General features: G+C 71.6%; 213 protein-coding genes (1 of these 213 cut by a window edge). 134 read left to right on the forward strand and 79 right to left on the reverse strand.

Annotated features, from left to right (window positions below):
* Positions 1–95: 95 nt before the first annotated feature.
* A complete protein-coding gene (locus AB0N02_RS00310) occupies positions 96–521 on the reverse strand; it encodes a hypothetical protein (protein ID WP_363940774.1) in 426 nt (141 codons plus the stop codon).
* 344 nt (positions 522–865) lie between these two features.
* Here AB0N02_RS00310 and AB0N02_RS00315 point away from each other — a divergent pair, with 344 nt between their 5' ends.
* The 24 genes from AB0N02_RS00315 to AB0N02_RS00430 all read left to right on the forward strand — a co-directional run bounded on the left by AB0N02_RS00315 (position 866) and on the right by AB0N02_RS00430 (position 24,799).
* Complete coding sequence (locus tag AB0N02_RS00315) at positions 866–1,702, forward strand: methyltransferase domain-containing protein (protein WP_363940776.1); 837 nt, start codon at positions 866–868, stop codon at positions 1,700–1,702.
* Positions 1,703–2,703: 1,001 nt separating this feature from the next.
* Entirely contained in the window at positions 2,704–3,231 is a 528-nt protein-coding gene (locus AB0N02_RS00320) for a thiamine pyrophosphate-binding protein (protein WP_363940778.1), read from the forward strand.
* A gap of 2 nt (positions 3,232–3,233) precedes the next feature.
* Positions 3,234–3,809, forward strand: a complete 576-nt coding sequence (locus AB0N02_RS00325; RefSeq protein ID WP_363940780.1) for a thiamine pyrophosphate-dependent enzyme — start codon at positions 3,234–3,236, stop codon at positions 3,807–3,809.
* Positions 3,806–4,804, forward strand: coding sequence for a hypothetical protein (locus tag AB0N02_RS00330; RefSeq protein ID WP_363940782.1), 999 nt, complete (start codon positions 3,806–3,808; stop codon positions 4,802–4,804). Before AB0N02_RS00325 ends, AB0N02_RS00330 begins: the two co-directional genes overlap by 4 nt.
* A 5-nt stretch (positions 4,805–4,809) precedes the next feature.
* Positions 4,810–5,748, forward strand: coding sequence for a phosphoenolpyruvate mutase (gene aepX / locus AB0N02_RS00335; RefSeq protein WP_363940783.1), 939 nt, complete (start codon positions 4,810–4,812; stop codon positions 5,746–5,748).
* Positions 5,745–6,842, forward strand: a complete 1,098-nt coding sequence (locus AB0N02_RS00340; RefSeq protein WP_363940785.1) for a hypothetical protein — start codon at positions 5,745–5,747, stop codon at positions 6,840–6,842. The genes aepX and AB0N02_RS00340 overlap by 4 nt, the downstream gene beginning before the upstream one ends.
* The gene (locus AB0N02_RS00345) at positions 6,839–7,261 is read left to right on the forward strand and encodes a YjbQ family protein (protein WP_363940787.1); all 423 of its coding nucleotides are present in this window, start codon (positions 6,839–6,841) and stop codon (positions 7,259–7,261) included. The genes AB0N02_RS00340 and AB0N02_RS00345 overlap by 4 nt, the downstream gene beginning before the upstream one ends.
* Before the next feature lie 5 nt (positions 7,262–7,266).
* A complete protein-coding gene (locus tag AB0N02_RS00350; RefSeq protein ID WP_363940789.1) occupies positions 7,267–8,409 on the forward strand; it encodes an alanine--glyoxylate aminotransferase family protein in 1,143 nt (380 codons plus the stop codon).
* Positions 8,409–8,726 carry a glutaredoxin domain-containing protein gene (locus tag AB0N02_RS00355; protein WP_363940791.1) on the forward strand — a complete coding sequence of 106 codons (318 nt, stop codon included), beginning with the start codon at positions 8,409–8,411 and terminating at the stop codon, positions 8,724–8,726. The genes AB0N02_RS00350 and AB0N02_RS00355 overlap by 1 nt, the downstream gene beginning before the upstream one ends.
* Complete coding sequence (locus AB0N02_RS00360; RefSeq protein ID WP_363940793.1) at positions 8,711–9,364, forward strand: metallophosphoesterase family protein; 654 nt, start codon at positions 8,711–8,713, stop codon at positions 9,362–9,364. The genes AB0N02_RS00355 and AB0N02_RS00360 overlap by 16 nt, the downstream gene beginning before the upstream one ends.
* Before the next feature lie 7 nt (positions 9,365–9,371).
* Entirely contained in the window at positions 9,372–10,502 is a 1,131-nt protein-coding gene (locus AB0N02_RS00365) for an ATP-grasp domain-containing protein (protein ID WP_363940795.1), read from the forward strand.
* Complete coding sequence (locus AB0N02_RS00370) at positions 10,499–11,734, forward strand: hypothetical protein (RefSeq protein WP_363940797.1); 1,236 nt, start codon at positions 10,499–10,501, stop codon at positions 11,732–11,734. Before AB0N02_RS00365 ends, AB0N02_RS00370 begins: the two co-directional genes overlap by 4 nt.
* A gap of 5 nt (positions 11,735–11,739) precedes the next feature.
* The gene (locus tag AB0N02_RS00375) at positions 11,740–12,984 is read left to right on the forward strand and encodes an MFS transporter (protein WP_363940799.1); all 1,245 of its coding nucleotides are present in this window, start codon (positions 11,740–11,742) and stop codon (positions 12,982–12,984) included.
* 156 nt (positions 12,985–13,140) lie between these two features.
* Complete coding sequence (locus AB0N02_RS00380; protein WP_363940801.1) at positions 13,141–13,791, forward strand: hypothetical protein; 651 nt, start codon at positions 13,141–13,143, stop codon at positions 13,789–13,791.
* A 218-nt stretch (positions 13,792–14,009) separates the two neighbouring features.
* Entirely contained in the window at positions 14,010–15,035 is a 1,026-nt protein-coding gene (locus AB0N02_RS00385; protein WP_363940803.1) for a hypothetical protein, read from the forward strand.
* Positions 15,036–15,084: 49 nt separating this feature from the next.
* Positions 15,085–15,870, forward strand: coding sequence for a GntR family transcriptional regulator (locus AB0N02_RS00390; protein ID WP_363940805.1), 786 nt, complete (start codon positions 15,085–15,087; stop codon positions 15,868–15,870).
* A 92-nt stretch (positions 15,871–15,962) separates the two neighbouring features.
* Positions 15,963–17,153, forward strand: a complete 1,191-nt coding sequence (locus AB0N02_RS00395; RefSeq protein ID WP_363940807.1) for an extracellular solute-binding protein — start codon at positions 15,963–15,965, stop codon at positions 17,151–17,153.
* Positions 17,154–17,178: 25 nt separating this feature from the next.
* The gene (locus AB0N02_RS00400) at positions 17,179–18,267 is read left to right on the forward strand and encodes an ABC transporter ATP-binding protein (protein ID WP_363940809.1); all 1,089 of its coding nucleotides are present in this window, start codon (positions 17,179–17,181) and stop codon (positions 18,265–18,267) included.
* Entirely contained in the window at positions 18,264–19,181 is a 918-nt protein-coding gene (locus AB0N02_RS00405; RefSeq protein WP_363940811.1) for an ABC transporter permease subunit, read from the forward strand. Before AB0N02_RS00400 ends, AB0N02_RS00405 begins: the two co-directional genes overlap by 4 nt.
* The gene (locus AB0N02_RS00410; RefSeq protein WP_363940813.1) at positions 19,178–20,011 is read left to right on the forward strand and encodes an ABC transporter permease; all 834 of its coding nucleotides are present in this window, start codon (positions 19,178–19,180) and stop codon (positions 20,009–20,011) included. The genes AB0N02_RS00405 and AB0N02_RS00410 overlap by 4 nt, the downstream gene beginning before the upstream one ends.
* A complete protein-coding gene (locus tag AB0N02_RS00415; protein ID WP_363940815.1) occupies positions 20,008–21,237 on the forward strand; it encodes an amidohydrolase family protein in 1,230 nt (409 codons plus the stop codon). Before AB0N02_RS00410 ends, AB0N02_RS00415 begins: the two co-directional genes overlap by 4 nt.
* Positions 21,237–22,460, forward strand: coding sequence for an amidohydrolase family protein (locus AB0N02_RS00420; RefSeq protein WP_363940817.1), 1,224 nt, complete (start codon positions 21,237–21,239; stop codon positions 22,458–22,460). The genes AB0N02_RS00415 and AB0N02_RS00420 overlap by 1 nt, the downstream gene beginning before the upstream one ends.
* A gap of 240 nt (positions 22,461–22,700) precedes the next feature.
* Positions 22,701–23,795 carry a peptidyl-alpha-hydroxyglycine alpha-amidating lyase family protein gene (locus AB0N02_RS00425; RefSeq protein ID WP_363940819.1) on the forward strand — a complete coding sequence of 365 codons (1,095 nt, stop codon included), beginning with the start codon at positions 22,701–22,703 and terminating at the stop codon, positions 23,793–23,795.
* Between the two features lie 302 nt (positions 23,796–24,097).
* Positions 24,098–24,799 (forward strand): GntR family transcriptional regulator, encoded by a 702-nt coding sequence (locus AB0N02_RS00430; RefSeq protein WP_363940821.1) that lies wholly within the window; start codon positions 24,098–24,100, stop codon positions 24,797–24,799.
* Between the two features lie 85 nt (positions 24,800–24,884).
* On the opposite strand, the gene lipA is transcribed toward AB0N02_RS00430, so the two are convergent.
* Together lipA and AB0N02_RS00440 are read right to left on the reverse strand one after the other, a co-directional pair.
* Positions 24,885–25,820: a lipoyl synthase gene (lipA, locus tag AB0N02_RS00435; RefSeq protein WP_363940822.1), complete on the reverse strand. Its 936-nt coding sequence runs from the start codon at positions 25,818–25,820 to the stop codon at positions 24,885–24,887.
* A 2-nt stretch (positions 25,821–25,822) separates the two neighbouring features.
* Positions 25,823–26,623 carry a glucose 1-dehydrogenase gene (locus AB0N02_RS00440; RefSeq protein ID WP_363940824.1) on the reverse strand — a complete coding sequence of 267 codons (801 nt, stop codon included), beginning with the start codon at positions 26,621–26,623 and terminating at the stop codon, positions 25,823–25,825.
* A 127-nt stretch (positions 26,624–26,750) separates the two neighbouring features.
* On the opposite strand from AB0N02_RS00440, the gene AB0N02_RS00445 reads away from it, so the two are divergent.
* From AB0N02_RS00445 to AB0N02_RS00465, 5 genes are read left to right on the forward strand one after another with little or no spacing between them, the layout of a single operon-like run.
* Complete coding sequence (locus AB0N02_RS00445; RefSeq protein WP_363940826.1) at positions 26,751–27,761, forward strand: thiamine pyrophosphate-dependent dehydrogenase E1 component subunit alpha; 1,011 nt, start codon at positions 26,751–26,753, stop codon at positions 27,759–27,761.
* Positions 27,758–28,729: an alpha-ketoacid dehydrogenase subunit beta gene (locus AB0N02_RS00450; protein WP_363940828.1), complete on the forward strand. Its 972-nt coding sequence runs from the start codon at positions 27,758–27,760 to the stop codon at positions 28,727–28,729. The genes AB0N02_RS00445 and AB0N02_RS00450 overlap by 4 nt, the downstream gene beginning before the upstream one ends.
* A 26-nt stretch (positions 28,730–28,755) precedes the next feature.
* Positions 28,756–28,986 carry a biotin/lipoyl-containing protein gene (locus tag AB0N02_RS00455; RefSeq protein ID WP_363940830.1) on the forward strand — a complete coding sequence of 77 codons (231 nt, stop codon included), beginning with the start codon at positions 28,756–28,758 and terminating at the stop codon, positions 28,984–28,986.
* The gene (locus tag AB0N02_RS00460; RefSeq protein WP_363940831.1) at positions 28,983–29,627 is read left to right on the forward strand and encodes a 2-oxo acid dehydrogenase subunit E2; all 645 of its coding nucleotides are present in this window, start codon (positions 28,983–28,985) and stop codon (positions 29,625–29,627) included. The genes AB0N02_RS00455 and AB0N02_RS00460 overlap by 4 nt, the downstream gene beginning before the upstream one ends.
* 31 nt (positions 29,628–29,658) lie before the next feature.
* Entirely contained in the window at positions 29,659–30,096 is a 438-nt protein-coding gene (locus AB0N02_RS00465; RefSeq protein WP_363940833.1) for a heme-binding protein, read from the forward strand.
* 228 nt (positions 30,097–30,324) lie between these two features.
* On the opposite strand, the gene AB0N02_RS00470 is transcribed toward AB0N02_RS00465, so the two are convergent.
* The gene (locus AB0N02_RS00470; RefSeq protein WP_363942471.1) at positions 30,325–31,527 is read right to left on the reverse strand and encodes a hypothetical protein; all 1,203 of its coding nucleotides are present in this window, start codon (positions 31,525–31,527) and stop codon (positions 30,325–30,327) included.
* A gap of 266 nt (positions 31,528–31,793) precedes the next feature.
* On the opposite strand from AB0N02_RS00470, the gene AB0N02_RS00475 reads away from it, so the two are divergent.
* From AB0N02_RS00475 to AB0N02_RS00510, 8 genes are all read left to right on the forward strand, one after another.
* The gene (locus AB0N02_RS00475) at positions 31,794–32,021 is read left to right on the forward strand and encodes a hypothetical protein (protein WP_363940835.1); all 228 of its coding nucleotides are present in this window, start codon (positions 31,794–31,796) and stop codon (positions 32,019–32,021) included.
* A gap of 128 nt (positions 32,022–32,149) precedes the next feature.
* A complete protein-coding gene (locus AB0N02_RS00480) occupies positions 32,150–32,389 on the forward strand; it encodes a hypothetical protein (protein ID WP_363940837.1) in 240 nt (79 codons plus the stop codon).
* A complete protein-coding gene (locus AB0N02_RS00485; protein ID WP_363940839.1) occupies positions 32,386–32,685 on the forward strand; it encodes a hypothetical protein in 300 nt (99 codons plus the stop codon). Before AB0N02_RS00480 ends, AB0N02_RS00485 begins: the two co-directional genes overlap by 4 nt.
* 496 nt (positions 32,686–33,181) lie before the next feature.
* The gene (locus AB0N02_RS00490; RefSeq protein WP_363940841.1) at positions 33,182–33,412 is read left to right on the forward strand and encodes a BldC family transcriptional regulator; all 231 of its coding nucleotides are present in this window, start codon (positions 33,182–33,184) and stop codon (positions 33,410–33,412) included.
* 99 nt (positions 33,413–33,511) lie between these two features.
* Positions 33,512–34,351 carry a hypothetical protein gene (locus tag AB0N02_RS00495; RefSeq protein WP_363940842.1) on the forward strand — a complete coding sequence of 280 codons (840 nt, stop codon included), beginning with the start codon at positions 33,512–33,514 and terminating at the stop codon, positions 34,349–34,351.
* On the forward strand, positions 34,317–35,777 hold the full coding sequence (locus AB0N02_RS00500) for a radical SAM protein (protein WP_363940844.1): 1,461 nt from the start codon (positions 34,317–34,319) through the stop codon (positions 35,775–35,777). The genes AB0N02_RS00495 and AB0N02_RS00500 overlap by 35 nt, the downstream gene beginning before the upstream one ends.
* Positions 35,774–36,409, forward strand: coding sequence for a dTMP kinase (tmk, locus tag AB0N02_RS00505; RefSeq protein ID WP_363940845.1), 636 nt, complete (start codon positions 35,774–35,776; stop codon positions 36,407–36,409). Before AB0N02_RS00500 ends, tmk begins: the two co-directional genes overlap by 4 nt.
* Positions 36,406–36,864 carry an NUDIX domain-containing protein gene (locus AB0N02_RS00510; protein WP_363940847.1) on the forward strand — a complete coding sequence of 153 codons (459 nt, stop codon included), beginning with the start codon at positions 36,406–36,408 and terminating at the stop codon, positions 36,862–36,864. Before tmk ends, AB0N02_RS00510 begins: the two co-directional genes overlap by 4 nt.
* 55 nt (positions 36,865–36,919) lie before the next feature.
* Here the strand turns inward: AB0N02_RS00510 and AB0N02_RS00515 are convergent, their stop codons facing one another.
* Together AB0N02_RS00515 and AB0N02_RS00520 are read right to left on the reverse strand one after the other, a co-directional pair.
* Positions 36,920–37,378, reverse strand: coding sequence for a hypothetical protein (locus tag AB0N02_RS00515; protein WP_363940849.1), 459 nt, complete (start codon positions 37,376–37,378; stop codon positions 36,920–36,922).
* Between the two features lie 602 nt (positions 37,379–37,980).
* A complete protein-coding gene (locus AB0N02_RS00520) occupies positions 37,981–38,217 on the reverse strand; it encodes a hypothetical protein (protein ID WP_363940850.1) in 237 nt (78 codons plus the stop codon).
* Positions 38,218–38,396: 179 nt separating this feature from the next.
* On the opposite strand from AB0N02_RS00520, the gene AB0N02_RS00525 reads away from it, so the two are divergent.
* Positions 38,397–38,588 carry a hypothetical protein gene (locus AB0N02_RS00525; RefSeq protein WP_363940852.1) on the forward strand — a complete coding sequence of 64 codons (192 nt, stop codon included), beginning with the start codon at positions 38,397–38,399 and terminating at the stop codon, positions 38,586–38,588.
* Here the strand turns inward: AB0N02_RS00525 and cyaB are convergent.
* On the reverse strand, positions 38,585–39,130 hold the full coding sequence (gene cyaB / locus AB0N02_RS00530; protein WP_363940854.1) for a class IV adenylate cyclase: 546 nt from the start codon (positions 39,128–39,130) through the stop codon (positions 38,585–38,587). The two genes, AB0N02_RS00525 and cyaB, sit on opposite strands and share 4 nt — an antisense overlap.
* Before the next feature lie 328 nt (positions 39,131–39,458).
* Between cyaB and AB0N02_RS00535 the strand changes: the two genes are divergently transcribed.
* A complete protein-coding gene (locus AB0N02_RS00535; protein ID WP_363942474.1) occupies positions 39,459–39,983 on the forward strand; it encodes an NUDIX domain-containing protein in 525 nt (174 codons plus the stop codon).
* Positions 39,984–40,242: 259 nt separating this feature from the next.
* Here AB0N02_RS00535 and AB0N02_RS00540 read toward each other — a convergent pair whose 3' ends face one another.
* The 4 genes from AB0N02_RS00540 to AB0N02_RS00555 all read right to left on the reverse strand — a co-directional run bounded on the left by AB0N02_RS00540 (position 40,243) and on the right by AB0N02_RS00555 (position 43,976).
* A complete protein-coding gene (locus AB0N02_RS00540) occupies positions 40,243–40,542 on the reverse strand; it encodes a helix-turn-helix transcriptional regulator (protein WP_350918394.1) in 300 nt (99 codons plus the stop codon).
* A complete protein-coding gene (locus tag AB0N02_RS00545) occupies positions 40,539–40,895 on the reverse strand; it encodes a type II toxin-antitoxin system RelE/ParE family toxin (RefSeq protein ID WP_363940856.1) in 357 nt (118 codons plus the stop codon). Before AB0N02_RS00545 ends, AB0N02_RS00540 begins: the two co-directional genes overlap by 4 nt.
* Positions 40,896–41,197: 302 nt before the next feature.
* The gene (locus AB0N02_RS00550; protein WP_363940857.1) at positions 41,198–42,436 is read right to left on the reverse strand and encodes a M20/M25/M40 family metallo-hydrolase; all 1,239 of its coding nucleotides are present in this window, start codon (positions 42,434–42,436) and stop codon (positions 41,198–41,200) included.
* 103 nt (positions 42,437–42,539) lie between these two features.
* Entirely contained in the window at positions 42,540–43,976 is a 1,437-nt protein-coding gene (locus AB0N02_RS00555; RefSeq protein WP_363940859.1) for a gamma-glutamyltransferase, read from the reverse strand.
* 54 nt (positions 43,977–44,030) lie between these two features.
* Here AB0N02_RS00555 and AB0N02_RS00560 point away from each other — a divergent pair, with 54 nt between their 5' ends.
* The 10 genes from AB0N02_RS00560 to AB0N02_RS00605 all read left to right on the forward strand — a co-directional run bounded on the left by AB0N02_RS00560 (position 44,031) and on the right by AB0N02_RS00605 (position 54,258).
* Positions 44,031–44,774, forward strand: a complete 744-nt coding sequence (locus tag AB0N02_RS00560) for an SDR family oxidoreductase (protein WP_363940861.1) — start codon at positions 44,031–44,033, stop codon at positions 44,772–44,774.
* Between the two features lie 20 nt (positions 44,775–44,794).
* The gene (locus AB0N02_RS00565) at positions 44,795–45,931 is read left to right on the forward strand and encodes a diaminopropionate ammonia-lyase (protein WP_363940862.1); all 1,137 of its coding nucleotides are present in this window, start codon (positions 44,795–44,797) and stop codon (positions 45,929–45,931) included.
* A 148-nt stretch (positions 45,932–46,079) separates the two neighbouring features.
* Positions 46,080–46,802 (forward strand): YoaK family protein, encoded by a 723-nt coding sequence (locus AB0N02_RS00570; protein WP_363940863.1) that lies wholly within the window; start codon positions 46,080–46,082, stop codon positions 46,800–46,802.
* Positions 46,803–46,891: 89 nt separating this feature from the next.
* Positions 46,892–47,839, forward strand: a complete 948-nt coding sequence (locus AB0N02_RS00575) for an ABC transporter substrate-binding protein (protein ID WP_363940865.1) — start codon at positions 46,892–46,894, stop codon at positions 47,837–47,839.
* A gap of 57 nt (positions 47,840–47,896) precedes the next feature.
* Entirely contained in the window at positions 47,897–48,562 is a 666-nt protein-coding gene (locus AB0N02_RS00580; protein ID WP_363940867.1) for an amino acid ABC transporter permease, read from the forward strand.
* Complete coding sequence (locus tag AB0N02_RS00585; RefSeq protein WP_363940869.1) at positions 48,555–49,349, forward strand: amino acid ABC transporter ATP-binding protein; 795 nt, start codon at positions 48,555–48,557, stop codon at positions 49,347–49,349. The genes AB0N02_RS00580 and AB0N02_RS00585 overlap by 8 nt, the downstream gene beginning before the upstream one ends.
* Positions 49,350–49,623: 274 nt before the next feature.
* Complete coding sequence (locus AB0N02_RS00590) at positions 49,624–51,042, forward strand: cytosine permease (protein ID WP_363940871.1); 1,419 nt, start codon at positions 49,624–49,626, stop codon at positions 51,040–51,042.
* 4 nt (positions 51,043–51,046) lie between these two features.
* Positions 51,047–51,910 carry an N-acyl homoserine lactonase family protein gene (locus AB0N02_RS00595; RefSeq protein ID WP_363940873.1) on the forward strand — a complete coding sequence of 288 codons (864 nt, stop codon included), beginning with the start codon at positions 51,047–51,049 and terminating at the stop codon, positions 51,908–51,910.
* 169 nt (positions 51,911–52,079) lie between these two features.
* Positions 52,080–53,216 (forward strand): alpha/beta fold hydrolase, encoded by a 1,137-nt coding sequence (locus AB0N02_RS00600; protein WP_363940875.1) that lies wholly within the window; start codon positions 52,080–52,082, stop codon positions 53,214–53,216.
* Between the two features lie 211 nt (positions 53,217–53,427).
* Positions 53,428–54,258, forward strand: coding sequence for an SGNH/GDSL hydrolase family protein (locus tag AB0N02_RS00605; RefSeq protein ID WP_363940877.1), 831 nt, complete (start codon positions 53,428–53,430; stop codon positions 54,256–54,258).
* Positions 54,259–54,329: 71 nt separating this feature from the next.
* Here AB0N02_RS00605 and AB0N02_RS00610 read toward each other — a convergent pair whose 3' ends face one another.
* From AB0N02_RS00610 to AB0N02_RS00635, 6 genes are all read right to left on the reverse strand, one after another.
* Positions 54,330–55,865 (reverse strand): substrate-binding domain-containing protein, encoded by a 1,536-nt coding sequence (locus AB0N02_RS00610; RefSeq protein WP_363940878.1) that lies wholly within the window; start codon positions 55,863–55,865, stop codon positions 54,330–54,332.
* 228 nt (positions 55,866–56,093) lie between these two features.
* Entirely contained in the window at positions 56,094–56,825 is a 732-nt protein-coding gene (gene narI, locus AB0N02_RS00615; RefSeq protein WP_363940880.1) for a respiratory nitrate reductase subunit gamma, read from the reverse strand.
* Positions 56,822–57,448, reverse strand: a complete 627-nt coding sequence (gene narJ, locus AB0N02_RS00620) for a nitrate reductase molybdenum cofactor assembly chaperone (protein ID WP_363940882.1) — start codon at positions 57,446–57,448, stop codon at positions 56,822–56,824. The genes narI and narJ overlap by 4 nt, the downstream gene beginning before the upstream one ends.
* On the reverse strand, positions 57,445–59,103 hold the full coding sequence (gene narH, locus AB0N02_RS00625; protein WP_363940884.1) for a nitrate reductase subunit beta: 1,659 nt from the start codon (positions 59,101–59,103) through the stop codon (positions 57,445–57,447). Before narH ends, narJ begins: the two co-directional genes overlap by 4 nt.
* On the reverse strand, positions 59,103–62,834 hold the full coding sequence (locus AB0N02_RS00630; RefSeq protein ID WP_363940885.1) for a nitrate reductase subunit alpha: 3,732 nt from the start codon (positions 62,832–62,834) through the stop codon (positions 59,103–59,105). Before AB0N02_RS00630 ends, narH begins: the two co-directional genes overlap by 1 nt.
* 226 nt (positions 62,835–63,060) lie before the next feature.
* On the reverse strand, positions 63,061–64,236 hold the full coding sequence (locus tag AB0N02_RS00635; protein ID WP_363940887.1) for an MFS transporter: 1,176 nt from the start codon (positions 64,234–64,236) through the stop codon (positions 63,061–63,063).
* Between the two features lie 638 nt (positions 64,237–64,874).
* Here AB0N02_RS00635 and AB0N02_RS00640 point away from each other — a divergent pair.
* Positions 64,875–66,260 (forward strand): xylan 1,4-beta-xylosidase, encoded by a 1,386-nt coding sequence (locus AB0N02_RS00640; protein ID WP_363940889.1) that lies wholly within the window; start codon positions 64,875–64,877, stop codon positions 66,258–66,260.
* Positions 66,261–66,288: 28 nt separating this feature from the next.
* Here the strand turns inward: AB0N02_RS00640 and AB0N02_RS00645 are convergent, their stop codons facing one another.
* The 18 genes from AB0N02_RS00645 to AB0N02_RS00730 all read right to left on the reverse strand — a co-directional run bounded on the left by AB0N02_RS00645 (position 66,289) and on the right by AB0N02_RS00730 (position 89,219).
* On the reverse strand, positions 66,289–67,161 hold the full coding sequence (locus AB0N02_RS00645; protein ID WP_363940891.1) for a class I SAM-dependent methyltransferase: 873 nt from the start codon (positions 67,159–67,161) through the stop codon (positions 66,289–66,291).
* A 193-nt stretch (positions 67,162–67,354) separates the two neighbouring features.
* Entirely contained in the window at positions 67,355–68,494 is a 1,140-nt protein-coding gene (locus AB0N02_RS00650; RefSeq protein WP_363940893.1) for an FAD-binding oxidoreductase, read from the reverse strand.
* Between the two features lie 35 nt (positions 68,495–68,529).
* Entirely contained in the window at positions 68,530–69,240 is a 711-nt protein-coding gene (locus tag AB0N02_RS00655; RefSeq protein WP_363940895.1) for a GntR family transcriptional regulator, read from the reverse strand.
* Positions 69,241–69,285: 45 nt separating this feature from the next.
* Positions 69,286–70,413 (reverse strand): FAD-binding oxidoreductase, encoded by a 1,128-nt coding sequence (locus AB0N02_RS00660; RefSeq protein WP_363940896.1) that lies wholly within the window; start codon positions 70,411–70,413, stop codon positions 69,286–69,288.
* Positions 70,414–70,444: 31 nt separating this feature from the next.
* Complete coding sequence (locus AB0N02_RS00665; protein ID WP_363940898.1) at positions 70,445–71,770, reverse strand: MFS transporter; 1,326 nt, start codon at positions 71,768–71,770, stop codon at positions 70,445–70,447.
* 18 nt (positions 71,771–71,788) lie between these two features.
* Entirely contained in the window at positions 71,789–73,738 is a 1,950-nt protein-coding gene (locus AB0N02_RS00670) for an NAD(P)-binding protein (RefSeq protein WP_363940900.1), read from the reverse strand.
* A 32-nt stretch (positions 73,739–73,770) separates the two neighbouring features.
* Positions 73,771–74,652 carry an ABC transporter permease gene (locus AB0N02_RS00675; protein WP_363940902.1) on the reverse strand — a complete coding sequence of 294 codons (882 nt, stop codon included), beginning with the start codon at positions 74,650–74,652 and terminating at the stop codon, positions 73,771–73,773.
* Entirely contained in the window at positions 74,645–75,565 is a 921-nt protein-coding gene (locus tag AB0N02_RS00680; RefSeq protein WP_363940904.1) for an ABC transporter permease, read from the reverse strand. Before AB0N02_RS00680 ends, AB0N02_RS00675 begins: the two co-directional genes overlap by 8 nt.
* A gap of 60 nt (positions 75,566–75,625) precedes the next feature.
* Positions 75,626–77,386 (reverse strand): thiamine pyrophosphate-binding protein, encoded by a 1,761-nt coding sequence (locus AB0N02_RS00685; RefSeq protein ID WP_363940906.1) that lies wholly within the window; start codon positions 77,384–77,386, stop codon positions 75,626–75,628.
* A 45-nt stretch (positions 77,387–77,431) separates the two neighbouring features.
* Positions 77,432–78,193, reverse strand: a complete 762-nt coding sequence (locus AB0N02_RS00690) for a sugar phosphate isomerase/epimerase family protein (RefSeq protein ID WP_363940908.1) — start codon at positions 78,191–78,193, stop codon at positions 77,432–77,434.
* A 24-nt stretch (positions 78,194–78,217) separates the two neighbouring features.
* Complete coding sequence (locus AB0N02_RS00695; RefSeq protein ID WP_363940910.1) at positions 78,218–80,191, reverse strand: hydantoinase B/oxoprolinase family protein; 1,974 nt, start codon at positions 80,189–80,191, stop codon at positions 78,218–78,220.
* Positions 80,184–82,217 carry a hydantoinase/oxoprolinase family protein gene (locus tag AB0N02_RS00700; protein WP_363940912.1) on the reverse strand — a complete coding sequence of 678 codons (2,034 nt, stop codon included), beginning with the start codon at positions 82,215–82,217 and terminating at the stop codon, positions 80,184–80,186. Before AB0N02_RS00700 ends, AB0N02_RS00695 begins: the two co-directional genes overlap by 8 nt.
* Positions 82,218–82,327: 110 nt before the next feature.
* The gene (locus AB0N02_RS00705) at positions 82,328–83,896 is read right to left on the reverse strand and encodes an ABC transporter substrate-binding protein (protein ID WP_363940913.1); all 1,569 of its coding nucleotides are present in this window, start codon (positions 83,894–83,896) and stop codon (positions 82,328–82,330) included.
* Positions 83,897–84,006: 110 nt separating this feature from the next.
* Positions 84,007–84,915 (reverse strand): ATP-binding cassette domain-containing protein, encoded by a 909-nt coding sequence (locus tag AB0N02_RS00710; RefSeq protein WP_363940915.1) that lies wholly within the window; start codon positions 84,913–84,915, stop codon positions 84,007–84,009.
* Positions 84,912–85,964 (reverse strand): ABC transporter ATP-binding protein, encoded by a 1,053-nt coding sequence (locus AB0N02_RS00715; protein ID WP_363940917.1) that lies wholly within the window; start codon positions 85,962–85,964, stop codon positions 84,912–84,914. Before AB0N02_RS00715 ends, AB0N02_RS00710 begins: the two co-directional genes overlap by 4 nt.
* Positions 85,961–87,175 carry a Xaa-Pro peptidase family protein gene (locus tag AB0N02_RS00720; protein ID WP_363940919.1) on the reverse strand — a complete coding sequence of 405 codons (1,215 nt, stop codon included), beginning with the start codon at positions 87,173–87,175 and terminating at the stop codon, positions 85,961–85,963. Before AB0N02_RS00720 ends, AB0N02_RS00715 begins: the two co-directional genes overlap by 4 nt.
* A 252-nt stretch (positions 87,176–87,427) precedes the next feature.
* Entirely contained in the window at positions 87,428–88,099 is a 672-nt protein-coding gene (locus tag AB0N02_RS00725; RefSeq protein WP_363940921.1) for a GntR family transcriptional regulator, read from the reverse strand.
* Between the two features lie 181 nt (positions 88,100–88,280).
* Positions 88,281–89,219 carry a nitronate monooxygenase gene (locus AB0N02_RS00730; RefSeq protein WP_363940923.1) on the reverse strand — a complete coding sequence of 313 codons (939 nt, stop codon included), beginning with the start codon at positions 89,217–89,219 and terminating at the stop codon, positions 88,281–88,283.
* 212 nt (positions 89,220–89,431) lie between these two features.
* Here AB0N02_RS00730 and AB0N02_RS00735 point away from each other — a divergent pair, with 212 nt between their 5' ends.
* The 5 genes from AB0N02_RS00735 to AB0N02_RS00755 all read left to right on the forward strand — a co-directional run bounded on the left by AB0N02_RS00735 (position 89,432) and on the right by AB0N02_RS00755 (position 96,077).
* Positions 89,432–89,773, forward strand: a complete 342-nt coding sequence (locus tag AB0N02_RS00735) for a cupin domain-containing protein (RefSeq protein ID WP_363940925.1) — start codon at positions 89,432–89,434, stop codon at positions 89,771–89,773.
* Between the two features lie 365 nt (positions 89,774–90,138).
* Entirely contained in the window at positions 90,139–91,794 is a 1,656-nt protein-coding gene (locus AB0N02_RS00740; RefSeq protein ID WP_363940927.1) for a carbohydrate-binding protein, read from the forward strand.
* A 509-nt stretch (positions 91,795–92,303) separates the two neighbouring features.
* Positions 92,304–93,464 (forward strand): sugar ABC transporter substrate-binding protein, encoded by a 1,161-nt coding sequence (locus AB0N02_RS00745; protein WP_363940929.1) that lies wholly within the window; start codon positions 92,304–92,306, stop codon positions 93,462–93,464.
* Positions 93,465–93,466: 2 nt separating this feature from the next.
* A complete protein-coding gene (locus tag AB0N02_RS00750) occupies positions 93,467–95,083 on the forward strand; it encodes a sugar ABC transporter ATP-binding protein (RefSeq protein ID WP_363940931.1) in 1,617 nt (538 codons plus the stop codon).
* Positions 95,046–96,077 (forward strand): ABC transporter permease, encoded by a 1,032-nt coding sequence (locus tag AB0N02_RS00755; protein ID WP_363940933.1) that lies wholly within the window; start codon positions 95,046–95,048, stop codon positions 96,075–96,077. The genes AB0N02_RS00750 and AB0N02_RS00755 overlap by 38 nt, the downstream gene beginning before the upstream one ends.
* Positions 96,078–96,171: 94 nt before the next feature.
* On the opposite strand, the gene AB0N02_RS00760 is transcribed toward AB0N02_RS00755, so the two are convergent.
* Complete coding sequence (locus AB0N02_RS00760; protein WP_363940935.1) at positions 96,172–97,590, reverse strand: DUF1116 domain-containing protein; 1,419 nt, start codon at positions 97,588–97,590, stop codon at positions 96,172–96,174.
* Positions 97,587–99,098 carry an FdrA family protein gene (locus AB0N02_RS00765; RefSeq protein WP_363940937.1) on the reverse strand — a complete coding sequence of 504 codons (1,512 nt, stop codon included), beginning with the start codon at positions 99,096–99,098 and terminating at the stop codon, positions 97,587–97,589. Before AB0N02_RS00765 ends, AB0N02_RS00760 begins: the two co-directional genes overlap by 4 nt.
* A gap of 162 nt (positions 99,099–99,260) precedes the next feature.
* Between AB0N02_RS00765 and AB0N02_RS00770 the strand changes: the two genes are divergently transcribed.
* From AB0N02_RS00770 to AB0N02_RS00795, 6 genes are read left to right on the forward strand one after another with little or no spacing between them, the layout of a single operon-like run.
* On the forward strand, positions 99,261–100,472 hold the full coding sequence (locus tag AB0N02_RS00770; RefSeq protein WP_363940939.1) for an FAD-dependent oxidoreductase: 1,212 nt from the start codon (positions 99,261–99,263) through the stop codon (positions 100,470–100,472).
* 31 nt (positions 100,473–100,503) lie between these two features.
* Positions 100,504–100,725, forward strand: a complete 222-nt coding sequence (locus AB0N02_RS00775; RefSeq protein ID WP_363940941.1) for a ferredoxin — start codon at positions 100,504–100,506, stop codon at positions 100,723–100,725.
* 49 nt (positions 100,726–100,774) lie between these two features.
* Positions 100,775–101,863: an aromatic ring-hydroxylating dioxygenase subunit alpha gene (locus tag AB0N02_RS00780; protein WP_363940943.1), complete on the forward strand. Its 1,089-nt coding sequence runs from the start codon at positions 100,775–100,777 to the stop codon at positions 101,861–101,863.
* On the forward strand, positions 101,860–102,180 hold the full coding sequence (locus AB0N02_RS00785; RefSeq protein ID WP_363940946.1) for an NIPSNAP family protein: 321 nt from the start codon (positions 101,860–101,862) through the stop codon (positions 102,178–102,180). Before AB0N02_RS00780 ends, AB0N02_RS00785 begins: the two co-directional genes overlap by 4 nt.
* Before the next feature lie 17 nt (positions 102,181–102,197).
* Positions 102,198–103,859 carry a tetratricopeptide repeat protein gene (locus AB0N02_RS00790; RefSeq protein ID WP_363940948.1) on the forward strand — a complete coding sequence of 554 codons (1,662 nt, stop codon included), beginning with the start codon at positions 102,198–102,200 and terminating at the stop codon, positions 103,857–103,859.
* The gene (locus AB0N02_RS00795; protein WP_363940951.1) at positions 103,852–104,934 is read left to right on the forward strand and encodes an S-(hydroxymethyl)mycothiol dehydrogenase; all 1,083 of its coding nucleotides are present in this window, start codon (positions 103,852–103,854) and stop codon (positions 104,932–104,934) included. The genes AB0N02_RS00790 and AB0N02_RS00795 overlap by 8 nt, the downstream gene beginning before the upstream one ends.
* Positions 104,935–105,038: 104 nt before the next feature.
* Here AB0N02_RS00795 and AB0N02_RS00800 read toward each other — a convergent pair whose 3' ends face one another.
* From AB0N02_RS00800 to AB0N02_RS00870, 15 genes are all read right to left on the reverse strand, one after another.
* Positions 105,039–105,824: an NAD(P)H-binding protein gene (locus AB0N02_RS00800; RefSeq protein ID WP_363940954.1), complete on the reverse strand. Its 786-nt coding sequence runs from the start codon at positions 105,822–105,824 to the stop codon at positions 105,039–105,041.
* Positions 105,825–105,867: 43 nt separating this feature from the next.
* The gene (locus tag AB0N02_RS00805) at positions 105,868–108,525 is read right to left on the reverse strand and encodes a LuxR C-terminal-related transcriptional regulator (RefSeq protein ID WP_363940957.1); all 2,658 of its coding nucleotides are present in this window, start codon (positions 108,523–108,525) and stop codon (positions 105,868–105,870) included.
* A 53-nt stretch (positions 108,526–108,578) separates the two neighbouring features.
* On the reverse strand, positions 108,579–109,565 hold the full coding sequence (locus AB0N02_RS00810) for a carbamate kinase (protein ID WP_363940960.1): 987 nt from the start codon (positions 109,563–109,565) through the stop codon (positions 108,579–108,581).
* Entirely contained in the window at positions 109,565–110,782 is a 1,218-nt protein-coding gene (locus AB0N02_RS00815; protein ID WP_363940962.1) for a CoA transferase, read from the reverse strand. The genes AB0N02_RS00810 and AB0N02_RS00815 overlap by 1 nt, the downstream gene beginning before the upstream one ends.
* On the reverse strand, positions 110,779–112,656 hold the full coding sequence (locus AB0N02_RS00820; protein ID WP_363940964.1) for a hydantoinase B/oxoprolinase family protein: 1,878 nt from the start codon (positions 112,654–112,656) through the stop codon (positions 110,779–110,781). The genes AB0N02_RS00815 and AB0N02_RS00820 overlap by 4 nt, the downstream gene beginning before the upstream one ends.
* A complete protein-coding gene (locus AB0N02_RS00825; protein WP_363940966.1) occupies positions 112,653–114,761 on the reverse strand; it encodes a hydantoinase/oxoprolinase family protein in 2,109 nt (702 codons plus the stop codon). The genes AB0N02_RS00820 and AB0N02_RS00825 overlap by 4 nt, the downstream gene beginning before the upstream one ends.
* Complete coding sequence (locus tag AB0N02_RS00830) at positions 114,762–115,703, reverse strand: carbon-nitrogen hydrolase family protein (protein ID WP_363940969.1); 942 nt, start codon at positions 115,701–115,703, stop codon at positions 114,762–114,764.
* Positions 115,700–116,446 carry a carbon monoxide dehydrogenase subunit G gene (locus tag AB0N02_RS00835; RefSeq protein ID WP_363940972.1) on the reverse strand — a complete coding sequence of 249 codons (747 nt, stop codon included), beginning with the start codon at positions 116,444–116,446 and terminating at the stop codon, positions 115,700–115,702. Before AB0N02_RS00835 ends, AB0N02_RS00830 begins: the two co-directional genes overlap by 4 nt.
* Entirely contained in the window at positions 116,443–118,863 is a 2,421-nt protein-coding gene (gene cutA / locus AB0N02_RS00840) for an aerobic carbon-monoxide dehydrogenase large subunit (RefSeq protein WP_363940975.1), read from the reverse strand. The genes AB0N02_RS00835 and cutA overlap by 4 nt, the downstream gene beginning before the upstream one ends.
* Positions 118,860–119,477, reverse strand: coding sequence for a (2Fe-2S)-binding protein (locus tag AB0N02_RS00845; protein ID WP_363940977.1), 618 nt, complete (start codon positions 119,475–119,477; stop codon positions 118,860–118,862). The genes cutA and AB0N02_RS00845 overlap by 4 nt, the downstream gene beginning before the upstream one ends.
* Complete coding sequence (locus AB0N02_RS00850; RefSeq protein ID WP_363940980.1) at positions 119,474–120,352, reverse strand: xanthine dehydrogenase family protein subunit M; 879 nt, start codon at positions 120,350–120,352, stop codon at positions 119,474–119,476. The genes AB0N02_RS00845 and AB0N02_RS00850 overlap by 4 nt, the downstream gene beginning before the upstream one ends.
* Positions 120,353–120,635: 283 nt before the next feature.
* On the reverse strand, positions 120,636–121,232 hold the full coding sequence (locus tag AB0N02_RS00855) for an isochorismatase family protein (RefSeq protein WP_363940982.1): 597 nt from the start codon (positions 121,230–121,232) through the stop codon (positions 120,636–120,638).
* A complete protein-coding gene (locus tag AB0N02_RS00860) occupies positions 121,229–122,047 on the reverse strand; it encodes an alpha/beta hydrolase (protein WP_363940985.1) in 819 nt (272 codons plus the stop codon). The genes AB0N02_RS00855 and AB0N02_RS00860 overlap by 4 nt, the downstream gene beginning before the upstream one ends.
* Positions 122,048–122,084: 37 nt before the next feature.
* Positions 122,085–123,122 (reverse strand): leucyl aminopeptidase, encoded by a 1,038-nt coding sequence (locus AB0N02_RS00865; protein ID WP_363940988.1) that lies wholly within the window; start codon positions 123,120–123,122, stop codon positions 122,085–122,087.
* On the reverse strand, positions 123,119–124,033 hold the full coding sequence (locus tag AB0N02_RS00870) for a VOC family protein (protein ID WP_363940990.1): 915 nt from the start codon (positions 124,031–124,033) through the stop codon (positions 123,119–123,121). Before AB0N02_RS00870 ends, AB0N02_RS00865 begins: the two co-directional genes overlap by 4 nt.
* A gap of 105 nt (positions 124,034–124,138) precedes the next feature.
* On the opposite strand from AB0N02_RS00870, the gene AB0N02_RS00875 reads away from it, so the two are divergent.
* From AB0N02_RS00875 to AB0N02_RS00890, 4 genes are read left to right on the forward strand one after another with little or no spacing between them, the layout of a single operon-like run.
* Entirely contained in the window at positions 124,139–124,939 is an 801-nt protein-coding gene (locus AB0N02_RS00875) for an SDR family oxidoreductase (protein ID WP_363940991.1), read from the forward strand.
* On the forward strand, positions 124,936–125,892 hold the full coding sequence (locus AB0N02_RS00880; RefSeq protein ID WP_363940994.1) for a fumarylacetoacetate hydrolase family protein: 957 nt from the start codon (positions 124,936–124,938) through the stop codon (positions 125,890–125,892). Before AB0N02_RS00875 ends, AB0N02_RS00880 begins: the two co-directional genes overlap by 4 nt.
* Position 125,893: 1 nt before the next feature.
* Positions 125,894–126,850 carry an amidohydrolase family protein gene (locus tag AB0N02_RS00885; protein ID WP_363940996.1) on the forward strand — a complete coding sequence of 319 codons (957 nt, stop codon included), beginning with the start codon at positions 125,894–125,896 and terminating at the stop codon, positions 126,848–126,850.
* Positions 126,851–126,902: 52 nt separating this feature from the next.
* Complete coding sequence (locus AB0N02_RS00890; RefSeq protein WP_363940999.1) at positions 126,903–128,198, forward strand: hypothetical protein; 1,296 nt, start codon at positions 126,903–126,905, stop codon at positions 128,196–128,198.
* Here AB0N02_RS00890 and AB0N02_RS00895 read toward each other — a convergent pair.
* Positions 128,150–128,968, reverse strand: coding sequence for a GntR family transcriptional regulator (locus AB0N02_RS00895; RefSeq protein WP_363941001.1), 819 nt, complete (start codon positions 128,966–128,968; stop codon positions 128,150–128,152). The genes AB0N02_RS00890 and AB0N02_RS00895 overlap by 49 nt on opposite strands.
* Positions 128,969–128,997: 29 nt before the next feature.
* Here AB0N02_RS00895 and AB0N02_RS00900 point away from each other — a divergent pair, with 29 nt between their 5' ends.
* The 7 genes from AB0N02_RS00900 to AB0N02_RS00930 all read left to right on the forward strand — a co-directional run bounded on the left by AB0N02_RS00900 (position 128,998) and on the right by AB0N02_RS00930 (position 134,397).
* The gene (locus tag AB0N02_RS00900; protein WP_363941003.1) at positions 128,998–129,840 is read left to right on the forward strand and encodes a 3-phenylpropionate/cinnamic acid dioxygenase subunit beta; all 843 of its coding nucleotides are present in this window, start codon (positions 128,998–129,000) and stop codon (positions 129,838–129,840) included.
* Positions 129,841–129,848: 8 nt separating this feature from the next.
* Complete coding sequence (locus tag AB0N02_RS00905; protein ID WP_363941006.1) at positions 129,849–131,171, forward strand: Rieske 2Fe-2S domain-containing protein; 1,323 nt, start codon at positions 129,849–129,851, stop codon at positions 131,169–131,171.
* Complete coding sequence (locus AB0N02_RS00910; RefSeq protein ID WP_363941009.1) at positions 131,171–131,413, forward strand: hypothetical protein; 243 nt, start codon at positions 131,171–131,173, stop codon at positions 131,411–131,413. Before AB0N02_RS00905 ends, AB0N02_RS00910 begins: the two co-directional genes overlap by 1 nt.
* Entirely contained in the window at positions 131,410–132,507 is a 1,098-nt protein-coding gene (locus tag AB0N02_RS00915; protein ID WP_363941012.1) for an NADH-ubiquinone oxidoreductase-F iron-sulfur binding region domain-containing protein, read from the forward strand. The genes AB0N02_RS00910 and AB0N02_RS00915 overlap by 4 nt, the downstream gene beginning before the upstream one ends.
* Positions 132,504–132,698, forward strand: a complete 195-nt coding sequence (locus tag AB0N02_RS00920) for a ferredoxin (RefSeq protein WP_363941015.1) — start codon at positions 132,504–132,506, stop codon at positions 132,696–132,698. The genes AB0N02_RS00915 and AB0N02_RS00920 overlap by 4 nt, the downstream gene beginning before the upstream one ends.
* Before the next feature lie 186 nt (positions 132,699–132,884).
* Positions 132,885–133,562: a helix-turn-helix domain-containing protein gene (locus tag AB0N02_RS00925; protein WP_363941018.1), complete on the forward strand. Its 678-nt coding sequence runs from the start codon at positions 132,885–132,887 to the stop codon at positions 133,560–133,562.
* A 280-nt stretch (positions 133,563–133,842) separates the two neighbouring features.
* Complete coding sequence (locus AB0N02_RS00930; protein WP_363941020.1) at positions 133,843–134,397, forward strand: dihydrofolate reductase family protein; 555 nt, start codon at positions 133,843–133,845, stop codon at positions 134,395–134,397.
* A 94-nt stretch (positions 134,398–134,491) separates the two neighbouring features.
* On the opposite strand, the gene AB0N02_RS00935 is transcribed toward AB0N02_RS00930, so the two are convergent.
* Positions 134,492–135,166: a macro domain-containing protein gene (locus AB0N02_RS00935; protein ID WP_363941022.1), complete on the reverse strand. Its 675-nt coding sequence runs from the start codon at positions 135,164–135,166 to the stop codon at positions 134,492–134,494.
* A gap of 339 nt (positions 135,167–135,505) precedes the next feature.
* Here AB0N02_RS00935 and AB0N02_RS00940 point away from each other — a divergent pair, with 339 nt between their 5' ends.
* The gene (locus tag AB0N02_RS00940) at positions 135,506–137,152 is read left to right on the forward strand and encodes an ADP-ribosyltransferase domain-containing protein (protein WP_363941024.1); all 1,647 of its coding nucleotides are present in this window, start codon (positions 135,506–135,508) and stop codon (positions 137,150–137,152) included.
* Between the two features lie 89 nt (positions 137,153–137,241).
* On the opposite strand, the gene AB0N02_RS00945 is transcribed toward AB0N02_RS00940, so the two are convergent.
* From AB0N02_RS00945 to AB0N02_RS01005, 13 genes are all read right to left on the reverse strand, one after another.
* The gene (locus AB0N02_RS00945; protein ID WP_363941026.1) at positions 137,242–139,305 is read right to left on the reverse strand and encodes a S9 family peptidase; all 2,064 of its coding nucleotides are present in this window, start codon (positions 139,303–139,305) and stop codon (positions 137,242–137,244) included.
* A complete protein-coding gene (locus AB0N02_RS00950; protein WP_363941028.1) occupies positions 139,302–141,011 on the reverse strand; it encodes a DUF885 domain-containing protein in 1,710 nt (569 codons plus the stop codon). The genes AB0N02_RS00945 and AB0N02_RS00950 overlap by 4 nt, the downstream gene beginning before the upstream one ends.
* 30 nt (positions 141,012–141,041) lie before the next feature.
* A complete protein-coding gene (locus AB0N02_RS00955) occupies positions 141,042–141,938 on the reverse strand; it encodes an ABC transporter permease (RefSeq protein WP_363941030.1) in 897 nt (298 codons plus the stop codon).
* 12 nt (positions 141,939–141,950) lie between these two features.
* Positions 141,951–142,871 carry an ABC transporter permease gene (locus AB0N02_RS00960; protein WP_363941033.1) on the reverse strand — a complete coding sequence of 307 codons (921 nt, stop codon included), beginning with the start codon at positions 142,869–142,871 and terminating at the stop codon, positions 141,951–141,953.
* Positions 142,872–142,876: 5 nt separating this feature from the next.
* Positions 142,877–143,299, reverse strand: a complete 423-nt coding sequence (locus AB0N02_RS00965; RefSeq protein WP_363941035.1) for a heme-binding protein — start codon at positions 143,297–143,299, stop codon at positions 142,877–142,879.
* Positions 143,296–144,717, reverse strand: coding sequence for a dipeptidase (locus AB0N02_RS00970; RefSeq protein WP_363941037.1), 1,422 nt, complete (start codon positions 144,715–144,717; stop codon positions 143,296–143,298). Before AB0N02_RS00970 ends, AB0N02_RS00965 begins: the two co-directional genes overlap by 4 nt.
* A complete protein-coding gene (locus AB0N02_RS00975) occupies positions 144,714–145,733 on the reverse strand; it encodes an ABC transporter ATP-binding protein (RefSeq protein ID WP_363941040.1) in 1,020 nt (339 codons plus the stop codon). The genes AB0N02_RS00970 and AB0N02_RS00975 overlap by 4 nt, the downstream gene beginning before the upstream one ends.
* The gene (locus AB0N02_RS00980) at positions 145,730–146,752 is read right to left on the reverse strand and encodes an ABC transporter ATP-binding protein (protein WP_363941043.1); all 1,023 of its coding nucleotides are present in this window, start codon (positions 146,750–146,752) and stop codon (positions 145,730–145,732) included. Before AB0N02_RS00980 ends, AB0N02_RS00975 begins: the two co-directional genes overlap by 4 nt.
* Positions 146,749–147,591, reverse strand: coding sequence for an aldolase/citrate lyase family protein (locus AB0N02_RS00985; RefSeq protein WP_363941045.1), 843 nt, complete (start codon positions 147,589–147,591; stop codon positions 146,749–146,751). Before AB0N02_RS00985 ends, AB0N02_RS00980 begins: the two co-directional genes overlap by 4 nt.
* The gene (locus tag AB0N02_RS00990) at positions 147,581–148,288 is read right to left on the reverse strand and encodes a hypothetical protein (protein WP_363941048.1); all 708 of its coding nucleotides are present in this window, start codon (positions 148,286–148,288) and stop codon (positions 147,581–147,583) included. The genes AB0N02_RS00985 and AB0N02_RS00990 overlap by 11 nt, the downstream gene beginning before the upstream one ends.
* A gap of 125 nt (positions 148,289–148,413) precedes the next feature.
* Positions 148,414–150,048 carry a gamma-glutamyltransferase gene (gene ggt, locus AB0N02_RS00995; protein WP_363941050.1) on the reverse strand — a complete coding sequence of 545 codons (1,635 nt, stop codon included), beginning with the start codon at positions 150,046–150,048 and terminating at the stop codon, positions 148,414–148,416.
* Positions 150,049–150,089: 41 nt separating this feature from the next.
* Positions 150,090–151,634, reverse strand: coding sequence for an ABC transporter substrate-binding protein (locus tag AB0N02_RS01000; RefSeq protein ID WP_363941053.1), 1,545 nt, complete (start codon positions 151,632–151,634; stop codon positions 150,090–150,092).
* 261 nt (positions 151,635–151,895) lie between these two features.
* Positions 151,896–152,771 carry an IclR family transcriptional regulator gene (locus tag AB0N02_RS01005; protein ID WP_363941055.1) on the reverse strand — a complete coding sequence of 292 codons (876 nt, stop codon included), beginning with the start codon at positions 152,769–152,771 and terminating at the stop codon, positions 151,896–151,898.
* 186 nt (positions 152,772–152,957) lie between these two features.
* Here AB0N02_RS01005 and AB0N02_RS01010 point away from each other — a divergent pair, with 186 nt between their 5' ends.
* The 46 genes from AB0N02_RS01010 (at position 152,958) to AB0N02_RS01235 (ending at position 199,507) form a co-directional block, all read left to right on the forward strand.
* Positions 152,958–153,764 carry a creatininase family protein gene (locus AB0N02_RS01010; RefSeq protein WP_363941058.1) on the forward strand — a complete coding sequence of 269 codons (807 nt, stop codon included), beginning with the start codon at positions 152,958–152,960 and terminating at the stop codon, positions 153,762–153,764.
* A gap of 159 nt (positions 153,765–153,923) precedes the next feature.
* Positions 153,924–154,436 (forward strand): aromatic-ring-hydroxylating dioxygenase subunit beta, encoded by a 513-nt coding sequence (locus AB0N02_RS01015; RefSeq protein WP_363941061.1) that lies wholly within the window; start codon positions 153,924–153,926, stop codon positions 154,434–154,436.
* 21 nt (positions 154,437–154,457) lie between these two features.
* Positions 154,458–155,834 carry a Rieske 2Fe-2S domain-containing protein gene (locus tag AB0N02_RS01020; protein ID WP_363941064.1) on the forward strand — a complete coding sequence of 459 codons (1,377 nt, stop codon included), beginning with the start codon at positions 154,458–154,460 and terminating at the stop codon, positions 155,832–155,834.
* Positions 155,827–156,441 carry an isochorismatase family protein gene (locus tag AB0N02_RS01025; protein WP_363941065.1) on the forward strand — a complete coding sequence of 205 codons (615 nt, stop codon included), beginning with the start codon at positions 155,827–155,829 and terminating at the stop codon, positions 156,439–156,441. Before AB0N02_RS01020 ends, AB0N02_RS01025 begins: the two co-directional genes overlap by 8 nt.
* A gap of 50 nt (positions 156,442–156,491) precedes the next feature.
* The gene (locus AB0N02_RS01030; RefSeq protein WP_363941068.1) at positions 156,492–157,631 is read left to right on the forward strand and encodes an NADH-ubiquinone oxidoreductase-F iron-sulfur binding region domain-containing protein; all 1,140 of its coding nucleotides are present in this window, start codon (positions 156,492–156,494) and stop codon (positions 157,629–157,631) included.
* Positions 157,628–157,816 carry a ferredoxin gene (locus tag AB0N02_RS01035; protein WP_363941070.1) on the forward strand — a complete coding sequence of 63 codons (189 nt, stop codon included), beginning with the start codon at positions 157,628–157,630 and terminating at the stop codon, positions 157,814–157,816. The genes AB0N02_RS01030 and AB0N02_RS01035 overlap by 4 nt, the downstream gene beginning before the upstream one ends.
* 2 nt (positions 157,817–157,818) lie before the next feature.
* Positions 157,819–158,574: an SDR family oxidoreductase gene (locus tag AB0N02_RS01040; protein ID WP_363941072.1), complete on the forward strand. Its 756-nt coding sequence runs from the start codon at positions 157,819–157,821 to the stop codon at positions 158,572–158,574.
* Positions 158,575–158,590: 16 nt separating this feature from the next.
* Complete coding sequence (locus tag AB0N02_RS01045) at positions 158,591–159,610, forward strand: hypothetical protein (RefSeq protein WP_363941074.1); 1,020 nt, start codon at positions 158,591–158,593, stop codon at positions 159,608–159,610.
* Position 159,611: 1 nt separating this feature from the next.
* Positions 159,612–160,715, forward strand: a complete 1,104-nt coding sequence (locus tag AB0N02_RS01050; RefSeq protein ID WP_363941076.1) for a hypothetical protein — start codon at positions 159,612–159,614, stop codon at positions 160,713–160,715.
* Positions 160,708–161,562 carry a nitrilase-related carbon-nitrogen hydrolase gene (locus AB0N02_RS01055; protein ID WP_363941078.1) on the forward strand — a complete coding sequence of 285 codons (855 nt, stop codon included), beginning with the start codon at positions 160,708–160,710 and terminating at the stop codon, positions 161,560–161,562. Before AB0N02_RS01050 ends, AB0N02_RS01055 begins: the two co-directional genes overlap by 8 nt.
* Positions 161,559–161,789: a hypothetical protein gene (locus tag AB0N02_RS01060; protein WP_363941080.1), complete on the forward strand. Its 231-nt coding sequence runs from the start codon at positions 161,559–161,561 to the stop codon at positions 161,787–161,789. The genes AB0N02_RS01055 and AB0N02_RS01060 overlap by 4 nt, the downstream gene beginning before the upstream one ends.
* On the forward strand, positions 161,782–162,603 hold the full coding sequence (locus tag AB0N02_RS01065; RefSeq protein ID WP_363941083.1) for a GntR family transcriptional regulator: 822 nt from the start codon (positions 161,782–161,784) through the stop codon (positions 162,601–162,603). The genes AB0N02_RS01060 and AB0N02_RS01065 overlap by 8 nt, the downstream gene beginning before the upstream one ends.
* The gene (locus tag AB0N02_RS01070) at positions 162,600–163,340 is read left to right on the forward strand and encodes an Asp/Glu racemase (RefSeq protein WP_363941085.1); all 741 of its coding nucleotides are present in this window, start codon (positions 162,600–162,602) and stop codon (positions 163,338–163,340) included. The genes AB0N02_RS01065 and AB0N02_RS01070 overlap by 4 nt, the downstream gene beginning before the upstream one ends.
* A gap of 73 nt (positions 163,341–163,413) precedes the next feature.
* On the forward strand, positions 163,414–164,973 hold the full coding sequence (locus AB0N02_RS01075; protein WP_363941088.1) for a hypothetical protein: 1,560 nt from the start codon (positions 163,414–163,416) through the stop codon (positions 164,971–164,973).
* Positions 164,970–165,803, forward strand: a complete 834-nt coding sequence (locus AB0N02_RS01080) for a VOC family protein (RefSeq protein WP_363941090.1) — start codon at positions 164,970–164,972, stop codon at positions 165,801–165,803. Before AB0N02_RS01075 ends, AB0N02_RS01080 begins: the two co-directional genes overlap by 4 nt.
* Positions 165,804–165,815: 12 nt before the next feature.
* Positions 165,816–167,714, forward strand: coding sequence for an FAD-dependent oxidoreductase (locus AB0N02_RS01085; RefSeq protein WP_363941091.1), 1,899 nt, complete (start codon positions 165,816–165,818; stop codon positions 167,712–167,714).
* A gap of 43 nt (positions 167,715–167,757) precedes the next feature.
* Positions 167,758–168,555, forward strand: coding sequence for an SDR family NAD(P)-dependent oxidoreductase (locus AB0N02_RS01090; protein WP_363941093.1), 798 nt, complete (start codon positions 167,758–167,760; stop codon positions 168,553–168,555).
* A gap of 101 nt (positions 168,556–168,656) precedes the next feature.
* Positions 168,657–169,136 carry a MarR family winged helix-turn-helix transcriptional regulator gene (locus AB0N02_RS01095; protein WP_363941095.1) on the forward strand — a complete coding sequence of 160 codons (480 nt, stop codon included), beginning with the start codon at positions 168,657–168,659 and terminating at the stop codon, positions 169,134–169,136.
* A 245-nt stretch (positions 169,137–169,381) separates the two neighbouring features.
* Entirely contained in the window at positions 169,382–170,650 is a 1,269-nt protein-coding gene (locus AB0N02_RS01100; RefSeq protein WP_363941097.1) for an FAD-dependent monooxygenase, read from the forward strand.
* Positions 170,651–170,723: 73 nt separating this feature from the next.
* Entirely contained in the window at positions 170,724–171,638 is a 915-nt protein-coding gene (locus tag AB0N02_RS01105; RefSeq protein ID WP_363941099.1) for an FAD binding domain-containing protein, read from the forward strand.
* Positions 171,635–173,968, forward strand: a complete 2,334-nt coding sequence (locus tag AB0N02_RS01110) for a xanthine dehydrogenase family protein molybdopterin-binding subunit (protein ID WP_363941101.1) — start codon at positions 171,635–171,637, stop codon at positions 173,966–173,968. The genes AB0N02_RS01105 and AB0N02_RS01110 overlap by 4 nt, the downstream gene beginning before the upstream one ends.
* A complete protein-coding gene (locus tag AB0N02_RS01115; RefSeq protein WP_363941103.1) occupies positions 173,965–174,459 on the forward strand; it encodes a (2Fe-2S)-binding protein in 495 nt (164 codons plus the stop codon). Before AB0N02_RS01110 ends, AB0N02_RS01115 begins: the two co-directional genes overlap by 4 nt.
* On the forward strand, positions 174,456–175,184 hold the full coding sequence (locus AB0N02_RS01120; RefSeq protein ID WP_363941105.1) for an SRPBCC family protein: 729 nt from the start codon (positions 174,456–174,458) through the stop codon (positions 175,182–175,184). Before AB0N02_RS01115 ends, AB0N02_RS01120 begins: the two co-directional genes overlap by 4 nt.
* A complete protein-coding gene (locus tag AB0N02_RS01125; RefSeq protein ID WP_363941107.1) occupies positions 175,177–175,836 on the forward strand; it encodes an isochorismatase family protein in 660 nt (219 codons plus the stop codon). Before AB0N02_RS01120 ends, AB0N02_RS01125 begins: the two co-directional genes overlap by 8 nt.
* Positions 175,829–176,713, forward strand: a complete 885-nt coding sequence (locus AB0N02_RS01130) for an alpha/beta hydrolase (RefSeq protein ID WP_363941109.1) — start codon at positions 175,829–175,831, stop codon at positions 176,711–176,713. Before AB0N02_RS01125 ends, AB0N02_RS01130 begins: the two co-directional genes overlap by 8 nt.
* A 116-nt stretch (positions 176,714–176,829) precedes the next feature.
* Positions 176,830–177,861, forward strand: coding sequence for a leucyl aminopeptidase (locus AB0N02_RS01135; protein WP_363941111.1), 1,032 nt, complete (start codon positions 176,830–176,832; stop codon positions 177,859–177,861).
* Between the two features lie 65 nt (positions 177,862–177,926).
* Positions 177,927–178,685, forward strand: coding sequence for an aspartate/glutamate racemase family protein (locus tag AB0N02_RS01140; protein ID WP_363941113.1), 759 nt, complete (start codon positions 177,927–177,929; stop codon positions 178,683–178,685).
* Positions 178,686–179,062: 377 nt separating this feature from the next.
* The gene (locus tag AB0N02_RS01145) at positions 179,063–180,031 is read left to right on the forward strand and encodes an ABC transporter substrate-binding protein (RefSeq protein WP_363941116.1); all 969 of its coding nucleotides are present in this window, start codon (positions 179,063–179,065) and stop codon (positions 180,029–180,031) included.
* Positions 180,028–181,257 (forward strand): acyl-CoA dehydrogenase family protein, encoded by a 1,230-nt coding sequence (locus AB0N02_RS01150; protein ID WP_363941119.1) that lies wholly within the window; start codon positions 180,028–180,030, stop codon positions 181,255–181,257. The genes AB0N02_RS01145 and AB0N02_RS01150 overlap by 4 nt, the downstream gene beginning before the upstream one ends.
* Positions 181,250–183,412: an acetate--CoA ligase family protein gene (locus AB0N02_RS01155; protein ID WP_363941122.1), complete on the forward strand. Its 2,163-nt coding sequence runs from the start codon at positions 181,250–181,252 to the stop codon at positions 183,410–183,412. The genes AB0N02_RS01150 and AB0N02_RS01155 overlap by 8 nt, the downstream gene beginning before the upstream one ends.
* The gene (locus tag AB0N02_RS01160) at positions 183,399–184,562 is read left to right on the forward strand and encodes an acyl-CoA dehydrogenase family protein (protein WP_363941124.1); all 1,164 of its coding nucleotides are present in this window, start codon (positions 183,399–183,401) and stop codon (positions 184,560–184,562) included. The genes AB0N02_RS01155 and AB0N02_RS01160 overlap by 14 nt, the downstream gene beginning before the upstream one ends.
* On the forward strand, positions 184,559–184,975 hold the full coding sequence (locus tag AB0N02_RS01165; protein ID WP_363941127.1) for a Zn-ribbon domain-containing OB-fold protein: 417 nt from the start codon (positions 184,559–184,561) through the stop codon (positions 184,973–184,975). The genes AB0N02_RS01160 and AB0N02_RS01165 overlap by 4 nt, the downstream gene beginning before the upstream one ends.
* Positions 184,972–186,147 (forward strand): thiolase, encoded by a 1,176-nt coding sequence (locus tag AB0N02_RS01170; RefSeq protein ID WP_363941130.1) that lies wholly within the window; start codon positions 184,972–184,974, stop codon positions 186,145–186,147. Before AB0N02_RS01165 ends, AB0N02_RS01170 begins: the two co-directional genes overlap by 4 nt.
* Positions 186,144–187,064: an SDR family oxidoreductase gene (locus AB0N02_RS01175; protein ID WP_363941132.1), complete on the forward strand. Its 921-nt coding sequence runs from the start codon at positions 186,144–186,146 to the stop codon at positions 187,062–187,064. Before AB0N02_RS01170 ends, AB0N02_RS01175 begins: the two co-directional genes overlap by 4 nt.
* Before the next feature lie 142 nt (positions 187,065–187,206).
* Positions 187,207–188,652 carry a CoA-binding protein gene (locus AB0N02_RS01180; protein ID WP_363941134.1) on the forward strand — a complete coding sequence of 482 codons (1,446 nt, stop codon included), beginning with the start codon at positions 187,207–187,209 and terminating at the stop codon, positions 188,650–188,652.
* A 29-nt stretch (positions 188,653–188,681) separates the two neighbouring features.
* Positions 188,682–189,629, forward strand: coding sequence for an SDR family NAD(P)-dependent oxidoreductase (locus AB0N02_RS01185; protein WP_363941136.1), 948 nt, complete (start codon positions 188,682–188,684; stop codon positions 189,627–189,629).
* Entirely contained in the window at positions 189,626–190,804 is a 1,179-nt protein-coding gene (locus tag AB0N02_RS01190; protein ID WP_363941139.1) for a thiolase, read from the forward strand. Before AB0N02_RS01185 ends, AB0N02_RS01190 begins: the two co-directional genes overlap by 4 nt.
* Entirely contained in the window at positions 190,801–191,226 is a 426-nt protein-coding gene (locus AB0N02_RS01195) for an OB-fold domain-containing protein (protein WP_363941142.1), read from the forward strand. The genes AB0N02_RS01190 and AB0N02_RS01195 overlap by 4 nt, the downstream gene beginning before the upstream one ends.
* Positions 191,223–191,675, forward strand: coding sequence for a MaoC family dehydratase N-terminal domain-containing protein (locus AB0N02_RS01200; protein ID WP_363941145.1), 453 nt, complete (start codon positions 191,223–191,225; stop codon positions 191,673–191,675). The genes AB0N02_RS01195 and AB0N02_RS01200 overlap by 4 nt, the downstream gene beginning before the upstream one ends.
* Positions 191,675–192,118, forward strand: a complete 444-nt coding sequence (locus AB0N02_RS01205) for a MaoC/PaaZ C-terminal domain-containing protein (protein ID WP_363941148.1) — start codon at positions 191,675–191,677, stop codon at positions 192,116–192,118. Before AB0N02_RS01200 ends, AB0N02_RS01205 begins: the two co-directional genes overlap by 1 nt.
* Positions 192,119–192,221: 103 nt before the next feature.
* Entirely contained in the window at positions 192,222–193,358 is a 1,137-nt protein-coding gene (locus tag AB0N02_RS01210) for an acyl-CoA dehydrogenase family protein (RefSeq protein WP_363941150.1), read from the forward strand.
* Positions 193,359–193,379: 21 nt separating this feature from the next.
* Positions 193,380–194,294 carry an acyl-CoA dehydrogenase family protein gene (locus AB0N02_RS01215; protein ID WP_363941152.1) on the forward strand — a complete coding sequence of 305 codons (915 nt, stop codon included), beginning with the start codon at positions 193,380–193,382 and terminating at the stop codon, positions 194,292–194,294.
* The gene (locus tag AB0N02_RS01220) at positions 194,291–195,199 is read left to right on the forward strand and encodes a MaoC/PaaZ C-terminal domain-containing protein (RefSeq protein ID WP_363941155.1); all 909 of its coding nucleotides are present in this window, start codon (positions 194,291–194,293) and stop codon (positions 195,197–195,199) included. The genes AB0N02_RS01215 and AB0N02_RS01220 overlap by 4 nt, the downstream gene beginning before the upstream one ends.
* Before the next feature lie 136 nt (positions 195,200–195,335).
* Positions 195,336–196,268: an amino acid ABC transporter permease gene (locus tag AB0N02_RS01225; RefSeq protein ID WP_363941158.1), complete on the forward strand. Its 933-nt coding sequence runs from the start codon at positions 195,336–195,338 to the stop codon at positions 196,266–196,268.
* Positions 196,252–197,061 carry an amino acid ABC transporter ATP-binding protein gene (locus AB0N02_RS01230; RefSeq protein ID WP_363941161.1) on the forward strand — a complete coding sequence of 270 codons (810 nt, stop codon included), beginning with the start codon at positions 196,252–196,254 and terminating at the stop codon, positions 197,059–197,061. The genes AB0N02_RS01225 and AB0N02_RS01230 overlap by 17 nt, the downstream gene beginning before the upstream one ends.
* Before the next feature lie 322 nt (positions 197,062–197,383).
* A complete protein-coding gene (locus tag AB0N02_RS01235) occupies positions 197,384–199,507 on the forward strand; it encodes an acetate--CoA ligase family protein (RefSeq protein WP_363941163.1) in 2,124 nt (707 codons plus the stop codon).
* Positions 199,508–199,607: 100 nt separating this feature from the next.
* Here AB0N02_RS01235 and AB0N02_RS01240 read toward each other — a convergent pair whose 3' ends face one another.
* On the reverse strand, positions 199,608–200,261 hold the full coding sequence (locus AB0N02_RS01240; protein ID WP_363941166.1) for a cysteine hydrolase: 654 nt from the start codon (positions 200,259–200,261) through the stop codon (positions 199,608–199,610).
* A gap of 247 nt (positions 200,262–200,508) precedes the next feature.
* Here AB0N02_RS01240 and AB0N02_RS01245 point away from each other — a divergent pair, with 247 nt between their 5' ends.
* The 5 genes from AB0N02_RS01245 to AB0N02_RS01265 all read left to right on the forward strand — a co-directional run bounded on the left by AB0N02_RS01245 (position 200,509) and on the right by AB0N02_RS01265 (position 206,066).
* Positions 200,509–201,711, forward strand: a complete 1,203-nt coding sequence (locus tag AB0N02_RS01245) for a thiolase family protein (RefSeq protein ID WP_363941169.1) — start codon at positions 200,509–200,511, stop codon at positions 201,709–201,711.
* A 12-nt stretch (positions 201,712–201,723) separates the two neighbouring features.
* Entirely contained in the window at positions 201,724–202,272 is a 549-nt protein-coding gene (locus tag AB0N02_RS01250) for an OB-fold domain-containing protein (protein WP_363941171.1), read from the forward strand.
* 54 nt (positions 202,273–202,326) lie between these two features.
* Complete coding sequence (locus AB0N02_RS01255) at positions 202,327–204,459, forward strand: acetate--CoA ligase family protein (RefSeq protein ID WP_363941173.1); 2,133 nt, start codon at positions 202,327–202,329, stop codon at positions 204,457–204,459.
* Between the two features lie 218 nt (positions 204,460–204,677).
* Complete coding sequence (locus tag AB0N02_RS01260; RefSeq protein ID WP_363941174.1) at positions 204,678–205,310, forward strand: GntR family transcriptional regulator; 633 nt, start codon at positions 204,678–204,680, stop codon at positions 205,308–205,310.
* Between the two features lie 93 nt (positions 205,311–205,403).
* Positions 205,404–206,066, forward strand: coding sequence for a GntR family transcriptional regulator (locus tag AB0N02_RS01265; protein WP_363941176.1), 663 nt, complete (start codon positions 205,404–205,406; stop codon positions 206,064–206,066).
* Between the two features lie 54 nt (positions 206,067–206,120).
* On the opposite strand, the gene AB0N02_RS01270 is transcribed toward AB0N02_RS01265, so the two are convergent.
* Positions 206,121–207,170 carry an acyl-CoA dehydrogenase family protein gene (locus AB0N02_RS01270; RefSeq protein WP_363941178.1) on the reverse strand — a complete coding sequence of 350 codons (1,050 nt, stop codon included), beginning with the start codon at positions 207,168–207,170 and terminating at the stop codon, positions 206,121–206,123.
* A 172-nt stretch (positions 207,171–207,342) separates the two neighbouring features.
* Here AB0N02_RS01270 and AB0N02_RS01275 point away from each other — a divergent pair, with 172 nt between their 5' ends.
* The 7 genes from AB0N02_RS01275 to AB0N02_RS01305 all read left to right on the forward strand — a co-directional run bounded on the left by AB0N02_RS01275 (position 207,343) and on the right by AB0N02_RS01305 (position 216,593).
* Positions 207,343–208,827, forward strand: coding sequence for a hypothetical protein (locus tag AB0N02_RS01275; RefSeq protein WP_363941179.1), 1,485 nt, complete (start codon positions 207,343–207,345; stop codon positions 208,825–208,827).
* The gene (locus tag AB0N02_RS01280; RefSeq protein ID WP_363941180.1) at positions 208,818–209,324 is read left to right on the forward strand and encodes a hypothetical protein; all 507 of its coding nucleotides are present in this window, start codon (positions 208,818–208,820) and stop codon (positions 209,322–209,324) included. Before AB0N02_RS01275 ends, AB0N02_RS01280 begins: the two co-directional genes overlap by 10 nt.
* Position 209,325: 1 nt before the next feature.
* Complete coding sequence (locus tag AB0N02_RS01285) at positions 209,326–210,564, forward strand: acyl-CoA dehydrogenase family protein (protein WP_363941183.1); 1,239 nt, start codon at positions 209,326–209,328, stop codon at positions 210,562–210,564.
* Positions 210,561–212,990, forward strand: a complete 2,430-nt coding sequence (locus AB0N02_RS01290; protein WP_363941184.1) for a CoA transferase — start codon at positions 210,561–210,563, stop codon at positions 212,988–212,990. Before AB0N02_RS01285 ends, AB0N02_RS01290 begins: the two co-directional genes overlap by 4 nt.
* Positions 212,991–213,258: 268 nt before the next feature.
* Positions 213,259–214,194 carry an ABC transporter substrate-binding protein gene (locus AB0N02_RS01295; RefSeq protein WP_363941187.1) on the forward strand — a complete coding sequence of 312 codons (936 nt, stop codon included), beginning with the start codon at positions 213,259–213,261 and terminating at the stop codon, positions 214,192–214,194.
* A gap of 90 nt (positions 214,195–214,284) precedes the next feature.
* Positions 214,285–215,481, forward strand: coding sequence for an acyl-CoA dehydrogenase family protein (locus tag AB0N02_RS01300; RefSeq protein ID WP_363941190.1), 1,197 nt, complete (start codon positions 214,285–214,287; stop codon positions 215,479–215,481).
* A 5-nt stretch (positions 215,482–215,486) separates the two neighbouring features.
* Complete coding sequence (locus AB0N02_RS01305) at positions 215,487–216,593, forward strand: acyl-CoA dehydrogenase family protein (protein ID WP_363941193.1); 1,107 nt, start codon at positions 215,487–215,489, stop codon at positions 216,591–216,593.
* 69 nt (positions 216,594–216,662) lie between these two features.
* Here the strand turns inward: AB0N02_RS01305 and AB0N02_RS01310 are convergent, their stop codons facing one another.
* Genes AB0N02_RS01310 through AB0N02_RS01320 form a run of 3 tightly spaced genes read right to left on the reverse strand, consistent with a single transcriptional unit; the run spans position 216,663 to position 221,348 of the window.
* Complete coding sequence (locus AB0N02_RS01310) at positions 216,663–219,053, reverse strand: CoA transferase (protein WP_363941195.1); 2,391 nt, start codon at positions 219,051–219,053, stop codon at positions 216,663–216,665.
* Entirely contained in the window at positions 219,040–220,263 is a 1,224-nt protein-coding gene (locus AB0N02_RS01315) for an acyl-CoA dehydrogenase family protein (protein ID WP_363941197.1), read from the reverse strand. The genes AB0N02_RS01310 and AB0N02_RS01315 overlap by 14 nt, the downstream gene beginning before the upstream one ends.
* Positions 220,260–221,348 carry an acyl-CoA dehydrogenase gene (locus AB0N02_RS01320; RefSeq protein WP_363941200.1) on the reverse strand — a complete coding sequence of 363 codons (1,089 nt, stop codon included), beginning with the start codon at positions 221,346–221,348 and terminating at the stop codon, positions 220,260–220,262. The genes AB0N02_RS01315 and AB0N02_RS01320 overlap by 4 nt, the downstream gene beginning before the upstream one ends.
* Positions 221,349–221,746: 398 nt before the next feature.
* On the opposite strand from AB0N02_RS01320, the gene AB0N02_RS01325 reads away from it, so the two are divergent.
* Positions 221,747–222,679 carry a hypothetical protein gene (locus tag AB0N02_RS01325; RefSeq protein WP_363941202.1) on the forward strand — a complete coding sequence of 311 codons (933 nt, stop codon included), beginning with the start codon at positions 221,747–221,749 and terminating at the stop codon, positions 222,677–222,679.
* Positions 222,680–222,839: 160 nt separating this feature from the next.
* On the opposite strand, the gene AB0N02_RS01330 is transcribed toward AB0N02_RS01325, so the two are convergent.
* Entirely contained in the window at positions 222,840–224,054 is a 1,215-nt protein-coding gene (locus AB0N02_RS01330) for an MFS transporter (protein ID WP_363941205.1), read from the reverse strand.
* A 91-nt stretch (positions 224,055–224,145) separates the two neighbouring features.
* Here AB0N02_RS01330 and AB0N02_RS01335 point away from each other — a divergent pair, with 91 nt between their 5' ends.
* A complete protein-coding gene (locus AB0N02_RS01335) occupies positions 224,146–225,126 on the forward strand; it encodes a LysR family transcriptional regulator (RefSeq protein WP_363941207.1) in 981 nt (326 codons plus the stop codon).
* Between the two features lie 108 nt (positions 225,127–225,234).
* On the opposite strand, the gene AB0N02_RS01340 is transcribed toward AB0N02_RS01335, so the two are convergent.
* The 6 genes from AB0N02_RS01340 to AB0N02_RS01365 form a co-directional block, all read right to left on the reverse strand.
* Positions 225,235–225,885 carry a vitamin K epoxide reductase family protein gene (locus AB0N02_RS01340; RefSeq protein ID WP_363941209.1) on the reverse strand — a complete coding sequence of 217 codons (651 nt, stop codon included), beginning with the start codon at positions 225,883–225,885 and terminating at the stop codon, positions 225,235–225,237.
* Positions 225,882–226,556, reverse strand: coding sequence for a thioredoxin domain-containing protein (locus AB0N02_RS01345; protein WP_363941211.1), 675 nt, complete (start codon positions 226,554–226,556; stop codon positions 225,882–225,884). The genes AB0N02_RS01340 and AB0N02_RS01345 overlap by 4 nt, the downstream gene beginning before the upstream one ends.
* A gap of 87 nt (positions 226,557–226,643) precedes the next feature.
* Positions 226,644–227,348 (reverse strand): DUF305 domain-containing protein, encoded by a 705-nt coding sequence (locus tag AB0N02_RS01350; RefSeq protein WP_363941213.1) that lies wholly within the window; start codon positions 227,346–227,348, stop codon positions 226,644–226,646.
* Positions 227,345–227,956 carry a DUF3105 domain-containing protein gene (locus tag AB0N02_RS01355; protein ID WP_363941216.1) on the reverse strand — a complete coding sequence of 204 codons (612 nt, stop codon included), beginning with the start codon at positions 227,954–227,956 and terminating at the stop codon, positions 227,345–227,347. Before AB0N02_RS01355 ends, AB0N02_RS01350 begins: the two co-directional genes overlap by 4 nt.
* Positions 227,957–228,108: 152 nt before the next feature.
* The gene (locus AB0N02_RS01360; RefSeq protein ID WP_363941218.1) at positions 228,109–229,056 is read right to left on the reverse strand and encodes a M56 family metallopeptidase; all 948 of its coding nucleotides are present in this window, start codon (positions 229,054–229,056) and stop codon (positions 228,109–228,111) included.
* The gene (locus AB0N02_RS01365) at positions 229,053–229,412 is read right to left on the reverse strand and encodes a BlaI/MecI/CopY family transcriptional regulator (protein WP_363941220.1); all 360 of its coding nucleotides are present in this window, start codon (positions 229,410–229,412) and stop codon (positions 229,053–229,055) included. Before AB0N02_RS01365 ends, AB0N02_RS01360 begins: the two co-directional genes overlap by 4 nt.
* 266 nt (positions 229,413–229,678) lie before the next feature.
* On the opposite strand from AB0N02_RS01365, the gene AB0N02_RS01370 reads away from it, so the two are divergent.
* Positions 229,679–230,192, forward strand: the 5' portion of a protein-coding gene (locus tag AB0N02_RS01370) for a transglycosylase domain-containing protein (RefSeq protein ID WP_363941221.1). The gene runs 1,736 nt beyond the window's last position; 514 of the gene's 2,250 nt are visible here — the first part of the coding sequence; its start codon is at positions 229,679–229,681; its stop codon lies beyond the right edge, outside the window.

The raw sequence follows: 230,192 nt of genomic DNA on the forward strand, positions 1-230,192 counted from the left end.
AACGGTCGTCCCGGGGCCACGGCCTTCGAGGTAGTCGAGGGCGATGAGCGGCTGCACCGGCGAGGCCGGGCCGTACCGGCGCGCGCCCACGCCGGTCACGCGGCCAGCGACAGCGTCCCGGCGATGAGAAGAGCCACGACCTTGACCGCCTCCAGGGCGATGTAGACGTGGTGCGCGTGGGAACGGGGCGCCTGCCGCCCGGCGAGGACCTGGTCCGATCGGCGGGTCAACTGTGGCCTGACCGCCACCAGCTGTACGGCCAGCGTCGCCATGGCCACCACCTCCGCGGCGACGACGCCGGACGACGGCCGGCCGATGACGATCACGATCAGCACCGTCAGTGCGAAGGCCGTCTCGACGGCGTTGAGCGCCCTGAAGACGAGCCTGCCGATGCCGAGCCCGATCCGGAGGGTCACCTCGGGGGCACGGAACTTCAGCGGCGCCTCCAGGAACGAGATGGCCAGCACCATGCCGAGCCAGACGTAGGTCACCGCCGTGGCGACCGCGAGTGCCGCGCTCATCGGCGCCCCCTTTCCGGTGTCGTTCCGGTGTCGCCCCGCCGCGCCGGCCGAAGTCCGCGCGGGATGTCAGGGTAACGCCGGGCGGGGGCGGTACCGGTGGCGTCCCTCACGCCGTGAAGGCCCCTCCCGCGGGGACGACCTCGACACCCGTCCGTCCCCCCGTTGCGAAAACGGCAAAAAAGTTTGTCGGATCGGGGCGCCGGGGCGCATGGTCATGACCGGGCGCGCGGGTGACCGGTGCCCGGGCGGTGACCGCGACGGCGACCGGGCACGGCGGCGTACGCGGTGGACGTGGATCCGATGGGCGTGGATCCCATCGACGAGGAACTACCGGAGCGGGTGCGATGAACGACTTCGACTGGGCCAAGATGGCCGACATGCTGGAGCTTGAGGGGGAGACGCACAGTCCCTACGTGCGTCAGGCCCTCGGGGAGCTGGGGGATCTGAGCCCCCGGCGGATCCTGGACATCGGCAGCGGCCCGGGAGTCGCGGCCTGCCTGATGGCTGAGACGTTCCCGCTGGCCGAGGTCACCGCGGTGGACGGCGCGCGGGAGCTGCTGGAGCGCGCCGAGGAGCGGGCCAAGCGGCTCGGCGTCGGGCTGCGGACCCAGGTGGCCGAGTTCCCGGAAGGGCTCGCCGACCTGGAACCGGCGGACCTGGTGTGGTCGGGACAGGTCGTGCACCACGTCGGCGACCAGCAGGACGCGCTGAACCGGCTGGCCGGACTGCTCGAACCGGGCGGCGTGCTGGCCATCGTCGAGGGCGGCCTGCCGGCCCGCTGGCTGCCGCGTGACCCGGGCTTCGGCCGTCCCGCTCTGGAGACCAGGCTGGACGTGGTGATGGCGGAGCGGTTCAGCCGGATGCGGGATGAGCTGCCCGGATCGGTGGCGGTGGTCGAGGACTGGCCCGGCATGCTGCGGGCCGCGGAACTCACCGAGGTGCGCAGCAGGACCTTTCTCGTGGACCATCCCGCGCCCCTGGCCGAGGGGCCTCGGCGGTCGGTACGGCGGATGCTGGAGCGCCTGCGCGCGATGCTCGGCGAGCTCCTGGACGCCGAGGACGTGGCGACGCTGGACAGGCTGCTCGACCCGGACGACCCGGCGGGTGTCGACCGGCGCGAGGACCTGTTCCTGCTGACCGCGAAGACCGTGCACTACGGCCGCCGGCCCGAGCGGGGATGAGGAACGGCGCACCACGACCGTCGGTCTGAGCGGGGACAGGGGGTTGGCAGGGAGACGGCGCGGTCACGCCATCCGGCGTTCCGCGCCGTCGTTCCGTGTAGTACACGAGGTATGTGAACAATCTCGACGAGCCGGTCTCGGCGACGTCGTCCCGCGGGCTGGCCGTCCTGTGCGGGGTTCGCGAGGCGCCGTGACTTCCCGGGAGGCCACGAGAGGGCGGTGATGTCCGGCCCGCCTCCTCCGATCTCCGGGTGCGATCCCGCCCGCGGTTCTCACGCCGGGCTCCGGCGCGATTTCGTCCACGGTTTTCGTGCCTATCCGATGTCCGGAGAGCGAGCCGTCCCGGTGACGGTGCAGGGGGCGCCGTGCCGCGACCGTCCTCCGGCGGACTCGGCGCCGACCGCGGCACCCGCCGCGAAGAGACCGATGTGTTTCCCGACGTCCGTAACTCCTGAATTCGGCCTACGGATATGTAGCATGCGGCAAATGCCGGGAGAACATATCGTGTAATTAGAGTTGACACTAGACGCGACCATCAACGATCCTCATGAAGAGTGAATGCGGTACCGGTCGGGGTGGCCGTGCACATCAGGTCCGCATTCACGCTCAGGGGATGAGATAGGTAAGTCCCGAGAACGGGGGCAAGTTCATGGGCGGACGCCTTGATTTGATGCGTCATCGTTTCCGGTGGCGCGTTCACCGGAGCGGTTCCGGGGTGTCGGAGCGGACCGTCTAGGTAGGATCGTCTTTCTTCAGGTCGCGGCCGCCGGGTGTGCGACTCTCTCTCCCGCCGTCGTTTTCTGTGCGCTGTCACGGTGGCCTTCCGTTCGGTGCCGCCGATTCGGCGATCCTTCCGTCATGCTCATGAGTTCCGTGATGTGTTTCTGGTCCACGGAAAGGTGAGCGTCGTCCTCTGAGGCGTGTTCCGTCGTGCTCTCATTGATTTCTCATAGGCGCGGCGATGAATGTCCTGTCTGTCGATGCAACGCGGAGGCAAGTCCATGAGCTGTGATGATGACGCGGTGAGCGGTGCGGCGGAAACGCTCGTCCGTACCTTGGCCGACCACGGTTACGTTGATTTCACGGGTGTTCCGTGCTCGCTACTGAAAGGCGTTTTCCGTGCTGTCGAAGATCCGTCCTCGGTCGGGCTGGGCGGGCGATTAAGCTATTTTCCGGCTCCCAGAGAGGACACCGCGGTCGGTGTCGCCTCGGGCCTCGCCGTGGCCGGCAGAAAACCTGTCGTTCTCATGCAGAATTCCGGGCTCGGATACTGCATGAACGTGCTGACATCCTTCAATCTCATCTACGACGTCCATTTTCCCATGGTCGTCAGCTGGCGGGGACACGAGGGCAGGGACGCGGTCGAGCACGATGTCATCGGCCGGGAGCTCACCAACTTTCTCGACGTCTTCGACCTCACGTGGACCCTTTTTGACCGTGCGAAACCCAGAGCCTCCACCGAGGAATTCCTTGAGCATTTGAACGGCGGCCGGCACGCCTCGGTGCTCATCGTGGACAAGGAGGTGTAGCGATGCTGGACATGCGCGAGGCCCTCGCGACGATCGTCCGCGGCCACCCGGATGCGTTGTACGTCTCCACGTGCGGTTACATCACCCGGGACCTGTACAACGTCGCCGACCGGCCGGAGAACTTCTACCTTGTCGGCTCCATGGGCATGGCCGCGCCGATCGGCCTCGGCATAGCCCTGGCCCAGCCCCACCGGCAGGTCGTGATCCTCGACGGCGACGGATCGTTCGCCATGAACCTCAGCTGCCTGCCGATGATCGGGGTGGCCGCTCCCCGGATCGTGCACGTGGTTCTGGACAACCAGCGTCACGAGAGCACCGGAGGGCAGCGGACGGTGCGCCCCGGCGATCCTGTCGCGCTGGCCCGCGCCTGTGGCTACGCGGCCGGCTACACCGTGAGCAGAGGGGAGGCCCTCGCGGGGCTGGAGATCTCCGGCATGCCCGCACTCGTGCACGTTCTCTGCCGCCCCCGCGACTATCCGCCGGGGCGTCGTGTGGAGGAGACCCCGCCCCGGTTGGTCGCCCGTTTCCGAGCCGCCCTCGCGACATCGTCGATCACTGATCAGGGAGGATTCCAATGAAACCCGTACTACTGGATTGCACGCTGCGCGACGGCGGCAACCAGAACGACTGGCAGTTCACCCCGGGTGACGTCAGGACCGTCGTCGCCACCCTTGACAACGCCGGTGTCGACGTCATCGAGGTCGGTTACCGGGGCGGATCCGGTAGTAAGAGCAGCGACACGGCTGGGCCGTCGGCACAGTGCTCGCCCGAATACCTCGCCGCGCTGCCGCAGACCCGGCACGCCGAGCTGGCCGTCATGGTGGTTCCCACGGTGTGCCCGGTGAGGGCGATGGACGACCTGCCCGACAGTCCCATCGGGATGGTCCGGGTCGCCGCCTACCCGTGGAACATCGACGGGGTTCCCGAGTACGTGCGAGCCGTACACCGGCTGGGCCTGCGGGCCAGCGTCAACGTCATGGCGGTGAGCTACGTCGGCCTCGACGAACTGCGCGCCATCGCGGACACGATCGGCGGGGCGCGGCCCGACGTCGTCTACATGGCCGACTCCTTCGGCGCGCTCACCCCCGACACGATCGGCGCGCGGGTGGAGACGCTGCTGGAGCGGTTGGACTGCCCGGTGGGCATCCACGCCCACAACAACCTGGGCCTCGGCATGAGCAACGCGCTGGCCGCCGTAGAGGCGGGGGCCACCTGGGTGGACGCCTCCCTGTGCGGAATGGCGAGGGGAGCCGGAAACCTCGCCACGGAACAGGCCGTCGCGACCTTCAGAGCCTGGTCGAGATACGAGACCGACGTGGATCTCGTGGAGGTCTGCAACGCCGCGGAGTACGTCGCCGAACAGGTCCTGCCCCAGCCGATGGTGGTACGGCGGGCGGAGATCGCCGCGGGCGTCAACGACCACCACTACTACTACCAGCACCGGATCGAGAAGATCGCCGCCAGGTTCGACCTGGACGCGTGGGAGGTGGGGCGCCAGATCGGCCTGCGCCGCCTCCGCAAGGTGAGCGATCAGTCCGTCGAAGACGTCTGCCACGAGATGATCGGAGGATAGCCACCATGTCCCGCTTCCACTCCGCCTCGCCTTCCGACCCCCGCTCCGCCTCTCCCGGCAGGCGGTTACGCGCCCTCCTGCACGGAGGGGAACTGGCCCGCACGATGGGGGCACACAGCCCGCTCAGCGCCAGGCTCGCCCAGGAGGCCGGCTTCGACGCGATCTGGTCAAGTGGCCTGGAGATCTCGGCCACGGCCGGTGTGCCGGACGCCAACATCCTGGCCATGCCGCAGTGCCTCGACGTCGCCGCGGCGATGGCCGACGCGGTGGACCTGCCGGTGCTCGCCGACTGCGACTCGGGCTTCGGCAACGTGAACAACGTCATTCACATGGTCCGCGCGTACGAGGCGAGGGGTATCGCCGGTGTCTGCATCGAGGACAAGCAGTTTCCCAAGCTGAACAGCTTCCTGGACGGCAACCAGGACCTGGCGCCGGTCGCGGACTTCGCGGCCAAGATCCAGGCGGCGGTGGAGTGCAGACGTGACGAGGACCTGGTCGTCGTGGCCAGGCTGGAGGCGTTGATCGCCGGTCTCGGGCTGGACGAGGCGTTGCGCCGTGCCGAGGTGTATGAGGAGGCGGGGGCCGACGCACTGCTGATCCACTCCAAGCGGACCGACCCCGGAGAGGTGTTCACGTTCCGTGAGGCCTACACCGGCGCCCTTCCGGTGATCGTGGTGCCCACCACCTACAACCGGGTCACCGTCGCCGAGCTGGCGGAGCGCGGATTCGCCATGGCGATCTACGCCAACCACGCGCTGCGCAGCTCGGTCCGGGCCATGCGGGAGACTCTCACGAAGATCCTGCGTGACGGCACCACCTACAACGTCGAAGAGGACATCGCCCCGCTGAAGGAGGTCTTCGATCTCCAGGGGGTACCGCAGATGACCGAACGCCAGAATCGTCTCGAAGCCCGGGGACGCGAGCTCGCGGAAGCACGCCCATGACCGCTCTGAGCATCTCCCTGCTGTCCACCCGGATCGACCTGGTGTGCGGTGACGGGGTCGACGTCGGCCCCGCGCTGGATTTCCTGTCCACTCACTTCGGCGTCCGTGCCGCCGACGACGGCGCGGGCGCGCCGCTGGCGACGCTGTACGTCTCGGCGGAGACCGCCGGGGTCCACCTGCCGCCCGCTCATGCCGAGGCGGAGGACCTCCACGTCCGCAAGAGCGCCAGCGACTTCTTCACCATCCCCGCGCGCCGGACCCATGACGGCGGACGGGAGTACGTCGAGTGCGTGCGGACCGGTACCCGTTTCGTGCTGGACCCGGTCGAGCGCACCGTCCATGTCGCGCTCGGCGCGGACGGTGCCATGGACCTGGTGGAACTCATCCGCGATCTCACGCTCAAGCACCAGGAGAACGCCGGGACGGCCGTACTGCACGCCACCGCCGCCTACCGGGACGGAGCGGTCGTGCTGATCACCGGCTCCAAGGGAGCGGGCAAGAGCACGCTGCTCCTGGAACTGGTCGAGCATCACGGTTACAAGATCATGAGCGGTGACAAGACCCTGGCGGTGGAGGGGGAGGACGGTTCGGTGCGGGCCACCGGCTGGCCCGACTACCCGCATCTGGGCTACGGCACCGTCGTCAAATATCCGGGACTGAGGGAGATCGCCGGACTGGCGGATGACTACCGGCCCGCCGGTGACCACGCCTTCTCGCCGCTGGGCAAGTTCGCGGTGGCCCCGGCCCCCTTCCGCGAACGTTTTCCCTCGGCCCCCCGCGGTCTGGACGCCCCGGTCGTCGCGGTGCTTCATCCGTCGATCGGGCCCGGTGACCGGACCGTCGCCGAAGCCGTCCCGGACCGGCGGGCACGGGTCGCCGTGCTGGCGGGCAACATGGAGTCCGCCTTCGACGGGCCCCACGCCGGATGGCACTCCTACCTGCCGGACCTGCGTGCCGGCCACGACGGGCGACGCCACCGGATCGTCACCGCGCTCGGCGCGGCTCCCGCCTGGCGCGTCACCGGCCCCGGAGACCTGGCCGGCGACACGCTGCCCGCGGCCCTCCGGACAGTCGCGCCGGAGGTTTCGGCATGATCGAGATCAGTGTCGCCAGTGACGGTCTCAACTCCAGCCACGACCTCACAGAGGAGATCACGCAGGCGCTGCGCGACGGGGGAGCCGGTGACGGGCTCGCCGGCGTCTTCGCCCACGGCAGCACTCTCGGGCTGGTCATCATGCGCTACGAGCCGGGAGCGATGCAGGACCTGCTGCGGGCCCTGGAACGCGCGGCCCCCGACGACGCCCGCTATCTGCACGAGCTGACCACCGGTGATCCGAACGGCTTCTCCCATGTCAGGTCCTCTCTGCTCGGAACCAGCGTGCTGGTGCCCTACCGCGCCGGAAAGCTGGACATGTCGGCCGCCCACCGGATCGTGCTCATCGACTTCGACCTCAAACCGGCCAACCGCCGGGTCCTGATCGACCCGCCCCGCCCCATCAGCGAAAAAGGGTGACGCCGATGAAACTCCGTCTGGCCACACCGGGCCCCACCGAGGTGCCGCAGCGACTTTTGCTGGCCGGAGCCCGGGAGATCGTCCATCATCGTTCCGCCGAGATGGAACAGCTGATCCACGAGATCAACGAGGCACTACCACCGCTGTTCGGCACCACCCACCCGGTCTATTCCATCGCCTCCTCGGGAACCGGGGCGATGGAGTCCGCCGTGGCGAACTGCTTCTCGCCGGGAGACGAGGTGCTCGTCGTCTCCAACGGCTACTTCGGCGAGCGGTTCCAGGCGATCGGCCACCGGTACGGGCTCGTCGTCCATCCGGTGGAGAGCCCGTGGGGCACCTCTGTGGAGCCGGGGGCGGTGGCCGCGGCGTACGCCGAACATCCCGGGATCCGCGGTGTCCTGGTCGTCTACAGTGAGACCTCCACCGGGGCGCTCAACGACGTCGAGGCGATAGGCGAGCTGTTCCGTGACACCGAGGTCACCGTGGTGGTCGACGCGATCAGCGGGCTGCTGGTGCACCCGCTGCCGATGGACGACTGGGGGCTGGACGTCGTCCTGGCGGCCTCCCACAAGGGGTTCATGCTGCCTCCGGGCCTGGCCTTCGTCGCCCTGTCCGACAAGGCATGGCAGGCGGCCGAACGGGGCGGAGGACCCGCCTACTACTGGTCCTTCGAGCGGCTGCGTCACTTCTATCCCATGTCGGCCTCGTCGCCGGCCGTGTCGCTGCTGCTGGGGCTGCACGAGTCGTTGAAGATGCTGGCCGAGGAGGGAATGGACGCCTTCCGCGGCCGGCACGCCCTCAGCGGCCTCGCCGTGGAGCGGGCCCTGACCGCCCTGGGTTTCACTCCGTTCATCCGCCCCCCACACCGGCGCAGCCACGTCATCACCTCCGCACTCGCCCCCGAGGGCGTCGACACCTCCCGGCTGCTGAAGACCCTCTCCACCCGTTACGGCCTGACCGTCACCGGAGGGCAGGCGGACCTGAAGGGAAAGCTCATCAGGGTCGGTCACATCGGCGCCGTCGACGCGCTGGACCTGTGCGGTGTCGTCGGCGCCATCGAGCTGGCGTTGCTGGACCACGGTCACGAGTTCGCCCCCGGAACCGGGGTCGGGCAGATCATCCGGACCTTCAACCGGCAGGGGGAGTGATGCTCGTCCTCTTCCAACGCGAGACCTGCCCGTACTGCAAGCCGGTACGGGAGCTTCTCACCCGGCTGCAGATCTCCTACATCAACGTCAACGTCCCCAAACCCAGAGAGCAGCGGCACGAGCTCATCAGGGTGACCGGCAGCAGGTTCATCCCCGCGCTCGTCGACGGCGCCACCGTGCTGCCCGGCAAGCTGGAGGACAACGCCCACATCCTCGCCTACCTCGCCGAACGCCACGCCGATCTCGGAAACGAGGGCACGGGCAAGGGGCGTGGAACGCCGCCGGAGCCTCCCGGGGACACGTGCGCCACGCCCTGATAACCGACGTCCATGGTGACCTGGAGGGACTGACCACGGCTCTGCGGATGATCGGGGAACACGACGTGGACCGCGTGATCAGCCTCGGAGACGTGCTCGACTGCCTGATCAGCAGCAGGTCGCGGGGCCGCCGCCTCCGCAGTCTCGACCAGGTCACCGTGTGGAGTCCCGCGATGGAGGGCCTGCTGGAGGACGTCCTGCTGATCCGGGGGAACCAGGAGGAGCGCATCGCCGGGCACCTGCCCGGCGATGCCGTCCCCGCCGAGGTGGCCCGCCTTCTGGCGGCGCCGGACTCGCACCGGACGGACTTCGCGACGTACTGCCACGGACACCTGCTGTCGTGGACCAACCCCCTCCCCGACCTGTGGTGCCCTCTTCACGAGGACTTTCCGGGAGTGGCGCTCGTCTACGGCCACCATCATCGGAACGCGCTGTTCGAGGTCCCCCGGGGCCGGCGCACCTGGTCGGCGACCCGGGAGGTGGAGATCACCTCGGGGGTTCCCATCCCGCTGGACCGGGAGCGGCGCTACCTGGTCAACGTGGGGCCCGCCCGCGGCCCCTCGCCGTCTTGGGCACTGATCGACGAGACGGCCTCCACGGTCACCTATCACTGCACGCAATCGCGTTACAAGGACTGATGGATCTGTGTACAAGGTGCTTCTCCTCAACTCCGACAAGGGCGAGGTGGTCGACCGCCTCTCCGCGCGTGAGGACGTCAACTTACGGATCATCGCGGCCGGAGCCTACGCGGAGGTCTACAGTCGCTTCGGCGGGATCGCCCACGTTCCCGCGATAGACGACATCACCGCGGTCCGCGACGCGGCCCTCGAACTCGCGCGCGACGCGCCGATCGACCACGTGCTGGCCGCGACGGAGAAATCGGTGATTCCCGCGGCCCTGGTACGGGCGTACCTGGGCGTCCCCGGGCTGACCGTGGACCAGGCGTTCGCGTTCACGCACAAGCACGCCATGAAGAAACGCATCCGAGCCGCAGGCCTGCCGGTCGCGGAGTCCCGGCTGGTCACCGATGTCGGCGGGCTCGAAGCCACGGCCGAGGCCATCGGCCGGCCCGTCGTGGTCAAGCCCGTCATGGGCTCCGGCGGAGCGGCGACCTTCCGGATCACGTCACCGGCCGAGCTCGCCGGGCTGGTGGCGCGGAAGGCTCTCGGCTCCGGCCCGTACCAGATCGAGCGCTTTCTCCCCATGGCCGCCGAGTACCACTGCGACGGCGTGGTCCGGGACGGGAACACCGTCTTCACCTCCGTGTCCCGGTACTTCGCTCCCTTGTTGTCCGTGGGTACGACCGTCATCGGCGGCTCGTACGTCCTCGACCAGGAGTCCTCGATCGCGAGGCGGACGGTCGGCCTCCACGGTGCCGTCGTCTCCGCGCTCGGATGCCGGGACGTCGTGACCCACCTGGAGTGCTTCGAGACGGCCGAGGGGATCGTCGTGGGGGAGATCACCTGCAGGCCCGGAGGCGGAGCGGTCACCGACGTCGTTTCGGACGCCTTCGGCGTCGATCTCTGGGACGAACTCATCCGGGCGGAGTTCGGCGAGGCTCCCCGGATCGCCCCCCGTGCGCCGGGGGAGGTGTACGGCTGGACGTACCTGCGCGCCGGTTCGGCGGCCGCGACGCGGATCGCCGGCCTCGAAGGCGTCCTCGCTCTCAAGGAACCCTCATCCGAAGGCGGATCCTTCGTCGTACGGCTCCGCGCCGCCGACGAGGACGGGATGCGCCGCCTGCACGGCCTGATCAGTCAGGAGGTCGGTCGATGACCCGCACGGAGGCGTTGCCGGACGGCACGCCGGTCCTTCTCGTCGGCTGGCGGCCCGCCTCGGCCCGGGCACTGGCCCGGTACGGCTGCTCCGTCACCTGCGTGGTGGCCCCGAAGGACGCGGCGAAGGCGCGGGCGTCGGAGGCGGTCGCCCGCTGCGTCACCGTTCCCGCCCCGGAGAACGTCGAGGACTGCCTGGCCGGACTGGCCCGCCGGTCTCTGAGCCCGGCCGACTTCAGCCGGATCTGCAGCGGTTCGGAGTTCACCGTCACCTGCGCGAGCGTGCTCGGCGGGCCGGGGCGGTCGCCGATCTCGCCGGCGACCGCCGTGGCACTGCGTGACAAGTTCGTCCAGAAGAACCATGTCCGCGACGCAGGTCTCCCCGTGGCGTCATGCCGGGTCGTCGACGACCTCGCCGCGCTGGAGAGGGACCTGCCGGACGGCGGAGTCGTGGTCAAACCGCTGGCCGGAGCCGGCGCCAAGCACACTTTCCACCTGTGTGACCGAGACGAGCTCGCGAAGAGGATCGCCGAACTCGGTCCCGGGCGGACCCGCGGGCTCTGGCTGGTCGAGGAGTACGTTCCCGGACACGAGTACCAGATCGACGGAATAGTGCGCGACGGTGTCGTCACCACCCTGGCCGTCTCCCGCTACCGGCAGAACCTCATCGAGATCCACACCGGCGGGCTGGTCAGCTCGATCTCGCTCCCGCCGGCCGGGCATCCACGGCTCTATGACCGGGCGCTTCGTCTCGCGGGCGAGGCCCTGCGGGCGATCGGGCATTCGGACGGCGTTTTCCACCTGGAGGCATTCGACCAGCCGGAGCAGCTGGTCTTCGGCGAATGCGCGGGCCGCGTCAGCGGCGGCATGACCGACCGGGCGATCCAGGAGATGTTCGGAGTCGACCTCCACGACGGCTGGGCTCGCGCCGTGCTGAACCTTCCCGCCTCGTCCGATCCGGTACGGCCCTGCCGGGCGGTTTACGGTGAGGTCTATCTCCCCTGCCCCCCGGGGAGGCTGGTCGCCATGCCGAGCGCCTCGGAGACAACGGAGCGGCCGGGGGTGGTGACGGTCCGCCTGAACGTGTCCGTCGGGCAGTACATGCCCGACATGGCTGTGGCGTCCGATATCCGTGCCGGAACCGCGCTGGTCACCGGGGCCGACGAGGCCGAGGTCCACGAGCGGATCACCGACCTCGCCGCGTGGTTCCGGGCGTCCTGCGAAGTCGGGTGAGCGCGATGTTCTCCCCCGCAGAGGCCTTCCCCGCGGGACCGGTTCGCGCGCTGGCGCTCGGGACGATGTTCAGAACCACGGGACGCGGCCTGTTCGTCACGGTCAGCGTGCTGTATCTGACACGGAGCGTGGGACTGAGCGTGGCCCTGGTGGCCTCGGCGATGACGGTGGCCGCCGCCGCCGGACTGGCGGCGGCGCTGCCCGCCGGACACCTCGCCGACCTGCGCGGGCCCCGCAACCTGACCGTCGTCTTCGCGGCGCTCGAAGCCGTCGCGATAGCGGGCTACTGCGCGGTCCTCACCTTCACCGGCCTGATCGTCACCGCGATCCTGGTCTCCGTGTGCGAGACCGCGAGCCTCACCGGCCGCAGCGCGCTCATCGCCCGATCCGTGCCCCCGCAGGATCGGGTACGGACCAGGGCACGGCTTCGCGTCATCACCAACATCGGCTGGTCGGTGGGGGCGGGAGTGGCCGGGACGGTTCTTCTCCACGAGAGCAGGCCCGGCTATCTGGCGTTGATATGCGCCGCCGCGGCCTGTCATCTCGCCTCAGCCCTCGTCACGCTGCGCATACCGTCCCTGCCTCCGCTGGAGGTCGCGGGGAAAGAGCGGGGCCCGCGCTGGGTCACGTTGAGAGACCGTCCCTTTCTCGCCCTCACCGCTCTCAACGGGGTCCTCTGTCTTCACGACGCCATTCTGAACATCGCCGTCCCCCTGTGGGTGGTCCAGTACACCCGGGCGCCGCTGTCGGTCGTGGCCTGGCTCTTCATCGTCAACACCGTCATAGTCGTGCTTTTGCAGGTCCGGTTGAGCCGGAACACCGACACCGTCCGCGGGGCCGCACGGGCCCAGCGCCGTGCCGGAGCGCTGCTGACGCTGTCCTGCGCGGTGTACGCGTGGTCGGCGAACGGCTCGCCGTCGCTCGCCGTCGTCCTGCTGGTCGTCGCCGCGGCGGTGCACGCCCTGGGCGAGATCCAGCAGTCCGCGGGGGCGTGGGGAATCTCCTACGAGCTCGCGGACGAGGCCTTCGTCGGGCAGTACCAGGGGCTCTACGGCATGGGCGTCTCCATCGCGGCCATAGCGGCGCCAACGGTGATCACCACTCTGCTCGTCGGCGCCGGCCAGCCGGGCTGGTTCGTGCTGGGGGGCCTGTTCCTCCTGTCCGGCATGGTCGTTCCGGTGCTGGCCGAGCGGGCGTCCAGGCGGCGGACGCGCGCCGGAGAACGCGACGACCAGGTCGTTCAGCGCTAAGCCTGAAATGGAACTCACCCGGTGCTGATTTTCTCCGGGAACCGTCGTGAGTTTCCGCGGAGCACCCTGAAGGGCGCTTGACGGGACGCAGCGTGTCTATAAGGATTTGTCAGCTTGATATTTCCGTCACCACTTCTCAGAAAGGACGGAATTTTCTTGTCTGAAACCCAGTTATGGCTCCAGGGGCGTTCGGCCGTCGTCGCCGCGGCGGATTCGGATGAATGGCGCGACGGCGTGCCCGACTACGACCTCTCACACGAGGTCATGCCGCGGCAGCGGACGCACCACTTCGACCCCGACTCGCTGGAGGCCGTGGTCGAGCGAATCGTGCAGGTCTTCGAGATGGAGGTCTCGCACAAGAAGGATCCGGCGACCTGGGTCTCGATGGTCACCGAGCGTTTCCGGACCAACGTCAACGGCGGCCCGTGGGCCACCGCGGCGGATATCGCGGAGATCGGCAGCTACAACATCCTGATTGGAGACAGCGTCTTCTACCGGAGCGGGCAGGAGACCTTCGACTCCTCGCACCGCGTCTTCCACAAGGCGTTTCCCGGCGGATTCTTCTGGGAGGTGCTCGAAGTGGTCAGCCCGCCACCGGTGGTCACCTTCAAATGGCGTCACTGGGGTGTGTTCGAGGGTGAATACCACGGTTTCGCGCCCAGTGGCCGGACAATCGAAATGTATGGCGTCAGCATCGCCAAATTGGCCGACGATCTCAGGCTCCTGGAGGTCGAGCACTACTACGACCCCAACGCCTTCCTCGGCGAGCTGACCGGCGGATGCCCGGTGGCGCACCGGGATTCGTGATCGTGCGGGCCCCGGCCGTCCTTCGTTCCACGGCCGGGGCTCCGCCGGTGCCGGGGGCGTCCGCCGGCGGTGCCGCCGGCCTCCTCCGGCGCGGGTCGTCACATGTTCCTCCGAAGGTCCGAAGGGGCCGCCGCGACCCTTGACAATGAAATAACAGCTAGTTCATAGTCCTTTTGGGTGGCGCAGCAACCGTACGTAAGCCACCAAAGGAGGCCATAATGGGCGAGTTCCGGACCCACTCCCAGCTCATCGAAGCCGCACTGCAGCGATGCAACGTCCGCCCCGACGAGCGGGTGGTCATGCTGAGCTCCCGCATCATCGATCCCGCCGACCTGGCTCCGTACGAGGAAGCCCTCCGGAGGACGTCGGACCACGTGATCTCGGTGCGCTACCACCCGATGGAGGTCACCGACGCGCACCACATGAACGACATGCTGCTGGCCGCGATGCAGCAGGCGGAGTTCGTGCTCCACTACCGCGGCGGCACCTTCCCCACGCCCTTCGCCCAGCTCACCGCGCACTCCCGCGGGATCCCCGAGGTGGCCGCGTCGGGCACCCGGTGGCTCGACATCTGTCTCAACGAGGCCAACCAGTTCAGGCTCTACCCCTCGGACGAGGTCGTCGCCGAGGCCATGGAAGCCGCCAAGCTCATGGAACGTACCAACGAGCTTCACCTGACCAGCGACGGCGGTACCGACCTGGTGCTGCGCAAGGACGGCCGGAAGGGTCACCGTCAGCTCGGGCTCTCCGACGAGCCGGGCATCTGGGACAACTTCGGCTTCGCGATGGTGGCCTGCGCGCCGCTGGAGGACTCCGCGAACGGTGTCGTGGTCGTCGAGCCGGGCGACGCGATGCTGCAGATGGGCGCCACCGTCCGAGACCCGATCACGCTGCACATCGAGAACGGGCGCATCGTCAAGATCGAGGGCGGGGAGTCGGCCACGGCGCTCAGCCAGTGGCTCGACCGCTGGCAGGACCCCGAGTCGTACGGCGTCTCCCACATCGGCTGGGGCCTGCACCCCAACGCGGTCTGGACGGGCAGCCCGCGCTTCACGCCGGTCGACGGGGAGTCGTACCGGGGCAGCATCCTCATCGCGTTCGGCTCGAACACCACCGACATGCCCGCCAGGCACTCCGGGATCGGCGGCACCCGGCACTGCGCCTCGCACCTGGACGTCCCGCTGCTGAGCCACAGTTTCGCGGTGGACGGCGTCCCGGTCGTGAAGTCGGGCAAGATCGTCTGACCTGGTAGGAGATATCAGGATCTGTGCGACCGGAGAGGGGATGGACCCCGTGAGCGGTGACACCGTCAACGCGATGCTGCTGGACCTGGCCGAGCTTTCCAACCTGGACCGGGTGGCTCCCACCGCGACCGCGTCACGTGTGCTGGTGGAGATCGTCGACTCCATCCGCTACACCGCGATGCGTGAGGGCGACCGGCTGCCGAGCCTCGACGAGCTGGCAGTGGCCCTCGGTGTCTCCCGCGAGAACGTCCGGCGCGCCATCACGTCCCTCGCCGAGGCCGGCGTCCTTGACGTCAGGGTCGGCCGCGGCGGAGGCACGTGGCTGAAGGACCGCGCGGGCATTCCCCTCGCCCTCAGCCAGGTCATCTCGCGCACCACCTCGATCTCCGAGTGGGAGGACCTGGTGGCGTTCCGCCAGCTGCTGCAGGGCGAGGCGGCGCGGCTGGTCGGGGAGCGACGGGAGCCGGCGGTCATCGCGCGGATCCACGAACACCTCGCCGAGTTACGGCGGGAGGTGGCCGGCGGGAACGTGGCCCGGACCCTGTTCGCCGCCAACGAGCTGAACTGCGCCATTGCCGTCTCGTGCGGCAACCGGGTCCTCGGCCGCACACTGCTCCGCGCGATCGACAAGGTCTCGGTGATCGGGACCTGGACGATGTCCGGCAGCGACCAGATCCCCGACTTCATGAACTGGGTCGAGGACGTCAGCATCCGTCTCGTGCACGGCATCGAAGCCGGTGACCGGGAGCGGATCAGCACCGCCATCGCCGAGCAGATGAGCCTGACCCTTGAGGCGCTCAGGAGCGACGAGAACGTGCGGGCGGGGGATACGTGACAACCGGGGGAGCAGACGGGGGTCGGGGGACGACATCCGAAGGTCGGGGGGACATGAGCAACACCCAGCCCACCTTGAGAAAGGCAATGAAGATGGCTCCTCAGTCCATGTGGAGGAGGCAGCGGACCGTCACGGCCGTGTCCTCGGCCCTGTCCCCGATGTCCCCGATGTCTCCGGCGTCCCCGGTATCCCCGGGGATGCCCCGGCGGGGCTTCCTGGCCCTGACGGCCGGAGTCGGCGGGATGCTGGCCCTGGCCGCCTGCGGTGACGGCGGCGGCGACGGCGGTACCGCGAGCGGCGCGGACGAGCTGTCCGTGCTCTACTTCGAGGGCGCGGGACAGGACGTCGTCCCGAAGAAGGTGCTGGAGGCGTTCCGCCAGAAGCACTCCGGCCTGAAGATCAAGCCGATCATCGGCGGTTCGCGGTACCCTGAGGTGATCTCGGCCTACAAGGCGAGCGGCACGGCCCTGGTCAACACGGGGCTGTTCACGGCGCAGGCCATGGCGCTGGGCAGCGGGATCGACATGTTCCGCCCGCTGAGCGGCTCCGAGGTGTCCCGCGCCGGGTCCGCCGACCAGACCTACCGGCACTTCGGCGACACGGGCGTCCCGTTCAACACCAACGTCGTCGGGCTGGTGCACCGTACCGACCTGGCCGACCCGCCGACCTCCTGGCTCGACCTGCTCAACCCCGTCTACCGCGGCAAGGTCGGGCTGTACGACGCGCCCCAGGGGATCCTCATCGGCGGGCTGTGGGCGGTCAACCAGGCGCTCGGGGGCGACCCCGAGACCCTGGACGAGGGGTTCAAGGCCTTCGCGGAGGCGGCCAAGGCCGGTCAGTTCTCCACCGTCTACAACTCCAACCAGACCCAGTACGACGCGTTCTCCCGGGGCAAGGCCGTGATCGGGGTGAGCATCCTCGCCGCGCAGGCCAACTGGGCGGCGCAGGGCGCCAAGATCGGTTACGTGGCGCCGAAGGAGGGCCAGATGGCCATCCCGCTCTACCTCGCCGTGGTCAAGGGCGGCAGCCCCGACCAGGAGAAACTGGCCATCGAGCTCGTCAACGACCTGCTCAAGCCGGAGAACGTCGGAGAGTACAACCAGAACACCTTCGCGGGCTCGGTGTACGGCGACGTGGCCCCGGCGAAGGAGCAGGCCGCGATCTCCGCGCTGTCGGCCGAGGCGATGGCGAAGGTGCTCCAGGTGGACTGGAAGCGGTTCGCCGCCATGGAGCAGAAGCTGGTGGAGCGCTGGAACCGTGATGTCAAGGGCAACCTCCGGTAGACGGGCCGGGAAGGCGAATGTGGCGATGAGTTCCCCAGTCAAGGCCCTGCGGCCGGTGCAGGCGGACACGCGGCCGGAACCGCAGGGCGTGACCCTCCGCGGCCTGCGCAAAACGTACGGCACGGCCGTCGCCGTCGGCGGCGTCGACCTCGACATCGAGGCCGGCCGGTTCGCGGCGATCCTCGGGCCCAGCGGATGCGGCAAGTCGACGGTGCTCGGCATGATCGGCGGCTTCGTGGAACCGAGCGACGGCGACATCGTCATCGGCGGTCGCTCGATCGTGGGCGTGCCGCCCGAGCGCCGCCCGACGGCGATGGTCTTCCAGACGCTCGCCCTGTTCCCGCACCTGACCGTCGCCGGCAACGTCGCCTTCGGGCTGCGGGTGCGCGGCGTCCGCAGGGGCGTCGTGGCGGAGCAGACCCGCGAGCTGCTCGACCTGGTCCGGCTGGGGCCGCTCGCCGAACGGCGCATCAGCGAACTCAGCGGCGGCCAGCAGCAGCGGGTCGCCATCGCCCGCGCCCTCGCTGTCGAGCCGGCCGTACTGCTCCTGGACGAGCCGCTCAGTGCCCTGGACGCCCAGCTGCGCAAGCAGATGCAGCTGGAGCTGCGGGCCATCCAGCAGCGCACCGCCACCACCTTCATCTACGTGACACACGATCAGGAGGAGGCGATGTCGATGGCCGACCAGATCGTGGTGATGCGGGACGGGGCGGTCGAGCAGGCGGGTTCGCCGCTGGAGGTCTACACCCGCCCCAGAACGGAGTTCGTGGCCCGCTTCCTGGGAGACGCCAACGTCGTCTCGGCGTCGCCGGGGGACTTCACCCCCATCGTGCGCTGGCTCCGGAGCGAGGTGCCGTCCGCCGACGGTCAGTGGGCGATCCGCCCGGAGGCCGTCACCCTCGTCGACGAGTCGGAGACCGCCGCGCCGGTCCAGGGCAGGGTCGCGCGGGCCACCTACTACGGGGCGACGGTGCGCTACGAGGTAGAGGTGGGTCTCGACGAGCCCCTCGTGGTGGTGGTCGCCGGCGAGCACAGCCCATGGCAGGCCGGCGCCGCCGTCGGCGTGGGGCTCGATCCCCGCCGTGTCGTCGCGCTGCAGGACCGGCCGGCATGACGGCCCAGAGCACGGCGCGGCCCGCCCGTTCCGCCCGTTCCGCCCGGAGATCGGGCGGACGGCCGCGGTGGCTGCCCGGACTGCTGATGGTCCCGCCGCTGCTGCTGCTCGGCGCCCTGGTGCTGGCCGTCGCGCTTTTCGTCTACCGCGCCTTCGCCGCGGGCTCGACGGGCGAGCCGGGCGTGGTCGAGGCTCTCCGCTCCGGCGCGCTGGACTCGTTCTACTGGGAGGCGATGCTGCGCACGGCGCTGCTCTCCCTCGGGGCGACGGTCCTGTCCTGCCTGATATCCCTGCTGGTCGCCTCCGCGCTCGTCGTGGTGGACCGGCGGGCGGTGACCGCGGCGACCATGGCCCTGCTGTTCTCCCCGCTCGTGGTGAGCATGGCGGTCCGCGGTTACGGGTGGCTGCTGATCCTCGACCAGCCGCCGGTCGCGCGCTCGTTCGAGACCGCCGGGGACCTGCTGGGGTTCCTCGGGGTGTCACCGGCGCTCCTGGCGACGGTGCTCGTGCTGGCGCACGCGATGATGCCGATCACCGCCTTCCCGCTCCTGACCAGGATGCGGGAGATCCACCGGCTCCAGGTCACCCGGGCCGCGCGTGACCTGGGCGCCCGATCGGCGTCGGTGTTCTGGAAGGTCACCGTACCGCTGGCCGCGCCGACGGCGCTACGCGTGGGCGGACTGGCCTTCGGGCTGGCGATGGGGGCGTTCGGCATCCCGGCGATCATCGGCAGGGGCCGCGTCCAGGTGGTCTCCGAGCTGGTCTACCAGAACCTGCTGGCGGTCAGCTGGCCCACCGCGTTCGTCCGGCTGGCGATGCTCCTGCTCGTGACCGCGGTCGTGGTCACCCCGCTGTTCGCGCTGGCGAAGCGGCTGGGCCGGAGGGCCGCGCCAAGACGGGAGAGGACGGCATGAGAGGAACGAGAGGGAACGGCCGGACCCACGCGTGGATCGTGATCGCGGCGGTGTGGCTGTTCATGGCCGCGCCGATGGTGATCGTGGTGATCAACAGCTTCAACGCCTCGGCGGTCTCGGAGTTCCCGCCCGTCCAGTGGTCGCTGGAGTGGTACCGCGTCGCGCTCGCCGACGAGTCGTTCCGCGACGGGTTCCTGCTCAGCGTCCGGATCGCGTTCTTCGCGGCCACGCTGGCCACCGTCTCCGGGCTGGCGGCGGCGTACGCCTTCGACCGGTTCCCCTTCCCCGGCTCGGCCACGCTGCACACGCTCATCAACACGCCGCAGAGCATGCCGAAGGTCGCCCTCGGGCTGGCCGGCCTGATCGGCTACCTGACGGTCGGCAGCTGGTTCGGGTCGCTCAAGACCGTCTTCGGCGGCGGCGCCGCGCTCACCGTGCTGCACGCCGCGATGACCCTCCCCTTCGTCGTCGGCGTGCTGATCTCGGCACTCGAATCGGCCGACCGTCGGTTGGAGTCGGCCGCCCGGGACCTCGGCGCGGGGCCGGTGAAGGCCTTCGTCCGGGTCGTGCTCCCGGCGGTCGTCCCCGGATTCCTGATCTCCTTCGGCTTCTCCTTCATGCTCTCCTTCGACGAGCTGGAGTCGTCGCTGTTCATGTCCTCGCTGTCCGGAAACACGCTGCCGGTCGCGATGTTCACCTTCCTCGAAACCCACCTAGACCCCACCCTCGCGGCGCTGTCGACGCTCCTCCTCGCCGGAACCGGCCTGGTGGCCGCGGTCGGGTTCGCAGCATTCCGCGTGCTTCAACGACGAACACGAGGTGTCAGATGACCGTTCCCGCGCAACCCGAGGTCCTCCTACGCCCAGGCGGATGCCTGCTGCCCGACGGCTCGGTCCGGACCGGGCAGGCGGTGCTCGTCGGGGCGGACGGCCTGATCACCCATGTCGGCGACCCGGCCGCGGTGCCGCTCGCGGCCCCGGGGACGGCCCGGATCGAATACGACCTGCCGCGGAGCACCCTGCTGCCGGGCCTGATCGACCTACACCTGGTCGTCCTGCACGCCGGGCCGGTCGGCTCGGCGCCCACCCTGGTGGAGCGGACCCTGCGCGCCCAGCGCCTGCTCGCCGGGCTGGTCGAGCGCGGGATCACCACGGTGCGCGACACCGCCAGCGAGGAGTCCACCGCGCTCGAACTGCGCGCCCTCGCGGCCGACGGCACGCTGCGGTCGCCGTCGCTCGCCGTCGCGGGAAGCCCCATCGGGGCGACAGGGCGGGGCGGGGCGGTGTACCGCAGCCAGGAGATCACCGGCGTGGCCGAGGCCCGCCGCGCCGCCCGCCTGCAGGTACGGCGCGGCGTCGACCTGCTGTCGGTGGCGGTCACCAACGGGCTGGCCGGAGGGGGCGGCCTGGTGAACGGCCCCGCCGGATGGCAGGAGCTGCGGCTGGACGAGGTGGAGGCCGTCGTCGCCGAGGCCCGCGCCGCCGGACGCGCCGTCTCCGCCAACGCGCTGGGTCTCGACGGCATCAAGACGGCGATCGCCGCCGGTGTCGACACGATCGAGCACGCCTCGGAGCTGGACCGGCCGACCGCAGACCTGATGGCCGCGCGGGGCGTCACCATGGTGCCCACGCTGACCGTGGCGCACGGCTTCGTCGAGCACGGCCCTGAGCTGGGACTGCCGCCCCGGCTGGTCGAACGGGCCCGGCGCCTGCTCGACGGCACCCAGGTGGCCGTACAGGTCGCCCGCGACGCGGGGGTGGCCATCGCCACCGGCACCGACAGCCACGGTGAGGAAACCGTCATCGAGGAGATCCGTCACCTCGCCGCGGCCGGGCTCAGCAACCGGGAGGCGGTGCTGGCCGCCACGTCCGCCGCCGGTGCCGTACTGACCGGGGAGCACGCGACCGGCCAGGTCGCGGTGGGATACCGTGGCGACCTGCTCGTCGTGGGCGGTGAGGTGCCGCACGACCTGGGTGCGCTGTCCCGCCCCCTGCTGGTCCTCAAGGGTGGCCGCGTCCTGCTCGACCAGGCCGCGCCGGTCATGGCGGTGGCGTGATGACACGTATGCTCCTGCGCTGCGGCCAGCTCATCGACGGCGTCGGGCGGACGATGTCCGACGCGGCGGTGTCGGTCGAGAACGGCGTGATCACGCGGGTACGGCCCTGGACATCGGAGTCGTCCGAGGACGTGGCGCGCCACGACGTGGTCCACGACTTCGGGGACCGTACGGTGCTCCCCGGCCTCATCGAGGCGCACGGCCACATGGGTCTCCTCGGCGCGGGACTGGAGCGTTCCGCCGCGGAGATCGCCGCCCAGGTGTTCAGGAACGTCCGCCAGGCGCTGCGCGAGGGCTTCACCACGGTCCGGGACGCGGGCGGGATCGACGGCGGCGTCGCCGCCTGTGTGAGCACCGGGCTGGTCCCGGGGCCCAAGCTCATGCCCTCGGGTCCTTTCCTCTCCCAGACCGGCGGGCACGCCGACCAGCGGGACCGCTGGCACGGGCACGGCCCCGTGACGATTCCCGGCCTGGTGCGCGTGGCGCTGGTCGTGGACGGCCCCGACGAGGTACGGCGCGCCGCCCGCGAGGCCTTCCGTGCCGGCGCCACCCAGGTGAAGGTGTGCGTCAGCGGCGGCGTCTCCTCGGGCGGGGGACTGGACCGCTGCCAGTTCAGCGTGGCCGAGCTGCGCGCCGCGGTCGACGAGGCGGAGGGGCACGGCACCTACGTGCACGCCCACGCGCACAGCGCCGCCAGCGTCCGGCACGGCATCGCGGCGGGCGTCCGCCACTTCGAGCACGGCAGCCTGCTCGACCGGGAGACCGCGGAGCTGATGGCGGAGGTCGGCGCCTCGCTGGTGCCGACGCTGCTCGTGCTGCACCGGATGATCGCGACGGCCCCGCCGGAGACGGCGGCGACGCTGACCGCGCTGATGGGGTCGATGCGCGAGTCCATGCTGCTCGCCCGGGACGCCGGCGTCGTGCTCGGCAGCGGCTCGGACCTGCTCGGGATCGGCCAGCGCGACCGCGCCGAGGAGATCGTGCTCAAGTCCGAGATCCTCGGCCCGATGGCCGCGTTGGTGTCGGCCACCTCGGTGAACGCCACCATCCTGGGCATCGCCGACCGGGTCGGCTCCGTGGCGGAGGGCAAGGTGGCGGACCTGCTGGTGCTCGACGGCGACCCGCTGACCGATCCGGGCGTCCTGATCCGGCCCGGGGCCGTCTCGGCCGTCTTCCAGGCCGGTGTCCTCGCCCCCCGGGAGGGCGCCGGGGACGCCGCCTGAACACATCTCCGGAGAGCGCCGTCTGAGAGCGCCGCCTGAGGGCGCGCCGTCTGAGCGCGCCTCCGGAGTACGACCCGGCCGCCGTCTCAGGAGTTCCCCGATCCCCTGATCGGGGAACTCCCCGATGGCGGCCACCACGGGGCGGGACCGACACTTGGGCACACGTGTGTCAGGGCCGGGCGAGTTCTCGGCCGCCGAGGACACCGCAGCTCGAAGCCGGTCCTACCCGAAGCGAGACCCATGGCACTGTGGAGACCACCCCGGAACGGTCGCGGAGCCGGGATCACCCGGCGTGCGCTGCTGATCGGCGTTCCGGTCGTGGCCGCGGGAGCGGCCGGGCTGGTGCTGCGGGGCGATCCGCCCCCGGCCGCCGTGGTCTCCGAGAGCGCCGACCGGACGACCGCGGCGGATGCGATTCTCTCCCCGTGGGGCCGGCCGCCCGCGGAGGCCCGGATCGGGTCCGGGGTGGCGGTGACCGGCTCGGGGGAGGTACTGCTGCTGCACCGCGGCGGCGGGGCCTTCGCCGGTGACCGGGTGATGGACGTCGATCCGGTCGTCGTGCTCGACGCGGCCACCGGGGCGTTCCGGCGTTCCTGGGGGGCGGGGACGTTCAGGTCCCCGCACGGAATCTCGGTCGACGAGCGGGGCCGGGTGTGGGTCACGGACGTGACGACCAACCGGGTAACCGTGTTCACACCGGACGGACGGCTCGAACGGAGCATCGGGCACGCCTACGGCGCGGGACTGGACACCTGTCTCGCCGTCCGGAACGTACTGACCGCTCTGCCCTGCACCGGTGACCCGTACATCTTCGCCCGGCCGACCGACGTCGCGGCCTCCGCGACGGGGTGGGCCTACGTCTCCGACGGCTACCGCAACTCCCGGGTGGGGGCCTTCGACACCGCCGGGAGGATCGTCAGGTCCTGGGGGAGGCTCGGCGACGGCGACGGCGAGTTCGCCATCCCGCACGGGATCGCGCTGCGCGGCAACGGCGACGTCGTGCTCGCCGACCGGCGTAACGCGCGCGTCCAGATCTTCTCCGCCGACGGCCGGCATCTGGCGACCCACTCCTCGGCGGAGATCGGCAGGCCCTACGACGTGGCGGTGGGACCCGGCGACGCGCTCTACGTGCTCGACGGCGGCGACGCCCTCGACGAGGACGGCGGACGGCGTCGCGGTTACGTCGTCGCCCTCGCGGCCGACGGATCGGTCACCCGGCGCTGGGCGCTGCGGGACCAGACCGCCGACCCCCACCAACTCGCGGTCGGCCCGGCGGGCGAACTCTACGTCGCCGCCCTCAACGGCCCGCCCCTGTGGCGCTGGACCCCGGCCTGACCGGGCGGGGACGAACACACGGACGGCCGACGAACACACGAACGGCCGGCGAACACACGAACGGCCGGCGAGTACGCGGACGGCCGAGGGGGAGCGGGCGGCGGGCTTCCCTGTCCCCGGGGCGTGCCGCACAATGATCTCGGTAATGTGACGCCGTCGGGGGACGGCGTCGCGCGGGGGTGCGACGGACGGGGACGTTCGCCGGGCGCCGGCGGCGTGTCGCCGTGGGAGTCCGTGGTCGCGGGCCGGTGCGGATAATAAGTGTATAGTTTATCCAAAGTTTCCAGATGGATGAGAGAGCGATGCCACGTAAGGCGAGGGACGCCGAGGAGGCGGCATCGTCCCTGCAGGGCCTGCTGGCCATGCCGGGATCGAGCACGTTGCCCGCCCAGCTGTACCAGGTGTTGGAGGAAGCGATCATCGGGGGCGGCCTCAAGCCCGGTCAGCGCCTGCACGCCGACGACATCGCCGCCCATTACGGGGTCAGCCGCATCCCCGTCCGTGAGACCCTGCGCGCGCTCGACGCCGCGGGCTGGATCGAGATCCGGCCGCGCTACGGCACGTACGTCTGCGAGCGGACGAGCAAGGAGCTCGAGGAGCTCTTCGACGTGCGGGCCGAGCTTGAGGGGATGGCGGCGGCGCGGGCCGCGGAGCGCCGTACGGAGGCGGAGTTCGCCGAGCTCTCGCGCATCGTGGAGGCGAGTCGGCAGGCCGCCGAGCGGGGCGACGACCAGGAGCTCTCGGTCCTGGACGTCCAGTTCTACGAGGTGATCTGGACCACGGCCCACAACTCCGTGCTGGCCGCCACCCTGGCGGGGATGAAGAAGCGGGCCCGGTTCTACTACTCGGCCATCGCCCCCACCCTGGGACGCGGGTGGGTCAACGTGCACGGCGAGCTGCTCGACGCCATCCGCGACCAGGACGCGGAGCGGGCCGACCGCGTCGCCAGCGAGCACGTGCGCCTGACGGTCGACGCGATCAGGGGACTCATCGAGGAGGGCTGACGCCCCCGCCCCGAGGAGGCGCTTCATGGAGGAGGCGCTTTCCAGGGGTGACGCCCCGCCCCGTTCCACGGGGCGGGGACGGACGTCAGGCCCGGGCGGAGGTGGCCCGCCGGTACAGCGTTCCCGCCCGGTAGGACGAGCGGACGAGCGGCCCGGACATGACACCGGCGAAGCCGATCTCCTCGGCCTCCTGCCGCAGTTCGGCGAACTCCTCGGGCTTGACCCAGCGTTCCACGGGGTGGTGGTGGGGGCTGGGGCGCAGATACTGGGTGACGGTGAGCAGCTCGCAGCCGGCCTCGAACAGCTCTCGTATGGCCTGCGAGATCTCCTCGCGGGTCTCGCCGAGGCCCAGGATCAGGTTGGACTTGGTGACCAGTCCGGCCTTGCGCGCAGCCGTCAGGACGGCGAGCGAACGGTCGTGGCGGAAGCCGGGCCGGATCCGCCGGAACAGGCGGGGCACCGTCTCCAGGTTGTGCGCGAGGACCTCGGGGTGCGCGGAGAAGACCTCGTCGAGGAGTTCGGGGACGCCTCCGAAGTCGGGGATCAGGAGTTCCACGCCGCAGCCGTCGACCGCCTCGTGGATCCGGCGGCAGGTCTCGGCGTACAGCCAGGCGCCGCCGTCGGGCAGGTCGTCGCGGGCGACGCCGGTCACCGTCGCGTAGTTCAGGCCCATCTGCCGGACCGACTCGGCCACCCGGCGGGGCTCGTCGGTGTCGTACTCCGCGGGTTTGCCGGTGTCGATCTGGCAGAAGTCGCAGCGCCTGGTGCACCGTTCTCCGCCGATCAGGAACGTCGCCTCCCGGTCCTCCCAGCACTCGTGGATGTTGGGGCAGGCGGCCTCCTCGCAGACCGTGCGCAGACCCCCGGCGCGCACCAGGTCGTGCAGCTCGCGGGAGACGGGTCCCACGCGCATCCTGGCCTTGATCCAGTCGGGTCTCCGCTCGGTAGGCGTACGGCTGTTGCGCACCTCCAGGCGCAGCGGGCGCCGGGGGGTCGGTGCGGCGGTGTCGGGCAGGTCCATGCTCAGCCCACCGTCCAGCCGCCGTCGACGATCAGGGACTGCCCGGTCACGTAGCGGCTGAGCTCGCCGGCGAGGTAGACGTAGACGTCGGCGATCTCCTCGACCGAGGCCAGCCGGCCGATCGGGACCCTGGCCACCATCTCGTTCCTGACGTCCTCGGGGTCGGCCCCGGTCAGGGCGGCGCGCTCGCCGATCAGCCGCTCGATCATCTCGGTCGCCACCTGCCCGGGGCAGACCGCGTTGACGAGCACGCCGTGCGGCGCCAGCTCCGCGGCCATCGCCTCCATCAGCCCGATCACCCCGAACTTCGACGCGGAGTAGGCGCCGTTCTCCTTGCCGCTGCGCTTGCCGAACAGTGAGGAGGAGAAGATGATGCGTCCCCCGCCGCCCCGCTCCACCATGCGCGCGGCGAAGGCGCGCGCCGTGACGAAGGCGCCGGTGAGGTTGATGTCGATGACCCGTCGCCACTCGTCGAGGCCGATGTCGAGCACCGGCTTGATCAGCAGCGTTCCCGCGTTGGCGACCAGGACGTCCACGTGGCCGACGCGTGCGCGCGCCTCGTCCGCGGCCTGTTCGACGGACGCCGGATCGGCCACGTCCATGCGCACCGCGACGGCCGTTCCGCCGTGGGTCTTCTCTATCTCCGAGGCCGCGGCCCGTGCCGCCTCCTCGGCGAGGTCGGCCAGGACCACCGTCGCGCCCTCCGCGGCGTAGCGCTCGCCGATCGCCCGGCCGATGCCCTGGGCGCCTCCGGTGATGACGGCGACGCGGCCTGCCAGCGATCCCGATGACTGTATGTCCAATTTGTGGCCCTTCGTGGAATATCGAACACACTGCCCCCTTGCGGAGATTGTCTATATATTATAAAAAAATGGCTAGTCGGCCAAGGGTCGACGGGAACTGATGGTGATCGGCCGGTTCGGAGGCACAGTGACCGAGGTCATGCGGGGTGCCGCGCTCGCGCGCGATGAGCAACTGGAGATACTGCGCCAGATGGTGCGTATCCGACGCTTCGAGGAGCGCCTGGCACTTCTCTTCAAACGCGGCAAGCTCCCCGGGTTCGTCCACCTCTACCTGGGAGAGGAGGCGGTGGCCGTCGGCGTCTGCTCGGCGCTGCGCTCCGACGACCGGATCACCTCCACGCACCGCGGCCACGGCCACCTCATCGCCAAGGGCGCGCGGGTCGACCGCATGATGGCCGAGCTGTTCGGCCGGGTGGACGGCTACTGCCGTGGCAAGGGGGGGTCCATGCACATCGTGGACTTCAGCCTGGGCATCATCGGCACCAACGGCATCGTCGGCGGCGGCATCCCCATCGGGACCGGCTCCGCCTGGGGCGACAAGCAACTCGGCCGCGACAACGTCACGGTGACGTTCTTCGGCGACGGGGCCTCCAACCAGGGAGTCTTCTTCGAGTCGATGAACCTGGCCGCGATCTGGAAGCTGCCGGTGGTCTTCGTGTGCGAGAACAACGGGTACACCGAGTGGACCCCCACGCACCGGCTCACCGCGGGGAAGATCGCCGACCGCGGCGCCGCGATGGGCATCCCGGGCGTGCAGGTCGACGGCAACGACGTGCTCGCCGTACGGCAGGCGACCGAGGAGGCGGTGGCCCGCGCCCGCGCCGGTGAGGGACCCAGCCTGATCGAGGCCTCCACCTACCGGTGGCACGGGCACAACGAGGGCGAGGAGGCGTTCGCCGGGCAGTACCGCCCGCAGGACGAGCAGGACGAGTGGCGGGGCAGGGAGCCGATCGTGCGCTTCCGCCGGTACCTGGTCGACACAGGTGCCGCCACCGAGGAGGAGCTCGACCGGATCGACGCCGAGGAACTGGCCGCGGTGGACGCGGCGGTCGCCTTCGCCGACGCCAGCCCGTTCCCCGACGCCGACGAGGCGCTCGCCCACCTGTATGCCGACCGTACGGAAGGTGCCCGCTCGTGACCAGGAAGATCTACTTCATCCAGGCCATGCAGGAAGGCCTGCGCGCGGCGATGGCCGAGGACGACTCCGTCGTCGTCATCGGAGAGGACGTCGACCGGTCGATCATCGGCGCGACCAGGGGACTCGTCGGCGAGTTCGGCGAGGACAGGGTCCGCAACACCCCCATCTCCGAGGCCACGTTCGTGGGGGCCTGCGTGGGGGCGGCCGCCGTCGGGCTGCGCCCCGTGGTGGACCTGATGGTGGGCTCCTTCTTCTACGTCGCGATGGACCAGGTCGCCAACCAGGCCGCCAAGCTGCGCTACATGTCCGGCGGCCAGGTGGACCTGCCCATCGTGTACTTCACCGCGACGGGCCCGAGCGGCTCCGGCGCGGCGCAGCACTCCGAGAACCCGCACCCGATGCTGATGAACGTCGCCGGGCTGAAGATCGTCATGCCGTCCACGCCGTACGACGCCAAGGGTCTGATGCTGTCGGCCGTACGCGAGCCGAACCCCGTCATCTACTTCCAGGACTTCGTGCTCGGCGGCACCAAGGGCGAGGTCCCCGAGGAGCCGTACGCCATCCCGCTGGGCGTCGCCGACGTCAAGCGGCGGGGAACGGACGTCACCCTGGTGGCCATCGGCGCTCTCGTGCCGAAGGCGCTCAAGGTGGCCGCCGCACTGGAGAAGGAGGGCGTCTCGGTCGAGGTGATCGACCCGCGCACGCTGGCGCCGCTGGACACCGACACGATCCTGGAGTCCGTCGGCTCGACGGGGCGGCTCGTCGTGTGCGACAGCGCCCGGCTCACCTGCTCGGCCGCGAGCGAGATCGTCGCCGCGGTCACCGAGAACGCCTTCGGCGTGCTGAAGTCCGCACCGCAGCGCGTGGCCTGGGAGGACGTGCCGGTGCCGTTCTCCCCCGTCCTGGAGAAGCGCGTGCTGGTGGACGAGGACAGGATCCGCGCCGCGGTTTTGAAGACCCTCGCCTGACGGCGCAGGGCGCAGAAAGGACACCTATGGACATCACCCTCCCCAAGTGGGGCATGTCAATGCAGGAAGGCGTCATCACGGAGTGGCACGTCCAGGTCGGTGACACCGTCACGGAGGGACAGCCCGTCGCCACGGTGGAGACCGAGAAGGTCGACGCGGAGGTGGAGGCGCCGGGGGCGGGGACGGTCACGGAGATCCTGGTGACGGCGGGCGACACCGCTCCCGTCGGCGCCGTCATCGCCCGTCTCACGCCATGACCTCGCAGGAGGTGCGGCGGCCGCTGTCGCGGATGCGCGCCGCGGTGGTCCGTACGGTGCAGGCGAGCGCCCAGGTCCCGCAGTTCAACGTCGACGTGGAGATCGACACCGGGGCGCTGGCCGCGCTGCGCGCCTCGGGGGTGCCCCTGTCCTACTCCGACGCGCTCGTGGCGGCCGTGGCCCGTGGCCTGCGGCGCCACCCCGTGGTCAACGCGCGCTTCGACGGCGACGCGATCGTGGAGAACGCCGACGTCAACGTCGCCTTCGTCGTCGGGCTCGACGACGGCCTGGTGACCCCGGCGATCCTCGGGGCGGACGAGAAAAGCCTTCCCGAGCTCGCCGCGGAGCGGATCCGGCTGACCGAGGCCGCCAAGAACGGGACACTGCGCCCCGAGGAGCTCTTCTCGGGAACGTTCACGGTCTCCAACCTCGGCCCGTTCGGCGTCTCCAGGTTCCAGGCGATGGTCCTGCCGCCCCAGGCGGCGATCCTCGCTGTGGGGTCGGTACGCGCCGACTCTCGTCTCACCCTCACGCTGTCGTGCGACCACCGTGTCGTCGACGGCGTGCCGGCGGCCCGCTTCCTGGCCGACGTAGGTGAACTGCTGGAACGACCCGAGTGGTTGACATCCTCCCCCGCCTGAAGGCAGGGGTTTCCACCCTCAAGGAGTTCTGATGACCGATCTGACCGTGAGCCGCGAGGACGTGAGCCTGGACTTGGCCGACCGGCTGCTGGACGGCGTACGGGCCGAGGCCGAGAGCCGAGGGGTGGCGATGGGCGCGGCCGTCGTCGACCTCGGCGGGCAGGTCGTTGCCGCGATGCGCATGGACGGGGCGCAGCTCGTCGCGCTCCCCCTGGCCATCGACAAGGCCTACACCGCGGTCGGCTGCGGGCTGCCCAGCCACCTCTGGGCCGAGCGTTCCCAACCGGGCGGCCCTGACTGGGGACTCAACACCACTCTCGGCGGCCGCTTCGTGGTCTTCGCCGGCGGCATGCCGATCACGGTGGAGGGCAGGCTCGTCGGCGGCCTCGGCGTTAGCGGAGCGGCGGCCGACATCGACCAGGCCTGCGCCGACGCGGCCCTAGCCGCCGCCGGCCTGAGCACCGGTTGACCTTGTCCGTCGCCGAGGCCGAGCGGCGGCCTGCCATGTCCGCTACCGAGGTCGAGCAGCGGTCGTCCGTGGCCGTCGTCGGGTCGGGCACCGGCCACGGCGAACGCCCAGGGGCCCGTCCACCGGAGGTTCTCTCCGCTGGACGGGCCCTTCGGCATCGCTGAGGCGGACGGGAACCCGATGCTGTGACCGGAAACGTTCACCGGGCCGGGCACCGTTCACCGGTGCCTACCGGTTGGTCGTCAGTGCGCGCAATTCACGAACGGCGGGCAAGGCATGGGCCTTCTCCGGGGTGACATCCACCACGATGCGGGCCGCTGCCTTAATCCGGATATCCCGCCGTCCGGCCGGAAGTGTCTCCATAAGCCGTAATGCCTGCTGCGCTCCCTGTTCCGGGTCCGTTCGGGCATGCAGTGCGGCATTGTGCAGAGCGATTTTGACCGCTCCATGATGCTTCGACGGATAGAACTCTTTGGCGGCGCTCTGCGCCTCGGCCGCCCGCTTAACGTCTCCGGCGAATGTGTAGATCAGGCTTCGATCAAAGTACATCCAATGGGATTCGAGGCCGGTGGGCTGGAATGGAAGTTGATCGAATGTATCCTCGGCCTGGCGTAACGTAGTGATCGCTTCGGCGTGGCGGCCCAATGTTGCGAGAGTTTGAGCCTCGGCGCTGAGCGCGATCACGAGCGGTGCGCTGGGACGGTCTCCGGCGAGACGCCGGGCCCGCTGGGCCACGAGAAGTACATCGGCGAGGTCTTCGTCCGGGTCCCCCCTTCGATAAGCCGCTTCTCTGCCTATCAGCCAAGCCGCCAGCAGGACGTCTCCGGACCGTTCGGCCAAGGTCCGTGTCTTCGCCCACCAGCGGTGCGCCTCACGGTGGTTTCCTAGGTCGAACCACTTTCCAGCGATCAAGGCCGCGTGGCGCGCGGCGGCGTGAGCGAGATCGCTCTGTGCTGGCTCGGGCTGATCCCGGCTCAGGTGGGGAGCCATGTCGGCGAAGTCGGCGGCCAGCCCGGCAAGGACGACCGCCGGTGGATCGACGTACGCCCGTCTGGCGTGAATGTCCGCGGCGCTCTCCCAGTCGTCGATCATCGCCTGTGACACGCTCGCACCAGAGATCCGGGGTTCGGATGCCTGCCAGGCGTCCGTCAGCGCGGCCAGCACGGGCGCCACGGCCCCGCTGACGGCGACGGCGGCGGCACCCCGTATCAGTCGTCTGCGCTCCACGTCATCATCCTCATCCCGCGTTGAGGCTTTTGCCTCGACGGTACTCTTTCGTGGCCGGTTGCTATCGGCTACGGCGGCGCGGAATCCCAGGGAAATCAGTTTTCCTTCGGCGCCGAGCGCGGTGTCCATCGCCTCGACCGCTTCGACGGGCGGGCGATGATCGCCAGACTCCCACCGGCTCACCATCGAGTGGTCCCAGCTAATTCGCTCGGCAAGCTAGCGCTGACTCAGTTGATGCTGTTTTCGCCACTTTCGTATCGCGCCGCTGAATTCCTGCCACTCCCGTGATTCTGCACCCATAGCCCTCGCCCTGACTTTGGTGTACGGCTTGCACGCTCCGTCTACAACGTGCCATGTCTTGTTCTGTGCAGTGCGTGCTTCAACTATGGCATCGGTAAGCGTCAAATAAAGCGGAACCCCGCAGGCGGCCAGGCCATACGGGGTCCCTTGATCGCAAGGAGGTGCGATCCGTGAGTGATGGTAGAGCCACCGCGCCCAAACCGACCATCCCGGGATGGCGGCTGATCATCAGCGACAGAGGCCGGTTCTGGGCCATGCGCCAGAGCCCCTTCCCCATCGCGGCGATCCGCGCCGGAGCCGACCCGGCGGTGGACGCCGACACCCTCGACGAGGTCCAGGCCGCCGTCGAGCGACAGGAGGAAATCGCCCGTCAGGTTGCCGGACAGGTGACCGCATGATCGGGCGGCCCCGTCGCTGTGGACGGCACCGTGACGGCCGGCCTCTGGCGAAGGTGTACCGGCGCCTCTGGGACGGTCCGGCTCGTTCCGAAGCGGAGCGGTTGGACCGTTCCTGTCAGGGCTGGAGTGTGCTCTACAGTCTTGGCGAGCGCCGCTTCTACGCCATCGCCACGTGGCCGACGCCCGAGCCGCTGATGGTCGCAGCCGACACCGTCGAGGAGTTGGAGGAGCGGATGCGCCAGGCGGAGAGGGACATCGCATGGCGGGCGTTTCCCACGCCTCCGCCCCCGGACAGGTGCGACGGTATCCACTCCCAGGTGCCCGCCGTCGCGCCGCAACACCTCCACCCCTACCGGAGGGCTGCGTGATCACCCCGCGAAGGCTGCCTCCCGTGGACCCGGGCCTGCTCGCCGAGCAGTTGCTCGCGCTGAAGGAGATCCATCCCGGCTGGCGTATCTCCTACGACTCGGGTATCCGAGTCTGGATCGCCATCCGCAGCCCCCTCCCCGGCGCGCGGGAGGTGGCGGCAGGCATCAAGTACATGATCCGGGCGGCCTCTCCTGAGCGAATGGGCGAGAAGCTGACCGAGCAGGCCGAACTCCTGAAGGCCCTGCCCGCTCCGCCTCCACCTCCTCCGATTCCCCGCGGCCTCCTGCTGCTCTGAAGCCGGTATGGCGGTCGTGAACCGTGCCACCGCCGTACCAACCCACGTGCGTCCCGGGAGGGAGGGGCTCGGGGCGCACACCCACGCGGTTCCCGTACATCGGGGAAGGGGAACCGTTCCGCGCCGGTCTTCGCCCCCCGCAACCGGCGCCCGGTGCCCGGCCGGATCCCACCCCGGTCGGGCACCTCTCCCCGCGCACGCATCCACCGTCAGGAACCCCCATGTTCGAATCCCTGCTCACCGCGCTGTGCCTATACAGCGCTGGCGCCTTCACATGCCTCACCACGGGCGCGCCTCCGTCGGTCGCTGACCAACGCCGAGCGCGCGGCCGGAGTACAGTCCTCCGTCGGCCGCGCCACACCGCAAGCGCCTGGCCAAAGTTCTCGCACGCCACGCCGAGATCATCGACCGGATGCACCCGTAGCCCTTGCCCCCGGGCGGATCACGAGGCAGACCGCGCGAGCCGCCCAGTCCCACCTCACCTATCAGGAGATCCATGAGCACCATCGCGAGTATCGCCTCCGACGGCACTTTCGCTATTTCGGCCAATGACCGGTTGCTGACCTCGGGTGAGGTTGCGGGCATGTTCCGCGTCGATCCCAAGACCGTCGTCCGGTGGGCGAAGGCGGGCCGCCTCGGCTTCATCCGCACTCCAGGTGGGCAGCGTCGCTACCGCGAAGGCGAGATCCGTGCACTGCTACGCGAGCCGGGAGACCCCGGCGTATGAGAACGAATACGCGGCGCCCAAGTCGAGGACGCGATCCGACCGTGACTGCCGGAACGCAACTCCTCTGTTTTCCCGCGCCGCGGCTGAGGGCTGCGTACGGTGGCGCGGACATCGTCGATCGTCGAGCCGAAGGGCTACGCCATGACCTGGCTCATGCTGGACCATCCCGCCTGGGACCTTGACACCGGTACACCAGTCAGGGCGCTGCGCACCCCGGCAGGGGCGTGGACGTTCACCGGCTCACCTGACCGTACGGCCACGCTGGTCCGCGGAGACGGCCCCGCGCCCGTCGTCGATTCCTACGACCCCGTGTCCCTGCCAGCCGGGCGGGTGCCTGCCAGGCTTGCCGCCGCCCTGCACCGGCTCGGCCGCGTCGAGCGGGTACGCAACCCCGATCTGTGGGAGGCGCTGGCGACCGCCATCATCCGGCAGGTGATCCGCGCCGGGCAGGCACGCAAGATGCACCGTGCGTTTCGAGCCGCCGCAGGTGAGACCGCCGGGGTTACGTGGCTGATCCCCACTCCTGAGCAGACGCTCGCGCTCGGCGCCGAGGACTTCGCCGCGCTCGGCATGGCCTTCAAACGCCGACCGCTCCAGGCCGCGGCCGCCGCCTACCTGACCCACCACGCCGAGTGGGCGCAGCTCGCCCCTGACGCACTGGTCAAGGCCCTGCAAGCGGTGCCACGGATCGGGCCGTGGACCGCCGGGGCCGCCGTCGCCGACTTCACCGGCGACTTCTCCCTGTACCCGTACGCCGATCTGGCCGTCCGCACCTGGGCGGCGCTGGCCGACCCCTCCACCGACTGGCCCACCGACGAACCCGGCTTCGCCGCCAGATGGCAGCGCCTGGCCGGGCCGCACCGATCCGTCCTCACCGTCCTCACACTCGCCTGGGGAGATCACCATGCACACGCTGATCAAGGGAGTACGCACCACTGACCTGAGCACCACACCTGCGCAGCTCGACCTGCTTCTCGTCAACGCCCCTCTGCGGGACTACTCCCTCCGGCCCCGCGTCAACGACTACACCTTGCCCGTGCTGGGCATGGCCTACATCGCCACCTACGCCGCCTCCCAAGGGTTCACGGTCGGCGTCCTGGACGCCGAGGCCGCGGGCCTGCCGATCGCCGACACCGTCAGCCTGATCAACCAGACCGCGCCCCGCTGGGCTGGGTTCAACCTGCTGGCCCCCACCTACGAGATCAGCGCGACCATCGCCGCCGCCCTCGATCCGCACATCCGCGTCATGGTCGGCGGCCACCACGCCAAGGCCATGCCTCAACGGATCCTCGCCGACCCCCGGATGGTCCGCTGTGACGCCCTGGTCATCGGCGAAGCCGAAACCCGCGTCGTGGAGCTGCTGGCCGACCACCGCAACCGGACCGGCCTGCCCGGCGTCATGTGGCGTGATCCTGTTCTGGGCACTCCGGTCACCGGAGGTCGCCCCGGCACCGGCCACCACTTGGCCCCGGACATCGACGCCCTGCCGTTCGTCGACCGCGCCTTCCTCGCTCAGGACCCCTACCGGGCCGAGGACGGCCGGATCGAGGCGAACATGGTCGGGGCGCGTGGCTGCCCCTACGACTGCTCGTTCTGTGGTGCGGCGGTCAGCGCGAACCCGGACGTGACGATCCGAGTACGCGAACCGTCCGGCATCCTCGGCGAGATGCACCGGCTCCGCGACGACCAGGGCGTGACGGCGTTCCGGTTCGTCGACGACTTGTTTCTCGGCGCCCGCCGCGTGATCGACCAGATGACGGCCGCGTTCGCCGCCGAGAAGGTGAGCGACTGGGCGGTCTGGGACGCCACCGGCCGTATCAACGTGCTTCACCGTACACCGGATGAGACGCTCGACCTGCTCGCCGCGTGCGGGCTGCGCGAGGTCGCCCTCGGCGTCGAGTCCGGCAGTGAACGGATGCTGACCCACATCGACAAACGCATCACCCAGGACATGATCCTCAGCGTCGTCCGTCGCCTCACCGTCCGCGGCATCAAGGTGAAGGGGTACTTCATCCTCGGCTTCCCTACCGAAACCCGCGCCGAGATGGCCGAGACCGTCGGCCTGATCCACCGGCTGTGGAACCTCACCGACGGCCAGGCCGGGGCGTTCCGCGCGTCGGTGTTCCAGTTCCGCCCATACCCCGGCACCCCTGAGTGGGGGCGGCTGATGGCCACCGGCCGTTACACCGCCGAGCAGCTCCTCGACTACGCGCCCGTGGACCTTGGTGCCGAAGACGCGGCACTGCGCGGCCGTGACGAGTTCAACTTCTCCTCACGACTCCAGTTCGGCGAGGCCACCGAGGCGGAGATTCACCGCCATCTGGCCGATCTCGCCCGCGCCCAGCACTCCCGGAGGGCCGCATGAGCCTGTTCGTCACCCTCGACGGCCCCGGCGGGGCCGGAAAGTCCACCCTGGCCCGCCTGGTCGCCGAGCAGCTCGCCGCCGCGGGCGTCTCCGTGCTGGCCACCCGGGAGCCGTCCGGCGGGATCCTCGGCGAGATCGCCCGTCGGCAGACGGCGACGTTCTCCGGTACCGCGCTGGCCTGTCTGGTGGCCGCCGACCGCTACCACCATCTTGAGACCGAGATCCGGCCCGCCCTGACCAGAGGCGAGGTGGTGGTGTGTGACCGGTACGTGCCTTCCTCCTACGTCCTCCAGAGCCGCGACGGCGTCCCGCTGGACTACATCCGCAACCTCAACGCCCTGGCCGACCGGCCCGGCCTGGCCGTCCTGGTCACCGCCACCCCTGATGTCCTGGAGCAGCGGCTCACCGCGCGAGGCGCGCACTCCCGGTTCGAACACGAAGGTTCCAGCGCCGCCGAGGTCACCCTGTACGAGGACCTCGCCGACGTCCTGGCCATCGACGGATACACCTTCCACCAGATCGACACAGGGCACCAATCACCGCAAGACGCCGCTGTGGCCCTCACCGGCCACATCCTTGAGCTATCGTCACGGGCGTCATACCCGCCTCGGGAAAGGCCAGTGCCCCCATGACGACGCAGCGCCAGCAGGTCACCGTGGACGTCCACGTGATCCTCGAACGCGACGGCCACATCCTGCTGACCCTTCGTCAGGGCACCGGCTACGCCGACGGGCTGTACTGCCTGCCCTCCGGACACCTCGACCCCGGCGAGACCGTCATCGACTGCGCGGTCCGCGAGGCCCGTGAGGAAGTCGGCGTCATCATCGACCCCGCCCACCTGCGACCGGCCACCGTGGTCCACCACCTGTCCCCCGAAGGCCGGCCGCGGGTCGGGTTCTTCTTCGTCGCCGACACCTGGGACGGCGAGGTGGTCAACGCCGAGCCGAACAAGTGCGCCAAGGTCGAGTGGGTGCCCGCTGACATCCTGCCGAGCAACACCGTCCCGTACACCGTTGCCGGAGTCGGCTTCTACCGCACCGGCACCGGCATCGGCGTACACGGCTGGCCCGAACCGGCAGCCGTATAACGCGGGTATGGCCCCGGCCTCCGAAGAGGACCGGGGCCGGCCTCGCCACGGTCAGCTACCTCACGATGATCTTGCGGTGCTTCCCGTCGCCGTACTCCAGTCGGTACTCACCCCGTGGCACGACCTGTCCGTCCACCAGGATCCGACGGTCCTCGTTGTAACGAATGCTGTCGGAGCCCTGAGAGCAGACGATCAGCGAGAGGTCAGCGAGTTCCTCCTCCAGGCGTGCCAGCGCACGCCGATAGCCCTCGTGCTCCACCAACGGCACGCCGCCCAGTCGGATTCCGGCCTGGGCCTCCGCGATCGAGACGTAAAGCGGCGTGTCGTGCCGCAGGCAGTGGAGGCAGTGCTTGAACACGTACGTCGTGAGGTCCGGCCCTGGGCCGTCGTGGTAGGTGCCCCATGTCGTGCTCATCACCTCCAGCGGCGTGTGCCGGTACTCGATCGCATCGGTGTGGCGTTCACCGAGGTACGGGCAGGTGACCGCCGAGGCCGTCGGGGCTGCGCTGATCATGGTCTTCCCTCTCTGTTGGATATCCAGGCCACTGTGACTTTCCGCAGGGCGTAGTGTTGCGGCCTGAATCCGGCTGCTTCACCCGGTCGAAGTGGAGCGGCCGTATCACAGCAGAAAAGGGAACTAAGGTCCTGCTGGTAGTCGGATCATCACTTGGCGTAGCTCACTGCGTAGAAGATGCGGGAATTCGTCACGAGAGGAAGCCCACTCCGACCGCTTGTCGGTGCGGTTGACTCCGCCCCGGAGGCTCGACCCGCCATTCGGGTGCAACTCGGACTCGATCGTCTTCAGTCGATGCATCACGGCTGGCCGCGGTCCGCGGCGAGAGCGGTCCCCATCCCTGGCACTGGAAAGCGGTGAGCCGGTGACGTGCGCCGAGAGAGGAGTTCGCTCCGGGGAAGTGTCCTTCCGCGCTCACATGTCACCGGCCTGCGTCTGCCACTCGATCGGGACACGGGGCGCGCGACGCCCGTTCATGGCTTGTGGACAGTGGGTCAGGAGATTGCGGGCCAGAACTGCACCCGGTACGTCTCCAGTCCTTCGGGAGGTCGTTCTTCGGGGTAACGGGCACCGGGGCCGGGACGGACGCTTGCGCGTACGAGTCAGGTGCAGGCCTGATCGTGCAGGTCCATGACCATGCCGGATGGAGGATAGGGCCCTGTCACCTGTAGCTTTCCCGAGCTGGAGTAGAGCTCTGCCGTCTTGCTTCTGGACCATTGGTCGTCATCGGCGGGTGGCCGCCCGTCCCAGAGCTCCAACGTGATGTCGACCTTGTGCCAGGAAGCCGCCTGGCTGGTGATGATGGCGACGTTCGCGGTGGTGAGGAACCAGTCGGCCATGTTCGCCCGGTCCGCGAGCTCCCAAAGACCTTCGGCCCCTTCTGGCTGCCCGTTTTCACCCGGGGTTCCTGTCGTTCGAGTTCGGCCTGCTGGACACGCTGCGGTCCGAGGGGTTCGTCAACGCCTACGAGCACTGTTCACCCGGGACGCAGGCATATAGCTGGATCGGCCGGACCGACGTGGGCTACTGCTACGACTACTGCCACGTGGGCGCGGCCCTGGCTGACCGCGTCGGCGGCTGCGCCTACCTGCACGAGACCCGTGAGCTGGGGCTGACCGACCACGCCGAGGTCCGGCTGGAACTCGCCCTCGACGCGGTCCGCCTGTCGTACGGGGATGCTGTCGAGCCCGACGAGATCGCGCTGTTCTAGGCCGAGGTCAACGCGGCGCGTACCAGCGAGTCGTAGGTGTCGACTGTCCGCTCCAGCTCGACGCCGAGTGACCGCGCGAAGGTGTCCAGCTCCTCCTGTACGGCGGTGCCGGACTCCTGACCGCTCACCGTGCGCTCGATCTCGACGAAGACTCCGGCGTGCTCGACCTCGTCCACGCAGATGGCCATGTCGCCGAGCGTCGCGGTTCGGCGGGTTTTCACGATGCGGATGGTGGGGTGGAAGCCCATCGCGACGATGGCGTGGTGCATCTGCTCCCGGTCGGTGACCTCGGTCTCGTGTTCCAGGCAGGCCATCGCGTTGTCCAGCGGCCGTTTGATCGTGAACAGGTGCCTGTCCTGCTGGGTGCGCAGCCGGGCGAACGTCACTCCGATCTTGCTGTGCTCGTAGGTCCAACCGTTCTCGGCGTACGCCTGGTCGTCCTGTCGCGCCGGAGGCGAGAGGAACACCTCGCGCCGGGCCAGCGCCTCCTCCAGGGCCGGCAGGTCGCGCACTCGGTACTTGACCTCGATCTCCTGCGTCACATCGGCCTCCCCGGTCTCTGCTGCGACGCAGGGAGCCTACCGAGAGCGGCCGTGGCGTGACGTAGAGAAGGAGAAGCTCAATGGACTGCCTTACATTGGCCTGAAGGATCAGGAACGTCAACAGGCCGTCACCACCGCCGAGACCATGTTGGAGCACGCGCGGGGCATGGAGTCCGAGCGCATCGCCGAACGGGTCGCCACGGTGGCCGATGCGCTGCGGCCCTACGACGCCCGTGTGGGGCAGGGGTTTCTGACGTGGATGCGCCAGCAGGTGTGTGCCCTTGTAGCGTGGAGCCGAGATCAGGCAACCGCACCGGGAGTACGCCGCATGCGCTGGCAGGTCAACTCCGAAGAGCCTCTCTACACCGACCCGTGGCTCGACATCCGGGTGGCGGATGTGGAACTGCCCGACGGCAGGCATCTGGACCACCGGCTGATCCGTACCGCGCCCGGAGCAGGAGCCGTGGTCACCGACGAGCGACGCCGGGTGCTGCTGATCTGGCGCCACCGCTTCATCACCGATTCCTGGGGATGGGAGATTCCCATCGGGAAGATCGAGGACGGGGAGGAAGCGGCGGCCGCCGCGGCGCGTGAGGTCGAGGAGGAGACCGGGTGGCGACCGGGGCCGCTGCGCCCGCTGGTGAAGGTCCAGCCGACCAATGGCATCTCCGACTCCGTTCACCACATCTTCCGCGCTGACAGCGCCGTCTACATCGGCCCGCCCACCGAGGGATGGGAGGCCGAGCGTGTCGAGTGGGTACCGCTGGGCGACATCCCCCGGCTGGTCGGCAAGGGCGACATCGTGAGTGGCACCAGCATGGCCGCCCTGCTGTACGCCCTCACCGAGTCGTAGGCAGTGGCCGAGACTCGGGCAGTCGACACAGCGGACGATCGCGGATCAAGTGTGACCGGACGGCAGGACGGCTCGCACCCAGGAGTTGAGCGCGAGCCGTACAGGGAGAGCTGCGGAACCACTCCTCGGTCGGGAGCAGGCCCGTCTGGCGGGTGCCATCCGGATGGGTCACCTGGCTTGATGTCGGTGCGCCAAAGGCTCGGTAGCCCATGAAGCCCCGGCACTGTGACGACAGGCTTCCGAGCATTGTGACCTCAGCTCAAGCGGCGGGAGCCCGTGGCGTCAGGCGGACCTCGACATCCGCGTCCAAGGCGCGCGCCAGACGCTCCAGAACCGGCAACGTGGGAATGGTCCCGCCCGCCTCGAACCGCGCCACCGCCGACTGCGTCATGCCGGCCGCACGAGCCAGATCGTTCTGGCTCCAGCCTCGCCCCTCGCGCATCCCCCGGACCGTCTTACCCAGCTCGTAAGCCAGGCGTGTGGCCTCATAGGCTTCAGCCGCGCCCGGCTCGGTCATCCGACGATCTCTGAGCTCTCGCCAGCTTCCCTGCTCGCTCATGCTGTTTCTTCTTCCTCGTCGACGGTGTGCGCCAGTTCGACACAGCGACGCATGGCTCGCCGAGCCCGCTCAACCTCACGGTCATCACGCATCCGCGTCTTGTGGAACACGGTCAAGAGCACGATCCGACGATGAGGCGCGATCCAGTAGGTGATGCGCACGGCGAACTCGTCAAGGTGAAACCTGAGCTCACGCAGCTTGCCATCAAGCTGCTTCGTGTAAGGCTCCCCCAACAGGGGTCCTTCCGCCGCAAGCAGATCAACATAGAAAGCCGCCTTCGCGAAGGATGTCGCAGGCAGATCTTCAAGCCACCTCTGAACTTCTGGTTCCAGTTCTACGGTACCCCAGCTCATAGCGTTGATGCTATGAGCCGTGACTCCATCACACTCTGCTTTCGGTCGAACACAGTCGCCTGACGAAGGGACACCTTCAGTGACGACGGCGGAACCGGGCGATCAATGGATACGGCTCACGCCCACAGGATGAGCGGGAGCCGCACGAGTGGACCTCGGAGGCTACTTTTCGGTCGGGACCAGGCCTGTCTGGTAGGTGCTCCACTTGGATGGGGCACCCGGCTTGACGTTGGTGCCGATCCGTCTTGCCGTACCGGTGCCCGGACGGTCGCGGGGACGGTGAGGGCGAGTGGTCGTCGGGGTCAGGTGGACAGGAAGTCGAGGGCGGCTCTGGTGTAGATCTTGGCGCAGTCGACTACGTCCTGTTCCAGGGCGTAGTCGTCGATTCCCGCGGCGAGGGTCGGCTGCGGGCCGAAGCACAGCGCCGGTACGCCCCGGGAGCGCCACCGGCTCGCGTCGCTGGCGGGCAGCCTGATCGCGTACTCCGGCTCCGTGCCCCGCACCTCGCGGAACGCCCCGGCCAGCGCGCGGACCAGGGGGGAGCGGGTGCCGGTCCAGTTCGCCTCCCAGCCCTTGATCCGGGACCAGTGGGCGCCCGGGATCTGCGCGGCGATTCGGCTCACCTGGTCCTCGACGTCGGCCATGCGAATGCCCGGCGGCAGCCGGAAGTCCACCGCGGCGGTGGCCTCGGTGGAGATCTGGCTGACGTAGGAGCCGCCCGTGACGGTGCCGGTGCTGGCGGACAGCCGTACGGAGGGGTCCTCGTCGGAGACCCGGACGTCCTCCAGGTCGGAGGTGAGGGCGGTCCGCCAGCCGTTCAGGTCGTCGACGGCCGAGACGAACCTCGCGAGTCTGGGAACCGCGCCGGAGTCGCGCCTGGCCAGGGAGGAGTGGCCGCCGTCGGCGGAGGCCGCCAGTTCCAGCCAGAGCACGCCCTTCTCCGCCACCGCCAGCCGCATCCAGCCCGGCCCCTCGCCGCAGATCAGCCCGTCGCCCGCCAGGTCGGGCAGGGTGTCGAGCAGGTGGGCGGCCCCGTTGCCGCCGAACACGCACTCGTCGGACACGGCGGTGAACGTGATCTTGCCTTGCCAGTGGTCGGCGTACCGGGCGAGCAGGGTGTAGGCGAGGCTCATCGCGGCGACGGCGCCCTTCATGTTGCCCATGCCCAGGCCGTACAGGCGCCCGTCCCTGCGGGTCATCCGGTGGATGGGGACCGACCAGAGCGACGGGTCGCCGGGGTCCATGGTGTCCAGGTGCACGTTGAGCACCAGGTGCGGGCCGGGACCCGCGCCCAGCGTCCGTGACACGACGCTCGGCATGATCGGATCCGCCGCGAGGAGGTCGGCCTCGCGTCCGTGCCCGCGCAGGTAGTCGGCCACGACGCCGGAAACGGCCACGGTGTCACCGGGCGGGTTGACGCTGGGGGCCGCCACGAGCCGGTCGCACAGCGCGACGAGCTCCTCGCGGGCGTCGTCGACGAGGGCGTCCAACTCCTTGGCCAGGGACTCCTTGCCGGACGGTGACTCCTTGGACGGTGACATGGTTCTCCTTCTTCGCGGGGGGAGCGGGGCTTTGTGGAGAGTCGGGGACCGTGCGGGGGACTTCAAGAGGAGGGCGGGGCTCACTCGGAGGGGCCCGGACGGGTCAGGGGGTGGTGGCGGCGTTTACCTGTCTGCGCCAGTCGGCGGCGCAGACGGTCTGTCCGTCCTCGATGCCCGCGGCCACCACGGCCCCGAAGCGGAGGTCGCCGCCGGGGGTCGGGGTGACGCGGTGTCCTCTGCGGGTGAGGTCGTCCGTGCTCGGGTGGCCGTCCTCCATGAGGAGCAGCCCCTCCTCGCTGCGCCAGCGCGGGGCGCGGATCGCCTCGGCCAGGGAGGCGCCCCCGAAGCGTACGCGTGTGAGCACCTGGAGCAGCGTCTGCACCTGGCCGTCGGCGCCGGGGGTGGCCAGCGCCGTGACACGGTCGCCCGCGGTCAGCAGCGCGGGGGCCAGGGTGTGCACCGGCCGGCGGGCCGGCCCCGGGGCGTTGGGGGCACGGGTGAATCCGCCCGCGCGGTTGTTGAGCGTGAACCCGCCCTCGGGCACGAAGGTGCAGGCCCCGAAGTCGTCGAACACGCTGACCAGGGACGACACCACGTAGCCGGCCGCGTCCGCGGTGGCGACCCCGGCGGTGTGCAGGTAGGCCCGCGGGCCGCCGCGCTGGGAGGAGCGCTCGGGGTCCACCTCCAGCGGGACGTCGAGGAGACGGGCGCCGTCGCGGGCGCACAGGTCGCGGCTGGCGAACGCCGCCTCGGTCAGCTCCACGCAGAGGTGGTCGAGCGGTCCTGGGACACCCTCCCGTTCCAGCCAGGCCAGGGCCATGGCGAGCAGTACGCCCTGGCTCGGGGCCGGTTGCACGAACGCGGTGCCGCCGTCCCACGGCGTGCCGATCGGCGGGCCGACCGGCGTCTCGTGGCGGGCGAGGTCCTCCTCGGTGAGCCGGCCGCCGTCACGCCGTACGGCCGCCGCCACCGCCGAGGCCACCTTCCCCCGGTAGAAGGCGTCGGATCCCGTGGCGGCGATCCCCTCCAGGACGCGGGCCAGTTCCGGCTGCACCACGAGGTCGCCGGGCTTCGCGCGGAGCAGCGGCCAGCCGGCGGCTCCGCCGCGCATCAGCCGTGCCCGCTGGGCCCGGACCGCGGCGGCGAGCGGCTCGCTCATCCGCATCCCGTCGTGGGCGAGCGCGACGGCGGGGGCGAGCGTCAGGGTGAGGGGGAGCCGGCCCCACCGGCGGCTCATCACCTGCCAGGCGTCCACGGCACCCGGCACGGTGACGCTGCCTCCGCCGTCGGAGCACGGTTCGCCGGGGGAGTCCGCGGCCGTCGTGCCGGCTCCGGTCACCGCCGTCACCCGGCCGTCGGGCGTGCGGACCAGGCAGAGCGCGTCGCCGCCGAGGCCGCAGGCGTCGGGCATGAGAACGGCCAGCACCGCCTGGGCGGCGATGGCGGCGTCCACGGCGTTCCCGCCCGCGCCGAGCACGCCGAGCGCGGCCTCGGTGGCCCGGGGATGGGCCGTCGACGCGGAGCCGGACGAAGTTGCCATTGACCTCACCTCTTCCAACAGAAGATAATTTATAAAACATACACGGAGGTATCAATGGCATCGGTTCTCGTCGCCGGCGGTGCGACCGGCATCGGGAGAGCGGTCGTCCAGGCGTTCCGAAAACGCGGTGACAGCGTGCTGCTCGCGGACCGGAACCTGGCGGCCGCGCGGGAGGTCGCCGAGGAGGTGGCGCCGGGCCCGGTACGGGTCCTGGAGTGCGACTTCGCGACGGTCGACGGCCCCGGAGCGGCCGTGCGCGCGGCCGTCGAGTTCGGCGGCGGCCTGGACGTGGTCTTCTACAACGCCGGAGTACTGCTCGCGGCCCCGCTCGCCGAGTGGACGGTGGCGCAGTGGGACCTGTCCATGCAGGTCAACCTGCGCGCGCCCTTCCTCGTGGGGCAGGCGGCGGCCCCGCATCTCGCGAAGTCCGAGCTGGGGCGGCTGATCTTCACCTCCTCCACCGGGGCACTGCGCGGGCACGCGGGTATGCCCGCCTACCACGCCTCGAAGGCGGGGCTGGTGAACCTGGCGCGCGCGTTCGCCGACGAGCTGTCGCCGCAGGGCATCAGGGTGAACTGCATCTGCCCCGGATGGGTCGACACGCCCTTCAACGACGCCTTCTGGAGCCACCAGACCAGTCCGGCCGAGGCGCTCAAGGAGCTGGAGGCCCGGATTCCGCTGCGCCGCCAGGCACAGCCCGAGGACATCGCCGGTCTCGTGATGTTCCTCGCCTCGCCGGAGTCCGGCTACATCACCGGTGAGTCGATCGTCATCGACGGTGGCTACTCCGCCGTCTGATCCCCTTGTCAGGAGTTCTCATGCGCTATCGCGTATCGGTCAACCGTGACGCCCGCCCGCGGGTGGACCTGGGTGACTTCTCCCCGCCCGATCGCGTCCCCCTGGAGTTCCACCGGAGGCTCCCCGGCTACGCCCGCACGCCGCTCACGCCGGCGCCGTTCCTCGCGGAGCGGGCCGGGGTGGCCGAGGTACTGGTCAAGGACGAGTCGTCGCGCCTCGGGCTGCCCTCCTTCAAGATCCTCGGCGCCTCGTGGGCGGTGGTCCACGCGGTGCGGGAGCAGTGGGGGACCGACCTCACGGGCTGCCGCGACGTCGAGGACATGCGGGAGCGCCTGCTCCCGCTCGGTCCCCGGGCGCTCGCCGCCGCCACCGACGGCAACCACGGGCGGGGAGTGGCGCGGATGGCGTCGCTGTTCGGCTGGCGGGCGCACATCTTCGTGCCGGAGGGCACCGCGGCGGCGCGGATCGACGCCATCCTGTCCGAGGGGGCGCAGGTCACCGTGGTCGACGGCACCTACGACGACACGGTCGAACGCTCCGCGGCGGAGGCGGGGGAGCGCACCCTCGTCATCTCCGACACCTCCTGGCCCGGCTACGAGTCCACGCCGCGCGCCGTCATCGAGGGATACTCGACGCTCTTCCACGAGGTCGCCGACGAACTGGCGGAGACGGGGCAGAGGCAGCCGGACGCGGTCGTCGTCCAGGCGGGCGTGGGCGCGCTCGCGGCGGCGGCGGTACGGCACTTCCGCGGCGGTTTCCTCGACGTCCCGCCCCGCGTGATCATCGTGGAGCCGGAGACCGCCGGCTGCCTGCTGGCCTCCGCCGAGGCGGGCCGGATCGCGGAGGTCCCCGGCCCCCATCCCTCCATCATGGCCGGGCTCAACTGCGGCCGCCCCTCGCCGCTGGCGTGGCCGCTGGTCGTGCAGGGCGCCGACCTCTTCCTCAGCGTGGAGGACGAGGCGGCGCGCGAGGGGATGCGCGTGCTCGCCAAGGACTCGATCGTCGCGGGCGAGACCGGCGCGGCCGGGGCGGCGGCACTGCTGGCCGCCGGTCCCGAGGCGCTGGGGTTCACCCCCGGGTCGAGGGTGCTCATCCTCAACACCGAGGGCGCCACCGACCCGGACGCCTACCGTCGCACCGTCGGGGCCGCCGCATGACGGGTGCCCGATCCGCTCTGAGACGATCCCACCTGAGACGATCCGCCCCGAGGCGAGCGGCCCCGGGACGATCCGCCCTGAGACGAGCGGCTCCGGGACGAACAGCTCCGGGGCGGGCGGCTCCGGGACGATCCGTCCCGGGACGGGCATGAGCGCGGACACGGCGGCTCACGTCCCCGGCCGTGCCCGCGTGGCCTCCCCCGCCGACCTCCGGACCCGCGACACCCTGCTGGTGCTTCTCACCGTCGTCGCCGGTGTCGTCGACGTGCTGGGGTTCGTGGGCCTCGACCGGGTCTTCACGGCGAACATGACCGGCAACGTCGTGCTGTTCGGTCTCGCCGCCGGGGATGGGGCCACCGGTGAGATGGTGCGCTGCGGCCTGGCCGTACTGGCGTTCGCGGCGGGTCTCGCGGCCGGTTTCCGGATCGCGCGCGAGTCCGCGCGAAAGGAGCTGTGGCCGCGGGGAGTGACCTGGGCGCTCGCCGCCGACCTGCTCCTGCAACTGGTCTTCCTGGCCTGGTGGGCGGGTACGGCGGCGCACCCGGGCCGGTTGGCCGAGGTCGGCCTGATCGTGCTGTCGTCCATCGCGATGGGCGTGCAGACCGCCGCCGCGCGGCAGCTCGACGCCTACGGGATCACGACCACGTTCGTCACCGGGACGCTCACGGCGCTCTGCGGTGGCCTGGTCGCGGGCGACCGCCGCGGCGCCGTACAGCGGTTCCTGGTCATCGTGGGGCTGGCGGTGGGCGCGGCCGTGGGCGCGGTCCTCATGTGGCTGTCGCCGCTCGCGGCGGCCGTGGCGGGTCCCGCCGTCGTCCTGGCCGTGGTCCTGGTCGCCGCGCTCCGGTTGCACGGCACTTCACAGCCATAGGTGACCAGATTTGAATAATTTATACTCTATCCAATTTTCGCTATCTCGGTTACGGTGCTTTCCACCCACAACGTTCTAGGGGGTCATCGATGAGCGCATCGAGGACAAGGCGCGGTGCCGTGCTGGCCATGACCGTGCTCGCCGTCTCCATCACCGGCGCGTGCGCCGTCGGGGACGGCTCCGCGGGCGGTACCGCGGCCACGCCGGTCGCGGACCGGGCCGGAGCTCCGCTCACGTCGGGCTTCCCGGCGTCGGTGACGGCGGCCTGCCAGTCCGACGCGTCGCCCACGATCGCGGAGATCCGCAAGCGCGGAGAGCTCCGCTGGGGAATCGGCGTCTCCCCGCCGTTCGGCTTCAAGCAGACCGACGGCAGCTGGGGCGGGGTCGAGGCCGACAACGCCCAGGAGCTCGCCGCGATACTCGGCGTGCGGCCCGCCGTCCAGGACTACGACTACAGCCTCATGACCGTCGCCCTCCAGACGAAGAAGGCCGACATCGTGGGCGCGCAGCTGTTCATCACGCCCGAACGGGCCAAGGCGGTCGACTTCAGCACGCCCTACTACCTGTCGGGCCAGCTGTTCTACGTGCTGGCCGACTCCGCCTTCCAGAGCGTCGACGACATGAACAAGGCGGGGGTCCGCTTCGTTTACGGCACGGGCGGCGGCCAGGCCTCCCTGGCGGAGAAGTACATCCCCAAGGCCAAGGTGTCGGACGCCCCGCTCCGCGGCCAGCTCCTGCTGTACGAGTTCCTGGCCAGCGGCCAGGCGGACGCGAGCATGGTCGAGGCCGCGCCGATGGCGGTCCTGCTGAAGCAGTACCGGAGCCCGGCGCTGGCGGCGATCGGGCTCAAGGGCCGGGTCACCGGAGAGCGGGCCCAGCCGGACGAGGTCATCGACCCCTTCAAGGTCGCGTTCGGCCTGGCCAAGAACGATCCGGGCTGGCAGGGCTGCGTCAACGCCTGGGTCGCGGACGCGACCGCGAGCGGACGCATGGACAAGCGCATCGACTACTGGCTGGCGCAGAACATCGCCGGTTGACCGTACGACGTCCGGGCGCCGTGATGGGCGGCGCCCGGAGAACGAGGGCAGATTCCGATGATCTATGAGTTCGACTTCGCCTGGATCCCCGAAGCGCTACCCGTCTTCGCCCGCGCGGCCGGGCTCACCGTGCAGATCCTGCTGTGGACCGCGGTGCTGTCCATGGCGATCGGCCTGGTCACGGGGCAGATGCTGATGTCCCGACACGCCTGGCTGCGCGTACCGGCCCGGCTCTACGTGGACTTCTTCCGGCTCACCCCGGTGCTCTTCCAGATCGTCGCGATCTTCTTCCTGCTCCCGCTGCTGCTGTCGGTCCAGGTGCCCGCCTTCACCAGCGGTGTCATCGCGCTGAGCCTCAACTACGGGGCGTTCTTCTCCGAGATCTTCCGGGCCGGCGTGCTGAGCCTGGACAGAGGGCAGTGGGAGGCGGCGGACGCCATGGGCATGACGCGGCTACAGACGCTGCGCCGCGTCATCTATCCTCAGGCGATCCGCCGCATGCTCCCCCCGATCGGCAGCATGCTCATCGGTCTCACCAAGGACACCAGCCTGGTGTCGGTCATCGGCGTCGCCGACCTGTTCAACACCGCCCAGACGGTCGGCGCCAGGACCTTCCGGCAGATGGAGGTGCTGCTCTTCATCTCCCTCTTCTACCTGATCATCAACCTGCCGCTCGCCGCGTACGCCGAGCGCCTGAACCGGAGGCTCAACATCCATGTCTGAGACGCGGACCGCCTCCCGGACCGCCGCGGGTGAGGCGGGGGAACCGCCCCTGATCCGGATCAGGGACCTGCACAAGCGGTTCGGCGACAACGAGGTCCTGCGCGGCGTCGACCTCGACGTCCACGAGGGCGAGGTCGTCACGATCATCGGGCCGAGCGGCTCCGGCAAGAGCACCCTCCTGCGCTGCGTCAACCTGCTGGAGACCCCCACGAGCGGGCAGGTGCACGTTCTCGGGCAGCAGATCAACGCCAAGGGCGTGCGGCTCGACCGGATCCGGCGCGACATCGGCATGGTCTTCCAGCAGTTCAACCTCTTCCCGCACATGACCGTGCTCGCCAACGTCATCGAGGGACAGCGCACCGTCCTGCGCAGGCCCGCGCGCGAGGCGGAGGAGACCGCCCGCCGGATGCTGGCGAAGGTCGGCCTGGAGCACAAGGCCGACGCGAAACCGCGGCAGCTCTCGGGCGGCCAGCAGCAGCGCGTGGCGATCGCCCGCGCCCTGGCCATGAACCCGAAGATCATGCTGTTCGACGAGCCGACCTCCGCGCTCGACCCCGAACTCCGCGCCGAGGTGCTCGACACCATGCGCGAGCTGGCCGCCGAGGGCATGACGATGATCATCGTCACCCACGAGATGGGGTTCGCCCGCCGCGTCGCCGACCGCGCCGTGTTCATCGACGGCGGCCTGATCGTCGAGGACGGCCCGCCCGGCGTGATCCTGCGCCGGCCGGAGACCGACCGGCTGCACCAGTTCCTGAACGTGCTGCTGTGGGGTGAGGACGCTTGACCTCCTCCCCCCTGAAGGGAGGGATTCCCACGGTCGCCCGCAGGGTTTCCTGTTTCACCGCCGGTCGCCCGCCCGAAAAGGATCTTTCGTTGGGGTCTTACACCAGCTCCGCAGGCGTTTCACCTCTCCGCCGGCCCGGCGGCGAGGGGAGAGCCGATCGTGCAGGTGACGGCTTGGTTATCGCCGTCACCGAACACATTACCGAATCCTGTGGCGTCGTGCCGCGTTTTCTCCCGGCCCTGAAGGACCGGGTTTCCACGCTTAAGGAGTTTCGATGAGCGAAGGAAAGAGCCGGGAGTTCGGCGGTGTGGAGGTCCACCACATCGACGTCGTCGCCCCCTCCGAACGTCACGGCCGGGCACGAGATCTCTTCGCCGTCTGGTGCTCGGCCAACCTGAGCGTCGGCAACTTCGTCTTCGGCGCCCTCGCCGTCGTCGTGGGCAACAACCTGCTCTGGGCGGTCGTCGCCCTGGTGATCGGCAACGTCGTGGGCGGGGCGTTCATGGCCCTGCACTCGGCGCAGGGCTCCAGGCTCGGCGTGCCCCAGCTCATCCAGAGCCGGGGCCAGTTCGGCTACTACGGCGCGCTGCTGCCGGTGCTCCTGGCCGCACTGCTGTACTGCGGGTTCTTCGTCGTCACCGCCATCATCGGCGGTCAGGCCCTCACCGCCGCCGTGCCCTCTGCCGGGACGGGACTCGCGACCGTCCTGGTGTCGCTGATCAGCATCGCCCTGGCGCTGATCGGCTACCGCGTCATCCACCTGGCCGCCCGGCTGGCCGTCTGGCCGCTGTCCATCAGCGTCGTCATCGTCGCCGTGGCGAGCCTGCGGCACGGCGGTCTCGACTGGTCGTTCGACGGCTTCGCCTGGGGGCCGTTCCTGACCGCCGTCGGCCTGGTCGCGACCTTCCTGCTCACCTACGCGCCGTACGTGTCGGACTACTCGCGCTACCTGCCCGAGGACACCCCCGCGAAGTCCGCCTTCGGCTGGACCTTCGCTGGCGCGACCAGCGGCTACTTCGCGGCCGGACTGGTCGGGGCCTTCCTCGCGGTCCAGTTCACCGACCTGGACTCCATGGCCGCGGTCCGCGAGGTGCTCGGCGACGGCCCGCTGACCTTCGTCATCCTCCTCGTCGGGGCGGTGTCCATCGGCGGGAACAACGCGCTCAACCTCTACGGCGGGATGCTCAACCTCATCACCGCGGTGAGCTCCGTGGTGAAGGTGAAGGCGTCGGTCACGTTCCGGGTCGTGATGCTGCTCCCGACGTTCCTCATCGGGCTGCTCGTCGCGATGTGGGCCTCCGAGGACTTCGTGACGAACCTCAGCACCTTCCTCTCCTTCCTGATGCTCGGGTTCGTCCCGTGGGGAGCCGTCAACCTGATCGACTTCTACCTGGTGCGCCACGGCGACTACGACGTGGGCGGGTTCTTCGAGCCGCGCGGGCCGTACTACGAGGACGCCGCCACCTGGACGTGGAAGGGCGTCGCCTGGAAGGCGATCCTGTCCTACGTCGTCGGCGTCGTCGCCTCGATCCCGCTGGTCGGCAACACCTGGTACACCGGTCCCCTCTCCGAGGCCCTGGGCGGCGCGGACCTGTCCTGGATCCCGGGGACCGTGGTCACCGGTGCCGTGTATCTGCTGCTGATGGGGCGTCGCGGGGCCAGGAGGCCCGGCCCCGCTCTCGATAGGGTGTGACGGGATGACATCACAGGCACGCCGCATGTACTGCCTGCAGTACGGAGCGGAACGGGTGACGAAGGGGCTGTCCATGCGCGGCGGCTCCGGGGCGCTGTACTGGGAGCCGCTGACCGGGGTTGTCGTCGACACCGAGATCGGCTGGGTGCTGCTCGACACCGGGATGGGCCGCGACGCCCTGGAGGACGAGGCGAACCAGCGGGCCTACGCCCAGGCAGCCGCCTCCTTCGGCGCCGACCCGGCCGAGACGGAGTGGCACCTGCACCCGGCCCCCACCGTGTCCGGACGGTGGAACTGGGGACTGCCCGGAGACCCGCTGGAGCGGGCGCTCGCCCAGGTCGGGCTGAGCCCGGGCGACATCGCCCTCGCCTGCGTGAGCCACATGCACCTGGACCACTCGGGCGGTGTGCCGACCCTGGCCGGGGCCGGTGTCCCGGTGGCCATCCAGCGCGCCGAGCTGGAGTTCGCCAGGAGCGGCGTGCCGACGCTCGACGACGGTTACCGGCGGCAGGACTGGGAGCACGACGGGGTCGCCTGGCGGCGGCTCGACGGCGACGTCGAGCTGGCGCCGGGGGTGTGGGCCCTGTCGACGCCGGGGCACACCCCCGGCCACATGTCCTACCGCGTCGACCTTCCCGAGACGGGGACGTGGATCTTCGCCATGGACGCCGCCGACCTCGCGCAGAACCTGTACGACAGGGTCTCCCCGGGGTCCTGCGCCGGCGGTACCCCCGCCGACGAGAAGCTGGCCGACGACTCCCTCGACCGGCTGCTCAGCGAGGCGAGGCGGCTGAGCGGGCGGCTGATCCCCGGCCACGACCAGATCGTCCACAACGCGATCAGGCACCCCGCCGGCGGTCACCGCTAGCGGGACGGCCCGGCCTCCGCGCCCGCGCCCGCGGGCGCGGAGGCCTGGGACGCGGAGACCGGGGGTGAGGGGAGGAACACTTAGGGGAATCTGACGGGGAAAGCTGTAGCGTGCGGTACGTCCAGGTCAGCGCTCGGCCGGGACGGGCCGACAACAGTGTGAGGCCGTGATGAGCCTTCTCGGGGTACCGCTTCTTGTCGGGACGGTCCTGCTGACCGTCGCGGTGACGGTCGTCTCCGTCTGGGTGGGCGGCAGGCTGCGCGGACCGGCACTGTGGCAGGGGGTACGGCGGGCCGCGCTGGTCCTGCTCTGCCAGGCGTGCGCGGTGCTCACCGTCGCGGTCGTGGTCAACGGCCAGTACGAGTTCTACGCGACCTGGGACGACCTGGTCGGCTCCGGATCCGGCTCCGGCGGGGGCGGGGTGGTCCTCACCCCGCTCACCCCGCCCGGCGACGGGCCCGTCCGCGGAGCCGGCGGGGCCGGGGCCGGAGCCGGGGTAGCAGGAGGCCTGCGGTCCGTTCCGTTCGGCCGGGACGGGGTGCGGGTCGTCCGCTACAGCGGGCCGCGCACGCACGTCGAGGCCGACGTGTACGTGTGGCTGCCGCCGCAGTACGACCAGCCCGCCTACCGGCGCACCCTGTTCCCGGTGATCGAGCTGCTGCCCGGATACCCCGGCTCCGTCCACAACTGGTTCACCATGCTCGACGTCACCGGGCTGCTCATGAGGGAGATGGCGAACGGCCAGGCCCGGCCGGCCATCCTGGTGGCGCCCACCATGCAGCTGGTGCCTGGGCTCGACACCGACTGCACCGACATTCCCGGCGGTCCCTCGGCGGAGACCTGGGCGGCCTGGGACGTCCGGGACATGGTGACCGCCAACTTCCGCGCCCGCAAGGACGGGGCGGGCTGGGCGGCGATGGGCTACTCGGAGGGCGGTTTCTGCGCGGTCAAGCTCGCCGTCCAGCATCCCCGGCGGTACGCGGCCGCCGTCAGCCTGTCCGGATACTTCACGCCGACCGCGCCGGCCGTCACCCGCTCGCCCGCGCTGCTGAGGGCCAACGACCTGCTGCGGGTGCTGGGCGAGCGCCGCCCGCGGGTGTCGCTGCTGGTGATGGGCACCCGCCAGGACGCGGACACGGCACAGGATGTCATGCGGCTGCGGGACGTCGTCCGCGCCCCGACCCGGGTCTTCTCCTCGATTCTTCCCACCGGGGGCCACAACTACGGCATATGGGGATCGATGCTTCCGGCGGCCATGAAATGGATTTCTCAGGAACTGGACGCCCCGCCTCGGCCCCGGCCGTAACCTGCGGCGTGGGAGATGCTTCCGTCCGGGGGACGGGACACCGGCTCCCGTCGACTACGGCGTTCTCCTCCATTTTCCGGGCAAAGTAGTGCACTATGGCCAAATGTCTTCTCTTCATAAGAGCGACATATTCGTAAATGATCGATATCCCCGGCGGGTCGCGAGAGGCGCACGCCGGGCGCGCTTCCGGACGCGGACGACCCTCCTGTCCGTGGTCGCGGTCCTGGGGGTCGTGCTCGACCTTCCGGCCACCGGGATGACGGGGACCGGTACGGTGGCCCACGCGACCGTCGCCCACCCCGGGCCCCTCGCCGCCGCCCACCCGGGGCGATCCGCCGCGGGCCACCGCGGGGCCCCGCGGCAGGCCGCCGTGCGAACCGTGGTCGGCCTGGGCGACTCGGTGCCGGCCGGGTCCGCGTGCGACTGCAGCAGCTACGTCTCACTGATCGGCGAGGCCCTGGCCGACAGGCAGGGCACGGACGTCGTCGCCGACAACCTCGCCGCGGCCGGGCTCACCACCCGGGGACTGCTGGAGCAGCTCGACGACGACTCCGCGAGGAGGACCCTGGTCTCCGCCGACCTGACGATCATCACGATCGGCGCCAACGACTTCGACAGCGGCACCGTCGAGGACGACGACTGCGGGCCGGGCACCGGCATGGCCTGCTACCGGGACGACCTGGTACGGCTGCGCGCCGACATGGACGCCGTCCTGGCCACGGTGCGCTCGCTGCAGACGCGTCCGGGCAGCCGGATCCTCGTGACCGGTTACTGGAACGTCTTCGCGGACGGCGCCGTGGCCCGGGCCGAGGGGGACAGGTACGTCGCCAACAGCGACAGCCTCACGCGTGCGGTGAACGACACGCTCGCCGCGTCGGCCAGGGCCGCGGGCGCGCGGTACGTCGACCTCTACACGCCGTTCAAGGGCGAGAGCGGGAGCGGGGACGACACCGCCCTCCTCGCCGACGACGGCGATCATCCCGCGGCGGCCGGCCACCGGCTGATCGCCCGCGAGGTGCTCTCGGCCCTCTCGGAGGCCTGACGCGGACCCCGCGGGCGGTCCGGTACAGGCGTGGCCCCGGCGCAGGACCGTGCCGCGCGGGCCGTCCTCGGTCACGAGGGGCTGCACGTCACCGGGTTCCGCAGTTCGGAGCAGGGCCGGTGGCCGTGCGAGCGCACGATGTCCTTGCCGGTCTGGTCCGCCAGGTAGCGCAGGAATCCGGCGGCCAGGGAGTCGGCCGGAAGCTCCCCGTAGCTGTAGGCGTACTCCGTTTCCCAGAGGGGGTAGACCCCCTGGGCGGCCTCCTCCGGGGTGGCCCGGCGGTCGTCGATGCGTACGGTCCACAGATCCTGACGCGCGGAGGCGGCTCCGTTCTCGCTGTAGCCGATGGTGCCGGGGATGTGCGCGACGGCGTCCAGCACCTCCGGGGTGCTGCCGCGGGCGCAGCGGACGACGGGGCCCTGAGCGCCGGGCGCCAGGTTCACGCAGTCGTTGGAGGTGTCGCCGGGCTCCCGCTCACCGTTGAGGATCTTCCGTTCGAACACGTTCCGGGTTCCGGAGTCGGAATACCGGTCGACGATGCGGACCGGCACGTCGCTCCCACCGATCTCCTTCCAGTTGAGGACCTGATTGTGGTAAATCCTTCTGATCTGTTCCAGGGTGAGGTTCTGGACCTTCATCGCCTTGTTGACGACCAGGGTGAACAGCGACAGAGCGACGGGGCGTGGCAGGAGCATCGGGGATCCCGCTCTCTTGAGCCCGTCGGAGAAGGCGAGCCGGTCGGGGATCTCGGAGCCCTTCGCCTGCCCCGCCGCGTCCAGTGCGCGCAGCCCGTCGTCGCTGCCCTTGAACTCGTACTTGATGTCGGAACCCGGGCAGGTCCTCATATACGCGTTGCCGGCCTCCTCCAGGGCGGGTTTGAAGGCCGTGGACCCGATGAGGGTGAGCTCGCCCCTGGCGCAGCCCAGGGGAGCCCTGTCGTCCCTGAGGGAGACGACGAACATGGCGATGATGACCAGCACGAGGAAGGAGATCAGCGAGATCGCCTGCAAGGACGTCCCGGTGCGGCTCCTGGTCTCCTGAACACCCCCTCTTCCGGATCCGCCCTTGATCCCGCCGACGACCTTGGGGCCCTGGAACTCCCGGGAATCGTCCTTGTTGTCGGGGGCGCGTTCCAGGGCGGCCAGGATCTTGTAGTGCGCGGAGGGGTTCAGCGGAACCTTGGGCAGTTCGATGACGCCGTCCCGCACGTTCAGCCCCGCGTCCTCGCCGAAGGAGCGGAGCAGGTGTTCGTCGCTGAGCTCCGTCACCACCATCCCGGCCACCGTGCGTCCGGGAAAGGTGACCTGGATGCCGACCCTGTCGTTGTCGAGGACGGCGTAGTCGCTGGTGTCGATCTGGGTCGCGCCGTTGTTCTCGATGCGCAGCAGGACGAACGACGGGTCGACCAGCTGTCTGCCGCCCTCGTGCTGCAACTGCTGCAGGACCCCGGCGTACTGGGAGCTGATCTCGTCGGTGGCGGTGGTGTCCATCTGCACGCGGTAGCCGAGCCGTTTGCGGCCAACGAAGACGAACTCCCGCAGGAAGGCGATGATCGCGACGATGACGCTGAAGAGCGTGAGAACGATTTCCCAGGGGAAGCTGTTCATGACCGCCGCCGGTTCCTAGCAGGAAAGGGGTGGATGGCCAAAAGTACGAACCTTTGCCGCCCCTGTCGCCGTATGGAGGCGAGCATTCGGCAACTGTTCACCGGCCGTTGAGGCGGCGCCCGCCCTGGGAACGACCGCCGCCTCCGGCTCCGGCGCGATCCGGCAGGATGCCGGCTGCTTACCGGCCGGCGCCCGGTGACCGCCATGACGCCGGCCGGAGTTCGTCGTTCAGCGTGACGGCTCCCAGCCGCGGCGGGGGGCGCGGGCGCCGGTCGGCTGTTCGTCGCGGCTGCGGTAGACGATGTAGGGGCGGGTCAGATAGCCCACGGGCGCGGTGAGCATGTGCACCAGCCGGGTGAACGGCCAGATCGCGAAGAGCAGCAGGGCGCTGAGCGCGTGCAGCTGGAACAGCAGGGGCGCCCCGGCCATCGGCGCGGGATCCGGCCGCAGGTAGAAGATCGACCGGAACCAGGGCGAGATGGTGACGCGGTAGTCGTAGCCGCCGCCCAGGACGTTGGCCGCGACCGTGGCGGTCAGGCCCAGCGCGACGGTGAGGGCCAGCACGGCGTACATGAGTTTGTCGTTGCGGGTGGTGGCGGTGAACACCGGGCCGACGGTACGGCGCCGGTAGACGAGGATCGCCAGGCCGGCGAGGGTGGCGACACCGGCGACGGTGCCGAGCACGACCGCGACGGCGTGGTAGGCCTCCTCGCTCACCCCGGCCGCCTCGGTCCAGCTCTTGGGGATCACCAGGCCGCCGATGTGGCCGAGCAGTACGACCAGGATGCCGAAGTGGAACAGCGGGCTGCCGATCCGCAGGAGCCGCGATTCGTACATCTGTGACGATCGGGTGGTCCAGCCGAACGCGTCGTAGCGGTAGCGCCAGATGTGGCCGAGCACGAACGTCGTCAGGGCGACATAGGGCGCCACCACCCACAGCAGTACGTCGGCGGTGTTCACCGGCTCGTCTCCGTGGCGGCGTAGGGTTCCAGGCCGACCTCCTCGGCCGGCGGTCCCTGGGCCACCAGCCGCAGCGCCGCCCGGTGGTGGCGCGAACCGGCCGGGGGAAGCGTGGCCGTCACGGCGGCGACGACGTCGGCGTACGGCGACCGCTCCTCCTCCAGTGCCCGGCGCAGCACCTCCAGCCCGGCGCGGTTGTCCTGCAGCAGATATCCGGCCTCCCGGACGGCGCCGCGGGCCGACAGCTCGCACACCACCGCCAGGTGGTCGGGCAGTTCGCCGTCGATGAGCTCGAAACCCGCCGTGCGGAAGGCCTGCTTGAAGCGGAGCAGCGCCGCGCCTCGTGCGCGCGTGTCGCCGTGGGCGTAGTAGGTGAGATACAGGCAGCAGCGCCGCTTGAGGTCGAACGTCGCCACGTAGTGGGCCGCCAGGTCGCTCGGCGGCGTGGCGGCGGCGTGGTCGAGAAAGGCGGCCAGTCCGGCGCGGACCTCTCCGGTGGGCAACGCGGCCACCGTCTCGGCCAGCAGGGGCAGCGCGCCGTGCAGCCGGTCGTCGGGGTAGCCGAGCAGGACCGACGCCACCAGGTGAGCGGTGCGCAGCTGGTCGTCGCCGAGGGTCGTCATGGTTTCCTCCCGTCTTTCCTGTTCGGGAACAGCCCGTCGGGTGTGCCCTTGCCGTCCCAGTTGAGAAGGTTGACCCGGCCGCGCGGCTCGGCGGCGTCGTCCAGGTCGTCGCCCGTCTGCCGCTGCCGCAGCGCGTGGAAGTTCTCCACCGCGATCGGAGCGGGCCTGCCGGAGGCCTCGCCGAACGGGCCGCCCATTCCGGGGCCGCCCTCGTAGTCGAGGCTGCAGCCGGTGGCGAGTTCCTCCAGCAACGCGCCCTGCTCGGCGTGGGCCTTGGGGATGACGTAGCGCTCGTCGTAGGCGGCGATGGCCAGCAGCCGGTGCATGCTCTCCACCTGCTCGCCGGTCATGCCGACCGAGGCCGCGATCGACTCGTCGCGTTCCTTCCCCAGGTTGACGCGGCGCATGTAGGAGCGCATCGCGGCCAGGCGGTGCAGTACGGCGCGGACCGGTTCGGGGTCTCCGGCGGTGAACAGCTCGGCCAGGTAGCCGATCGGGATGCGCAGCGCGTCGATCGCGCCGAACAGGTTGCCCGCGTCCTCACCGTCGTGGCCGGTGCTCGACAGGACGTCGACGACGGGGGACAGCGGCGGGATGTACCAGACCATGGGCATGGTGCGGTACTCGGGATGCAGCGGCAGCGCCAGCCCGTAGTCGAAGATCAGCCGGTGGACGGGGGAGCGGCGGGCGGCGTCCAGCCAGTCCTGCGGGATGCCCGCGGCGCGGGCCGCGGCGATCACGGCCGGGTCGTGCGGGTCGAGCATGACGCTCTTCTGCGCCTCGTACAGCGCCGTGTCGTCGACCGCGGCGGCGGCCTCGGCCACCCGGTCGGCGTCGTAGAGGATGACGCCGATGTAGCGCAGCCGGCCCACGCAGGTCTCCGAGCACACGGTGGGGATGCCCACCTCGACGCGGGGGAAGCAGAAGGTGCACTTCTCGGCCTTGCCGGTGCGGTGGTTGAAGTAGACCTTCTTGTACGGGCAGCCGGTCACGCACATCCGCCAGCCGCGGCAGCGGTCCTGGTCCACCAGGACGATGCCGTCCTCGGAACGCTTGTACATCGCCCCCGACGGGCAGGAGGCCACGCACGAGGGGTTGAGGCAGTGCTCGCAGATGCGCGGCAGGTAGAACATGAAGGCCTGCTCGAACTCCAGCTTCACCTGGTCCGACAGTTTGCGGAGCACCGGGTCGGCGGGCGCCAGCTCCGGGCCGCCGGCCAGGTTGTCGTCCCAGTTCGCACTCCAGCTGATCTTCGTCGGCTCGCCGGTTATCAGCGATCTGGGCCGCGCGACCGGGGTGTCGTCCTGCGCGGGCGCCGAGAACAGCCGGTCGTAGTCGTAGGTCCAGGGCTCGTAGTAGTCCTGGATGGACGGCATCAGCGGGTTGGCGAAGATCGACAGCAGCTTCCTGACCCGCCCGCCCGCCCTCAGCCGCAGCCGGCCGCCGCGGGTGCGCTCCCAGCCCCCCTTCCACCTGTCCTGGTCCTGGTAGGTGCGGGGGTAGCCCTGCCCGGGGCGCGTCTCGACGTTGTTGAACCACACGTACTCGGTGCCCGCCCGGTTGGTCCATGCCTGCTTGCACGTGACCGAGCAGGTGTGACAGCCGATGCACTTGTCGAGGTTCATGACCATGGCGAGCTGTGCCATGACGCGCATCAGTAGTCGACCTCCTGGGAGCGGCGGCGGATGACCGTGACCTCGTCGCGCTGGTTGCCGGTGGGGCCCAGGTAGTTGAAGGCGAACGACAGCTGGGCGTAGCCGCCGATCAGGTGGGTGGGTTTGATCATCAGGCGGGTGAGGGAGTTGTGGATGCCGCCGCGCCTGCCGGAGGTCTCGCTCTTCGGCACGTCCACCACCCGTTCCTGGGCGTGGTACATGTACACCGTCCCGGTGGGCATGCGGTGCGAGACGACCGCCCGGGCGACCACGACGCCGTTGCGGTTGAGCGCCTCGACCCAGTCGTTGTCGGCGATCCCCGCCCTGGCGGCGTCGGCGGGACTCATCCAGATGGTCGGGCCGCCTCGTGACAGGGTCAGCATGAGCAGGTTGTCCTGATACTCGGAGTGGATGGACCACTTGGAGTGGGGGGTGAGATAGCGCACCGTGATGCCCCGCTCGCCGCCCTCGCCGATTTGCGGCTCGCCGAACAGCGCGGTCATGTTCAGCGGGGGCCTGTAGATCGGCAGCGCCTCGCCCGCCTCGTGCATCCAGTCGTGGTCCAGGAAGAAGTGCTGGCGCCCGGTGAGGGTGTGCCAGGGTTTGCGGTGCTCGACGTTGAGGGTGAAGGCCGAGTAGCGGCGCCCGCCGGTCTCGCTGCCGGACCACTCCGGAGAGGTGGTGACCGGGACCGGGCGTGCCTGGGTGTCGGCGAAGGTGATCCTCCTGTGCTCGTCGGCGAGGCCGTCGAAGCCGGTGCCGGTACGGCGGGCCAGCGTGGCGAACCCCTGGGCGGCCAGGTGCCCGTTGGTCGTTCCGGACAGCGCCAGGATGGTCTCGCACATGTCGGTGTCGCGGGCCAGGGACGGCCGGCCGTCGGCCACGCCGCCGCGGACGGTTCCGTTCGTACCGCGCAGCCGGTCGATCTCCCCGGTGACGTCGTAGGTGATTCCCTTGGTCGTGGCGCCGAGCCGGTCCGCCAGCGGGCCGAGCGCGGCCATCTTCGCGGCGACGGCGCCGTAGTCCCGTTCGACCGTCACGATCTTCGGGAAGTTCCGGCCGGGCACCGGCGTCTCGCCGGTCAGGCGCCAGTCCCGCACGTGGCCGTGCGGGGTGGCCAGCTCGTCGGCCGTGTCGTGCAGCAGCGGCACCGCGATCAGGTCCCTGCGCACGCCCAGGTGCTCGGCGGCCAGTTCGGAGAAGGCGGTGGCGATGGCGTGGAAGGCGGAGAAGTCGGTGCGCGTCTGCCAGGGCGGGTCGATGGCCGGGGTGAAGGCGTGCACGAACGGGTGCATGTCGGTGGAGGACAGGTCGTGTTTCTCGTACCAGGTCGCAGCCGGCAGCACGATGTCGGAGAACAGCGTCGTGGACGTCATCCTGAAGTCCAGCGACAGCAGCAGGTCCAGCTTGCCCCGCGGCGCCTCCTCGTGCCAGCGCACGTCGTGCGGACGCTGCTCCGGCTCGGCCTCGTGCGCCCGCACCGAGGAGTCGGTGCCGAGCAGGTGGCGCAGGAAGTACTCGTTGCCCTTGGCCGAGGAGCCCAGCAGGTTGGCCCGCCACACCGTCAGCACGCGCGGCCAGTTGCCCGGCTCGTCGGGATCCTCGCAGGCGAAACCGAGGTCTCCCGAGTGGACCCGCTCGGCGACGTACTCGCCGGCCTCCCGCCCCGCCGCGGCCGCCTCCTCGGCCAGGTCGAGGGGGTTGCGGTCGAACGTCGGATACGACGGCATCCATCCCAGGCGGGCCGACTGCGACAGCAGGTCCGCGGTGGCCTTCCCGGCGAACGCGCCGTTGCCGAGCGGGGAGGAGACGGTCTCGGCGCCGTAGGTGTCGTAACGCCACTGGCCGGTGTGCAGGTACCAGTAGGCGGTGCCGATCATCTGCCGGGGCGGGCGCGTCCAGTCCAGCCCGAACGCCAGCTGTGCCCAGCCGGTGATCGGCCTGCACTTCTCCTGGCCGACGTAGTGCGCCCAGCCGCCGCCGTTGACGCCCTGGCAGCCGGTCAGCGTGGTCAGTGCCAGGAAGGAGCGGTAGATCGTGTCGGAGTGGAACCAGTGGTTGGTGCCCGCCCCCATGATGATCATCGAGCGGCCCGAGGACTCCTCGGCCGTCCGGGCGAACTCGCGGGCGATCTTCACCGCCTTCGCCGCCGGTACCCCGGTGATCGTCTCCTGCCAGGCCGGGGTGTACGGCTCCGCCGGGTCGTCGTAGCCGCTCGGCCACGTCCCCGGCAGCCCGTCCCTGGCCACGCCGTACTGGGCGAGCAGCAGGTCGAAGACCGTGGTCACCAGGTGGCCGGCCACCCGCCGGACGGGCACGCCACGGTGCACGACCCCGGCGCCGGAGCCACCGCCCGAGCCGCCGTCGGAGCCGCCGCCGGTGTCCTGCCCGGACTCCCCGGCCCGGTCGAAGCGGGGCAGCGCGACCGGTACGGCCTCGCCGCCGCCCTCGCCCCCGCCCTTCAGCGTCAGGGCCGGATCGACCCCCTCCAGGTCCAGGTTCCACCGCCCCTCGCCCTGTTCGGAGTAGCGGAAGCCGAGCGACCCGTTGGGGACGACGGGCTCGCCGGTGACGGCGTCGAGCAGCACCGTCTTGAACGCCGCCTCCTGTCCCGGCTCGCCGAGGTCGGCCGCGGTCAGGAACTTGTCGGGCACGTACGTCCCCGTTCCCTCGTGCTCGCGGAGCCGTACCAGGAAGGGCAGGTCGCTGTGGCGTTTGACGTAGTCGGTGAAGTACGGCACCCGCCGGTCGAGGAAGAACTCCCTGAGGATGACGTGTCCCATGGCCATGGCCAGCGCGCCGTCGGTGCCGGGATGCGGGGCCAGCCACTCGTCGGCGAACTTGACGGCGTCGGCGTAGTCGGGGCTGACCACGACGACCTTCTGGCCCCGGTAGCGGGCCTCGGCCATGTAGTGCGCGTCCGGCGTGCGGGTGACCGGCACGTTGGAGCCCCACAGCACCAGGTAGGCGGCGTCCCACCAGTCGGCCGACTCGGGCACGTCGGTCTGGTCGCCGAAGACCTGCGGGGAGGCGACCGGCAGGTCGGCGTACCAGTCGTAGAACGACAGCATGGTGCCGCCGATCAGCGAGACGAACCGGGCGCCGACCGCGTGGGAGGCCATCGACATCGCGGGGATGGGGGAGAACCCGGCGATCCGGTCGGGACCGTGGGCCTTGATGGTGTGCACGTGCGCGGCGGCGACGATCTCGGTGGCCTCCTCCCAGGTGATCCGCACCAGGCCGCCCTTGCCGCGGGCCGACTGGTAGCGCCGCCGCCTGTCCGGGTCGGCGGTGATCTCCGCCCAGGCCGCCACCGGGTCGAGTCCCCTGCTCCTGGCCTCCCGGTACATCTCCACCAGCACGCCACGCGCGTAGGGGTAGCGGACCCGGGTGGGGGAGTAGGTGTACCAGGAGAACGCCGCACCGCGCGGGCATCCGCGCGGCTCGTACTCGGGCCGGTCCGGCCCCACGCTCGGATAGTCGGTCTGCTGGGTCTCCCAGGTGATGATCCCGTCCTTGACGTAGACCTTCCAGGAGCACGAGCCGGTGCAGTTCACCCCGTGCGTGGAGCGGACCACCTTGTCGTGGCTCCAGCGGTCCCGGTAGAAGGCGTCGGCCCGGCGGCCACCGATCTGGTGCAGCGTCCGCAGGTCACCGGAGACCGTTCCGGGGCGTAGGTACCGCCCCAGTTTCAGCAGGGCGTTACTGACCGGTCCGTCCATGCCCGCCATGGATGTGACTCCCTTTCCTTGGGTCACGAACCGCACATCCCCGACATGTGTGGTTCATAACGGGAAACCTCGTGGAGAAACCCGGTGGTAACCGCCTGACGCGTCACCCGGACCGGTCGATCCGGTCTGGGACCGGACGCCGGGCCGACGCCTTCATCTTCGCGGCGGCCCGGCCGGCCCCTCAGGGTCTTTGGTCCCACTGATCGGATCCGAAAGACCCGGCCGTTCAGGCCGCCGCGACCGTACGCCGCCGGGCCGTGGAGCGTACGGCGGTCGCCGTCAGCAGCAGGGTCATCAGCGACGCCACGGCCAGCAGGAACAGTCCCAGCCCGTAGGAGCCGAACCGCCCGTAGACCAGGCCCATCACCAGCGGCGGGACGAACCCGCCCAGGCCGCCCGCGGCTCCGACCAGCCCGGTGACCGAACCGACCCTGTCGGCCGGCGCCACCTGGGCGACCAGGGCGAAGACGGCCCCGCTGCCGCCGCCGAGCGCCGCGGCCATCGTCAGGAACGCGACCGTGCCCAGGGGCATCAGGGGCGGGGTGAACTCCTGTACCGCGGCGCAGACGGCGACCACGGTGAACACCGAGACCAGGACGGGAAGCGGCCCGGTCCGGTCCGACAGCCAGCCGCCCACCGGACGAGCCAGGACCGCGAGCAGGACGAACCCGGCCATCCGGTTGGCGGCGTCGGCCGGCGTGAGACCGTAGGCCGACTGCAGGTAGACGGGCAGGTAGACGGAGAAGGCGACATAGCCGCCGAACGCCACCGCGTACAGGACGCAGGCCTGCCAGGTGATGGGCAACCTCGCGGCGGCCGCCGTACGCGCCGCGAGCGACTGGGCCGGCGCGGTGCGGCCCGGCGCGTCCCGCAGTACGGTCCACGCGACGACGGCGTAGAGGGCCAGCACGATCGCGGTGATCAGGAAAGGCGTGGCCGAGCCGCCGCCTTCGACCAGCCTGACCGTGGTCAGGGCGCTGATCGCGGTACCGCCCATGCCCGCTCCGAAGACACCGAGGGCCAGGCCGCGGCGCCGCGGGGGGAACCAGGCGCTGACGAAGGGCACGCCCACGGCGAACACCGTTCCGCCGATGCCCAGGAAGAATCCGCCCACCAGCAGCGCCGTGAGCGACCCCTGCCCGGCCACGCCGACGAACAGGACCGGGACGATGGTGGCGGCCGAGATCAGCGGGAACATCACCCTGCCGCCGTACCGGTCGGTGAGCGCCCCGACCGGAATGCGGCCCAGTGAGCCGACGATCACCGGGACCGCCACCAGCAGCGCCTGCTGGGAGGCCGACAGGCCCAGGAATTGTTTGAACCGCGGGCCCAGCGGGCTGAGCAGCGCCCATGCCCAGAAGTTCACCGCGAACCCCGCGGTCGCCAGTGCCAGCATCAGCATGGGCCGGTGAGCGTGATTATCTGAAGGTTTTTGGTCTTTTGCGTAGGTACTCACTGTTGTCCGTCCCTATCGCGCCAGTCCATGCACGAGTGACGTCGCCGCGAATCCGCCCTGCCCGGTGGGCGAGCGCCGCTACGCGAGAGCCGGACCGAGTGGTCCGACCGAAAGGCCGGAGGGTGCCCCGCACGGAGTGGCGGGACGGTTCGGTGCACCGTGCCTGTTCGGACGAACGCTCTCGGACGGCCCGCCGTCTCGACCGCCTCGGCCGCCGCCAACCGGTATCAGAAGACCTCTCTCGGCATTCCTCCCGAGCATGGCGCTTTCCCTGTCACTCTCATCACAGCGCGAAAGTCCCGGATCCCGTAGGGGACAAAGTCCTGCCCGCCGGAACTTTCGTCTCGGCCCCTCGGCAGGCCCCCGCTCCGCCCGTCGTCGGTGGCGACGGGATCGACTCCCGGTCAGCGGCGACGGGATCGACTCCCGCGCGTGCTTCGCCCCGCCCGCGGACCCGTCCGCTGTTTCCGGTGGCAGGGGCGGCGATAACACTTATCTGTCAAACATGCTCCTTATCCGCCGCTTTCGCGCTACCCATGGAACGCTCTGAGCAAACAGACAATGAGGATCAAGTGGGGGATCAGGTGTCATCGGACAACGGGGGATCGACATGGCGGCGCCCCGGCCGGGCGATCGTCTCGGCGGTGGGGGCCGCCGCGGTGGCGCTGGCCGCGGTGGGCTGTTCCACCGACGCCACCGCGAACCGGGCGACCCCCGCCAAGGAGCGGCTCACCGCCTCCTCGCCGGCGGCCTCCGCCCCCGAGACCGGGAAACCGCCGGCAGTGGACCCCGGGTGGCCCCGCTGGGGGTTCACCCACACGGGGGTCAGCGCCAACAACGTCACCGAGCGCTTCGAGCAGGACGTGTCCCGGTCTCTCGCCCGGACCCCGATGCTGCAGAACCAGCACATCATGGGCTTCGGGGCGCTCAACCCCGAGCCGAGTCCGGGAGAGTACTTCTGGGAGGACCTCGACAGCCGGACGAACCTCATGAGGCAGTCCGGCGGTACGCCGATCATCACGCTCTGCTGCGCCCCCGACTGGATGAAGGGCGGCCCGAAGGGCCCGACCGAGGAGTCGGCCTGGGCCGAGCACCTTGAGGACGCCCCCTACCCCGAGCACTTCGACGACTTCGCGGAGCTGGCGGCGACCATCGCCGAGCGGTACCGCGACGTCAAGTACTTCATGGTCTGGAACGAACTCAAGGGCTTCTGGAAGGACCACTCCCGGCCCGCGGACTTCAAGGGCTACACCGAGCTCTACAACAAGGTCTACGACGCGGTGAAGGCCGTGCGCCCCGACGCCAAGATCGGTGGCCCCTACATCGGCTTCGACAGCAACAAGAGCGGCGAGTCCGAGCTGCGGGGCCCGTGGGGAGTCGTCAACCAGAACGTGCTGGACGCCTTCAAGTACTGGTTCGAGAACAAGAAGGGCGCCGACTTCGTCGTGGTCGACGGCGCCTCGCCGACCGACGCCCACGAACTGCTGCCCGACGCGTTCGGCGCGCTGGGCAAGTTCGGCGCGGTCACCACCTGGTTGCGCAAGGAGACGGGAGACCTGCCGATCTGGTGGTCGGAGTGGTACTTCGTCCCCGAGGACGGCACCAGCTGGTCCGCGTCCAAGCGGCTCGCCGTCCAGGCCGCGTCGATGATCGAGCTCGCCGGAAGCGGCGCCGCCACCGCGCTGTACTGGAACCCGCAGACCAAGAACGGCGCCTGTGAGGACTGCATGTGGGCCCCGCGGACCGGTGCCGAACTGCCGGTCGGCCGGCTGATGAGCGAGTTCACCAGGTGGTTCCCGGCCGAAGCCGAGCTGGAGCAGGTCACCTCCTCCGATCCCAGGATCCGGGTGCTGGCTCAGCCTCAGCGGCTGGTGATGGTCAACACCGCCGACAAGCAGGTCACCGCGACCGTGGACGGCAGGGAGTTCGCCCTCAAGCCCTACGAGGTCAGGTGGAGCGACCGCGGCTAGCGCCCACCGCGGCTAGCGCCCGCCGCCGTTAGCGCCCGCCGCCGCCGGCGCCCACCGTCGCGCGGACCAGGCGGCACGCGTCGGTGGGCAGCAGCGCGTCGTTCCGCCGCCAGAGCTCGGGGGCGACCGCCTCCTCCTGGCGGACGTGCTCGGTCACCTCCAGGCCGTGCTCCGCCAGCGTCGCCGACAGCTCCTCGGGGGTGAAGAAGCTCAGCCAGGGCTCGCCCCGCTCGGCCGCCGCGGCCATGGCCATCTGGGCGAAGGCCGCGCCCTTCTCGTCGCGCAGGGTCTCCGGCAGCGCGTACTCCATGATCAGTTCGGTGCCGGGGGCCATGCGGCCGATCTCCGCGAGGGTGGCGCCGACGGCCTGGCCGGTCAGGTACATGCTGACACCCAGCCAGCTCACCAGGGCGGGGGTGGCGGGGTCGAACTTGCAGGCGGTGAGCCGGTCGAGGAGGGCGTCGGTCTCGAAGTCGACCCCGACGAAGGCCAGCTCGCCCGGCGCGGTGATCCCCGCCGCCGTCAGCAGGTCGCGCTTCCAGCGCTGGGTGGCCGGATGGTCGACTTCGAAGACCGCGACCCGCTCGGTCAGGGGGTAGCGCTGGGCGAAGGTGTCCAGGCCCGCGCCGAGGATCACGTACTGGGGCATCCCCTCGGCGGCCAGCTCGGCCAGGCGGCGTTCGGTGTAGTGGCTGCGGGCGGTGACCTGTGCGCGGACACCTGACAGGATGAGGTGCTCGCCGTAGGCGCGGTGGTAGCCGATCAGCTCCTCGGCGTTGCCGCCCAGCAGGGCCTGCACGACGGTGTCCTCGAAGATGAACGGTTCCCGGTCCACCACCAGGTGGGCCGCGCGTGCCGCCGCCGCCATGAGCGCGGTCCTGCTGTGCTCTTCGTCATTCATCGGCCGATTTCCTTTCGCAGTTCTCGGGCCATGCGAATGACGATGCTAATCACGCGAACTGCTAAAAAATACCATCTTATCAGACGGAAATAAATTTCCGATTACAAATGAATGATGATGTGAAATCACCGGGTCGCGGGTGCTTCTCCGGCCCTTCGGAAGAACCAGGCCGCCCGGCTGACCGGCTGACCGATCAGGTGTCGCGCGGCGGGGCGGTGAACCTCCGCGGGCGGTACGGCTCAAGCGCGGCGACCGGCAGGCCGCGCAGGTCGTCGGCGACCATCTCGGCCAGGACCGGCCCGAGGGTGACCGCGTTGTGGGTGGCGACGTGATAAAGACCGGCCACGGCGGGATCGGGGCCCACGATGGGCCTGCCGTCCTCGGGGACGGTGCGGACACCGCCGCGGATCGCCTCGACCCCGACTCCCCGCAGCGCCGGGACGTGGGCGCGGGCGGCGTCGAGCGTCTCGGCGACCAGGTCGGGGCCCACCTGGTCCCCGCGCAGGTGACTGAGCGCGCTGCTGCCGATCATCACCCGTCCGCCGCCGTCCGAGCGCATCGAGACCCTCGGCGCCATCACCACCGTCCGGAGCTCGGCCGCCGAGGGCGCGGTGACCAGGAACGCGCCCGGCTGCCGGCTCACGGTGCGCAGCTCCGCGCCCGCGCTCGCGGTCAGCGCGGCGCTCGCGGCGCCGGCGGCCACCATCACCACGTCCGCCTCGACGACGTCTCCGCCGGAGAGCCTCACCCCGGTCACCCGCCCGCCGGCCGTCTCGACGCCGTCGGCCGTCGCGCGCCGGTAGCGCACGCCGTGGTCGCGTACCCCGGCCCGGAGCACCGCACCGGCCATCTGCCGCGCGAAGACGTGCGCCCCACGGGGGATGTGCACGGGACGCCGCCCGCCCAGGCTCTCCGGGTCGAGGTCGGGCTCGATCCGGGCGAGCTCGCCGAGGCTCGGTTCGACGATCCGGGCGCCCCAGGCCCGCATGGTCTCCACGGCCGTTTCGAAGGCCTCGAACTCGTTCCCGGTGGCGCCGTCTCCCCAGTGCAGGCTCCCGCCCACGTGAAGCCAGCCTCCGCCGACCTCGGAGTTCAGCCGTTCGAGCGCGCGCAGCGCCTCGACGTGCAGGTCGTGGAAGGATCTGGGGGACTTCGAGAACGCGTTGACCCAGGCGAACGTCTCGCTCTCGGGGCTGCACCCGGGACGGTCGCGCTCGACGACGGTCACCCGGGCGCCGCTCCGCGCCAGGCGGAAGGCCAGGCTCGACCCGAGGGGGCCGGCGCCGATCACGGTGACCCGCGGCCCCGGGCGCTCGCGGCGGTCGCTGTTCATCGGAACTCCTTTCGGATCCTCTCGCGGAGGGGGGGTCAGCGGGCGCCGGAGCGGGCGAGGTTCGGGGACAGGCGCAGCAGGAGGGCCAGGGAGAACTCGACGTGTTCACGGGCGACCGCCCCGGCCCGCTCGGGGTCACGCCCGGAGATCGCCTCGATCAGTTCGACGTGCTGGCGCGTCGACGTCTCCCGGTCCTCGGGCGAGTACATCGCCGCGACCCGGAAGTTGAAGTGGTAGAGCCAGTTCTTCTCAAGGGCGTGGTATATCTGCGAACTGCGCGACGCGCGGTTCACCAGGCCGTGGAACCTGCCGTTCGCGTCGACCCACTGCCTGGCGATGACCTCGTTCGCCGTGTCCTTGAAGGTGGTCGCGGGCTGCTGGAAGTCCCTCATCGCGGTCACCTCCTGGTCCGTCGCCCGTACCGCGGCCAGCCGGGCGGCGTGGCTCTCCAGCGCGGCACGCAGCTCGTAGAGCTCGATGATCTCCTCGCGGGTGTGCTCCCGGACCACCCACCGGCGGCGGCGCACGATGATCATCCCGTCGTCGGCCAGGCGGCGCAGCGCGTCCCGGACCGGGGTACGGCTCACCTGTAGTCGTTCGGCCAGATCGAGTTCGACGAGTGCCTCGTTCGGGCGCAGCACGCCGTGGATGATCTGGTCGCGCAGGGTCGTGTAGACGAGGTCGCTCCGGCTCACCGTGGTCTCGGTGGTCTCGTCCGGCGCGGTGACGACGTCATCCCTCAGCATGGCCTGTCTCCTGTCTGGTTCTCCGGCGGGTTCCCGCCGTGCGGATCAATGTGACGGCAGTGCCGTGCCGGCATGATCTTCGATCTTTCCCGTGAAGCGGGCGGGGTCCATGAAGCGGGCCGCGTCCCCGGGTTCCCGGCCGAGGACGACGTCGGCCAGGATCTCCGCCGCGGGCAGGGCGTGCATGAACCCGTGGTGGCCGAAACCCCCGGCCACGTAGAGGCCCTCGGTACCGGGGATCCTCCCGACGACGCCCAGGTCGTCGGGCGAGGCCGCGCGCGCACCGGCCAGTCCTCCCGAGATCGCCGAGACGGACAGGCCGGGGATCCGGTGCTCCAGCAGGCCGACGATCCGTCCCGCGTCCGCTCCGTCGAACCCGGACGTCTCCTCCCGGTCGGCGCCGCCGAGGACCAGGCCGCGGCGGCCGCCGGCGAAGTATCCCCTCGTTCCCATGTCGAGCACCAGCGGCGTACGCCGGGGGAAACCCTCCGGGGGGCGGGCGTGGAAGACCTGGCCGTACTGCGTGCGGACGGGCAGGTCGAACCCCGCGTCCGCGACGATGCCGCGGGTGGCCGTACCGGCCGCGACGACGACCGCCTCGCCGTGCCACGTGCCCCTGGGGCCCGTCACGCCGGTGACCCGGGACGCGGACAGGAGCAGGGAGACCGGTGTCTCCTCGACGATCCGCACCCCCCGGGCGACGCAGGCGTCCAGCAGGGAGGTGAAGGCCGCGGCGGGGGACAGGAGCCCGTCGTCCGGGGAGTACCAGCCGCCCAGGATCCCGTCGGTGCGCAGCCCGGGGACCAGGTCGCCGATCTCGTCGGCGCCGACCCTGTCCACCCTCGCCCCCGCGGCGTTGGCGGTCTCCGCGACGGCCTCGCGTACGCCGACGTGCTCGGGGGCGGTGGCCAGGTACAGGTAGCCGCTCGGCTGGAAGTCGGGGCCGGCACCGAAACGGTCCTTCCACTCACGGATGATCGCGAGGGCGCGCAGCGTCAGCCCGACGTTCACCGGGTGGCCGAACTGGGACCGGACGCCGCCGGTCCCGAGCAGGGTGGCCCCTCCGCCCGCGAGACCGGCGTCGAGGACCGTGACGCGCGTTCCCGGTGTCTCGGAGAGGCAGTGGGCGACCGAGAGCCCCTGAATTCCCGCGCCGATGACGATGACATCCATGTTTCTCACACATTCCGTTGTTCGAGGGAACTTATTGCCCGGCGGCCGGTGTGCGGGCGTTTTCCGGGTGTTCCGTGCCTTCCGGGTGTTCCGTGCCTTCCGGAGGACCCGTGCCTTCCGGGTGTCCGGTACCTTCCGCGTGTCCCGTGCTCTCCGGGGGACCCGTACCTTCCGCGTGTCCCGTACCGCGCGGCCGGAGCAGCGGGAGCGCGACCGTCGCCGACGCCAGGGACAGCGCGGCCGAGACGAGCGCCGCGCGGACGGAGGTGAGGTCGGCGACGAGGCCGAGCACCAGCCCGCCCAGGGGGAGCGAGCCACCCCAGGCCCACACGTACAGGCTCATGACACGACCGCGGACACCGTCGGCCAGTTCGTGCTGGATCAGCACGTTCAGCTTCACCATGATCGACACGCCGCCGAGGGAGAGGACGCAGCACCCGACCATGCCGGCGGGGACGTTCCACGCCGTGGCGAGGAGCAGCATGCCGCACGTCATCGCCGCGACGAGCGGCCAGAGGTCCCGGGGGCGGCGGACCCGCGGGACCTGCAGGAGCGATCCGGCCACGGAGCCGACCCCCGCCGCCCCCAGGAGCAGGGCGTAGCCGCGCTGGTCCGCGCCCAGCGGGCCGTCGGCCACCACGGGCAGGACCGCCGCGTAGGACAGGCCGAACAGCCCCGTGAACCCCACCAGCAGGAGGGCGTTCCGGATCACCGGCGTGGTCAGCGCGACGCGGATCCCCGCCACGGGACCCGCCGGGGCGGACTCCTCCTCCCGGAGGGCGGGCCGGACCCCTCGTACGGGCCGGATGAGGAAAAGCGCCAGCGCGCTCAGCGCGACCACCGTGCCGAGCGGTACCGGCGGCCCTCCCCACCACAGCAGCACCGCCGCCCCCGCGGGGGCGGCGGCCCTGGCGATGTTCGGGGCAACCGCGGAGAACGAGAGCGCCGGACGCAGGCCGTGCGGGGGGACCGTGACCGGCGTGAGCGCGTGGAAGGCCGGGTCGCCGAAGGCGGAGGCCAGCCCGGCGGCGCCGACCAGCAGGTAGGCGGACAGCGGGGTCAGCCGCCCGTGGAGCGCCACGGCGACCCCCGCGGCGCCGGCCGTTCCCATGCAGGCGAGCGACAGCACGACGACGACCTTCCGGCCCAGGCGGTCGACCAGCGTCCCGGCCAGCGGGGTGAGCAGCAGCATCGGCAGCAGCTGGACGAAGTACAGCCTGCCGACGTCGCCCGCGCCCGTCCCCGGCATGGTGGTGACCTCCCACTGCAGGCAGGTCACCACCAGCCAGAACGAGCACTGGCTCACGAAGGAGGTCGATACCGTCCGCAGGTAGGCGGTGGTGATCCATGTCCTCACCCGTGTGCCTTCTCCGTCTCAGACCGGTGCGGAGGTGGACCGGATCCGCGACCCGGCGAGGTAGCCCTCGTGCACGGCGCGGCTGAGCCCCCGGACCGAGACGGCGTCGCCGACCGCGATCACGTCGGCGCCGACGCGACGCCAGCCGTCGAGGTCGGCCGGGTTCGACCGCGCCGCGCCGCCCCACACGACGGTGGCCTCCGCCGCCACCCGGACGCGCTGCCCGGACAGACGGGAGGTGAGGACGAATCCGGCGTCGTCGCGGGTGACCCGGGCGGAGACGAACGGCGACGCGGGGCCCTCCTCCAGCCGGCGGACCAGGAAGTCCCTGCTCTCCCGGGGGATCCGCTCGAACAGGACGCTCCTGTCGGTCACGTGGTACGTCTCCAGCCCGCACTCGGTGAGGAACTCGGTCGCGTTCGCCGCGGGCCACTCGCCGTTGGGGTCGATCACGATGTACGGCCCTCCGGCCGGGACGTGGTCACCGGTCAGCAGCGCGTCGACCGTGACGGCGCCGGGGTGGGCCGCCGCGACCCGCTCGGGCACGTACGGCGCGCCTCCCACGGCCACCACGACGAGGTCGTAGGCCGCCTCGCCGAAGTCCTCCGGGCGGACCGTCCGGCCGAGGTGCGGGACGATCGCCGCCTCCCCCTCGACCTCGCGTTCCAGGTAGTCGGCGTAGTCGGCGAACTGGGTCCGGTTGGGGGCGTGCCCCGCGAGCCGGATCCGCCCGCCCAGGCGCGGCCGGGCGTCGTACAGGTCGACCCGGGCGCCGGCGTCCGCCGCCCGGAGCGCCGCCGTACATCCGGCGGGGCCGCCCCCGACGACGAGGACGCGCCCGGAGACGGCGCGCAGCCGGGAGCCCTGCTCGAAGACCGCGAAGGAGGGGTTGACGGCGCACCCGATGGGCGAGACGCTCGTGCTCACCCGGCAGTCCTGGGCGCAGGCGACACACGGCCTGATGGCCCGGTGCTCTCCGCGTACCGCCTTGGAGGCCCAGGCGGGGTCGGCGATGAGCGCGCGGGCCACGCCCACCATGTCGGCGTCCCCCGAGGCGATCAGGTCGGCGGCCACGTCGCCGTCGACGATCCGCTGTGACACCACGACCGGCGTGCCGGTGATGGCCTTCAGCTCGCGGGTGTGACCGCGCAGCCCGCCCTGCGGGTAGCCGCCGTCGCGCATGTGGTTGTGGAATCCCTGCTCGACGGTCAGCGTGACGTAGTCGAGCAGGCCCTCCTCGCCGAGCCGGGTGACGACGTTCCGGACGTCGTCGAAGGTGAGTCCGCCCTCCACCTCCTCCAGGCAGGAGATCTTCATGCCGAGGATCGGCGGGTCGAGCGTCGCGCGGATCTCCGACAGGATCTCCCGCACGAGACGCATGCGGTTGCCGAGCGCGCCGCCGTAGCCGTCGGTGCGCTGGTTGGACCACGGGGAGAGGAACTCGTGCAGCAGGTACCCCTGCGCGGCGTGGACCTCCACCCCGTCGGCCCCCGCCAGCAGCGCGATGCGGGCGGCCTCGACGAACGCCGCGCGCGCCTCGGCGATGTCGTCCCCGGTCATGGCCCTGGGCACCTCGCCGTTGGTCGGCGACGCCTCCTCGGAGGGGCCCCAGATCGGGGTGAGCGGCTCACGGGAGCGCATCTCCCGGCCGAGGTGGCCGAGCTGCACCACGAACCGGGTGCCCTCCGCCTGCGCGGCCAGGACCATCCGGCGCAGCGGGGGGACGATGTCCGGATCGAACAGTCTCAGGTGACGGTCGTTGTGCCAGGTGTTGTGGTGGACCGCGGTCCCGCCGAGGACGAAGAGGCCCACGCCGTCGTTCTCGCAGATCCGGGCGACGTAGGCGGCGTACTCGGGGTCGGGAAGCCCCCGGGAGACGAAGGCTCCGTCGTGCGGCAGGCACATGACGCGGTTGCGGACCTCGTGGCGGCCGATCAGGATCGGCGACGCGAGGGTTGGGCTGTGCATCGTTACTCCATGACGGGATCGATGGATGTCTGTCAGTCGTGCCGGAGGCGCGGGTCGAGCGCGTCGCGCAGCGCGTCTCCGAGCAGGTTGAAGGCGAGTACGGCGAGCGAGATCGCGATTCCCGGCACCGCCACGATCAGCGGGTCGGAGAAGACGAGGTCCCGGCCCTCCGCGGCCATGGCGCCCCACTCGGGGATGTCGCTCGGCACGCCCAGGCCGAGGAAGCCCAGTCCCGCCGCGGTCAGGATCGCCCCGCCGAGTTGTGTCGTGGCCTGGACCACGGCCAGGGGGGCCAGGTGCGGCAGGATGTGCCGGGCGAGGATCACCGGCCGTGAGACGCCCAGGGCGTGGGCGGCCTCGACGAACCCCGACTCCCGCAGGGTCAGCGTCTGGGAGCGCGCGAGCCTGACGAACTCGGGGACGGAGCCGAGACCGACGGCGACGATGACGTTCCGCACCCCGGAGCCCAGGCCCGCGATCAGCGCGAGCGCGAGAAGCATGCTGGGCAGGGAGAGCAGCGCGTCCGTGCAGCGCTGGATGACGAAGTCCCACCTGCCGCCGAGATATCCGGACACCGCGCCTATGGTCACGCCGGTCAGGGAGCCGAGCAGGGCGGCCCCGAGCCCGATGAACAGCGTCATCCGGGCCGCCTCGAAGACGCGGACGAAGAGGTCGCGGCCGAGGTGGTCGGTGCCGAACCAGTGCCGCGCCGACGGTGTCAGCAGCGTGGCGTGCAGGTCCTGCGCGGTGGAGGAGTAGGGGGACAGGACCGGGACGACCACGGCGCCCACGATGATCAGGAGCAGGGCCGCCAGGCCGCACATGCCGTAGGGCTGACGCGCCATCCGGGCGAGGATCGCGTGCACCCTCGTGCCGGGCCGCGCCTTGGTCGGTGCGTTCAGCGGGTCAGTCATAGCGCACCTTCGGGTCGATCAGGCCGTACAGGAGATCGGTCACCAGGTTGATCAGGAGCACGATCAGGGAGAACACGAACACCACGCCGACGATGACGGGGTAGTCCCGGCTGAGGATCGAGTCCACCAGGAGACGGCCGATGCCCGGCCAGGAGAACACGGTCTCGGTGATGACCGACCCGCCGAGCATGGACGCGAACAGCATCCCGATCATGGTCACGATCGGCAGGAGCGCGTTGCGCAGCGCGTGACCCGTGATCGCGGCGTACGGCGGGACGCCCTTGGCCCGCGCGGTGCGCATGTAGTCCTGGCCGAGCACGCCGAGCAGGGAGGACCGGGTGATCCTGACGATCACCCCGAGCGGGAAGGTGGCGAGCACCACGCTCGGCAGGATGATCGACGAGGGTGAGTTCGTGCCCCCGGAGGGCAGCAGACCCATCCACACGGCGAACACCAGGATCATCAGCGTGCCCAGCCAGTACGCGGGCAGGGACAGCCCGAGCACCGCCAGGGCGGAGATCGCGGCGTCCAGCCAGGTGCCGCGCCTGACCGCGGCCAGCACACCGAGGAGCACACCGGCGGCGATCGCGATGACGATGGCCGTGACGGCGATGACCAGGGTGTACGGCAGGCGCGAGTCGATCTCCGACCAGACGGGCGCCCCGCTGACCGCCGAGTTGCCGAGGCTTCCGCGCAGCAGGTCGAACAGGAACCTGACGTACTGCTCCAGGAGCGGTCTGTCGGTGCCGAGCAGCCTGCGGATGTTCTCCAGCTGTTCCGCGGAGGCGTCGGGACCGGCCATCGCGCGTGCCGGATCGCCGGGGAGCACCCGCACGATGAAGAACAGCGCGCTCACGATGAGCACCACCGCCGGGACGGCCGACAGCAGCCTTCTTAATGTGTACAGAGCCATCTTGATCGCCTTTCGGTTCCCACCGGCCCGCACGTGGCGGGCCGGCGGGGACCGTTGTCGTCAGTAGACGGGCCGCCCGGCACCCTGCTCCATCGACTCCCACCACGAGGAGACGGGAGGGGGCGACTCGATCATGTGCGGGACGGTGACGTCGAGGTAGAGCGGGCGGGGGTCGGCGAGGAAGCCCGCGACGGCGGTCTCCAGCTCCTCCGGCGTCGTCACCCGTGCGGCCTCGAGACCGCTGGCCCGTGCCACGGCCGGCGCGTCGGTGGGGCCGGGGTCCACGCCGAAGTACGTCTCGCCGTAGTAGAGGTGCTGCAGCATCTTGATCCAGCCGAGGCTGAAGTTGGTGAACTGGACGTAGGCGATCGGCAGGCCGAGCCGGACGACCGTCTCCAGCTCGCCGCAGGACATGGCGAAGCTGCCGTCCGCGGTGAAGGACACGACCGGCGTGCCGGGGTTGCCCACCGCGACCCCGACGGCCGCCGGAATGGCGTACCCCATGGGGCCGTGCCCCCGCGGAATGATCACGTTGCGGCCCGTGCGCCGCAGGTGCCAGAAGGAGGCCAGGTACGGCGTGGGCGTGCCCGGGTCGCCGACGGCGATCACGTCGTCCCCGGCCAGCCGGTTGATCGTCGTGACCACCTCCGCGGGCGCGAGCCGGCCGGGGCCCGGTTCCGGCGCGTATTTCGCGAAGTTCGCCGCCCAGGCCGCCCGTGCCTTGGCGATCCACTCCACCCGGTTCCGCGCGACCGTCTCGTCGGCGGCGGGAACTGCCTCGTGGAGCGCCGCGAGCACGGTTCTCGCGTCTCCGGGCAGGGAGATCGCGCCGGGGAAGTTGCGCCCGGCGCGGGCCGCCTCCACGTCGATCTGGATGGCCCGGACGGACCCGCGGTCCGGCGCGGTCCAGGCGTTGGTGTCGGTGGCGTTCGCGCGGGTTCCCACGAAGAGCACCACGTCGGCGCCGGAGAGGTACTCCAGGGCGTAGTCCCGGCCGCCGTTGTTCCCGCTCACCCCGAGCGAGAGCGGGAAGTCGTCGGTGACCGACCCCTTGCCGTGGATCGAGGTGGCCACCGGGAGGGCGGCCCTGGTCGCCAGCGCCGCCAGTTCCTCCCACGCCTCGGAGGAGTGCACGCCGGAACCGGCGTAGACGGCGGGCCGCCGGGCCGTCGCGAGCAGGGACGCGGCCCGCGCGACGGACTCCGCGGGCGCCCGCAGCGTCCGGGTCCGCGAGACGGGCGCGGAGCCGGGAGAGCGGGGGACGACCGTCTCGCCGCGGTCGAACACGTCCTCGGGGAAGATGACGGCGACCGGGGCCGGGCGGCCGGACACCGCGACGGTGGCCGCCTCCCGGATCACCTCGGCGATGTCGTCCTGCGGCTGCACCACGTGAATGTGCTTGGTCACCGCGGAGAACAGCTTGACCTGGTCGATCTCGGTTAGGGCGCCGGTGCCGTGGCTGCTGGTGTGGATGTCGGAGGTGATCAGCAGGACCGGTACGCCGGAGGCGAAGGACTCGCCCATGCCTCCGACCACGAAGGTCGTACCGCCGCCGGAGGACACCTCCACCACGCCCAGCCTGTTGGTGGAGCGGGCGTACGCGTCCGCCATGAACGCCGCGTGCCGTTCGTCCCTGGCGAGCACGTGCCGGATGCGGCCGGTGTTGCGGGCGAGCGCGTCGTAGAAACCCACGCCCGTGTCGCCGGGCACGCCGAAGATGTGCTCGATCCCGACGGCCACGAGTGCCTCGACCAGGGCGTCGGCGCCGGTCGGCGACGTCCGTTCGGCATCCGAGGGGTCGATGTCGGTTTTGGGGGTCATGTCATTCCTTGCGTTCGTCAATCTAGGTATGACCGGAACATGTGGTCAGCGGGTCAGCCGGTGCAGATGCGCGCGGTACAGCGCGAGGTAGTCCTCGGGGGTGGGGATCTCGACGAGGATCTCGGGGGAGACGTAGCCGTCGAAGCCCGACGCCCTCAGCAGGCCGAGCAGTTCCTCGTACGGGTAGCCGGAGGCGAGGTCGTGCAGGTGGACGTGGCGGATCAGGTGCTTGACCCGGTCGAAGGTGGGCTCGATCGACCCGTACACGAGGTCGCGGACGTCGCTGTTGTAGAGCAGGCCGATGTTGTCCCGCCCGGCGAGCTCCAGGGCCTTCAGGCAGTAGTTCCAGTTGTTGAACTCGCCGTGCATCTCCAGCAGCAGGTCGACGCCGCGCCCCGCGCAGTGGTCGGCGACCTCGGCGAGCGACTCCGCGACGTAGGCGACGGCGGTGTCCTTGTCCACGCCGTCCGGGATGGTGTTGCCGCAGACGCGCACCCATCCCGCCTCCAGGTCGGCGGCCAGGTCGGCGAACCCCTTCGAGCGCTCGACCGCCTCCGCGCGGACCCGGGGGTCGGTGGACTCGAAGCGCTGGCTGCAGCTGACGCCCGCCACCTCCAGGTAGGCGGCCTGGATCCGCTGCCGGATCGCCCTGCGCTGCTCAAGCGTGGTCTCCAGTTCCACACCGTGCGACTGGTCGTACTCGGCGCGGAACTCCAGGGCGGCGAAGCCGTGCTTCTTCGCCTTCTCGATCATCGTGTCCAGATCCCAGGACTTGGCGATCTGGTAGGAGAGAAGAGAGAATTTCATCTGTTTTCCCAGGTCCTTTCGCGGTCAGCCGACACGCAGGTGGCCGACCACCGCGTCCCATACCTCGTCGATCCACTCGTCCGGAACGGCGCCGGCCGTCCCGCCGTCGCCGTACCGCTCCGTCCAGATCCGGTAGACGTGGTGGCGGGCGGCGTCCCGGACCAGCAGCGGCAGCAGGACGATCCGCCGGTGGAACCTGTCCTGCACCTGCGGGGGCCAGCGCCGCTCCAGCGCCTCCCGCTCGGCCCCGTAAACGATGAGCTCGGGTTCGCCGGCGGGCGGGGCCTGGTCGCGGACCAGGGACCCGTCCTCGGCCCGCCCGAGCACGCCGTAGTGGCGGCGGGCGAACTCCTCGGAGATCAGCTCGTTGTCCAGGTCGGCCGCGATGGCGGCGTCGGACCGCAGCGCCGGGGGGCCGTAGCCGCCCCCCGAGGGGGAGCGGATGATGACGGACTCACCCGGTTCGAGCCGCAGCTGGTCGATCTTCCCGACGTCCTCGACGGCGCCGTCGCGGCGGCGCACCTGGCAGGTTCCCCGGTTCCCGGGGCCACCGCCCGCGACGCCCCACGGCCGGAGCTCGAACCGCTCCAGCGCACGGGCGAGGACGACGGTCCCGGACCGCAGCGCCTCGAATTCGAGGACCACCGCCGACCCGCCGCGGAACCGGCCGGCGGCGGCCGTGTCCCTGTCCAGGCAGTAGCGCCGGACCACCACGGGAACCTCGAGCTCCACGATCTCGACCGGCGTGTTGCGCAGGTAGCCGCCCGCGGCGCCGTCGACCCCGTCGAGACCGTCGGCGCCCGCCCGGCCCGCGCCGCCGCCGATGAGCGGCTCGACCACCTGGATGTGCCGGTGGCCCGACTCCCCGCTCGGTACGGAGGCCACCACCGGGGAGATCATCCCCGACGTGCCGGCCGGCATCCGGCCGGGCATGGCCTCGGCCAGGCAGCCGAAGACGGCGTCCGCGATCCGCATCGCGGTCGCGTACCGCAGGCCGACGGCGGCGGGGTAGCTCGCGTTGACGAGGGAGCCCTCCGGCGCGGTCACGCCGACCGGCCGGAAGATGGCGCTCGACTTCGGGATCTCCGGATCGAGGGAGACGAGCAGCGCCAGCACGGCGAGGCAGAGATACGGGTGCACCTCGCCGCCCGAGGCCAGGTTCAGCGGTGACTGCAGTTGCGGATCCGTGCCGGTGTAGTCCAGGTGCATCCGGGATCCGGTGACCGTCATCCTCACCTTGATCCGGATGGGCACGTCCGAGTGGAGGTCCGACTCCAGGTAGTCCGAGAACTCGTAGGCGCCGTCCGGGATCTGGGCGATGACGTCCTCGGCCCGTTTTCCGGCGTAGTCGAGGATGCCGTCGATGGAGTCGGCGAGCACGCGGTGGCCGTAGCGTTCGATCAGCCTGCCCAGCCGCGCCTCGCACACGCGCACCGCCGAGCAGAGCGCCTGGATGTCCCCCCAGTTGGTCACCGCCGTACGGCTGTTGTCGGCCAGGACGTCCCGCAGGTCCTCGTTGACCACGTCACCCTTGAAGATCTTGAGCGGGCGCAGCCGCAGGCCCTCCTGGTAGATCTCGGTGGCCTTCACCCAGATGCTCGACGGCACGGCGCCGCCGATGTCGGCGGCGTGCAGGTTCGAGTAGGCCCAGCACAGGAGCTCTCCGTCGTGGAAGATCGGACGCAGCACCTGGAGGTCGGTCAGGTGGGAGCAGATCGGCCCGCCGAGGTAGGGGTCGTTGGTGATGTAGATGTCGCCGGGGTGCGGGTCCCGGCAGAGCGCCAGGGTGGAGCGGAGGTTCCCGCCGAGCAGCGACGGCGCGCCCCGGTGCCAGGGGTAGGAGATCAGCTCGCCGTTCACCGCCACGATTCCCACGGCGAAGTCGGCCGTCTCCTTGATGAACGTGGACAGCGCGGTCCGCTCCATCACCCTCGCCATGTCCTCGGTCACCGCGTCCAGCCGGTGCCGCAGGATCTCGAGCATCACGGGATCAGCCACGGTCGTTCCTCTCCAGGATGATGTTGGCGGCCTGGTCCACCCGCGCGCCGAGCCCGGGGAAGACCACGGTGGAGCTGTCCGGGGCGTGGATCATCGCGGGTCCCTCGACCACGTCGCCGGGCCGCAGCAGCAGGCGGTCGTAGGCCGGCACCTTCTCCCACCGGCCGCCGAGCCGTACCGGCACCGGGGTGGGGGCCGGGTGCCCGGCGCCGGGGTGCGCCTGCCGCGGGGACAGGCCGGAGGGGATGTTCTCCGTCGCGTGGAGTTCGATCACCAGCGGCGTCGCGGCCGAGTCGGCGTGCCCGTACAGCCGCCGGTGCTCGGCGGCGAAGAGCTCCACCAGGCGCCCGGCCAGGCCGGGGGCGTCGAGCGACTCCTCGGGCAGCGGCACGTCGAGCTCCCACGCCTGGCCCTCGTAGCGCATCGCCGCGGCGTACCGGACCGTCGCCGCCGCGCCGGTGCGCTCCCGGGCCGAGTCCGCGGCGACGCGCCGGCGCAGCAGCCGTACGGCGCCGGCCAGGGCGGCCTCGCCTCCCTCGGCGGCCGGGGCGTGGACGGGGACCATGACGTCGGTGCGGACCGGTGCCAGCGCCGCCCCCAGGGCGCACAGGGTTCCCGGGCCGGGCGGGATGACGACGTGGCGGAACTCGGTGTCCTCCAGCGTCCGTGACGCGACCAGCGGTCCCGCGCCGCCGTACAGCAGCAGTGAGGTGTCGCGCGGGTCGAGGCCGTGCCGGGCGAGGGCGTCGGTGATCCCCCGGTTCATCGAGGCCATCGCGATCTGCACGATGGCCTCCGCCGCGTCCTCCGCGGGCATGCCGAGACGCTCGCCGACGGCCTCGACGGCGGTACGGGCGGCCCGCTCGTCGACCGTGGTGCCCCCCGAGGGGGACGGGTACAGGTGCCCGAGGACGACCAGCGCGTCGGTCAGGGTGGCCTGGGTGCCGCCCCTTCCGTAGCAGGCCGGGCCGGGGAAGGAGCCCGCGCTGCGGGGACCGACCCGCAGGACGCCGTGCCGGTCGACCTCGGCCAGCGAACCGCCGCCCGCCCCGATGGCGGTGATCTCCACCGCCGGCACCGTGATCGGGAAGTCCCCGACCCGGGACTCCCGCGACTGGGCGGGCTGACCGCGCAGGACCCCGAGGTCGGCCGTGGTGCCGCCGAGGTCCAGCGTCAGCGCCTGCTCCACCCCGGCCGCGCGGGCCGCCTCCGCGGCCCCCGTCACACCGGAGGCCGGGCCGGACAGCAGGCTGCCGAGGATCGCCTTCTCGAACCCCTCGGCGAATCCCTTGCCGCCGTTCGAGCGGGTCAGGAACATCTCGCCGGTGAAGCCCAGCGCGGACAGCCTGGCGCGCAGCCGGGCGACGTAGCGGTGCACACTCGGCGTGACGTAGGCCGTGATGACCGCGGCGACGGTCCGCTCGTACTCGCGGACCTGCGGCAGCACCGAACCGGAGCACGTCACGGGAAGGCCGGGGAACTCCTCCTGGATGATGTCCCGGACCAGCTCCTCGTGCGCAGGCCAGGCGTAGCTCCCGATGAAGGCGACGACGACGCCCTCGACGGCGTGCTCGTCGACGAGCCGCCGGACGGTCGCGACGACCTGTTCCCGGCTCGGGACCCGCTCCACCGTCCCGTCCACGAGGACGCGTTCGTCGATCTCGGCGACACGGGCGCGCGGGATCAGCACCTCGGCCCTGGTCGGGTAGAGGTTGATGGGGCGTTCCAGCCGCATCCGCCGCATCTCCAGGACGTCGCGGAACCCCGCCGTCGTGAGGAGCGCGAGCTTCGCCCCCGTACGGGAGACGATGGTGTTGATCGGCAGTGTCGTGCCGTGACTGAAGCTGCGGATCTCGTCGAACCGGATTCCGTGCGTCGCCAGCAGCCTGGTCAGCCCCTCGACGACGCCGTCCTCCGGCGCCTGCGGGGTGGTCGGCGCCTTGCCGCCCATCCAGGCGCCGGTCCTCTCGTCGATCAGTCGGAAATCGGTGAAGGTGCCACCGATGTCCACTCCTAGCTGGTACAAGCCGTCCTCCGTGATGCGTGATGCCGGTCTGCCGGGCCGGACCGAGTGACGCCGGTCCGCCGGGCCGGACCGTGAGGCCGGTCCGGCGGGGCCGGACCGGTGATGTGGGGTTACGGGGTGCTCTGCCGCCGTGCGGCGCCGTCCAGGTAGATCACCCCGGTCGGCAGGATGGACAGGCCGCCGACGTCGGCGCGGGCGACGGCGAAGGTGCGCTCGGTCCACAGGAACAGCCAGGGGGCGTCGTTCCAGAGCAGCTTCTCCGCCTCGCAGTACGCCGCGGCCTGCTTGGCCGGGTCGGCGGCGGCACGGCCCTTGGCGACGGCCGCGTCGAACTCCTTGTTGACCCAGCCGGCGAAGTTGAGGCCGTTCGGGGCGATCTGGTCGGAGGTCGTCTGCGCCAGCGTCTCGGAGGCGTCCGGATAGGGCGGGGCCGCCCCCAGGATGCCGATGTCGAAGCCGGCCTTCCTGACGTCGACCAGGACGTCCTTGATGTAGGTCGACCAGTCCGACGTGGTCGGTCCCTCGACCTTGACGCCGACCTGCGTCAGGTTGCCGGCGATGGCCTGGGCCGCCTTGAAGTCCTGCATGTACCTGCCGGTGGGGGCGGTCAGTTTGACCGTGATGCCCTCGGCCCCGGCCTCCTTCAGCAGCGCCTTGGCCCGTGCGGGGTCGTAGCCGTAGTCGCCGGTCTCGCAGGCGTTCGCCAGGGCCGGGGGCGCCGGGGACCTCGCCGGATCGCCGAGGCCGAACAGGACGTTGTCGATGATGCCCTGCCGGTCGATCGCGAGGTTGAGCGCCTGGCGCACCCGTACGTCCTTGAGGGCCTTCTGGTTGGCGCCGACCATGTTGATCCCGCCGTAGATGAGGTTGGTGCCCTCACCGGTGAGCACCTGGAGGTTCCGGTCGGCCTTCAGGGAGGCGAGGTCCGACGGGGGCGGGGCGACGACGACGTCCACGTTCCCGGCCTTGATCAGGGCCTCCCGGCTGGACGCCTCGGGGACGATCTGCCACTCCATCGCCGGGAAGCCGGGCTTGTCGCCCCAGTACCTCTCGTTGCGGGCCAGCAGGATCTTCGAGGCGCGGCGGTACTCGGTGACGGTGTAGGGGCCGGTCCCGATGGGCGTGGCGATGTTCTCGTAGCTGTTGCCCGGCAGTTTCACCGAGGTCGGCGAGAGGATCCCGGCGATGTAGCGTCCGAGCATGCCGGGGAAGGAGCTGTTCGGCTTGGCCAGATGGAAGACGACCTCGTGGTCGTTGACGATCTCGGTGCTCTTCAGGTTGGCGAAGCCCGACCGGTAGGGCACCTTGACCGACTCGTCGGTCAGCCGGTCCATGGTGAACTTCACGGCCTCCGCGGTGAAGGGGGTGCCGTCGGAGAACGACACGCCCGTGCGCAGCTTGAAGGTGAACGCGGTCGAGTCCTCGTTGGCCTGCCAGGACTCGGCCAGCAGCGGCCGCACCCTGCCGTCGGGGGTGTAGGACGTGGTGAGGGTCTGGGTGACCTCCCACAGGATGTTTCCCCCGGTCGCGCTGGTCAGCTGCGCGGGGTCGACGGTTCCCGGGTCGGAGCCGATGGCGACCCTGAGGACGTCGCCGCCGCTCTGCCCGGCGGGGGAGTCGCCGCCGAACATCCCGCCGCACCCGGAGGTGAGTACGGCGGTGGCGGCGAGCAGCGCCATACACCGGGAAAGGGGGGTTCGCCCGGTCAGGCGGGATACGCCACGTGGTGAGTTGTCCATTTCTGGTCCTAACGCGTCATCCGGGGGGATTGGGGGGAGGATGATGTCTTTCAGATGAGTTCGTCGCCGTGACGGCCGTCGCGCTCGTCGCGCTCGTCACGGCCGTCGCGCCGCGTGGGCGGGATCAGGCTCGGTACCGCGGAGTAGAGCCGGCGCGTGTACGGGTGCGCCGCGGAGTCCGCCAGCCGCTTCGCCGGAGCGAGTTCGACCACGGCTCCCTCCGACATCACCGCGATCCGGTCCGCGATGTGGCCCACCGCCGCGAGATTGTGGGAGATGAGGACGTAGGTCAGGTTCAGGGTCTGTCTGAGCTCGCCGAACAGGGCCAGGATGTGCGCCTGGATGGACACGTCCAGGGCCGAGGTCGGTTCGTCGGCCACGATCACCGAGGGACGCATGATGATCGCCCGGGCGATGCCGATCCGCTGGCGCTGGCCGCCCGAGAACTCGTGCGGATACTTGTCCATCGCGCTGGAGGGCAGGCCGACCATGTCCAGGGTGGCGGCGACGTGCGAGTCGAGTTCGCGCCGGGGGAACAGGCCCATCGCGCGGGGCCCCTCGGACACGCTCTCCCGGACGGTCATGCGCGGATCGAGCGCCGACGCGCCGTCCTGGAAGATCATCTGTAGTTCCCGGCGCAGGCCGCGGCGCTGCCGGCGGTCGAGGCTCCACATGTCCCGCCCGTCGAAGCACAGCGAGCCACCGGTCGGCCTCAGCAGGCCGGTCATTATGCGGCCCAGGGTCGACTTCCCCGATCCGGACTCGCCGACGACGGCGAGGCTCTCCCCCCGGCGTACGTCCAGGTCGATGCCGTGCAGTACCGGCCGGGGCGCGGCGCCTCCGCGGAACGCCCCGCTGCGTCCCGGATACTCCATCCGGATACCGCGGAGTGCGAGAACGGCGCCGGGTGACGGGGCACCCGGTGTCGTGGCCGTCGAGGTGTGCGAGGACTCCGTCACGAGGCCACCGTCTCGACGGTCCCCGCGCTCCGCGGGAACGCCACGGGCAGCCAGCACGCCGCACGGGCGGTCCCGGAGCCTTCCATCGGGGGATACTCCTGGCGGCACCTCGGCATGACGGAGGGACACCGCTCGGCGAACCTGCAACCCACGGGCCAGTGGCGGGAGTCGGGCACCGTTCCCGGGATCGGGACGAGCGGAGCCGAGGAGTCCAGCGTCGGGGTCGTGGCCAGCAGCGCCCGGGTGTAGGGGTGTCGCGGAGCGGAGAACACCCGCGCCACCGGGCCGGTCTCCACCACCCGTCCGGCGTACATGACCGCGACGTCGTCGCAGGACTGGGCGACGACACCGAGGTCGTGCGTGATGAGCAGGACCGCCGTGGCGAACCTGTCCTGCAGACGTCGCAGCAGCGTGAGGATCTGCTCCTGGATGGTGACGTCCAGGGCCGTCGTCGGCTCGTCGGCGAGGAGCACGCGCGGCTCGCAGGCCAGCGCCATGGCGATCACGACGCGCTGCAGCATGCCGCCCGAGAACTGGTGCGGGTAGTCGCGGGCGCGGGCCCGGGCGTCGCGGATGCCCACCAGGTCGAGCAACTCGACGGCCCGTTCCGCCGCCTCCCGCCTGCGCATCCCGAGATGCCGCCGCAGTGGCTCGGCGACCTGCGCGCCGACCCGGTGCACCGGGTTCAACGCCGTCATCGGCTCCTGGAAGATCATCGAGATGTCCCTGCCGCGGATCGCGGCCATCTCCTTCTCGGAGAGGGAGACCAGATCACGGCCGCCGAACTCCACGCGGCTGCCTTCCTGGATACGCGCGGACCGGTCGGTCAGCCGGAGGATCGAGAAGGCGGTGAGGCTCTTCCCGCTCCCGGACTCACCCACGAGCCCGAGGGTCCTGCCGCTGCGCAGTGTCAGGTCGACGCCGTCCACCGCCCTGAAGATCCCCTGCCCCGTGTGGAAGTACGTCCTCAGGTCGGTGACCCGCAGGACCGTTCCATCGGCCGTGGACCCCATGTGCACCACCTCCTTCTCGGGCCCTGTCGCCGTCACTCGACGACGATCAGATCGCGGCGTACGGACGAGTCGACCTCGCAGCCGCGGGATGTGACGATGACGGTGTTGCAGTGCCGGAAGGAGCCGAGGCCGAAGACGCCCAGCATCGGCTCGACGCTGAAGGCCATCCCCTCCTCCAGGACGAGCTCGTTGTAGAGCCGCACGTCGAGGGGCAGGACGCGGTGCCCGCCCTCGTAGCTCACGATTCCGCGCCCCATGCCCGTGCCGAAGTGGGAGTTCTCGTAACCGGCGGCGGCGAAGACGTCCTTGCACACCCGGTCGACCTCGGCCATGGTGACGCCCGGCCTGATGAAGTCGATGGCGGCCTCGTTGGCGTCGACCATCGCGGAGAAGGCCCTGCCCACCTCCGGAGCCGGGGCGCCCACGACGACCGTCCGCTCGACGTTGCCCCAGTAGCCCCACAGGAAGCAGTCGAAGATGGTGTCGAGGACCATTCCCCGCTCGGCGCGGCCCTGCCGGTTCCACGTGTACCACTCGCTGCTGCCCGCCCGCTTTCTGGCGTCGCCGAGGCCCGCGTTGTGGTGGAAGTAGAAGGGCTTGTCGGCGTGCTCGGCGAGGGTGAGGTCCAGCATGGCGGCGCGGCAGCTCTCGCTGATCTCCTCGGCGCCCGACCCCGGCCGCATGTGGTCCAGCAGGTACTGCTGGCCCCGGTCGCAGATCTCGTCGGCCGCCCTGACCAGTGCGAGCTCGGCGGGGGAGAGGGTGAGCCGCGGCCTTTCGGCCAGCCGTTCGGCGGGTTCCAGGGAGACCCCGGGCAGGGCGGCCTGGAGCCGCCGCCAGGTGTGGAGGGAGAGGTCGTTCTCCTCCACCCCGACCCTGGCCGTCCCCGGGGCGCGTTGCCGTACCGCCTCGGCGGTCAGCTCGACGACGCTCGTGCGGGGGTCTCTGGGGGCGGTGTAGCCGCTGTCGTGGTTGTGGTCGGAGTAGTACACGATCGCGTCGGCCGTGGCCTGCGAGTCGACGTGCACCTTCTCCAGGATGTTGCAGATCAACGTCACGCCGCCGTCGGCGTCCAGTACCGCCGCGGCCGGGCGTCCGAACTGGTGGATCGGCACGCCCGTGTAGTAGTAGATCGCGGTGTAGGACGTCAGGACCGCCGCGTCCAGTCCGCTCTCCGCGAGGGCCGCCCCCAGGACCTGGGCGCGTTCGCGGATCTCCTGGTCGGAGAACGGCCGGATGTGGGTCATGACGCCCCCCGGATGCTTTCCCTGCGCCGCCGGAAGGCGGAACTGTTTGGTATCCCGTTCGGGAACCCGCTTTGCATGCAAAGGAGTTTAGGAGGATGCATGCGAAAAGGAACCTCCTGAGGAGAGGTCCTTACATGACGGTGCAATATGACACCGTTCACCTAACAGACTGCTGGAGGCGGAGGCGCGTGACGCCCGGACGGGGAGGCCGCGTCCCCGGAGCCGCGGGCGCTCCCTCCGGAGCGGCGGGGCCTAGAAGACCTGGCGGAGGATCATGCTCAGGGCGTGCTCGATGTGGCGTCGTGTCGCCTCACCCGCGCGGGTCGCGTCCCGGGCCGCGACGGCCTCGACGATCTCCTCGTGCTGGTGCCACGACTCCCGGAGCTGCTCGCGCGTGTATCCGGCGACGACCTGGTGGTTGAAGGCGTACAGGCGGTTGCGGTGGATCTCCGCGACGAGCCGGTCGTTGGCGGAACTACGGATCACGAGGTCGTGGAAGCACTCGTTGGCCTCCACGCGTTCCGGCCCCGACAGGCCGTCCACGCCGCCGGAGACCCTCCGCGTCAGCTCGCGCAGCGCGGCGATCTGCTCGTCGGACGCCCGTAGGGCCGCCAGCCGGGCCGCGTGGCTCTCCAGCGCGGCACGGACCTCGTACAGCTCGGCGATCTCCTCGCGCGAACGCTCGTAGACGACCCAGCGGCGACGCCGGGAGACGATCAGCCCGTCCGACGCGAGCCGCTGGAGGCTTTCCCGCACGGGAGTCCTGCTCACCCCGAGCCGGTCGGCGATGTCGGCCTCCACCACGGCCTCGTTCGGCCGCAGCACCCCCCGCACGATCTCGTTTCTGAGGGTGGAGTAGACCTCGTACGACAGGTTCCGCTCCGGGGAGCCCGGTGATCGCACGCCGTCATGTCGAGTCGGCACTCTACCTCCAGCGCTGGCGCCGCGTTCCACGCCCAAGGCTACTGCGCGAAGAACACCGCACCAGCTTGGCGAGGGCGCGGCCGGGACACGTGCCGCCCGCGCCCGGGGACTCCCGGCTCACCTCGGCCGTTCGCGCCCTGTTCGAGTCCCGGCACGCGCGGCCGGCAGGCGCCGGGCCGCCTCACCCCAGGAGGCGGGCGGCGCCGGCGAAGGCGGCGACCACGTCGGCGGCCGTCCTCCGCTCGCGCACCATGCCCACGGCCTGACCCGCGTAGACGTAGGCGGTGGCGAAGTCCTGCGCCCGGCGCGCCGCGTCGAGTTCGGCCCGCGCCTCCTCGTCGTGGGCCAGCTCCTCCTCCCGTCCCCGCCAGCGGTCGAAGAAGTCATTGCGCAGCGCCCGCCCGCCGTACTCCGGGGGCCAGGCGAGCCGCTGCGCGACGTCGAACACGCGCCCGTGGGCGGTCGAGGTCTCCTCCGCCCGCAGTACGGCCTGCCTGGCGGCCTCGGACATCGTGGTCTCCTCGCAGCCGAGGAAGGCGGTGCCCACCCAGGCGCCCTGCGCGCCCGCGGCGAGCACCGCGGCGAACCCCCGCGCGCCCGCGATGCCACCGGCCGCCAGCACGGGCAGGCTCACCGTGTCCAGCACGCTCTCCAGCAGGGGCAGGGTGGCGACGTCGTCGCGGCCGTGACCGCCGCCCTCGCCTCCCCGGGCGACCACGACGTCCACACCGGCCCGCTCGGCCGCCACGGCCTCCGCCGTCGTTCCCGCCTGGGTGGCCACGACGATCCCGGCCCGCCGGAGCGGCTCGATGTAGGGCGGGTAGTCGCCGTAGCTGACCGACACCAGGGCGGGTCTCGCCTCCAGCACCGCGTCGAGCCTGCCGGGGTCGCCGGCAAGGGCCCAGGCCATCAGCCCGATGCCGTACGGCCGGCCGCTCTCTCCCGCGACGGCCGCCTGCGCGGCGATCCACGAGGGAGACGCCGAGGCCGGGACCCCGAACATCCCCAGCGCCCCGGCCGCCGAGACGGCGGCGGCCAGGCGTCCGTCGCTCACCCCGGCCATCGGGGCGCCGACGAGTGGCAGATCGAGCCCGAACCTGTCTGTCAGCCACGTACGCATGATCGTTTCCCTTTCGGGTCCACCGGCTCCCCGGCTCCGGTGATGCCTTCACGGTATTACAGCGGCGGGCAGGGAGGCCGGACGCGACAGGCCGGGCCCCGCCGGAAACGCCGCGAGGGCGGACCGGCTGAACCGGTTCGTGGCGGGGAAGTACCGTCTGCGTGGGCGGCCGGACGTTCGCCGCCCCGTTCTCACCGTCCGAAGGGGGCACGATGAACAAGTTGTCGTTGACGGCACTGGTCTCCCAGCAGCTCGACCTCGCGCGCACCGCGTCGAGCGGGCGCAGCGCGCACACCGTGTACGGCGGGCACGAGCACTCGCTCCGTCAGACGCTGATCGCGCTCGACGCCGGACAGCGGCTCGGCGAGCACGAGAATCCCGGGGAGGCCACCGTGCACGTCCTGCACGGACGGGTCCGGCTGAGCGCGGGTGACGACTCGTGGGACGGCTCGGCCGGCGACCTGCTGATCGTGCCCGAGACCCGGCACGACCTCGAGGCGGTCGAGGCGGCCGTGGTGCTGCTCACCGTCGCCCTCGACCGCTCGCCCCGGTAGGACCCCCGGCGGCGGGCGCCCGGCGACCCCGGGTAACGGGTGCCCGGCGCCGCGTGTCGTCGCGGCCCGGCGCTTTCCCCCGGGCGCCAGGACGGTGAGGGGGCCCGGCGGACGTGGCACTGTGAGCCCTTGCAGGTGCCTGAGGGCAAGGTTACAATCCGAATCTATTAGGAAAGTTTCCTAATGATAAAGGAGTTGTAGGGGCGTTAACCTGCTCCTTCACACTCAGCGGGGCCGTTTCCTGCATTCACGTAAATGCGGCCTTATTTGCTCCACGTGCCGGCCAAGCGGTGCCGACGTGATCTCGGCACGGCCAGGCTCGGCGGATGTGCACCCCCCTACCCCCCATCCCCTGGAAGTGTGACGTGAGATTTCGTGTCCTCATCCTTGCGCTCTTCGCCGTCTTCATGACGGGCGTGGGCGCTCCGGCGCTGGCCGACGTCGGCGCCTGGCAGGCGAGCGTCCAGGCCGTCGCGGCCGCCTGGGCCCCCTACACCTCCTACACCGCGGGCACCGTGGTCACCTACAACGGCGTCGACTACCAGTGCCTGCAGGGCCACACCTCCCTGCCCGGCTGGGAGCCCGACCGGGTTCCGGCCCTGTGGAAGGTCTCCACGGGCGGTCCCTCCGACCCCACGCCCCCCTCGGTCCCGGGCAACCTGCGCGTCACCGGCACCACCTCCAGCAGCATCTCGCTGGCCTGGGACGCCTCCACCGACAACGTCGGTGTGACCGGCTACGAGGTCTACCGCGGCACGACCCTGGTAACCACCGTCACCGGCACCACCTACACCGACTCGGGCCTGGCCGCCTCGACCAGCTACACCTACAACGTGCGCGCCCGTGACGCCGCCGGCAACCGTTCGGACGCCAGCTCCCCGGTCACCGGGACCACGCAGGGCGGCAACGGCGCGCCCGGCCAGCCCGGTACGGCCTCGGCGACCGCGACCGGCAACAGCATCACCCTGACCTGGGGCGCCTCCAGCGGCACCGTGACCGGCTACCGCGTCTACGAGGGCACCACGCAGCGGACGCAGGTCACCGCGACCACCGCCACCATCTCGGGCCTCGGCACCTGTGAGACGCACAACTACACGATCAAGGCCTACAACTCCACCGGTGAATCGGCGGGCCGCGACGTGAGCGCCAGCACCTCCGGCTGCCCCCAGTCGCCCAGGCTGCCCGGCGCCCCGTACCTCTACATGGGCTGGGGCAACCCGCCCAACCCGGGCACGGTGATGGACGCGACCGGCGTCAAGTCCTTCACGATGGCCTTCATCCTGGCCCAGAACGGCTGTAACCCGGCCTGGGACGGCCAGCGTCCGCTGACCGGCGGCACCGACGCCACGGCGATCAACACGATCAAGTCCAAGGGCGGCAGCGTCGAGATCTCCTTCGGCGGCTGGAGCGGCAACAAGCTCGGCCCGAACTGCTCGACCCCCGAGGCCTTCGCCGGCGCCGTGCAGAAGGTCATCGCCGCCCACGGCCCGACCGTGGTCGACTTCGACATCGAGAACACCGACGAGTTCGAGAACTACACCGTCCAGGACCGCATCCTCAACGGCCTGAAGATCGTCCGGCAGAACAACCCGAACGTGAAGATCGTCGTCACCATCCCGACGTTCAAGACGGCCCTGAGCGCCGCGGGTGTCCGGCTGGTCAACCAGGCCAAGGCCCTGGGCGCGCCGATCGACAACTACACGATCATGCCGTTCAACTTCAGCGGCACCGAGATGTACCAGGACACGGTCAACGCCTCCGAGGGGCTGAAGGGCTCGCTGAAGAGCGCGTTCGGCTGGAGCGACGCCGAGGCCTACGCGCACATGGGCATCTCCGGCATGAACGGCAAGTCCGACAACAACGAGACGACCACCCCGGCGCAGTGGACCAAGATCCGTGACTGGGCCATCTCCAAGGGCCTGACCAGGTTCTCCTACTGGGCGGTCAACCGTGACCGGGCCAACGGCGGCGGCGTGCCGCAGGCCGAGTGGGAGTTCACCAAGATCACCGCGGGCTTCTGACAGCCGTGAAGGGGAGGGGGCGGGTCATCACCCGCCCCCTCCCCGTTTTTTCAGTGGGTACCGCAGGAAAGCTCCGTCCCCTCGCCCCCGTGGGCGCACTCAACCGATCGGCGGGGCGAGGCCGTCGGCGGGGGACCGGAACGCCGGATCCGGGACACCGGGCAGGTCGTGCGAGGTGTGCCCGGCCCTCCGGCACATCTTCCCGGTGGGAGGTATCACCCCGACCGGGTGATGTCTCCCGGCGGACGGGGGCGCCGGGCCGGGAGGGCGAGCGGGGCCCGATCTGTCCGGGCAGGTCGGGACAGCCGTACGTCCTGCCTCCCGGGCGGTGGAAGACGGCGGCGCGACAGGGCGGGATCACCCGTTTGGGGTGATGTGGCGGCACATCGGCCGGGCAAACGTAGTCGCCAAGCCCTCACCCTGGCGGCGGGGCCGGAGAAGGCCCGCGATGACGAGCACACGTTCATCGGGTCTCCCCGCCTGCGGCACGTCCACCCCCCAGGAGCCCGATGATGAAACCCCGGACACCGGCGATGCGCCTCATCGCACTGTCGGCGGCGGCCCTGCTGCTCGCCGGCTGCGCCCAGAAGACCGACTCCACGCAGGCCGACTCCACACAGGGCACCGCCCAGCGGCCCGCCGACCTGACCTACGCGAGCGCCCAGGTCGAACGCTACTCCGCCACCCCGGCGTTCGAACCGCCCGGCGAGTCGTTCGACGCCAAGAAGATCATGAACCAGAAGCTGATCTACAGTGTACCGGTCAACGGGGCGCTCGATTTCACCCAGATGTACAAGGGGGCGATGGAGCGGCTGGCGAGCCAGGTCGGCTTCGAATTCAAGACCTGGCAGAACGGGGGCAAGCCCACCGAGTGGGGCCAGGGCATCCAGGCCGCGGTCACCGCCGGAGCCGATGTCATCGACCTCTTCGCCGGCATCGACCCCACCCAGGTCGTGCCCCAGATCGCCCAGGCGCGGGAGAAGAAGATCCCGATCGTGGCGTCCGACACCTACGACGCCTCGCAGCCCCCGGCCTCGTCGGTCGATCTCGCGGTGAACTGCCCGTGCGCCGACGCCGCGCGGCTGATGGCCGACTGGGTGGCGGTCAAGACCAAGGGCGACGCCGACGTGCTGGTGCTCACCTCCAGCGACGTCAAGGCGAGCGAGGCCGGCGAGAAGGCGTTCAAGGAGGAGTTCGCCCGGGTGTGCCCGGACTGCCGGGTCACCTACATCGACATCCCCAGCGCGGACTGGGCCGGCAAGATCCAGCCGCAGGTACAGTCCGCCCTGGTGGCCAACCCCGGGCTGGACTACGTGCTGCCCATCTACGACACCATGTCGATCTGGGCCTCCCAGGCGATCAAGCAGGCCGGTCGGGCCGGCAAGGTCAAGATCGTCACGTACAACGGCACGCCGTCGATCCTCAAGATGATGCAGGAGGACGACGTGATCGAGATGAACGTCGGCCAGAGCAACGACTGGATGGCGCACGTCGTCCTGGACCAGATGATGCGCCGGGCCGGGGGACTGCCCGCCAACCCCAAGGCGACCTGGCCGCTGTACGTGTGGACGAAGGCCAACGTGGCGCAGGCGGGCAGCCCGCCCACCGACTCACAGGGATACGGTGACGCCTACCGGCAGGGGTTCACCAAGCTGTGGGGCCTGTCCTGATCATGAACGGACAGCACAGCCCCGCCGTGCTGAGCTTCCGCGGCCTGTCGAAGACCTTCGGCGGGACGCGGGCGCTCGTCGGCGTCGACCTCGACGTGGACCGGGCAGAGGTGCACGGCCTGGTCGGGCACAACGGATCCGGCAAGTCGACCCTCATCAAGATCCTGTCCGGTTTCCACCACCCCGACCCGGGTGCCGTCCTGCGGATCAACGGCCGCGCCGTGGCGCTGCCCACCACCCAGGCGGGCATGGCCCGCCACGGCGTCCGCTTCGTGCACCAGCACCTGGGGCTGATCCCCGCGGTCTCGGTGGCGGAGAACCTCATGCTCGGGGAACTGTCCACCGGGCAGGTCAGGCGCTTCTCCCTGCGCCGGGCGGCCGAGCGGGCCGCCGAGACGTTCGCCCGGTACGGCCTGAGCCTGGACCCCTACGCCACCGTGGAGTCGCTGCCCTCGATGGAACGCGCCAACCTGGCGATCGTCCGCGCCGTCGAGCAGCGCCGGGACGGCGGCGGGGCACCCGGCCTGCTGGTCCTGGACGAGCCGACCGCGTTCCTGCCGCCGGACGACAAACGCCAGCTCTACCGGCTGGTGCGGCAGGTGGTGGCCGGGGGCGACAGCGTGCTGTTCGTGTCGCACTTCCTGGAGGAGGTCCTCGAACTGTGCGACCGGGTGACGGTCCTGCGGGACGCCCGGGTGGCGGCCGCGGGACTGCCCGCCGCCGGCCTCGCCCCGGACGACCTGGTGGCGCACATCGTGGGCGGGCGGGTGCGCGAGTCCCGCCCGCCGGTCCCGGCACCGGACTCGGCGCCCGTGCTCGGGGTGCGGGGCCTGTCCGCCGGACGGGTCGACAGGTTCGACCTCGTGGTCCGGCACGGCGAGATCGTCGGCGTCACCGGGCTCGTCGGGTCGGGTTTCGAGGACGTGGTGCGGGGGCTGTTCGGGGCGATCCCGGCCCGGGGCTCGCTGACGATCGGCGGGGAGACCCTCGACCTGGCGAAGCTCACGCCGCGGTCGGCGATTCGGCGGGGCATCGGGTTCGTGCCCGGCGACCGCGACCGGGAGGGCGTCATCCCGTCCGTCGGCATCGCCGAGAACATGGCCTACCTCATGCTCGGCCGCTACACGAACCGGCTGCGGATCGACGGAGCCCGGCTGCGCGGGGAAGGCGCCGACCTGATGCGCAGGCTTGGCGTACGGGCCGCCGGCCCCGCGGCGACGGTGGACACCCTCAGCGGCGGCAACGCGCAGAAGACCCTGCTGGGCAAGTGGCTGAGCATCGACCCGAAGGTGCTCCTGCTGCTGGAGCCGTCCCAGGGCGTCGACGTGGGCGCCCGCGCGCAGCTCACCGGGATCCTGGCGGACACGGCACGCGGCGGCACCGGCATCGTGTGCGCGAGCGCCGATCCGGAGCAACTGGCGGACATCTGCAACCGGGTCCTCGTCCTGCGCGACGGCAGGGTGGCACGCGAACTGGCCGGTGCCGAGGTCACCAAGGAAACGATCACCGAGGCATGCCTCAACGCCTACGGGGGGCGCGCCTCCGCACGATCCGTCCCCACCGACACGGAGGAACGCAGCGATGTCACAGACGACGTCCCCACCCGCACCGACGCCTGAGACGGCGGCGCGCCCCGAGTCCCGGCCCCGGCGCGGGCGCCGTGCCGCGGCCCGCGCCGAGGCCGCCGCGCTCCCGCTGGCCTGGGCGGCCATCTGCGTCGTGTTCGCCCTGCTGAGGCCGGACACGTTCGCGACGATGGACAACGTGTCGTCGATCCTGGGATCCCAGGCGGTGCTGGTGGTGCTGGCCTTCGGGCTGCTGATCCCGCTGCGCTGCGGCGACTTCGACCTGTCCGTGGCCGGCACCCTGACGCTGAGCACGATGGTGGTGGCGGTGCTGAACGGGCAGCAGGGCTGGCCGCTGCCGGCGGCCATCGCCGTCGCGCTGCTGACCGGCGCGCTGGTCGGCCTGGTCAACGGCGTCTTCGTGCTGTACTTCGGGATCAACTCGTTCATCGTGACCCTGGCCGTCGGCCAGGTGCTCCTCGGCCTGGTCTCGATGATCAGCGACAACCGGATCGTGTCCGGGGTCGACCAGGCACTGCTGGACGCCGTGGTGCTCAACCGGCTGTTCGGGATCCCGCTGGAGTTCTACTACGCGCTGCTGCTGGCGGTCGTCCTGTGGTTCGTGTTCGACCACACCGCGCTGGGGCGGCGGCTGCTGTTCGTCGGCGCGGGCCGGGAGGTCGCGCGGCTCAGCGGTACCAACGTGGCCAGGGTCCGGCTCGGCGCCCTGGTCGCGGCCGGGGTGATCGCGGCCCTCGCCGGGGTACTGTACGCCGGGACCACCGGTTCGGCGGACCCGCGGGGCGGGACGGCGTACCTGCTGCCGGCGTTCGCCGCGGCCTTCCTGGGCGCGACCAGCATCACGCCGGGGCGGTTCAACCCGTGGGGCACGATCATCGCGGCCTACTTCCTGCTCACCGGGATCACCGGCCTGCAGATGCTCGGCGCGCAGACCTACGTACAGGACCTGTTCTACGGCGGTGCGCTGGTACTGGCGGTGGCGCTGTCGCAGCTCCTGCGCGGACGGCGGCCGCAGCAGTTCACCTGAGACGCCGCCCGCCGGCCCGGGACCACCGGCCGGTCCGCTCCGTCCACGCCGGGACGGGGCGGACCGGCCGGTCCGGTGGGAGGCCGCCGGCGTTTCAGCAGGAGGCCGCCAGGGCGTGCACGGCGGCGGTGAAGCAGGCCATCGGCGGTTTGACCAGTCCGGCGCCGACCTGCCCGGTGCCCGCGACCCGGCCGGCGATGCCGGTGGTGATCTGCGGCAGAATCCCGGTGCGCACCACCTTCGCCACGTCGATCCCGGAGGGGGCGCCGCGGAAGTCGAGGATGGGGATGGCGTAGGCCGGGTTCTCGCCCGCGGTGATCTCGTACATCTCCCCGGTGGTGCGCAGCGCGTCGGGCACCGTGCCGCCGATGAAGCGGACGATCGCCGGGGCCGCCGCCAGGGACAGCCCGCCGATGCCGACCGTCTCGGTGATGGCGGAGTCCCCGATGTCGGGGTTGGCGTCCTGCGGGCCGTACGAACCGAGGTAGAGGCCGTCCGGTACCTCGGCGGGGGCGGTGAACCACGTGTCGCCGGTGCCGGAGACCTGGATCCCGAAGTCGGTGCCGTTGCGGGCCATGACGGTGACCAGGGTGCTGCCGGGCACGCCGCTCGCGGCCGCGGTGGCCAGTTTCGCCGCGGGCATGACCAGGTTGAGGAAGAAGTGGTCGTTGCCCGACACGAAGCGGACCACCTCGGCGACGTCCGCCGTGGGCGCGCCGGACTCGATCAGGTCGGGCACCAGCTCGCGCAGCAGCATGAGGGTGCCGGCCCGGTTGCGGTTGTGGCCCTCGTCGCCCATCTGCACCATCTGGCTGACGATCGCCCTGACGTCGATCGGGCCGCGCCGCCGTACCGCGTCGCGCAGGAGCGGGCCCAGCACCCGGGACATCCACCGCAGCCGGTCCAGCACGTCGGGGGAGTAGGCGCCGTACCGCAGCACCCTGCCGAGACCCTCGTTGAGGGAGCACCACGAGGTGCGGTCGTTGGCCTCGTCACGCAGCGTGAACAGCCACATCGACGGCGAGACGACCCCGGCCATCGGCCCGACGGCGCCCCGGTGGTGGCACGGTTCCAGCCGGACGGAACCCGAGGCCAGCAGGGCCTGTGCCTCCTCGGGGGTCGCGGCCAGGCCCTCCAGGAGCGTCGCGCCGATGAGCGCGCCGCGCAGCGGGCCGGACGCCCGCTCCCAGGTGACGGGCGGCCCGGCGTGCAGGAACGTGCCGGGCTCCAGGCCCAGTGCCTCGCCCGCCGGGACCACGTCCACCAACTCGGCGGTGGAGGCGAGCATCCGCTCCAGGGCCAGGGCGTTGGCGGCGGCGCGCCGCGGATCGGCCATGACCCGGGCCAGGGCGGTCTCGGTTCCGGCGACCGGCGGGCGCCAGTCCACCGGCAGGACGGACGCCGCCTGGGCGGTGAGCTCGTCGGCGAATAGGCCGGCGCCGCAGGCCACCACCCGGGGCTCGGCGGCGAGCAGGGCGGAGAGCGGGCCGGTCAGGGAGGTGGCGGACATCATACGTTCTCCTTCTCGATCTCGATGAGGGCGGCGGCGTGCCGCGCCGCGGCGGCGTTGGACAGGAAGACGGCCGCGCCCGCCTCCCGCACCCGGGCGGCCTGGCGGTCCAGCCCCTGCGGGTCGGTGGTGCTGCCCGTCACGGACACCACCACCGCCAGGTCGCGCCCGCCGGCCGCCGCCGTGGCCCGCGCGGACGCGATGGCGGGGGCGAGCTCCGCCGCGGGGTCGGGGTGGGCGCACAGGCCGAGGACGAGGTCGAGGAGCAGGACCGCGCACTCGGGGTCGGCGGCCTCGGCGGCGATCCGGTCCAGCCGCAGCGCCCCGTCGATCATCGGGTGGGCCCGCCCCGCCGTGAGCCGGTCGTCACCGAAGTCGATCATGAGGTGCCCGGGGGCGGACAGATCCGCGGGTAGCGCCCATTCGGGGCGCAGCGGGATGTTGGACCGGATCGGCCCGAGCCGGTCCGCGGTGATCAGCATGGCCTCGTCGCACAGCGTGCCGCCGCAGAACAGCCCGCGCAGCGCCCCCGGGCGCGGCCGTTGCGGGTCCGGCGCGTCCCAGTGCGGCCACCGCGGCGGGGTGCCGCCCAGGTCGCGTACCGCCTGCTCCGCCACGGACGTGAGGTCCAGGCCCTGTCCGAGTACGGCGAACCGGACCGGGGTGGACAGCGTGCCCGCGTACTCCCGGATCTCCCGGGCGACCCGCGGTGCCGGAGGCTTGGACACCACCACGATGAGCTCCGTGGCGGGGTCGGCGTCCAGCGCGGCCAGGGCCTGCCGGGTGGACCGGCCGGCCACCTCGGCGGACAGGTCCCGGCCGCCGGTGCCCAGGCAGTGGCTGACGCCGGTGCCCGCATGGTCGAGCAGGCACATCAGCTGCTGCGCGCCGGTCCCGGACGCGGCCACGATCCCCACCGGACCCGGCCGCACCACGTTGGCGAAACCCAGCCCCACCCCGGAGACCACGGCGGTGCCGCAGTCCGGCCCCATGACCAGCAGCCCGCGTGCCGCCGCCATGTCCTTGAGCAGGCATTCCTGCTCGACCGGCATGTTGTCGCTGAACAGCACGACCGACAGGCCGTGCTCCAGCGCGTCGGCCGCCTCCACGAACGCGTGGCGGCCCGGCGTCGAGATCAGCGCCAGGTTCGCGCCGGACCGGGCGGCGGCGGAGCCGACCGTGCGCGGGGCCGGCGGCGCGCCCAGCCCCTCCGGGCCGCCGCCGGTTCCTCCCCCGGTGGTCGGCGTGCCCTCGGTGAGCGCCGCCGCGAGCCTTTCGCGCGCCGGGCCGAGCGCGTCCTCGCCGGCGCGGATGGCCACGATCATGTCGTTGGGCGTCGCCGCCTCGGGCACGGTGAACCCCAAGCCGCGCAGCAGGTCGAGGTTCAGTTCGGTGGCCATCGCGACCAGGGCGTCGCTGACCCCCGGCACCTCGCCGACGGCCCGGCTGACCTGCATGAGGCTGACGCTGTCGCGGTAGGCGCCGCGATGGGTCTCCACGATTTCCGGCACGGTCCCCCCTTTCTGTGCGGACACTTCCCGGCACCATAGGTCGCCCGGTGAACGGCGCGGATTACCCGTTTGGGGTGATGTCGAGGGGCGGCGCACCGGAGACCGTGGACGTCGTATCCGCAACGCCCGCCTGCGGCGGACGACGACGAACGCGGTGGCATCATGACCCTGCACCACATCCTGGTGGCCGGTGGAAACCTCGCGGCGCTCCGGACGGTCGAGACCCTGAGGAACGAGGGATTCGACGGCCGGATCACCATGGTCTCCGCCGAGGACCACCTGCCCTACGACCGGCCGCCGCTGTCCAAGCAGGTGCTGACCGGTGAGCTGGACGCCGCGGCGACCGTGTACCGGGACGAGGGGTTCTTCCGGGCGGCCGGCGTCGAGCTGCTCCTGGGCACCCCGGCGACCGGTCTCGACCTGGCCGCCCGGGTGCTGCACGCGGGCGGCCGCGCGCTGAGGTTCGACGGCCTCGTCATCGCCACCGGCGCCCGTCCCCGCCCCGTGGGCGTCGCGGACGGGCCGGCGGGCGTGCACGTCGTCCGCACCCTGGACGACGCGCTGGCCCTGCGGGCCGAACTGCTCACCGGGCCGCGCGTGGTGGTCGTCGGCGCCGGGTTCATCGGCGCGGAGGTCGCCTCCAGCGCCAGGGCCCTGGGACTGGACGTCACCGTGCTGGAGTCCGCGGCGACACCGCTGGGCAGGGCGGTGGGGGAGCCGCTGGGCAGGCTGCTCGGCGACATGCACGCCGCCGCCGGGGTGCGCCTGCGCTGCGGGGCGGCCGTCACCGGGCTGCGCGGCACCGGGCTGCGCGGTACCGGTCGGGTGGCGGAGGTCCTGCTGTCGGACGGTACCTCGCTGCCCGCCGACGTCGTCGTGTTCGGCACCGGAGTGGTGCCCAACACCGAGTGGCTCGCCGGGTCCGGGCTGGACCTCGCCGACGGGGTCGGCTGCGACGCCACGCTGAACGCCGGTCCTCCCGCCGTGTACGCGGTCGGCGACGTGGCGTCCTGGCCGAACGCGCTGAGCGGCCGCAGGACACGCGGCCAGCAGTGGACGACCGCCGCCGACCAGGCCGCGCACGCCGCGCGCAACCTGCTCGCCGGCCCGGCCGCGGCGCGGCCGTTCAGCAGCTCGCAGTACTTCTGGTCCGACCAGTACGGCAGGCGCGTGCAGTTCGCCGGATCGCCCGGCGGCGAGGCCGTCGTGGTCGAGGGGGACCCGGGCGAGTTCCGCTTCGTGGCGCTCTGCCGCGACGGCGACCGGCTGGCCGGGGTCCTGGCCGTCAACACCCCCAGGACCTTCCAGCGGTTCAAACGCATGGTCGAGGCGCGCGCCCCCTGGGCGTCGGCGCTCTCGCCGGAACACGTCTAGGCCGGTGTGCCACCGGCAGGGAGGAGCACCGATGAGCGACCTGCGCATCGAGCTCGACGAGAGCATCTGCTGCGGCTCCGGCATGTGCGCCGCGATCGCCCCGGAGGCGTTCGCGGTCGCCCCCGACGGTGTGGCGGTCGAGCTGCCGGGCGCCGGGGCGGTGGACGGCGGGACGTTGCTGCGCGCCGCGAAGAGCTGCCCGACGCTCTGCATCAGCCTGTACCGGGGCGACGAGGAGATCGAGCTCTTCTGACCCGGGTCCGACAATCCGCGAACCGACGAACAGCCAAGGAGTGACGTCAATGACCGAGACCCGGTACGACCTGGGTTCCACCGCCGACACCTGGAAGTACTTCTGGCACCCCGTGTGCACCCTGGACGAGCTGCGTGACGCGAAGCCCGGTGGGAAGGGCCCGCTGCAGAGCACGCTGCTGGGCGAGCGGATCGCCGTGGCCGAGGTCGGCGGCAGGACCGTCGCGTTCCAGGACCGCTGCCCGCACCGCGGCGTCGCCCTCTCCCTCGGCTGGGTGGAGGAGGAGAAGGTTCGCTGCCGTTACCACGGCTGGTGCTACGACGCCACCGGCGCCGGGGTGGAGGTCCCCTCTCTGGAGCCGGGCCGCCCCATCCCGGCCCGGGCCCGGCTGGTCATGTACGACTGCGAGGTGCGCTACGGCCTGGTGTGGGTCCGCCTGGACTCCTCGGCCGACACGAAGATCCCGGAGTTCCCCGCCTGGGACGACCCGCAACAGCGCTGCATCCTCGGCGAGCCGTACCTGTGGCCGATCTCCTCCGGCCGGCGGATGGAGAACTTCATCGACGTCACCCACTTCCCCTACACCCACCAGGGGACCCTCGGGGCGCCGCCCAACACCGTGTTCCCCGTCTACCCGGTCGATCAGGAGAACGGCCGGCTGGACTGGCTGACCGAGACCTTCCTGGCCTACAACCCCGGTGACGACACCTACGGGCCGCCCGCCGGGCCGGACTCGCGGATGCTGCCGCCGGCGAAGTACACGGTGGAGATGCCCTTCACCGTTGTGCTGTCGTTCCAGTGGTCGGAGACGTTCGCGACCCAGATCTTCATGCACGCCACCCCGATCGACGCGGAGAACTGCCGCAGTTACTGGTTCACCTGCCACACCGAGGACGGCTCGTCCGACCAGGTGCACCTGCAACTGCAGGACATGGTCCTGGGCGAGGACCTTCCGGTCGTGGCCTCGCACCTGCCCCGGTTCATCGGCGACGCCCAGGAGGAGGTCTCGGTCTTCCCCGACAAGACGTCGATCCTGTGGCGGCGCTGGCTGCGCGAGCTGGCCGTCGCCGCCGAGAAGGGGCCCGAGGAGATCAAACGGTGCCTGGCCCAGGTCAACCGGGAGAGCGCGGCGTCGTGATCTACGAGGAGCAGACCTACACCATGGGCGTGGCCAAGGCCGCGGCGCTGGTGGACGCCTACGAACGGCGGGGGCTGGCCGTCCTGGGCCGCCACTTCGGGGATCTGGTGGCGTTCTGGACGGTGGACGTCGGCGGTGACATCGACCAGGTGATCCAGGTCTGGGGTTTCCAGGACCACAACGACCGGGCGCGGCGGCGGGCCGCGCTGCTCGCGGACCCGGACTGGCAGGAGTTCGCCGCCGAGTTCGGCGGCCTGATCACCAGGCGGGAGATGCGGATCCTGACCGCAGCGCCCTTCTCGCCGCACCCGTCGTGACGGCGTCCTCGGCGTCCATGGCGTCCCAGGCGTCCCAGGCGTCCCAGGCGTCCACGACGCCCACGGCACCGGTGCCCGGGGCGAGGCCGCCGGCGGGGCTGTCCCCGCTCGACCGGCGGGCCGTCCTGCCACCGGGACACCCGGGCCGGTCGGCGGCCGAGCGCGACGCGGCCGCCCTGCCGTACGCGATGTGGTCCTGCCCGCCTCCCGATCACGGCACGCTGGTGCGGTTCGGCCACGAGGAGCTGTCGGTGGCGGTGGATCCGGGGCGGGGCGGGCGGATCACCTCGATCGTGAGCCGGGGCCGTGAGCTGCTGCCCGGCGACCCGGGGGTACGGCTCGACCGCCGGTTCGCCCGCGGCCTGGGCACCGCAGCCGGGGTCGAGTGGAACCCCTCGGCCTTCACGACCTCCCCGCTCGCCCTGGAGCCCGTGTTCTGCGGGTGGGCGCCCGGCCCGCCGGACCGGAAGATCCTGCGGCTGTGGGAGTACGAACGGGGTGGCGGGTCGGTCTTCCAGATCGACCTGTCCCCGGTCCCCGGGATGGCGGCCCTGGTCGCGCTGGTCCGGGTCCGCGCGGACGCGGGCCGGCCGCCCGGCTGGTCGACGAACATGTGGGCGGCCCCCGCCCCGGCGGACCCGCCCGGCACCGTGCTGGGCAGGGTGCCGGGCCGGGGGCCGGGCCGGGTACCCGCGGGCGAGCAGGTCCCGCTCGGGCCCGCCGGGCTGCGCTTCGCCTGCACCGTGCCGGTGACCGTGACCTCGTCCGGGGCGGCCGGCTCCGCGCCGACCGCGCTGATCAGGCTGACTCCGCACCCGGAGCGGCGCGACGGCGAGTGGTCCTGGACGGAGGTCTTCACCGCCGATCCCGGCCTGGACCCGCGGGCGGTGCTCGGCCACGCCGCGGCCGTCGCGGCGGCGCGCGACACGCCGGTGGCCGAGCGGATCGGCGCGGGATCCGGCTGGGGCGCGCTGGCGGCGCGCCGCCGCGACGCGGCGGGCCTGCCGCGCCTCGAACCCCCGGGCGCCGCCTTCCCCCGCGACGGCGCGGGCGAGGCGGAGCGGCGCTGGCTCCACCTGCTCGACGGCGGCGGCCTCGGCGTCAGGGACCGGGTCGACCCGCGGGATCCGGGCACGGCCGCGGGCCCGGAGTGGGAGACGGCGCTGCGCCGGTCGGTCACGGGCGAACCGCTCGGTGACTGGCGGGTCCACCTGCGGCTCGGCGAGTTCGCCTTCGAGGCGGGGGACCTGGACCGGGCCCGCTCCGAGTGGGAGTGGGCGATGGCACTGCGGCCGACGGCCTGGGCGGTGCGCAACCTCGCGCTCCTGGACACGGCCCTGGGCCGGCCCGACCAGGCCGCCGTCCGCTACCTCAAGGCGTGCCGGATGCTTCCGGGCGACCTCGACCTCGCCACCGAGGCCGTCGGCTGCCTCATCGCCGCGGGGCGGGCGGGCGACTGCGGCCGGGTGCTCGACGTGCTCGCCGCGCACGGCATGACCGGCCGCGCCCCGTACTGGCTGCTGCGGGCCGGCTGGGAGGCCGCCACCGGCGGGTGGAGGGAGTACGCGGACGCGCTGGCCCGCGCCGCCGGGTGCGCCGACGCCCCGGCGTACCGGACGTGGGCCGACGGCCTGCGGGAACTGTACGGAACCATGGAGAAAGAGGTCGGACATGACTGAGGTGCGCGGTGTGGTGGCCAGGGGAAAGGGCGCGCCGGTCTCGGTGGAGACGGTCCACGTCCCCGACCCGGGGCCGGGTGAGGCCCTGGTCCGGGTGCGGGCGTGCGGTGTCTGCCACACCGACCTGCACTACCGCGAGGGCGGCATCAACGACGAGTTCCCCTTCCTGCTCGGGCACGAGGCGGCCGGCGTCGTCGAGGCGGTCGGCGCCGGCGTGACCGGCCTGGAGGCGGGCGACTTCGTGGTGCTGAACTGGCGCGCGGTCTGCGGCGAATGCCGGGCCTGCCTGCGCGGGCGGCCCTGGTACTGCTTCGCCACCCGCAACGCCGCCCAGCGGATGACCCTGGCCGACGGCACCCCGCTGTCCCCGGCGCTGGGCATCGGCGCGTTCGCGGAGAAGACGCTGGTCGCGGCGGGGCAGTGCACGAAGGTCGACCCCGCGATCTCCGCGACGGAGGCCTGCCTGCTCGGCTGCGGCGTGATGGCCGGCATCGGCGCGGCGATGCACACCGGCGGGGTACGCCCCGGCGACAGCGTCGCGGTGATCGGCTGCGGCGGGGTGGGCGACGCCGCCGTCGCCGGCGCCCGGCTCGCCGGGGCCACCAGGATCATCGCCGTGGACGTGGACGATCGCAAGCTCGGATGGGCCGGGGACTTCGGGGCCACGCACACCGTGAACGCCGCCCGGACCGATCCGGTGACCGCCATCCGCGAGCTGACCGGCGGCAACGGCGCCGACGTGGTCATCGACGCGGTCGGTGTCCCGGAGACCTACCGGCAGGCGTTCCAGGCGCGCGACCTCGCGGGGACCGTCGTCCTGGTCGGGGTCCCGTCCCCGCAGGCCACCGTGGAGCTGCCGCTGCTCGACGTCTTCGGGCGGGGCGGTGCGCTGAAGTCGAGCTGGTACGGCGACTGCCTGCCCGGCCGGGACTTCCCCGCCCTCGTCGGCCTGCACCTGAGCGGCCGCCTGGACCTGGGGCTCTTCGTCTCCGAGACGATCTCGCTGGACGAGGTGGAGAAGGCGTTCGAGAAGATGCGCCGCGGTGAGGTGCTGCGCTCGGTGGTGACCCTGTGACCGGGGGACGGCGGGGGACGCCGACCGGGTGACCGGTGGACGTCCGTGCGGTGGATGTCCGTGCGGCCCGGGGCGCGTGGGCGCGTCCCGGGCCGCACGGCGGGTCAGGACAGGCCGGCCACGTGGTCGGACAGGCCCCGGGGTGCGCGGCCGAGCAATCCGGACAGCACCCGGGGGGAGCCGACCAGGCCGTGCCGGTCGTAGTGGGCGAACATCGCGGCCAGCGCGTCGACGGCGTAGCCGCCCAGACCGGCGGCGGCGGCGTGCTGGCGCCACTCCTCCACATCGGTGCGCCGGGCGGGCACGCCCAGCGCCCGGGCCACGTCCAGCACGGTGACGGTGGCCGGCCCGGCGAGCTCGTAGCAGCCGAAGGCGAGACCGGGATCGGCCAGCAGGCGGGCCGCGACCTCGGCCACGTCGTCCAGGTGGACCAGGCTGAACGGCGCGTCCAGCCGGTAGGGCACGCACAGCTCCCCATCGCGGGGGAGGAGGTTCTGCAGGTACGGGGCGGGCTGCACGATCGTCCAGGTCAGCGGAGACTCGATGAGCGCCTCCTCGACCCGCAGCTTCGCCCAGTGGTGCGGCATCGCCTCCAGTTGCGGGTGCAGTACGGAGTGGAAGACCAGCCGGGCGCCGGTCTCCACGGCCGCGGCGATGACCGTGCGCCCGATGCGCTCCTCCTCGGGATGCACGTTCGGAGCCATGTGGTAGACGGCCTCGCAGCCTCGCAGCGCCACGCGTACCCCGGCCGGGTCGAGCAGGTCGGCCACGACCTCGCCCGGCAGCCCGGACGGCCGCCGCACCACGGGGCGCGCCGGCAGACCGGCCGCGTCCAGGGCGTCCAGCACGGCCCGGCCCGTCTTACCGGCGGCGCCGGTCACAGCGATCATTTCGGCTCCTCGCCGCCCGGCGCGCCGGGTCGTCACAGGGTCGTCAAAGTATGCCCAGCTCGCGGGCCCGGATCAGGGCCTGCCTGCGGCTGGACACGCCCAGCTTGCGGTAGATGCTCTTGAGATGGGCCTTCACCGTGTTCACCGACAGGTAGAGCTGGGCGGCCATCTCCGGGACGGTCAGCAGGCTGCCCAGGTAGTGCAGGAGCTCGGTCTCCCGCTGGGACAGCGGTTCGGGCATCACGGCGGACAGGACGGTCCTGGCCCGGCTGGTCTCCACCGTGCCGAACGCGCCGAGCAGCTCGTTGACGAACCGCGGATGCGTGGTCAGGAACGACGCGTGCCGGGTGAGCAGCCCCCGCGCCGCGTCGCCGATCCGCAGGAACGGCTGACGCAGCCCTTCGGGCTCGGCGAGTTTCAGCGCGTGCTCCAGCGTGCGGGCGGCCTCGTCCCGGTCGCCGAGCCGCTCGTGCGCCACCGCGGCCAGGACCCAGGCCTGCAGCCGCTGGTCCAGAAATCCGGGGGCGGTGCCGCGCAGGGCCGGGCCCAGCGCCTCCAGCGCCCCGCGCGGCTCGTCGTCGGCCAGGTACAGCTCGGCCTGGGCGACCAGCAGGTGCACCGGTACCGAGTCCGCCTTCAGGCTCTCCCGCAGCAGCTCCAGGGCCCGGTCGCGCTGCCCGACGGCCGCCAGCAGGCGGATCGTCTCCCCTCGCGGGTAGGGGGCGAACACGTGGGTGCCGGCGACCCGCCGCACGTCGTCCTCGGCCATCTCCATCAGGGACAGCGCGCCGTGCGGGTTGCCGCGCAGGGTGAGCACGAGCCCCTGCACGAGGCGGATCGTGCCGCGTACGGCCGACTCGCCGACCCGGACCGCCTCCTCGGCCCGGTCCAGGTACTGGTCGGCCTCGTCCAGCCGGTTGTGCAGGTAGTGCACCCAGCCCAGCGCGTGCCAGGCCTCGGCCATCTGCGCCGTCTGTCCCCAGCCGCGGCGCTCGGCCAGCTCGGCGGCCTGGCCCGCCACGCGCACCGCCTCGGTGGGCCGGTCCTGCGCGGTCAGCACTCCCGCGAGCTGGCTCAGGCACCCCAGCGCGATGTACTCGCGCCCGGCCCTCCTGGCCAGCGACAGGCCCTCCCGCAGGTGCCGCTCGGCCCGCGCCCGCTCGCCCGTCCAGTACTCGGTGATCCCCAGCCGCAGCCGGGCCAGCGCGCGTACGTCGTCGCTGACCAGGCCGGTGCCGTGCGCCGAGGGCGGGGCGTCCAGCAGCGGGCCGGCCGCGGCCCTGGAGGCGGCGACGTCCCCGGTGAGCTGGGCGCGGTCGAGCCGGGCCATGGCCATGGCCGCCTCGAACCGGTGCCGTCGCTCCGGGGGGAGGTTCGCCGCGGACTGCTCGGCCAGCCGGATGTCCAGGTAGGCGCCGTCGGTGTCGTCGCCGGCCAGCCGGGTGGCCGCGCGGATGGCCGCCAGCTCGGCGTCGGCGGCGATCACCTCTTCGGGGACGCGTTCGAGCAGGCCTCGCAGCGACGCGATCTCCCCGTCCAGGAACAGCCGCAGCCACAGCGTGCCCATCAGATCGCTCACCCGCAGCCAGTCCGCGGCCGAGAGCGAGTGGTGCAGCGCCTCACGGGTCAGGCCGTGCTCGGCGTACCAGCTCGCCGCCCGCCGGTGCAGCTCCGGCACCATGGTCAGGGCGCGCCGGCGCAGCTCCAGCCGGAGGGTGTCGGCGAACAGCTGGTGGTAGCGGTACCAGCCCTCCTGCACGCTGGTGAACGTGTTGGCCCGGGCCATGTCCTCCAGCAGCCGGGCGGCGTCCTCCCGGCCGGTGAGCGCGTGGGCGAGTTCCCCGGTCATCCGCTCACAGACGGAGGTGCGGAGCAGGAAGTTCAGGATGTCCTCGTCCAGGCGGGTGAGGACCTCGCTCATCAGATACTCGGCGACCACCCGGTCGTCCCCGGCGAACTCCGCGACGAACCCGGCCGGGTCGGCCCGGTCGCGCAGGGAGATCGCGGCCAGCCGCAGCCCGGCCGGCCAGCCCTCGGTCCGCGTGCGCAGCACGCCGACCTGGTCGGCCGACAGGGCCAGGTCGGCGTCGGTGAACAGGGCGCCGGCCTCCTCCTCGGTGAAGGCCAGGTCGGCGGTCCGTACCTCGGCCACCTCGCCCGCCACGCGCAGCCGCGCGATCGGCAACGAGGGCAGGAACCGGCCCGCCAGTACCAGCCGCAGTTGCGGCGGGGCGTGCTGGATGAGGAACTCCAAGCCCTGCAGGACGGGCTGGTGGCTCAGCTCGTGCACGTCGTCGAGGACCAGCACGAGTGGCTCGGGCAGCTCGCCCAGCGCGTTGACCAGCAGGGCCGGGAACATGTCCAGATCCGGCCCGGGTGTCTGCGGCGGCCGGAGCGTGGTGAGCGGATGGTCGTCGGGTACGGCCACCGCCCGCCGCACCGCCGCCAGCAGGTAGGTCCACAGCCGGATCGGGTCGACGTCGCCGTGGTCCACCGTGAGCCAGGCGGCGGGGTTCGGCGGCCCGGCGCGGTCCAGCCACGACGCCAGCAGCAGCGTCTTGCCCCAGCCAGCCGGGGCCGCCAGCACCGTCACCCGGCGCTCGGTGGCCCGGTTCAGCCGGTCGAACAGGAAGGGCCGGGACATGAGATGGCCCGGGATGGACGGCGCGGCAAGCTTGCCTCGCAACAGTGGGCCACTCATCCCATGATGCGTCGCGGCGACGTCGGTCATGTGATCACTCCGGGTAGCGGTGCTTAATCTCTGCCCCCCGTTGATACGACCTGGTCAGGAACGACTGATACGACCTGGTCAGGAACGACAATCGTACCTACCGCCGCCCCGCGGGCGGCATGTGTGATATGGCCGAGAGAGGTGATCACGGCCCGTGTGCCCCCGCCCTCGACGAATCTGCAGGTGGCCTCCACCTTCGGCCCCATCGAGCCGCCGGCGAAGTGCCCCTCCTCGGCGTGTCGCCTGAGCTCGGACACGGTGACGGTGCCGAGCGGCCGGGCGTCCGGTGTGCCGTAGCCGAGGACGGCGTGTTCGACGTCCGTGGCGATGACCAGGACGTCGGCGCCGAGCGTTCGTGCCAGGAGGGCCGCGGCCAGGTCCTTGTCGATCACGGCCTCCACACCGCGCAGCCGCCCGCCGTCCCGGACGACGGGGATGCCGCCGCCGCCACCCGAGACCACCACGAACCCGGCGTCGGCCAGCGCCGACACCGCCGGCGCGTCGATCACCTCGACCGGGTCCGGTGAGGGAACGACCCGCCGCCAGCCCAGGGGCCCGCAGTCACGCCAGCTCTGGCCCCGCCCGATCAGCTCCCGCGCGCGGGACTCGGGAAGATACCCGCCGACCGGTTTCGTGGGGTTCGCGAATCCCGGGTCGTCACCGCGCACCAGCGTCCGGGTCACCACGGCCGCGGTGCGGCGCGCCACGCCGCGGGCGCGCAGCGCGTCGTCCAGCGCGTTGAGCACGCTGAAGCCGATGGTGCCCTGGGTCTGCGCCCCGCACCAGTCGAGCGTCACCGCGGGCAGCGTGGCTGCGGCCAGCTCGTTCTTGGCGAGCAGGTTGCCCACCTGGGGGCCGTTGCCGTGGGTCACCGCGACGTCGGCGCCGGCGGCGACGAGGTCGGCCACCGACTCCATCGCCCGGGTGATCGCGGCCACCTGGTCCTGCTGCCGGGCGCCGCCGTCGGGGGCCGTCATCGCGTTGCCGCCCAGGGCGACCAGCACGCGCATCACGCCTCCCCGTCCGTGCGCCGGTCCAGCTCGTCCAGCCATCCGCGCACGCTCACGTTGTGCTGGCCGAGCACGGGCGGCGCGGTGTGGGCGGCGCGCCCGCCCCCGTCGAACCGCAGCGGCGGGCCGGGCAGGCGGATCGCGCCGAGCACGGGGTGGTCCACCTCGATGACCAGGCCCTGCGACCTGGCCTGCGCGGACTCGTAGACGGCGGCCAGGTCGCGCACGTCGCCGCACGGGACACCGGCCTCGCCGAGCACCGCCAGCCAGTGCGCCTTCGGGGCGGCGCCCAGCGCCTTCTCCACCTCCGCGGTGAGCTCGTCGCGGTTGACGGTCCGGGCGGCGCCGGTGGCGAACCGGGGATCGGCCGCCTCCAGCCCCAGCACGGCGGCGAAACGGCGCCACAGCGAGTCGTTGCCCACGGCGATCTGCACGGCCCCGTCCGGGCACCGGAACAGCCCGTACGGGGCGATCGACGGGTGGTGGTTGCCGGTGGCCCGCGGTACCTCGCCGGCGACGGTGTGGCGGGTGCCCTGAAAGGCGTGCACCCCCACGATCGAGGCCAGCAGCGAGGTGCGCACCACCGTGCCGCGGCCGGTGACGTCCCGCTGCCGCAGCGCGGCCAGCACGCCGAACGCCCCGTACATCCCGGCGAGCAGGTCGCCGATCGGCACGCCGACCCGGGTGGGCTCATCGGGGGAGGGGCCGGTGAGGCTCATCAGCCCCGCCTCTCCCTGGGCGATCTGGTCGTACCCGGGCCGTCCGGCCTCGGGCCCGTCGTGGCCGAACCCGGTGATGGACAGCACCACCAGCCGCGGGTTGATCTCGTGCAGGCGCTCCGCGGAGAAGCCGAGCCGGTCCAGCGTCCCGGCCCGGAAGTTCTCCACCAGCACGTCCGCGCGGCGTACCAGGCGGGTGAGCAGCAGCCGTCCCGCGTCGGACTTCAGGTCGGCGGTCACCGACTCCTTGCCACGGTTGCAGGACAGGAAGTAGGTCGACTCGGGGGCGTCGGCGGGACCGGCGAAGGGCGGGCCCCAGCCGCGCGACTCGTCCCCGCCGTCCGGCGACTCGACCTTGATCACCCGGGCGCCCAGGTCGGCCAGCATCATCCCGGCGTGCGGGCCGGCCAGCGCGCGGCCGAGGTCGACGACGACGACGCCGTCGAGCGGCCCGCCCGGCAGGCCGGCCGGCGGCTCGCCCGGCGCGGCGGCCGTCACAACCAGTCCACGTCGGCATGCGCCCGGGCGTCGGCCAGCCGCGCGTACCCGGGGCCCCGGTCGAAGAACGCCTCCCGCCCGGTGCGCCCGGCGCGCGCGAGCGCGCGCAGCTCCCGGGTGGCCTCCTCGTCGACCCGCGGGCCGTCGGGGGTGTCCAGCACCACCACGCCGTAGTCGTCGCGGGCACCCCGCGGGGACACCTTGCCCCAGCGGATGTCGCGCAGCACCGCGGCGGTCTCCCGGTCCAGCGGGTCGCCCCAGCCGCCGCCTCCCGTCGTGCGGATCCGGATCACCTCGCCCGCGCGGACCGGCTCGTCGTCGGCCAGCGCGTCCACCTCGCGCTCGTCCGGCCCTCCCGGGTCGATCGTCACCTGGAACGGGCGCCCGGCCTTGCCGCCGCGCACCCCCCAGCAGGCCAGGATGGACCGGTCGGCGATGGACATGAAGGACGCGTCGCGCAGCATCCGGATGTGCTTCTCGTAGCCGAGGCCGCCCCGGTACTCCCCGGCGCCGCCCGAGTCGACGGCCAGGCCCAGCCGCTCGACCAGGAACGGGAAGCGCGACTCGGTGAACTCCGACGGCAGGTTCCGCGAGTCGGGGACCACGTGGATGGTGTCCTCGCCGTCGGCGTAGTACCGCCCGCCGGAGCCGCCGCCCAGCACCTCCCGCATCAGGTACGACTCGCCGTTGGCGTCCTCGCCGTACACGCCCGTGTACCGGATCGTCTCCTGGTCGGCGGGCATCCGCCCGTCCACCGCCTTGGCCAGCACCCCGGCCAGCACGCCGAGCAGCCGCAGGATGACGAACGTCCGCGCGTTGGTGGGAGCCGGGAAGACGGGGGTGAGCAGCGTGCCCGGTGGCGGGAACCGCATCTCGATCAGCGGGACGACGCCCTCGTTGACGTCCAGTTCGGCCATCCGCTCGGGGGTGTCGGCCAGGTTGCGCAGGATCGGCGCCAGCCACTTCTTCAGGAAGTTGCCGTCCGCGTAGTCCCCGCAGTGGTTGATCGGCCCCTTCGCCTGGGGTGACGTGCCGTTGAAGTCCAGCACGATCTTCTCGGCGGTCTTGGTCAGCGTGATCCGCTGGGTGTGCAGCCGCGGCTCGTCCACGCCGTCGTGCTCGGCGTAGTCCTCCCACACGTAGGTGCCGTCCGGGATCTTGGGCAGGATCTCGCGCCGGTACGTCTCGGTGGTCTTGTCGATGATCGCGTCGAAGCAGGCCTCGACCGACTCCCGCCCGTACCGCCGGAACAGCTCGGCCAGGCGTTCGGCGCCCATCAGGCAGGCCGAGCACTCGGCGTCGAGGTCGGCGGCGAGCGAGTCCGGCATCCGCGAGTTGCGGGTCATGATCCGCAACGCCGCCTCGTTGCGCCGCCCCTGGTCCCACAGCTTGATCGGCGGGACCATCAGCCCCTCCTCGTAGACGCTGCGCGCCGCCGAGGGCATCGACCCGGGCACGCAGCCGCCGATGTCGTCGTGGTGGCCGAAGGCCTGAACGAACGCGACGACCTCGCCGTCGTGGAAGACGGGCACGGTGACGCACAGGTCGGGCAGGTGGCCGATGCCGCCCTCGGACAGGTAGACGTCGTTGTGGAAGAACACGTCGCCCGGCCGCATGGTCTCGATCGGGAAGTCGCGCGCCACCGGGTGGACCAGCGCGGAGTACGACCGGCCGGTCAGCTTGCGCAGCCTCCGGTCGTGGATGCCGGCCCGGTAGTCGTGCGCGTCGCGGATCATCGGCGAGCGCGCGGTACGGCCGATGGCGGTCTCGACCTCCATCTCGATGGAGGCCAGCGAGCCCTCCACGATCTCCATGACGATGGGGTCGGCGCCTTTGGCGGCGGCGGTGGCGGCGGTGTCGATGGGAGTGGTCACGGGGTGGCCTCCGTCCGGGACACGATGACATTTCCGAACTGGTCGACGACGGCGCGGAAGCCGGGATGCACTGGGACGGTCGAGCCGAAGTCCTCGATGATCAGCGGGCCTTCCATGACGTCGCCGGGGGACAGCAGGTCGCGCCGGTAGATCACGGTGTCGACCCAGTCGTCGAAGAACACCGGCCTGACGCCGGTGCGCGCGCGCTCGGGGCCGCCGTCGCGGGCCGGCAGCACCGGCACGTCCGGCCTGCGGATCGGGCCGATGCCGGTCGCGCGCAGGTTGACCCACTCCACCTGCTGGCGCGGGTCGTCGCGGAAGCAGTAGCCGTACAGCCGCTCGTGCGCGTCGTGGAAGGCGTCGGCGACCCGCCGGGCGAGCCCGGCGTCGACCGGCCCGTCCGGCACCGGCACGCGCACCTCGTAGGCCTGCCCGAAGTACCGCAGGTCCGCGGTGCGCGCGAACCGGTGCTCGGCCGCCGCGAACCCCTCCCGCTCCAGCGCCGCCGCGGCCTCGGCCCGCAGTTCCGTGTAGATCGCCTCGACCCCGGCCGGGTCGAGGTCGTCGTGGCGGCAGACCGCGGTCCGCACGTAGTCGTTCTTGACGTCCACGGTGAGCAGCCCGAACGCGGACACGTTGCCCGGGTTGCGGGGCACCATCACGGCGCGCAGGCCGAGAATGTCGATCAGCCGGCACAGCAGCAGCGACCCCGATCCGCCGAAGGTCACCATGACGAAGTCGCGTACGTCCAGCCCGCGCTTGACCGTGATCTGCCGCAGGGCGTTGGCCTGGTTCCACGCGGAGATCTCCAGGATCCCGGTGGCACAGGTCTCCAGGCTGAGGCCGAGGGCCGCGCACAGCTCCGACAGTCCGGTACGGGCGGCCTCCAGGCTCAGCGGGATCTCCCCGCCCAGCAGGTGCGGGGGGATACGGCCCAGCACGACGTGCGCGTCGGTGATCGTCGGCTCGGTGCCGCCCTTCTCGTAGCAGAGCGGGCCGGGGTCCGCGCCGGCCGAGCGCGGGCCGACCTTGAGCGTGCCCTCGGGGGAGATCCACGCGACAGAGCCGCCGCCCGCCCCGACCGTGGCCACGTCGATCATCGGAATCTTGGACGGGAAGGCGCCCACCGTCCCCTCGGTGGTCAGCGTGGGCTCGCCGGACAGCACCACCGACACGTCCGTGGAGGTTCCGCCCCCGTCCAGGGTGAGCACCCGGTCGAACCCGGCCAGCTCCGCCAGCAGCGCCGCGCCGAGCGCCCCGGCGGCGGGGCCGGACAGCACCGTGGTGATCGGCTGGTGCACCACCTCGTCGGCGGACAGCACCCCGCCGTTGCTCTTCATCACGTAGAACGGCACCCGCCGCGGCGTGTCCTCACCGCTGTCGGTGTAGGCGTCGAGGCGGTCCTTGATGGTGGAGATGTAGCGGGTCACCTTGGGTTTGACCGCGACGTCGACCAGGGTGGTGACCGACCGCTCGTACTCGCGGTACTCCCGCAGCACCTCCGAGCTGATCGACACCACGCAGCCGGGGTGCTCGCGCGCCAGGATCTCGCGCATCTCCAGCTCGTGCGCGGGGTTGGCGTAGGCGTGCAGGAAGCACACGCCGACCGCGCCGATGCCCCGCTCACGGAACCACCGGGCCACCGCCACCGCCCCGTCCTTGTCGAACGGCCGCAGCTCCTCGCCCCGGAAGTTCATCCGGCCGCCCACGGTGCGGACCAGGTCGGCCGGCACGATCCGGTGGGGTTTGACCCAGAAGTAGGAGTTGCCGTACCCGTCGGGCACCGACTGCCGGGCGATCTCCAGGACGAACTCGTACCCCTCGGAGGTGATGAACCCGAGGGAGTCCACCTTGCCCTCCAGCAACTGGTTGGTGGCGACGGTGGTGCCGTGGCTGACCGCGGACAGGTCGGCCCCGCCGAGCCCGAGGCGCTCCAGGATCTTCCGCACCCCCGTCATGAACCCCTCGGCGGGGTCGGCGGGGGTCGACGGCGTCTTGGTGGTGAGCATCTCCCCGGTCCGCTCGTCGAGCGCCACGACGTCGGTGAACGTGCCTCCGGTATCGATGCCCAGTCTGATCCGGGGTCTGCCGATCCTGTCAGGCATTCAGGAGCTCCTTTCCCGCCTGGCGGCGGCATGGCCCGGCGCGTGAGCCGGATGGTGGAAGGGGGTGCGGGCCGGGGCGGTGAGGTCGTCCCGGTAGCGGGTGTAGAGGCCGGTGTTGCGGTCGGCCAGGTGGTCGAAGACCTGCGGGCGGTCCGATCCCGGGCTCATCGCGACGAGGGCGCGGGGCTCGAGGCGGGCCGCGGTCCACCCCTCGTGGCTGGTGCCGCGCGCGATCACGTGCGCGACCGGGGTGACGATGAGCGAGTTGCCGAAGTACAGCGTGCCGCCGGGGTCGGCGCCGGTGGCGTTGGCCGCGATCACGAAGACGTGGTTGTCGTAGGCCCTGGCCCGGGTGGTGAGCTCCCAGATGTCGGCGGAGCGCAGCAGGGCCGAGGGCCGCACGAGCACCTCCGCGCCCCGCACCGCCTGGATCCGGCTCAGCTCCGGGTAGTCGCCGTCGAAGCAGATGGTGAAGCCGATCCGGGCCAGCGGGGTGTCCAGCACGGTGACCGAGTCCCCCGGGGTGACCCAGCCGCCCCGGTCGCGGCGCTCACCGGGGAACAGATGGGTTTTCCGGTAGGTGCCCAGCAGGTCGCCGGTCGGGCCGATCAGGACGGCCGAGTTGTACACCGTGCCCCGCTCGGGGCCCCGCTCGTAGGTCCCGGCGACGATGTGCGCGCCGTGCTCGGCGGCGGTCCGCCGCAGCGGGTCGAGCATCGGGCCGTCGGCCGTATCGACCAGGTCCCACAGTTGCTCGGCCTCGACCCCGGGGGAGAATCCGGTGGTCACCGACTCGGGCAGCACGATCAGCTCGGCGCCGGTGGCGTCGGCGCAGCGTTCCGCGTACGCCGCGGCCCTGGAGCAGTTCGCGGCGATGGTGGCGGTGGTGAGGGGGGACGGGTCCGGGGCGACCTGGACGGCCGCGGCGACGAACGACCTCACGACCGGTCACCGAGCAGGGTGATGATCACGAGGGCGGCGGCCGTGCAGGCCAGGGCCAGCACGGCGCCGAACACGGCTCCCCTGGCGAACCCGGCCGCCGACCCCGCCGACCCCGCCGCCACCGGTGCCGCCGGTGTCGCCGGGCGCTCCCACGCCGCCGGGAGCGGCCGCGCGGGGGCCGCGGGGGCCATGAGGTCCGCGGGGGCCGTGAGGTCCGTGGGGTCCGCTCCGCGGTCCGCACCCGCCGTACCTGTTTCGGCCGCCGTACCCGCCGCGACCGCCGGGGCGGTCAGGGCCGGTGCCCTGCCGGTCAGCACGTCGTCCACCGCGGTGAAGAACTCCCTGGCGGTGCGCTTGGCCACGGTCGACAGCACCCGCTGCCCGACGCCGCCGATCATGCCCCCGACCACGGCGTCGGCGTCGTACTCCAGCAGGGTGTGCCCTCCGGCCTCCTCGGTGAGGCTGACCAGCACGTCGGCGCTGACCGTGCCCGGCCCGCCGCCGCCCGAGGCCCGCAGTACGAAGGAGTTCGGCGGCCGCCGGTCGGTCAGCCGCACCTCGCCCTGGTAGGTGCCCTTGATCGTGGCCACTCCCGCGGTCACCGTCATGCGGTAGGCGGACGGTTCCGTCTCCTCCAGCCCCTTGCAGCCGGGGATCGTCCTGGACAGTACGGCGGGGTCGTTGAGCGCGGTCCAGACCTCGTCGACGGGCGCGTGCAGTACGGCGCTCCCGGTGACCTTCATCGGGGATCCTCCTTCTCGGCTTGGCGGAACGGGCCGGTCTCGCCTTCGGCGAACCGCTCGCGCAGGTGGAACAGGTCGGACGGCGAGATCGGCATCCGGGTGACGGGGAACCCCTCGGCGTCCTCGACCGCCGAGGCGATCAGCGCCGACACCGGGATGACCCCGGCCTCGCCCGCGCCCTTGATACCGAGCGGGTTGAGCGGCGAGGGCGTCTCCAGGTGGTCGGTCTCGATCCGTTCGGGGACCTCGGTGACGTAGGGCATCAGGAAGTCCATGAACGACGCGTTGAGCAGCTGGCCGCTGTCGTCGTAGGCCATGCGCTCGTACAGCGCGCCGCCGATGCCCTGGGCGACTCCGCCGTGGATCTGGCCCTCGACGATGCGGGGGTTGATCAGCGTGCCGCAGTCGTGCACCACGCAGTACCGCAGCACCCTGATGTCGGCCGTCTCCGGGTCGGTCTCGACGATCGCGGCGTGCATGCCGTTGGCGAAGGTCGACTGGGTCGGTGAGTAGAACGCCGTGGCCTCCAGCCCCGGCTCGTCGTCCGGGGCGACCGGCGGCCCGTCGGTGGTGCCGACGCTGAACTGCGTCGCGGCCTTGGTCTCCTCGTCGAAGGCGTAGCGCAGCGGGTTGGACAGCACCGCCACCGTCCGCAGCGGCATTCCCGGGCCGGGCGTGCCGCGCACCCGCACCGTCGAGTCGACGATCTCCAGGTCGCGCGGGTCGGCCTCCAGCGCCTCGGCGGCGATGCGCAGCGCCTTGTCCCTGACCTTCTTCGAGGCCAGCCCGATCGCGTTGCCGCTCATCACCGCGGCTCGCGAGGCGAACGTGCCGACCGCGTACTTGAAGCGCCGGGTGTCGCCGGTGGTCACCACCACGTCCTCGATCGGCACGCCCAGCGTCTCGGCGGCGATCTGCGCGAACACCGTCTGGTGACCCTGCCCCTGGCTGGTCAGCCCGGTGGACACCACGACCTTGCCACTGGTCTCCACCCGGACGTGGCCGCCCTCGTACGGGCCGACACCGGTGCCCTCGACGTAGCAGGCGAGCCCGATGCCCACCCGCCGCCCCTCGGCGCGGGCCCGCTCCCGGTACGCCGGGAAGTCGTCCCAGCCGATCAGCCTCTTGAGCTTGGCCAGCGACTCGGGGAAGTCACCGGAGTCGTACCGCAGCGGCCTGCCGTCCTGGAACGTCAGCCCGAAGTCGTAAGGCATCTCCTCGGACCGGATCAGGTTGCGCTCCCGCACCACGGTCCGGTCCAGCCCCAGCCGGGCGGCGACGGCGTCCATGGTCCGCTCCATCGCGAAGCAGCCCTGCGGGCGGCCCGCCCCCCGGTAGGGCGTGACGATCAGCGTGTTGGTGTACAGCGAGTGGAACTCCACCCGGTAGGCGCCCGGTTTGTACGGCCCGAGCAACTGGGTGGAGGTGATGATCGGCACGATGATCCCGTACGGCGTGTAGGCCCCGTTGTCGTGCAGGATCTCCACGTCCAGCCCGAGGATCCGGCCCTCGTCGTCGAAGCCGACCCGGACGGTCTGCAGCTGGCCGCGCTCGTGGGCGGAGGACACGAAGTGCTCGCGCCGGTCCTCGGTCCACTTGACCGGCCGGCCCAGCCGGATGGCCGCCCAGGGGACGAGCACCTCCTCCGGCCACGGGTGCACGATCTTCACGCCGAACCCGCCGCCGACGTCGGGCGCGGTCACCTCGACCCGGTCGACCGGCAGCTCCAGCTTGGCCGCGAGCGCCATGCGCAGGCTGGTGGAGGTCTGCGTGGACGACCACACGTGCAGCGACAGGTCGTCGGCGTCCCAGCGCGCGTAGACGCCGCGCCCCTCCAGCGGTGTGCAGGCGCTGCGCTCGATCTCCAGGTTCAGCTCCAGCCGGTGCGGCGCCGCCTCGATCGCCGCGCGGGCGTCGCCGAACCCCTGGACCAGATGGGCCGCCACGTTGCCGGGGACGTCCTCGTGCACCAGGCGCCCGGCGTCCCTGGCCGTGCCGATGCCGACGACCGCGGGCAGCTGCCGGTAGGTCACCCGGATGCGCTCGCAGGCGTCCTCGGCGGCGTACCGGTCGCGGGCCACCACCATGACCACCGGCTCCCCGACGTGTTTGACCTCGTCCCCGGCCAGGCAGTAACCGGTGCGCGGATGCGTGAGCGCGGGGTGCGGGATGAGCACCGGCAGCCGCTCGGCCACCCGGCCGGTCAGGTCGTCGTGGGTGTACACGGCCAGCACGCCGTCCACGTCGAGCGCGTCGGTGACGTCGATGTCCGTCACCTGGGCGTGCGCGTACGGGCTGCGTACGAACGCCGCCGCGACCGCGTCCCTGCCCAGGTCGTCGAGGTAGCGACCGCGCCCCGTCACCAGGCGCGGGTCCTCGCGGCGGCGGATCGGCTCGCCGAAGATCCTCGTGGTCATGAGCTCCTCCTCCCGCTCTCCGGCCGCGCGGCCCGCGACGGCGCGGTCTCCGCCTGTCCGGTCTCGGCGTGTCCGGCCTCCGCCTGTCCGGTCTCGGCGTGTCCGGCCTCGGCCTGTCCGGTCTCCGCCTGTCCGGCCTTCATCAGCTCGGCCGCCCGCAGTACGGTGCGCACGATGTTCTGGTAGCCGGTGCAGCGGCACAGGTTCCCGGCGATGATCTCCCGCGCCTCCTCCTCGGTCGGCCGGGGGTTGTCGCGCAGGCAGGCGGTGATCGTGGTGACGAACCCCGGCGTGCAGAACCCGCACTGCAACCCGTGGCAGTCGATGAACGCCTGCTGTACCGGCCCCGGCGAGCCGTCGGGGCCGGTACAGCCTTCCACCGTGGTCACCTCGCCGCCCGCCGCGCCGACCGCGAACAGCAGGCAGGCGCGCGTCGGCCGCCCGTCGAGCAGCACCGTGCAGGCGCCGCACACACCGTGCTCGCAGCCCACGTGCGTCCCGGTCAGTCCCAGGTCCTGGCGCAGGAAGTCCGACAGCAGCCTGCGCGCGGGCACCCGCGCCTCGCGCAGCACCCCGTTGACCGTCAGCGAGACGAGGTGCAGTTCCTCGGTCATGGTTCCTCCCGTTCCGCGGCGTCGGTCGCGGCCTCGGCCAGTACGCGGCCGGTCAGTACGCCGACCAGGTGCCGCCGGTAGGCGGCGGTCGCGTGGATGTCCTCCTCGGGGTCGGTCAGGTCGCGGGCGAGCCGCCCGGCCGCCGCCCAGTCCGCCGTGCGGTACGGCCGCCCGGCGACGGCGTCGGTGAGATCCAGCACCAGCGGGGTGGGCGACACCGACAGGTACGCGGCCCTGGCCCGGGTGACCCGCAGGCCGTCGTCCAGGGTGACCAGGGCGCCGACCCCGCACATCGCGTAGTCGCCGTGCCGCCGGGCGGCCTCGGCGAACGCGGACCCGGTGCGTCCGGCCGGCCGGGGAAACCACGCCGAGACGGCCATCTCGCCCGCCTCCAGGCACGACTCCAGCGGGCCCGTGAAGAACTCGCCGGCGGTGACCGTGCGGCCGCCGTCCCTGGAGGCGAGCTCCACCGTGCCTTCGAGCAGCGCGAGCACCGCGGTCATCTCCCCGGAGGGGTCGGCGTGCACGAGCGAGCCCACCGTCGTGCCGCGGTTGCGGATCGTCGGGTGGGCGACGTTGACCACGGCCCGGCGCAGCAGCGGGACGCTCGCGTACGCCTCCGCGTCGTGTTCCAGGGCGGCGTGCCGTACCGTGGCGCCCACCCGCACCCCGTCCGGGCCGGCCTGGATCCGGTCAAGCCCCGGCACGTGGTTGACGTCCACCAGATGGGCGGGTGCCGCCAGGCGCATGTTGAGGATGGGGACCAGGCTCTGCCCGCCGGCGAGTACCTTTCCCTCACCGCCGGTCCGGTGGAGAACGTCGAGCGCCTCGCCCAGGCTCGCCGGGCGGTGGTAGGCGAAGGGCGGCGGCTTCACACGCGCCGTCCCGTACGGCTCCGCTCCCCGCCCCGGGGGCGCTCCACCGCGGTCTCCGCCCCGGCCGTGGCCCGAGGTCCTGGTGTTCCCTGCATGACGTACCGCCGTCCCGCTCTCGGGCGCCCCGCTGTTCCGGAAGATGCCGGCCCTCGTCATCAGGTGTTGTGGGCGCGTGAATACGTTCGCCCTTCGGCGTTCTCCGGGGCATCACCCGAAGCGGGTGAACCGGCCGCGGGAGGCGGGGCCGCGAGACCACGCGGCCCCGCCGGCAAGGAAGATCAGACTAGATCCAGTTTTTGATCATATGAAGTGCCCGTTCGAGGCCGGCCAGGTCGGTGTACTTGGTGACCAGGTCCTTCACCGCCGCCTCGGCCTGGACCGGGTCGCGATCCGCGCAGGCCTCGGGCACCAGTACGGCGGGCAGCCCGCTCTGCACGAGGTCGACCCCGGTGGCCCGGACACAGCCGCTGGTGGAGGCGCCGCACAACAGCACGGTGTCCACCCCGGAGGCCCGCAGCTCGGGTACGAGGGCGGTGCCGAAGACCGCCGAGGCGCCGGGCTTGACGGTGATCCGGTCGCCCTCGGCGTATCCGAGCCGGGGATCCAGCTCGGCGGCCGGACGGCCCTCGCGCAGCTCGTCCAGGGCGGGGATCTTCGCGGCCCACAGGGGGAGCGGTTCGGCGGCGCCGTACCGGATGACGGTGAACCACACCGGGACCCCCGCGGCGTGCGCGGCCGAGACGAGCGAGGCGGCGGCGACGACGGCGCGCCCGGCGTCGCAGGAGAGCGGGCCGCCGGGCTCGGTGAAGCCGCGTTGCAGGTCGACGACGACGAGACCGGGACGCCGGCCGAGGGGAAGGGAACCACCGAAGCCGTTCAACAGAACTCCTTGGTCAGCAGGTCGGGCCGTTCGAACGGGACCATGTGGCCGCAGTTCTCGACGGGCCGGATGTCCGCGCGGGGGTTGGCGCGGCGCAGGAGCGCGACGTCCCGCGGTGTGACGACGTCGCTGTGCGCGCCGTACAGGAGGGTGGCCGAGAGGGCGGGCCACCGCGAGAGGAAGACGCCGTCGTGGAAGTCGCGGTGGGCGGCGGCGACGGCCTCCTCCCGGCAGGTGGGCAGGGCCTCGAACCAGGGTTCGGCGTTCTCCCAGGTGGGATGGAGTGACCTGGCCTCGGAGAGGGTGAGACGGCCGCTCCTGGCGTCTCGGATCAGGTCGAGGTAGCGGGACAGCGGCGTGGGATAGGGCCGCCCGCCCGGGCAGATCGGCGGATCGACGAGGATCGGCCGTACGGTGCCCGGCGGATTCGGATTCGGATGCGGCCGGGCGGTGGCGTCGGCGGTGGCGGTGGCGTCGGTGGCGTCGGTGATCCGCGCGGCGACCCGCGCGGCGACCAGGGCGCCCATCGAGTGGCCGAGCAGCACGACGTCCCGGAGGTCCAGGTCGCGCAGGACGGCCAGTACGTCTCCGGCCAGCTCGTCGAGCCCGAACCCGCCCTCCGTGACCGTGGTCAGCCCCCGCCCCCGCTGGTCGAGCAGGAGTACCCGCCGCCCGCGTGCGGCGATCCTCCGGCCGAGGTCCAGCCAGGTGGAGGCCGGGCAGGTGATGCCGGGCAGGGCCAGGACGGGCGGGCCGGCCCCGAGCTCGATCAGCGAGAGCTCGCCGTCGAGCCGGGGCAGGGTCAGTCGTTTCACCGCGCGGCCTTCATCCGAGCCGGGGAGGGCAGCCGTCTCACTGTGCGGCCTTCATCTCGGGCACGACGATGTCCCCGTCGACGATCACCGGCTCGCCGTCCAGCAGCAGCGAGCAGCCGTGCAGGGGGACGTCGACGTGGCAGGCGGTGTGGTTGGAGCCGCCCAGCTCGCCGTTGGGGCCGGTGGAGAAGAGCACGTTGCCGTAGGTGGCGCGGGCCTCCATGCCGATGCCCTTGAAGTCGACGGCGAGCGAGGTGCGCCGGGCCCTCTCGTGCATGCCCCAGCCGATGTGCGAGATGCCGTAGGCGTCGGGGTCGCCGAAGGAGGCCATGTACTCGCGCAGGAGCAGGGCGTCGAGCTCGCCGCGGACGTCCACGATCCGGCCGTGCTCGACGGTGAGCGTGATCGGCGTCCGGACGTAGGCGTTGAACGGGAAGACGATGTCGCCGGGCGCGATGACGACGGTGCCGTCCACGCCGTCCTCGTCGCCGCCGGTGAACAGGAAGCCGCTGGGCCAGTGGTCCCACTCACCGGGGCGGTCGTTGAAGCCGTACTCGGGGACCACCGGGAAGGTGTTCAGCCGGTAGGTGACGTCGGTGCCGAAGGGGCTGGTCACCCGGAGCTCGGAGGCCCGTCTGAGCAGCTCGACGCCGTGGTCGATGCGCTCCTTCTGGCCGGGGACGGGGAACATCTCGCGCAGGACCTCGACCGGTTCGACGACGCTGAGGATGCGCGTGCCGGTGGCCTGGATGTCCATCTGCTCGGCGGAGAAGAGCAGGAAGACCAGGTCGATCAGCAGGTCGGACTGCTTGAGCGCCTCGGTGGCGGCGGGGTTGCCGCTCAGCGGGGTGGCGCCGACCTGCAGCGAGGCCAGCGAGCCGCCCGCGCCCGAGCCGCCGGGCAGCCGTACGTGGTAGGTCGGCGCGCCCAGGCGGCGCGCGGCGGCCATGAAGGCGTCGGCGTAGTCGAGGCGCTCGTCGCCCTTGGAGACGATCGCGACGCGCTCGCCCTCGTGCACGCCGCTGAGCCGGAGCTGGCGCTCGCAGAGGTCGACGAAGTCCAGGAAGTCGGTCACAGTTCGGTCCGTTCGGTGCTCTCGGAGTTGACGACGAACCCCTGCGGCATGCGCGGCCCCCACATCGTGGTGGGGGCGTCGTAGTCGTGGGGCTCCCAGTTCTCGCTGATCTGGTCGATGTCGATGAAGTACTCGATCCAGCTCCCCCAGGGGTCGGGGAAGTAGGTGAAGATGTTCGAGCCCAGCCCGTGCCGGCCCAGCCCCCACCCGGGATGGCCCCTGTCGTCCATCAGCTCGCGCCCGATCATGAGCATGTCCAGGTCGGCCACCTCCCAGGAGGAGTGGTGCAGGCCGGGATGGGTGCTCTGGACGAAGCCGAAGGTGTGGTGGTCGCCGGGGCGGGCGTGCCAGAAGGACAGGATCCGCCCGGTCCGGTCGGAGAGCCGGAAGCCGAGACCGGCGTAGAAGCGCTCGGAGGCGGCCAGGTCGGAGACGTAGAGCAGGACGTGACCCAGGCGGTTGGGCCGCGCCCGCTCCGGCATGTGCCGCCAGGCCGCGACGTCCACGCGCGGTCTGGCGCCGCCCACGTTCATCTCCACCGTCGGCAGTGACCTGCCCGGGTCGGGGCGGGCCTCGCGCACGTTGACCCACAGGCCGTCGGGGTCCTGGAACCACAGTCCGGGTGCCTCGACGGAGGCGGGCGCGTCCCTCAGCACGACGCCCCGGGCCTCGATGTCGCGCCCGAACTCCTCCAGCCGTCCCTCGTCCACGCCGAAGGAGACGTAGGCGATGCGCTTGTGCCTGGCCTCCAGCAGCTCGACCTGCTCGGCGGCGGCGCCGTCGCAGGCGAAGCCGAGCGTCCTGGCGCCCTCGACCGGGAGGAGGCCGAAGGTCCGGTAGAAAACGTCGGCCTCCTCCAGGGAGGGGACGGTCATGCCGTATTTGAGGACCCCGTTGACCGTTGGCCGCATGTGGATCTCCTTCCGAAGTGACTGCTTGACACATCCCAATGTGGATCCAATAGTTGATGCTAATTGGGATGCCATTCTGGCGCCAGAGTCAATCGGAGGTCGGTCGTGGGTCGTTTGCAGGGGAAGGTGGCGATCGTCACCGGTGGTGGCGGCGGCATCGGCAGGGCGGTGGCGGCGGATTTCCTCGCCGAGGGCGCCAGGGGCGTCGTGATCGTGGACAACCTCGCCGACCGCGTGCGGGAGGCCGCCGAGAGCCTGGGTGAGCGCTGCCTGGGCCTGGTGGCGGACGTGCGGTCCTGGGAGGACAACGTCCGCGTCGTCGAGGAGACCGTCTCCCGCTTCGGCGGCCTGGACGTCTACGTCGGCAACGCGGGGATCTTCGACCACGCCGTGCACATCGCCGACCTCGACGGCCCCGCGCTGGCCAAGGGCTTCGACGAGATCATGGCGGTCAACGTCAAGGGCCTGATCCTCGGCGTCAAGGCGGCCCAGGACCACCTGCTGAAGTCGCGTGGCAACGTCATTCTGACCACCTCGTGGGCCGGCCTCCGCTCGGCGGGCGGAGGTGTCCTCTACACCGCCTCCAAGCACGCGGTCACCGGCCTGATCCGCCAGCTCGCCTACGAGCTGGCCCCGAAGGTGCGCGTCAACGGCGTGGCCCCGGGCGTCGCGCCCACGAAGCTGCGCGGTGTGGAGTCCATCGGCCAGCGGCCCAAGGACTCCCTCATGGAGGGCACCGCCGAGGCGCTGCCGCTCAAGCGGGTGCCCGAGTGCGAGGACTTCGCCCCGGTCTTCACCATGCTGGCCTCACAGGACGCCAATCTGATCACCGGATTCGTGGTCGAGGCGGACTCCGGCCTGGCCATCCGTGGCGTGGCGCGCGTGGCGGGCGGTGACCACCTGTGATCCCCTTCGCCCTCGCCACCTGTCGCACCGGGCAGGGCGGTCACCGGACGCTCGTGCACGTCGACGGCGTCTACCACGACCTGGCCGCCGCGCTGGGCGAGGACCTGCCCCCGCTCGGCGCGCAGGGGCTGCTGCCCGACTGGGACCGCTGGCTCGACCGCATCGGCCTGGCGGTCGAACGCGGCCTCGACGCCCCGGTGGAGCTCGACCCGCTCACCCTGACCGCCCCGGTGCCCGAGCCGCGGCAGGTGCTCTGCGCGGCCTCGAACTACGCCAAGCACGTGGCCGACTTCGCGGGGCGCCGGGACATCGACACCTTCAGCGGCATCGACCGCTCGCGCATGATGCCGTACCTGTTCGCCAAGGGGCCGGACTCGCCGCGCGGGCCGTACGGGGAGATCCCCTACCCCTCGGCCACCCGGCGGTTCGACTACGAGGTCGAGCTGGGCGTCGTGCTGCGCGAGGGCGGCAGCCGGGTGCCCGCCGCCCGGGCCGGGGCGCTCGTCGCGGGGTACCTGCTCTTCAACGACCTCACCCTGCGCGACCTCCAGCAGCGCACCGACTGGGCCTTCTTCAAGACCGACTGGTACGCCGGCAAGGCGTGGGACGGCTCGGCGCCGATGGGACCGCTGCTGGTCCCCGCCCGTTTCGTCCCCGACTACCGGGAGATCCCGCTGGAACTGCGGGTCAACGGCCAGGTACGGCAGGCCGCCCTCGCCGGGGACATGGTCTTCTCCGTCGAGGAGCAGATCTCCTACGCCTCGGGGATCGCCACCCTGCGCGCGGGCGACGTCCTGGCGACCGGCACGCCCGACGGCGTGGCGATGAAGACCGGGCAGTGGCTCCAGGTCGGCGACGTGATCGAGGCCGACGGCGGTGTGCTCGGCACGCACCGGCTCGTCGTCACCGAGCCGGTCGACGACGGTTTCGCGCTCACCCCGCCGGACGCCTGACATGCTGGTCGACGTCCACCGGCACCACATGCCGGACACCACCGTCGCCTTCCTGCGGGGGCGCCGGGCCTGGCCGTACCTCGAAGGTGGCCTCGACGGCGGCCTCGACGGCGGCTTCGTCAGGTGCACCGCGGGGTACGGCTACCGCCTCACCCCCGAGATGACCGACATCTCCGGAAACGTCGCCGAGATGACGGAGTCGGGAGTGGACACCGCGGTGCTCTCCACGATCGTCGGGGTCGTCGACCAGCTCCCCGGCCCCGAGTCCGCCGCCCTCGCCCGCGACGTCAACGACGAGATGGCCGCCCTGGCCCGGACCTACCCCGGACGCCTGGTCCCCATGGCCACCCTGCCCCTCGGCGACCCCCGCGCGGCCGCCGAGGAGCTGCGGCGAGCCCTCGACCTGGGCCTGCGCGGCCCGATCGTGCCGGTGACCGTGGCGGGCAGGCAGCTGCACGAGCTCGCCCTCGACCCGCTGTTCGAGGTCGCCGAGGCCACGGGCGCCCCGCTGAGCCTCCACCCGACCTCGCCCGCCTTCGCCGAGCACTTCGGCGACCACGCCCTGATGACCTCCCTGGCCTTTCCCGTGGACACGACCGCCGCCGTGCTGCGGCTGCTCTACGCGGGAGTGTTCGCCCGCTACCCGGGCCTGAGGGTCGTCGTCCCCCACGCCGGGTCGCTCCTGCCGTACCTGATGGGCCGGATCGACCGGGAGGCGGGCAAGTACGGCGTCTGGCACGAGCCGCCGAGCCGTACGCTGCGCCGCCTCCACGTGGACGCCGTCTCGCTGTGGCCGCCGGCGATCCGGCTGCTGCTGGAGGTCATGGGGCCGGAGCGGGTCATGTTCGGCAGCGACTACCCCTTCTGGTCCACCGGGGAGAACGTCACCGCCCTGGCCGAGGCGACGGCCGACGAACGCGTCCGCGCCGGTACGGCCACCGACCTCTTCCGCCTGTAAGACCCTCTTCCGCCGGTAAGGCACCGTCCCCCTCCCCGTGAAGGAGCCCCGCATGACACCCCCCGACGACGAGCGCGCCGACGACTTCGCCCACTCCGTGGTGCCGGAGGAGGCGCGGATCCCGAAGCTGAAGCTCACCATGGCGAGCTGGTCGCTGATCACCGGCATGGCCTGGCTGTTCTACGGCGCGCTGGCCGCGATGCTGGCCGGCACCCAGCAGGCGGTCATCGGCCTGGTGCTGACCGTCGTGGTCTTCGCCCTGGCCAACAACCGCATGGTCGGCCTGGCCGCCTCGACCGGCCTGAGCAGCGGCCTGGTCTCCAGGAAGCTGTTCGGCCCGGCCGGCGCCGCGCTCATCGCGCTGCTGCTGGCCGCCACCACCGTCTACTTCGCCGTCTTCGAGGGCAGCGTGGTGGCCGAGGCCTTCCGCCAGTACTTCGGCGCCGACATCCGCATCTGGTACGCCGTGGTCGTCGTCGGCATGCTGCCGCTGATGATGGGCGGCGTGCTGACCTGGATGGACCGGGTCAACGCCTACCTGCTGCCCCTCTACGTGGTCGGCATCGTCGCCGCCGTGATCGCCGCGGCGGCCCAGGGCGACCCGTCGACCTGGTGGGAGGCGCCGGGCCTGCCCATCCCGCAGGTACTGCCCGGCTGGCTGACCGTCTTCATCCTCTACCTGGGTGTCTGGCTGGTGATGCCGACGACGGTGGACTTCGCCCGCTTCGGCCGCCCGGCGGACATCCCCTTCCTGCGCAACGTGACCTTCGGCTGGCTCTTCGGCTCCGGCGTCTTCCTGGTCAACGGCCTGATCGGGATGTTCCTCGTGCACATGGTGATGCCCGGCTCCCCGGTGGCGGGGGAGACCGGCGTGGTCACCGCCCTGGTCGGCCCGCTGGGCCTGCTGGGGGTGGCGCTGATCGTGGTCACCCAGATCCGCATCAACACCCTGAACTTCTACCAGTCGAGCATGAACCTCCAGCGGCTGCTGCGCCAGCTCGCCGGGGTGAACCTGTCGCGCCCGGTGGTCGTCACCGCCGTCAGCGCGCTGGTCTTCGTGCTGATGCTGACGGACGTCTTCAGCTACCTCCAGCTCGCGCTGAAGTGGCAGGGCACCTTCTTCGTCGGCTGGGTGGGCATCGTCGTCACCCATCTTCTCCTGCGCCGGCAGGCCCCGCCCGGCGCCGGGCTGGCGGTCTGGGTCCTGTCGGCGCTGGCCGGGATCGCGCTCATCGAGTTCGGGACGCCGCTGCTGGCCGAGTCGGCGCCGCTGATCGCGCTGGCGGTCGCGGTCGCGGGCTACGCGTCGCTGGCCGCCCGGTCCGAGGCGGTGACGTCCACCACATGATCGTTGATCACCGGCGTGTATCCGGGGAGCGGCTCGGCCCAGCGCACCTCGACCGGCGTCACCAGCGTGCCGTCCCCGGTCAGGGGCAGCTCGATGCCCGCCCCCGCCGCCGCCCTGGCCAGCGGGCCGAACCGGTGCCACGGATCCACGTCGGTGATCAGCCCGACCGCCGCGGTCAGGAGCTGGAGTTCGGCCACCCGGCGGGCGCGGCGCAGGTCGCTCTCGCGCAGCGCCGCCAGGAAGGCGTCGTTGAGGTCGAGCACGTACTCCGGCAGCTTCTTGCGGTTGTAGTAGAAGCGGTGCAGCCGGTACAGGCGCTCGTACAGCCCGGAGACCAGCCTCTGCAGGGTGGGGCCGCCGTCCTCACCCGGCAGCAGGTGGAAGTCGATGTGGTCCTGGTGGAAGTCACGCGGCTGTCCGGGCCGGGTGCGCAGGCCCTCGGCCAGCGCCGCCATCCGCTCCAGCGTCGCCTCGGAGACCGGCCGCAGCAGCGGCGGCTGGAGCAGCAGGAGGGCGGAGTAGAGCTCCTCGGCCTCGTCCAGGTCGAGACCGGCCACGGTGATGCCGTAGTTGGCCCTGGAGGTGACGAAGCCCTCGGCCTCCAGCATCCGCAGCGCCTCGCGCAGCGGGGTCCGGCCCACGTCGAGCAGTTCGGCCAGCTCACGCTGGGTGAGCCGCTGACCGGGCAGCAGGCGACCGCCGAGGATCAGTTCGCGCAGCTGCTCGTGGGTCTGCGCGACGGCGTCTCCGGCGCGTCTCGATGTATCCATATTTGGATCATATCTATGAGGGGAAGTCCATGAGGTTCGCCCATGCCTCCTACCGTGTCACCGATCGGGACCGAAGTGTCGGCTTCTACCGCCTGCTCGGTTTCGAACCGCTGGAGGAGCTGCCGATCGGCGACGCCCTCCACCTCTTCCTGGGGCTGGGCGGTCGCACCGTACTCGAGCTGGTCGTCGACCCGGACCGGCCGGTCGGAGAGGCCGGCGGGTACCGGCACGTCGCCCTGGAGACCGGCCGCATGGACGAGGTGCTGGCCCGCGTGCCCGCCGAGCGCGGGCCCTTCCGGGCCGCCTCCGGGGTACGGCTGGCCTTCCTGCGCGACCCCGACGGTTACGAGATCGAACTCATCGAGTCTGGAGCACAATCCGTGGACGACCTGACCCTGGCCACCGCCTTCCTGTACCGGGAGGCGGAACTCCTCGACGACAACCTCGTGGACGACTGGTTCGCGACGCTCGACGAGGACCTGGAGTACCTGGTGCCGCTGCGCTACTCGCGTGAACGGGCCAACGGCGCGGGCTTCAGCCCGACGGCTTACCACATGAAGGACACCCACACCAGCATGGCCGGACGCGTGAAGCGGCTGTCCGGCGAGTACGCCTGGGCCGAGGACCCGCCCTCGCGCACCCGCCGCCTCGTCACCAACATCCGCGTGCGGCGCGAGGACGAGCTGCTCCACGTGCGCTCCAACCTCATGCTCTACCGCTCACGCGGCGACTCGCCGGAGCACCAGCTCCTCGTGGGCGAGCGCCACGACGTGCTGCGCGTCCACCCCGGCGGCGAGGTGAGGCTGGCGCGGCGCACCGTACTGCTCGACCAGACCACCCTCGCCACCCACAACCTCGCCGTCTTCCTGTAGGAGAATCCGTGATCGACATCGAGGGCATCCCCGCCGACCTGGAGAAAGGTCTGCTGCCCAGCCACGTCTTCAACGACCCGCAGATCCACCGCCTGGAGCTCGAACGGCTGTTCACCAGGGCCTGGTGCTTCCTCGGGCACGAGAGCGAGATCCCGGCCAACGGCGACTACGTGGTCCGCACCATCGGCGAGGACCCGTTCATCCTGGTCCGGGATGAGAAGGGCGTCGTCCGGGTGCTGCTGGACGCCTGCCGTCACCGGGGCACCCGGGTGTGCCGGGTGGAGAAGGGCAACGCCTCCAACTTCCGCTGCCCCTACCACGGGTGGACCTACTCCAACAGCGGCGACCTGGTCGGCGCACCGGCGATCAACACCGCCTACCGGGGCCTGGACAGGTCGAAGTGGGGCCTCATCCCGGCCGCGCGCGTCGAGAGCGTGCACGGTCTGGTCTTCGCCTCGCTGGACGAGGCCGCGCCGCCGCTGGAGGACTACCTCGGCGGCATGAAGTGGTACCTGGACCTGATCTTCGGCCTGTCCTCCGGCGGGCTGGAGGTGGTCGGCGAGCCCAACCGGTTCGTGCTCGACGCCAACTGGAAGATCGGCGCGGACAACTTCTCCGGCGACGACTACCACACCGTCTTCCTGCACAAGTCGATGTGGGACGTCGGCACGATCACCATCCCACCGGTGGCCAACATGCAGGGCTACCACGTGCACGCCGGACCCGGCCACTCCGTCACCTTCTCCGTCGCCGGCGATCCGGACGAACCCGGCCCCACGTTCTGGGGCTACGACCCGGCCGTGGTGGAGACCTTCGACCCGGCCAACGTCACCCCCGAGCAGTTCGAGCTCGCCCGGCGTTCGCGCATCACCGTGGGCACGGTCTTCCCGAACCTCTCCTTCATCGTCGCCCCGCTCACCGAGGACTCCACCAAGCCGCCGACGGGCCTGATCAGCCTGCGTCAGTGGCAGCCGCGCGGCGCCGGCCGGATGGAGATCTGGAACTGGGTGCTGGTGTGGAAGGGCGTCTCCCAGGAGATCAAGGAGCGCGCCTACGCCTCCTCCATCGGCACCTTCGGCCCCGCCGGCCTGTTCGAGCAGGACGACACCGAGCCGTGGCAGTCGATCACCCAGATGAGCGGCACGCAGTACGGCAGGGCCATCGGGATGAAGCTCAACTACCAGATGGGGCACGAGCCCAGCGGCATCGGCTTCGTCAAGGAGATCAAGGACTTCCCGGGTCCGGGCAAGGTCTACGCGCCCCGCTACGAGGAGGGCGTGCAGCTCAACTTCTACCGGCGCTGGGCCGCCTACCTCAACGGGGAGGCCTGATGTCCCGGCAGGACGCGATCACCGCCGCCGACGCCGGGCAGGACGTGATCACCGTCGCCAACGAGTTCGCGTACGTCGAGGTCACCAAGGTGCACACCCGCAACGGCGAACGGCTGGCGATCCGGGCGCCCCGGCGGGGCTTCGAGATCCTGCTGGACGCGGTGCTGCTGGAGGCGCTGGCGTGGAGCAGGACCACCGACCTGGCGGGCCTGCTCCAGACGCCGAACGGGCCGGACACGTGAACGTCGGCACCGGCGCGCCCGGCGTCTTCACCGAGGAACCCCCCGAGGCCGCCACGCACCCCGGCACCCCCGTCCGCCTGCTCGACCTCCACGACACCGCCCCCGTCCGCCACCGGGGCCCGGCGCTGATCGAGGAACTGGCCAGGTCCGGCCTGCGCGGCCGGGGTGGCGCGGCCTTCCCCGCCGCCCGCAAGTGGCTCGCCGTGGCGGCCGGGAGCGGTCCCCGGGTCGTCGTGGCCAACGGCGCCGAGGGCGAGCCCGCCTCCTGGAAGGACCGCTGGCTCATGCGCCGCCGTCCCGGCCTGGTGCTCGACGGGCTGCTCCTGGCCGCCGAGGCGCTCGGCGCCGACCGGGCGATCGTCTACGTGGGCAGACGGGAGGACGGCGCCGCCTTCCGCACGGCCGGGGTGGAGGTGGTCCTCGTCGAGGACCGCTACGTCGCGGGGGAGGAGACCGCGGTTGTCCGCGGCATCGACGAGGGCCTGCCGCTGCCCAGGGCCAAGCCGCCGCGGCCCTTCGAGGCCGGGGTGGGCGGGCGGCCCACGCTCGTCCAGAACGTCGAGACCCTCGCGCACGCGGCCTGGATCGCCCGGCACGGCGCGGACGCCTTCCGCGAGGCGGGCACCGGGACCTCCCCGGGGACCGCGCTCGTCACCGTCAACCGCGACGGCCGGACCCTCCTGTCCGAGGTCGCCCTCGGCACCCGGACCGCCGAGGTGGTGGGTACGGCGCGGGCCGTCCTCTGCGGCGGATACTTCGGCGGCATCCAGCCGCCGTCGATCCTCGACGTTCCGCTCGACTACGACGCCTACGCGGCGGCCGGGAGCGGCCTGGGCTGCGCCGCCTTCACCGTCACCGACGACCCGCTCGCCCTGGGCCGGGCGGTGGCCGCCTACTTCGCCGCCGAGTCCTCCCGGCAGTGCGGCGTGTGCCTCAACGGCACCAGGGCCATGGCCGAGACCCTCGCGGCCGACCCCGTCGACGTGGAGAAACTCTCCCGCTGGGCCACGACGCTGCCGGGCCGGGGCGCCTGCTCCCTGCTCGACGGCGCGTGCCTGCTCATCCGTTCCCTGCTGAAAGGTTTCCCGCCATGAAGGCACTCGTCGACGCCACCCGCTGCCAGGGCATGGGCGTCTGCGCCGAGATCTGCCCCTCGGTCTTCGTCCTCGACGACTGGGGCTTCGCCAGTGCCGCCGGGGACGGCGGAGTCCCGTCCGGCGACGAGACCGCCGCACGCGACGCCGCCGCGCGCTGCCCGGAGAAGGCGATCACCATCGTGGATTGAGCCCCACCCGCCGGGCCACTCCCACCCGCCGGGCCACTCCCACCCGCCGGGCGACCCCTGCGCGGACCCGCAAAACGACACGACGTTGTGGCGGGTCTCGTGCCACACTGCCTGCTCGGTGACGCCGATTGCGTGCTGATGGGGTGAAGGGGGATGGCTCGGATGGGTTTGGAAATCGAGGGTCGAGTGTCCGATTCGCCGTACATCGAGTGGGTGTGGCGGAGCAGCAGTCGTGACGTCGACCAGATGATGTCGGTCGCGACGGCCAACTGGGACCTGGTCTTCTGGGAGCACCGCGGTCAGGTCAGCGCAGCCGTTCAGGGGCCGGAGTCGAGGGCGCGGCCGGCCCCCGTTCCCGAGGACGCCACGTTCTTCGGGATCAGCTTCTCGATCGGTACGTCGATGCCCCATCTTCCGATCGACCGGCTCGTGAACGGTTCCGTGGAGGTCCCCGACGTGACGCACAGGTCGTTCCGGTTGAAGGGGGCCGCCTGGCACCTGCCCGACTACGACAACGCCGAGGCGTTCGTGCGGCGGATGGTACGTGAGGAGGTTCTGGTCCGCGACCCGGTCGTCGCCGACGTGCTCCGCGGCGCGTCGCCGGACGTGTCCGAACGCACCGTCCAACGGCGCTTCGTGGCGGCGACCGGACTGACCCGCGGTGCCATCCGGCAGATCGACCGTGCCCGGCAGGCGGCGCTCCTGATCCAGGAGGGAGTGCCCACCCACGAGGTGGTCTGTCGGCTCGGCTACTTCGACCAGCCGCACCTGGCGCGGTCGCTGACCCGTTACATCGGGCGGACCGCCACGCAGTTGGGTGCCCGGGATCCGTCGGAGCCGCTGTCGCTTCTGTACAAGACCTGAGCGTTCCCGCCCGTCTAGGCTCTCAGACGCGGCCGCCGCCATGGCGGAGAATCTCGCGGCCGGCATCGGTGCCCGGGAAGGCGCCCGGAAGGCGCCCGGGGAACGGTGCTCCCCGGCCGTCGTACGGACGACGGGGGGCGGATGCCGTACGGGCACGCCGGCCCCGCTCGATCCTCCTCCGTCGCCGGTACGCAACGAGGAGGCCGTCGTGAGGCCGGTCGACCCGGGTCTCGTGATCGCGGGCCACTTCTCGTAACCCCAACGACGAAGGAACAGAGCAATGGCTAAGATCGTTTCGAACTTCTTCATCTCCCTGGACGGTGTGGTCGAGTCGCCGGACCAGTGGCACTTCCCGTACTTCAACGACGAGATGGGCGCCGCGATCGGGGCGGGAATGCAGAGCGCGACGGGCTTCCTGATGGGGCGCAAGCTGTACGAGGAGTGGTCGGCGTACTGGCCGACGACGGACATGGACCAGGACTTCGCCGCGTTCATCAACAACGCCCCCAAGTACGTCGTGTCGAACACGCTGGAGAAGGCGGACTGGAACAACACCACTGTCGTCTCCGGTGACGTCGCGGCCGGACTGCGCGAGATCAAGGAGCAGGCCGAGGGCGACATCCAGATGTCCGGCTCCGCGACGACCGTGCGGTGGCTGCTGGCCAACGGGCTGCTCGACGAGCTGAACCTGCTCGTCCACCCGATCGCCGTCGGCCATGGACAGCGGCTGTTCGAGGACACCCCGACCCACCGGCTGAAGCTGGTCAAGTCCGAGACGTTCCAGACGGGCGTGCTCCACCTGACCTACGTCCCGGACGTCGCGGACGCCGGCTGACCGACGCCCGCAGGGGGCCGCCGTGGTCCGGGTTCGTGATCACGGCGGCGCACCACGGGGGCGCACCACGGGGGCGCACCACGGGGGCGCCTCGTCAGCCACGGGTGCTCGGCCGCCCGGGCGGGTTGATCCGCACCCGCTCCTCGGGACGGCTCTCGATGTCGTCGAGCTGCTCGCGGATCGTCGTCCGCAGGTCGTCGTAGTCGCGGAAACGGTAGTCGTTGAACAGGGTGTAGCCGGTCCACATCAGGTTGGCGCACACTCTCGGCGGCACCTGGCCCGTCGCCGCGCCCATGCCGACCAGCGCCACCGATCCGATGCTGCCCGGCTCCCTCTCGTTTCGCATGTGGACGGCCTGGAACGCGGCGGCGCACGCCAGGGCCACGTTCAGCGTCTCGCTCACGTCCTGCGCCGACTGCACCATCGTCGGCGTCGAGATCAGGAACTTCGGGTTGACCGCCCCGGAGGACACGCACACGGCGCTTCCCACCGGCAGCGCCCCTCCGAACTCGTCGCGGATCGCCCGCTGGACGCGCAGCTGAATCCCCGCGCCGAGATATCGCTTGATGGCCGCGTCGACCCCGCCGTCCATCCGCCCGCGGGAGTTGGTCGGGGTGACCCAGGCGTCGACGTGCCGGTCGAGGATCGACCCCTGGTGGATCTCGATCTCGGGGGTGTCGGCGAACGCCGCCCGCCACGCCCGCACCACCTCCGCGTTGATGTCCGCCAGCACTACCTTGAGCAGCGGCTTCACGTGCTCGACGGTCATGACTCACTCCGGTCGTGGGGAAGGGGATCTCCGACACCCACGAAGATATCGCGCCACACGGACAAAAGATCTTGGTTGGATGCCGACGGCGATCCCGGCGCCCGCGACGTACCGGGCCGGGGTCGCCCCGCCGTGAGTCTGCCGTAAGTCTTCCGTGAACCGAGCCCCGGGCGGACCGGCCTCCCCGGAAGACCCAGCCGCTCCAGCGGGCAGGCCCTCCGGTTCTCCGACATCGCATCCGGGGTCTTCTCGCGGCACAATTCCCCCACCCTGATCAAATTCCCTCATTCCAACCAGCCGTGCCGTCACCGGCGCGGCTCACCAATCCGGGAGCCAACGATGAGCGACGCCCGCGCCTCCACCCCGCCCGGCCCGAACGACCCGAGCGGCTCGAGCGGCTCGAACGACCCGTTGGCCCTCGCCGAACTCTTCAAGGGCGGTGGCGAGTCGTGGCTGCCGCTCCTGAAGCCGGTCATCGAGGCGCAGCCGTCCGCGGCCACGTTCATCGGCCCGGAGCGCAGCCCGCAGGTCGTGCCCGTCCGGGAACTGACCTTCCAGGCGCTCAAGCCCAACCCCCCGCACAGGTGGAAGGTCGTCGTCTTCGGGCAGAACCCGTACCCGCGGGCCGAGAGCGCCACCGGCATCGCCATGTTCGACAACACCTTCCACGACTGGAGCGACAGCCAGTTCGGCAAGGTCATCACCATCCGCTGCATCATCAAGGCGGCGGCGATGTGGAAGCATGGCATCCCCAAGAAGACGCCGATCGCCGACATCCGCGCGCTCCTGAAGGAACACGACACCGTGCAGCCGCCGGAGTGGTTCCAGGCGATGCTCACGCAGGGCGTGCTGCTGCTGAACGCGGCACTCACCGCCAGCGGCGACGGGGCGATGGCCACCGACCGGCACACCGCGTTCTGGCGGCCGGTCGTCGAGAAGCTCGTCGAGGAGATCCTGAGGGCCAAGCGGGACGCCGAGGACGAGCAGGACCGGGGCGTGGTGTTCGCGTGGTGGGGGGCGCACGCCCGCAGCCTGAAGGAGGTCGTGCTCCGGCTGGAGAAGAAGTACCCCGAGGTGACGGTCTGGCACATCGACCACCCCAACCCCGCGGCGCAGGGCGACATCTTCTGCGACGGGGACCACTTCGGCGCGGTGAACACGGCGCTCAAGGCGCTCGGGGCCGACGAGATCGACTGGCTGCCCGGCAAGGGATGGAACGAGCTCACGGCGCGGGCCGGCGGGGCGGACGCGGACACGGCCGACCGTATGGGGGCGTTCATCGCCTCCACGATGGAGTTGCACCAGCTCTACCTCGAACGGCTCGCCGGCGTCAAGGACGAGGGACTGGTACTTCCCGCGATCACCGGCGTGTTCGACACCCCGATCATGGACTTCCACGAGGCCGTCGCCCCGGTGGCCAAGTTGCTGCCGGGTCTCGACCGGGACGTGGAGCAGTCGTGCCGGTTCGGCGAGAAGCAGGCGGACGGTACGGCCGGCGGCCTGTCCGCCGACGAGGTCGCGGCCCTCTACCTCTACACCTGCGAGTCGGCGTTCTACCGGCAGATCAACGCCACCCTGCGCAACCCCGACCGTACCCAGATCGTCCCGTACCTCCCCTATCTGCGGTTGTTGTTCGCGGCCGTGTCGCGTCTGCCGGTCCGCAAGGAGCCGCTGTGGCGCGGGGTGTCGCTGGATCTGCGGGCGCAGTACCCGCTCGGCCGGACCGTGACGTGGTGGGGCGTGTCCTCGTGCACGTCGGAGCTCGGCGTGGCGCAGGCGTTCCTCGGCCGCCGGGGCAAGCGGACGCTCTTCGAGGTGCTCCCCGCGCGGGCCGTGGGCATCCGTCGTTTCTCCGCGTTCACCGGCGAGGAGGAGTTCATCCTCGCCCCCGGCACGCAGCTCCAGGTGACCGACGTGAAGGCCGAGCGCGGCGGCCTGTACACGGTGAAGCTGACCGAGCTGGCCGAGGAGCGCCTGGTGGCGTGAGCGTCAAGGCCAGGCCGGGATCAAGCGCCCGGCCTGGCCTTCCTCGCGTGGGCGGGCGGGGGCCGCCCCCCGTGCCGTCGGCTTGGGAATCACCCCTCTCCGAGGTACCGCCGGAACCACTCGATGATCAGTTCGGCGCGCTCGACACGGAGTCGCGGCGGCCCCGATCGGCTCAGATCGTGGTTGGTGCCGGGGAATCGCCAGTACTCGACGGGCTTGCGCTGAAGCCTCAGCGCGACGAACAGCGCGTCGGCCTGCTCGGGGGGACAGCGCAGATCCTCGTCGGAGTGCAGGATCAGGAGCGGGGTGCCGATCGTCGAGGCGTACCGGAACGGCGACCAGGCGGCGAGCTCGTCGGGGTGGACGAGAGGGTCGATGCCGGTCTCCAGCTGGATCAGGCCGCCCATGTCGGAGGAGCCCTCGGCGGACAGGCCGCTGTTGAGCGCCCGCTCGGAACAGGCCGCCGTGAACCGGTCGGTCTGGGTGACGATCCAGGTCGTCATGTTGCCGCCGTACGAGCCGCCGAGCACGCCGAGCCGCGCCGGATCGAGGAAGGCGAACCTGGCGAGCGCCGCGTCGGTGACGGTCATCAGGTCGCGGTAGTCGATTCCGCCCCACCCGTTGCCGGGGTCCTGCGGGCACAGCGGGGAGAGATAGGAACGGGCGAACCGTTCCGTGCCGCCGGTCGAGCCGTGCGGGTTGCAGTACAGGACGGCGAAACCGGCGCTGGCGTACAGCTGGAACTCGTCGAACCACCACTCGCCGTACTGGGTCTGCGGCCCGCCGTGGATGCTCAGCAGCAGCGGATAGGTGCGATCGGGGTCGAACCCGGCGGGCCGTACGAGCCAGGCGTCGATCTCGCAGCCGTCCTCGCTGCGGACGGTGAAGTGCTCGGCGGGCAGTGGCGGGCAGGCCGCGACGAACGCGTTCTGGTGCGCGGTCAGGCGTCGTTCCTCCACCGGCACGCCGCCCTCGGCGTCGCTCGGCACCCGGCCGGCGTCGGCTCGCAGCACGTACAGTTCGGTCGGCAGGGCCAGGTCCATGGCGGTGAACGCGGTCGTACCCGCGGCGTGGCCGAAGCCGGTGACGGCGCGTCGGCCCGCGACGGCGGAGGTGACCCCACCGGCCGGATCGACCCGCAGTACGCCGACGGTGCCGGCGTCCTCGCAGAGGACCAGCAGGTCCGGGCCGTCCCAGACCGGCGGTGCCGTGATGCCCATCGCCGCACAGTTGCGGTCGTGGGCCGCGGTGAGCACCGTCCGCTCCCGCGTCGCCACGTCGATCGTCGCGAGCCGGGCGTGCCGCCAGCCGAGCCGGCCGCCGGTCGGGCCGGAATGCTGGACGAACGCGATCCGGGAGCCGTCGGGACTCCACGCGGGGGCGCGGAACACCGCGTCGGCGGCGGTGAGCCGGACGTCCGGCTCCGTACCGTCCACGGCGGACACCCAGATGTCGTTGACCATGCCGAGGTCGGCGTACTCGTCGCGGGCCGTCACGTAGGCGAGCCGCCGGGAGTCCGGCGCCCAGGCCGGGAACTGGCAGTCGGCCGGGCCGTCGGTGAGCTGCCGCGGCTCGGCGCCGGCGCGGGCCTCGACGACGAACAGCTGCGACGGCCGGTCCACGACCCAGCCGACACCCTCCTTGCGGGCGAACAGCCGGTCGATGCGGCGGGCGCCGTTCGTGGCGTACCGGGCGGCACGGACCCGCGACGCGAACGCCAGCCGGGTCCCGTCGGGCGCGAATCTCACGGCCTCGAACGGCTCGTCCCTGGCCGCGACGGTGACCGGTTCCCCCGGTCCGTCGACGGGCAGCAGGTGCAGCGTGAACGGCGTCCCGGCCGGACCGCGCCCGCCGGTGAACGCGAGGTGGGTCCCGTCGGGCGACCAGACCGGCTGGTCGTCGGCCCGGTCCCCGGTGGTGAGCCGCCGCGGGGCCGCGGAGCCGTCGGCCGTGGCCAGCCACAGCGCGCTGCGGTAGGTGTCGGCGGGCACGTCCACGGTACGGACGACGTACGCCACGAGCGTGCCGTCGGGCGAGACGGCCGGGGCGCCGACCGTGACCAGTCCGTCGAGGTCGGCGGGGCGCATCCCGCCGGCCGTCCCGGTCTCCATCGTCATGCCGCTCCCGCCGGATGTTCCGGTCTGCATCGTCATGCGGCCTCCTGTTCGTCGAGCCAATCGGTGATGACCTCGCGGAGCGTGCCGAGCGGCAGCGCGCCGTTGCCGAGCAGCCGTGCGTGGAACGCGCCGGCCCGGAACCGGGGCCCGAGCCGTCTCTCGGCCGCCTCCCGCAGGTCGGTGACGACAAGCCGGCCGGTCATGTAGGCCAGGGCCTGGCCGGGGTTGCCGATGTACCGGTCGACCTCGGCCGCGCAGTTGCGGGCACTGGTCGCGGTGTTCTCCATCAGGTACGTCACGGCCCGCTCCCGGGTCCAGCCGAAGGCGTGCAGCCCGGTGTCGACGACGAGCCGGGCGGCCCGCAGCGAGTGCATCGACCACATGCCGAGCCGGTCCAGGTCCCCCGCGTACAGCCCCATCTCGTCGGCGAGTCGTTCGGTGTAGAGGGCCCAGCCCTCCAGGAAGGAGGTGACGACCGTGATCCGCCGGTACGCCGAGCGCAGTCCGGCCTCCCGGGCGAGGGACCACTGGACGTGGTGGCCGGGCACCGACTCGTGCGCGGCGAGCGCGGCCAGCTCGTAGCTCCGCACGCCGGGGTGGACCCAGAACGTGCCGGGCCATCGGCCGCCGGGCGGTCCCGGCCGGTAGTACCCGATCATGCTGTCGGCGGCCTCGGCGGGCGGGACGACCCGGACGGTGATCTCGGCGCCGGGTACGGTGTCGAGCCAGTCGGGCAGGACCCGCCACGCGCGGTCGAGCGCGGCCCGGGCGGCGGCGAGCACGGCGGCCTCGTCCGGGTAGCCGAGCCCCGGGTCGGCGCGCAGCCGGTCCCGCGCCTCGGAGAGGTCGGAGGTGCCGAACGCGCGCGCCGCGTACCCGCGGGCCTCCTCGGCGAGCCGGTCGACGAGTTCGAGGCCCTGGGCGTGGACGGCGGCCGCGTCGAGAGTGACGGTGGTGTGGAACCGGGCGAGCGCGGCGTACGCCTCCTCCCCGCCGGGAATCCAGCACACGCCGGGCCGGGTGTCGGGGCGGCCGGTCGGGAGGGCGCGGCCGGCGAGGTCGTCGCGGTAGCGGCCGAGCGCCGGCCGTACCCGGTCGGCGACCTCGGCGCGCACCCGCTCCCGCCAGGCGTCGGCGCCGCGCCAGTCGCGGCCCGTGCCGGGGCGCAGCAGCGGGTCGTCGGCGAGCGCGGTGCCGAGGTGGCCGTCGAGCTGGGTGACCGCGTCGGCGACGAGCCGGGCGACGGGCAGCCGGCCGGACGCCGCGCCGCGGCCGAGCAGTTCCCGGCCCGCGTCGAGCATGCCGGTCAGGCCGCGGATCCGGGACAGATAGGCCTCGGCCTCGGCGGCGTCGCCGACCTGCGCCTTCGGCACGAGCACGGTCGCGGCGGTCGGAACGCTCGCCTGGTTGAACGGCGAGACGGTGAACTCCTCACGGCGCACGTCGAGCAGGTTCGCGCAGTCGGTGGACTGGTCGACGAGCATGCCGCGGGTGATCCGGTCCTCGGAGTCCAGTTCCGCCGGGTCGATCGCCGCGGCCCGCGCCGCGAGATCCCGGTACGCGGCACTGTGCCGCTCTCGGGAGGTGTCGGTGGGGTCGGGCACGTGCGCGGCGGCGGCGGGCAGGCCGATCAGCGTGCCGAAGAACGGGTCGGCCTCTGCGGTGACGGCGAGCATCCGGTCGGCGAGCGCGTCGAGACGGCCGGCGGCCTCACCGCGGGGCGCGGTACCGGTTTCGGGCATGGGATACCTCCGATCGTGCGGTGGGGGGTGTCAGCGGCGCAGGGTCGAGCGCGGGTCGAGCCGGTCGCGAAGCCAGTCGCCGAGGATGTTGATCGAGAGGATGAGCAGCGCGATCGTCAGGCCGGGCACCACGACCGGCCACCACACGCCGGTGGTGAGACCGGTCTGGCCCGCGGAGATCATCGCGCCGAGGGTCGGGGTGGGCGGCGGCACGCCCATGCCGAGGTACCCGAGGGCGGCCTCGGCCATGATCAGGGTCGCCACCTCCATCGTGGTGATGATGAGGAGCGGACCGGCGATGTTGGGCAGCACGTGCAGGAACAGGATGCGGGTGTTCGAAGCGCCCAGCGACCGGATGGCGGTGACCATGTCCTGCTCGCGCAGCGACAGCACCTGGGCCCGTGCGAGCCGCGCGTAGACCATCCAGACCGACAGCGCGAGCACCACCACGATCGTCGGGAAGCTCGGCTTGAGGACGGTCACGGCGGTGAGGACGAGCAGGATCGAGGGGATCGCGAGCTGTACATCGACGATCCGCATCACGACCTCGTCGAACGCGCCGCCGACGTACCCGGCGACCATGCCGACCGCCACCCCGACGACGCCGCCGAGCGACGCGGCGAGCGAGGCGACCAGCAGCGAGGTGCGGGCTCCGTGGACGAGCCTGGCCAGCTGGTCGCGGCCGAGGTCGTCGGTGCCGAGCGGATGACCGGCGGTGCCCGGTGGCCGCAGCGCGTCCGGCAGCGACTGCGTGGTCGGGTCGCCGACCAGCAGCGGGCCGAGCACCGCGGAGAGCACGGCGATTCCGAGGATCACGCCGGCGAGGGCGATGATCGGGTTCGACGGCGGCCATCGGCGCCGGCGGCGGGCCCCGTCCGGTGACGGCGTGCCGCCGGTCCGGGCCCCGGGGGGAAGGAGCGTTGTCATGGTGGTTCTCCGTCAGCGCCGTCGGATCCGGGGGTCGGCCACCGAGTACACGATGTCCGTCGCGAGGTTGACCACGACGACCCCCGCCGCGATGAGCACGACGATCGCCTGTACCAGCGGGAAGTCGCTGGTGAGCAGCGCGTCCTTGGCGAGCGTGCCGAGGCCGGGCCAGCCGAACACGGTCTCCACGACGACCGCGCCGCCGAGCATCGCGACGATCTGGAGACCGACGATCGTGAGCACCGGTAGCAGCGCGTTGCGGAACACGTGCCGGACGACCACCGCCCACTCGGCGACGCCCTTGGCCCGGGCGGTGGTCACGTAGTCGTTGCCGGCCACGTCGATCATGCTGACCCGCAGCAGCCGGGCGACCCGGGCGAGCGGGTACAGCGCGAGCGTGACCGCCGGCAGGATCAGCGCCGTCGGCTCCTCCGCCCCGGACACCGGCAGCCAGCCCAGCACCACCCCGAACAGCAGGATGAGCAGCGGGCCGACGACGAAGTTCGGGACGGCCTGGCCGACGGCGGCGAGCACGATCGTCAGCCGGTCGACGACCGTGCCGTGCCGTACCGCCGACAGGATCCCGAGCGGGATCGCGACGACGAGGGTGAGCAGCAGGGCCACCCCGGCGAGCTCCAGGGTGTACCCGAGCCGCTCGCCGATCAGCTGCACGGCCGGCTGCCCGTACCGCAGGGAGTCGCCGAAGTCCCCCCGCGCGAGGTGCGCGAGGAAGTCGGCGTACTGCATGGCGATCGGCCGGTCGTAGCCCATCTCGTGACGGATCGCGGAGATCTCGGCGGCGGACGCCCCGGAGGCCTGAAGGCTCTCGGTGATCGGGTCGCCGTTGAGCCGCAGCGCGAAGAACGTCACCGACGAGACCGCGAGCAGCACGAACACGGCGAGCAGCAGGCGACGCAGGAGGAAGGTGGCCACGGCGGTTACTCCAGGGCCGCTTCGCCGTAGACGGCGGAGATCGCGGCGCGGACCACCGCCGCGTCCTGGGCCGCGGTGCCGCCGCTGGCCCCCATGGCCCCGGCGACCTCGCCGCCGACCCGGATGGGGACGCCGCCGTTGCCGGCGGTGAACAGGCCGTGGGTCTGGGCGACGACCGCCGCCAGGAGCGCGGGCGCGGCCTCGGCGAGCCGGGGGCCGAGCGTGCCGGTCTCCTCGCGCCACGCGGCGGCGGCGTAGGCCTTGCCCCGCGCGATGTCCGGGGTGAGCCAGCCGGCCCCGTCCATCCGGTGCAGCGCGATCTGGTGGCCGGCGGCGTCGAGGACCGAGAACGTCATCGTCACGCCGAGCGCGGCGGCCTCGGTCTCCGCGGCGTCGAGCAGCGCGCGGGCAGTGGCGAGATCGATCATCGGGTCTTCTCCTCGGCGAGGTCGTGCCAGAACCGGACCAGGGTCTCCAGGCCGCGGCGGTAGTGCTCCAGCGACAGCCACTCGTCGGGGCCGTGCTTGTTCTCGTCGGGGCAGCCGAAGCCCAGCAGCACCGAGCGGATCCCGAGCAGGTCCTGCAACAGCGCCACGGCGGGGATCGCGCCGCCGTCGCGGATCAGGTACGGCTCGGCGCCGAACGCGGTGCGCAGCGCGGCGACGGCCGTCCGGACGGCCGGGTCGTCGGTCGGTGTGACGGCAGGGCCGGTGGACGAGGAGGCGGTCGCCGTGACCCTCGCCCCGGGCGGGGCGAGCGAGGTCAGATGCGCGGAGACGAGCGCGCCGACCTCCTCGGGCCGCTGGTCGGGGACGAGCCGGCAGGACACCTTGGCGCTCGCCCGGGCGGGGACGATCGTCTTCGGGCCGCTGCCCTGGTGGCCGGACGTCAGGCCGTTCAGTTCCAGCGTCGGGCGGATCCAGGTGCGTTCGAGGGTGGAGTACCCGCTCTCGCCGCAGCCGACGGCCGCGCCGACGGCGGCGAGCCAGCCGGGCTCGTCGAACGGCAGGCCGCCCAGCGCGGCGCGTTCCGCGTCCGGCACCGGCGCGACGGACTCGTAGAACCCGGGTACGGTGACCCGGCCGTCGGCGTCGTGCAGGGTGGCGAGCATGTCGACGAGCACCTGCGCGGCGTTCGGCACCGCGCCGCCGAACTGGCCCGAGTGCAGGTCGGTGGCGGCCGTCTCGACGGACACCTCGACGTAGCACAGGCCGCGCAGCGCGTACCCGACCGACGGCACGCCGTGCGCGTACATCGGCGAGTCGCTGACGAGCGCGACGTCGGCCGCGATCAGGTCGGGGTGGGCGTCCAGGAAGGCGGCCAGGCTCGGCGAGCCGATCTCCTCCTCACCGTCGGAGAGGAAGCGGAGGTTGCAGGGCAGCCGCCCGCCGCCCGCGGCGAACATCGCCTCGACCGCGGCGATGTGCATGTACAGCTGGCCCTTGTCGTCGGTGGACCCCCGGGCGTACAGCCGGCCGTCCCGCTCGGTCAGCTCGAACGGCGGTGACGTCCACGCCTCCAGCGGCTCGACCGGCTGGACGTCCACGTGCCCGTAGACGAGCACGGTCGGGGCGTCCGGACCGGCGTGCAGCCAGTCGGCGGTGACGATCGGGTGCAGCGGGGTCGGGTGCACCTCGACGTGCTCCAGGCCGATCCGGCGCAGCTCGCCGGCCAGCCAGTCCGCCGCGGCGGCCACGTCGGCGGCGTGCGCCGGATCGGCGGACACCGACGGGATCCGGACGAACTCGGCGAGCCGGGCCAGCTGGCCGGACTCTCCGGCGGCGACCCGCTCCAGGGCCGAGGTCAGGGCCGCGGCGGGACCGGCGGCCGGGGGTGCTGAGGTCACGGGTGCTCCTTAAGGTCGATGGGGGGTGCGGACGGGCCGAGGTCGGTCCAGTAGTGGCAGGCGACCTCGTGCCCGCCGGTCGCCGGGGTCAGCGGCGGAGCCTCGGTACGGCAGCGGTCCCGGGCGAACGGGCACCGGGTGTGGAAGCGGCAGCCGGTCGGCGGGTTCGCGGGGCTGGGCACGTCGCCGGTGAGGATGATGCGCTCCCGGCTGCGCTCCTCGACCGGGTTCGGCCGCGGCACCGCGGAGATCAGGGACTTGGTGTACGGGTGGAGCGGGCGCTCGTACAGGTCGTCGCGGCTGAGCGTCTCGACGATCTGCCCGAGATACATGACCGCGACGCGGTGCGCGATGTGCCGCACCACGGCGAGGTCGTGCGCGATGAACAGGTAGGTGAGCCCGAACCGCTCCTGGAGGTCCTCGAACAGGTTGACGACCTGGGCCTGGACCGACACGTCGAGCGCGGAGATCGGCTCGTCGCAGACCAGGAAGCTCGGTTCGACGGCGATCGCGCGGGCGATGGCGATGCGCTGCCGCTGCCCGCCGGAGAACTCGTGCGGATACCGGTCGGCGGCGGCCCGTGGCAGGCCCACCGCGTCGAGCAGCTCGCCGACCCGGGCGGTGGCCGCCGCGCCGTCCGCGAGGCCGTGAATGGTCAGCGGCTCGCGGATCGCGGCGCCGACCCGCATCCGGGGGTCGAGGCTGGAGTACGGATCCTGGAACACCATCTGCATCCGGCGCCGCGCGGCCCGCAGCCGCCGGCCGCGCAGGCCGGTCAGCTCCGCGCCGTCGAACCGGATCGAGCCGTGGGTGGCCTCGGTGAGCCGCAGCGTGGCCCGGCCGGTCGTCGACTTGCCGCAGCCGGACTCGCCGACCAGGGCGAGCGTCTCGCCGCGGTGGACGTCGAACGACACCCCGTCGACGGCGCGGACGACCGGCCGGGGCCCGGTCAGCGTTCCGCGCCGCAGCGGGAAGTGCACCCGCAGGTCGCGGACCTGGACGAGGGGCTCGGTCAAGTTCCCACCTCCAGGGGCGCGGGGGCGCCGGTCAGCGGGGCGCGCGCCCAGCACGCGACCCGCTGACCGGCGCCGACGCCGGCGAGCGCGGGGTTGGCGTCGCCGCAGGCGGGCAGCGCCTCGCCGCAGCGGGGCTCGAACGGGCAGCACGCGGCGGGCGCGTACAGGGTGGGCGCGCTCCCCGGGATCGCCCGCAGCCGGTGCGGCCGGGGCTCGTCGATCCGGGCGAGGGAGTCGATGAGCGCGGTGGTGTACGGGTGCCGCGGGTGCAGCAGAAGCTGTTCGGCGGTGCCGTTCTCCACCTGGTATCCGGCGTACATGACCGAGATCCGGTCGGCGAGCCCGGCCACCACGCCGAGGTCGTGGCTGACCAGGATGATCGCCATGCCCAGCTCGGTGCGCAGCCGGCGCAGCAGGTCGAGGATCTGCGCCTGCACGGTGACGTCGAGCGCGGTGGTCGGCTCGTCGGCGATGAGCAGCTTCGGCTCGCAGCTGATCGCCATCGCGATCATCACGCGCTGCCGCATGCCGCCGGACAGTTCGTGCGGGTAGGCGTCGGCGCGGGCCCGGGGATCGGGGATGCCGACCAGGTCGAGCAGCTCGACGACGCGCTCCCGCATCGCCCGGCCGCGCAGGCCGGTGTGCACGCTGAGCGCCTCGCGGATCTGCCGGCCCAGGGTGAGCACCGGGTTCAGCGCGCTCATCGGATCCTGGAAGATCATCGCGACCCCGCTGCCGCGGACCGCCCGCAGCTCGGCCGGGCCGAGCGTGAGCAGGTCGGTGCCGTCGAGCCGGATCCGCCCGGACGTGATCCGTCCCGGCGGGGCGACGAGCCGCATCAGCGCCATCGCGATGGTGGACTTGCCGCAGCCGGACTCGCCCACGATGCCGAGCGTCTCGCCGGCGGACAGCCGCAGCGAGACGCCGTTGACGGCGTGCAGCGTACCGGCCGAGGTCGGGAACTCCACCCGCAGGTCGTCCACCTCCAGCAGCGGGACGCCCGGCGCCGGGGCGGTCATCCGACCGGGGCCCGCTCTGCGCCGGCCGCCCGGTCGGTGGCCCGATCGGCGGCCCGGTCGGCGGCTCGGTCCGCCGCCTCGCGGGCGGTGGCCAGGTACCGGCGGGCGGCCCCGCCGAGCAGCGCGGTGTTGCTGACCGCGATCATCCTGGCGCCCAGTTCGACGGCGGCGGTCGCGCCCGCCGCGTCGCCGACGGACATGTTGACGACGATGCCGCGCTCGCGGAGCAGCTCGATCGCCGGCAGTACGAGGGCCTGAACCCGTGGGTGGCCGGGCTGTCCGGGCAGGCCGAGCGAGGCGGCGAGGTCGCCGGCCCCCATGCAGCAGATCTCCAGCCCCTCGGTCGCCGCGATCGCGTCGAGCTGCTCGTACGCCGACGCGTCCTCCAGCAGGGCCGCCGGGATCGGGTGCCGGTCGACGGCCGCGAAGTACTCCGGCGGAGTCTGGGTCAGCCCGTAGTTCGCGGCCCGGGAGCCGCCGGCCGCGCCGCGGGTGCCGTACGGCGGGAAGCGCAGCGCGGACACGAACGCGGCGGCCTCGGCGGCGCCGGCCACGTGCGGCGCGATGATCGAGCTGACCCCGGTGTCGGCGTACCCCAGGAGCACGTCGGGCCGGTTGACCGGCGCGCGGACGACCGAGGCCACGCCGACGGCGTCGGCCGCGGTGACGAGCTGGTAGCAGGTCTCGACGCCGACCCCCTCGTGCTCGCCGTCGAACATGATCCAGTCGAAGCCGAGCAGGCCGCAGAACTCGACCAGGCGCGGAGAGGGGAAGCCCAGGAACGCGCCGAACAGCGGACGGTCCTCGGCGAGCAGGTCACGCAGCCGGTTAGCGCGCATCCGCGGCCTCCTTCGTGTCGGCGGTGACGAACTCGCAGCCGAGCCCGGAGATCCGGGCCCGGATGTCGGCGACGCCGGGCACGCCGCCCTCCTCCAGCTCGGCGGACCAGCCGTCGAGTTTGGCCCGCAGCTCCGCGACCCTGGGCAGGAGCCACGGCACGTCGTCCGGCGGTACGGCGACGATCCCGTTGCCGTCGGCCACCACGATGTCGCCGGGGTTGACGACCGTGCCGCCGCACGCGACGGGCACGTTGACCTCGCCGAAGCCGTCGGCCGGCAGGCCGGGGGCGACGCCACGGGCGAAGACGGGCAGCCCGGCGGCCTGGATCTCGTCGACGTCCCGGACCGCGCCGTCGACGACGAGACCGGCGAGGCCCCGCCGCGCCATCCCGATGCTGATCTTGCCGCCGAACATCGCGTACTCGACGGTGCCCCGGGCCGCGACGACGAGCACGTCGCCGGGCTCGCACAGGTCCATCGCGACCTTCAGCAGGCTGGTGCCGCCGACGGGCAGCGAGAGCGTCACGGCCGGGCCGGCGACGCGCGGCATGGGCCGGTACATGGGGTGGATCCCGCGCATCGTGCGGGACTGTTTCATGACGTCGGTCAGGTCGGCGGGGTCGCATTCCGCGAGCCGCCCGACGAGCGCGGCGTCGGGCCGTGCCACGGGCGGGAACACCCGGTATCCGATGGTCATTGGGGTGCCTCTCCTGGGGGTGCGGGGGCGGCGGTCCTGTTCGGGGGGTTTCTGTGCGGGGGTTTCTGCGCGAGGGTTTCTGTGCGGGGGGTTCCGTGTGGACGGTCCTGTGTGGACGGTCCTGTTCAGGAGGGGACGACGGCGAGGCCGCGGTCGCCGCGCGGGTCGGTGCCGCCGCTGAGCACCCCCGTCGCGGGGTCGCGGTGCACCGCCTCGACGCGGGCGGTGTAGGTCTCCAGCACGATCCGGTGCCCCTTGCCGGCGAGCCCGACGACCGCGCGAGGCTCGAACAGCGGCTCGACGCTGACGGTCTCCGGCAGGTCCTCGGCGTGGATCCGGTCCACGGAGACGGCCTGGTCGACGGGCATCCCGAAATCGAGGACGTTGGCGGCGACCTGGGCCATCGCCGTGGCCTTCCGGCCGCCGGCCGGCGACCCCATCGCGAGCAGCAGCCGCTCCCCGTCGAACACGAACACCGGCGCGCCGCCGGCGTTGGGCCGCTTCCAGGGGGCGATCGAGTTCGGCGTGTCCGGCCGCGCGTCGAACTGGATCATGTGGTTGTTGTGCAGGAAGCCGAGGCCGGGCGTGACGACCCCGGAGCCGGAGCCGATGCTGTGGGTGATCCCGGCGGCGTTGCCGTCGCCGTCGACGACCGTGACGTGGGTGGTCTCGGCGGGGCCGGACAGCCTGCCGGACCGGTCGCCGCGCTCCACGTCGGTGCCGTTCTCGATCGCGGCCCGCAGCGTCGCCGCGTACTCCTTGGACAGCAGCCGCTCCAGCGGCACGTCGACCATCTGCGGGTCTCCGATGTGCGCGGCGCGGTCCCGGAAGGCCAGGTGCATGGCGCGGGCCACCCGGTCCAGGTACTCCGGGGTGTTCCAGCCGAGCGCCCGCAGATCCCAGCCCTCCAGCGTGTTCATGATCTGGAGGAACGTCGGGCCGACCGAGGGGGCGTCCTCCGTGACCAGCGAGTATCCGCGGTAGTCGAGCGTCAGCGGGGCGTACTCCTCGACCTGGAACTCCAGCAGGTCGTCCATGCTGAGGTATCCGCCGTTGGCCGCGAAGTCCGCCGCGATCCGCTCACCGGTCTCACCACGGTAGAACTCCTCCGGGCCGTGCTCGGCGATGCGTTCCAGGGTGGCGCCGTAGTCGCGCTGGACCAGACGCTCGCCGATCTCGTAGAAGTCGCCGCCGGCCTTGGTGAAGACCTGGCGGGCGGCGTCGGTGAAGGTGATCGTGCGCGGCCCGACGCCGAGGAAGTCGTGCCCGTTGTGGGCCGGGCTCCACATCATGTAGGCGTGCGGGTAGACGACGAACCCGTCGAGCGCGAGCCGGATCGCCGGGGCGAGGATCTCCTTCCAGGTGATCCGGCCCGAGCCGTACCGCCGGAACGCCTCGTGCGCGCCGCGCACGAAGCCCGGCACGACCGACGCCTCGTATCCGAGCTGGTTGCGGGAGCCCTCGACCTTGAACAGCGTGCCCCAGTGGCCGGTCGGGGTGAACATCCGGTCGTGGGCCTTGTGCGGCGCCCGGCCCATCGACCACAGGGTGCGGACCGTTCCGGTCGCCGCGTCGTGGAACTGGCCCATCATGCCGCCGCCGATGCCGCAGCGGACCGGGTTCACCACGCCCTCGGCGAACGCGGCGGCCACCGCGGCGTCGGCGGCGTTGCCACCGGCCCGTAGGATCTCGGCGCCGGCCTCCGCGGCGTCGCTCTCGACGGCCGTCACGACGCCGCCGGCGGGTCGGTTCCTGGTCATGTCACTCCTCCGGTACGGAAAGGTCATCGGTGGGACGGGGGTCAGCCGCCGAGGCCGGCGTGCTCGAAGGCGAACATCGCGTCGGGCCGCGGCTGCCAGGTGAGCTTCTTGTTGACCGCGTAGTTCTCCTGGAGCGTGTACATCGGTGACCAGTACGCCTGCGCGGTGATCGCGATCCGCTGGGCCTCGGCGTACGCGGCGGTGCGCTTGGCGGTCTCCGTGGTCCCCGCGCCGTCGGCGGCGAACCCGTCCAGCTTCGTGTCGGCCGCCAGGGCCTGCCAGGCGGAGCCGGTCGTGAAGTACGCCTGGAACAGGAAGCCGGCGTCGTTGTAGACCGGGTTGAAGCTCAGCAGGTGGATGCCGCCGGAGCCGGGCTGGCGCCACTTCTTCGCCACCACCTGGAACGGTCCACCGTCCATCGTCGCGGTGACGCCGACCGCCTTCAGCTGCCCGGCGACGGCCTCCGCGACCTGCTGGTCGAGTACGGTCGCCCCGATCGTGTACTTCAGCGGGATCGTCAGCCCGTCGGCGAAGCCGGCCTCGGCGAGCAGCTTCTTCGCCAGCTCCGGGTCGTACCGGTTGCCGGCGAAGGCCTCGTCGTACCCCAGCTCGCCCGGGACGAAAAGCCCGTGGAACGGGTAGGCGCGGTCCTGGAACAGGTTCTTGATGATGCTGTCCGGGTCGATGGCGTGGCTGATCGCCTTGCGCACCAGCGGCTTGTCCGTCGGCGCGGCGCCGGTGCCGAACGCCAGGAACACCCGGGTCTGGCTCTGCACCGAGGCGACCCGCACGCCGGGCAGTCCGGAGGCCCGCTCGACCAGGGACGGCGGCAGGTCGGCGGCCACGTCGGCCTTACCGGTCTGCAGCTCGGCGATCCGGGTCGCGGGGTCGGCGACGGTGCGGAACACCAGTGTGCCGATCTTCGGCTTCGGTCCCCAGTACTTCGGGTTGGCCTTGAGCGTGATCGCCACGCCCTTCTGCCACTTGTCCAGCGTGTACGGCCCGGTGCCGACCGGCGCGTTGCCGAAGTTCGTCATCCCCTGCTCGGTGAAGTACTTCGGCGGGTACACGAAGAAGTACGACATCTGCGACGGCAGGGCGCCGAAGTCGGGGGTTTTCGTGGTGACCTCGAAGGTCAGCTCGTCGACGGCCGTGATCTCGACGGCCGAGAAGACCGTGGTGTTGCCGCCCACCTTGTTCTGCCGGTAGAAGCCGAGTGTCTTGGCGACGCTGTCGGCCGTGAGCGGCTCTCCGTTGCTGAACGTCACGCCCGGGCGGAGCTTGAAACGCCACGTCGTCGGGGTGACCTGCTCCCAGGATTCGGCGAGGCCGGGCTTGACGACGAGCTTGTCGCCCTCCCACTCGTACCGGGTCGGCGTCTCCAGGATCTCCGCCGCGATGCGGACGGATGTGCGTTTCGACTCGGAGTTCGGGTCCAGGCTCTGTACTCCGGAGGCCTGTACCACCTGCAGGGTGGCGGTGGCGGTCTCGTCCTTGGCGGGGCCGCCGCCGCAGGCGGCGAGGGTCGTCAGCAGTGCGGCACCGAGTGCCAACCGCGGGCCGTGGCGCAGGGTCATGGGGGGCATGCACCGGCCTCCTTCATTTCTCGCTGGCGGAGATCTGCGGAAAATCAAATCCGGATAGCGGAAAAGTAGTTTCCGGGCAGGGCGGTGTCAACAGGTCTCCGGGTCGCCCCTCGCCTCGCCGTACGGCGCGTGTATCTGTCTCCTATCTGTCTCCGCGCACGTCAAAGGCCCACGGCAGCCGGTGTGGCGGCCGTGGGCCGGAAGAATATTTCCAATGAGTGGAACCCGCACCCCTTTCGTCAGGGGCGCGGCAGGGCGCGGCTAGGAGGCTCCGGCCTCCGGCGCGTCACCGCGTGCCGAGAGCGTCGAGACCAGCTCGGCGGCCACCTCGCGCATCAGCGGGACGAGCTGCGCGGCGTCGCTGACCGACAGCCGCGCCTCCGGCGCGGACACCGAGATCGCCATGGCGCGAGGCCCGCCGACCACGGGCACCGCCAGGCAGCGGACGCCCAGCGCGTGCTCGCCGTCGTCGACCGCGTACCCCTGGGCTCGGACGAACTCCAGGTGCCGCAGGAACACCTCCGGATCGGTGATCGTGCGCGAGGTGAACCGGGCCATCCCCATCCGCTCCAGCGCGTCGGCCAGCGACTCCGGCGGGGCCTGCACCAGCAGGGCCTTGCCCGCGGCGGTGCAGTGGGGCGGCACCCGCCGCCCGACCTCGGTGAACATCCGCAGGTAGTGCCGGGACGGCACCTGCGCGACGTAGACGACCTGGTCGGCGTCGAGCACCGCGAGGTTCGTCGTCTCGCCGGTCGCCTCCGCGATGCGGGCCAGGTACTGCCGGGACCAGGCCCCCAGCAGGCGGCTCGCCGTGGCGCCCAGGTGGATCAGTCTCGGCCCGAGCGTGTAGATCTTCGACGGCTCCTGCCGTACGTATCCGAAGCCGGCGAGCGTGCGCAGCACCCGGTGGATCGTGGTCATCGGCAGCCCGGACTGGCTCGCGAGCTGGCTGATGCTCAGCTCTCCGTCCGCCGCGGCCAGCAGCTCCAGCAGCTCGAACGCGCGCCCGATGGACTGCACCCCGCTGCCGGAGCCGGAGCCGTCGCCGTCCGTGCCGGGTTCGCGGGCGCCGGACTCACGCCCCCGGGGCTCGCGCACGCCCTGCTCGCCTCGTACCCCCACCGCAGGTCCCTCCATCAGACTCGTCCTGAGATTTCCATCTTACGGAAATCGGTGTGTCGGCACTGCGGAACCGTGATCGATCTCCCGCGTTTCGAGGGCTCGACGGGCCTCCCTTGACGCCGATGAAACCATCATTCCATAATGCGGAATCCTATTTCCATCTTCGGTGGGCCGCAGCCGCGGCTAGGAGGAGCTGACGCCGTGAAGACCTATCTCCCGTTGATGACCTGGGTCGAGGCGCGCGACGCCGCGCGGGCCGGACGGGTCGCGCTCGTGCCCGTGGGCACCACCGACGCCAACGGTCCCCAGCTGCCCACCGGCTTCGACCACCTGGTCGCGGCGGCGCTGGCCGAGCAGGCCGCCGAGCGCACCGGCGACGTGTGGCTGCCGCCGATCGCGTTCGGCGTCTCCGAGGCGCTCGCGGGCTTCCCCGGCACCGTCTCCGTGTCGCCGCAGCTCCTCGGCGCCCAGATCGAGGCCGTCCTCGGCTCGCTGATCGCCGGCGGGTTCGAGCACGTCATACTGATCAACAACCACGGGCCGAACCAGTACCCCGCGGAGTACGCCTGCCGCGAGGTCCGCCGCCGCACCGGCGTGCTGGTCGCGACGATCAACCCCGCGCAGCTCGCCCGGGATCTGTGGGCCGACCTGTTCCCGGGCGCCGAGATCGGCCACGGCGCGGAGCCGGGCACCTCGCTGCTCATGCACCTGCACCCGGACGCGGTCCGGACCGACCTGGTACGGCCGCGGCCCAAGAGCGACTTCCAGGGCCTCGACGTCCTGTCGCCGACCGAGGTGCGGTTCGGGGCCAGCCGGGTCAACCTGTTCCTCGAACTGTCCGAGGTGTCGGAGACGGCGGGCTGGCACAACCCGGAGAGCGCGTCCGCCGAACGGGGCGCGGCGCTGTTCGGCCGGATGCTCGACTACACCGCCGAGTTCGCCGCGCACTTCCGGACCATGGACACCAGGGCCGCGGCCCCCGCCCCGATCGCCGACCTGGCCGGCTGAGCACGGCGTGATCTCCGTCCGAGAGGGTCACCGCCCTCCGCCGATCGCGGCTTCCGGTCGGCGGAGGGCGGTGACCACCGGAGACATCCTTTACCGGAACACCCTTGCTTCCCTCTAAAAGTGTATGCAAAAGTGTGCTCACTTCGAGAGGAGGTGGCCATGGGCAGGGTCATGGCCGGGAGCGCGCTGTACGACGAGGTCGTGCAGTGGATGGTGATCGAGGCCGAGCTCCTCGACGAATACCGTGAGCGTGAGTGGCTTGAGGGCATGGTGAGCCCGGACGTCGTCTACCAGGTGCCACTGCGCCAGACCGTGGAGCGTGCCCGGGGCAACGGGTTCGTGGACGGCGTCTACCACCTGGATGAGACATACGGATCCCTGGAGAGCCGGGTCGCGCGGAACGAGACCGCGTACGCGTGGGCGGAGGACCCCCCATCCCGGATCAGGCATTTCGTGACCAACATCCGGGTCACCGAGGACGGCGACGAGATCGGCGTGCGCAGCAACCTGCTGATCTTCCGGACCCGCCAGGAGCAGACGCAGCCGCAGCTACTGTCCGGCGAGCGTCGGGACGTGCTGCGTCGTGAGGACGGCGTGCTGAAACTCCACCGCCGCCGGGTCCTGCTGGACCTCACGGTGATCGGCACCCACAACCTTTCCATCTTCTTCTGAGGCTTCTGAGGAGTAACGCCGATGACGATCACTGGGCCAACGAGGGCCGACGCGCTCCTCGACGAGCTGGACCGCTGTCTTCCCGAGGGGGAGATCCCGGTCGGCCTGTTCGGCAACCAGGAGATCTATGACCGTGAGCTGCGGCGGGTTTTCGGCCGCTGCTGGGTTTTCCTGGCCCACGAGTCGGAGATCGAGGCCAAGGGCGACTACGTACTGCGCAAGATCGGTGAGGACAACTTCATCGTGATCCGCGACGAGCGGGGCGAGATCAACGTCCTGTTCGACGCCTGCCGCCACCGCGGCGTGCAGGTCTGCCGGGCCGACTCCGGGAACACCTCGCACTTCCGCTGCCCGTACCACGGCTGGACCTACAACGCCAAGGGCGACCTGGTCGGCGCGCCGCTGTGGAAGAACGCGTTCGGCGGGATGGCCAAGGAGGGCAACGGGCTCACCAAGGCGGCCAAGGTCCGGTCGTACCACGGGCTGATCTTCGCCACGCTCGACCCATCGGCGCCCCCGCTGGAGGAGTACCTCGGCGGTATGGCCTGGTACCTCGACCTGCTGTTCGGTCTCAACGAGCACGGCATGGAGATCGTCGGCGCGCCGCAGCGGTTCGTCATCGACGCGAACTGGAAGTCCGGCAGTGACAACTTCGCCGGGGACGACTACCATCTCGGCACGCTGCACCGGTCGGTGTGGGAGATCGGCGCCTTCCCGGTGCCGTTCCGCGAGAACATGATGGGCTACCACGTCCAGGCCGCGCCGGGACACTCGCTGTCGTTCTCGATGGCCCCCACCGAGGACGAGCCGGGCCCCAAGTTCTTCGGCTTCCCCGACGAGCTGGCCGCCACGTTCGACACGAGCCGGATCAGCGAGCACCAGCTCGACATCGCGCGCCGCTCACGTGTCATGGTCGCCAACGTCTTCCCGAACTTCTCGATCCTCGCGCTGCCGATGACCGAGGACGGCACCCACCACCCGCCGACCGGTGTGGTGACGATCCGCACCTGGCAGCCGCACGGCGTCGGCCAGGTCGAGATCTGGAACTGGTTCTGCGTCTACAAGAACATGACGCCCGCGCAGAAGGACCGGGCGTACCGGGCCGGGCTCGGCACGTTCTCCATGGGCGGGGCGTTCGAGATGGACGACACCGAGCCGTGGATCACCGTCAGCCGCACCGGCCGCTCCGTCGCCGCCGACCTGCTCGACTTCAAGCTCAACTACCAGATGGGCATGCCGGGCATCGGCATCGCCAGGCCGGTCGAGGACTGGCCCGGCCCCGGGATCTCCTACTGGTCCCGGTACGAGGAGGGCGTGCAGCGCAACCTCTACCGCTTCTACGGCGAGATGATGCGCGCCGAACCGGGCGCCTGGCCGAAGTTCTCCTTCGATGACTGAAATCCCCGCGATCCCCGCGATCCCCGCGGGCCTGGGCGGGCGGCTGACGCCGGGCGGCAGGCCCGCCGTGGTGGTGGTGGACCTGATCAACGGGTTCACCGATCCGGCCTGCCCGCCGGGCTCCGACCTCGACGAGGTCGTGGCCGCGACCGCCGGGCTGCTCGCCCACGCGCGTGCCAGAGGCTGGCCGGTGTTCTTCACCACCATCGCGTACGCGCCCGAGGAACTGGACACCCTCGTCTGGCTGCGCAAGATGCCCGCGCTGACCGCGCTCGCCGAGGGGACCCACTGGGTCGAGGTCGACGCGCGGCTCAGGGGCGGCGAGCCGGTCGTCGTGAAGAAGCAGGCGTCCGCGTTCCACGGCACCGATCTGGCCGAGCGCCTGGCGGCGAGCGGCGCGGACACCCTGATCGTGACCGGTGCGACCACCTCCGGGTGCGTCCGCGCCACGGTGATCGACGCCTGCGCGCTCAACTATCCGGTGCTCGTGCCCGTCGAGTGCGTCGGTGACCGGCAGGCGGGCCCGCACGAGGCCAACCTGTACGACATCGACGCCAAGTACGCCGACGTCGTCGGGCTGAGGGACGTGGTGGCCCGGTGGAACTGAGCTCGACGAAACCGAGCCCGACGAAACCGAGCGCAGCGGGGCTGAACCCGGTGGAACCGAGGCTGTTCACCCGGGAGCCCATGGACCTCGCGGCCGAGCTGGCGGCCGGCACGTACGGGCCGGTGACCTGTGGCGACCTGATCGCCGAGATCGAGGCGGCGGGGCTGCGGGGGCGCGGAGGCGCGGGCTTCCCCGCGCACATCAAGTGGCGCGCGGTCGCCGCCAACCCCGGGCCGCGCGTGGTCGTGGCCAACGGGGAGGAGGGCGAGCCCGTCTCGCACAAGGACCGCTGGCTGCTGACTCACCGGCCGCACCTGGTTCTCGACGGCCTGCTGCTGGCCGCGCAGGCCGTGGGAGCCGACCGGGCCGTGGTCTACCTGTCCCACTCGGACACGGTCACCGCGATCGGCGCGGCGCTGGCCGAGCGCGCGCCCGCCGTCCGGGTGGATGTCCACGTGGTCGAGCCCACCTACGTCGCGGGGGAGGAGAGCGCCGCCTGCCGGTCCATCAGCGGTGGCCCGGCGCTGCCGCAGGCCAGGCCGCCGCGGGTCTGCGACCAGGGCGTGGACGGGCACCCGACGCTCGTCTCCAACGTCGAGACCCTGGCGCACGCCGCCTGGATCGCCCGGCACGGCGCCGCCGCGTACCGGCGGCGGGGCACGCCGGAGTCGCCGGGCACCACGCTCGTGACGCTGACCGGCGCGGTCGCCGAGCCCGGCGTGTACGAGGTCCCGTTCGGGCTGACCCTCACCGAGCTGTTCGACGTGGCCGGGGGCTTCACCTGCGACCCGGCCGGGTTCGTGATGGGCGGCTGGTTCGGCGGCCTGCTCGGCCCCCGCCACGCGAACCTGCGTGTCACCTACGAGGACGTGAGGGCCGCCGGGTCGGGCCTCGGCTGCGGCGCCGTCACCGCGCTCGCCGCCGGCCAGGAGCCGCTCGCCGTCGCCGCCGACATCACCGCCTGGTACGCCGAGGAGTCGGCCAGGCAGTGCGGCGTCTGCGTCAGGGGCACCGCCGCCATCAGGGACGCGTTCGCCGCCCTGCGGAGCGGTACGGCGTCAGGCAAGGACCGGGCCGACCTGGCCCGCTGGGGGGAGACTCTGCCCGGCCGGGGCGCATGCGCCTTCCTCGACGGCGCGGCCGGGTGGGCCAGAACCGTTCTCACCGAATTCGGAGGAGTCACGACATGAAGGCGTTCGTCGACGCGACCAAATGCAACGGCTACGGCACCTGCGCCGAGCTCGCGCCCACGCTCATCCAGCTCGACGACTGGGGCTACGCCTCGGTCATCGGCGACGGCACGGTGACGGACGAGGCCACGGCCCGCGCGGCCGCCGCGTCCTGTCCCGAGTGCGCGATCACCTTCCAGGACTGACCGTGGACCTCGGACTGAAGAACAAAGTCGCGCTCGTCACGGCCGCCAGCCGCGGGATCGGCGCCGCGATCGCCGGGCTGCTCGCAGCGGAGGGCGCCACGGTCGCCGTCAGCGCCCGCGACCCGAAGGCCCGGCCCGGTCAGGTGGCCTACCCGGTGGACCTGTCGGACGCCATGGCCGTCGACGCCCTCGTCCCGCGCGTCGTCGCCGACCACGGGCGGCTCGACGTCCTCGTGGTCAACACCCCGGGGCCGCGCATCCTGCCGTTCCTGGAGACCACGGCCGACGACTACGCGACCGCCTACGACCTGCTGGTCCGCCCGGCCGTACAGCTCGCCACGGCGGGCGCCCGGGTCATGGCGGAACAGGGCGGCGGGACCATCCTGTTCATCACCTCGACCTGGGTGAAGCAGCCGGCGCCCGGCGGCGTCCTGTCGGCCACCATGCGGTCGGCCGTCTCGGCACTGTCGAAGCAGATGTCGATGGAACTCGCTCCGCACGGGATCCGCGTCAACCAGCTCATGCCGGGCGCCACCGGCACCGACCGGATGCGCGCCATCACCGCCACCAAGGCCGCCGCCAACGGCACCACCGAGGACGAGGAGATCGCCAAGGTCGTCTCGGCCATCCCGCTGGGCCGCTGGGCGGAGCCGGAGGAGATCGCGCGGGCCGCCGCCTACCTCGTCTCTCCCGCCGCGGCCTTCGTGACCGGCGAGGCCTTCGCGGTCGACGGCGGCGCCATCCGCTCAACCATGTAACCGAAGGAGCATCCGAATGCCGAAGACACTGCGCGAACTGTTCGTCGACCAGTTCAAGCTGTGCAAGCTCACCTCGTCGGAGACGGTCGCGGTCATCTCCGAACTGGGCCAGAAGACCCAGTACGCCGAGGCGGCCGTCGCCGCCGCCCGTGACCTCGGCGCCGGCGCCCTCGTGCTGACCGCCTCCAGCCTGTCGAACCCGATGCTGCCCCCGTACGAGGCGGACGGCCGGGAGGTCGCGGCGCTGCTCGCCGCGGCGGCCGAGTGCGACCTCGTCATCGACGTGACCGTGGGCGGCCTGATCCACTCCGACGTGCGGACCCGGATCACCGGCAACGGCAAGCGCATGCTGTTCGTGGCCGAGCCGACCGACGTGCTGGAGCGGCTCATGGGCGACGAGAACCTGCGCGCCGTCGTCGAGGCGGGCGGCCGCCTTCTCAGGGCCGGGAACACGCTCCGCGTCACCAGCGCCGCCGGAACGGACCTGACCGCCGACATCTCCGGCGAGAACCTGCCGATCACCCATCAGTGGGGCTACGTGGACGAGCCGGGCCGCTGGGACCACTGGCCGAGCGGCTTCGTGGCCTGCTTCCCGCACGACCGTACGGCGCAGGGCCAGATCGTGCTCCAAGCGGGCGACGTGCTCATCCCGTGGCAGCGCGCGGTCCGCGACACCGTCACGCTGACCGTCGAGGACGGCTTCATCACCGACATCAAGGGTGACGGCAACGACGCGTTCGTGCTCCGCGACTACATGGAGGCGTGGCACGACCCGGAGGTGTACGCCCTGTCCCACATGGGGTGGGGTGTCCACCCGATCGCCCGCTGGTCGGCCTTCGAGGTCTACGAGCCGCGCTCGCTGTACGGCCAGGAGCTCCGCTCCACCGCCGGGAACTTCATGTGGTCCACCGGCCCGAACCGGTTCGCCGGCCGGGAGACCCCGGCCCACCTCGACATCCCCATGCGCGCCTGCACCGTCGAGATCGACGGCGTGGCGGTCGTCCGCGACGGCCGTCTCACCGGAGAGGGCGCCTGACGTGGACGCCAAGACCCTGGAGCGAGCGATCCTGGCCCTGGCCAAGGACACCGACCTGCTCGCCAGGTTCCGCGAGAACCCCGCCGCCGTGGGCGCCGAGATGGACCTGGACGCCGAGTGGGCGGGCGTCATCGCGGGCGGCGACCGCGACCGGCTCCGCTCGGCGGGCCTGGTCGACGGCATCACGATCCTGGTGAGCCGCTGGTTCGCCGACGACCTCGGCGACTCGACGAGCGCGGGGCGCTTCCACGTCGAGACGTCGGCCGCGCTGCCCGACCCGGACGTCCCGGCCAACCTGGTCTTCGCGGGCGGCTGCTCGCACGTTCCCGACCTGCTGGCCCGGCCGGAGATCGACCCGGCCGAGGCGGTCGGGCGGCTCAGTGAGGGCTACCGGAGGCTGGCCGAACGGCTCGCGGCCGCCGACCCCGAGGTGCTGATCGTCACGGCCGACTGCCACTTCCAGAGCTTCAACACCGGGGCCTTCGTGGTGGGTTCGGGAGCGACCCACACCGGCTCGATGGAGTTCTTCAAGCGGCCCGACCTCGACCTCACGCTGACCGGCGCCCCCGAGTACGCCCGCGCGCTGGTCGACGCCATCCGGGCCGAGGGTCTGGAGGTCGAGGAGTCGCCTCGGATCGACCTGGACCACGGCCTGATCGTGCCGCTGAGGCAGCTGCTGCCCCGGCCCGACCTGCCGGTCATCCCGATCATCACTCAGCCCGCCCGGGGCTTCTCCCCGTTCGGCGCCCGCGCCTTCGGCGAGGTCATGCGGTACGTGGTGGCCGGGCGCGGCAAGCGGGTCGCGATGCTGGCGACCGGGGGCCTGTCGCACTGGCTCGACCCGGGCAAGTTCGGCGGCGTCGACGTCGAGTTCGACACGTACGTGCTGGAGATGCTCCAGGCGGGGCGCGGCTGCGATCTCGGCAACCTGGAACCGTACGCGCTGCTCGACCACGGCCAGTACGAGTTCCTGAACTGGCTGATCATGCTGGGCCTGACCGGGCCGGGAGTGCGGGGCGAGGTGCTCGCCTACGAGCCGATGGAGGCGTCGGGCGGCGGCTGGACCGTCGTCGACATGCTGCTGCCGGAGCCGGTCGATGCCTAGTCTCAAGGTCGGCCTCACCCAGTGGCACGCCACCCGGGACCTCGCCGCGAACGTCGCGCGCGCGGTGGAGATGATCCACGCGTGCGAGGGGGCCGACCTGGTGCTGCTGCCGGAGAACGGGCTCATGCTCGGCACCAACGCCGAGATGCGGGCCGCCGCGCTGACCGTGGACGCGCCGGAGATCGGCGCGCTGCGGCGGGCCGCCAGGGACACCGGCCGCGCGGTCGTGCTCGGCGGGTTCAAGCGCAGGCACTCCGGCGGCGTGCACAACACCGCGCTCGTCATCGACGGGCACGGTGAGATCGCCGGGGGCTACGACAAGATCCACCTGTTCGACGCGGTGGTCGACGGGCGGTCGTTCGAGGCCTCCGGGGTCGAGCTGGCGGGGGAGCGGCCCGTGCTGCTGTCCGTGGCCGGGGTCACGGTCGGGGTCACGATCTGCTACGACGTGCGCTTCCCCGAGCTGTACCGGGCGCTGGCGCTCGCCGGGGCGGAGGTGTTCCTCGTCCCGGCCGCGTTCACCCAGCGCACCGGCGAGGCCCACTGGGAACTGCTGCTGCGCGCCCGAGCCGTGGAGAACACGGCCTACGTGGTCGCTTCGGCGACGGTCCGCGGGGCACAGGGCGATGACGCGTTCCCCACCTACGGCCACGCCCTGGCCGTCGGGCCGTGGGGCGAGGTGCTCACGGACCTCGGCGAGGCCCCGGCCGCCTATCAGGTGGTCGAACTCGATCCGGCCGAGGTCACCCGCCGCCGGGAGGCGCTTCCCGTGCTGCGCGGGGTGCGCCCCGCCGCGTACCGTGTCCCGGCAGAGATCATCGAGCTTGGTGGAGGAGTCGGCGGATGAACGACGGGATCGTCCGGGCCGGGGAGAGCTTCGGCATCGGTAACGAGTTCACCGGGGTCCAGGTCCGCAAGGTGTGGACCCGGCAGGGCGAGCGGCTGGAGCTGTACGTGCCGAAGCACGGCTACCGCATCCTGCTGGACGCCATGCAACTGGAGATCGTGGCCGCCCAGGACCCGGAGAAGTTCAGCGAGCTGTTCGCACGGAAGTTGGGTTCCGAGGATGCCTGAGATCCGGCCGGGCACCACCGTCGACGAGCTGTACCGCACGCTGCGCGAGCGGATCATCACGGGCGTCTACGGTCCCGGGCTGCGGCTCTCGCAGGGCGCGCTCGCGACGGAGCTGGCGACCTCGCGCACCCCCCTGCGCGAGGCCCTGCAGCGGCTGGAGGCCGACGGACTGGTCGTGTCGCAGGCCAACCGGGGCATGGAGGTCGCGCCGGCCAGCCACGCCGACGTCGAGCAGCACTACGTGCTGCGCCTGCTCGTCGAACCCCCGACGATCGCCGGGCTCGTCGGGGAGTTCACCGGCCAGGACCTCGACCGGATGGCCGCCGACCTGGAGGACATGGAGCGGGGCGGACGCCGTATCCGTGACTTCCAGGAGGCGCACCTGCGCTTCCACCAGACCGCGCTGCGCCGCTACCCCAAGGGGGTCGCCGACCTCATCGACACCCTGCACACCCGGATCTACCGGCACCAGCGGCTCTACCTGTCGCACCCGGGGACCCCGGAGGACTTCACGGCCGCCGACCGGATCTTCCTGGAGGCGATCAGGGACGGCGACGCCGTCCTCGCCCGGCAGATCCTGGAGTTCCACCTGATCGACGCGGCGCTCGGCCTCGTCCTCGACGGCTCACCCGACCACGTCTTCGACGCGCTGCCGATGACCGCCCGCGGCCTGGGCATCGAGCTGGAGACCGGACCCGACCGGCGGATCGAGCGCCCCGCGAGGCTGCGCTGGCTCCGCCAGGAGGTCCGCCACGACCTGGCCCTCACCACCACCAACCTCACGAACGTCCCTCTCGAAGGAGATCCCCCATGACCGCCATCCGGGTCGGCATGATCGTGCCGAGCTCGAACACGACGATGGAGACCGAGATCCCCGCGATGCTGCGCGCCCGGGAGGAGATCCGCGCCGAGCGGTTCACCTTCCACTCCTCCCGGATGCGCATGCGGCACGTGGATCCCGAGCAGCTGCGCGAGATGGACGAGCAGTCCCTGCGCTGCGCGGTCGAGCTCGCCGACGCGGACGTGGACGTCATGGCGTACGCCTGCCTGGTGGCGATCATGGCGCAGGGCGCCGGATACCACCGGGCCAGCCAGGGCAACCTGGCCGAGCGGGCCGGGGGGAACATCCCGGTCGTCACCTCGGCGGGCGCGCTCGTCGAGGGACTGGGACACCTCGGGGCCAGGAAGATCTCGGTCATCGCCCCGTACATGAAGCCTCTCACCCAGACCGTCTGCGAGTACATCGAGGCCGAGGGCGTCGAGGTGCACGACTCGATCAGCCTGGAGGTCTCCGACAACCTGGCGGTCGGGCGGCTCGACCCGGCCGACCTCGTCGACGTCGCCAAGAAGGTCGACACCTCGGGCGTGGACGCCCTCGTGCTCAGCGCGTGCGTCCAGATGCCCTCGCTGCCCGTCGTGCAGCGGATCCAGGACGCGTTCGACATCCCGGTGGTGACCGCCTCGGTCGCCACCGTGTGGCGGACCCTCCGCGTGCTCGGCCTCGACCCGGTCGTTCCGGGCGCCGGGTGGCTGCTCGCGGATCGCGGCTGATTTTCATCGCTCCCTGAGTGCATACATTTTTGCATTCACATCCCCCATATCCCCCTCGTAGAAGGGACATGTCATGTTGTCCGTCACCTATGAGGACGACCCCCGGGTCGTCGAAGAGCAGCGCGCCGAGGACTACGCCCAGCACGCGGTCCCGCTCACGGCGCGCGTCCCCAGACTCAAGCTCCTGATGGCCAACTGGTCGCTGCTCAGCGCCATGGTGTGGCTCTTCTACGGGGCACTCGTCTCCAGCCTGGTGGGCACCGAACAGGCGATCATCGGGCTTGTCGTCACGGTCGCCGTCTACGCCGGGCTGAACTGGCTCATGACCGCCTGGGGCGTCCGCTGGGGCCTCAACCCGACGCTGCTGTCGCGCCGCATGTTCGGCGCCGTCGGAGCCGTCCTCACCTCGCTGCTGATCGCCGCCAACACCACGTACTACGCGGTGTTCGAGAGCAGCGTGCTGGCTCAGGCGTTCAAGATCCACTTTGACGGGCCCGACATCCGCTGGTGGTACCTGATCGTGGTCGTCGCGATGCTGCCGCTCATGATGGGCAGCGTCCAGACATGGATGGACCGGATCAACGGCATCCTGCTCCCGCTCTACGTGGTCGGGGTCGTCGCGGCCGTCGTCGTCGCGGCGATCGATCACCACGGGCAGTCGGACTGGCTGCAGTTCCCCGGCGTCATCCCGGCCGAGGCGCGGCCCGTGCCGGGCTGGCTCATGACGTTCACGCTCTACATGGGCATCTGGCTGCTCATGCCGACCACGGTCGAGTTCGCCCGGCTCGGCAAGCCGAAGGACCTGCGCTTCCACCAGCACGTCACGTTCGGCTGGGTCTACTGGATCTGGCTGTTCCTGCTCAACGGCCTGGCGGGCATCTTCCTCACCCGCACGGTCCTGCCCAACGACCCGGCCGCCGAGGCGGGCGTCGTCCAGGCCATCGTCACCACACTCGGCCTGTGGGGCGTCCTGCTGATCGTGGTCACCCAGACCCGGGTCAACACGGTCAACTACTACCTGTCGTCCATCAACTGGCAGCGGCTCTTCGCCCGGATGTTCGGGCTCCGGCTGTCGCGCCTGGTCTGGGTCGTCATCGTCGCCGCCGTGGCGTTCCTGCTCATGCTGACCGACGTGTTCAGCTACCTGCAGAACGCGCTGACCTGGCAGGGCGTCTTCCTGGTGAGCTGGGTCGGCATCGTCGTCACGCACTTCGCGCTCACCCCGCAGGACCGCGGGCCGGACGGCCCCGAGTTCCGGCCGGGGCGGCTGCGTAAGGCCACCCCGGGCCTCGGCGTGTGGATCGTCTCGGCCGGGATCGGCATCTGGTTGACTCAGAGCTCCGCGACCTTCCCGACGCTGTCGCAGCTCGCGCCGCTGGTCGCGCTGGTGATCAGCGTCGTGCTCTACGCCCTCGTGCTCAAGCTCGGCCCGTCCAGCCTGCTGCGCCGGGAGGGCGACCCGCGCACCGAGGTGGACGACGCGTGGGCGGCCCGGATCGCCTGCGCGATCTGTGAGCGCTCGTACGTGGCGTTTGAGATGGACCGGGACCCGGCCAACGGCGGCGCCCCCGTCTGCACCGCGTGCGGCGAACTGGGCCGCACCCGATCGAAGGAAGAAGTGAGAACACCGTGATAGTACGTGGCATCGGCTGGCTCGGATCGCGCACCACCCACTTCGAGGACATGCGCGCGTTCCTGGCGGACGTCGTCGGCCTGCCGATCGGGCTCGATCAGCCGGGCGCCGTGGTCTTCGACCTGCCCAACGGGGACGCGTTCGAAGTGTTCAAACCCGCCGACACCGACCACTCGTTCTTCGAGCACCCGGTCGCCGGCCTGCTCGTGGACGACGTCCGGGAGGCCAGGGCCGAACTCGAGGCCCACGGGATCGAGTTCATCGGGGAGGTCCACGTCGGCGTCGAGACCTCGTGGGCCACTGAGTGGTCGCACTTTCGCGCCCCCGACGGACACGTGTACGTCCTGGTCAGCCGCCCGGCCCAGCACCCGGGCGGTGGCCGCAGGCACTTCGACGAGCTGCGGATCTGCCTGAAGGTCAAGAATCTCGACGAGGCCGTCCGCCTCTACCGCGACGGCCTCGGCCTGCCGATCGTCGACGAGTGGACCCACCCCGGCGGCCAGCGCGGCGTGCTGTTCGCCGTCGCGCCCGCCGCGATCGAGCTGTTCGACGAGGCCCAGTGGGACCTGGTCGACGACTCCGAGGCGGGCGGGCGCTACGGCCGCGACCACGCGCTGCGCGTCGAGGTCCGCGACGAGGACGAGCTGGAGAGGCTGGCCGCCCGCCTCGCCGAGGCCGGCGCCGTCCGAGAGGCCGACGTCGTGACCACTCCGTGGGAGCAGCGCTGCCTGCGCCTGGGTGCGCACGACGGCGAGCAGCTCACCCTATTCACGCTCCCGGAACAGGAGCGCGTCATCCGTGAGCGGGCCCGCCGCCTGCTGCCGAACTGACCGGAGGCCCCCTTGGTCGACGCCCTTTTCCGTCCCGGCCGGATCGGCACCCTCGATCTGGCCAACCGGGTGATCAAGTCGCCGCAGACCACCGCCCTGTCCAACCAGGACGGCACGGTCACCCAGCGGCTGGTCAACCACTACAAGCGGCTCGCGGAGGGAGGTCCCGGCCTGATCATCGTGGAGTACAGCTACGTCGACGACGACGCGAGCAAGTCGATCCACGCCCAGGTCGGGATCTCCCGCCGCGAGCACGTCCCCGGCCTCGGGTGGCTGGTGGACGAGGTCCACGCGGCCGGCTCGAAGATCGGTATCCAGCTTGAGCACTGCGGCCGGCAGAAGTTCCTCGGCACCCCGCCGATCAAGTCGGCGTCCGACGTGTCGTGGGACTACGTCGAGTCCCAGTACGGCAACAGGCCTGTCGCGCTGACGACCGAGGAGATCGCGGGCGTGGTCCGCGCGTTCGGCGACGCGGCCGAGCGCGCGTACCTGGCCAGGTTCGACCTGGTCGAGGTGCACGCCGGGCACGGTTACCTGCTGACGAACTTCCTGTCCCCGCACACCAACAAGCGGACCGACGAGTACGGCGGCTCGTTCGGCAACCGCGCCCGGCTGACCCTGGAGGTCGTGGCGGCCATCCGCGCGCGGGTGCCACGCGACTTCCCGTTCAGCGTGCGCCTGTCGGTGACCGACTACGAGGCCGACGGCATCCCGATCGAGGAGACCGTCGAGCTGGCCCGGCTGCTCGAAGCCGCGGGCGTGGACGTGATCCACGCCTCCGGCGGGCACCACGCCCTCATGGAGTACGAGGTCAGCCCGTGGTTCATGCCGCGGGCCCCGCACCGGTGGGGCTGGGAGAAGATCAAGCGGGCCGTCTCGATCCCCGTGATCGCGTCGGGCTCGCTGGTCAGCCCGGAGGTGGCGGCCGAGATACTGGAGAGCGGCGGCGCGGACTTCGTCTCGCTGGGCCGGGCGCTGCTGGCCGACCCGGACTGGACCCGCAAGGCCCGCGGGGGACGGTTCCTGGACATCGTGCCGTGCATCCGCTGCAACGACGGCTGCCTTGACCGGGGACTCAACGCCGGGCGCAGCACCGGGTGCGCCGTCAACCCGCGGATGGGCGAGGAGTACTCCTACCCGGTCGAACCGGCGGCGGTCCCGCGCGACGTCGCGGTGGTCGGCGGCGGCCCGGCCGGGCTGCGGGCGGCGGCCGTACTGGCGGACCGGGGCCACCGGGTCACCCTGTTCGAGCCGGACGAGCCGGGCGGCGCGCTCAACCGCGCCACGCTCCCCGCGCACCGGCAGGACCTGGCGGCCCTGCGCGACCACCTGGTCCACCAGGTGCGGGCCAGGGACGTCGAGGTCGTCGCCGCCAGAGCCGACGTGGCCTCGCTGGCCGACGGCTACGACCTCGTGTACGTGGCGACCGGCGGGGGTACGAAGGCCCTCCCCGGCGGGACCCCGGCACGCGAGGTCACCGACCCGGCCGCCGTCACGTCCCCCGTGGTCGTGGTCGGCGGCGGGCTCACCGGCACCGACACGGCGCTCTGGCTCGTCGGCGCGGGCCACCAGGTGACGCTCGTCGAGGCCGGACCGGCCATTCTCGCCAACCGCGAGGTGTTCACCGACGCCATGGCGCTGCCCGGCATCCTGACCGGGAAGGGCGTCACGATCGTCACGGACACCGAGGTCACCGAGGTGACCGACGAGGGCGTGCGGACCGCCGACGGCCGGGTCATCCCGGCCGCCACGGTCCTGGTCGCCGTCGGGCGGACCCCCGACCCGGCCCTGGCCGATGCCCTGCGCGCGGCCGCCCCGGGCCTTGAGGTGGTCACGCTCGGCGACGCCGTTCGGCCCGGCCGGGTGATGGACGCCCTGCACGGCGCCTTCTTCGCCGCCCGCAGGGCCTGATCGCTGAAAAAGACCTGATCGCCACGAAAGAAAGGACAGCGCGATGGGCGCTCTCGACGGCAAGGCAGTGATCCTCACCGGTGCGGGGTCCGGCATCGGCCGGGCGGTCGTCGTCCGTTACGTCGCCGAGGGCGCCCGCGTGGTCGCCGTGGACCGGAACGCGGACAACCTCGGGGAACTGCACGAGGAACTCGGCGACGCGGTGATCCCGTTCCCCGCCGACGTGCGGTCCTGGGACGACAACGTGCGCGCGGTCGAGACGGCCGTGTCCGCGTTCGGCGGGGTCGACGTGTTCGTGGCCAACGCCGGGATCTTCGACGGGGCGCGAGCTCTGGAGGACATCCCGGGGGAGGACCTGACCACGGCCGCCCAGGAGATCTTCGGGGTCAACGTGATCGCACCCATGCTCGGCGTCCGCGCCGCGGCCGGCGAGCTGATCAGGGCCAGGGGCGCCGTCGTCATCACCGGCTCGTACGCGAGTTTCCATGCCGCAGGCGGCGGCCCGCTCTACACGGCGTCCAAGCACGCCGTGCTCGGGCTGGTCCGGCAGCTCGCGTACGAGCTGGCGCCGGACGTGCGGGTCAACGGGGTGGCGCCCGGCGTGGCCCCGACGCGGCTCGGCGGAATCGACGCCCTGGGGCAGCGGCCCGCCGAGTCCGTCCTCGACGGCACTCGCGAGGCCCTGCCGCTCCAGGAGATCCCGTCCACGGCCGCCTACGGCGGCGTCTACACCCTGCTCGCGAACGCGGCCGACTCCGGTCACATCACGGGCAGCATGGTGAACGCCGACAGCGGCCTCGACATTCGCGGCCTGGCGAAGCCCGGCGGGCGGGTGCGGTAGAGCCGCCGCGGATGGGGCGCTCCGGTACCACGGCGGAGCCGTCGCCGACGCTCTGGGATCGCCCGAGACGGCACCCCGCGGGGGCGTGGCAAGGTAGAGGCATGGCAACTGGTCCCAAGCGGGAGCCGGAGACGGTCGCGACGCCTTCCGCGCTGATGGCCGCCCCCGGCTACCTGGCCCGGCGGATCTATCAGTCGTACGTCGCGCTCTGGACGCGGGTCGTGGACCCGGTTCTGACCGGCCCGCAGTACGCGGTGCTGACCGCGGTCGACAGTTATCCGGGAGTGGATCAGAAGTCGCTGGCGTCGTCGGTCGCGCTGGACCGGTCGACGATGACCGACGTGGTGCGCCGGATGGAGGACGCCGGGCTGATCGTCCGGCGAACGGCCCTGCATGACGGGCGGCGGAAGCTGCTCTACCTGACCGAGGAGGGCGCCGGGCGGCTGGCGGAGGTGAGACGGCTGGCCCGCGCGCTGGACGAGGAGCTGCTGCGCGGTTACGAGGGGGCCGGGCGTGACCAGGTCATGCGGGAGCTGACGAGGCTGGCCGCCCACTGGGAGAGCCTGCTCGACGGTCGCTGACGGCCTTTTCCCGCCGCGTTCTCGTTCCGGCCCATCCGCCTTGGGCCCTTGCCTTTCCGAGATAGTCCGTGTTCGGATTAGTTCTCGAGGGCGCAAGCCCGTGGCTCCGTCACCCTGGAACGCCGGTCGTCGCCGGCGTGTCCGGCACATGAAAGCCGGCGTTCCATCTCGCTGCATATAGGTGTATACATAAGCATACAGAGCGGCGGACGCGCGTTGTGGAGCACAGGCATGAAGGAGGAACAGTGCCGGCTAGCCAGTCGTACGCCATCACGATCGTGGGGGGCGGCCTCGGAGGACTGACCGCGGCGCTGGCCCTTCGCCGGCGCGGCCTTCGTGTCACCGTCCTTGAGCAGGCCGCCGAGCTGGGGGAGGTGGGCGCCGGAATCCAGACCGCGCCGAACGCCAGTCGCGTTCTGCTGGGTCTCGGACTGCGCGCCCGGCTCGAGGCCATCCGGACCGAGCCCCTCGACCAGGTCCGCCGCCGCTGGCAGGACGGCGGCGTCATCGGGCTGACCGGTCTCGGCGAGTTCTGCAAGCGCGAGTACAACGCCCCCTACTGGCACTACCACCGCGCCGACCTGCACAGGGCGCTGCTCGACGCGTGCCTGGACGCGGAGGGCGCCGGGCCGGTGGTCGAGGTCAGGACCAGCAGCAGGGTGGTGGAGATCGATCGGAGCGACCGTGCCCGGCCGGTCGCGATCACCCAGACGGGCGAGGCGTACGACACGGACGTGCTGATCGGCGCGGACGGCATCAGGTCCAGCGTGCGCGACCTGCTGGGTTTCGCGGACACGCTCGTGTTCTCCGGCGACATGGCCTACCGGGCGCTCATCCCCGGCGACAAGATCGCGGCCGATCCGGCCACGCGCTGGCTGGTGGACCGCTACCAGAGCACGATCTGGTACGGCCCGGACCGGCACCTCGTCCACTACATGATCCGAGGCGGGGAGTATCTCAACGTCGTGGCGATCGTGCCGTGCTCTCCGGAGGTGCGTGACAACTGGACCGCGTCGGCGACCGTCCAGGAACTCGTGGACGCCTTCCCCGGCTGGGACGACCGGGTCGCCGCGATGCTCTCCAAAGCGGAGGGCGACATCTCCGCGTGGGCGATGTACCACCGGCGTCCGGACCCCGTCTGGGTGGACGGGCACGTCGCGCTCCTCGGTGACGCCTGCCACGCGATGCTGCCGTACCAGGCGCAGGGCGCCTCGCAGGCCATGGAGGACGCGGCGGTGCTCGCCGAGGAACTCGGCTCGGTCCCGGTCGAGGGAGTACGGCACGCCCTCACACGCTACGTCGCACGACGGGCGAAGCACGCCGGGATGGTGCAGGACGCCGCCTGGCGGAACATGGACTTCTACCACCTGCACGACGGGCCCGCGCAGCGGCGCCGCGACGAGAGCCTCAAGAACTTCGACGGGGAGTCCGACGTCTCCTACCGGTGGCTGTGGAGCGGTACGCCCCTGAACGATCCCGACGAGGAGAGGTTCGCCTACCAGTTCCACGGCTGACCCTCCGGGACGCGGGAGCTCCGAACCCCCAAGCAGAGGCGGGAGCTCCGGACCCCCAAGCAGAGAAGGGATCATGAAACCCGCATCGTTCACCTACCACCGGGCCCGCGACATCGCAGGCGCCGTGGGCCTGCTCGCGGAACTGGGCGAGGACGCCAAGGTCATCGCGGGCGGCCAGAGCCTGGTCGCGATGATGAACTTCCGGCTGGCCCGGCCCGCCCACCTCGTCGATCTCGGCCGGCTCCGGCGGGAACTGGCGTACATCCGTCCGGAGGCCGGCGGCGCGCTGCGGATCGGGGCGCTGACCACCCACCACGAGGTGGAGACCGCCGAACTCGGTCCGGGCTTCGAGGTGATCCGCGACGCGATGCGGTGGATCGGCCACCTGCCGATCCGTACCCGGGGCACGGTCGGCGGGAGCATCGCCCACGCCGACGCCACCGCCGAATGGTGCCTGCTCGCGGTGCTCCTGGACGCCGAGATCGTCGTCCAGGGGCCCGGCGGGCGGCGGGTCGTCCCGGCCGGAGACCTGTTCCTCGGCTTCTACACCACAACGCTGCGGCCCGCCGAGATCATCGTGGAGGTGGTCTTCCCGAGGGCGGCCCGGCGGGCGGCACTCGTCGAGTTCGCCGAGCGGCACGGGGATTTCGCCGTCGTCGCCGCGGCGGTCGACCTCGACCACGGGCGGGTCGCGCTGGGCGGGGTCGCGCCCGCCCCGGTGCGGGTCCCGGAGGCCGAGGCCGTACTGGCCGGCGGCCGGAGCGCGGAGGTGTTCGCCGAGTGCGCGGCGGCCGCCGCGGCGGCCTTCGACCCGCCGGGCGACGCCGACGGGAACACCGGCGGGAACACCGGCGGGGACACCGGCGGGGACACCGGCGGGGACGCCGACGGGGACGCCGACGGGGACGCCGACGGGGACGCCGAGTATCGCAGGGTCCTCACCCGGACCCTGGTCATCCGGGCCTGTGAGGAGGCGATGCGGCGATGAGCCTGGTCGGGACGTCGGTCGCGCGCCGTGAGGATCCCCGGCTGCTCACCGGGAGCGGCCGCTTCGTGGACGACATCCACCTGCCGCGCATGCTGCACGCGCAGTTCGTCCGCAGCACGGTCGCGCACGGGACGGTCACGGACGTCGACCTGTCGCGGACGCTCGCGGTTCCGGGAGTGGTCGCGGCGTTCACCGCCGCCGACCTGGCGCTCGGGGACATCACCGCCGTGCTCGACCGGCCGCCGAACGAGTTCGTGCCGACCGGCATGCCCGTTCTGGCGCGGGACCGGGTGCGTTACGTCGGGGAGCCGATCGCCATCGTGCTCGCCGAGGATCCCTACGCGGTCGAGGACGGCGTCGAGGCCGCCAAGGTGACCTACGAGGTGCTCGTCCCGGTGGTCTCCGACGAGGCGGCGCTCGCGCTGGGCGCACCGCTCGTCCACGCCGCCGCGGCGGCGAACACGCTCGTGGACGTGTCGATGTTCGCCACGGCGGGCATCGACGAGGTCTTCGCCGCCGCGCCCTGCGTGGTGAGCGTACGGGCGAAGACCGGCCGGCAGAACGCGCTGCCGCTGGAGACCCGCGGCGCGGTCGCGAACTGGGACGCGCGCGACGAGCAACTGCTCGTCCAGACCTGCACCCAGGTCCCCCACCTGGTACGGACGGTCATGGCCGAATGCCTCGGGCTGGCCGAGCGGAACGTTCGGGTGCTGGTCCCCGACATGGGCGGCGGCTTCGGGCTGAAGTGCGTGGTCGGGCGGGAGGAGATCGCCGTCGGGGCGGCGGCCCTGTGGCTGCGGCGGCCGGTGAAGTGGATCGAGGACCGCAAGGACGCCCTGACCGCCTCCTTCCTGGCACGCGAGCAGCGCTACGACGTCCGGGCGGCGTTCGACGCCGACGGCAGGATCCTCGGGATCGACGCCGACGTGGTGTGCGACATGGGCGCCTACTCCTGCTACCCGTTCACCGCGGGCATCGAGCCCCTGATGGCCTCGGCCGAACTGCCCGGTGTCTACCGGGTCCCGGCGTATCGCGTCCGGGGCCGCGCGGTCACCACCAACAAGGCGCCGACCGCTCCCTACCGGGGTGTCAGCAGGCCGCAGATCGTCATGGTCGCGGAGCGGCTGTTCGAGCGGGCCGCCCGCGAACTGGGCCTGGATCCGGTCGAGATCCGGCGCCGCAACCTCATCACCGAGTTCCCCTACACGGGCGTCAACGACGTCACATACGACCCGGGCTCCTACCTGGAGTCGCTGAACCTGTGCGAACGGGTGCTCCGGGACGAGGACTGGTACGCGCTGCGGGACTCCGCCGACCGGGTGGTCGGGATCGGCTACTCCTGCTTCAGCGAGCGCACCGGCTACGGCTCGGGCGCGTTCGCCAAACGGAAGATGGCCGTGGTCCCGGGCTTCGACGTGGCCGAGATCCGGATGGACCTCAGCGCCGCGGTGACCGTCACCACCGGGACCATGAGCCACGGCCAGAGCCACGAGACCACCCTCGCCCAGATCGTCGCCGACCGGCTCGGCCTCGCGCTCACCCAGGTGAAGATCCACCAAGGGGACACCGACCGCGTCACCTACGGCTTCGGCAGCTTCGCGAGCCGCTCGGCCACCATCGGCGGCAGCGCCGTCGCCCGCGCCGCGACCGCCCTGGGCGACCGGCTGCTAAGCCTCGGCGCGCACCTGCTGGAGACCCCGGCCGACCAGGTCGAACTCCACAACGGCTCGGTACGGGCCCCCGACGGGCGCGCCGTGACGTTCGAGGAGATCGCCGACGTCGCCTACCTGAGGGCGCACCTGCTGCCCGCCGGTGCCGAGCCGGGGCTGACCGCCCGCGCCTCGTTCGACGTGAAGGGCGACGGCACGTTCTCCAACGCCGCTCACGGCGTGGTGGTCGAGCTGGACCCGGGCACCGGGCGGGTGCGGATCCTGCGGTACGTGTGCGTGGAGGACTGCGGGGTCGCCATCCACCCGCAGGTCGTGGAGGGCCAGTGCCGGGGCGGCATCGCGCAGGGCATCGCCGGGGCGCTGTTCGAGCAGGTCACCTATGACGCGCAGGGTGAGCCGTCGTGCGCGAGCTTCATCGACTACAAGGTGCCCACGGCGATGGAGATCCCGGAGATCACGATCCACCACCTGGAGACGCCGTGCGAGTTCACCGAGAGCGGCGCGAAGGGCGCGGGGGAGGGCGGCACGATCGGCGCGCCGGCGGCCGTGCTGAACGCCGTGAACGACGCACTGCGCCGGACGGGAGTGGAACTCGACGACACGCCCATCCGCCCGGAGACCGTGCTGCGCGCGCTGCTGCGCCAGGGAGCGACCATATGACCGACAAGATCCTGATCAGCCTCACCGTCAACGGCACGACGCATGACGACGTCCTGGTCGAGGCCCGCCACACGCTCGTCGACGTGCTGCGTCACGGCCTCGGGCTGACCGGCACCCACGTCGGCTGCGAGCACGGGGTCTGCGGCGCCTGCACGGTGCTGGTCGACGGCGCCCCGGCACGCGCGTGCCTGATGTTCGCCGTGCAGGCCGAGGGCGCCGACATCCGCACGGTCGAGTCGCTGTCGGACGGCGACGGGGAGCTGAGCGATCTGCAGCGCGCGTTCTCCGAGCACCACGGGCTGCAGTGCGGCTTCTGCACACCCGGCTTCCTCATGCTCGCCGAGGGATTCCTGGGTGAGCGGCCGCAGGCGACCAAGGAGGAGATCCGCGAGGTCGTCTCGGCCAACCTGTGCCGGTGCACCGGCTACCAGACCATCGTCGAGGCGATCGACGGTTGCGCGCGCGAAAGGCGCGGAGAGGCGAGGCAATGATCCTGGACAACGAGATCGCGGTGAACGCCTCACCAGACGAGGTCTTCAGGCTGGTCAGCGACGTGGAACGGATCGTCATGTGCCTGCCGGGGGCGGAGATCCGCGGCCGTGACGGCGATGCCTACCGAGGTGGGATCAAGGTCAAGGTCGGCCCGATCACCGCCGAGTACGCCGGAACCGTCCGCTTCCTGGAGACCGACGCCGACCGCCGCCACCTGCGCATCCAGGGCCGGGGAGCCGACACGCGCGGTCACGGCGACGCCGAGGCCGAGATCCGGCTCACCGTGGACGAGGCGCCCGGCGGCGCGGTGCTGCGGCTGAGGACCGACCTGCTGATCAGGGGGAAGCTCGCCCAGTTCGGCAAGGGCGCGATCGTCGCGGTGTCCAACCGGCTTCTCACCCAGTTCGCCCGCGACCTGGCGGCCCTCATCGAGTCCGACCGCACCGGTGGTCCCATCGCCCACGGCGGGTACTCCGCCGATCCGGGCGGAGACCCGGTGCCGGCCGGCGAGCCCGGGACGGCCGTACGGCCCGCTCCGCGGCGGCCGGGACCGGCCGGGCGGGAGGCCGCCGCCGAACTCGACGGGCTGGCGATGCTGATGCCGCCGTCGGTCGCCAAGTACGCCCCGGTGGCCGCCGCGTTCGCGGTCGGGGTGTTCCACGGCTGGCTGCTGGCGACGGTGCGTTCGCAGGCCAGAAGACTGAAGGAGTTTCGACGTGGCTGACGGCATGTACGGACGGCGGACCGACGACATCTACGCGACCGCCGGATTCGGGGCGACCGTCCGGCGAGGCGGGCGACCGGCGATCGTCGTCGTGGACCTCACCAACGGCTTCACGGACCCGGCCTACCCCACGGGGGCCGATCTCGGCGACGTGGTGGCGGCCGCGGCCGAGCTGGTCGAGGCGGGGACGCGCGCCGGTGCGCCGGTCGTCTTCACCACCATCGCCTACACCCCGGCCGAGGCGGACGGGACGGCCGTACGGTGGCTGGACAAGACACCGGGGCTGCGCGCGCTGCGGGAGGGCGGCCCGGCCGTGGCGGTCGACCGGCGGCTGCCGCGCCGTGACGAGGACCTGCTGGTGGTGAAGAAGGGCGCGTCGGCGTTCTTCGGCACCTCGCTCGCCTCCCTGCTCACCGGCATGGGCTGCGACACGCTCCTCGTGTGCGGCGCGACGACCAGCGGCTGTGTCCGCGCGACGGCCGTGGACGCGGTGCAGTCCGGCTTCTCGGTGCTGGTGCCGCACGAGTGCTGCGGCGACCGGGCGGCGGGCCCCCACGACGCCGCGCTCTTCGACATCCAGGCCAAGTACGGCGACGTCATCTCACTGGCCGACGCCGTCGGCTATCTCGGCAGGAGCCCCCAGCGTGTCTGACCGCGTCCTCACCCAGTCCGCCCTCGCCGACCTGGCCGACGTTCCGGCGCTCAGCCGCTGGGTCCGGTCGGGTCCGCTGCGCCTGCACGTTCTCGACTACGGCGGAGAGGGCCTGCCACTGGTCGTTCTGCCCGGCATCACCAGCCCGGCGATCAGCATGTGCTTCGTCGCCCGCGAACTCACCGACCTGGTCCGGCCGATCGTGCTCGACGTGCGCGGGCGAGGGCTGTCGGACGACGGCGCCTCCTACACGCTGGTGGACTACGCGGCCGACGTCGAGGCGGTGATCCGGGAACTGGGCCTGCGCCGCCCGTTGCTGCTCGGCCACTCGATGGGCGCGCGGATCGCGGCCGTCACCGCCGTACGGTCCGCCGTGCCCCTGAGCGGGACCGTGCTGGTGGACCCGCCGATGAGCGGCCCGGGGCGCGGGCCGTACCCGACCACGCTCGCGGCCTTCCAGTCCCAGCTCGACCAGGCGCGGCGCGGCACCGACGCCGACGAGGTGGCGCTGTCGTGGCCGCGCTGGCCGCGCCGCGAGCGGGAGCTGCGCGCCCGCTGGCTCGCGAGCTGCGGCTCGCAGGCGGTCGCGGCGACGCACCGGGGCTTCGAGACCGAGGACTTCTTCGACATCTGGCCCGCCGTACCGGCCCCGGCCGTGCTGCTCTACGGCGCGCAGAGCCCCGTCGTCACGGCGGAGGGCGCCGAGGAGGCGTCCCGGGCGAACCCCGCCGCGCGGACGGTCGAGATCCCCGACGCCGGTCACATGGTCTTCTGGGACAACCCCGGCGGGGCCCTGGCCGCCCTCCGCGAGGCGCTCGCACCGTGGGCGTCCGGTGACGGGAGCCGGGCGACGCCCCGGGAAGCCCGGGTTCCCTAAGACTCCAGGGGCCTGCGCCCCACACACGAGATCAGTTCGACCCCATGAGTCCCGGGCTCACCCGGACCTGAATAGTCCGTGTCCGGATCAAATGGGGTCTCATCGCGGGAGGTGCGATGGACCGGAATCTGTTGAACGACATCTGCGTGCGCCAGCTCACAATGAGCGGCGTGCACGAGGGCGAGACCGTCGCCGTGCTCTCACAGGGGGCCGAGCGGCTGGACTACGCGGACGCCTTCCTCTACGCGGCGCGGAGACTGGGGGCGGCCGCCTACCACGTACGGCTGCCGGAGGAGTCGGCCGAGTCGGGCGCGTGGGCGGTCGGGCAGTCGGGGCTCGGCGCCAATCCGCAGGTGGTGGAGGCGTTCAAGCAGGCGGACATGCTGGTGGACCTGAAGTTCCTGCTGTTCAGCAAGGAACAGTTCGCCATCCAGGACGCGGGAACGCGGATCCTGACCGTCGTCGAGCCGGTACCGCTGCTGGCGCGGCTGATGCCGACGCGGGAGCTGCGGGAGCGGGTGGAGGTGGGCGCCGAGCTTCTGGGCGGGGCGAGTTCGATGCGCATCACCAGCCCGGCGGGCACGGACGTCACCTACCGGCTCGGCGTCTACCCGACGATGAGCGAGTACGGCTGCACCGACCAGGCGGGACGCTGGGACCACTGGCCGGCCGCGTTCGTGTTCACGGGCGGAGCCGACGACGGCGTGGACGGGACCATCGTGCTGTCACCCGGTGACGTGCTGCTCCCGTTCAACACCTACGTACAGACCCCGGTCACGCTCACGATCGAGAAGGGGTTCGTCACCGACATCCGGGGCGGACTGGACGCCGACCTGCTGTCGTCGTACATCAGGTCCTTCGACGACCCGCGCGGTTACGGCATGTCGCACGTCGGGTGGGGCCTCGACGAGCGGGCGCAGTGGCACGGGCTGACGCAGTTCCCCGGCGGCATGGGCATGGAGCTGCGCTCGTTCTACGGCAACGTCATGTTCTCCATCGGCCCCAACAACGAGCTGGGCGGCCCGAACGACACGCCCTGCCACTTCGACATCCCCATGCGCGGATGCAGCCTGTTCCTCGACGACGAGCCCGTCGTGCGCGACGGCGACGTGGTCGTCCCCGAGATGCGTCCGGCGGGGCGCAGGTGACCGCCCCGATACCCGCACAGAGGAAGCCCGCACAGAGGAAGCCCGCACAGAGGAAGGACGTGGACGTGACCGACCACCACATCGGGCTGATCGTGCCCAGCTCGAACCTGACGATGGAGACCGAGCTGCCGCGCATGCTGCGGGATCGCGAGAACGCCGAGCCGGGCGACCGGTTCGTGTTCCACAGCGCCCGGGCCCGGATGCGGCATGTCACCCCCGAAGAGCTGGTCGCGATGAACGCGCAGGCCGAGCGGGCCGCCCTGGAACTCGCCGACGCGCGTCCCGACGTGGTCGCGACCGCCTGCCTGGTCGCCATCATGGCGCAGGGGCCGGGATACCACTGCGTCGCGGAGGACTCGATCCGCGCGGTGCTGCGCGAGGAGGGATCCGAGGCACCGGTGGTGTCCAGCGCGGGCGCGCTGCTGACCGCGCTCGGCGCCATGTCGGCCCGGCGGATCGCCGTCATCACGCCGTACATGAAGCCGCTGACCGCGAAGGTCGTGGAGTACCTCGAGGACGCCGGGCTGGAGGTCGCGGACGCGCTGAGCCTGGAGGTGTCGGACAACCTCGCCGTCGGGCGCCTCGATCCGCGTGATCTGCGTGAGCACTGGAAGCGGCTCGACCTGGCCGGGGTGGACGCGCTCGTGCTCTCGGCGTGCGTGCAGATGCCGTCGTTGCCCGCCGTTCAGGCGGTCGAGGAGGAGGCCGGGCTGCCGGTCCTGTCGGCGGCGACGGCGACGGCGTTCTGCGTCCTGAACGAGCTGGGCCTGCCGCCGACCGTTCCCGGCGCGGGCAGCCTGCTGAGCGGCAAGTACACCCTCTGACGCGGCTCGGCACGGGGGAGGGGCCGCGGCGCACGGTCCCGGCCCTTCCCCGCGAAGACCTCGGCGCCGGAGCCCGTCCCAGGGCATCCGGCGGCCGGGGTCCTCGTCATGCCCGGAACCCGCTCCGGCTCGCCTTCCGCGCCCGGACCGCCGCCGCCGGGCTTTCCTCCGTCCCCACGTGCGAGGCCTTGACAGCGCGTTCCCCCGCCAGCAGGGTGTATGCAACTGCACATAACGGCATTCAGTTGTAGACACGATCTCTTCGTGTACGCCGCCGTGCGATGGCGCCACGCGCCCACGGCGACGACCGACTCGCGTCTGCGGTCCGCAGAGCACCGCAGGAACCCCGCTCGATAGGAACGTGAGGACCACCGGCTGTGAACATTCGACGTTTTGGCGGCACCCGGCACGCCCTGATCGCATCGGCCGTCACGGCGCTCGCCGTCGGCCTCGCCGCCTGCGGTGGCGGCGGTGGCGGCGGTGGCGGCGGTACGTCCGACGGCTCCGGCACCCCGGAGCTGAGCGCCCCGGAGCTGAGCGCCTCGGGCAAGCTCCTGCCCGAGGCCCTCAAGAAGTCGCGGGCGTGGACGGTCGGCGTCCTGCCCGACTACCCGCCCCAGTCGTTCACCGATCTCTCGACCAACAAGCTCGTCGGGGTCAACGTCGACCTCGCCGACGCGCTCGCCGGGGAACTCGGCCTCAAGAGCACGTACGCCCCGACGAAGTTCGACGCCATGCTCGCCGGGCTCGACGCCGGGCGGTACCAGATGAGCGCGATGGGCTTCTACGTCGCGCCGGCGCGGGAGGAGACGGCGGACCTCATCGGCTACACCAAGGTGCGGCAGTCGATCCTCGTGGGCAAGGACTACAACGGCGCCAAGCTCAACTCCTACGACGACATGTGCGGCCTCACCGTCGCCCTCGTCGCCGGCACGCCGCACGAACCGGCGCTGAAGAAGCGCTCCGCCGAGTGCGTCGGCGAGGGCAAGGACGCGATCACGGTCCAGGTCTTCCCGGGCGACACGGCGATGTTCGCGGCCGTGACCTCGGGCCGGGCCGACGCGACGGTGACGAGCACCGCGACGAGCAACTACATGGTGGCCAACTCCAAGGAGGGCGTGAAGCGGGCCGGCGACTCCTTCCAGTGCACGATCGGCGCGTTCGGGATCAAGAAGGGGCAGCCCGAGCTCCTCGCGGCTCTCAAGAGCGCGATGGAGCAGCTGATCAGCTCCGGGCGCTACAAGCAGGTCATGGACAAGTGGGGTCTTGGTGAGCTCGCCCTGGACAGGGCGATGGTGAGTCCCATCTCCGGCACCTTCTCGACCGACGACTGCGGTGCCGTATGAGCGAGAAGCGTGTGACGGGCGACGGGCGGGTCTCCGGGAGCTCCCTCGCGGACCTGCGGGCCGAGTTGCGCGAGTGGCTCGCCGCCCACACCTCACCGGCCCTTCAGGGGCTCAGCGAGTTCGAGGTCGAGGACACCCTGTGGGGACAGCCCTCGGCGCCGGGATACGCCGAGTACGCGGCGTTCGAGGAAGCCTCCCGGCAGGCCCGGCTCATCTGCCCGCAGTGGCCCGAGGAGTACGGCGGCCGGGGCTTCGGCGCGATGGAGACGGCCGTTCTGGCCGAGGAGTTCGCGGCGGTCCGCATGCCGCGCCTGACCCGGGGCATGGGTGAGAGGCTCGCCGGCCCGGCGATCCTCGCGCACGGCACGCGGGAGCAGAAGGAGCGCTTCCTGCCGCGGATCCTCAGCGGGGAGGACCGCTACTGCCAGGGCTTCTCGGAGCCCGGAGCCGGGTCGGACCTCGCCGCCGTCCAGACGGCCGGGGTCGTCGAGGGCGACGAGCTCGTCGTGTCGGGGCAGAAGATCTGGACCTCCGGTGCGCACCGCGCGAACGTGATGTTCCTGCTCTGCCGTACGGACCCGGCGGCCCCGAAGCACAGGGGCATCTCCTACGTGCTCCTGCCGATGCGCGACAACGGGATCACGGTCGGCCGGCTCGTCACGATGGCCGGCGAGGACGAGTTCTGCCAGGAGTTCATCGACGGCGCGCGGGCACCGCTCTCCAACGTCATCGGCGGCCTCAACAACGGCTGGCGCTCGGCGATGACCACTCTGGGCAGCGAGCGGGGCGCGGTCGCCGCCGTCGCGCACCTCACCTACGAGAGAGAGTGGTCCGACCTCGTCGACCGGGTCCGCGAGCGCGGGCTCGACGGCGACCGGCTCGTACGGCAGAAGCTCGCCTGGGCCTACTGCCAGATCCACGTCATGAAGGCGACCGGAAGACGGGTGCTCGACCAGATCGCGCGGGGCGCCGAGCTCGGTCCCGAGGCGTCCCTGACGAAGATCGTCTGGAGCGAGTACCACCGGCGGCTCGGCGAGATAGCGATGGACGTCGAGGGCGCCGCCGGCCTCGTCCGCCCCGAGGGCGACGGCTACCCCCTGACCCGCTGGCAGCGGACCTTCCTCCGCGGCCGGGCCGAGACGATCTACGCCGGCACGAGCGAGGTCCAGCGGCGCATCGTCGCCCAGCGCGTCCTCGGCCTGCCGAAGGACGGCGCCCGTGGCTGAGTCACTGGACGGAATGCTCGACGCCCGCTCCGTCGCGCTCGTGGGGGCGTCGGAGAAGTCGGGCTGGTCGCGGAACGCCTTCGCCAACCTGCGCCTGCACAGCCCCCACGTGACGGTCCACTGCGTCAACCCCCGGGGCGGCCGGGTCCACGGTGTCACGGCCGCCGAACGGCTCGCCGACATCGGGGAGCCGGTCGACCTCGCCTACGTCATGGCGCCCCGGGACGCCGTGCCCGACGTCATCGCGGAGGCGGGCGTGGCCGGCATCCGCAACGCGGTCGTCCTCACGGCGGGCTTCGGGGAGACGGACGAGGGCAGGGCGCATCAGAGGCGGCTGACACGGGCGGCCGCCGAGGGCGCCGTCCACGTCCTCGGCCCGAACACGAGCGGCTTCGTCAACGTCCGGCGCGGCCTCGTCGCCTGCGGGCTGTCGATGCCCGTGCTGCCCGATCCCGGCGGGGCGTCCTTCGTCCTGCACTCCGGCGGTCTCATGAAGCCGGTCATGAACCTCGCACGCGGGTGGGGGATCGGGGTCGGCTTCGTGGGAAGCAGCGGCAACGAGGCCGCCCTCTCCGCCGTGGCGATCGCCCGGCATCTGGTCGAGTCCGGGGAGACCGGGGCCGTCGGGATGTTCCTGGAGGCGTTCCGCGACCCGGCGGCCTTCCGCGAGCTCGCGGCGAGGGCCGTCGAGCTCGACCGGCCCGTCGTCGTCCTCACCGTCGGGCGGAGCGAGGTCGCCCGCGAGGCCGCTCGCTCGCACACGGGTGCGCTGACCGGCGACGCCGAGGTGACGGCCGCCGTCCTCGGCCAGCTCGGCGTCGTCCAGGTGCACTCCGTCGAGGAACTCGTCGTGACGACCGGGCTCCTGTCCCGGCGGGTTCGCCCGCGCGGCAACCGGATCGGCGTCGTCGGCGCCTCGGGCGGGGTCTGCGGGCTGTCGGCCGAGACGGCGGGTGAGCTCGGCCTCGAACTGCCGGCGCTGCCCCCTTCCACTGCGGCGGCCCTGGGCGAGCTCATGCCCGACTTCTCCCGGCCGGAGAACCCGGTCGACGTCACCGGTTTCGTCGCGGTCCAGCCCGACCTGCCGCTCGTCGCCACCCGGCGCGTCGCCGAGACCGCGCCGGACAGCTATGACGCCCTTCTCTTCCAGGCGTTCATGATGCCGAGGGAACGGCCGGCCGTTCCCGGGGAGGGCGAGGAGCTCTTCAGGTCGCTCCTCGACGTACAGGCGGGCGTCGAGATCCCGATCATCCTCCAGAGCGAGGTCGCGGCTCCGCTGCCGGATCACGCGCGGGAGCTGTTCGGGTCGCTGGGCCTCGTCTGGCTCCCCGGCGTTCATCTCGGTCTGCGGGCTCTCGCGAACGCCGTGGCCTACACCGCCCGGCGCGACCGGATCCGGGGCCGGACGGCGCCGCTCCCGAGCCGGCCGACGAGTGTCGACGCCGACGGGACGCCATGGTCGGAGGCACGCGCGCTCGCCCTGCTCGACAGGTGCGGCGTCCCGGTCGTCCCCTCCGTTCTCGCCCGCGGCGAGGACGAGGCGGTGTCCGCCGCCGCCGGATTCGACGGGCCCGTCGCCCTGAAGATCTGCTCGCCCGACATCGCCCACAAGTCCGATGTCGGCGGCGTCGAGCTCGGGGTCCTCGGCGAGGAGGCGGTCCGCGCCGCCTACCGAGGACTCCGCGCCCGCGTCGCCCCCCTCGCGGAGGCGGGCGCACGGATCGACGGCGTCATCGTCGCGCCGATGCGGCCGGCCGGTGTCGAGCTCGTCGCCGGCGTCCGCCGCGATCCCGTGTGGGGAGCCGTCGTCGTCGTGGGACTCGGCGGTGTCTTCGTCGAGGTCCTGCGCGACGTCGCCATCAGGGCGCTGCCCGTCACGGCGGACGACGTCGCCGACATGCTCGCCGGCCTGCGGGGCCGCGCGCTGCTCGACGGAGTCCGTGGCCGCGCGCCGGCCGACGTCGGCGCCCTCGTGGACGTGATCGTCACCATGTGCGCGGCCGTGACCGGCTGGTGCACGCCGACCGGGGTCGACTGGGACTCGGTCGAGATCAACCCGCTGCTCGCGACGGGCGACGGGGCCGAGGCCCTCGACGCCCTCGTGACCTGGACCACCCGCGACGAGACGGAGGAGAACCCGCATGACCGCCCCTGACCAGGATGAGCTCGACGCCCTCCGGGACGTCGTCCGCAGGCTGCTCGCCAAGGAGTGGGGGCCGGACCAACGGAACGCGCTGCTCGCCGGCGACGACGGCCCGAGCCGGGCGCTGCGCGAGCGGCTCGGCCGGGAGCTCGGCCTCTACGGCCTCGCCGTCCCGGCCGAGTACGGAGGGGCGGGGTGCGGCTTCGCCGAGCTCGCGATCGTCCTGGAGGAGCTCGGCCGTACCCTCGCCGACCCCCTCTACCTCTCGACGGCCGTCATCGGGGTGACCGCGTTGCGCCTGTCGGCGAACGAGGAGCTCCGGCGCGCATGGCTCCCGCGGATCGCCGACGGGAGCGTGACGGTCGCGCTCGCCTGTACCGAGACGACCGCGGCCTTCGAACCGGAGACCCCGCGGACCCGGGCGGTTCCCGCCGGCGGCGAATGGCGGGTGACCGGCGAGAAGCAGATCGTCGCCGGAGGCGCCGAAGCCGGCCTGCTCCTCGTCTCCGCCGCCACGCCCACCGGCGAGCTCGTCCTCCTCGCCGTCGAACCGGGCTCGGAGCACGTCACGGTCGTCCCGACCCCGGCGCTCGACCTCACCCGCCCGCTCGCCACGGTGACGATGACGCAGGCCCCCGCCCAGGTCGTCGCCGCCGGGCGGGAGGCGAACGACCTGTTGTCCGTCCTCCTCGACCACGCCGCCGCCGGGCTGGCGTGCGAGCAGGTGGGCGGTGCGGCGCACGCCCTTGAGACGACGACGGCGTGGGTCCGCGAACGCGAGCAGTTCGGCGTGCCGATCGGCGGCTTCCAGGCCGTCCAGTTCGCCTGTGTCGACATGCTGCTCGACGTCGAGGCGGCGCGCTCGGCGGCGGCCTACGCCGTCGCCGCCCTCGACGCCGTCGCCGCTGACGACGCCGCTGACGACGCCGGCGACGACGACGCCGGTGACGCCGCCGTGGCGTGCGCGGTCGCCAAGGCGGTGTGCTCGGAGTCGTTCGTCCGGGTGACCGGCCAGATGATCCAGCTCCACGGCGGCATCGCGTACACGTGGGAGCACGAGGCGCATCTGTACTTCAAACGGGCCAGGTCCGCCGCCGAACTCTTCGGCAACGCGGACCACCACCGCGAACAGGTGCTCGTCCGGATGGGAGTGCGGCCGTGACCGAACCGAACGACGGCAAGCAGGTCCCCCGTCCCACGCCGGACACCCGGCCCTACTGGGACGCGGCGGCACGGGGCGAGCTGAGCCTCCCGAAGTGCGAGGACTGCGGGCTGCTCTTCTTCTATCCACGCTCGGTGTGCCCGGGGTGCTCGTCGCTCAGCCTGCGCTGGGTGCCCCTCTCGGGACGCGCGAGGCTTCACTCCTACCTCATCTCCCACCTGCCGTCCCCGGGCTTCGAGGTGCCCTACGCCGTCGCGGTCGTCGAGCTGGAGGAGGGGCCGCGGATGATGTCGTCGATCGTCGGGGTGCCCCAGGACCCCGAGCACCTCGTGCTCGACATGGAGCTGCGCGTCGTCTTCGAGACCCACGGCGGGGTCTCCGTACCGAAGTTCACCCCGGCGGTGTCACGATGAGCCCGGCCATCGCGGCGATCGCCGGGGCGGCCGAGTCCGAGGAGATCGGCAAGGTCCCGCACAAGTCCGCGCTCCAGCTCCACGCCGAGTCCGGCCGGGCCGCGGTCCTCGACGCGGGCCTGACCATGGCCGACATCGACGGCGTCGCCTGCGCCGGGGAGAGCCCGGTCGACGTCGCCGACTACCTCGGCATCCGCGCGGACTTCCTCGACGGGACGATGGTCGGCGGCTCGTCGTTCATGCTCCACGTCCGGCACGCGGCCGCGGCGATCGCCGCCGGGCAGTGCCGGGCCGTCCTGGTCACCCACGGTGAGTCGGGCCGGTCCCGGGTCGGCAAGCAGCCGTGGGCTCCGGCGCCCCAGTCGATGCGCGGGCAGTTCGAGGTGCCCTACGGCGGCGTCTACGCCCCGACCGCCTTCCCGATCGGCGTCCTGCGCTACATGAAGGACTTCGGCGTCACCCGCGAGCAGATCGCGGCGGTTCCGGTCGCCCAGCGCCGATGGGCGGCGAGGAATCCCCGCGCCATGCTCCGTGACGAGATCACCGTCGCCGACGTCCTGGCCTCGCGGGTCATCGCCCATCCGCTCCACCTCTTCGAGTGCTGCCTCGTCACCGACGGCGGGGCGGCGGTCGTGGTCACCTCGGTCGAGCGCGCGGGCGGCACCCGGGCCCCGGTCTATGTCCTCGGCGCGGGGGAGGCGGCGGAGACGTCGCTCGTCTCGACGATGGACGACCTCACCCACTCGGCGGCGTTCGCCCGGGCCGGCCGGCGGGCCTTCGACGAGGCCGGCATCACCACGGCCGACGTCGACCACGTCATGATCTACGACGCCTTCGCCCACACGGTCCTCTACGGGCTCGAGGCGCTCGGCTTCGCCGGGCGTGGCGAGGCCGGGGCCTTCGTCGAGTCGGGGGCGACGAGCCCGGGCGGGTCGTTGCCGGTCAACACGAACGGTGGCGGCCTCGCGTACACCCACACCGGGATGTACGGGATGTTCGCCATCCAGGAATCGGTCCGTCAGCTCCGCGGTGAGGCCGCGGCCCAGGTCGACGATCCGAGGACGAGCGTCGTCCTGGGCAACGGCGGCTCCTTCATGAGCGCCGGGGTCCTCGTCCTCGGCCGGGAGGCCGACCGGGGCGCGGCCGCGGTACGTGAAAGGTCTGTGTCGTGAACATCTGTGCAGGTCGGGTCGCCGTCGTCACCGGTGCGGGAGGCGGGATCGGCCGTCACCACGCCCTGGAGCTCGCGCGTCAGGGAGCCCGGGTCGTCGTCAACGACTTCGGCCCGTCCGGGACCTCCCCGGCGGCCGAGGCCGTCGTGGCGGAGATCGAGGCACTGGGCGGTACGGCCGTCGCCCACCGGTGCGACGTCTCCGACATGGCCTCCGCGGCGGCGCTCGTCGAACGCGCCGTCGAGGAGTTCGGCGGCCTCGACGTCCTCGTCAACAACGCGGGCATCCTCCGTGACCGGATGCTGACGACCATGTCCGAGGACGACTGGGACGCCGTCATCCGGGTGCACCTGAAGGGCACCTTCGCGCCGACCCAGGCCGCCGCCCGCTACTTCCGGGCGTGCCACCGCGAGGGCCGGCCCCGCTCCGGCCGGATCATCAACACGAGCTCGTCGTCGGGCCTGCGCGGCAACGTCGGGCAGTCGAACTACGGTGCGGCCAAGGCCGGCGTCGCGGCCTTCACCCAGATCGCGGCGATGGAGCTCCACCGCTACGGGGTCACGGTGAACGCCGTCTCACCGGCGGCCCGGACCCAGATGACCGAGGGGCTGATGTCTCCCCCGGAGGGGGACTTCGACGTCTTCGACCCGGCGGCGATCTCCCCGCTCGTCGCCTGGCTCTCCAGCGCCGAGGCCGGCTGGGTGACCGGGCATGTCTTCGACGCCCACGGCGGCGTCGTCGGGGTCTACGAGGGGTGGGACGTCGGTCCGGCCCGGGACCGGGGCCGGCTCTGGCGGGCCGAGGAGATGGGGGAGGCGGTCCGCGACCTGCTGTCCCGGGCGACCGTCAACCCTCGGCTGCCGCGCCCGGAGGGCGCCCCCGACACGGGCGCCGGTACGGGCCGACATGGGCCCTGACATGGGCCCCGACGCGGACACCGTGGCGGCCGGTGTCGCGCCCGCCGCGGAGCCGTCGAGGGCCGTACCGGGATCCCGACCTTGACGTACGCATGTGCCGTACATAGTATGCAGTTGTATACAGTGCTCCAAAGGAGGTCCGGTGCCGAGTCAACCACTCCGGCCACTCCTCGCCCCCGCATCGGTCGCCGTCGTCGGCGCCTCCCTCAGGGCCTCGCGCGGAAGGGACGTCCTTCAGGCGCTCCTGGCCGGCGGGTACGGCGGGCGGGTCTATCCCGTGAACCCACGGTATGAGGAAATAGACGGTCTGACCTGCTACCCCGACGTCGCCTCGCTGCCCGAGGTCGTCGACTGCGCGGTCATCGCCGTCCCCGCCGAGGCGGCCGTCGACGTCGTCGCCCAGTGCTCCGCTCACGGCGTCGGCGCCGCCGTCGTCATGGCGAGCGGTTTCGGCGAGACGGGAGCGGTCGGGGCCGACCTCGAGTCCCGGCTGCGAGCCGCGGCGGGGCCGGTGGCCCTGTGCGGCCCCAACTGTCTCGGCGTGCTGAACACGGCGATGGGACTGTCCCTCGGGCTTCGAAGCGCCGATATCGTCCCGGCCGGGCCGATCGGCGTCGTCATGCAGAGCGGTGCCCTGACGAGCGCCCTCCTCGACCCGCTGGCCCGGCGGCATGTCGGGGTGAGCCACGTCGTCTCCTCGGGCAACGAGGCGGTGCTCGACGTCGCCGACTACCTTGAGGCCCTGGTCGAGGACCCGGCCACCAGGGTCGTCGCCGTCTACGTCGAGCAGATCCGCAGGCCGGCGTCGTTCGTCACGGCCGCCCGGCGGCTTCGCGACGCGGGGAAGCCGGTGGTCGTCCTGCCCGCCGGGCAGTCCCGCCGGTCGGCGACCGTTGTCGCCGCGCACACCGGCGCGCGCCCCAACGACCGGGACGAACTCGACGCGACCCTGGGGGCCGCCGGCGCCGTCCGGGTCGCCGACGTGGACGAACTCGTCGAGACCGTCCTCCTTCTCGCCGGCAGCCCCGTTCCGCCGGGGCCGCGAACGGCGTTCGTCAGTTACACCGGCGGGGGCAACGCGGTCCTCGGCGACCTCGGGGCGGCGCAAGACCACCCGTTCGCCGAGCTCTCGCGGGAGACGATCACCCGGCTGGGCGCGATCCTCCCCACCTTCGGCGTCGCGATGAATCCGCTGGACATCACCGGTGCCGCGGCCCACGACGACGGGATCCTGGAGGGCTGCCTCGACATTCTGCTCGGTGCCCCGGAGGTCGACATGGTCGGCGTCTCGATCGGCCCCGGGTACGCGAGCACGGAGATCGAGATCCGCCGTGCCCGCACGACGGTGGAGGCCGCCCGCCGGAGCGCCAAGCCGGTCTTCGGGTACTGGTACAGCGCGGCCGGTTTCGTCGACCCGGTCGCCCGGATCTTCGCCGAACACGGAGTGCCGCTCCTGCAGGGAGCGGCCGAGGTCCTCGCGGCCACACAGAGCCTGGGCGGCCTCGCCGCGGCTTTCGAAGGTGCCGCGCCGGCACGTCATGAGGGTGGCCGGCGGACCCTCACGACCGGTGCGCCGGCACCGAACTGAACCTGACAACACTGCTGGAGAGGTGGAACGTGGGTCGTCTCGATGGAAGGGTCGCCGTCGTCACGGGGGCCGGTCGCGGGATCGGCGCCGCCACTGCGCGGCGCATGGCGGCCGAGGGCGCGGCGGTCGTCGTCAACGACCTCGGCGTGAAACTGGACGGGTCCGCGCCCGACTCCGGGCCCGCGGCCGAGGTCGTGGAGGAGATCCGGCGGAGCGGCGGCCGAGCCGTCGCCGACGGTTCGGACGTCTCCGACTTCGCCGCGGCGGGCGGGCTCATCGGGCGGGCGCTCGACGAGTTCGGGCGCATCGACATCCTCGTCAACGTCGCGGGGATCCTCCGCGACCGGATGCTGTTCAACATGACCGAGCAGGAGTGGGACGACGTCATCCGGGTCCACCTGCGCGGCACCTTCAACACGATGCGCCACGCGTCCGCGCACTGGCGCGAGCAGCGCGACCCCGGCGCGAACAACCGCATCATCAACTTCACGTCCCGCTCGGGACTGCACGGCGCGCCCGGCCAGCCCAACTACGCCGCGGCGAAGATGGGGATCATCGGGCTGACCTACTCGGCGGCCCACTCCCTCGAACGGTACGGCGTCACGGTCAACGCGATCGCGCCGAACGCCGCGAGCCGTATGGGCCAGTCGGTCCCGACCGATCGGACGACCCAGCGGCTCGAGGGCGCCGACCGGGCGCCGGACAACATCGCGCCCACCGTCGTCTACCTCGCCGGCACCGAGTCGTCGTGGTGCAACGGCCAGGTCCTCCACGTGGACGGATACCAGGTCGGCCTGTACGAGGAACCGCGGGTCATCCGGCACATCGCGTCGCCGGGGCCCTGGGACCTCGACGACCTCTCGGGCATGTTCGAGAAGGTCTTCCGGCCGGCGCTCTACGGTGAGGCACTCTTCGGGGTCGAGCCGCGCCGCTACACCCCGCCGAGCAAGGACGACGCGGACGGAGGCCCGCGGTGAAGGCGCCCCGGACCGCGATCGTCGGTGTCCACGAGCACCCCAGGCGGGTCGAGCCGGACCTGTCCGCGTGGCAGATCAAGGCCGCCTGCGCCGCCGAGGCGCTCGCCGACGCCGGCCTGACCTGGAGCGACGTCGACGCCGTCTACGACGCGAGCGAGACCGGGCCGGGGGCCGGCCTGGCGATCGCCGAATACCTCGGGATCACCCCGTCCGTCGTCGACACGACGAGCGTGGGCGGCAGCTCGTACCAGGCGCACGTCGCCCATGCCCGCGACGCCATCCGGGCGGGCCGGGCCCGCGTGGCCCTGCTGACCTACGGTTCGACGGCCCGGAGCAAGGCGACCGGCGGCGCGGCGTTCCAGTGGAACTACGGGCCGGTCGCGGAGCAGGAGACGCCGTACGGCCTCACCCTCATCGGCAGCTACGCGCTCGCCGCGCGACGCCACATGCACGAGTACGGCACGACGCCGGAGCAGCTCGCCGAGATCGCGGTCATCGCGCGGGAGCACGCGCTGCGCAACCCCGACGCCGTCGCGGGTCTTGAGGCGATGCGCATCCCGGCTGTCCCGCTCACCGTCGACGCCGTCCTCGGCTCCAAGCCCATCGCCGACCCCCTGCGACTGCTCGACTGCTGTCTCGTCAACGACGGGGGCGGCGCCGTCGTGCTGGCGGCCGAGGACGTCGTCCCGGACACCCGCAAGGCGCCCGTCTGGGTCCTGGGCGCGGCCGAGTCCGCGAAGTCCGTGGACTTCGGCAGCGACATCACCTCGTCCGCCGCGGTGGAGTCCGGTGCCGCGGCCTTCGGGCAGGCCGGGGTCAAGCCCAGCGACATCGACATCGCGATGATCTACGACTCCTTCACGATCACGACCCTCATGATCCTGGAGGATCTGGGATTCTGCGCGAAGGGCGAGGGAGGTCCCTTCGTCCAGGGCGCGGGCCTGCGGGCCGGCGACGCGGGCCGGCTCTCCCTCAACACCGACGGCGGCGGGCTGTCGTCGAGCCACCCCGGCATGCGAGGGCTCTTCCTCCTCATCGAGGCGGCCCGCCAGCTGCGCGGCGAGTCGACCGCCCAGGTCGACGGCGCACGGCTCGCCGTGGCTCACGGCAACGGCGGTCAGCTCGGAACCCGCCACAACGCCGGCACCGTCATTCTCGGGAGGGACCGACCTTGACCACGCTCGAACGCCCGATCCCCGATCTCGCGACGTCGGACCAGAACGAGTACTGGCGGGCCACGGCGGACCGGCGGCTCCTCCACCGGCGCTGCTCGGCCTGCTCGGCCCCGCTCCCGCTCGTCCGCCGGCACTGCCACCACTGCGGTTCGCGCGAGCTCGGGTGGCGGGAGTCCGCCGGCCGGGGGACCGTGTACACCTACACGGTGATCCGCCGCCATCCGCATCCGTACTTCCGGGGCCGGACGCCGTACGTGCTCGCCTACGTCGACCTCGACGAGGGCCCGCGGATGCTCGCCGAGATCGAGGCCGACCCCGGCTCGGTGACCATCGGGCACCGGGTCGAACTCGCCTGGGCGGAGGCCGGTGAGATCAATGTGCCGATCTTCCGGCTCCGGGACGTCGACGAGGAGGAGTCGTGAGCCGCACCCTTGAGGAGATCGCCGCCGAGGCCCAGTCGTGGGTCGGCCGGAAGGGACCGATCATCACGGCGGTGATCGAGGCGAGTGCGATCCGCCGCTTCGTGGAGGCCATCGGCGACCCGAACCCGCTCTACACCGATCCCGAGTACGCCCGTCTCACCCGGTGGGGAGGCATCATCGCCCCGCCGACCTTCCTCTGCACGCTCATGGCGGAGATCTCCATTCCCGACATCCCCTTCGGGACGGCGCAGCTCAACGCCGGCAACAGCTACAGGTGGTTCCGTCCGGCACGACCGGGTGACGTCATCACCGCCCAGACGGAGAACGTCGCGATCTACGGCAAGGTCGGCCGTCGCGGCGAGATGCTCATCACCGACCGGGAGACCCGCTACACGAACCAGCGGGGTGAGCTCGTCGCCCTCGGGCGGTCGTCAGGAGTGGGAGTTTGATGATCAAGGTCGGTGAAACGCGCACCTTCGACTCCGTCACGGTGGGCGAGACCCTGCCCGAGACGGAGCACCGCCCGACGAGCCGCGAGCTCGTCCGCTACACGGCGGCGGCCGGCGACTACTACGAGCCGCACTACGACCTGGAGGCGGCGCGTGAGGCGAACCTTCCGGGCGTCGTCGTCCACGGCCTGCTCAAGGCGGCCTGGCTGACCCGTTGCGTCACGGAGTGGGCCGGGCCGGACGTCGCGGTGCTGTCGGTCGACGTCCGCTACCGCGGCATGGACCTCGTCAACGAGCGCTATGTCGTCGGCGGGACCGTCGTCGGCCTCCACGACGACGACGAGGGCCGGCGGGTCGAGGTCGAGGTCTGGGGCCGCAGTGACATCCGGGCCACGACGACCCTCGGCACGGTCACCGTGGAGCTCCCCGACGCACGTCCCTGACGCGGAGCGCCTCCGCGGCTTGAGATCCGTCCACCCTAAGCTGTATACAACCGTATGTGTTCGTGTGCAGTGCATTCGACCACGTTCCACGACAGGAGGGCCAGTGCTCACGACCTTCGACGACGACCGCGCGCGCCGCTTCCGGCAAGAGGCGCGCGAATGGATCGGCGCCGCGATCCCCGATGAATGGCGTGCCTACACCGGCCCGGTCGGCAGCGACGAGGCCCTGAAGATCCGGCACGGCTGGGACCGGCTCGTCTATGACGGCGGGTACGCCGGGCTGTCCTGGCCCGAGGAGTTCGGCGGCCGCGGGCTCGGGGTCATCGAGGAGGCGATCTTCCTTGAGGAGTGCGCGCTGGCCGGGGCGCCCGAGGGCCTGAGCCGGATCGGCCGCGGCCTCGCCGGATCGGTCCTGATGACCTTCGGATCGAAGGAACAGCAGGCCCGCTTCCTCGACCCGATCCTCTCCGCCGAGGAGATCTGGTGCGAGGGCCTCTCGGAGCCCGACGCCGGCTCGGACCTCGCGGCGATCCAGACGACGGCGACGCCCGTCGACGGCGGTTACCGCATCGACGGCCACAAGGTCTGGACGAGTTACGCGCACTACGCGCAGTTCTGCATGGTGCTCGCGAAGACGAACGACGGCCGCCGGCACCACAACCTCGGTGTCTTCGTCGCCGACATGTCCGACCCCGGGCTCACGCGGTCGCCGATCCGGCAGATGAACGAGGACAAGGACTTCAACGAGCTGACCTTCGACGGGGTGATGGTGCCCGCCGAACGGGCGGTCGGCGACCTCACCCAGGGCTGGCGGATGGTCCAGCACGGCCTGCGGGTCGGTGCGCAGGGGTCGGCCAACTCGCTTCTGCGGTACCTCGAGATCCGGCGCCAGCTCGAGGCCGCACGGGTCTGTCTCGCCGAGCGGGAACGCACCGACCTGACCGCCCTCGAATGGCTCGAGGACGAGGCCGAGCTTCTCCGCTTCCACATCCTCCGCGTGACCGAGGCGCGGGCCCAGGGGCTCGACGTCGGCGGCGAGGCGGGAATCATCAAGCTCGTGGCGTCCGAGCTCAACCAGCGCGTCATGCGCCTCGGCATGGACATCGGCTGCCCGGCTCACGAGGAGAAATGGCGCCGCCTCTACCTGCACAGCCACTGCGAGTCGATCGCGGGAGGGTCCTCCGAGATGCTGCGCAACATCATCGCGACGCGGACGCTCGGCCTGCCGCGGTCCTGGTGAATCGGAAAGGAGACCACGACGATGACGCTTGTTCCCTCCGCGGACGCCCGCGCCGCCGCCGAGCGGCTTGACGCGATCTTTCGGGACGCCTACGCGGACGTGCCCCTGACACGGCGGCACGACGACGGTTTCGACGAAGGGGTCTGGGAGACCCTCGTCGACGGAGGCTGGCACCTCCTCGGCGCCTCGGCAGGCTCCGGCGGGGCGGGCTTCGCCCTCGCCGACCTCACGGGGATCGCCGAGACGTACGGCCGCTGGCTCGCCGGCGTGCCGCTCCTGCCGACGATCCACGTCAACGCGTGGATCACGGCCGACGGCGGTGCTCCGCTCCCCATGGCGACGTACCGCCTCCCCGGCGACGCGGGCCTGGCGCCGTTCGGCGACCTCGCCGGGATCGCCGTCCTCACCGGCGACGAGGTCGCCGAGCGCTCCGCGGACGCGCGCGGCACCGCCTACGACGGGTTCGCCTACTCGCTCCCGCTCGCGGGTACGGGCGCGGCGGGCCCGGAGCTCACCCGCGGCCGGATCGACGAACTGGGCGTCCTCCTGGCGGCCAGCGGGGTCGGGGCCGCGGAGAGCGCCCTGCGGCAGGCGTGCGAGCACGCGAAGACGAGGGTGCAGTTCGGCAAGCCGATCGGTCAGTACCAGGCCATCGCCCATCTCCTGGCCGACATGTTCACCTACGTCGCCCTCGCGCGCAGCGCGGTGTCGTGGGCGGTCGGCAACCCCGGCACGACGGCGCGCGCGGTCGGCGCCTCGCTCAAGCTGGCCCTCGACGCGGTCGAGGGCGCCGTCCACGTCCTCGGCGGCCGCGGCTTCACCTGGGAGTCCGGCGTCCACTTCTACCTGCGCCACATCCTCCAGTGCCGCAAGGTCGTCCAGCTGGCCGGGCAGGGAGCGCTCCAGCCGGCGGGCCGGCACGGGGAATCCGGATGACGATGAACCTGTCGGCCGTCGGTGACCGCGGCCCGACGACGACGACCGGCTGGACCCGGGACGACGTGATGCTCTACGCCATCGCCGTCGGTGCCGGGCAGCGGCCGGACCGGGAGCTCTCGCTCACGACGGAGAACAGCGACGGGGTGCGCCCGCAGGTCCTGCCGACGTTCGCCGCGCTCCTCAGCCAGCGGGCGGTCCGTCCCTCGCCGGGGGAGTACGACCCGGCCATGGTCCTGCACGCCGAGCAGCACGTGACGGTGCACGCGCCCCTGCCGTCCGAGGGCACGGTGAGCCTCACGGCCCACCTGGAGGCCATCCACGACAAGGGATCCGGGGCGGTCGTCCGGACGCGGACCGTCGGCGTCCTGGAGGGGAAGGACACGCCGGCCTTCGAGGCCCGGTCGGCCATCTTCATCCGCGGCGCGGGCGGCTTCGGTGGCGAGCGCGGGGTGAGCGAGCCCTGGGCCGCGCCCGAGCGGGAGCCGGACCACGTCGAGCGGTTCACCCTGCGTCCGGAGCAGGCGCTGCTCTACCGGCTGACCGGTGACCGGAACCCGCTCCACGCGGACCCGGTGTTCGCGGCGCGGGCCGGCTTCGCCCGGCCGATCCTCCACGGCATGTGCGCCTACGGCTTCAGCGCCCGGGGCCTCGTGGCGGCGTTCGGCGGCGACCCGGACGCCCTCCGCGCCGTCGGCGGCCGGTTCAGCGCGACCGTCGAGCCCGGCGACGAGCTGACGGTCGAGATCTGGGCGACCGGTGACGGGGCCCTCTTCCGCACGCGCCGCGGCGACGGGACCGTCGTCCTCGACCGCGGGAGAGCTCTGCGCGCGACCGGGCTTTCCGGCGAGGGCCGGGAAAACCCCAGGTCCCGCACGTCGGCCGACGTCGGCCGAAACGGTTGACACAGCTCGGACCAATAGTATACATCAGTATACATCACACGATTATAGATCTCAGCAACACGGCGGTTCGCTCCCTGCGGTCAGCATCGATTGCGAGACCTCGCGTTGTCACTCTCACAGTCGAGAGAAGGTTCTGATGACAGCAGTCGACGCGCCTCCGGCGATCGAGGAGGAACTGCGCAAAGCGCAGGAACTCTCCGAGTCGGGGCGGGTACAGCGACCGCGACATATATTCCGGTGGCTCTTCGCGATCGCCCTCCTCGTCTTCCTGGTGCAGGTCGTCAGTGGCGCGATCACCAACCCGGCCTTCCGCTGGGACGTCGTCGGGGAGTATCTCTTCAACGAGCACATCCTCGACGGACTGCTCGTCACCTTGAAGCTCACCGTCATCTGCATGGTGATCGGCATCGTCCTCGGAATCGGCATCGCCCTCATGAGGATGTCGTCGAACCCGGTTCTCACGACCCTCGCCTCGGGATACCTCTGGCTCATCCGGGGCGTGCCGACCCTCGTGCAGCTCCTTTTCTGGTACTTCCTCGGCGCGGTCCTGCCCGAGATCGGCATCGGCATTCCGTGGGGCCCGGTCTTCGCCTCCGCCGAGACCAACCAGGTCGTCAACCAGATGAGCGCGGCGATCCTCGGTCTCGGGCTCGGCGAGGCCGCCTACATGGCGGAGATCGTCCGAGGCGGGATCCTCTCGGTCGGGCGCGGCCAGAGCGCCGCCGCCCAGGCGCTCGGCATGTCGCGGGCACAGACGCTGCGCCGTATCGTCCTGCCCCAGGCGTTCGTGGTCATCGTGCCGCCGACGGGCAACCAGGTCATCGGCATGCTCAAGTGGACGGCGGCCGTCTTCGTCATCGGCCTGCCCGACCTTCTCACCAGTTCCCAGATGATCTATGGGCAGAACTTCCAGCAGATCCCGCTGCTCATCGTCGTGTGCTTCTGGTACCTGCTCTGTGTGTCGATCCTCATGCTCCTTCAGCGGCGCCTGGAGCGTCACTACGGACGCGGCTACGGCGAGGTCAAGCTCCCGCGCGGAAAGCGAGTGCGTCATGCAACCAGCCTCTAAGGAAGTCGTGGTGGACGACCCGGCCGGTCCGCCGCCGGTCATCGTGGCCCGTGGCGTCCGCAAGCAGTTCGGGCAGCAGGAGGTCGTCCGCGGGATAGACATCACCGTCCGGGCCGGGGAGATCCTCTGTCTCATGGGGCCCTCCGGAGGCGGGAAGAGCACCTTCCTGCGCTGCCTCAACTTCCTCGAGACCCCCGACGCTGGCCACGTCTGGGCCAACGGCGAACTCCTCGGCTACCGGCAGGAGGGCGACCGGCTCCGCGTGCTCGGCGAGCGCGAGATCGCCAAGACGCGGCGGCACATCGGCATGGTGTTCCAGCACTTCAACCTCTTCACGCACATGACGGCCGCCGAGAACGTCATGGAGGGAATGGTGCAGGTCCTCGGGATCGGCCGTGCCGAGGCGCGTGCGCGGGCCATGGCCCTCCTCGAACGGGTCTCGCTCACGGCGCACGCGGAGAAGTATCCGGCGCAGCTGTCCGGCGGCCAGCAGCAGCGTGTCGCGATCGCCCGCGCCCTCGCCATGAATCCCGTGGCCATGCTGTTCGACGAGCCGACCTCGGCCCTCGACCCCGAACTCGTCGGCGAGGTGCTCGCCGTCATGCGCGAGCTGGCCGAGGACGGGATGACGATGGTCGTCGTCACCCACGAGATCGGGTTCGCCAAGCAGGTCGCGACGACCCTCGCCATCATGGACCAGGGCGTCATCATCGAACAGGGCCCGCCGGACCAGATCGTCAAGAACCCCGCGTCCGAGCGGACCCGCGCCTTCCTCGCGAGCGTCCTGCACTAGTCGTTGACCACCCGCCCGCACCGTGTCCGTGACCGTTCGAGCGCCGGTACGGCGGGGGGCCCGCGCTTTCCTCGCGGGCGTCCCGCACCGGCCGGTGACCACCCGCCCGCACCGTGTCCGTGACCGTTCGAGCGCCGGTACGGCGAGTGGTGAAACGGGGCGGACCGGCGCCGGTGAGCGGTGCCCGGCCCGGTGAACGTTCCCGGTCACGGCACCGGGTGCCGGCCGGTGGCCGGTGACCTCCGACCCGACCGAACCCGGACCGCATCCCCCGGCCGTCGACGACGTCGGCGGCCGGACGACAACGAGAGACAGCCCTGTCATGGACTCTGCCCGCCGATCCGCCATCCACGTCCTTCTCAATCCGAGATCGATCGCCGTCATCGGCGCCTCCGCGAGCCTCGCCCGGATGAGCGGTGTCATCGCCGACAAGCTCGCCAACGGCGAGTTCACCGGGGAGGTCTTCCCCGTCAACCCGAAGTACGCCGAGCTTCACGGCCGCCGCTGCCACCCCGACGTCGCCTCCATCGGCACGGTCCCCGACGTCGCGATCATCTACCTGCCGGCCGAGGCCGCCGTCGCCGCCGCGCGCCAGTGCGCCGACCTCGGCGTCAAGGGCCTCATCGTCATGAGCGCCGGTTTCGCCGAGGTCGACGAGCGCGGCAAGGAACTCCAGGCCGAGCTCGTCGAGATCGCCGACCGGGCAGGGATGGCGCTGTGCGGCCCGAACACCGCCGGACTGGCGAACTTCGGGATCGGGATGGTCGCCTTCGGCACGAGTGTCATCGCCGGCATGGACACCTTCCAGCGCGGTGGTGTCGCGCTGCTGTCCTCCTCGGGGGGACTCGCGACGACGATGCTCACCTACCTCCGGGCCCGCCGGGTCGGCCTGAGCCACCTCATCGGGCTCGGCAACGAGGCCGTGACCGACGCCGCCGCCTTCCTCGACGTCATGGTCGACGATCCCTCGGTCACGTGCGTCATCGCCGTGCTGGAGGCGATCCGCGACCCCGAGGCGTTCTTCGCCGCAGCCGATCGGGCCTTGGCGGCCGGCAAGCCCGTCATCGTGCTCAAGCAGGGCCGGAGCCAGATCGGCATGCGGGCCATGCTCACCCACACCGGCGCGATGGGCGGCGGTCACGCCGCGTTCGAGGCGGCCTGTCACCGGCACGGCGTCGTCGTCGTCCAGCAGTTGAGCGACCTCGCCGACGCGGCCATGCTCTTCACCCGCCTGCCGTTCGAGGAGCGTTACCGCCTGGGCATCCTCAGCATCCCCGGCGGCGGCAAGTCGCTGTCGGCGGACACGGCCTCCGACCACGGCTTCGAGCTCCCGCTGCCGAGCGCCGAGACGGTCGAACGGCTCCGCGGTGTCCTGCCGGACATCGCCTCCCCCGACAATCCGCTCGATCCGACGGCGGGCTTCGCCCGGGACTCGGCACGACTCCAGGCCGCGCTGGGCGGTTTCTGGTCCGACGAGTCCTTCGACATCGCCGTCCTCATGCAGTCGGCGACCGAACCGGAATACGGCCAGGCGATCGCGGCCGACATCGCCGAGGTCGGGAGCCGGATCGGCAAACCGCTCGTCGCGATCTGGGAGAGCGGCCCCGGGCTGGAGAACGGAGCCTGGGCGCTGCTCCACGACGCCGGAATTCCGCTCTTCACGATGACGGCGGCCGGCTTCGCCGCCCTCGACCGTCACCGGGCATACGTCAGGCGGCGCGCGGCTCTCCTGGAGGGGGCGGCCGACTTCGGCCCGCTCGCCGCGGGGGACGAGAGCTGGGCCGCCGGGCTCGCGGACCTCCTCGACGGCGAGGGGCCGGCCGTCCTCGACGCGATCGGCGTGCGCCGCCCGCGCTCGTACGTCGTCACGACGGTCGAGGACGCGGTCAAGGCCGGACGCGACATCGCCGGTCCGGTCGCGGTGAAGAACGCCGACCCGGCGGTCCTCCACAAGACCGAAGCGGGTGGCGTCGAGCTCGGCGTCCTCGGTGACGAGGAGGTCGAGCGGGCGTTCGCCCGGGTCGGCGGGGCCGGTGGCGCGCCGGTGGAGATCCAGGAGATGGTGCCCGCCGGTCTTGAGATCCTCGTCGGCGTCGACAGCGACCCCCTTGTCGGGCCTGTCGTCACGATCGGTTACGGCGGGGTAACGACGGAGATCGTGGCCGACGTCACCCGCCGGATCGTGCCGGTCAGCCGGGCAGAGGTCGTCTCGATGATCGAGGAGTTGCGCTGCGCGCCGCTCCTGCGCGGCTTCCGCGGGATGCCGGTCCGGGACGAGGAGGCGCTCATCGACGTCGTCCTGCGGATCTCGTGGGCGGCGCACCGGCTCCGCGAGGCCGGTCCGGTCATCGAGCTCAACCCCGTCATCGTCACCGAGCGAGGGGGCGCGGTGGCCGTCGACTGCGTCGTCGGGCGTCTCGACGCCGCCGAGACGCCCGGCCACTGAGCCCGGCGGCGGGACAGGCGGAGGACGCCCGATCCTCGGCGAGACGCGGAAAAAGGCCTGGAGCCGCACCCGGACGGGGTGCGGCTCCAGGCATTGGCGTTCAGCCGGTCTGACGGTCCGCGGGAGCGGGTGTGCCGGTGGGGGAGTCCGCTCCGGCCGCGGCCAGCTCGGGGATCTCGCGCCAGGGCATGACGTCGGCGAACGCCGCGGCCATGACCTCCAGCCCCATCCGGTGGAGACGTTCGTCCCGCGAGGCGACGGCGTCGGACGCGACGACGACCTCGTAGTCGCGCATGACGGCGGAACGGACGGTGCTCTCGACGCAGGCGTGGGTGGCGATGCCGGTGGCGAGGAGCCTGCTCACCCCGAGCCGGCGAAGCACGAGGTCGAGATCGGTCGCGACGAAGCCGTCGTAGCGACGCTTCTCGACGACGATCTCCTCCGGGGCCGGGGTCAGCTCGGGGACGAGCTCGACGTCCCACGTGTTCTGGAGGAGCCCGCCGACCTCGCGCAGCGGGGGGTGGCGCCGGTGCTCGAAGAGGTAGCCCGCCTCGGGGTAGCCGGGGCGGAACATCTCGCTGACGTAGATGACGGGGACGCCGCTGGCTCGCGCCGCGTCCCGCATCCTCGCCAGCTCGGGAATCATCGCCTGGTAGTTCTCCACTGGCTTGCCCAGTTTGGCGAAGCTACCGTCCGGCGCACAGAAGCCGTTCTGCATGTCGATGATGAGCATCGCCACGCCCGTGTCAGTCACGCGCACTACTCCTTTGCTCGCCATACCCAGCGAAGGGTATTGTATGCAACTGCATACTAGCGTGTTGCGCTGTGTGGTCAACGGGTCGCCGCGATCGGTTCCCAGGTGAGGCCGTGACGGCGGCGGGCGAGGGGCTCCGGTGGTGCGACCGCGGGCGGGGTGACCCTGGACGGAGGCGCGAGCATCGTATACTGTTGTATACATAAGAATGCCCGTTCAGGCGATGAATCCCACCGAAGGAGTGCCGGTGCCCCACGCAGCTCAGGCAACCCAGTACGCGATCGTCGGCCTTGGCATCGTCCACGGCCCCCAGCCTGGGCGAACCCGCCGGATCCTGGCGGCCGAGGCGGCGAGACTCGCCATCGTCGACGCGGGACTCGCCCGTGAGGACATCGACGGGACGATGGACTTCCGCGGCGGAGCGGGCCCGGGGAGCGAACCGAACTACGACGACGCCTTCTCGCGGATGCTCGGGCTCCCGACGAACGTCCACCTCTGCCTCACCCGGTACAGCCCGAGCGGTCCGGCCATCGCCTCGGCCATGGGCCTGCTCGACAGGGGCATCGCCAACTACGTCTGCGTCGCCGGGTCCTGGGACGACTGGAGCAAGTCCCGGGAGAACCGGTCGAACGGCAACGCCCGGTCGCTCTACACGGTGGGCCGCGAGGGCTACTGGGGGAAGCCGGTCGGAGAGGCGCGGGCGGTGAGCAACCACGTCTGGCTCGCCGCGCGGCACATGGCCGAGTACGGGACGACGAGCGCCCAGTTCGGCGCGATCGCCGTCCAGCAGCGGGCCTGGGCGGCGATGAACCCCCGCGCGGCGACCCGGCACAAGCCGATGACCGTCGAGGACCACCAGAACTCACCCATGATCGTCGACCCGTACCACCTCTTCGACATGTGCCTCGTGTCCGACGGAGCGATCGCCTACATCATCACGACCCTCGACCGGGCCCGGGATCTCGCCAAGCCCCCGGTCGTGGTCAAGGGCGTCGGCTGCGGCGAGATGGTGGGCCAGGACTGGTGGGACCAGACGAACTACTCCCAGCTTCCCGTCCGGACGGCTCGTGACCAGGCCTTCCGTCAGGCCGGGATCGAGCTGTCCGACATCGACGTCGCCGAACTCTACGACTGCTTCACCGGCGAGGTCCTCTTCCAGCTGGAGGACTACGGCTGGTGCGCCAAGGGCGAGGGCGGCTCCTTCGCCGAGAGCGGCGCCATCGGCCCCGGCGGGTCGATTCCCGTCAACACCGGCGGAGGGCTCCTCTCCTGTTACCACCTCGGCGCCCTGACCCCGCTCGCCGAAGGCATCGAGCAGGTGCGCGGCGAGGCCGGCGAACGCCAGGTCGCCGACTGCGAACTCGCGCTCGTGTCCGGGCACGGCCTGGAGCTCGTCTCGCCCGGGATGAGCTCCTACCACACGACCGTCGTACTCGGTCGGGATCGATAGAAGGGACGACGGATGACGAACCCCGCACAGAGCACGGTGGAGTCAGTGGAGTCCACAGCGGAATCCACAGCGGAATCCGCCGTAGAGCCCGCGGTGGAGCCCACGGTGGTCCACCGTGTCGTCACGGTGACCGACGAGTGGCTCAAACCGCTCCCGAGCGTCGACCACGACAACGCGCCCTTCTGGGAGGGCCTGCGCGAGCACCGGCTCCTGCTGTGGACATGTGGGGAGTGCGGCGCGAGCTACTTCCCGAAGGCGTACTGCCGCGACGACCACAACCTGCCCTTCGCCGAGCAGATGGAGTGGAAGGAGTCCTCCGGACTCGGCACGATCCACACCGCCAACATTCACCGGCGGGCCTTCGACGAGGAGTTCGCCGCCGACGTTCCATACGCGTTCGGGCTCGTCCGGCTCGACGAGGGCCCTCTCATCAGCTCGACGATCGACGACGTCGACGATCCGGTCGCGGCGATCGGCCGGCGGGTCGAGGTCTACTTCGAGGACCATCCCGCCGAGGGCTTCACCCTTCCGCGCTTCCGTCTCATCGACCCGCAGGCCTGAGCGCCGTCGCGCTCGCACCGATCCCCCATCCCGCCTGAGACCCGGAGGAGTACCGTGTCTGCTGAGAGCGAGCAGCGGCGTGCCTGGGTGCGCCGACTCTTCGACGTCCGAACCGCCGCGGTCGTCGGCGCGTCCGAGAAGGGCGCCCTCACCCGCTGCCTCATCGACAACCTCACCCGCTACGGGATCAGTGACTCCCGGCTCATGCTCGTCAACCCGAAGCGGAGCACCGTCCACGGGCTGCCCGCCCACGCGAGTCTCGACGAGCTCCCGGTCGTTCCCGACCTGACCTTCGCGCTCGTCGGGCCCCAGCGGGTCGAGGACGTCGCGCGCCAGGTCGCCGCGATCGGCGGCTCGGTCCTCGCCGTCGCGACCGGCGGTTACGCCGAGGCGGGGGAGGAGGGACGGGCCCGTCAGGAACGGCTCCGCGAGCTGTCCGCCAAGCTGGACCTGCCCGTGCTGGGGCCGAACACGCTCGGCTACATCGCCCCCGCCGCGGGGGTCGGCGCGTGGACCGGCCGCGTGGCGCGTCCCCTGCAGCGGGGCCCCGTCGCGATCGCCGCCCAGTCGAGCGGGATCCTCAACATGGTCCTCGAACTCGCGGCGTACCGGCACCTCGGCGTCCACAGCGCCCTGTCGGTCGGCAACGAGGCCACCGTCGACCTCGCCGACCTGATCGGGCATCTCGCGGCGGACCCGGGTGTCCGGGTTCTCGCGCTCGTCCTGGAGGGTACGGTCGCCCCGCGGGCACTCGCCGAAGCGCTCGTCGCGGCCCGCGCGGCGGGCAAGGACATCGTCGTCCTGAAGTTCGGCAACTCGGAGATCGGCCGGCGCAACATCGAGACCCACTCCGGCCGGCTCGGCACCGGCAAGGGAGCCTGGTCCGCCCTCTTCAAGAAAGTCGGCGCGGTCGTCGTCGACGACATCGACCAGTTCCTCAACGCCGCCGCGGCGCTCACCGTCCTCGGCGGGCACCCGGAGGCCGACGCGCGCGACCCGCTCCTGCTCACCGTCTCCGGCGGGGACTGCGGTCTGCTCGCCGACATCAGTGAGACCGTCGGGCTCTCCCTCGCCGCGCTCTCCCCCGAGACCGGGGTCGAGCTCGCGCCGTGGGACGAGCGGCTGCGCCACCGGGCGCCGAGCAACCCGCTCGACTTCGGCAGCTTCGAGAATAGCGACGACGAGGCCCGGCGGTCGATCGCGGCCGTCGCGATGGCGGACCCGGGCGTCGGCACGGTCCTGGTGCGGCTCGTCCTCCCGTGGACGTTCGACGAGACGGTCGCGGGCCGGTACCGCGGTCTGGCCGCGGCGGCCCGGGAGGCGGGGCGTCCGCTCCTCGCGATGACCGAGGCGGCGGAGTTCGTCGACGAGGCGTGGTTCGCGTTCTTCGAGGAGATCGGGGTACCGCTGCTGACGTCTTACACCCCGACCCTCACCGCGATGCAGCGGATCGTCGAGTCCCGGCGCCGGTCGGCGGCGGTGGGCCGGCTCGACTGGGCGCCCGACGCCGTGCCCGCCGGTGACGAGGGGGCGTCCGGCGACGCGGCGACGACCGTACCGCTCGGCGAGGCGGTCGGCGTCCTGCGGCGCTGGGAGGTTCCCTACGTCGAGTCCGGCATCGTCACGACACCGGCGGAGGCCGGCGAGCTCGCCGGACGTCTCGGTCTGCCCGTGTGCGTCAAGGGCATGCTGCCCGACGTCGTCCACAAGGCGAAGGCGGGCTATGTCGCCGTCGGGGTCGACACGGCCGCCGACGTCGTCTCGACGTGCGAGGAGTGGCGGGCACGCGCCGAGACCCTCGGGCAGGCGGAGGAACTGCGCTTCGAAGTCCAGCGGATGGTGGCGGCGGACCACGAGGTCTTCGTCGGGATGTGGCGCGATCCGGTGATGGGCCCCGTCCTCACCGTCGGACGCGGCGGCGTCAACGTCGAGCAGCTCAGGGACATCACCTATCTTCTGCCCCCGGTCGCCCCCGGTGAGGTGGTCGAGGCGCTGGCCGGTCTGAGCGGACCGCTCGGCGTCGCCGGAGCCGACCTCGACGCCCTCGTCGACGTCGTCGGCCGGATCGGCGCCCTCGTCGCGAGCGAGGAGGGACGTCGCATCCTGCAGCTCGACGTCAACCCCGTCATGGTCGGCCGGGGCGGGGCCGTCTGCGTGGACACGGTCCTTGTCGCGAGGCAGGACTGAGGCAGGACTGAGGCCACCGCGTGTTCTCACGGATGATCGAATTACTCGATATGCTCTCGGCGCGGGCGTCATCCGTGTTTTCGCGTCAGTCGCAGGGATTTTTCAGCGCAGCGATGTCGATTCGGTGCATTCTTCGGTGACCATAGACGGTCGGCTTTGGAGTGGCCGGAAAGCACACCGCGCTTCCGGATCGTTAACGAGTTACGAGTGAGGCAACGATGCCAGCCAATGGCGGCTCGCTCTACGAGCGACTTCAGCAGGCCATCGTCACCGGAGAGTTCGCGCCCGGGGAGCCGCTTGTCGAGCTGACGCTCGCGGGGATGTACGAGACGAGCAGAACACCGATCCGCGAGGCTCTCATCCGGCTCGAGCAGGACGGCCTGATCGTGCGCGGCCCGCACGGCATGCGGGTCCGCGAGATCTCGGCCGAGCAGATCCTCGACTTCTACGAGACCCGGATCGCACTCGAGGCGAAGACCGCGGCCGTCGCGGCCGAACGACGCACGGACAACGACCTGCTCCTGATGCGCCGGGCGGCGGAGGTGGCCCGCGACGTCGCCCCGACCGCCGGTCGGGAACTCGCGGCGGCGAACCGCGCCTTCCACCAGGCCGTCACCCGGGCGAGTCACAACGAGACGCTGATCGATCTGCTTGAGCGGATGAACATGCAGCTGGGGACCTACGCCACGACGACGCTGGCCTACCCGGGCCGGCACGAGGTCGCCTCGGAGCAGCACGACGCGCTCATCGCGGCCATCGAGCGGCGGGACGCCGCGGAGGCGGGGCGGCTCGCCGCGGAGCATTTCAACGACGCCCGCAACATTCGCATGAAGATGTTCATCGAGGATTGAGAAGCCCCTCATTTGCCGGTCACGGCGTCACGTAAATGTGTATGCTGTTGTGTACAGTCCATTTGTCGGCAGCGGGCCGGAGGGGGAACGAGCATGCCGCGACGCACGACGCCCGACTCGGCGCTCGGCGCGGATTACCGGTTGGCACCCTACCTGGGCATTAAGCAGGCCATTGTCACCGGTCAGCTCGCGCCCGGGGAGCCGCTCGTCGAGCTGACGCTCGCGGGGACGTACGAGACGAGCAGGACGCCCATCCGCGAGGCTCTCATCCGGCTCGAGCAGGACGGCCTGGTCGTGCGCGGCCCGCACGGCCTGCGGGTCCGTGAGATCACCCCCGAGCAGATCCTCGACCTCTACGACGCGCGCATCACCCTTGAGAGCAAGGCGGCGGCCGTCGCCGCCGAGCGCCGCACGGACAACGACCTGCTCCTGATGCGCCGGACGGCGGAACGGGCCAACCGCGAGCAGTCCGACGCGCGGGCGCTCGGCGCCGCCAACCGTGAGTTCCACCGGGCCGTCGCCGGGGCGAGTCACAACGAGACGCTGATCGATCTGCTTGAGCGGATGAACATGCAGCTGGGGACCTACGCCATAACGACGCTGGCCTACCCGGGCCGGCACGAGGTCGCCTCGGAGCAGCACGACGCGCTCATCGCGGCCATCGAGCGGCGGGACGCCGTGGAGGCGGGGCGGCTCGCCGCGGAGCATTTCAACGACGCCCGCAACATTCGCATGAAGATGTTCATCGAGGGCTGAGGCGCTCGCCCCGGACCTCGTCGCCCGCCACGGGCGGGCGCCCGGCGCCGTGGGCTACCGGCCGACGCGGGCGGGCAGGGCCTCGGCGATGGCGAGGAGGTCCGCGGCCGGATCGCCGGCGAGCGCGCTCCACGCGCGGGCGCGCAGCACGAGGACGGCGGCGTCCGAGCCCTCGGCGTAACCCGCGCCGCCCTGGACGTGGGCGCAGGCGGTCGTGCCCGCGACGGCGGTACGCGCGGCGTTGACGTACGCCATGGCGGCGAGTTCGGGCCTGTGCCCGGGCTCGTTGTCGAGGAACCACGCCGCGCGCCTGACGAGGTTGCGCGCGCCGCTCACGGCGATCTCGACGTCGGCCAGTGGGAACGCGACACCCTGCAGCGTGCCGATCGGCACACCGAGTGTCCGGCGGGTCCGCGCGACGGCGACGGCGCGCTCCAGGGCGGCCTGGGTGAGGCCGACGAGGTTCGCGGCGACGAGGAGCTTCCACTCGGTGACGGCCTGCCGCCACAGCGCCTCCGACGGCGCGCCGGTGGCGAGGGTGAGCGTCTCGACGGTGTCGTCGAGGGCCCACCACGCCTGGGGGACGGCCCCCATCGTCCCGGCGTGCGGGAGCGGTGCCGGCGAGGTGGCGAGGACGAGGCCGGTGCCGGTGTGGGCGAGGACCCGCCGGCCCGTCGCGGCGTCCGGGACGAGCTGGGGCGTCCCCGTCGCGACCCGGAGGGCGAGCGCGACGGGTTCCGCCCCGTCCGGATCGCCGGGTTCGCGCGGGCCACCGTCCCCGGCACCGTCTCCGGCACTGTCTCCGGCGCGGTTCAGCAGTCGCCGGGACGCCGTGTGCGTGGCGAACGGCAGGGGCGCCGCGGCCTGGCCGAGCATCTCCGCGACGAGGACGGCGTCGACGAGGCCGTCGCCGTCGGCGAGGCCCGACGCGAGGAACGAACGCCAGAGGTCGGGGTCGAACCCGAGCGGCTCGGCCGCGCGGACACGGTCCATGTCGCAGTGCTCGGCGAAGAAGGCCCGGGTGCGTTCGGCGAGGGCCGTCTGCCGGGGAGCGAGGGAGTAGTCCTGTCGGCGGAGCCGGTAGGACGCAGAGGAGTTCATCATCGTATGCGACTGTATACATCCATGTCGCGAGAGTGCAAGGGTGTTGCCGTGATCGGGTGACCGCTTGTGACCGCTCTCAATATGGTGCAGTATACGTTGGCATACAAGCACTATACGGGCGCCGCGACCGGCTCCGGTCGGCCGCGCGTTGATCGACAGGAGTGATCAGCCGATGAGGCGTCAGCCCCGCTCCCCGCAAACCTTTCCCTTCGCCCCCGGCAACGACAAGATCTCCCCCGAGCTCGTGCCCCAGGCCCGGTGCCCGCACCTCAACGAGGTCACGAGCGTCGAGGACCTCCTGCCGTACTTCGACAGCGTCGCCCGCAGGCCGTACAGCCCGGGACTGTGGCCGGCGTGGGACCTCCAGAAGGGTGAACGCGTCCTGCTGCGGGTGACGAACTGGCATGATCCGATGGTCGTCGAGGCCGCCGAGCGGACCCTGGCGAAGTTCGAGGTCGACTACACGATCGAGGTGGAGGACAAGGGGCCGATCCCGGTCTGGGAGGGGCACGACGAGGTCGAGTACTACCTCTCGCGCGTGCCGGAACTCGCGCGCTGGATGGACGAGTGGGGGGCACTCGACGCGGCCGGCACCTATGACAAGATCATCATGGGGTACGGCGGGCCCATCCTCAACGACCGGGTCGTCAAGATCCAGCGCTTCCCCTTCATCACCCGCGAGATGGTCGCCTCGCCGGCCCACACCTTCCCCGCCGAACTGCTCGTCGCCATCGACCAGTGGACGTGGCGGGCGCTCAGCGACGCGAAGACGGTCCACCTCACCGATCCCGAGGGCACCGACCTGCGCTTCACCAACCACGCCGAGTACTGGAACGCCGACCGGACCCGCTTCAACCGCCGCTACGTCGAGCAGGCCTACTCCAGCAACGTCGGGCACGGGGAGACCTACATGCCCGGGCACATCTGGGGCCGGCCGCACTTCCACATCCCGCAGGAGGACGGCGAGGGGGTCATCGCCGGGACGATGAACCACATCGCGCCCTACCCGCGGATGGAGATGCACATCGAGCGCTCGAAGATCACTCGGATCGAGGGCGGCGGCGAGTTCGGCGAGAAGCTGCGGCGGCTCATGGCCAAGACCGACGACGTCCAGTACCCCGGATACCACACTCCCGGCCTCATGCAGTGGTGGGAGGCCTCGATCGGGACGAACCCCAAGGTGCACCGTCCGCGGGCCGGGTACGCCGAGGGCTACAACTGCGGTCTCTACGAGCGGACCCGCAGCGGCATCGTCCACATCGGCTTCGGCTCGATCATCTCCTCGGACTTCGAGCGGCAGGCGGCCCGCGAGGACCTGACGATCGGGCACTGGCACGTCCACCTCAACTACCCGACGTACGTCGCCGAGGGAACCCCGGACGGCGACCGGCTCGTCATCGAGAACGGCAGGCTCAAGGCCCTCGACGACCCGGAGATCCGCCGGCTGGCCGAACGCTTCGGCGATCCGGACGAGCTGCTCCGGGAGGACTGGATCCCGGCCGTCCCCGGGCTCAACATCCCCGGCGACTACGACCGCGACTATGCCGGTGACCCGATGGACTTCACGATGACCGAGCTCGACATCTGCCGGAAGTGGCACCCGCTCTTCATGCGCATGATCGCCGCGCCGGGCGGGACCGAGCCGACGTGCCACTGAGCGTCATGTCCGGCCGGGTGGTCGCCCGGATCGGCGGCGTCGCCTGCCTCGTGAGCGGCGGCCTCCACATCGCGGCGTCGGCGACGGCGCCGCACACCGCCGCGGCGAGCCTCGCCCTCGCGGTGATGGCCGTCCTCTGCCTCGGATGCGGCGCGCACCTGCTCCGGCACGACGGCCGGGCGGCGTGGGCGATGGCCCTCGCCGTCAACGCCGGTATGGTCGCCTTCCACACGCTGGTGCCGGTGACGGGGGAGACGCACGAGCACGCCGGCCACATGGGCGCGAGCACGCCGGCCGACGCCGTCATGAGCTGGGGAACGACGATCGCCGCCGCCGAGGCGGTGCTCGCCTGCGCCGTCCTCGTCGCGCTCACCGTCCGCGCCGCACCCGGGCACCGGCCGGGCGAGCCCGCCGGGGAGCCCGGGGACCTGTCCCGGTCGCTCGCCGGACCGCACCCGAAGACGTCGACCCCGTCGACGAGGAGGTACGACACCTGACATGGACTTCGCAGTCATTCCACTGACCCCCGAACAGGAGCGCTTCGCCGCGGAGGTCCGGGCCTTCGTCGCCGAGCACGTGACGGACGAGGTCCGCGAGCGTGAACGGCGCACCGGTTCCGCGTTCGCCGAGGACGCCTACCTCGCGCTCGCCGCCAAGGGCTGGGTGATGGCGGCCTGGCCGGTCGCCGAGGGCGGGGCCGGGCTCGGCCCGATCGAACAGAGGATCCTCGAGGTCGAGCTGGCCGCGGCACAGTACCCCTGGGTCACGGCCAGCATGACGAAGAAGGTGTGGGGGGTCGTCGCCCGCCACCTCGAACCTGCTCTCGCCGCCGGCCTCAAGCCGGAGGTCGCCGCGGGACGGGTCCGTTTCTGCCTCGGATACACCGAACCGCAGGGCGGCTCCGACATCGCCGCGGCCCGGCTCGGCGCCGTACGCGACGGGGACGACTGGGTCCTCGACGGCACCAAGACCCTCATCACCGGCGCGCGGGACTGCCAGTACGTCTTCCTGCTCACCCGGACGGACCCCGAGGTCCCCAAGCACAAGGGCATGACCACCTTCCTCGTCCCCCTCGACAGCGCGGGCATCGAGATCGAGGACGAGCGGATGTTCGGTGGTGAGCGGACGAACACCCTGCGGTTCACCGGCGTCCGGCTCCCCGACCGCTACCGCCTGGGCGAGGCCGGTGCCGGGTGGGCCGTCGTCCACGCCCCCCTCGACGAGGAGCACAGCGTCGGCGTCGACACCAAGGGCCTGCACGACCTGTCGGTGGGGGCGATCTACGTTCGCCCGCTTCAGCGCGCCCTCGACACGACGGTGCGGTGGAGCCTGGAGCGGTGCGCGCCGGACGGCCCGCGCCCCTTCGACTCCGAGGCCGTCCGGCTGCGGCTCGCCGAGGTCGCCCTCGACCTGGAGGTCGCGCTGAGCACGCCGGGGCCGATGGGACGGGTGGCCGGTTCCGACGTCATGACCCGCGGCTCCGCCGTACTGGTCGACCTCCTGGGCGCTCGCGCGCTTCTCGTCGAGGACGCCGAGGGCACCCTCGACGACGGCGAGGTCGAGCGGGCCTTCCGGTTCGCCCACGGGGCGAGCCTGTACGGCGGCACGCCGGAGGTCTACCGGGGGATGATCGCGCAGGGGGTCCTCGGCCTGCCCAAACCGTCCTTTCCCGGCAGCCGGGCCTTCCTCGGCGATGACACACCCGACGGTTCCGCCGCTGGACAGGAGCAGCGATGACCAAGGACATCAGTCGTCCGCAACCGCTGACGAACATCCGCGTCCTCGACCTGGGCGGCGAGATCGGGGCGTACGCCACCAAGCTGCTCGCGGACCTCGGCGCCGACGTGCTCAAGGTCGAGCCGTCCGGCGGCGACCGGCAACGCCGGAGGCCCCCCTTCCTCGGCGGCGACGGGCTCGTCTTCGCCTACTACAACGCCAACAAGCGCGGCGTCACGCTCGACCTCGACGCGGACGACGCGGCGGCGCGGCTGGCGGCACTCGCGGCCGAGTGCGACGTCGTCGTCATCGCGCCGTCGCGGAACAACCCCGTGCCGGGATGGGACTGGGACGGCCGCCGGCCGGAGTGGGTCCCCGAAGACGCGATCCTGTGCCGTCTCACGCCGTACGGCGTCGGCGGGCCCCGATCCCGGCACCGCTCGACGCACTTCGTCTCCTTCGCCGCGAGCGGCCTCATGTGGCCGATCGGCCCGGCGGAGGGGCCGCCCCGGGCCCTTCCCGGCCAGGCCGCCTACGACGAGTTCGGCGGGCACGCCGCGGCGCTCGTCATGTCGGCGCTGCGCGAGCGGGAGCCGGGGGCGGGCCGTACGATCGACCTCGCCCTGCACGACCTCCTCGCCTACCGGAGCACGACACCGTTCGCCGTCTTCGCGCGGACGGGGCGTGAGTTCGCGACCCGGGCCGCCGTGCCCGACCCTGCGCCGGCCGGGGTGTGGCGGCTCGCGGACGGCCTCATGGAGATCGCGGTCTACCAGCCGCCGCAGTGGAACGGCTTCCTCGACCTCCTCGGCCGGCCCGCCGAGCTCACCGACCCGGCACTGTCCAACCGGGGCGTGCGCGCCGAGCGCGGCGCGCTCATCACCTCCGTCGTCGGTCCGATCCTCGCCACGTGGACGACCGAGGACTTCGTCCGCGCGGCCCACAAGGCCAAGGTCCCGTGCGCCCCGCTCCGCGAGCCCGCCCAGATCGTCGACGACAGGCAGCTCGCCGAGCGCGGCTACTGGACCCGGTACGCGCTGGGCGACGGGCGTGAGGCGGTCATGCCGGGCACCGGGCTCCGGTTCACCGAGGCTCTCGTACGGCCCGGCGTCCGGCCGCCCCCGCGCCTGGCGGATCCCGGGACGACGGCGACCCCGGCCGATCCGTGGCCGGGGCCGCGTACGGCGCTCCCGCGGGCCACGCCCGGCCTGGCCGGTCTCAAGGTCATCAGCTTCGGGACCGCCATCGCCGGCAACGTCAGCGCGATGATGCTCGCCGAGCTCGGCGCGGACGTCGTCAAGGTGGAGTCGCCGCGGCTGCCGGACCCCCTCCGCAACGGTCCGCTCACCGCCCACATCCCCCGGGTGTTCGAGCCCGGAGGGGCCGAGACCAACGCCCGGTTCGCCGGATACACGCGCAGCTGCCGCTCCGTCGCCCTCGACATGACCGACCCGGCCGACCGCGAGAGGTTCCTCGACCTGGTCGCCGAGGCCGACGTCCTGCTGGACAACTTCGCCTTCGGGGTCATGGAGAAGTGGGGCATCGAACGCGACGGGCTCCGCCGCCGCCATCCCTCCCTGGTCGTCGTCACCGTGTCCGGGTACGGGCGGACCGGCGAGTGGGCCCCCTACCGCGCGTACGGGTCGAACATCAACGCCTACATGGGCCTCACCCGCGCGTGGTTCGCGCACGGCACCCAGTGCGACTGGACGGCCGTCTCCCACGTCCTGCCCGCCGTCGTCGCCGCGTTGCTCGACCGGGACCGTACGGGGCGGGGGTGCCTGGTCGACCTCGCCCAGACCGAGGCGGCCGGGGCCGTGCTCGCGCCGCTCTACCTCGCCGCTCTCAACGGTGCCGAGGAGCCCGGCGCGGACGTGGCCGGCGTGAGCCTTGTGCCGGGCTCCCACCTCGCGACGACCGTCCCGGCGGCGGGCACGGACGAGTGGCTCGCGGTCGATCTTGAGGACGCCGACGACTGGAACACGGCCGCCGAGCTGCTCGACCGGCCCGACCTGCGTCTGGGCCACCGTCTGGGCCACCATCTGGGCCGCCGTCTGGGCCACCGTCTGGGCCGCGATGGGCCGTCGGCGGCCGAGCGCGCGGCCCTCCGGGACGCGCTGGCGGACTGGGCCGGTCGGCGCGGCGCCCCCGACGCGGCGGACGCGCTCCGGCTCGCCGGGCTCGCGGCGGCTCCGGTCGCCCGGGTCCGGGAGCTCTTCGAGGACGCCCAGCTGTGGGCTCGCGGGGGTGTGACGCGCACGGTCCATCCGGACCTCGGCGAGACCCTCTTCCCGGCTCCGTTCCATCGGATGGACCGTGCCGGGGCGAGCGTCCGGTGGAGTTCGCCGCGGCTCGGTGAACACACCGACGAGGTCATGCGCGAGTGGCTCGGCCGGGCCGTCCGCACCGACGCCGTCGGTCGTGACGACGAGGCCGCACGGGGATAGCCGCTCTCGCACGTCGGCGGGCCGTCCGCATGGTATGGGCGGGCCTGTATCGTTCCAAGACGGTTATTGACACTATACAAATGTCGTTGGCAGTATACATCGGTATACGACGCCTTCTGGGTGTCGCTCCCGTGTGCGGGAGGGAGCGGAACGGGGGTCATCCAAAACCGGGCGTGGGCCGATGCTTTCCGCAGGCGGAAGCATCGGCCGGGCCCGGTGATCGCACCCCGCGCGATCGTCGTTCCACCCCAGGAAGAAGGAACAGGGCATGATCCACTCAACACTCCGGCGGCCGAAGACCCTCTCTGTCATCGGCGCGCTCCTGCTCGTCACCGGTCTCGCGGCCGGTTGCGGGGCGGGCGACGACGCGGCGGACAAGGCCGCCGGAAACCTGACCGCTCTCGGCAAGACGCTCCCGCAGAAGATCCAGGACGCGGGTGTCCTCCAGGTCGCCATCCTGCCGGACTTCCCGCCCCAGTCCTTCAAGGACGAGAAGACCAACGAGCTCGCCGGCTTCAACGTCGAACTCGTCAAGGCCATGGGGGAGGAGCTCGGCATCAAGATCGAGTTCCAGGACGTCAAGTTCGACGCGATGATCCCCGGTCTCCAGGCGAGCCGCTACGACCTGGCCGCCGTCGGCTTCAACGTCGTCGAGAGCCGCGAAACGGCCGTCGACCTCGTGTCGATGACGGCCGTGCGCCAGTCCTTCCTCGTCAGCGCGTCGTTCCCCGACCGGGTGCTCGACGGCTTCGAGTCCGCCTGCGGCATGAAGGTCGCGCTCCTGGCGAGCAACACCTACATGGACAGCCTCAAGGAGGCGTCGGACAAGTGCGCCAAGGACGGCAAGGGCACCATCGACATCCAGACCTATCCGAATGACTCGGCGCTGTTCGCCGCGGTCGAGTCTGGCCGCGCGGACGGCACGATCAACAACACGGCGACGAACGCCTACCTCGCCAAGCACTCCGGCGGCAAGCTGAAGAAGGCCGAGGGGCACTTCCGCTGCACCCTCGCCGGCTTCGGCGTCAAGAAGGGCCAGCCCGAGCTGCTCAAGGCACTCCAGGCTGCGATCAACGCCGCGATCAAGGACCAGAAGTACACCGCCGCCGTCAGCAAGTGGGACTACCAGGAGCTCGCCGTCACCGAGGCGAAGGTCAGCCCGCTCGCCGGGACGTACAGCCTCGACGACTGCAGCTTCAACTGAGCACGGGGCCGGGCCTCCGGGACCGGTCGTCTCCCGGAGGCCCGGCCCCCTCGCCGATATTCCGACCACATCCACTAAGGACTTGAAGCTGTGGATTTCGCCCTGTCGCCGGAGAACTCCAATTTCATCCAACGATTCCGGGACTACCTGGACACGCTGGGACCCGACCTGCCCGGCCACGGCACCGGCGAGGGCCCCAACGCGCCCGACCATCCCGTGACGGAGGAGGAGCGGGCCGCGCGCACCCGGTTCGTCCAGCGTCTCGGAGCCGACGGCTGGCTCGGCGCGGCGGCCCCGGCCGAGGTCGGCGGGATGGGGCGCTCGAACGTCGAGCACTGGCTCATGATGGAGGAGCTCGCCTACCGCCGGCTGCCGACGATGGTGATCGGCGTGACGATCGTCGCCAACACCCTCCTGCGGATCGGCAGCGAGGAGCAGAGGCGCGAGTACCTGCCCAAGATCTACAGCGGTGAGTACCAGTTCTGCCTCGGCTACACCGAGCCCGAGGCGGGCACCGACCTCGCGAGCCTGCGCACCCGCGCGGTGCGCGACGGCGACGAGTACGTCATCGACGGCCAGAAGATCTACACGACCGGCGCCGAGTACGCCTCCCACATCTGGCTGGCCGTGCGGACCGGCCCGCCCGGGTCCCTCCACCGCGGCCTGTCGGTTCTCATCGTCCCCGTCGACACCCCGGGCATCACCGTCCGCCCCCTCATCACCCTCGCCGACTACCGGACCAACGAGGTCTTCTACGACGGCGTGCGCGTCCCCGCGGCCAACCTCGTCGGCGAGGAGAACGGCGGCTGGGGCATCCTCGCGATGGCCCTCGACTTCGAACGCACCCCGCAGGCCAACGCCCACGTCCAGGCCCTTGAGGAACTCCTCGGCTGGGCGACCACGACGCGCGACGCCGACGGCTCCCTCATCGCCGACGACCCGACGGTGCGCGCGGACCTCGCGGTCCTCGCGACCCGCAACGAGGTGTCCCGCCTCTTCTCCCTGCGCATGGCCGACATGTACGCCCGCGGCGAGATACCGAACGTCGAGGCCTCGATCGTGAAGATCTGGAACTCCGAGCTCTACCAGGACTCGGCGAGCGTGGCTCTGTCGATCATGGGGCAGGACGGCCAGCTGGGCGTCGGCGTGGACGGGGCGCCGAGGGGCGGCCACGAGGAACTGCGCTACCGGGAGTCCGCGGTCCAGCGCATCTCCGCGGGCACCAACGAGGTGCAGCGCGACATCATCGCCCAGCGCGGTCTCGGCCTGCCGCGGAACCGGAGGTAGTCCCCATGGATCTGCAGCTCACGACGGAGCAGCGTGCCCTCGACGAGGCCGCCGCCAAAATGCTCGCCCGCCGGGCCTCGGCCGAGGACCTCAACGACCTCACCGACGGCCAGGCGGGCTACGACCCGGATCTCTTCGCCGAGATGTCGGCGATGGGCTGGCTCGATCTCGCCGTCGAGCCGCACGGACCCGACGGGACGCTCGTCGAGCTGGGGCTCGTGCACGAACGTCTCGGTGAGGCCCTCGTCCCCGGGCCGTTCCACGCGACGGCCTCCGCGATCCTCACCCTCGCCCGCCTCGGGGACACGCCGGAGGCGACCGCACTCCTCACCCGCCTCACCGACGGGGGACGAGCCGCCCTCGCGGTCCTGCGAGACGGAAGCGTCGAGGCCACGGACGCGGGGTTCACGGTCTCCGGTCACGCGTCCGGCGTCGAGTGGGCGGTCGGTGCCGACGTCCTCCTCGCCGCCGCGCCGTACGGCGGGTCCTGGCTGATCCTCGAGGTCCCCGCCGGCCCCGGGGCCGGCGTCGCGCCGGTGACGGTCTTCGACTACGAGCGCGCGGGCCGGGTGGCCCTGACCGGTGCGCGGGCGCACCGGGTCGGTGAGGTGTCCCCGGCCGCCTGGGCGGATCACACGCGGCTCCTGGGCGTACTGCGCGCGGCCGAGATCGTCGGGTGCGGGCAGCGGGCCCTCGACCTCGCGGTCGCGCACGTCAAGCAGCGCAACCAGTTCGGCCGCCCGATCGGCTCGTTCCAGGCCGTGCAGCACCAGTGCGCCGACATGGTCGTCGACCTCGACGCCTCCCGGCTGCTCGTCCGCTACGCGCTCTGGCGGGCCGCCTCCGGTCTGCCGTTCGCGCGGCACGCGGCCATGGCGACGTGGTTCACCGGTGAGGCGATGGAGCGGGTGACCCGATCGGCGAACCAGGTCCACGGCGGCGTCGGCGTCATCAAGGAGTATCCGCTCCACCACTGCTACCGCCACGCCAAGGCCCAGCAGCTGCGACTCGGGTCTCGCCGTGAGCAACTCGCCGACCTCGGGGACCTCGTCGTCGCGGACGCGACGCGGGACTTCGCCGGCGAGTTCGTCCGCTGGCCGGTCGGCACCTGAGCGGAGGCGGAGGCCCGACCTGCCAGGCGGCTGCCCGGCCCGGCCACGCCGGGCCGGGCAGCCGCCTGTTCACTTTCCGAGCCAGTCCCGACGCACCTCCACGTCGTGCTCGCCGAGACGCGGCGCGGGCCGTCGCACGCCGACGGCCCGGCCGCTGAGGCGGTGGAACGGCGCGGGATACCAGGCGGCCCCGATGTCGGGGTGGATCACCTGGGTGAGGGCACCGCGGGCCCACAGGCGCGGATCGCCGAGCAACGCGCTCGGCGGAACGACCTCGGCGGCGGCGACCCCCGCCCGGACGAGCTCCTCCGCCGCCCGCGCCGCGGTCCGCCGCGCGGCCCAGGCGGCGAGAGCCGCGTGGAAACCGCTCGTCTCGCCGGTCGGCCCGGCCGCGTCCGCCATGTCCGCCATGTCCGCCGTGCTCATGGGGTCCACTGTGCTCATGGGGTCCGCCGCGCTCGTGGAGGCGAGGAGACGGCGGACGGATTCCAGGTCGCCGGAGTCCTCGCACTCGACCGCCAGCCACGAGTCGTGACCGCCGCACGGGACGACGGCCGTGGCGGCGGAGCCGGGCACGCTGTTCGGCGCCGGCGGTTCGGCCGGGCCGTGTCCGGGGGTGTTGAGGGCCTCCAGATAGAGCGAGGGCAGCATCGCGATGGCGGCCTCGACCTGCGAGATGTCGATGATCGCACCTTCGCCGGTCCGTGCCCGGCGGTGAAGCGCGGCGAACAGCGCCGGAAGGGCATGGGCCACCGCCGTCCAGTCGCTCTGCGTGGCGTGGGGGTACCAGATGCGGGAGAGACCCACGTAGGCGTTGATCGTCGTCCCGTACGCGCGGTGTCCCGACCGCGGCCCGGTGCGGCCGTATCCGGACACCGAGACCATGACGAGGCGCGGGTTGAGCGCGGCGAGGCTCTCGTGTGAGAGACCCCAGCCGGCGAGGACGCCCGGCCCGAAATTGTCGATGAGAACGTCGGCCCGGCGGACCAGCTCGCGGAAACGGCCGACGTCGGAGGCCACCTTGAGATCGAGCCCGACGGCCCGGACGCTGCGAGCGTACGCGCCGAAACGGAGGTTCGTCTCGGCCCCCGAGGGCTCGAAGACACGCGGGAGGTCGACCGCGAGCGGACCGTTGCGGACGGGGTCGGGCCGGGCCGGCGACTCGATCTTCACGACGTCGGCGCCGAGTTCGGCGAGCATCGTCGCGGTGACGTTGCCCGCGATCGCCGTACCGAAGCTCAGCACCTTGACGTCCTCGAGGCGGATTCCCGGAGGCGCGGGCGGCCCGGGACGCTCGCGCCAGCCGTCGTTCGGAGCGGTCAGCGACGGTGCCGCGAACCGATCGGGGGAGACCAGCCGCGGCGCCGACCGGAGGACGGGCCCCGGCCCGGTGAACATCCCGCCGGCCGGCTCCGGCCACTTCACCCAGAAGTCCCGGCTCGCGAGCTGAGGATCCTCGGCCAGCCGGTCGGGGGTGTTCTGGGGAGCGCACGGCAGCCGGTGCGCCTGGGCGGCCTCGACGAAGTCGTCCACCCGGAAGCCGCCGACGAGCCGTGCGATGACCGGCCGGAGCTCGTCGGCCCGCTCCAGCCGGACCTGGCGGTCGGCAAGCTCGGGGGCGCCGAGCTCGGCGGGGCGGCCGAGCAGCTCGACGAAACCGGCCCACTGCGGTGGATGGAAGACCCCGAGTTCGACCTGACCGTCCGCCAGGTCGAGAACACCCGCCGGGGGCGGATCCGGGCGCGCGGCCCGGGTCGTGTAGTCGCGTCCGACGGCCGCGGCGAAGGCGATCTCCACACCGTGGCGGTAGGCGAGCAGGTCGTGGAGGGACATCTCGACGAGCCGGCCCGGGCCGCCTTCGAGCAGCGCGAGGAGGACCGTCGCCGCGGCGTGGGCCGAGAACTCGTCGTAGGCGGCCTGCCCGGGAAGGGCCCGCGGCGGCCCGGCCTCGGGCCCGACGGACGCCATGAGGCCGCCCGCGGCGAAGGCCGTGAGGTGCGTCGCCGGCCGGTCGCGCCAGGGGCCGTCCTGCCCGCCGGCCGACAGACAGCAGACGAGGGCGGCCGGGGGCGCCCAGGCGAGGCACTTGGTGTTCGGGTCCCAGCCGGGAACGGGCGTCCTGGCCGACGGGGCGATCATGATGACGTCGGCGCCCTCGGCGAGGGCGGCGAGCGTCCCGGTCACGTCGTCGGCGTCGAAGTCGACCCGGGCGCCACGCTTGTTCGCGTTGTAGTAGGCGAAGGTCAGGCTCGCGTCCGGACCGGGGCGGCCCTCCGCGAAGGGCGGCCGCAGGCGCTGACGGTCACCGCCGAGCGGCTCGACCTTGAGCACGTCGGCACCGAGGTCGGCCAGGAGCCTGGCCCCGTACGCGCCCAGGTCGCCCGAGAGATCGAGCACCCGATGACCGGCGATCGGACCGTGCCCGGCGGTGGTCGCCGAGAAGTCGTCAGTCGCCGGCACGGGCGGCCTCCCCGGTCCTGAGGAAGGCCTTGCTGCCGGGCAGCGACGGGCGCGGCAGGCCGAGCACGTGGTAGGCGATCATCATCTTGAAGATCTCGACGGTCCCGCCGTACGTCCCGGTGCCGAACGAGAAGCGGTGGCCGAACTCGACGTCGCCGTCGCCGATGGCGTCGGCCGTTCCGTCGCTGAGGATCGACTCGGGGGCGGTGAGGTCGACGAGTTCGGCCGTGCCCCAGACGGTCGCGTCGGAGCCGGCCACCCGGCCCATCGGGCCCGGCGTGCTCACCGCCGCCTCGACGGCGACGACGATCCTCCCCAGCCGGGAGAGCACGACCGGGTCGTCGACGGCGAGACCGCCGTGCGGGAGCGAGGTCCGGCGGGCCCATTCGAGGGCCGCGTCCAGCGCGGTCTCAAGGGTGCGGACGTAGGTCCGCCCGATCGACAGGTCGTGCAGGCCCAGTGTGTCGAGCCCGACGCTGTGCTCCTCGTCGAGCGGCCCGTGCACGACGGCCCACCCGGCGCCGACCTCACCGAGCCGATGGTCGTCGGTGATCCGCACTCCGTCGAAGGAGACCGAGTTCGTCCGCTCGTCGCCGTACGTCCACAGCGGGGTGATCCCGATGCCCGGCAGGTCGAGGGGAACGAGGAAGGTCGTCATCCCCTTGTGCTTCGGCACCGCCGGGTCGGTCCGGGTGAGAAGGAAGACGTACTGGCTCACGTGGGCCCCGGTCGTGAAGGTCTTCTCACCGTGCAGCACCCACCCGTCGCCGTCGCGCGTCGCCCGCAGCCGGGCGGAGGCGATGTCCGAGCCGCCGTCCGGCTCCGTGTAGCCGAGACAGAAGCGCACCGTCCCGTCGGCCACGCGCGGCTTGAGGCGCCGCCGTAGCCCGGGATCGCCGAAGGCGTCGACCACGCTCCAGACCTTCTTCGTCGTGTCGGCGATGATCCACGGATACCTGGCACGGGCGAGCTCGAACTCCAGGATGCGGGCCTCGATCGGGCCGAGCCCGGCGCCGCCCTCCTCGACCGGCCACGTCGGGGTGAGCCACCCCTTCGAGCCCAGGGCGAGGTGGACCGGCTCACTGAAGCAGTCGCCGCTCGTCCTCTCGGCCCGGAGGATCCCGGGGGTGATCGTCTCGGTGAGGAACGCCCGCACCTCCGCGGCGAACGTCTCCTGCTCGGGGGTCAGTTCGACCTTGCCGAAGTTCATCGTGTCGTCCTCTCCGTGAGCTCGCCCGTGCCACCCGTGGTCGTCCGCGCGGCGAGGGCGGCACCGATCGCCACGAGGTCTCGCTGGGGATCGCCGGCCAGGACCCCCCACCCCTTGGCGCGCAGGACGTAGAGGCTCGCGGCGGAATCCGTCAGGTAGCCGAGGCCGCCCTGGACGTGGGCCGCCGTCGTCGTTCCTCGCGTCGCGACGTCGACGGCGTGGTGCCAGGCGACGGAAGGCAGGTCGGGCCGGAGATCGGGCTCGTGGTCGAGCGTCCATGCCGCCCGGCGGACGAGGTTGCGTGCGCTCGCGACCCCGATGGCGACGTCCGCGAGCGGGAACGAGACCCCCTGAAGCGAACCGATGGGGACGCCGAGGGTCTGCCGGGTGGAGACGCAGGCCACCGCGTCGTCGAGGGCGGCCTGGGTGAGTCCGACGAGCTGGGCGGCCTGGAGGATCTTCCACTCCGCGACGGCGCGGGTGTGCGCCGTCGTCGCCGCAGAACCGGTGGCGACGCGTTCGCCGGGGGCACCGGGTTCACCGGGCTCGGGCGTCCACCAGCCGAGGGGCGTCGAGCCCTGGTTGGGGGTGAGCGGCGCGGGCAGGCCCGCCGACGTCGCGACGAGCGTGTCGTCGACGAGAGCGACGACGCGTGTGGCGACCGCGCTGCCCGGGACGAGCTGCCGGGCGCCGCCTTGGGCGGGCCGCAGGGCGAGGCAGGCCGGCTCGCCGGCGAGAGCTGCGGCGAAGGCGGCCCCGTCCGGAGCGGTGGCGGCGAGGACCCGGGTCGCGACGACGTGGGAGACGAGGGGGACGGGGGCGGCGGCGAAACCCGCGGTCTCGGCGACGAGCGCGAGTTCGACGAGCCCGGCCCCGTCACCGCCGGCCGGCTCGGGGACGCCCATCGAGGCGACGCCCAGCTTGACGAGGCCCCGCCACAGGGCGGCGTCGTATCCGGTCGCACCCGCCGCCCGGACGACCTCGGGGGGTGACATGTCGGTGAAGTAAGCGCGGAATGAGTCCTGTAGGGCTGATTGCTCGGGGGTCAGGCAGTAGTCCTGCCAGCGCAACTCAACGCGGTCCATTGGCCGAAGTATCACAGCGTCCAGTGGAATATACAAGTACATGCAGTCGTATACCGCTGCTCGCCGGTACCGGCGGTGCGGTGGATCCTCCGTTCCCGCTCACCTGGACGGGGGCGCGGGACGGGGGAAGGAGTGCCGAGGCGGAGCCGGGCCGGTTCCGCCGCGGCCCGGGCGGGCGTCATCTGCCGCCGTCCCGCCGTGTCGAGGACGCCGGCGACGACTTCCTCCTGAGACGCGGCCCCGTGACCTCGGTCTTCGCCGGGGGTTACCCGACGTTATGCCGAAGTGGGATTGGCGGCCATGAATCGGCGCTCCGTACGATCCACCGTGACGACGAAAGAGCGGCGGCCGCCCGTGCCCTGCTTGCCGGCGGTACGTCCCTCGGAAATGAGGCCCCGGTGAGTCGAACACGCGCCCTGTCCCTCGTGACCGTGCTCCTCGCGCTGCCGCCGCTGGCGGCGACCACGGCCGCCTCGCTCCCGGTCACGAGCTCCGCCGCCCCCTACTGTTACGACGAACCGTCGCAGCCCACCGCGGACGTGAGTGACCTCAGAGCGAGATTCACCTCCTCGAACTGGATGCAGACCCTCCAGGCGATGTACCAGCGGCGGTGGCCCAGCGGCCAGGCGCTGGCCGTCGCCCAGGCCAAGGACCAGTACTGGACCCAGTTCGTGCAGAGGAACAGCTTCGAGGCGTTCGCCGAGTCGATGATGGTGGCGATCCACGAGGAAACCCACATGTGGGACCTCGACCCGTCGCGGACCAGGTGGAACGTGCACACCGCGGCCTGGATCAACGCCTCCAGGCAGGACACGACGGTGCCGCTGTACGACGGCTTCCCCCGCAAGGAGATCCTGCCACTGATCAAGGACCGGCTCAGCGACTCCATGGACGGCATCTACCTGCGTGACCAGACCCAGGGCGAGTACCACCTCCAGGGCGTGCTGGCGGAGTTGAACGCGGGACTGACGGGCCTGCCCGCGGTGACGGTGGTCCAGGAGTACATCAGGGGCGTCGGGGCCAGCAACGCGCGTGACATCGCCGCCACCAACCTGCGCTACCTGCTGCTCTACCTGCGCGTGGCCAGGGACCGGCACCCTGACTACTGGGCGAAGATCAAGAACGAGCCGAAGCTCCGCGAACTGGTCCTGACCCAGTTCCTGCGCACGGCCTACTGGCTGGAGAAGTCGGCGCCCTACACGGGCAAGCTGGGCGGCCCCAACGCCGACAAGATCACCGCGACCAACTACGCCCCGGAGAACCTCGCCGTCCTGGAGGAGTTCACCGGCAGGAAGGTCCGCACCGACGCCCAGAAACACTGCACCGTCTGACGACGGACCGGCGCCCGGAAGGAAACGCCTCCGGCCCGCGACGCCCGGTGACACATGGGCGCGCGGGCGCGGAGCTCCGGCCGGGCGCACAGTCCGCGTCCGCCCGGCGCCCGCCCGGTGCCCACCGATGTCCACCCGGTGGGCACCGGTGCCCGCCCGGTCAGGCGCGATCCCTCGATGAGCCGGTTGTCCCGCCTCCGCCCGAGACGCGGGCGACGACCGCGGCGGTCACGGCGAGCGCCGCTCCCGCCCACATCACCGCGGAGAGCGACACGCCGTCCACGACCCGGCCGCCGGCGAACGAGCCGAGCGCGATGGAAACGTTGAAGACACCGACGAAGAGCGCCGTGCCCATTTCGCCGCCGCCCGACCGCATGATCCACAGTTGCAGTGTCACCCCCACGCCGCCGTAGCCCAGGCCCCACACCACGAGCACGGGCAGGGGCGGACCGATCAGGAGCAGCGCCGCCATGGAGAGCGCCATCAGCGCGGCCAGCGTGACCAGGACCGGTCTGGGGTTCCTGGCCGCCCACGCGCCCGACACGAAGTTGCCGGCCACGCCCGCGGCGCCGTACAGGAGCAGGGCGGCGCTGACGAAGGCGGGACCGGCGTGCGAGACCTGCTCCAGGAACGGCCGGACGTAGGTGTAGGCCGCGAAGTGGCCGGACACGACCAGGACGGTCAGGACGAGAACGACCTTGAGCGGGCCGGAGAACGACGTGAGCCGCCCCTCCGGCGCGCGGGCGGGGCTCCCGTGGGGCGACGGCTCGGACGCGCGGGCCCGGGGTTCGCCGGGCAGCGACGGCAGGGTGGTGGCCAGCAGCGCGATCAGGGCCAGGGCCAGCACCCCCATGGAGGCGAACGCGGTCCGCCATCCCGCGAACGACGAAATGAACGTCCCCACGGGGACCCCCAGTACCGACGCCACCGACACCCCGGCCAGGATGATCGACGTGGCCCGCCCGACGGCCCCCTCGGGCACCAGCCGTGGGCCGAGTCCGGCCGCGAAGGCCCAGAACCCGCCGATGCTCACCCCGGTCAGCACCCGGGCGGCCAGCATGACGGGATGGTTCGGCGCGAACGCGGCCGCCAGGTTCGCCACCGCCAGCAGGGCCACCAGCCCCAGCAGCGTGACGCGCCGGTCGAGCCGCCGGGTGGTGATCGCCAGCACGGGCGCGGAGACGGCGGCGACCAGTCCGGGCGCCGACATCATCAGCCCGGCCGTCCCGTCGGAGACGTCGAAGGTGTCGGCGATCGAGGTCAGCAGGCCGACGGGCAGCATCTCGCTGGTGACGATGGTGAAGGTGCCCATCGAGACCGAGGACACGGCGAGCCAGCGCGCCCGATCAGCGGTGGAAACGTCAGTCATGGTCATGTCAGCCAGCTTTCTGCCGGCCACCGGCGGGAACAATGACGAAGATCGAAGGCTTGGTTTAGGTGGGCTAAGCGATCAGGCGGGGGCGAGGATGGAGTTCAGGGAGCTGGAGTGCTTCGTCGTGCTCAGTGAGGAACTGCACTTCGCGCGTACGGCCGAGCGCCTCTACCTGTCACCCGGCCGGGTGAGCCAGCTCATGCGCTCGCTGGAGACCAGGGTCGGTGGCCGGCTCCTCCACCGGACCAGCAGGAACGTGAGCCTCACGCCGCTGGGCGAACGTTTCCTCGCCGACCTGCGCCCCTCCTACGACGGCCTCGCGAACGCGGTCAGCCGGGCCAAGGCGGCCGCCCGCGAGGTGACAGGCGTGATCAGGCTCGGCTTCCTGGCCACGCCCACGGAGGTCGTCATCGACAGCGTGCGCGCCTTCGAGCGCCGGTACCCGGGGTGCGAGGCGGAGCTCGTGGAGATCCCGCTCTCCGACCCCTTCGGGAAGTTGCGGGCCGGGCAGGTGGACATCGCGTTCACGCTGCTCCCGGTGGACGAGCCCGACCTGGCGACGGGGGAGGGGCTGAACCGGGTCTCGTACCGGCTCGGTGTCTCCTCGCGTCACCCGCTGGCCGCCCGTTCGAGCATCGGCGCGGAGGAACTGGCCGACGTGCCCCTGATCGGCCTGGACGGCCCGGCTCCACGCACGTGGTGCGAGCACATGGCGCCGTCCGTCACCCCTTCCGGCCGCCCCATCCCCCGGGCCGGTGCGGTGGCCACCAGCCAGGAAGGCCTGACCCAGGTGGCGCTCAACCGGGGCGGCATGTTGTTCTGCACCCCCACGGCGGCTCACCACAGGCGCCCGGACATCAGCTTCGTCCCCGTCACGGGCCTGCCTCCCTCGATCCTCGGCCTGGCCTGGGTGAAGGCGGCGGAGACGGCGGCGATCCGGGCGTTCAACGAGACGGCCGTCGGTCACGCGCTCGGGGGAGCGGCCCCCGGAAACCGGAGACCCGGGGGTGTCGGGCGCGACGAGATGCCGGACGTTCTCACAGAGAGCCGGGTCGGTTCGGCCGGCCGCCGCTGAGCGCTGAGCCGCGCCGGCCCACGCGACCCCCGCCTCGAATGAGGAAGTGTCCTTCGCCCCACCGCCGTGGGAGGGTACCCGGCCCTTGTCTCCTCCGGTGACCGGACCTCAGACCAGTGTGATCCAGTAGGACCAGAAGCGCCGCAGGATGAGGCCGCCGACGGCGAGCGCCCACAGCATGATCACGGTCGTGTGATATCGGATCGCCCCCGCGGCGAGGCGGCGCGCGCCGTGGGGCGGCCGGATCCGGCCCGTGTGCAGGTTGGCGAGTGTGACGTACCAGAAGACGGGAATCGTCGCGATCCACACGAGCATGCAGTACGGGCACAGGGCGCCGATCACGTACAGGCTCTGGTAGATCAGCCAGTGCACGAAGACGACACCGGCCAGGACACCGGCCTGCAGGCCGTACCAGAACCAGGGTCTCGGGCGGGCCCCGGCCAGCAGGGCCATGCCCACGGTTGTGACGACGGAGAACGCCGCGATGCCCAGCAGGGGGTTGGGAAAGCCGAAGACGGAGGCCTGCGCGGTTTTCATGACCGATCCGCAGCTGAGGACCGGGTTGATGCTGCAGGTGGGCACGTAGGCGGGATCGGCGGCCAGGCGCAGGCGTTCGATCGTCAGCGCGAACGCCGCCAGGACGCCGAGGCCGCCACCGGCCGCCAGCACGAACGGCAGCGACCTGACGATGATCGACGAGGACGTGACCGCGGCAGCGGTCGCGTGCCGGTCGGTGGCGGCGGTGGCGGCGGTGGTCATGACGCGAGCACCGCCTCGATCTCGGCCTTCAGGCTCTCGTAGCCGGGTGCCTCGGTCAGCCGGACGCCGTTGAAGAAGACCGTGGGGGTGCCCTGGACGCCGAGGGCCACGCCGTCGTTCTGGTCCTTCTTCACCCGCTGCGCGGTCGCGGGCGCCGCGAGATCGGCGCGGAAGGAGGTCATGTCCAGGCCCAGCTGTTCGGCCAGGCCGAGGAAGAACGCTTCCCTGGACTCCGACGCCTCACCCCACTGCCTCTGGGTCTCGAACAGCTTGGCGTACATGGCCTCGAACTTGCCCTGCTTTCCGGCCGCCTCGGCGACGCGGGCGGCGAGCTCGCCGTTGCGGTGGCCGGGCAGCGGGAAGTAGCGGACCGCGAAGGTGATCCGGCCTTCGTACTCGGCGCGGATGCGTTCCATGTGCGGGAAGGCCGCGCCACAGGCTTCGCATTCGAAGTCCAGGAACTCCACGAGCGTGACCTTGCCGTCGGCCGCCTTGGACAGGGTGTGACTGTCCTCCCGCACCAGTAGCTCGGCGGGAGCCTGCTGCGGGGCGGAGGCGCCGGCCGCGGGTGCGGTGGCCCGGGTGCCGTTGCCGCCCAGTATCGCCACCGCCGCGACGATCGCGGCCATGATCGCGGCGATACCGAGGGTTATCTTCAAGTTCGTCGTCATGTACTGCTCCAGCCGGTGCTTGATGTGGCACTCACCTCCCATCTTCTACCAGACGTAGAAGATGGGAGCGGTTGGAGGCTGCCCCGCTCAGCCGGGCGAGGGCACATCGGTGGCACCGCGGGCGGTGAGCATGCGCTTCATGAGGTCGATCTCGCTGTTCTGAGCGGCCACGATGGAGACGGCCAGGCGCCGGACCTGTGGCTGGCCGGTGGCGTCGACGGCTGCCTGGGCCATCTGCACGCCGCCTCGGTGATGGGCGATCATCAGGCGCAGGAACGATATTTCGGCATCGCGTCCGCCGGCCCGCTCAAGTCGCGTGATCTGTGCGGGGGTGGCCATGCCCGGCATGGCGGTCATGTTCGGGGTCATGCCGGGCATGGTGGTCGTGTCCGGAGTCATGCCCGGCATCGCGGTCGCGTTCGGCGTCATGCCGGGCATGGCCCCGTGGCCCCGGCGCATCCAGGCCATCGGTGCGTCGAGAGAGGCCTGCGGCAGGCCCCATGTCTCCAGCCAGGCGTACATCTGCCCGATCTGCTGTTGCTGGCTGAGCGCGATGTCGTAGGCGAGCAGCCGGGTCTCGGCGTCGGTGGTGCGATCCCGGACGATCATGGACATCCGTACGGCCTGGGCGTGATGGGTCTGCATGTCCCGGGCAAAACCGGCCTCCACCGAATCGTCGGCCGGTGAGCGGGGAAACAGCGCGCCCAGACCGGCTGTGACCAGCGCGATCACCAGGACCACCGCCCCGGCGAGCACCGGCCACCGCCGGGGCGGGCGCGGCGGGCGGATCATGCGAGGGGTTCCCCGATGCCGCCGGAGCAGGAGGCGCCGGGTTCGGGGGTCGCCGGGCCTTGGATGTAGGCGCGCAGGAACGCCCGCAGGCGCGGATCGCCTGCGCCGTCCAGCGTCAGTTGTTTGGTCCAGGCGCTGGCCACCACCGGGGCGGACAGGCCGGGGAAGGGCGAGACGACGACGTAGTCGCGCCCCTGTGTCGCCGCCAGCAGTTCTTTGACCTGCTCCCAGGGCAGGTCCGGCCGGTAGGTGATCCATACCGCCCCGTGTTCCTGGGCGTGCACGACGTTCTCGGCGCGCAGCGGCTGGGTGTAGACGCCGCAGTTCTGCCAGGCGGGGTCGTGGTTGCCGCCGACCGGCGGGCTTTGCGGGTACGTCACCGGACTCGTGGTGTGTTCGCGCTTGGTGACGGCGATGGTCCGCACCGCGTCCAGTGATGAGCGGGAGCGTTCCTGGAGGATCAGTACCGTCGCCGCCGCGATGACGCCGCCGAAGACGACCACCGCGGCGCCGGCGACGGCGATCGTGCGCCTGCGCTCGGCCTTGCGGTGCTGGGCCTGCACCGCGGAAAGTCGTTGCCTGATTGTCGCGCGTGCGTCGCCGCTCATCTGACTCCCTTACTTCTACGTAGTGTAGAAGTTCCACCCTGTGCCGGATATGAGAGTTGTAAGGAGCCGGGATCGGTCCTCTCGGCGGCGGCGGGCGCCTTTGGCCGGCGTGCCCGGCCGGGTTCCGGTGGTGGCGCGGGGCGGCCGATGTCTCAGATTCGCCAGAGGGTGATGCACAGCACGGGCGTGACCAGCACGGCCGCCGGCCCACTCAGGAGCAGGCCCGCGGCGCAGTAAGCCGCGGCGGGTACCCAGCGCGGTTGCCGTTGCGGACCGCTTATCAACCGCTCCAGACGATGGACGACCGCGGTGTCTGCCAGAGCCAGACCGCCCGCCGGGGCGGGGCCGGTCGCGGTGGCGGCCATCCGCACCAGCGCGCGGGCCAGCGGCAGTTCGCCGTGCGCCCGGCGGGCCCGGTCATCGGCCAGCATCTCCAGCAGCGCGGGGACGACCTGACGGGCCGTGCGCGCGGCGGGAAGCCGGGGAAACGCCTGCGCGAGCGCCAGGAACGGAAGCAGCAGCAGGTCGTGACGCCCCGCGGCGTGCGCCCGTTCGTGATCGAGCACCGCCTCAAGCTCCTCGTCGCCCAGAAGCTTCACCGCTCCCGCGCTGAGCACGATGCGGGCCCGGCGGCCGGGAATGCAGTAGGCCACCGGCCGCTCGCCGGGCAGCACGTAGGCGTCACGCAGCACGTCCGGGTCGGCCACGATGTCCACCAGCAGCCGCTGCCGGCGCCGGCTCCGGACCGTGCCCAGTGCGGTCCGTACCGTGTGCAGCGCCAGCCAGCCGATCAGGCCGACGCTCCACGCGAGCGCGGCGACGTGCGCCGGCCCCAGACCGTCCAGGCCCCGGCCCTCGACGATCTGCTGGAACAGGGTGTGCGCGCCGTGCGGGAACACCGCGGCGAGCGGTGCCACCGCGGCCACCAGGCCGATGCCGATCGCGCCCATCCCGCCGGCCAGCCCGATCGCCTGCCACATGATCAAGGCGGCGCGAGGACAGCGACGCGTCCATCCGGCCCCGGCCAGCCGCTCGGCCGCCCGGCCGCTCAGCAGCAGCGGGAGCAGCGCCACAGCCGCGGCGATCAGCCAGGCGGTCACGGCGCCTCGCCCAGGTCCCGGCTGTTGAGCGCCTCGCGCAGAGCGGCGGCCACCTGTGGCGACACGCTGCCGACGAAACGGCTGACCGCGGCCTCCACGTCGCCGGCGTCATCGAGCACCTCACGCATGGCCTCGGCGACGAAGACGTCCTTGCCGCCGGCCGCGCGGTACAGGTGGGCCCGGCCGACGCGCTCGCGCGTGACCAGTCCCTTACGCGACAGCCGCACCAGCACGGTCAACACGGTCGTGACCGCGGGCGTCGAGGGCAGGGCGTCGGCCAGGTCCTGGGCGAACATACCCCCGGGGTGGTTCCACAACGTTTCCATGATCGAACGTTCCAGGTTGCCGAGCCGCACCCGTCAGCCCCTCCACCTCTTTCGTGGCCGTCCTTCACCCAGAAGGCTACCGGCCACGAGGCGGGCGGCTCGCGGCGAGCGCGCCGCCACGGCGCCTCCGGTGAGCGGTGATGACGATCTGGCGCGACCCCGCCCGTGAGGTGTGCACGGGCCACCGGGGTATGGGGTGGGTCGCCCAGATAAGCCCAATATGGGGAAGATTTTCCATTTTCCTGGCGGAACGGCCGTGTGGCGGGGGACGGCTTGGGGGCCCATAGGCTTGTCCCATGCCAAGTCGGGGTGAGGTGCAGTCGGGAGTCGTGTCGAAGATCGCTCTTCTCGCCGCCACGGGAGTGGCGGCGGGGGCGGTGGTCGCCGGGCTCGCGTTACCGGCCGTGGGAGGCGCGGGCATCGGTCTCATATCGGCGACCAACGAGGTGAACCTCGCGCCCGAGGACCTGGTCGAGCCGCCTCCGGCGGAGGTCACGGTCGTGCAGGACGTCAAGGGCAACGAGATCGCACGGTTCTACGAGCAGTACCGCGAGGTCGTCAAGCTCGACCAGATCGCCCCGATCATGAAGACGGCCATCGTCTCGATCGAGGACTACCGCTTCTACGAGCACGGCCCGATCGACGTCGAGGGCACCATCCGGGCGTTCGCCAGGAACCTGCAGGCGGGCGGGGTGGCCCAGGGAGGCTCCAGCATCACCCAGCAGTACGTCAAGCAGGTGCTGCTCAACTCCGCCGACACCGACGCCGAGCGGAACAAGGCGCTCGAGGCCAGCTACGCGCGCAAGCTCA

The organism is Streptosporangium sp. NPDC051022, from assembly GCF_040683035.1.
Taxonomy (GTDB): Bacteria; Actinomycetota; Actinomycetes; order Streptosporangiales; family Streptosporangiaceae; genus Streptosporangium.

Coding starts and splice junctions, on each gene's coding strand:
- AB0N02_RS00310 (WP_363940774.1), bottom strand. CDS start 521: ATGAGCGCGGCACTCGCGGTCGCCACGGCGGTGACCTACGTCTGGCTC.
- AB0N02_RS00315 (WP_363940776.1), top strand. CDS start 866: ATGAACGACTTCGACTGGGCCAAGATGGCCGACATGCTGGAGCTTGAG.
- AB0N02_RS00320 (WP_363940778.1), top strand. CDS start 2,704: ATGAGCTGTGATGATGACGCGGTGAGCGGTGCGGCGGAAACGCTCGTC.
- AB0N02_RS00325 (WP_363940780.1), top strand. CDS start 3,234: ATGCTGGACATGCGCGAGGCCCTCGCGACGATCGTCCGCGGCCACCCG.
- AB0N02_RS00330 (WP_363940782.1), top strand. CDS start 3,806: ATGAAACCCGTACTACTGGATTGCACGCTGCGCGACGGCGGCAACCAG.
- aepX (WP_363940783.1), top strand. CDS start 4,810: ATGTCCCGCTTCCACTCCGCCTCGCCTTCCGACCCCCGCTCCGCCTCT.
- AB0N02_RS00340 (WP_363940785.1), top strand. CDS start 5,745: ATGACCGCTCTGAGCATCTCCCTGCTGTCCACCCGGATCGACCTGGTG.
- AB0N02_RS00345 (WP_363940787.1), top strand. CDS start 6,839: ATGATCGAGATCAGTGTCGCCAGTGACGGTCTCAACTCCAGCCACGAC.
- AB0N02_RS00350 (WP_363940789.1), top strand. CDS start 7,267: ATGAAACTCCGTCTGGCCACACCGGGCCCCACCGAGGTGCCGCAGCGA.
- AB0N02_RS00355 (WP_363940791.1), top strand. CDS start 8,409: ATGCTCGTCCTCTTCCAACGCGAGACCTGCCCGTACTGCAAGCCGGTA.
- AB0N02_RS00370 (WP_363940797.1), top strand. CDS start 10,499: ATGACCCGCACGGAGGCGTTGCCGGACGGCACGCCGGTCCTTCTCGTC.
- AB0N02_RS00375 (WP_363940799.1), top strand. CDS start 11,740: ATGTTCTCCCCCGCAGAGGCCTTCCCCGCGGGACCGGTTCGCGCGCTG.
- AB0N02_RS00385 (WP_363940803.1), top strand. CDS start 14,010: ATGGGCGAGTTCCGGACCCACTCCCAGCTCATCGAAGCCGCACTGCAG.
- AB0N02_RS00395 (WP_363940807.1), top strand. CDS start 15,963: ATGGCTCCTCAGTCCATGTGGAGGAGGCAGCGGACCGTCACGGCCGTG.
- AB0N02_RS00400 (WP_363940809.1), top strand. CDS start 17,179: ATGAGTTCCCCAGTCAAGGCCCTGCGGCCGGTGCAGGCGGACACGCGG.
- AB0N02_RS00405 (WP_363940811.1), top strand. CDS start 18,264: ATGACGGCCCAGAGCACGGCGCGGCCCGCCCGTTCCGCCCGTTCCGCC.
- AB0N02_RS00410 (WP_363940813.1), top strand. CDS start 19,178: ATGAGAGGAACGAGAGGGAACGGCCGGACCCACGCGTGGATCGTGATC.
- AB0N02_RS00415 (WP_363940815.1), top strand. CDS start 20,008: ATGACCGTTCCCGCGCAACCCGAGGTCCTCCTACGCCCAGGCGGATGC.
- AB0N02_RS00420 (WP_363940817.1), top strand. CDS start 21,237: ATGACACGTATGCTCCTGCGCTGCGGCCAGCTCATCGACGGCGTCGGG.
- AB0N02_RS00425 (WP_363940819.1), top strand. CDS start 22,701: ATGGCACTGTGGAGACCACCCCGGAACGGTCGCGGAGCCGGGATCACC.
- AB0N02_RS00430 (WP_363940821.1), top strand. CDS start 24,098: ATGCCACGTAAGGCGAGGGACGCCGAGGAGGCGGCATCGTCCCTGCAG.
- lipA (WP_363940822.1), bottom strand. CDS start 25,820: ATGGACCTGCCCGACACCGCCGCACCGACCCCCCGGCGCCCGCTGCGC.
- AB0N02_RS00455 (WP_363940830.1), top strand. CDS start 28,756: ATGGACATCACCCTCCCCAAGTGGGGCATGTCAATGCAGGAAGGCGTC.
- AB0N02_RS00460 (WP_363940831.1), top strand. CDS start 28,983: ATGACCTCGCAGGAGGTGCGGCGGCCGCTGTCGCGGATGCGCGCCGCG.
- AB0N02_RS00465 (WP_363940833.1), top strand. CDS start 29,659: ATGACCGATCTGACCGTGAGCCGCGAGGACGTGAGCCTGGACTTGGCC.
- AB0N02_RS00490 (WP_363940841.1), top strand. CDS start 33,182: ATGAGCACCATCGCGAGTATCGCCTCCGACGGCACTTTCGCTATTTCG.
- AB0N02_RS00500 (WP_363940844.1), top strand. CDS start 34,317: ATGCACACGCTGATCAAGGGAGTACGCACCACTGACCTGAGCACCACA.
- tmk (WP_363940845.1), top strand. CDS start 35,774: ATGAGCCTGTTCGTCACCCTCGACGGCCCCGGCGGGGCCGGAAAGTCC.
- AB0N02_RS00510 (WP_363940847.1), top strand. CDS start 36,406: ATGACGACGCAGCGCCAGCAGGTCACCGTGGACGTCCACGTGATCCTC.
- AB0N02_RS00515 (WP_363940849.1), bottom strand. CDS start 37,378: ATGATCAGCGCAGCCCCGACGGCCTCGGCGGTCACCTGCCCGTACCTC.
- AB0N02_RS00520 (WP_363940850.1), bottom strand. CDS start 38,217: ATGGCCGACTGGTTCCTCACCACCGCGAACGTCGCCATCATCACCAGC.
- AB0N02_RS00535 (WP_363942474.1), top strand. CDS start 39,459: ATGCGCTGGCAGGTCAACTCCGAAGAGCCTCTCTACACCGACCCGTGG.
- AB0N02_RS00540 (WP_350918394.1), bottom strand. CDS start 40,542: ATGAGCGAGCAGGGAAGCTGGCGAGAGCTCAGAGATCGTCGGATGACC.
- AB0N02_RS00545 (WP_363940856.1), bottom strand. CDS start 40,895: ATGAGCTGGGGTACCGTAGAACTGGAACCAGAAGTTCAGAGGTGGCTT.
- AB0N02_RS00550 (WP_363940857.1), bottom strand. CDS start 42,436: ATGTCACCGTCCAAGGAGTCACCGTCCGGCAAGGAGTCCCTGGCCAAG.
- AB0N02_RS00555 (WP_363940859.1), bottom strand. CDS start 43,976: ATGGCAACTTCGTCCGGCTCCGCGTCGACGGCCCATCCCCGGGCCACC.
- AB0N02_RS00560 (WP_363940861.1), top strand. CDS start 44,031: ATGGCATCGGTTCTCGTCGCCGGCGGTGCGACCGGCATCGGGAGAGCG.
- AB0N02_RS00565 (WP_363940862.1), top strand. CDS start 44,795: ATGCGCTATCGCGTATCGGTCAACCGTGACGCCCGCCCGCGGGTGGAC.
- AB0N02_RS00570 (WP_363940863.1), top strand. CDS start 46,080: ATGAGCGCGGACACGGCGGCTCACGTCCCCGGCCGTGCCCGCGTGGCC.
- AB0N02_RS00575 (WP_363940865.1), top strand. CDS start 46,892: ATGAGCGCATCGAGGACAAGGCGCGGTGCCGTGCTGGCCATGACCGTG.
- AB0N02_RS00580 (WP_363940867.1), top strand. CDS start 47,897: ATGATCTATGAGTTCGACTTCGCCTGGATCCCCGAAGCGCTACCCGTC.
- AB0N02_RS00585 (WP_363940869.1), top strand. CDS start 48,555: ATGTCTGAGACGCGGACCGCCTCCCGGACCGCCGCGGGTGAGGCGGGG.
- AB0N02_RS00590 (WP_363940871.1), top strand. CDS start 49,624: ATGAGCGAAGGAAAGAGCCGGGAGTTCGGCGGTGTGGAGGTCCACCAC.
- AB0N02_RS00595 (WP_363940873.1), top strand. CDS start 51,047: ATGACATCACAGGCACGCCGCATGTACTGCCTGCAGTACGGAGCGGAA.
- AB0N02_RS00600 (WP_363940875.1), top strand. CDS start 52,080: ATGAGCCTTCTCGGGGTACCGCTTCTTGTCGGGACGGTCCTGCTGACC.
- AB0N02_RS00610 (WP_363940878.1), bottom strand. CDS start 55,865: ATGAACAGCTTCCCCTGGGAAATCGTTCTCACGCTCTTCAGCGTCATC.
- narJ (WP_363940882.1), bottom strand. CDS start 57,448: ATGACGACCCTCGGCGACGACCAGCTGCGCACCGCTCACCTGGTGGCG.
- narH (WP_363940884.1), bottom strand. CDS start 59,103: ATGCGCGTCATGGCACAGCTCGCCATGGTCATGAACCTCGACAAGTGC.
- AB0N02_RS00630 (WP_363940885.1), bottom strand. CDS start 62,834: ATGGCGGGCATGGACGGACCGGTCAGTAACGCCCTGCTGAAACTGGGG.
- AB0N02_RS00635 (WP_363940887.1), bottom strand. CDS start 64,236: ATGCTGATGCTGGCACTGGCGACCGCGGGGTTCGCGGTGAACTTCTGG.
- AB0N02_RS00645 (WP_363940891.1), bottom strand. CDS start 67,161: ATGAATGACGAAGAGCACAGCAGGACCGCGCTCATGGCGGCGGCGGCA.
- AB0N02_RS00650 (WP_363940893.1), bottom strand. CDS start 68,494: ATGAACAGCGACCGCCGCGAGCGCCCGGGGCCGCGGGTCACCGTGATC.
- AB0N02_RS00655 (WP_363940895.1), bottom strand. CDS start 69,240: ATGCTGAGGGATGACGTCGTCACCGCGCCGGACGAGACCACCGAGACC.
- AB0N02_RS00660 (WP_363940896.1), bottom strand. CDS start 70,413: ATGGATGTCATCGTCATCGGCGCGGGAATTCAGGGGCTCTCGGTCGCC.
- AB0N02_RS00670 (WP_363940900.1), bottom strand. CDS start 73,738: ATGCACAGCCCAACCCTCGCGTCGCCGATCCTGATCGGCCGCCACGAG.
- AB0N02_RS00675 (WP_363940902.1), bottom strand. CDS start 74,652: ATGACTGACCCGCTGAACGCACCGACCAAGGCGCGGCCCGGCACGAGG.
- AB0N02_RS00680 (WP_363940904.1), bottom strand. CDS start 75,565: ATGGCTCTGTACACATTAAGAAGGCTGCTGTCGGCCGTCCCGGCGGTG.
- AB0N02_RS00685 (WP_363940906.1), bottom strand. CDS start 77,386: ATGACCCCCAAAACCGACATCGACCCCTCGGATGCCGAACGGACGTCG.
- AB0N02_RS00690 (WP_363940908.1), bottom strand. CDS start 78,193: ATGAAATTCTCTCTTCTCTCCTACCAGATCGCCAAGTCCTGGGATCTG.
- AB0N02_RS00705 (WP_363940913.1), bottom strand. CDS start 83,896: ATGGCGCTGCTCGCCGCCACCGCCGTACTCACCTCCGGGTGCGGCGGG.
- AB0N02_RS00720 (WP_363940919.1), bottom strand. CDS start 87,175: ATGACCCACATCCGGCCGTTCTCCGACCAGGAGATCCGCGAACGCGCC.
- AB0N02_RS00730 (WP_363940923.1), bottom strand. CDS start 89,219: ATGCGTACGTGGCTGACAGACAGGTTCGGGCTCGATCTGCCACTCGTC.
- AB0N02_RS00735 (WP_363940925.1), top strand. CDS start 89,432: ATGAACAAGTTGTCGTTGACGGCACTGGTCTCCCAGCAGCTCGACCTC.
- AB0N02_RS00745 (WP_363940929.1), top strand. CDS start 92,304: ATGATGAAACCCCGGACACCGGCGATGCGCCTCATCGCACTGTCGGCG.
- AB0N02_RS00750 (WP_363940931.1), top strand. CDS start 93,467: ATGAACGGACAGCACAGCCCCGCCGTGCTGAGCTTCCGCGGCCTGTCG.
- AB0N02_RS00755 (WP_363940933.1), top strand. CDS start 95,046: ATGTCACAGACGACGTCCCCACCCGCACCGACGCCTGAGACGGCGGCG.
- AB0N02_RS00760 (WP_363940935.1), bottom strand. CDS start 97,590: ATGATGTCCGCCACCTCCCTGACCGGCCCGCTCTCCGCCCTGCTCGCC.
- AB0N02_RS00770 (WP_363940939.1), top strand. CDS start 99,261: ATGACCCTGCACCACATCCTGGTGGCCGGTGGAAACCTCGCGGCGCTC.
- AB0N02_RS00775 (WP_363940941.1), top strand. CDS start 100,504: ATGAGCGACCTGCGCATCGAGCTCGACGAGAGCATCTGCTGCGGCTCC.
- AB0N02_RS00780 (WP_363940943.1), top strand. CDS start 100,775: ATGACCGAGACCCGGTACGACCTGGGTTCCACCGCCGACACCTGGAAG.
- AB0N02_RS00790 (WP_363940948.1), top strand. CDS start 102,198: ATGGCGTCCCAGGCGTCCCAGGCGTCCCAGGCGTCCACGACGCCCACG.
- AB0N02_RS00795 (WP_363940951.1), top strand. CDS start 103,852: ATGACTGAGGTGCGCGGTGTGGTGGCCAGGGGAAAGGGCGCGCCGGTC.
- AB0N02_RS00800 (WP_363940954.1), bottom strand. CDS start 105,824: ATGATCGCTGTGACCGGCGCCGCCGGTAAGACGGGCCGGGCCGTGCTG.
- AB0N02_RS00805 (WP_363940957.1), bottom strand. CDS start 108,525: ATGAGTGGCCCACTGTTGCGAGGCAAGCTTGCCGCGCCGTCCATCCCG.
- AB0N02_RS00810 (WP_363940960.1), bottom strand. CDS start 109,565: ATGCGCGTGCTGGTCGCCCTGGGCGGCAACGCGATGACGGCCCCCGAC.
- AB0N02_RS00825 (WP_363940966.1), bottom strand. CDS start 114,761: ATGCCTGACAGGATCGGCAGACCCCGGATCAGACTGGGCATCGATACC.
- AB0N02_RS00835 (WP_363940972.1), bottom strand. CDS start 116,446: ATGAAGGTCACCGGGAGCGCCGTACTGCACGCGCCCGTCGACGAGGTC.
- cutA (WP_363940975.1), bottom strand. CDS start 118,863: ATGACCACGAGGATCTTCGGCGAGCCGATCCGCCGCCGCGAGGACCCG.
- AB0N02_RS00845 (WP_363940977.1), bottom strand. CDS start 119,477: ATGACCGAGGAACTGCACCTCGTCTCGCTGACGGTCAACGGGGTGCTG.
- AB0N02_RS00870 (WP_363940990.1), bottom strand. CDS start 124,033: ATGCGGCCAACGGTCAACGGGGTCCTCAAATACGGCATGACCGTCCCC.
- AB0N02_RS00885 (WP_363940996.1), top strand. CDS start 125,894: ATGCTGGTCGACGTCCACCGGCACCACATGCCGGACACCACCGTCGCC.
- AB0N02_RS00890 (WP_363940999.1), top strand. CDS start 126,903: ATGACACCCCCCGACGACGAGCGCGCCGACGACTTCGCCCACTCCGTG.
- AB0N02_RS00895 (WP_363941001.1), bottom strand. CDS start 128,968: ATGGATACATCGAGACGCGCCGGAGACGCCGTCGCGCAGACCCACGAG.
- AB0N02_RS00900 (WP_363941003.1), top strand. CDS start 128,998: ATGAGGTTCGCCCATGCCTCCTACCGTGTCACCGATCGGGACCGAAGT.
- AB0N02_RS00910 (WP_363941009.1), top strand. CDS start 131,171: ATGTCCCGGCAGGACGCGATCACCGCCGCCGACGCCGGGCAGGACGTG.
- AB0N02_RS00920 (WP_363941015.1), top strand. CDS start 132,504: ATGAAGGCACTCGTCGACGCCACCCGCTGCCAGGGCATGGGCGTCTGC.
- AB0N02_RS00930 (WP_363941020.1), top strand. CDS start 133,843: ATGGCTAAGATCGTTTCGAACTTCTTCATCTCCCTGGACGGTGTGGTC.
- AB0N02_RS00935 (WP_363941022.1), bottom strand. CDS start 135,166: ATGACCGTCGAGCACGTGAAGCCGCTGCTCAAGGTAGTGCTGGCGGAC.
- AB0N02_RS00940 (WP_363941024.1), top strand. CDS start 135,506: ATGAGCGACGCCCGCGCCTCCACCCCGCCCGGCCCGAACGACCCGAGC.
- AB0N02_RS00945 (WP_363941026.1), bottom strand. CDS start 139,305: ATGACGATGCAGACCGGAACATCCGGCGGGAGCGGCATGACGATGGAG.
- AB0N02_RS00950 (WP_363941028.1), bottom strand. CDS start 141,011: ATGCCCGAAACCGGTACCGCGCCCCGCGGTGAGGCCGCCGGCCGTCTC.
- AB0N02_RS00955 (WP_363941030.1), bottom strand. CDS start 141,938: ATGACAACGCTCCTTCCCCCCGGGGCCCGGACCGGCGGCACGCCGTCA.
- AB0N02_RS00965 (WP_363941035.1), bottom strand. CDS start 143,299: ATGATCGATCTCGCCACTGCCCGCGCGCTGCTCGACGCCGCGGAGACC.
- AB0N02_RS00980 (WP_363941043.1), bottom strand. CDS start 146,752: ATGACCGCCCCGGCGCCGGGCGTCCCGCTGCTGGAGGTGGACGACCTG.
- AB0N02_RS00985 (WP_363941045.1), bottom strand. CDS start 147,591: ATGCGCGCTAACCGGCTGCGTGACCTGCTCGCCGAGGACCGTCCGCTG.
- AB0N02_RS00990 (WP_363941048.1), bottom strand. CDS start 148,288: ATGACCATCGGATACCGGGTGTTCCCGCCCGTGGCACGGCCCGACGCC.
- ggt (WP_363941050.1), bottom strand. CDS start 150,048: ATGACCAGGAACCGACCCGCCGGCGGCGTCGTGACGGCCGTCGAGAGC.
- AB0N02_RS01000 (WP_363941053.1), bottom strand. CDS start 151,634: ATGCCCCCCATGACCCTGCGCCACGGCCCGCGGTTGGCACTCGGTGCC.
- AB0N02_RS01005 (WP_363941055.1), bottom strand. CDS start 152,771: ATGGAGGGACCTGCGGTGGGGGTACGAGGCGAGCAGGGCGTGCGCGAG.
- AB0N02_RS01015 (WP_363941061.1), top strand. CDS start 153,924: ATGGGCAGGGTCATGGCCGGGAGCGCGCTGTACGACGAGGTCGTGCAG.
- AB0N02_RS01020 (WP_363941064.1), top strand. CDS start 154,458: ATGACGATCACTGGGCCAACGAGGGCCGACGCGCTCCTCGACGAGCTG.
- AB0N02_RS01025 (WP_363941065.1), top strand. CDS start 155,827: ATGACTGAAATCCCCGCGATCCCCGCGATCCCCGCGGGCCTGGGCGGG.
- AB0N02_RS01035 (WP_363941070.1), top strand. CDS start 157,628: ATGAAGGCGTTCGTCGACGCGACCAAATGCAACGGCTACGGCACCTGC.
- AB0N02_RS01045 (WP_363941074.1), top strand. CDS start 158,591: ATGCCGAAGACACTGCGCGAACTGTTCGTCGACCAGTTCAAGCTGTGC.
- AB0N02_RS01055 (WP_363941078.1), top strand. CDS start 160,708: ATGCCTAGTCTCAAGGTCGGCCTCACCCAGTGGCACGCCACCCGGGAC.
- AB0N02_RS01060 (WP_363941080.1), top strand. CDS start 161,559: ATGAACGACGGGATCGTCCGGGCCGGGGAGAGCTTCGGCATCGGTAAC.
- AB0N02_RS01065 (WP_363941083.1), top strand. CDS start 161,782: ATGCCTGAGATCCGGCCGGGCACCACCGTCGACGAGCTGTACCGCACG.
- AB0N02_RS01070 (WP_363941085.1), top strand. CDS start 162,600: ATGACCGCCATCCGGGTCGGCATGATCGTGCCGAGCTCGAACACGACG.
- AB0N02_RS01075 (WP_363941088.1), top strand. CDS start 163,414: ATGTTGTCCGTCACCTATGAGGACGACCCCCGGGTCGTCGAAGAGCAG.
- AB0N02_RS01090 (WP_363941093.1), top strand. CDS start 167,758: ATGGGCGCTCTCGACGGCAAGGCAGTGATCCTCACCGGTGCGGGGTCC.
- AB0N02_RS01095 (WP_363941095.1), top strand. CDS start 168,657: ATGGCAACTGGTCCCAAGCGGGAGCCGGAGACGGTCGCGACGCCTTCC.
- AB0N02_RS01105 (WP_363941099.1), top strand. CDS start 170,724: ATGAAACCCGCATCGTTCACCTACCACCGGGCCCGCGACATCGCAGGC.
- AB0N02_RS01110 (WP_363941101.1), top strand. CDS start 171,635: ATGAGCCTGGTCGGGACGTCGGTCGCGCGCCGTGAGGATCCCCGGCTG.
- AB0N02_RS01115 (WP_363941103.1), top strand. CDS start 173,965: ATGACCGACAAGATCCTGATCAGCCTCACCGTCAACGGCACGACGCAT.
- AB0N02_RS01120 (WP_363941105.1), top strand. CDS start 174,456: ATGATCCTGGACAACGAGATCGCGGTGAACGCCTCACCAGACGAGGTC.
- AB0N02_RS01135 (WP_363941111.1), top strand. CDS start 176,830: ATGGACCGGAATCTGTTGAACGACATCTGCGTGCGCCAGCTCACAATG.
- AB0N02_RS01150 (WP_363941119.1), top strand. CDS start 180,028: ATGAGCGAGAAGCGTGTGACGGGCGACGGGCGGGTCTCCGGGAGCTCC.
- AB0N02_RS01160 (WP_363941124.1), top strand. CDS start 183,399: ATGACCGCCCCTGACCAGGATGAGCTCGACGCCCTCCGGGACGTCGTC.
- AB0N02_RS01170 (WP_363941130.1), top strand. CDS start 184,972: ATGAGCCCGGCCATCGCGGCGATCGCCGGGGCGGCCGAGTCCGAGGAG.
- AB0N02_RS01205 (WP_363941148.1), top strand. CDS start 191,675: ATGATCAAGGTCGGTGAAACGCGCACCTTCGACTCCGTCACGGTGGGC.
- AB0N02_RS01215 (WP_363941152.1), top strand. CDS start 193,380: ATGACGCTTGTTCCCTCCGCGGACGCCCGCGCCGCCGCCGAGCGGCTT.
- AB0N02_RS01220 (WP_363941155.1), top strand. CDS start 194,291: ATGACGATGAACCTGTCGGCCGTCGGTGACCGCGGCCCGACGACGACG.
- AB0N02_RS01225 (WP_363941158.1), top strand. CDS start 195,336: ATGACAGCAGTCGACGCGCCTCCGGCGATCGAGGAGGAACTGCGCAAA.
- AB0N02_RS01230 (WP_363941161.1), top strand. CDS start 196,252: ATGCAACCAGCCTCTAAGGAAGTCGTGGTGGACGACCCGGCCGGTCCG.
- AB0N02_RS01235 (WP_363941163.1), top strand. CDS start 197,384: ATGGACTCTGCCCGCCGATCCGCCATCCACGTCCTTCTCAATCCGAGA.
- AB0N02_RS01250 (WP_363941171.1), top strand. CDS start 201,724: ATGACGAACCCCGCACAGAGCACGGTGGAGTCAGTGGAGTCCACAGCG.
- AB0N02_RS01260 (WP_363941174.1), top strand. CDS start 204,678: ATGCCAGCCAATGGCGGCTCGCTCTACGAGCGACTTCAGCAGGCCATC.
- AB0N02_RS01265 (WP_363941176.1), top strand. CDS start 205,404: ATGCCGCGACGCACGACGCCCGACTCGGCGCTCGGCGCGGATTACCGG.
- AB0N02_RS01270 (WP_363941178.1), bottom strand. CDS start 207,170: ATGATGAACTCCTCTGCGTCCTACCGGCTCCGCCGACAGGACTACTCC.
- AB0N02_RS01275 (WP_363941179.1), top strand. CDS start 207,343: ATGAGGCGTCAGCCCCGCTCCCCGCAAACCTTTCCCTTCGCCCCCGGC.
- AB0N02_RS01285 (WP_363941183.1), top strand. CDS start 209,326: ATGGACTTCGCAGTCATTCCACTGACCCCCGAACAGGAGCGCTTCGCC.
- AB0N02_RS01290 (WP_363941184.1), top strand. CDS start 210,561: ATGACCAAGGACATCAGTCGTCCGCAACCGCTGACGAACATCCGCGTC.
- AB0N02_RS01295 (WP_363941187.1), top strand. CDS start 213,259: ATGATCCACTCAACACTCCGGCGGCCGAAGACCCTCTCTGTCATCGGC.
- AB0N02_RS01305 (WP_363941193.1), top strand. CDS start 215,487: ATGGATCTGCAGCTCACGACGGAGCAGCGTGCCCTCGACGAGGCCGCC.
- AB0N02_RS01315 (WP_363941197.1), bottom strand. CDS start 220,263: ATGAACTTCGGCAAGGTCGAACTGACCCCCGAGCAGGAGACGTTCGCC.
- AB0N02_RS01320 (WP_363941200.1), bottom strand. CDS start 221,348: ATGGACCGCGTTGAGTTGCGCTGGCAGGACTACTGCCTGACCCCCGAG.
- AB0N02_RS01330 (WP_363941205.1), bottom strand. CDS start 224,054: ATGACCATGACTGACGTTTCCACCGCTGATCGGGCGCGCTGGCTCGCC.
- AB0N02_RS01335 (WP_363941207.1), top strand. CDS start 224,146: ATGGAGTTCAGGGAGCTGGAGTGCTTCGTCGTGCTCAGTGAGGAACTG.
- AB0N02_RS01340 (WP_363941209.1), bottom strand. CDS start 225,885: ATGACCACCGCCGCCACCGCCGCCACCGACCGGCACGCGACCGCTGCC.
- AB0N02_RS01345 (WP_363941211.1), bottom strand. CDS start 226,556: ATGACGACGAACTTGAAGATAACCCTCGGTATCGCCGCGATCATGGCC.
- AB0N02_RS01350 (WP_363941213.1), bottom strand. CDS start 227,348: ATGATCCGCCCGCCGCGCCCGCCCCGGCGGTGGCCGGTGCTCGCCGGG.
- AB0N02_RS01355 (WP_363941216.1), bottom strand. CDS start 227,956: ATGAGCGGCGACGCACGCGCGACAATCAGGCAACGACTTTCCGCGGTG.